This window comes from Chlorogloeopsis sp. ULAP01 (genome assembly GCF_030381805.1).
GTDB lineage: Bacteria > Cyanobacteriota > Cyanobacteriia > Cyanobacteriales > Nostocaceae > Chlorogloeopsis.
The window spans coordinates 287987-518672 of record NZ_JAUDRH010000001.1 but is presented as its reverse complement, the minus strand read 5'-3'; the positions used below and the strand labels follow the sequence as shown (position 1 = coordinate 518672).

Genomic DNA, 230686 nt, shown 5'->3' with positions numbered 1-230686 from the left:
TATGCGTAGGTACTTATCATTAACCAAAAATAAAAAGTTATTTTTTGTTTTAAATCTAAGTAATTACACGTAGAACAAAAAAGTTATAATCGTCAGATTTTCTGATTTTAACTTTAATATATAGACATTATAAAAATGGTTTTCAGCCACATACCGATTAGACAAACCTGAGATATTTTAGTATAAATTGGAACTAATTTCTTATTGCATACAGAAATTATCTTATGGATCATCCCATTTCCGAATTAGATAAAGTACGCCTTCAATTGATGACTCTGGATAGACCAAAAAAACAAAAAATATTGGTAGTTGATGATGAACCAGATAATTTGGATCTGCTGTATCGTACTTTCCGACGAGATTTTCATGTTCTCAAAGCAGATAGTGGGATGAATGCTCTGCAAGTATTAGCAGCAGAAGGGGAAGTAGCAGTTATTATCTCCGATCAACGAATGCCAGAAATGAAGGGAACTGAGTTTTTAAGCAAAACTGTACCTCAGTTTCCCAACACAGTCAGAATTATTCTCACTGGTTTTACAGATATTGAAGACTTAGTTGAAGCGATTAATGCTGGACAAGTCTATAAGTACATTACCAAACCGTGGGATCCAGGCGAACTGAAGGCTGTTGTCCAAAGAGCGGCTGAAACTTATGATTTGCTCAACCAGCGAACGGAAGAATTGCGTCGTGCTAATGCCCATATGGCGTTACTTGCAATTTTAGTGCAGGTTGCTGAGGATAATTCTAGTTTAGAGGTGACTTTAAACTCAATTGCCAAGGCTTTTGGTGAAAGTTTCGCTGCCGATGGAGCGATTTTGCAACTTGTGGAGGGTAGTAATCTAGTTGCCACTGAAGGTAATTACAGTTGTACGGGTTCTGTAGAAAACTGGCTAGCTCACGATCCTCTCACCAGTGCAGCGATCGCTACTGGGCAAATGCAAGTCTCAGTCAACGTTCCTCAAGACGATAAATTGGCTGGTGTTACTCACTACTCCAATACTGGTGTAGAAGCGCATCTAATTATCCCAATTACCTCCGCAGGTAAGGTGTTAGCAGTATTGTCCCTACAATGGAAAAAACCCTGCACTTTACGAGAAGATGAACTCAAACTAATTCATCTATCAGCACAACTAGTGGCGATCATACTTAGTTCAGTTCATTATCATCAAACAGTTCACGCTGCATAACCCAATACAGTTCTATAAAATAAAGCCTGCGGAGGCAGGCTTTGTATGTATAGCTCCAGGCTTAAGCCTGTGAGCTATAGTCTATAGTCTAAAGTAGTTGACTCTTGAACCTTAACCCTTGACTATTGACTATTGACTACTAATTAATGACTAATGGCTAACGAAATTCGCAACATCTTTGATCGTATCGCTCCTGTTTACGACCAATTGAACGATTGGTTAAGCTTAGGACAACACCGGATTTGGAAAGAAATGACGGTCAAATGGAGCGAAGCAAAAGTAGGAGATACTTGCTTGGATTTGTGTTGCGGCAGTGGCGATCTAGCTTTTCGGCTGGCTCGGCGTGTAAAAGCAACTGGAAAAGTATACGGCGTGGATTTTTCACCTGGGCTGTTAGAAATTGCTCAGATGCGCTCTCAATCTCAGTATCCCTCTTTTGCGATCGCTTGGGTAGAAGCCGATGTTCTGGATTTACCCTTTGAGAATAATCAATTTGATGCTGCGACGATGGGTTATGGTTTACGAAATGTAACAGATATTCCTCGCTGTTTAAAAGAATTACACCGGGTTCTGAAAATAGGTGCGAAAGCTGCAATTTTAGACTTTCATCGTCCCACAGATTCGACAGCTAGAGCTTTTCAGCAGTGGTATTTGGGCAATCTTGTAGTGCCGATTGCCGAACAAATGGGTTTAAAGGAAGAATACGCCTATATCAGTCCTAGCTTAGATCGGTTTCCTACAGGCAAAAATCAAGTAGAAATAGCTCTAAAAGTTGGTTTTACAACTGCCACACATTACCCCATTGCGAACGGTATGATGGGAGTGCTGGTGGTAAATAAAGCCTAATAGTTATTAGTTATTAGTTCTTACCTAATGACTAATGACTCTTGACTAATGACTAATGACTGAATGAATTTGGATTGGTCTCATCTTTGGCTGTATGTATCTCCACCAATCTTAGGTGGAGTAATTGGCTATTTCACTAATGATATAGCCATCAAAATGTTATTTCGTCCTTATAGAGCAATTTACATTGGCGGACGAAGATTACCCTTCACTCCTGGATTGATTCCTCGCAACCAGGAACGTTTGGCTAAGAATATCTCCAAAACGATTATGGGATCGCTGCTCACGCCAGAGGAGTTACAGAATCTGGCGCGGCGATTGTTACAAACAGAACGCGTGGAATCAGCAATTCTCTGGTTGCTGAGAATGGCAATTGATCAAGTCAAATCCGATAAAGAGCAGAAAACAGCCAAGATTGTGGCGGGTATTTTGCGGGATTTGTTAGGGGAATCATTACCACGTTTGCTGAAGGTGCTGGCACGACGGGAAGACTTTTTAGAAGCTCAAATCAATCAAATTTTTGACCAAATACTTTTGGAATTTCAACTGACTGATGAGCAAGCTTCTCGCCTTGCTGATTGGCTTTTGCAAGTTGTTTTACCACCAGAGACAATTCGGTTAGCAATTATTGATTTTTTAAGCGATCGCACGATTCAGACTATTGATGAAAGCTTTCGAGAAAAAACCAGTGGTACCTATTGGGTAGTAGCAAATCTGTTTGGTTTACGCAATACATTATCGCGGCTGCGGACTTATTGTTTGGATGAGAAAGAAGCTACGAATCAGCTATTAAAGGAATGGATTCAAGATTTGCGAGTACGCGATCACCTCAAAAATGTCTTGCAAAATTTGACTTTACAAAATTTGCCTATAGGTACCGTGAGGCAACTACGAAAAACTACACGCGAAAGTGTTCGTCAATATCTACAAACACGCGGTGGTGATTTCCTACAAGGATTAAGTGATTCGGTTGACTGGCATAATATAGCTGTCTTACTAGTTAACCGCCTTAGTACCTCACCTGTTGTGAACACTTCTTTAGAAGTTGCAAGTCAAGAATTGGCTTTAATCTTAGAGCGTTATTTAGAAAAAGATTTAGAAGCGATCGTGACTCACGCAATTCCAATTTTGTCCATTGATCAGGTAATTATGGATAGAGTCAAGTCAACTTCACCAGCAGATTTAGAAGCTGCTATTGAGGGAATTGTTAAAAATGAATTGCAAGCAATTGTGACTTTAGGTGGTATTTTAGGTTTTATCGTGGGGTTATTTCAAGCAGCATTTTTGTTGATTAGTAATGTTTAAGAAAACCGACACCCTTAAGGGTGTGGCTACCTGAACAAAGCCTGTGGAGGCAGGCTTTGTTTGTATAGCCCTAAGCTTTAGCCTGTGGGCTTATCCAAATTTTTCATGTAATTTTGTCGCCATTTTTCTAGTTTTTCAATAGATACTGATTTCGTCACAACATTTACACCATTTCCTCGCCAATCAATTTCTGGATCTGTTGTAAAAACTCCGCACTCTAATTCCTCCAATTGGATATCCCAAAACTCGCTAAATCGACTTTTTAAAGTTATTACCTGTTCAAAAACTTTATTTCTGTGTTTATTTCTTCTTTTTCTTTCTGTTGCTCCTGTTGCTTCAGTATCAATAAATTTAGTTTCTATTAAAAACAATTTTTGGTAGGATGTGAGATAAACAAAATCACACTTTCCCAAATCTGTATAATCAGCAATTGGAGACTTTTCAAATAACAGCAATTCGGCGCAGGTCGGAAATAAATTTGTGATATTTAAAAATAAATATGCTTGCAATAAAAGTTCCTTGTCATAAGGAAACCCAACAACCCCCTCAAAAAACTTTTTAATGTCTTGTTGAGTTTGAGGTTGAATTTTTTTGCAGTATGCCACAAATTGACCTAGCGCATCTGCAGTCATTAAGTATTTGCCCCTTGCCCTGGTTACTGCATTTATCCTCATGGCATAAAAAAATAACATTTTCTCCATGAAGACTCCCACCGCATAAGTAACCAAAAAAACTAGTTACTCTAAAAAGACTTAGTAGCTATTACTGAGGTTAAATAATAAAGAAAATGTTAAAAAGCAGATTAAATAGTATATTTTAAGGGTAAACATACATATTTAAAAAGTTGAATTGGAGATTTTGCTAACAAATAAAGTGTTAATTTATGCTTTGAATTCAGTCATTTACAAGTGGTTGTACACGAGCCATAAATTGGGCATTTTGCAAAGCCTGAACGGTGCTGATAGAATTTTGCACCCAAAATTGCCGTCCAAAACGAACAAGGCGACGCGAGTTTCCAGCTTGTATAACCCCAATTACAGGTACTTTTGCTTTTTCTTTTTCTCCTGATTGTTCTTGCAAAATAGTTCGCAGGCGATGTTGTTCTTCAATTGTGGCTGCTTGTTGAGGATTGAATTCTACCATCACCATTTGTACTGTTTCGACTGGCTCTGCATCTTCAACAATAAATTGAGTTTGTTCATCACGTCGGTCTACTTTACCCCAAATGATTAATCTCGCATCAACTTGCAAGAGCAAATTAACACGTTCATAATTTTTTGGAAAGACTACGGCTTCTGATTGTGCAGTTAAATCTTCTATTTGCAAAATGGCCATTGGATCGCCTTTTTTTGTGATTACTTTTTTCACATTATTGAGAATCACAACTGCACATAATGTTGTATCTTCCTGTTGTTCACCTAGTTGGGAAAGGTTAATTGGAGCTAAAATTTTTGCAGATTTACGTATAGATTTAAGTGGATGATCTGATACATAAAATCCCAAAAGTTCTTTTTCCATCCGTAACTTTTCTTGGGGAGGAAAATCAGGCACAGATTTAGCTTTGGGCGCGCTATCAAAGCTATTTTGGGGTGTATTATTCTTACTAGAAAATCCACCACCTAATAAATCAAAAAGGTTTCCTTGCCCAGTTGCTCTATCTCTGGCACGAGATTGAGCCCAATCATAGACTAAATCTAAATCGTGAATTAACTGATTGCGGTTAGAATCAAGTTTGTCAAAGGCTCCACAATAAATCAATGATTGTAAAGTGCGGCGGTTCACAGTACCTAAATCGATGCGATCGCAAAAATCAGCCAAGGATTTAAACTCGCCTGTAGTTTCTCTTGCTTCTAAAATTGAGGCGATCGCATTTTGCCCAACATTGCGCACAGCCGACAACCCAAACACAATCTTGCCACCCAATGGAGTAAAATCGACACCAGAACGGTTAATATCTGGCGGGTCAATTTGAATTCCCATATTCGTACAAGTGGCAATGTATTTCTGTACTTTGTCTGTGTCATCACAGTTAGCTGTCAACAGCGCCGCCATGTACTCTAACGGATAATTGGCTTTTAAATACGCGGTTTGGTATGTTACATAACCGTAAGCTGTAGAATGTGATTTGTTAAAGCAATTGGAAGCTACCAAACCATTTTTAATGATGAAATTATGGTCGCGTTCTACTCCAATGTCATATACATTCTGCGTACCAAGTGATTTTTTAGCGATTATTTTAACCATGTTTCCATCCGATAAAATTTATAAACAGCTCGTAAATCAGCTTTATTTTAATTGTTCAAACAAAGGCACAAATAGGTGTTGAATGCCGTAGGGTAAGCTAAGGGCTTTGTAAAATTAATATTAATTTACGAGACTTCTATTACCAAGAGTGTAATACCAAATTGGCACACGGGAGTTTGGTTTCAAAATTCTGGCATAGCCTAATTGCTCAATGGTTTTAATCCAAAATCCACGCATTGGTATAAGCCGCCTTCACACAAAACCGTAGGTGCGGCTAAAACCAATTGAGCAGAAACTATCAAACTGTACTAAAATCAAGGACTTGAGTCATATAAGGAAGCAATCATGGCATCCATTCGCGAGTTGCACAAACAGCTAGTAAACAAAGAACGTTCTGCGGTGGAAATTACTCAAGAAGCTTTAGAGCGTATTCAAGCCCTAGAGCCGCAATTACACAGTTTTTTGTGCGTGACTGCCCAAAGGGCATTAGAACAAGCGCGTGCTGTGGATGCCAAAATCGCCGCCGGGGAAGAAATTGGCGCCCTTGCAGGAATTCCGATTGGTATTAAAGACAATATATGTACAAAAGGAATTCCTACCACCTGCGCTTCCCGCATCTTAGAAAATTTTGTACCGCCTTATGAATCAACGGTAACGCAAAAACTGCTAGAAGCTGATGCAGTTATGGTGGGTAAAACCAATTTAGATGAGTTTGCCATGGGCGGTTCTACAGAAACTTCTGCCTTTGGCATGACGGGTAATCCTTGGGATTTATCAAGGGTTCCAGGTGGTTCTTCTGGCGGCTCGGCAGCAGCAGTAGCAGCAGAAGAGTGTCTTGTGTCTCTTGGTTCTGATACTGGTGGTTCGATTCGTCAACCAGCATCTTTTTGTGGTGTGGTGGGCATGAAACCAACTTATGGGCTGGTTTCTCGTTATGGTTTGGTAGCGTTTGCTTCATCTTTGGATCAAATTGGGCCTTTTGGGCGCACAGTAGAAGATGCAGCGATATTATTGAGTGCGATCGCCGGATACGATCCCAAAGACTCCACCAGCTTAAAAGTTCAAATTCCTAATTATGCCGCCAGCCTAAAACCAGATCTCAAACCGAGAGGACAACTTAGAATCGGTGTGATACAAGAAACTTTTGGTGAAGGTTTAGACTCTCAAGTTGAACAAGCCGTAAAACAAGCGTTAGAGCAATTGCAAGATTTGGGTGCAGAAATTCATGTAATTTCTTGTCCCCGCTTCCGCTACGGCTTACCTAGTTACTACATCATCGCTCCTTCAGAAGCATCGGCAAACCTAGCTCGTTACGATGGTGTGAAATATGGCTACCGTGCTTCTGAGGCAGATAACTTGATGGAGATGTACACCCGTACTCGTGCTACTGGTTTTGGTGCAGAAGTCAAACGTCGGATTATGGTTGGAACCTATGCCCTATCGGCTGGTTATTACGATGCCTACTATCTCAAAGCACAAAAAGTACGTACTTTGATTAAAGAAGACTTTGAGAAAGCTTTTGAACTCGTAGATATCTTAGCTTGTCCTACGGCTCCCACTACGGCATTTAAAGCAGGAGAAAAAACCTCCGATCCCTTGAGTATGTATTTGGTTGACTTAATGACTATTCCAGTCAATCTTGCGGGTTTGCCTGGTATAAGTGTGCCGTGTGGCTTTGACGACAAGGGGCTACCGATTGGTTTACAGCTGATTGGTAAACCACTGCGAGAAGATCAGTTGTTTCAGGTAGCTTATGCTTATGAGCAATCGACTTCATGGCACCTGCAAAAGCCTAAAATTTAGTCATTCGTCATTCGTCATTCTATCCACTAATTACTAACTACTGTACGGGAGGCAGCACGTTGCGGAGCCAGTGCGCCCTTGGGGGTTAAGCGCGTCGAGTGCGACTGCCGGGCGGGTTTTCAGAACAATCTCTCTAGGATGACGAAATATCTAAAATAAACCCGCTCCTACTATTGACTATTGACCGATTCAGGGGTAAATGTTACTTGTTTTACACGCCCTGAATTTCCAAGAGGTTTTCGTTCTTTGTTGTTGGCAGAAACTAATACAGCCCCGGCATTTTCTGAAAGAATAGTCAACTGTTTGTTTGCTGTCCAGGTTTTTCTTTCGCCCTTATTTAACGTACCCTCAAAAGCTGTTTTGCCATCTGCTTTTACTCGTAACCATGAATGATCTTGAAGTTCAATGGTAACTTCAACAGGAAATACTTGTGAAGAAGAGGCTTCTGTTCGCAATGAAGATCCTGGTTTCTCTATAGCGGATCTGGATTGATTTTGGTTTCTAGCAATGGATTCGGCTGAATTCCTGGGACTAAGTTTAAAAAATAGTACAAGGGAAGCAACAGCTAGCAAGATTGCATAAGGGATAGCAAGAGGAATATGTATGTTTTTTATATTTGATTTTGGCTTGAGATCAAGATTTTCGTTCTCAGAGTCGAGAAGGAAAAAATTAATTGCAAAATTTTTAGCTAAATCAGTGCCATTCAGCCCTAAGGCATCCCCGTAGCGCTTGATAAATCCTTGCACAAAAACAGGTTCGGGCAAATCTTCATATCGCCCTTCTTCCAAAGCTTCTAATAAAACTTGTCGAATCAGTGTTTTTGCGGTGATTTGTTCTATACGCAAGCTTTTTTCTAGTCGCACCTGTCGTAAATATGCTCCTACTTCCTTGAGTTGCTCTTGTTGAGCATCATTGAAGGAATTCACTGCAATCTCCTAAAATTTACAAGTCTACATTTTATAGCAGTTGCCAGCTAGCTTCGGATATCAATTAATGATAAAAGCCTAATCTCAAGAGAGTTTCAAGTTTATTCTCTATTTTCTGCTCCCTACTATATTGGTCAAACTTTTAAACATAAATTTTTTGATAAAAATTATTAATTGTCAAATACTTATTTTAGTTTATTTTGCTGATACATATTGTATATATAGATACTCGCATGAAGGAAAGCGAACTGCAACATAGAATACAATTGTTAATTAATCAGCCGATCTGCATTGAGAGCGCTCGCAGCGCTAGGTGATTGTGCTGTAAGTATACTCTTTATTTTTAGCAACTACGATTTATCTTTTTTCCATCTCTTGCCAGATTCACTTTCTTAATCAAGTCCGAGTTTACCAATAATAACTTGTATTGATTTGTACCTGAGAGTAGATTGAGCAAATCCTTGAGTAGCGTCATCATAGTAGTAGAGACGCGACGAACCGAAGCGTTTGTAAATTTAGTGTTGCTGATAGTAGCAACAGTTTTTTCATTGCTAAAGGAAAGGCTATGACTACAATGTTAGTAGTGCCAGATTCCATTGAGTCCTTGCTAGGGCAGGAAGCAGAAGAACTATTAACCTACAAGGCAAAAGTTCCTAAAGATTTATTACATTTACCAGGCTCGGATTTTGTAGATCGAGTGTGGCTCAATAGCGATCGCAGTCCTCAAGTTTTACGCAATCTCCAGCTACTTTACTCTACTGGCAGGCTCGCTAATACTGGCTATCTTTCCATCTTGCCAGTAGACCAAGGTATTGAACACTCCGCAGGTGCATCTTTTGCACCCAATCCCCTTTATTTCGATCCAGAAAATATTGTCAAGTTGGCGATCGGGGCAGGATGTAATGCTGTGGCGACAACTTTGGGAGTGTTGGGTGCAGTTTCACGCAAATATGCGCACAAAATTCCCTTTATCGTCAAACTTAACCACAACGAATTGCTAACTTACCCTAATCAATTTGACCAAATTATGTTCGCCTCTGTCGAACAAGCTTGGAATTTGGGTGCTGCGGCAGTGGGTGCGACAATTTATTTTGGCTCAGAACAATCTACCAGGCAAATTCAAGAAGTCAGCCAAGCATTTAAACGCGCCCATGAACTGGGGATGGGGACAATTCTTTGGTGTTATTTACGTAATAGCGCCTTTAAACAAGACCAAGACTATCATATTGCCGCCGATTTGACAGGGCAAGCAAATCATTTGGGCGTAACAATAGAAGCCGACATCATTAAACAAAAACTGCCAGAAAACAACAATGGTTATGAAGCAATAGCCAAAGCAACTGGCAAGAGTTACGGTAAAACCGACAAACGGATTTATTCAGATTTGACAACCGATCACCCCATTGATTTGACTCGTTACCAAGTGTTGAATTGTTATTGTGGGCGTGCAGGGTTGATTAATTCTGGTGGTGCTTCTGGTAAAAATGACTTTGCCGAAGCAGTTCGTACCGCAGTCATTAACAAACGTGCCGGTGGTACAGGATTAATTTCTGGGCGTAAGACGTTCCAGCGCCCATTTGAGGAAGGCATCAGGCTATTCAATGCCATCCAAGATGTTTATCTATCAAAAGATGTAACTATTGCTTAGATGGATTTTTGAGGAGGGTAAAACCCTCCTTAATGTCAGCTAGATATCAGGTTCTGCATTAAGGATTTACTTCTAAAATTGAATGCGGCTAAGAAAATAAATTAAGAAAAAATCCTCTTATTTGTTTAAAAAGCTTTATTGATGACGCTTGGAAGCTGACAATGCTGAGTAACTTCCTTGCACTGTTGGAGCTAGCATCAAATTTATAAATTGGGATATCGCCCCATAAAAAGCTCCTTGCAACCGACAATGGAGTCCTGTTGTTATTTGGCTTGAGGATGTAAGCGATCACTAAACTATGTCGTTAGCCTGCTTAGGTGAGCAATGACGGCAGTACTCGAAAGACTGCCGCTGCCGTACATGGTTGCTTTAGGTAGCCCAGAAGAAATTAAACCGTGAAGGAAAGCTTTGAAATGTTAATTCATATGTTGTCTTTTGAACCCGTCTTATGATGCAAGTGACAACCATCTACCATCCACGTCTACGGATAAAAGCATCTGCATATTGATTGGGCATTCTCTGAAAGCAATTGGCTTGCCCATTTTCGACTCTCATAGCAATAACCCATCGATGAGTGGTTTTGATCGCACCGTTTTTCCAACCCTTGTAGTACATATTGGCTGTCTTGTTAACACATCTGTCAAACAAAACTCCATCTGCACGACTACGGTATTGGTTTTGAACAGCTTTTGTTTCCTGTGGACTCAGATTAGTCATAAACACTTGCTTATTCCAAGGTGTCCAAAGGTGGCTGACAAGATCGCCCCATCTCTGATCAAGAAAGTTGACTGCAACATCTAAAGAAGCTTGAGCAGGCTTTGTTGTAGTGCTCATTGTGCCTACGGTAGCTGTCACAGAGACAATTGTAATAGCAGTCAATCGGGTAAAGTGACGGGCAATTTTACTATGGAACATTGAATTAACCTCTGAAAAAGTAATTAAAACAAATAACACTAACGCAAAGTTTCAGTACTTATGTATTTGAAGTCTTTACCAAGCCGTTACACTGGGACAGTAAACTTTAGATGCTATATTTGATGCCATCGACATGGCTGTTAATGAGGTTTCAAATTGTCTATTTGCATTACCATCCTGCTTTGCTAATGAGTGATCCTGAACTCCTTGCATAATTTCCCTATGTTTAGTTTCATAAATTTCTTGTTCAGACATTCCTTCTAAACGTGCTTTGCAGTAGCTTTTTGCTGCATCAATTAGTAAGCTATGATTGTTATTTAAAAGCTCAAGTAGTTGCTTGTCTCCTTCAAAGCCTTTAATTAGCTGCTGAACTTCTGCTAAATAAGTAGTATTTTGTCTAGAGGAAAAACCACAAATTGAAGTCAAATCAAGTTTCTTAATTGAGTCAAGCTGAATATAGCAAAGCGAATCCGAATTAACAGGAGCTGCTAATACTTGTGGAACAGATATAGAGTTTATAGCTAATAAAGGTAAGGTAAGACTCCAAAGAAATTTATTTTGCATATATGCAAGAAACAAGTTGTTGTTTATACCTTAGCCAAGGAGCTTAATATTTAGTTATAGTTTTATTGCTGTATTAATAAAAGTTTGATAAATTGTTTAAGCTTTTTATCTTAATTTTAAGATTTAAATACTCGTAATATTACTATTATCCACAATTTCAAATATCAAGAATATTCTTGAAGGTACTTTCACATCTTTCAGCTTGCCCTAACAATTCGCTGGTGCTACAAACAAAAGTCATTTCTTAAGTTAGTTATTACCCCATAAGAAAGGTAAATAAAACTAGTTCTCAAAATGATTGATATTACTAGACTAGTCTGAATAAGAATATGTACAGGAGTTTCTTAATTGAAAATTTGTGAGAGCATTTTTACTATCTCCAACAAGCCGAAGATAGCTTATGCAGTCGCAAAAAACTGTACTAATCACTCACCACTTTTGATGGAATTGCCAAGGGCAGGGTGAACCAAAAAGTTACCCCCTGCTTGCGGTTACTGTTGACGCCAATTTCACCACCATGAGCTTTAATAATTTGCTTGCAAAGATACATTCTTAAGCCAATGTCTGTGGAACAACGGGCTTGCGGCTCGCGTACATATAAGTCAAATAGGCGATCGCACTCTAGCTTATTCAGTGGAGTACCGTTGTCTTGAATAGTACAGCGAATCATTTCTGCTTCCACTTTTACAGAGAGTTTTAGTTTTACTCCTGGCGGATTTTTTTGCAAGCTGTGGGTAAACAAATTTACAAATACTTTCTGTAATTGTGTTGGATCGGCAAACACTAACGGTAAATCTTGAGGAAGCAATTTGTGGCAAGAGGCTTGATTTTGCTTTAAAATTGGCTCCACATCTTTGAGAACTACCTCTGTTAATTTGTTAAATTTGACTGCTTCTCGATGCAAGATAATTCCCTGTGACTCACTAGAATGAATTTCTAGTAACAAGTCAATCATCCGCAGTTGGCGATCGTTACCCTCAATCATCCGCTCAATAATTGAACTGGAAACGGGTATAGAATAGGACATGGGGACACGCGGACACGCGGACAAGGAGAATTGTGATTCATCTTCTTGCTCTTTGTCTTCCCACGTCAGTTGACGCCAGTTGCTACAAGTCGGGGAACTAGCCCAACGCCCTGGCTCCTTTATGCCGGGCAACCCTAGTTGAGTACTGGCTCCTCTTTCCTTCCCCTTGTCCTCTTCTTTGTCCCTAGTCCCTACCCCCTGATTAAGCAGATTCTGTAGTACCATCAAATTGCCCATCACAGAAGTCCGTAAATCATGGGAGACTGTGTGCAACACCACATCTTTAACCCGATGAATTTCTTGTAGCTCTCGCATTTTTTGCCGTAATTGGGCAGTACGCTCTTCTACTTGACGTTCTAAATTTGTGTTGAGTTCTTCTAATTGTCGGTACAGTTGTGCTTGTTGAATCGCAATGCCCAGTTGTTCTGACATCTGCTGGAGCAAATCTATTTCCATTGGTTGCCAATGACGTGGTTTGCCACAAGAATTTGCAATTAATGCCCCAAAAAATTCCTTGCCCAGCATAATTGGTACAGCTAAGGCGGCTCTTGTTTGGAATTTTTGATATAGTGCTGCAAGTTTGGGAGATACTGCCACTTGAGTAATATCTTCAACTACACGCACTTTCTCGGTTTTTAATAGCGTTCTCAATTCTTGCAAAATCGCTTCATCGCTTTTCCAGTCTAGAATTGATGGATATTTAGGATTTAGTGATTCGGCAAGAATTTTAGGTTTAGCATACATATTATTAATAGCAAGAAATACTCTGTCTGCCTGTAAAAATTGCCGAACTTCGTTGACAGTAGTTTGTATAATGTGGTCGAGATTGAGTGAATGCCGAATTTGTACTAGCGTTTCTGCTAACAAGCGATCGCGCCGAGAAGATAGACGTAGTAATTCTTCTGCATGCTTGCGTTCAGTAATATCATTGGTGACGCAAAGCATACAAAATTCACCACCAATGGTAATAATCTCAGCAGAAAATAATACTACTCTTGGCTCACCTGATTTGCTATGAATTTCAGTTTCTAAATTACGAATAAATCCTTGTTGTTGTAATAAACTTTGAATTCTGTCGCCATCTTCAGAATTTGTCCAAATATTTAACTCGCTAGGGGTACAGTTAATTACTTCTTCTCGACTAAAACCTGTTATTGCCAAAAATGCATCGTTAACATCAATATATCGTCCATCTTCAAGTTTGAGAATAGTAATTGGGATCGGACTAGAACGAAAGGCTTTAGAAAATTTTTCCTCAGATTCTCTCAGAGCAAGTTCTGCTTGTTTGCGCTCTGTGATGTCTTGACTAATAGTGAGTAGACAAGGTGTTCCATCTAAGTCAATGATTTCGGCAGAAAGTTGCACTAAAATCAACTCGCCAGACTTTTTGCGAAATGTAAATTCCTGGTTGCGAATGGCTCCTTGTAGTTGTAGTTGTTGTAATAGTTTTGTGCGATCGCTTTCATGTACCCAAACATTTAACTCAAAAGCAGTATGACCGATTGCTTCCAAGCGATCATAACCACTAAGTTGTACAAAACTATCATTAACTTCTACGTAACGTCCTTCTTGTAGAGTGCTAATTGTAATTGGATTGGGACTACAACGAAAAGCTTTAGCAAACTTTTGGGCAAGACTTTGCAATTTCACTTCTGCTTGTTTGCGTTCAGTGATATCTCGGACAATTGCCAGTACTTCGTCTTTACCACTTTTTACTAATCTCGCCTCATAATCTCGCATTCCTGAAGGTGATGGCAGTTGGTATTCGCAAGTTTGTAAACTCTCACTATCCAAAGTTTTAGCGATCGCCTCTTGGCAAATCAAAGCCACGTGTGGGGGTAATAAATCCTGCACACGTTTGCCAAGTACTTCTGCTCTAGGAATAGTTACATTTGCACCCTGCTCTTTACAATCTAGATACTCTCCATTACGGCTAATGCGAAACATCAGATCGGGAATAGCATCCAAAATTGCTTTATAGCGTGCCTCGCTCTCTCGCAATTTTTCCTCTGTCAGCTTCCGATCTGTAATATCCATGAGTAACCCATCCCAAATAATATCGCCGTTAGGTTGCTTTTCTGGACGAGAAGCACCTTGAATCCATTTGAGTTTGCCGCTAGGAGTCACAATCCGTCCTTCCCAGCACCAAGGTTCCCCTGTAATATAAGAGCTACTTACCGATTCTGCAAAAGCTTTTATATCTTCTGGATGAAGAAGTTTGTACAAAACCTGAAAATTTTTCTGCACTACTTCTGGTTCTATTTCGTACAACTCCCGACAACCAGAGCTAATGTAAACCACTCTTTGAAAACCATCCTGCTGCTGTAAAAATTGAAAAATTATCCCCGGTATATTAGCAGCAATTTTTTCTAGTAGCGGCAATGCTCTTGGCTGAAAATCCAATATATGCAGCGCTTTCACAGTTTCATCCACTTTTTGACTCTATATATTAAGCAACTGATGGATTGGGACAAGTTGTGTATGGGTATTGTGGCAGTTTTTAAAGTCTTGAGATTACTACCAGCAGAATTAAAAGTGTCCCTATTTTTAGGGTAAATGCTGCTAGGTGTGATCGCATTCACCCGAATGGGTGAGCTGTATGCATGAAAACGATATCAGCGATCGCTGGTTGTATTACTAGATCGCCATAAAAATTAGCTATTCTTCTGTTGTAATTCGTAACAATAACCTGTATGCAAGTAAAGGGCATATCAAGTGAGAGTGTAAATTACAATTAGAGATAACTTTGGTGGCAGGGAACTATACCCTCTTAATACTATATGCTTTTAGAACTGCAACAAATTATTGTCAAACCAGGGCAACAAACGTTGCTTAAAGATATTAGTTGGCAGCAGTTAGAAAATATTTTAGAGGAATTGGGGTAAATCGTGCTGCACGTCTTTCTTATAGTAATGGCTGGCTAGAAATTATGGTTCCCTTGCCTGAACATGAAAAAGAGAAAGAGTTTATTGGGGATTTAGTAAAAATTATTTTAGAAGAATTACAAATTATTTTTGAGTCTTTAGGTTCAACAACCTTTAAAAATAAGTATATGAATCAAGCAGTCGAACCAAATGCTTGTTTTTACATTCAGAATTATGCTGCTGTGATTGGTAAAAATCGTATAGATTTGACTATAGACCCCCCACCAGATTTAGCGATAGAGATTGATATTACTTCCCGCACTAGATTTGATAACTACCAAATTTTAGGAGTACCTGAACTTTGGCGATATACACAGCAGGGATTACAAATTAACTTGCTAGAGCAGGGTAAATCTATAGAAACTAATTTCAGCCCTAACTTTCCTGATATCCCGATTATTGAACTGATTAATCAATATGTAAAACAAAGTCTAAGTGCTGGTAGAAGTCAGGCGATTCGAGCTTTTAAAACTTGCCTCCAGCAACATCTACACTAGTCACTAAAAGACCATTGATTAAGTAAATCTTCTCTTTAGTAAGGTGCGTTACGCTTCGTTATAACGCACCCCTAATCGGGATTACTACTAATAAGTTTGAATAGTGAGTGAGTAACTTCCCTAGCAAAGCTTCTGATTTATAAAGCTCTTGTTTCATGGCAACTAGCCTATTTCCATCTTAAATCAGGTAAACACCGCTACTCATACAGATGATTATTTTGCCTATTTAAATTAAGTTTACGTAGCTAAAGGTATTTTTTTACAGTAATTATACTGCTATAAAAGATTTTTTGCGAGTTTATGTAAGTTAACAAAACTTTTACTAAGTGTTTATACGTAAAAAAGTCCTTTTAAAAGCTTTTTAGCTTTTAATGGTGTTTTAAATTTGACTTAAATTACCAATACTAATATATTCATTGTTAGGAAGAAACGATAAAGTTTTTTTCTCTATTTGTAAAAAATCTAGTTAATAAGCGGTCTATAACCGCCATGAATATTCTCTTAGTTAAAGATAAAACACTGAACGTGGAATTACTGAGCAATGTGCTAACTAAACTATTATGTACTGTTGATGTTGCTATCAATTACGAAGAGTTTGAGAATTTAGCAGGATCTGTTGTCTATAACTTAAGATTGCTGAATCTATCGTTATTCTTGAACTTAAAAAAATTGCTGGTTCTTGTCTGTGCTTGTTTGTGCTGTGATGGCGTTGCTTTATCACTCCACCGCATCGAAGCATATAAGATTGATGATCGCGCTCAACCAGCACAAGTATTTTTAGAGTGTGAGAGGGGTAGTGGAAGAATAAGATCTGCTGTCAGTGGTGGTTAGGGGGAGTAACCAACCACGAATCAACTACAGACAACCAAAAAAATTACATTACCATATCACCCTATATTTCATATCTTCCTTGAAAAACTTGCGTGGCAGGCCCGGTCATGTAAATATGTTGGTTGATTTCTGACCATTCAATTTGCAAACAGCCTCCAGGAAGTTCTACTGTAGCAGTGCGATCGCATCTGTCTGTTAACACTCCAGCAACTAATGACGCACATGCGCCAGTACCGCAAGCGAGAGTAATACCAGCACCGCGCTCCCAGACTCGCATTTTTAAGTAGTCTGGGCGTACTACTTGAATGAATTCAGTATTTGTGCGCTGAGGAAAAACAGGGTGATGTTCAAATTGGGAGCCAATAGTTTCCAAAGGAATTGCTGCTACATCTTCCACAAAAGTAATGCAGTGGGGGTTTCCCATACTTACACAAGTAACTTCCCAAGTTTTCCCTGCTACTTCTAGTGGCTGACTAATTACTTTTTCACTAGTGGAACACAAAGTTGTGGGAATTTCATTAGCAAGTAGCTTGGGTATACCCATATCTACCTTGACTTGATCATTGCTCATTAGTTGAGGGACGATCATACCAGCGAGGGTGTGAATGCGATATTGATTGCTTGTTCGTGAATTTCCCTCTAAGTCAGCCAAAAAAGCAGCTAGGCAGCGAATGCCATTGCCACACATTTCTGGTTCCGAACCATCAGAGTTAAAAATCCGCATGGTGTAATCCGTGCAATTTTCCCCAGGCAGAGCAAAAATAACACCATCAGCACCGATGCCAAAGTGGCGATCGCACAACTGCTGTGCTTGCTCTGGAGTCAATACAGGAGTAGATGACAAGCGATTGTCAATCAAGATGAAATCATTACCCAAACCATGATACTTAGTAAATTCGATTGCCATTTCCAAAATTGATGAACTATATTTGTGTTTTCTCCTATCTCATTAGTCATGCGTCAGTGGCTAATGACTTCGTGAGTAATTATTAATGACTATGATTACGGAATTTGACACCTCACTGCCTAGTAATAGGCAATTACAAAATCTGATTAAACAAGCATTACCTACCGAAATCAAACTGCTAACTAATGAGATGTTGACTGGAAAAGTTATTTGGCAAGATCACCATAGTATCTGCCTTGTGGATGAACACAGCCAGCAGACTCTGATTTGGAGGCAAGCGATCGCCTACATAAGAATTACAAAGAATTAATAAGTAGCCCTTGCTGAGGTGCGTACACCAAGGCAGGGAACAGGTAACGGGGAACAGAACAATTAATTACCTTACTTCCCTTCTGCCCTCTGACTTGAAAGAGGGGTAGGGGAGCCAGTGCGGTGAAGCAGCCCACCACCAAAGGCGGTTCCCGGCAATGGGGGACTGCTGTACGCTCTTGGCGTTCCCTCCGGGTACCCGGAGGGTAGACGGGTTTCCCAGCATAAAGGAGCCAGCGCGCCCTTGCGGGTTAAGCGCGTTGTAGCGACTGGCGTCACCTGGCGTGTATAAGGGTTTGGGGGTGTAAGAGAAAAAACCTTTTTCATCTTTGGTGATGAAACAAGTTTCATCACGACTGCCTTCTTAAAAATTACTAATCCCACACACTATCCGTAGGTAAATATTCTTTCAGAGCATCCGCTTCAGAAGCTTTGACTACTGGGATAGATAGTGGTTGTTCAGTTTTTGGTGTAAGCAGCTGTTCTAGTTGATTGAGACTTTGCAAGCTACCGCACAATAGTAATTGATCGCGGACTTGCAAGCTGATTTTGCCATCTGGAAAGCGGATAAACTTGCCATCTCGTCGGATTGCCTGCACCTGTACACCCAATTGTTGGAAGATATCCAAATCTGCTAGGTGTTTACCAAGCACAGGACAATCAGCATTGAGTGTCACCCACTGACAAGCGCTGTTGTCTGTGGGAACAGCTGCTCTACCCAAGGCAAATTCATTTAAAGCAGCGAGTTCCTCGTCAGAACCCACCACTAACAGGCGATCGCCTTTTTCTAACTTAGTACCAGTACTGGGATAATCTATTTCTTCGCCATTCGTGCGGCGAATAGCCATCAAGCTTACCCCTGTTAAATAACGCATATCCGCTTCTTCTAAACTCATGCCAGTCAAGGGCGATCCATCTGGGAGAGGATACCAACGGCTGTTCAAATCTTGAGTAGCTTGGCGCAGGTGGCGAGAAACTTGAGAGGCTGACTGTTCTGGTTGCAAATCGAGATAATGGCGATTGCGGATTTGTTGCATTTCTCGTTGCACCACAGTATTTGAGAATCCGACAACAGTTAAAATGTAGGTTGCCATTTCCAAACTGGCTTCAAACTCTGGTTGTACGACTTCCCGCGCCCCTAATTGGTAAAGTACTTCAATATTTTTATCGTTAATGGCACGAACAACTACATCTAGTTCGGGAGATAATTCTAAGGCGCGTTTGAGGCTAAGACGAATACTCATTGGATCGGGAAGTGCGATCGCCATTCCTTTGGCTTGATTGACACCAGCAGTTTCTAGAACGTGAAAACTCACGCAATTTCCGTAAACATAAGGTACACCAGCTTCGCGCAACTGCTGAATTCTGCTTTCAGATTGGTCTATCACCACCACAGGTAGGTTATGCTGCTGTAACAACTTGACTAAGTTCTTACCTACTCGCCCATAGCCGCAGACTACCACATGATCCTTGATTGGGAGTTCGTCAGAAACTTCTAGCGGCTTGCCTTCCCCACTTAAATAGGGCTTCAGCCAAGGCATTGATTCAGCCCAGTCAAATACGATTGGTACCAATCGCAGTACAAAAGGGGTAAGTACTAATGTTACTGCTGTTGTTCCTAAAATCATTAAATATATTTGTCGAGAAACTAATCCTAGTGCTTGTCCCTCACTAGCAAGCACAAAGGAAAATTCCCCAATTTGAGCCAATCCAAAGCCAGTAATTAATGCTGTTTTGAGAGGATAGCGGAATAACTTTACTAATGGCGTAATAATTAAAAATTTACCAATAAATACGAGTGCTACTAGCCCCAGAATCAATTCCAGATGATTCCACAAAAATAGTGGATCGATTAACATCCCAATCGAGGCAAAGAATAAACTGGCAAATATGTCTCGTAGAGGTTCCACATAAGTCAGAGTTTGATCGGCATACTCGACTTCCGAAATCATCAAACCCGCGACAAATGCCCCCATTTCAATCGACAGCCCTAAATACTCTGTCAGGAGGGCAATTCCCAAACACAGTGCCACCACCCCCAATAAAAATAACTCTCGGCTTTCCGTACGGGCTAGCAATCGCAACAAAGGTGGAATCAGCCACTTACCAGCAATCACCGCACCCGCAGCAAATAAACTAATTCGAGCTAAAGCTGTCAGAACTGCAATTCCAATTGCTTCTCCTGGTTGATGCAGAGCTGGCAAGACAGCAAGCATTAGCCCCAAGGCTAAATCCTGCACCACTAGAATACCTAGCATTACCTGTCCGTGCGGCGTTTCCGTTTCATTGCGCTCCATCAAGCACTTGAGCACAACCGCCGTCGAAGACAAAGATAAAATCGCCCCTAAAAACACGCCCTTAGCTGGTAAGGCTCCCCAAGCTCCCGTTACCCCACATACCAAAACAGTAACTAGAATTGTTAGGGTAATCTGTAAACCACCGCCACCAAGAGCGATCGCTTGGACTTTTTTGAGTTCCGCAAAGGAGAACTCTACTCCTAGAGCAAATAATAGAAAGGCAACGCCGAACTGTGCTAGAGTCTCAACTTGAATTAATTCTTTAATAAGTCCCAAACCGGCAGGACCAATCACCATACCACCGATTAGATACCCAAGTAAAACAGGTTGTCTTAAAAGTGCTGCCAGCAATCCTCCACAGGCTGCAACGGCTAGAACTGATACTAAATCGACTATTAACCTAAAATCTTCTTGCACAAGTTTTTCAAAGAAATATTAAGACCTATTAACTTCAGCATACAGTTGATTGTAACAACGTATTTTTGAGAGTTATAGCCCTTTTCTTTGTCAAGTTACTCGCCAAGTGATTATTTGCTTGGTTCAGAAGTATGAATTTATACTTTATATAAAGAATATTTTTAGTATATTCAAAAACGCCCACAGGCTGGAAGCCTAGACGGCAGTTGCTACAACGGGGGGTTGGGGGGAGATCCCCAAGGGCGCACTGCCACCCTTACGGGAAGCCCTACCCTTCGGGAACGTCTTCGACGAACAGGTTCGGGGGTTCGCAATCGTGACGGGAACCGCCAAGACTGCGACCCCCTCACCGCCTTTGGCGTCTACGACTAGACAAACAAAGCCCACTGAGGTGGGCTAAAATCCTTGCAGTCTGCGGAGGCAGCCTTCGTTCTTATAGCGACACCCTTCTAGGGTGTTGGATTTTTGTGAAGGTATTGATATTAATACTATTTTGTCTTTTGATGTTTAATACCAAATTACCATTACTAATATTTTTTAAATCTGTAGAGACATACCAGGCACGTCTCTACAAAAATTTAAACTTTAAAGAGAGTCGTAAAGCTTTCGTACATTAGGAGTTGCTTGTTCGATCAGACGTTGATACAACTGATTGGCTTCGCGATCGTTCTCACTGGATGAAGCTAGTTGACAAGCTCTGGTTAATGCAGCTTCCAAAGTTGCAGCCCATATAGCCATATTTTCTAGCGTTACTAAAACATCATCTGTACTCAAGCTACCTGAGGTACTCTTAATTCGTGTCATCCATGCTTTCAAATTACTGAGGTTGTTTTCAAATGAACTTTGGGATTCTGACATTTAGATTTTACCTATTATCTAACTCATTAGAAATTTATATAATGTGCTTGCAGGTTGATTGCTAACGCTACACTGCCACTTAATCCAATTTTTGTCGCATACTACTATATAATTAAGCAGTAGATTTATCTATAAAAATCAGCAAGATAGTATAAAAAATTATCAGATAGACTATCTGACGATTGTTAAGATAACACACATATTGCTTTTCGCACACAACAATTTAATCACCTCCGTATTCAATCTTTATACCAATTTAAAAAATAATTGCAACAGATGGATTTACCCAACCCGGATAAAGAAGGCGATTTCCAATTCCATTTTCCAAAATAGTATCAGGCAGGTCATTAGGTTAAACTGACTCCTTGACAATTTATTAGCTTTGACAATTTTATGTATATCAAGATGAACCGAGAATTTTTCAAGCAAATCTCTTAGTTTGGATCAGGTATTTATATAATTATGAGTATGAGAATATGACTTTTATTAGTAATTTATTCTTATTCTCATCAACTACTGACAAACAAATTTGCTCCTGATTGATGATGAGAAATAAAAGGGTATTTTTGGGTAAACCTATATTCAGATTTAATACTCAGAGCCACTACAAATCGATAATTATAAAAGACAAACAATTTTGTCCTTTGGAATTTGAGTAATGCTACTGAATATAAGAAAAAACTATTAGGTATGCAAAAAAATAAATAATAATTTAATTTTTTATAAAAATATAGAAAACTTTGCAAAAATTCAATTTTTGAATCAGCACAGTGCAGTTGAGGAACTAATATACAATGCTTTAATCTGTTTTTGAGCAGTAAAATTTTGATTTGTTTAAGCTTATTTCTATATGACTACCGAAAATCGTGCTAGTAATTCAGGCAATCATTTACTAGATTCAGTTGTGCCAAACGCGAAAAGCAAATATCTTGCAAAAATTGTCATAGGCGGGATATTTGCCGCTTTTCCTGTCGCTTTAGCATTACCTGCATATGCTTTACAAGTAAAGATAAATCCCTCTAATCCAAAGTTGGGAGATACGCTATCGGTTTTTATTAATGTAGATAATTCAGGATCTAGTTCTAATCCAAAAGTTACAACCGGAAATAAAACTTACCCAGCTTTTGAAGTTGCTCCCAATCAGTATAGAGCTTTTATTCCCACAACGCCTTTAGAAAAGCCTGGAACCAGAACAATTCAAGTGTCAGGAGATGGTAAAGTACAAAACTTATCGGTACTGGTACAGAATCGTAAATTCCCTGTACAACGTATTACTTTACCCCCTGGTAAAGCAGGAGTAAAAGCTACAGAGTACGAACTCAAACGTGTAGCGGAATTTAAAGCCTTACAAACACCAAAAAAATATTGGAATGGGATGTTTGGCAAACCAAATGCAGGTAGAATTACGACAATCTATGGTGTACGTCGCTACTATAATGGTAAATTTGCAAATGATTACTACCATCGTGGCGTTGACTACGCTGGTGCCGCAGGTTCGCCTGTTGTTGCCCCGGCTGCTGGACGAGTCGCTTTGGTAGGAAAAGTATCCCAAGGTTTCCGGGTTCATGGTAACGTTGTTGGCGTCGATCACGGTCAAGGAGTGACAAGTATTTTTATGCACTTGAGCCGCATTAATGTCAAAGAAGGTGATTTTGTGAAACCCGGTCAATTGATTGGTACTGTGGGTTCCACAGGTGCTTCTACAGGTCCCCATTTACACTGGGGATTATATGTAAATGGCCAATCTGTTGATCCTGTACCCTGGCGATATAAAGAATTTAAGTAGTAAATTTTTGTTTATGTTCTGCTCGTAATTGGGCAGAATAAATTGGATCGGTACCGTCCCTACCTCGCTTGGGTGGCTTATAAAAGATGAGCGTTATGAGTATAGAAAAAATTGTAGAACAAGCTCTCCAGGATGGTTATCTTACACCAGCAATGGAAGCAGAAGTCGGGCGCATTTGTGATAACGCTAGTGAACTCTCCATCGAAGAGTACATGGCACTGGATCGGTTGATGGGAGCACTATTAACTGGTGAGGTGGTGGCGGTACCACGCAAACAGTTTATTAACGTGATGGAAGAATTGGTACTGACAGAGGCGATCGCTCGTGTAGCTGAAATTGAAGCTACTAGTGACAGTTCGCTGGATGTTGGAGATATTGCCGCTTACGCCCTCAACCGCCTACCGCCTTTGTATGCGACGACGGAAGAAGGTGCTAACTATCAACGTCAACGCGCTCAAGCAGAACTTGAGGAATTGATTGCCCAGCAAGTAAGTGAGGCGATCGCTCGTTACCTAGATCGACCAAATTTCTTCCCAGAACGGCAAGCATTAGGTAAAAACACCGGGAACGAAATTCTGCGCCAAGTTAGCACTTTACTCCAAGTCTATGCACCTAATTTTGAGCAAAAATCACACTCTTAGGTAGTTTGTAGAAAATAAGGCAGAGGGCAGATGGCAGGAGGTGAGGCAGCCCTCGTCTTGGACGCCACTTGACGCCAGGTGCTACAACGGGGGGAACCCTCCGAAGTCGCCACCCTACCTTCGGAACCCCTCCGGGCGTCTACAACGGGGGGAACCGAACCCCCGCACGGCGCTTCTCTTTGCAACGCGCTGGCTCCTCTGCCTCCAGCATAGCTGCCTTTCTTCATCTAAGATTACTGAATTCTAAGTCCATATCCTGAATTCTTGATTTTAAAAATTAATAATCATTAATAAACCAGCAACTAATTCCGTACTTCTACTGGTGTCCCTAAATCTACCTGTTTGTATAATAAGCGAACATCAGGATTACGCATACGTAAGCAGCCATGAGACACAGCAGAACCAACTAGCTCGTCATCTGGAGTACCGTGAAACCCAATTTGATTGCGTCCATCTGACCAAAAACCAATCCATCTATCTCCAAGGGGACTGTCAGCTCCTGCTGGAAATACTTTGCCCGTGATCGGATGACGCCAGGCAGGGTTGAGGCGCTTTTGCGAAATCTCGAAAGTACCTGTAGGTGTTTCCCAACCTTTTTTACCAATACCGGTTGGATAACTGGCAATCACCTGACCAAGACGGTAAACATAAACGCGGCGATCGCTTAAATCAACTACTACTTTTGTCTGGGGAGTAGAAGCAGGAAATAAGGGAGCCTTTGGAGTTGAAACTTTAGCCAAGAGTGACTTTATAGGGTGAGAGGCATTAACTTTGCCTGTGTCATTCGGCATCAAGCTCCTTGGCATCTTAACATCTGCTGCTCTGGCTGCACCACTTCCCTGAGTTTCTGAACTAGTAGAAGGTGTCATAGAAGCAGAAATGTGCCAATGGACAGCAAGAGACAAAATTGCTGTGCCAAAACAGAGCAGCATTGCTATACGCGCTACAGATTCATTTCTTGCCATCACCATCGTTCTATATTCTCCAAACTACTCTGTGAACTGAGCAATCTGCTAACACTTTTACCTAAGATACTCTACCTTTTAGGAAAAAGGTGTGCGCGTTGTGTATTTACAGATAGCTGACGCTGAAAACTTTTTTAGATTGCCTGGTTATCCGATTACCAAAAATTTACAAACTTTTATCAGTTCCATCATCTATTTGTTTCTACTCGTGGGCAAACTAGGGCTATACAGATTTTTGCCAACCTCTAGATTTGAAAGATCCAGGTGAAATTAGTCATTCTCCTGGAACCCAACAGGTGCAGCATTCAATCATTAGTATGGTGTGGGCGGGAGAAAGACCATGTTGGAAAAATTATTACTAGCAATAACAATCACATTTTCCCTCAATTTGTTTTTACAAGTTCGCATACCCAATCAACCTGATAGTGGTGCTAATTATCAACATCGACAAGAGCCATCATCAACTATTTTGGTCAGGTTGCCGCAAAAACAACAGTGATTTTTTTGACTCAGCTATAAGTAGAGCAATTCTTACCAACCGCTCTGCCATTGAGTCTAAGCTAAAAGTAAAGCACTTTTGTTAAAAAACCTCAAAATAGACTTGATTGTAAGTGACATAATGGTTCGGATACTAGAAAATTTTAACTTTGGGTTGTTGGTAACTACACTCTGTTGAGTACATCATCATTGCATTTTAGCCAAGAGTAATTAGTCAGTTACTATTAGTGGCACAGGTATAGGTAACGTTACTGTCTACTCTAAAGATGCATCTTGAAAAGTATACAGTGTTCCAGTCATAAATCCGTCACTTACACAAGGAACCTGCTTCAGTTAAGTATGTCTAATAGATAGGGATGATTTAAAGTCAGTACGATCTATGAGTCAGTCGATTACTGTATCCTGGTCAACGGTTGATGCAACACTTCCAGAAGCATTAGTGCAAGTTGACAAACTTTCTAACCACGACCTGATTTTGCGCTGTCAAGCAGGATTGCGTCCCGATCGTGCTGCTTTCGCAGAATTGTTGCGCCGCTATCAATCCCAAGTAGATAGGGTTTTATACCATCTTGCTCCTGATTGGGCTGATAGAGCCGATTTGGCTCAAGAAGTGTGGATTCGAGTGTATAGAAATATTAACCGATTGCAAGAACCGTCTAAATTTCGGGGCTGGTTAAGTCGCATTGCTACCAACTTGTTTTACGACGAGCTGCGTAAACGCAAGCGAGTTGTTAGTCCCTTATCGCTAGATGCTCCCCGTTCGGTGGATGATGGTGAAATGGATTGGGAAATTGCGGGAGACACTCCTGGCCCAGAGGAAGAGTTGACAACTAGAGAGTTTTACGAACAATTGCGAGAAGCGATCGCTGATTTGCCAGAAGTATTTCGTACCACCATTGTTCTAAGAGAAATTGAGGGCATGGCATATGAAGAAATAGCTGAAATTACAGGAGTTTCTTTAGGGACAGTAAAATCAAGAATAGCCAGAGCCAGAGCTAGATTGCAAACTCAGTTGCAAAACTATTTAGATACCTAAGTTTAATTTACGTATCCTCAGGTTTATGGCAAAATTTTATATTTGATTAAGATTTTTAAAGAAAGTGCAGAGAACCTTGGCCAGCAGGAGAAAGAATGATTAATTTCATTAAGTTTGTTCACTCTGTCTACCCGTGCGTGAATTGGTAATAATGTTAAGATGACTACTGATTATCACTTTAACGACCATTCTTGTTTGCAATTCAATGATTTGCCAGACAAGAAGGAAAAGCATACCAATGATTTAGCGGGTGCTATGGATATGGTGAAGCGCGATCGCTTCGAGTTATTGAGTGCTTATCTCGATGGAGAGGTAACAGCAGCAGAACGCAAGCAAGTAGAACAATTGCTGGCAAATGATGCAGATGTTCAACGCTTGTATGACAGACTCTTAAAGCTGCGTCAAGGGTTGCGGACTATGCCACTACCACAGTCTCAGCAGCCTTTAGAGAAAACAGTTCAGCAAGTGATGGGTCGTTTGCACCGCCGGGAGCAAAGAGCCTGGGTGTTAGGAGGTACTGCCATAGCTGCTACTATCATCGGTGCTATATCTGGCCTAGTACCGGGTAGTAAACTGACTGCGCCACAATTGGCTATCAAACCATCAGTAGAACAAACACAACCAAATCCTGAGCCTATTGCTGTTGCACCATTAATGCTGGCTATAAACAACCCGATTATGGCTATTCCTAAAGCAGCAGAAACTTCTCCGGAACATCCAGTCAATCAACAGAAGCAATTTAAATTAGGGGATCTGGAAAACAATTACAATTGAGTATGCAAACGGTGAGGAGTTAAAAATTTTGAATCAAGAATTATGAAACGCTATGGATTTCATAATTCTTAACAGATCGAAAAAATTTATATAGAGACGCTTATATTAACTTATATTAAAAAGCGTCTCTATTTGTAATTATTACTCCAGCAGCCATCAGGTAGAAAAGTTCCTCCTAAGTTGCTAACCAGTTCTGGTGTCATTAAGTATACCCAAACCCAACCAAGCGATCGCCCTTGTAGATCGTATATTTTTATTTGCTGGCGATTATATAAATTTTCGGAAGTAGATCTAGCAGGATAGTAATCTTCGAGTTCGTCTAATTCAGCTAACACATCCACAGAAGAAAATTCCAGTAAATATCCGTAGACTGGCCTATGGCCTAGCGTCATTGCTGGATAGCCTACTGGCAAAGCAAATAATTTACCTAATGCAAAAGCTTCAGTAGCATTTATAACTTTACCTTCGCAGTAGCTTTTATAGTTTGCTTCACCTGGTTTAAGGGTGCCGTAGACAAATACTCGTAACAATCCAGACAAGTTTTTTTTGAATTCAGTCATTGCCTTTTTTATCCAACTTAATTCCTGTGCTTACCATCTAAAATATGGAGGCAGACAAGATTACAGATCCAGTAGGAGAATTTTTGGTGGATTCCCGATATAACCCAGCATCGATTGAGGAAAAATGGCAAACAAAATGGGCTGAACTCGGCTTAGATAAAACTCCCACAGATATAAATCAGCCCAAATATTATGCCCTGTCAATGTTTCCCTATCCATCGGGCAGCCTACATATGGGGCACGTCCGTAATTACACAATTACTGATGTAATTGCCCGTCTCAAGCGTATGCAAGGGTATCGGGTACTGCATCCGATGGGTTGGGATGCCTTTGGCTTGCCCGCAGAAAACGCTGCTATTGATCGGGGTGTGCCGCCAACAAAATGGACATATCAAAATATCGAGCAGATGCGGCAGCAATTACAGCGCCTTGGTTTGTCCATAGATTGGAACTGTGAAGTTGCTACTTGTTCGCCAGATTATTACAAGTGGACGCAGTGGATTTTCTTGCAATTTTACCAAGCGGGTTTAGCTTATCAAAAAGAGGCAGCAGTCAACTGGGATCCTATTGATCAAACTGTATTGGCAAATGAACAAGTTGACAGTGAAGGACGTTCCTGGCGCAGTGGTGCCAAAGTCGAACGGAAATTATTGCGGCAGTGGTTTTTTAAGATTACCGACTATGCCGAAGAATTATTGAATGACTTGGACAAGTTGCCAGGATGGCCAGAACGTGTGAAATTAATGCAAGCTAACTGGATTGGCAAATCCACAGGCGCTTACTTGGAATTTCCCATTGTTGGCAGATCAGAAAAAATCGGTGTCTATACTACACGTCCGGATACAGTTTACGGTGTTAGCTATGTCGTGTTAGCACCAGAACACCCTTTAACAAAGCTGGTAACAACACCCGAACAGCAAGCACCAGTAGAAGCCTTTGTACAAGAAGTTACCAACGAAAGTGAGTTGGAACGTACTGCTGAAGATAAGCCAAAGAGGGGTATTCCGACGGGTGGTAAGGCAACTAATCCATTTACAGGTGAAGAAATTCCGATCTGGATTGCTGACTACGTGCTGTATGAGTATGGTACTGGTGCAGTTATGGGCGTACCTGCCCACGATGCGCGGGATTTCAAGTTTGCTAAAGAACAGAATTTGCCAATTAAGGTAGTAATTGTACCTGAAGGCGGCGATACAGGTGTATCGTTGACAGAAGCATACACTGATCCAGGAATGATGGTGAATTCTAGCCAGTTTAACGGTATAAGTTCCACTGATGGCAAAAAAGCAGTTGTGGAATATGCCGAAAAACAAGGCTTTGGCAAAGAACGAGTACAGTATCGCCTGCGGGATTGGTTGATTTCACGGCAGCGTTACTGGGGCGCACCCATCCCCATTATTCACTGTCCTAACTGTGGTGCAGTGCCAGTTCCAGATCAAGATTTGCCTGTGAAGTTGCCAGAAGATGTGGAATTTACTGGACGTGGTGGCTCACCTTTGGCTAACTTGGAAAGCTGGGTAAATGTACTTTGCCCTACTTGCGGTACGCCAGCCAAGCGGGAAACTGACACGATGGATACATTTATTGATTCCTCATGGTATTTCTTGCGCTTTACTGATGCTAAGAATGAACAGCAGGTTTTCGAGCCTGGCAAAGTAAACGACTGGATGCCCGTAGATCAATACGTAGGTGGAATCGAACACGCGATTTTGCATCTGTTGTATTCGCGGTTCTTTACTAAAGTATTGCGCGATAGAGGTTTGTTGAACTTTGATGAACCCTTCCAACGCCTATTGACTCAAGGCATGGTGCAAGGTTTAACTTACTTCAATCCCAATAAATCTGGTAAAGATAAATGGGTTCCTTCTCATTTAGTCGATCCTGCCAATCCCCGTGATCCCCACACTGGTGAACCACTAGAACGCATTTACGCCACTATGTCCAAGTCTAAGGGTAATGGTGTGGCACCAGAAGACGTAATTGCCAAATATGGTGTAGACACAGCTCGAATGTTTATTCTGTTTAAAGCACCACCAGAAAAAGACTTGGAATGGGATGAAGCGGATGTAGAAGGGCAATTCCGCTTTTTGAACCGAGTTTGGCGCTTGCTAACTGAGTTTATTGCTGTTGGTAGTAACGCTATTAATAGCGTTACTACGAGCAAATTGACAAAAGTCGAGAAAGACTTGCGACGAGCGATTCACATTGCTATCAAAGAAGTCAGTGAAGACGTAGAAGATGAATATCAATTCAACACCGCTATTTCTGAATTGATGAAATTAAGTAATGCCCTCAATGATGCCACTTGCAAAGATTCATCAGTCTATGCAGAAGGGATTGGGACTTTAGTCGTTTTATTGGCACCTTTTGCACCCCATATTGCCGATGAACTTTGGCATTTATTGGGCAATAATAACTCAGTTCACACTGCAAGCTGGCCTAAATACGATCCAGCAGCATTGGTTGCCGATGAAATCACCTTGGTAATTCAGATTATGGGTAAGACTCGCGGTGCGATTCAAGTTCCCGCTCAAGCAGACAAAGTTGAGTTAGAGAAGTATGCCCGTGAATCTGATGTTGGTCAACGTTATATTGAAGGCAAGGAGGTTAAAAAGGTGATTGTGGTGCCTGGTAAGCTGATTAACTTTGTCTTGGGCTGAGTGATGTGTGTCATTTGTTATTGGTTCAGAATTAATTGCAAATGACAGTCAACCAAAGAATCAAGTATAAATAAGTAATACGTAAATGCGCTTGAGAATTTTGCTAACTCAAGCGCATTTAGTATAAATATGAACCAATTCACTTGTTTGATGCAACATTTGAAGTTCGCAATAATCCTTTGTTTATAGTCTATCGCGAAAATAATTTGTGGCAAACATATGGTGAAGTGGTATCACTCCTTGCACAAAATCAAGAATATCTTTTCTGAGATAAAACGGGGACTTAGGTGAGTGACAGTTTCTGAACTGACACTAGTATAACCAAGCAACAAGTGTCTATCTCAGAAGTAAGATATATGGTTATCCTAGCTCAACCCTTAGTAAAAGACGGTATAAGAACTTGCCCATCTCCGTAGCAATATATTACTAAGCGTTTAAAGATTCTGAAGTAAGATAAAAAACATATATGAAAATTTTAGTTCCAGGACGCCTGTGTCTATTTGGTGAACATAGTGATTGGGCAGGAGGCTATCGCAGTCTCAATTCTGAGTTAGAAGTAGGTTGCACGCTACTGGTGGGTACGAATCAGGGGCTATATGCTGAAATTAAGCCACATTCAAATCTACTGATTCTGAGTGCCTGTCTCAGTGGTGGCAGCCGCAAAACCTTAACTCTACCAATGGGAAAACAAGCTTTGCTTGCCGAAGCCGAAAAAGGTGGTTTTTTCAGCTATGCTGCTGGTGTTGCCTACCAACTTCTTGTCAAGTCAGATAAATGTGTGGGCGGGCTAGAAATTGATAATTACCGAACAGATTTACCAATTCAAAAAGGTTTGTCATCGAGTGCTGCTGTTTGCGTTCTGGTAGCGAGGGCATTTAATCTGGTTTATAACTTAAAGATGTCGATCCGAGAGGAGATGGAGTGTGCCTATCTAGGAGAAATTACCACCCCTTCCCGTTGCGGGCGGATGGATCAAGCTTGTGCTTACGGTAATCGTCCCATTGCTATGATCTTTGATGGCGATCGCACTGATATCATCGAACTTAGTGTTCCAACAGATTTGTTTTTTGTGATTGTGGATCTTGGTGCCAGCAAAAATACTCAGGAAATTCTCAGAAAACTGAATGAGTGTTATCCTTTCGCCCGTAATGAAGTACAAGCAAATGTTCAGAAGTATCTCGGTTCTGTCAGCTATCAAATCACCCAAGCTGCTGTTCGTGCCTTGCAAGCAGGTGATGCCCAACAAATTGGCATTTTGATGAAACAAGCACAAGCAGAATTTGATAAACATCTGATTCCGGCTTGCTCTCAAGAATTAACCGCACCAATTCTGCATCAACTGCTAAATTATGAACCAATTCAACCTTATATTTTGGGTGGCAAAGGCGTTGGTTCCCAAGGAGATGGCACAGCACAGTTTATTGTTACAAACAAAGAAAATCAACAAAAATTAATTGAAATTATTGAACGAGATTTTCCACAAATGCAATGTTTAGAATTAACGATTTATGCAGAAAAAACAAGTTAGAAAAGCTGTAATTCCGGCTGCTGGTTTTGGCACTCGATTATTTCCTGCAACCAAAGTTGTTAAAAAAGAACTTTTTCCAATCATTGATAAAGATGGCAGGGCAAAACCTGCCATTCAGCTAATTATAGAAGAAGCCCTGAGCGCTGGCATTGAAGAAATTGCGATTGTCATCCAGCCAGAAGATAAAAGAACTTTTATAGATTTATTTAAATTTCCACCTAAAGCAGAACTTTTTGAGAAACTTTCGCCAGAAAATCAGAAATACAGCAAATATCTGGTGGACATGGGTGACAAAATTAAATTTTTGGTTCAAAAAGAACAGCTAGGCTATGGTCATGCTGTATACTGTGCCAAAGAATGGGTAAATAATGAGCCATTTTTGCTGTTGTTGGGCGACCATATTTATTCATCTGATACAAAAATATCTTGTGCGCGTCAGGTATTAGAAACTTACAAACAAGTTAATCAAAATGTTGTTGGTTTAACGACAATGCCTGCAGATATGCTTTATAAAGCTGGTTGCGTCACAGGGGTTTGGCAACAGAAAAACTCAATTATTTCACTAACGCAAGTATCCGAAAAACCTACTGTTGAATATGCACGTCAGCATTTACGTATTGAAGGTATAGCAGAAGATGAGTTTTTATGCATATTTGGGTTATATGTATTGACGCCGAAAATATTTGATTTACTGGGAGAAAATATTAGTAGTAACTTTAGAGAAAGGGGAGAATTTCAACTCACAACCTGTCTGGATAAATTGCGTCAAGCAGAAGGAATAACAGGATATGTTGTGAAAGGAAAGCTTTTTGATATTGGAATGCCGGATGCTTATTTGCAAACTTTAATTGATTTTAGGAATAGAGGTTAATAGGCGTCTACTTTTTTCAACCTCACCTATAAGAGAGGGCGATCGCACTAATCGCTAGTTAATGGGATCGTTAATAATTCGACCGTCATGCCAAATAGTGTCACGGCACATACACTCAGTAAAAGAGGTATTGTCCAAAACAGCTCCTCTGAAATTGGTTCTTACCATAGAACACAAAGCAATTTCAGCATTTCCTAAGATTAGCTTCCTCGAAAATGGTGTCAGCCAAAGCAGTTTCTTGCAGCAAGGCTCCTTTCAGGTTAGCTTGCCTGAGATTAGCTTTTACCAAACTGGAGAAAGACAAGTCAGTCTCCTCCAAATTAGCTCTCTCCAAATTGGCTCTACTCAGGTCAATCTCCCTCAAACTAGCTTTACTCAAGTTAGCACTACTCAAATTAGCATCACTCAAGTTAGCACAAGGTACTAGCACAATTCCCACAAAATCTCTTTCCCCAGCAGCATATCGCTGCAACAACTCCTCAGCAGTTATCCTCATCTATACACCTCCACAACCATCATGTAATGAAGCGAGCGGTAACGAAAAACGTAGACGCGACAGCGGCTTCCCGAAGGGTACCACAAAGAACACATTAGACGCGGAGCGGCTTCCCGTAAGGGTAGGACGCAAAGAAATAAGAGTTTGAGAGAGTTTTTGCGTAATTCTCAATTTGCAAAGATGTAATGAAGCGCAATAAGTCAATGCATTGAGTCAAGAAGGTTGATTATGTTGGGTTTCGTTCCTCAACCCAACCTACAAGAGAGGGCGATCGCACTACAGGTACTACAGATTCTTCAACCTTCAGCCCAATAGGGTCCAATCTCAACGGAGCCATCAGGCATGACAGTATTGCAGTAGAAAGCTTGATGGTCTTCAATTCCTTTGCTAATAGCTCCTCGGAGGTTAGCGTTTTCCAAGTTAACCCCAGCCATAATAGCTCTTGTCAAATTGGCATTAGTCAAGTTAGCACCATTCAGATTAGCTCCGGCCAAGTAGGTGTAACTCAGGTTGGCACCAGCCAAATTAGCGCTACTAAGATTAGTGCTGACCAATTTAGCTCCAGTCAAATTGGCACCAGCCAAATTAATTCCACTCAAGTCAAGATTACACAATCCGATGTCAGAGAAATCCCTCCTCCCAGCATTGTAGCTTCCAACCAGTTCTGCAACGCTGAGATCGGTACTGAAAAATCTGTTAATAAACTCTATGTCTCCAACTTCTATACGCCGATCCAGTTCTTGGCGCTCCATAATTCTTTTCTCAGATTCTTCCATGCCTCACCTCTTACATCGATTGACGCATATAACTCTAACTCACTCAACCTCTGGAATACACTTTTCGATCCCACCTTCAACATCAACTTCTCTTTCACCGATCTCCCCACAGGACAACTAGCCAAAGCCCAAATCACCCAATTTGACCAATACGGTCGTCCTAACGGTGGAACCATCCTCATCGACGATGACGCTAACGGCATCGGCTGGTTCATCGACACCACCCCACTTGATAACAGCGAATTCACCACATCCCTTACTGACAAAGCATTCCGCGCCACTACCAACTACGGTGACACCCTCACCTACACTTGGAACTTTGGGGACGGCACTGAAATTATTACGAGAAAATCCGTTAGTCAGTTCCTAAATTGACCAACTTATTCAACAAAAGGCACGTTTGCAGTTGGCGATCGCACAGGTAATAGCGAAATAAAAAAATACTGTCTTCCATCTGCCCAAAAAAGAGTGTACCTTTATTAACAACGATTTTCGTTAGCTGGGTTACTTCCAAATAGGGCTAATTCTTGTTAGCTTAGAGGAATGTTAATAAATGCTGAACTTCTGCTGCAATTTCAACGTTGTAAGCGCCGCTCTTATTTAGATATCCACGGCGACTTCAGCCAAACAGATGCTGCTAATGATTTGCTCCTGAAACTGCAACAAGACAAGAGAGTTTATCAGAAAGGTGTTTTGGGGCAGTGGGATTCTCGCCGCCCAGATTATAAACTGGGAGATTGGCAAAGGGGACAGGCGGCGACTCTGGAGTTTATGCAGCAAGGAGTAGAGTGCATTTATCAAGGTGTGTTGCTAGCTCAATACTCGGATATTCAGTTGCAGTTAACTGAGACGGTAGAGGAGGAGATGGGGGAAGACGCGGTGACGCGGGGAGTGGGAGACGCAAAGACATGGAGACGCAAAGACACGGAGACGCAAAGACACGGAGACGCGGAGAATTGCCCTGTGTCTTCTTCCTGCCTTCAATCTGATAAATACACTTTATTAAGTCGTCCGGATTTACTGGTAAAGCTGCCTGGAAATTCCTGTTTTGGAGATTGGATGTACGTTCCGGTGAATATTGAACTGGGAAAACGTCCGAAGCAAGAATATCAAGTTGTAGCGGCATTTCACGCTCAAGTATTGGCGATCGCCCAGCAAGCGGAACCAAAAATAGCTTCGTTAGTTTTGCGTGGCAAAGAGGAACATTATTCTGTGGATCTACTGAGATGGAAACCGCAGATGCATAGTATTCTCCAGGAGTTGATTCAAACTTTGGAGGAGGTGACAGCACCAGAATTATTTATGAGTCGGCAACGCTGCAATCTTTGCCATTGGTACAGCAGTTGTTATGCGATCGCTCAATCTCAAAAACACCTCTCTCTCGTACCAGGAATTACACCCGTTCGCTACGCTCAATTACAGGCATTGGGTATTACCACAGTAGAATCTCTCGCCCAAGCAAATCCAACGGCACTGGAAAATCTGCCTGGTTTTGACAGCGAAGTTGCTTGCAAACTTGTATTGCAAGCTCAATCTGTATTGGAAAATCGTCCCCTGATTTTACCTTTTCTGCCAGTTACCTTGTATCACTCAACAATTCCGGCGATGAGGGATGATTTGCAAAGTCATAGCCACGAACAAAAGTTACTGCCAACGCCATCAACTCAGAATAATAAATTTACAACCCCGATTGAGCTTTACTTTGATATTGAAGCGCAGCCAGACTTAAATTTGGATTACTTGTTGGGGATTTTAGTTGTTGATAGACAAGCAAATACGGAAAATTTTTATTCCTTGCTTGCAGAAAAACCAGAAGACGAAGAATTGATTTGGCAGCAATTTCTGGATTTGATGTGGCAGTATCCGGATGCGCCAATTTATCATTTTTGTGTTTACGAATCTGATGCAGTTAAGCGGCTGGCGAAGCTTTACCGTACTTCCCATGCTTCTGTACAGCCAATACTGAATCGGTTTGTAGATATATACGATAAATTAACTCAAAGCGTAGCCTTGCCAGTAGAAAGTTATGCCCTAAAAGCGATCGCTCGTTGGTTGGGTTTTGAGTGGCGCGATCCAGAAGCGAGTGGTGCTAAGTGTATTTACTGGTATGATCGGTGGTTAAAAACAGGCGATCGTAGCTTGCTAGAAGTCATCCAGCGTTACAACGAAGATGACTGCCGCGCTACCCGCAGCGTCAAAGACTGGTTAGTTAAATTTTTCCAAGCAGAACTCAGAACTGAGGAATCAGAATACTCTTCGCAAAGCCGTCTTCCGGGTGTTTGCGACAAAGTTCTTTACGATTGAGCCATGAATAACCGTAAGGTGGGTACTGCCCACAATGTAAAAATAAGGGTTTGAGGAAAGCTAGGCAGCGCCTACAAAAATTGCTGTTCTGAGTTTTTCTCAAAAATAACTAATGGCTGATAGCGATTAGCCATGATATTGTGTTGTTGACTTTTAGATTTTAGCGTCATACTTACCGATGTACTTAATTAAAAAAATATGGAGATTGCCACGTATTTTTTATGTTTTTATCTTAGTTTTAATCATCAGTATATTATTGAGCAATTTAATCTCATATCCTGTTGAAATTACAGATATAGATTTCATTGGTTCTGCCACTTTGCCTACTGGTTTGACATTTCAAAATACCGAAGTAGGAGGGTTATCTGGTATTACTTATGATGCTAAAAATGACCTTTATTATGCTATATCTGATGACCGCAGTAACAAATCTACTGCTCGCATTTATACCCTAAAAATTGATTTGAGCAAAGGCTCACTTAAAGATGGTAATGTTATTCCTGTTGCTGTTACCCCATTATTAAATAAAGCTGGTACAAATTTTACTGCTGGTAGTGTCGACCCAGAAGGTATTGCTTTAACTAAGAAGGCAACTGTGTTTATTTCTTCTGAAGGTGACAATAATCAGTTAATCAATCCATTTATCAAAGAGTTTTCTCTTGCTTCAGGAAGAGAAATCGCAACATTACCAATACCGAATAAATTTTTGCCACATCAAAATAACAAGCAGGGTATCCGCAACAATTTAGCTTTTGAAAGCCTTACTATCACACCAAATGAAAAATATTTGTTCACAGCCACAGAAAATGCTCTTATTCAAGATGGTTCAGAAGTAAAACCAAACACTAGTAGTCCTTGCCGGATTGTGCAATACAACTTGCTTACCAATCAGCCAGAAAAAGAATTTCTTTACTTAACAGAACCCGTTGCTCCATTTTTGAATATTTCTCGCAAATTTATGGGTGGACTTGCTGATTTATTAGCCCTAGATAATCAAGGAAAATTCTTGAGTTTAGAGAGGCATTTTACTGGCTTAGGATTTTATATTGCGCTGTTTCAAGTTGATTTTACAGGAGCCTCTGATATTCATCAGATTAACAGTCTTTTGGCTGTAAATACTAAAAATATCAAACCTGTTCACAAAAAACTACTATTAGATTTGAGAAAAGTTGATGTGCTGTTAGATAATATAGAAGGTTTAACTTTTGGTTCTAGATTACCTAATGGACAACGCTCATTAATCCTTGTCAGCGACAATAATTTTAATGCCCTTCAACGTACTCAAATATTAGCATTTAAACTTAAGATAGAATCTCCGATTCTTAGATTATTGCGTCTTCTTCGTTTAGTTCTAAATCCCAGCACTAATTAATGACTCTTTAGAAAATAACTGCAATCGCAAATGGTTGTGTTTATGATTTATTTATATAACTTATCAACAAAATAATCATTTAATTTACAGAAAATGACTTGAGGTGTTAATATCTAAGTTTTTTAACTTATTCCTAATAGTATTAATCTAAAATCTAATATCATTAACTGTGCTTAGAGTGATGTTTGCATCTCTATATAGGTTACTTTCATCGTAACAATATACGTGTCAGTACTTAGTAAGGTGATATCTTGTACCCTACCATCTGGGAAGAAACTGCTAGCTAACGCAACACCTTATGGCGAAAGCATCTACCAGTGTCTACGCCCCACGATTGAGGATGCCTCTTGCTTTAGTTCTTGTTACCAAGTTCAACCTGGTAACGAGAATTTTATATGTGCTGATTAGTTAATAGCATTTATACTTACTGTTGAAAAATAGTAATTACACTGATGTCAGCAAGAAAATTTTTATAAATCTTTGAGTTTCAGTGGTTTTTCTCATACTTATTAATTAATATTTGTGTTAAATAAGGTTTACAAGCCTTTATATCTTTTTTAAGATGGCTTTAGCAAAAAGCTATAATTATTTTCTATTTATTTTTAAATTAGTCTATTAAATTTCAATAGTTATTTATTTTTCATAGTTAAAATCAAGTATGAAATATTTTATTTACTTGACTAAATAATTGGAGAATAGAAAAATATTTATGTCCCAAAATGATATTAACGAGAAGAATTTACAAAAAATAGAGTTAGACGTTTATATTGGAAATTTTCTCAATAATCGCTATTTAATTAAAGATGTAATTGGTAAAGGAGGTATGGGTAAAGTTTACCTAGCAGAAGATTCAGCTAAAGGTAATATACCAGTTGCTGTTAAACTTTTGTCTATGAATTTAGTAAATCAGCAAATGTCTCAAAGATTTGCTAGAGAAATATTTATTGGTGCTCAATTAGGCCGCAAAAGTACACATATTGTCCGAGTATTAAGTTATGGTGTAACTGAAGATAAAGTTCCTTTTTATGTAATGGAGTATTTGCAAGGAAAAAATCTTAAGAGTATTCTTAAGATTGAACCATTAGATTTACCAACTTTTTTAAGTGTTTGTCATCAAATTTGTTTAGGTTTACAATGCGCTCATCAAGGTGTCAGTCTCAAAGGAGAAATTTATCCAATTGTTCACCGAGATATTAAGCCAGAAAACATCTTTTTAAGTGAAGATACTAAAGAAAATAAGATTGTCAAGATTCTAGATTTCGGGATTGCCAAGTTTTTAAGTGAACGTTCTGGAATGACTATAACAGAGTCTTTTATAGGTAGTTTACCTTACTGTTCTCCGGAACATATGGAAGGACGCAAACTATTGGATGTGCGCTCTGATATTTACAGTTTAGGTGTACTAATGTTTGAAATGCTAACAGGCAAACATCCGTTCCAAATAAAAAGTCATTCTTTCGGTGATTGGTATCAAGCTCATCGTTTTGAAACACCACCTGCTTTTGAGGAAGTTGCTCCTCAGGTAAAAGTACCGCAGGAATTAAAAAATTTAGTCATTGGTTGTTTAGCTAAAGAAGTAAGCAATCGACCTCAGAATGTCAATCAAATATTAGTAACTTTAGAATATATTCAGCGCCAACAAGATAGAGACTTTGCTGTTAGTAGTAATATTTATCTGAATAAGGAGTTAGTACAATTAGTACCTGTAACTTCATGGTCAGAAAAACTTTGTTTACAAAAAAAATGGCCAAAAAATAAGCCAATAGCTTCTATTTGTTTTCCACATTTACTCCACACACAACAAGGTTCTATTCCGACTTTTTGGGCGATGTTACCTCAAAAAGAAATAGCTAGATTTTTAAATAAAAATAATTGTGTAGAATTTGTCTTTAAAAAAAATCTCTATCCAGTTGTATTATGGATTACTGTCTTATCTGATGCTCAAGTTCAATTGACAAGATGGTTATCTTATTTTTTAGATTTAAAAGATAATCAAGGATATAATCTAGTACATTCTTTAGCAGCGCTTGGCTACTATCATCTGCTATTTTTTACATTAGAAGAACCAAATCATTGTAATAACGTAATTACTTTATCTCTAAATGCCGTCCAGCGTCAGCAATTATTAGATTATTTGGAGATAAGGTATAAACCAGATTCTGTAATTTCATTCAGTGAAAGTAAAGCTATATTGAAAACAGAGTATGAAAATATGAAATCAGAAATTATGCAAAGTTTAGCAGAACAAAACAAACAAGGAGAGCTAGTTGGTAAAACATGGTTTAATAAATGGGTAGATATTTTTTTAAATTTATTTTCGCATTATTCCAATAAAAATAGTTAATAGTCATAAACATTTTTTTGACTAATTGATAAAACCTTGTAGATAGATATCGTAGAGGTTGAAACAATGAAGATTAGTTCGTTTAACCCTACAAATAATCTAGGGTTGCTTGCCAAACGTTATCAATTAAAAAAAATAATTGGTAGAGGAGGCATGGGAGAAGTTTATCTAGCAGAGGATATTTTGCTAGGAGGAATATCAGTCGCGATTAAATTCTTATCTCAGACTTTTTCAGAAGGTAAGATGCAACAGGACTTTGCTCGCGAAGCTCGCATTTGTGCAGCATTAAGTCAACAGAGCTTACATATAGTTAAAGTAACAGATTATGGTGTAAGTGAAAATGGTAAACCTTTCTATGTAATGGAATATTTATGCGGCAAGATTCTAAAAGATTTGATTCCTACGCCTTTACCGATGTTTATTGCTATTTGCCGTCAGATTTGTTTAGGTTTGCAGTGCGCTCATCAAGGTATTAATATAGACGGAAAAACTTATCCGCTTGTACATAGAGATATTAAGCCAGTTAACATTTTAGTTGTACCCGATCCGATATTGGGTCAGTTAGTTAAAATTCTAGATTTCGGAATTGCTAAATTTTTAACTACACAAACCACAATAGGCACTAGTAAGAGCTTTCATGGCACTTTACCCTACTGTTCTCCAGAACAATTGGACGGCAATGAATTAGATAGTCGTTCTGATATTTATAGCCTGGGGGTAATGATGTTTGAGATGCTCACGGGGCAAAAACCTTGGCAACCAGAAACAGACTTTTTTGGCGCTTGGTATAAGGCTCATCACTTCCAACCACCACTGACGATCGCTGATGTTAATCCCAATCTCAAACTGCCTGAGAAACTCAATGATTTAATCGTGGCTTGTTTGGCAAAATCAGCAAGCGATCGCCCCCAAAATTTGGGTGAAGTTCTCAAAATATTGGAAAGCCTGGCAGAGAAATTTCCTTCTCCATCTCCACCACAATCGTCTGCCATTACTCCTCAAGTTGGGATACCTGCCTCCCCAGCTTTTTCATCCTCCTCAGTTGGGCATTCTGAGTTGCTACCGATAAAACAAGCGTGTAAAAAGCTGATATGGCCTAAAGATAAACCTATTCAGGAAATAGTTTTTCCTCAGCTAGTTGATACCGAACAAGGTTTGGTGACAGGGCTACTGCTGATGATGTCTGTGCAAAATATCAGCAAGTACACCTCTTGTATGCGTTGCAACCAGTTTATTTTTGCCGCATCTCCCCACCCAATGCTGCTGTGGGTAACTTTACTTTACAGTCGAGAATTTGGCTCTAAGTGGCTACCTTGTTACTTAGATATGACAAATCCTCACAATCATAGGCTAGTGAGTTCTTTGGCTAAAAATGAACGCTATCCTTTGATTTTCTTTACTCTAGAAGCACCAAATTTTTGTGCTAACGTTTTGAGCAGTTATATAGCTTTAGATCAGCGGCAAATGCTGAAAAGATGGGTAGAACAGAGTCAAAGTCTACCAGCTTCGTCTTATCTCCAGTTGAGCAAAAATTTGTTAAAGCACCAATATCTACAATTACAATCTCGGATGCTACAGTATGTTGCAGCATCAGACTCTGCTCCTCAAAGTATGTATTAGAAAAAGTGCCTTAGATTTGCAAACTGCCGATAATCATTCCAGCCAAGACGATAAAGCCAATCCAAACATTTTGCCGAAAAATTTCACCATAAATAGAGTTAGGTAAGTCTTTTTTAGCTAAACGAATAAACTGCCAAATCCAACCAGCAGTTGCAATGGCAATACTAATCCAGAAGGCTAGATGAAGGTGTATGGTGATTCCTAGCCAGGCAAGAAAAAAGACGGTACCACTAAAGAAAATGCCAATTGCCACAGGAGTATAATCACCAAAAAATAAGGCACTGGAATTAACACCAATGCGCCTATCGTCATCGCGATCGCTCATAGCATAGACGGTATCAAATCCTAGCGTCCACAGTACTGTCGCGCTCCAAAGTAGCCAAGTCGGTAAGGAAAGGTTCTGCGTCACTGCACTCCAGCTAATTAACACCGCAAAACCCCAGGCGATGGAAAGCACCAACTGCGGTACAGGAAATACGCGCTTTGCACCTGGATAAAGCAAAATTACTGGAACTGCTGCCACAGACAACCAAAATGAGAGTGAGTTAAGATAGAAAGCAAGAACCGCAGCACATCCGAGCGCTATAAACGCAACAACGATACCAACTTTCACCGACAGCGCACGGGAGGCAAGGGGGCGATCGCGTGTTCTTTCCACTTCTGGATCTATATCTCTATCCCATAAATCATTGACTACACAACCAGCAGCACTTGTGGCGAGAGTTCCTAGAACAATCACGCCAACCAGTGGTAAAGGTGGTTTCCCTGCGGCTGCCAAAAACACAGCCCAAAGGGCAGGAATCATTAATATTAATCGTCCTTCTGGCTTATGCCATCGTAAAAGCCGGGCGATCACAAGCCATGTTGGTTCCTGTTTGGATTCTGGTGTAGTTAGCATAGGAATCTCAAAGGATGAGGTATTAGTGACTGGTGACTGGGGATTAGTGACTGGGAAATGAAACGCTCAAGAGCGTGAACTAGACTCTTCCCAGTACCTGATTAACACATCTTCACATAATATAGAATAATTTTATTTGATATTTGTTATTTGATATTTATAAAAGCAAAATCTAAACTAGCAACTTGGAATCAATCTAAATAGTTCTTTTAGTTGCAAGCAGCAGGGTGAATTCTATCACTCAGGTAGAGTTATCCGGCTTTCTATCTGAGACAAATTTGTTTCACAACACTCGTGCCGTTTAATCGGCGTTGTCGGCTCCTACCATCCTAAATAGAGAGAACAAAATAGATGGTGAATTTAGTTTCTGCTAACTGGGGGAGTACACCAACTCAAACTGGCAAGCAACAGCGAATCATCGCTGCTATCGACTTGGGAACAAATTCTCTGCACATGGTAATTGTGCAGATTGAACCAACACTGCCAGCGTTCAGTATTATCGGCAGAGAAAAAGAAACTGTGAGACTGGGCGATCGCGATCTTGTCACTGGATGCTTAAAACCAGAAGTGATTGAAAGGGCGATCGCCTGCTTGCGGCGTTTCCAAGAAGTAGCAAAAACTCTCAACGCCGAGACAATCGTTGCTGTAGCAACTAGCGCTGTGCGGGAAGCCCCAAATGGTAAAGATTTTTTACACCAGGTAGAAGTCGAGTTGGGTTTGAGCGTTGACTTAATTTCTGGGCAAGAAGAAGCACGGCGGATTTACCTGGGTGTGTTGTCGGGGATGGAATTTAACAACCAGCCCCACGTCATTATTGATATTGGTGGTGGTTCCACAGAAATAATTTTGGGCGACAGTTATGAGGAACGAACCCTTACCAGTACAAAAATAGGTGCAGTTCGACTCACGAACGAGTTGATCTCGACAGATCCCGTCAGCAATGCCGAATTTCAATACCTGCAAGCCTATGCACGCGGGATGCTGGAACGTTCTGTAGAAGAGGTATTGTCAAACTTACACTTTGGTGAATATCCTCGGTTGGTAGGAACTTCCGGTACTATCGAAACAATGGCTGCGATCCATGCCAGGGAGAAATTAGGTTTTGTTCCCAATACCCTCAATGGTTATCAGTTTAGCCTCAAAGATTTGCGAGAGTCGGTAAATCGCTTGCGGAAAATGACTAACTCCGAGCGGGCGACAATACCCGGTATGCCAGAAAAGCGGTCAGAAGTTATACTGGCAGGCGCAGTAATATTACAGGAAGCAATGAGTCTGTTGGGAGTAGAATCGTTAACGGTGTGTGAGCGATCGCTTCGGGAAGGAGTGATCGTAGACTGGATGCTCACTCATAGCTTAATAGAAGACCGTTTGCGCTACCAAAGTTCAGTGCGCCAACGCAGTGTTCTCAAAAGTGCGAAAAAATATCATGTCAATTTAGAACATAGCGATCGCGTCGCAGTATTTGCTCTCAGTATATTTGACCAAACTCAAGGTATCCTACACAATTGGGGAGTGGAAGAAAGGCAACTGCTTTGGGCAGCTGCCATCTTACACAACTGCGGTCACTATGTCAGTCATGATTCTCACCACAAACACTCTTACTATCTGATTCGTAATGGCGAATTGCTCGGCTATACCGAAACCGAGATCGAAATTATTGCCAACTTAGCGCGTTATCATCGCAAATCACCGCCCAAGAAAAAGCACGAAAATTTCCGCAATCTTCTGCACAAAGAGCACCGACAACTTGTCAGTCAATTGAGTGCCATTTTAAGATTGGCAGTTGCTTTAGACAGGCGACAGATTGGAGCAATAACCCAATTGAAATGTGAATTTCGTCCAGATTTGCGACAATTAAAAATGCGAATTTACCCATCTCGTCCTGATGATGACTGCGGCTTAGAACTCTGGAGTTTAGATTACAAAAAAGGAGTTTTTGAAACAGAGTTCAATGTAGAATTAGTGGCAAGTTTGGAATCGTCTGCTGTTGTGGTTAGTTAGTCGATTGGTCAATAAAGTAGGGTGCGTTACACTGCGTTAACGCACCTTAAAATTTTTCTATAAATGTTAAATTAAAGGTGTCTGAATTAACAAATGCTTTAGATCGCATTCGCACCTACTTAGAGGGTAATTATCCAGATGTGGCAGCCAAATTACCTCCAGGTTTACCTTTAGAAAATATTGAAAAAAGATTTCAAGTTCTACCTTATCGATTGCCACAAGAAGTCTATGAACTTTATCAATGGTGTGGGGGATGGGATTGTGAAACTGAAAACTGGGATACAATTTTTGCCCCCTACTATGGCACGATGACGCTTTGTAGCCCGCAAGGATCTATAGAGACGGTTAAAGATTTTGAAAAATATGGAGTCAGGTACATAGATAAACCCCTGATTCCAATTTTTGGTTATGACAGGATATATCTTTGCACAGTAGGAGACTGGCAAGCAAAATTTCCTTCTCCGATAGTCTATGTTTCAGAACTTTATACAGTTGAACTAGAGTCCGTCAGTTTAACAAGTATGATGCAAGTGACAGGAGAAGCTTGGGAAACTTGTGCGGCTTACATAAATGAAAAAGGATTTGTGGAATGCAATGAACAAAACTTCTTCGCCATCTCTCGCAAATACAATTCCGAGTTACCTCAGATGGTACTCACTAGGTTGAAACAAGAGCTAGAGATAGCAGGTAAAGAACGTCGTAAACTATATAAAACGTGGGATTCTCTTGATGAAAATGTTAATTGGTTAATCAAGTGCTGGCCAAATCTGTCATTTGAGAATTTCTCCCCTGAATTGATAGAACCAATAGTCAGAGAAATGAACAAACCAAAAGAAACTTCATTCAGTCATTATGCCAAAATGATAGTAGAAAAACTTAAATACAAATTGTAAGCCACACCACAAGATTTATGACATAGGAACATCAGACTTGGGAAGCTTGATTTGAGCAGATTAAACTCGCCCGTAGAATGAGTAAACAGCTTGTGTACCTTCATGTTCATCAAGAATAGCAAGTCCCCTACTCTTAAAAGTACAGCTTGGAGTTCGAGATAAGTCAGGCTGTTTCAGATTGCTATTTTTCCCAAAGCCGAATACAGAACTCAACAAAGACATCAATTTAGACAACCAGTGTTCTGAAATTTCTTGACTAACCAAACCCGTTCCTATTTCACCAAATCGAATTACCTGACTTTGAACATGAGCGTGATGAAGATATTCTAAAGCTTTCAGGTGTTTTGCTTGAGTTACCATATTTTTGCTCCAAGTTTGTTCCCAAAGAGGTTCCGGTCTATACTCGGCAAGAATTGTCATGACTGTACATTTTGGATACCATGACTCAACTGTTTTGAGAGTAATAACGGCACTTGTTTGGGAAAGATTGTCCACGCCCTCTACAACAACCTTCCAGCTTGCTCCACCCGCATAGCTTGGAGAAGAAAATACTACAACTCCAATTAGAAATATTGAAAGACAAAATAATTTCTGAAAGTTTTTGCAACAAAGGAATTGCATACTTATTTGGAAGCGTTTTTGTAGATGAGTAATTGCTATTCACAGTTTTCCCACATAAGCAATAAGGTGTAATACTATTTCACGAAAAGGCTGATATGGATGTACCCCACCGCCTACGGCACCTGCCCTTACTAAGGGGAGGTTGGGAGGGGTTGAATATGAATCACTCAAAAAGTGAAATGGTATAATACACCTTAAAATAAGGCTGGCTGTAACTGAATGCGATCGCAACTGAGTATTCTTTCCTTCACAAAACGAAATGTTTCGGTAAAATTAGGTAAAGCATTTTTGCAGTTGTGAAAAAAAGGCGTCAGCAATTCCATGCAGCTGAAACTCAGTGCATCTCGGCTTCCCCTCGCTCCCCTACTCCTAATCGCACCCTTTTTCCTGTGGGGTACGGCTATGGTGGCGATGAAAGGAGTTATTTCCCACACCACACCACTATTCATGGCAGGAGTGCGTATCTTACCAGCCGGGATACTGATTTTGATTGCAGCGATAATGATGGGCAAACCTCAGCCTAGAGGTTGGGCAGCTTGGCTGTGGATTGTTTTATTTGCCTTGGTAGATGGAACATTATTTCAAGGTTTTTTGGCAGAGGGATTGGTTAGAACTGGTGCTGGCTTAGGCTCAGTGATGATTGATTCTCAGCCATTGGCTGTTGCTTTGATGTCTTCTTGGCTATTTCAAGAAAGAATTGGCTTATGGGGATGGCTGGGGCTTTTACTTGGAGTCACAGGTATTAGTTTGATTGGCTTACCTGATGAGTGGATTCTGGGTATTTTTTCTCATCATACTCTCCCGCTCTTCCACTCTTTAGGGCAGGCACAAGGCGCTGCCCCTACGATTCCACTTCTTGACTCCCTGTTTCAAAGTGGCGAATGGTTAATGCTGCTGGCGGCGCTAAGTATGGCTGTGGGAACGGTTTTAATTCGGTTTGTTAGCCGCTATGCTGATCCTATAGCTGCAACAGGTTGGCATATGATTTTGGGTGGTTTGCCTTTGTGGGCGATTTCATCAGTTGCAGAATCGCAGCAATTACCGAATTTAGTGGCTTCTGATTGGCTCGCTTTAGCTTACGCCACAGTGTTTGGCAGTGCGATCGCCTATGGATTATTTTTCTATTTTGCTTCTAGGGGCAATCTTACTAGTCTCAGTTCTCTGACTTTCCTGACTCCTGTATTTGCCTTATTATTTGGCAATTTGTTGCTCAAAGAAATTCTTAGTCCCTTACAGTGGGGAGGGGTTGGTTTGACTTTAATCAGCATCTATTTGATCAATCAGCGCGATTCCTTAGCAGGTGTAAGTAAGAACGAAACTTTATCAGAACAAATAGCTACTAAACAACAGCAACCGATTTTAGAAACTTCTGGAAAAAAACTGAACTCTCTAACCGTACCCGTGAGAGAATCCGAACCAGAAATTTTACCCTCAAAGAATTCTTGATGAAACTAATTTGGGAAATGCAAGGGCTATACAGAATTGAGTCATGCCTGAACTTTCCCAAATAGCTTAAATGCTCTCGCAGTTTTTTAGCAGCCGCCTCACAGGGGGCGCACCACCCGCTACAAATCGAACAAACAAGTCAAATCCTCTTCCCTACCTACGCTCTTGCGAGTTCGCCGTCAGGCGTTGCGTTAGCTAGCGACTTCTGTAGACGGGCTTTGCCCGGCTTCCCGTCGGGTAAGTAGCCGCTACGCGTCTACTGCCTACTGCCCTCTGCCTTGTTTATTCACAGACATCGCTTGTCATTCTTTGGGATAAAACTTAACATTTAGCCAGATAGAAGTTATTTTGCGGTATTTTACTGGCAATCCACTTCTGGCTGAAATTTTCTACATGAGAGTATGTTCTCAATTCTGATCGTCATCGGCTTTACTCGCTTAAATTTGGACTACATTCCAGTAAACACAGCTATCCCAAAACCAGTCCATGAATTTCTAAAACTTACCCAAGTCAGTTTGCAAGACATCGACAACCAGCCAATTCTCAAATTTGGCAGTACAGGGGATGAAGTCAAGACATTACAAGCCCAACTACTAAAGTTAGGCTACTACGATGGTGTGATCGATGGACAATATGGTACAGCCACACGCGATGCTGTAATTAAATTTCAGCAAAACCGAAATTTAGCAGCAAATGGAATTGCTAGTACCCAAATTACGAAACTGCTGGAAGCAGAAGTAGAAAAAAAATCTATTGTCGCCAATGTAACTCCGCAGGCTGCCCAACAGAAACGGGTATCTGGAAGACACAGTTTTGTGTGGTGGTTGCTTGTGGCGATCGCCCTTTTAGGAAGTACTGGCGCACTGCTATATCTTGTGAAATGGCTTAGTAAAGGCAAAAAAAATGCGCCGACAGATACTTCAGAAGATACTTCAGAGCTAGAAACTTCTATTCAAGCCGAAACTAACCCAGTTACGCAAGCTTCACAAGAGCTTGAAGCCACAGCCAATCAAGATTCCCCTAGCTCTAATGGCATTACTCCCCAAGTAGCTGATACACCACAACCTAAAAAATTACTACCACCAATAGCCACTCCCCATCTTGCCAAAGTCAATATTGTTGAAGAATTGATCAAAGACTTAAATAGTTCCGATCCGATCCATCGAGCTAAAGCGATTTGGGATTTGGGGCAACAAGGAGATTCACGAGCAATTCAGCCATTGGTAGATTTGATGATTGATGCAGATTCGCAACAACGTAGTTTAATTTTGGCTGCTTTGGCAGAAATTGGCACCCGCACGCTCAAACCGATGAACCGCGCATTAGCAATGTCATTGCAAGATGAAAGTCCCCAAGTACGGCAAAATGCTATTCGCGATCTGACTCGCGTGTACGATATGATAGCTCAAATCAGCCAGATGTTATGTCATGCGGTGCAAGATTCCGATGTTGAAGTTCAAGCAACAGCAAGATATGCTCTTGCACAAATGCATCGTATTCGTAGCTTGTCGTCACCGGAAAATCTACCAGGAACTTCATCAACAGAATTTCAAGATTGACAATCTTTAGGATTTAAATATTAACTCAAAAACAACTCTTTAACTCCTGTACTGCCAATTTCCACTGCCAATGCCGCCAATAAAAAACCTAAAAGTTGAGTAATAATTACTTCACCTTCTGCACCGATCCAATTATCAATAAAGTTTGCTTGTCGCAAAATTAGCCAACTAACGAACATCGCTACGATAATTCCCACTACTACACTAATATGCGGACTAGGAGATTCTGACATTAATAACATTACAGATGTAAGTGTGCCAGGCCCAGCTAATAATGGCAATGCTAAAGGAGTAATTGCTACATCACGCTCTTTGTCAATCACTGGAGTGTCTAATTGTCCTTGTAGCATTTGTAAAGCAATTAATAATAGCAGTAATCCTCCAGCTACTCGTAAAGATCCCATACTGACATCCAAGTAAATCAAAATGAATTTACCAGCACAGGCGAATAGTAAAAGCACTGCTATTGCCACTAAAATGGCTTTATCTATCACTTTGTTTCTTTGTTCTGCTTCCATACCTTTGGTCAAAACCAAAAGTATTGGTATATTACCAATCGCATCCGCAAGTACAAAGACAGCAACAAAAGTTTTAATGAGAACAGACGTATCCACAGCAGATTGGCTCTATCAGGGTTTTCTAACAACTTAACCTGAATCTCGTCCTATTTTCTAGCTGCCACAGGAAGATGAAGAGGAAAGTGGGGGGACAAGGGGACAACAAAGCACCAAGAGCACCAGGGGCAGAGGAGAGGGGAAGAACAATCAACCACTAACCATTAACCCATGACTAATGACTATTTGATAATCTATTACGCATAACATTTGCTAACTCTATGAAATCTTATTTAGCTGCCGCTATTCAAATGACCAGTGTGCCTGATTTGGAGAAAAACTTGGCACAAGCCGAGGAATTAATTGATTTAGCCGTGCGTCAGGGAGCAGAACTGGTTGGTTTGCCAGAAAATTTTCCCTTTATGGGAGAAGAAAAGGACAAACTTGCTCAAGCGGAGGCGATCGCTCAAAAAACGGAAAATTTCTTGACAAAAATGGCGCAGCGTTATCAAATTACCATCTTGGGCGGTGGTTTTCCGGTTCCTGTGGAGGGTGCAGGCAAGGTTTATAACACTGCTTTACTCATCGCTCCCAATGGTCAAGAGTTACTGCGCTACCATAAAGTACACTTATTTGATGTTAATGTTCCCGATGGCAATACCTATCGAGAATCCACTACTGTGATGGCTGGCAAAGTGCTGCCTTCTATTTATCCTAGTGAAACATTGGGTAACATCGGACTTTCGGTTTGTTATGATGTCCGCTTCCCAGAAGTTTACCGTCATATGTCATCCAAGGGAGCAGATATTCTGTTTGTTCCAGCCGCCTTTACCGCTTTTACGGGTAAAGATCACTGGCAAGTATTGTTGCAAGCCCGTGCAATTGAAAACACCTGCTATGTGATTGCACCAGCCCAAACAGGATTAAACTACGATCGCCGTCAAACCCACGGACACGCCATGATTATCGATCCTTGGGGAGTAATTTTAGCCGATGCGGGTGAGAAACCAGGTGTTGCGATCGCCGAAATCAATCCTTCGCGCATCGAACAAGTTAGACGTCAAATGCCGTCTCTCCAACATCGAGTCTTCCATTAAAAGGGAACTCTTAACAGGGAACAGATAATAAGTACTTATAGAGACGCGAGTGATCGCGTCTCTTATATGTTAGTAATATTAGCTTTCAATTGTAAAAAAATTAGAACCATCACTAAATTTTTTCGCTTTTTATCTTCAAAATACAAAATATCAAACAAAATTAATTTTATCTATTCCTCTACGGGGGTTTAAAATCCCATCTTCGCGCTTGTTGCAAGTAGAGAGTTGGGATGTCCCCCTCACAAACTCCCTGTTCTCTGATAAGAGTTCCCTTTTACAGCAGTAGGTATAAATAATTGAACAAGCGAATTTGGAAATTTTGCTTAATGGCGATCGCATCGCTATTACTGTGCTGGGGATGCAGTACAAATAATCCGCCACAGCAAGCAACTACTAACTCTCCAGGTGTAGTCGCGCCTGCATCTGGTGTCAATACAGTTCAAGTAACCGTCAAGGAAATGGCATTCCAGCTATCAAAATCAAATGTTCCAGCTGGAGATGTAGAATTTGTGGTTACGAATGAAGGTAGATTGGCACACGAAATGGAACTCATCAAGACTGACTTACCAATCGATAAATTGCCACTCACAAATGGCGATCGCTTAGATATAGATAAAGCAGGTAAAAAAATTGCTGAGATAGAAGCAGATGAACTTAAAAGTGATACAACCAAAACACTCAAAGTCAACTTAACTCCTGGTAAATATTTGATAGTTTGTAATATACCAGGACACTTTCAAGCTGGGATGAGAACCATACTTACAGTGACATAAAACAAACAACCGAGAAGCATAAACGCTTCCCGGCTGAATAAACGAGTGATGAAAAATTCTAGAAAAATAGGGACATAGCTATAAGAATATCCCTATTTATTTTCCTAAGTTACAGAGCAACAGTTTTCTTAATAGCAGCGTTGAGTTCGCCTTTAGCATACTTAGCAGCAAATTCTTCCAAAGAAACTTGCTTAATTTTGCTAGCATTACCAGCAGTACCAAATTGCTGGTAGCGGTCGGCACAAACCTTCTGCATATATTTAATGGAAGGCTTGAGGAAGTGACGAGGGTCAAACTCTTTAGAGTTAGCTGCCAAAGCTTCCCTTACAGCCGCAGTAATCGCCAAACGGTTGTCAGTATCAATATTTACCTTGCGCACACCGCTCTTGATACCTTTTTGGATTTCTTCCACAGGTACACCATAGGTTTCGGGAATGGTACCACCGTACTGGTTAATCAGAGCAATCAAATCTTCTGGTACGGAGGAAGAACCGTGCATTACCAAGTGGGTGTTGGGCAGACGACGGTGAATTTCTTCAATGCGGCTGATTGCCAAAATTTCCCCAGTTGGTTTGCGGGTAAATTTGTAAGCACCGTGGCTAGTGCCAATAGCAACAGCCAAAGCATCTACTTGAGTTTGTTCTACAAAGTCTACCGCTTGGTCTGGATCGGTTAGTAACTGGTCATGAGAAAGCTTACCTTCAAAACCGTGACCATCTTCTTTGTCACCCATACCAGTTTCTAGAGAACCCAAGCAACCGAGTTCGCCTTCGACACTGACGCCCAATGCGTGAGCCACTTTTACCACTTCGCGAGTAACATTGACGTTGTACTCGTAGCTAGCGGGGGTTTTAGCATCAGCTTCCAGCGAACCATCCATCATCACGCTGGTAAAGCCGTTTTTGATAGCAGAGTAGCAGGTAGCAGGTTCATTACCATGGTCTTGGTGCATGGCAATGGGAAGATGAGGATAGGTTTCCACCGCTGCCAAAATCAGGTGACGCAAGAAGTTTTCGCCAGCGTACTTGCGAGCGCCACGAGAAGCTTGCAAAATTACGGGGCTATCTGTTTCATGGGCAGCTAGCATGATTGACTGAATCTGCTCCATGTTGTTGACGTTGAAAGCGGGGATGCCGTAATCGTTTTCTGCCGCGTGATCCAACAGCAGCCGCATAGGCACGAGCGCCATAGATAGTCCTCCTATTGTGGTTGTCAGCTATTCGTTTCGATATACAGCGTAAACAAATATTACGCCAATCTTAAATTATTGTGAGCTTATAGGAAATTATAACTAGTGATGGGTGTTTATGTTTAAAAAGTTTACGCCATAGTTTCTCAGGCCATAGTTCAAAAGGTACAAATTATAATTTTGGTTTGGTTTGTTTAGTTTCTTTATATGGGTCGCCTGGGATTCGAACCCAGAACTAATCGGTTAAAAGCCGAGTACTCTACCTTTGAGTTAGCGACCCGTTTAGCACTAATTTGCAACTTCACTACTATATCATAAACTTCTGTAGATTTGTAAAGGGGTTAGAAAAAATTTACTTTGAGGCGAATCATTGCTGAGTGACTAGCCCCTGGTTCTAGCACTGTCAGCATTTCACCTGTATTGATGGCGTTGCGGGGAGCGCTCCAAGGTTCGAGGCAATAAAAGTCTTTGCCTTTGACTGTCCAAAACACTAAGGTAGAGAAGAAATCGTCGTAGTCGAGAGTTAATTTCAACTTCCGGCTGTTGTCGGTGACAGTAGCCGATTTACGCTTGATTTGTTTAAATGCCACGTCGATTTCATCGCGGTTGAAATCAAAGTTACCGTCAGATGCATGAATTTTTTTTGTAATCTGGTTTTGGTACTCGGTAGAGGGAATTTCAAACTCTAGCTGAGTTTTGTCTGTAGTCAAAAAGTAAGGATGGAACCCTGCACTGAAGGGCATTGGTTGAGATGATTTGTTTGTGTAGTGCTGGTAAATTGTCAAGCTATTTCCTTTCATCTGGTAAGTAAAAGTCAGCCCAAAGTCAAAAGGATAAACTGCCTGTGTCTGCTCACTCGAATGGAGACTAGCTTGAAGGGAAACTCCTTGTTCAGAAATTGAACCAAAAGCTTGCCAAGACAAATCGCGGGCAAAGCCATGTTGTTTCAGGGTATACTGCTTGCCGTGATAAGTGTAAGTGTTATCTGGTAGATTTCCACAGATTGGAAATAGGATTGGAATGCCACCACGCACACTTAATTCCGGGTTGGCAAAGCGTTCCCGATCCAGATAGAGAATTTCTTGCCCTTGGACGCACCAGCGAGTGATGATACCGCCACGTTCTGGTACAACTTCTAGCAGAGAGTTGGTGGTGCGATCGCACAGAATAAAAGTTAAATATTGTCTCTGTTCTAGTGATATATCAAACACGACTTTTGAATGATGAATGATAAATGATGAATTATGAATTATGAAATTCTCTAGCATTCATAATCCATAATTCATAATTTCTACTAGTCTTCAGCAAATATGTAGCGATACAATTCGCTAGGGCTAGGTTCGGGACTAGTTTCGGCGAACTTGACTGCTTCGTCAATTTCTTGTTGAATTTGACGATCTATCTGTTTTAATTCTTGATCTGTTGCCAGATTTTGTTCTGTTAGATAAGCAGCAAATTTTTTGATTGGATCGCGGGCAAACCAATATTCTTTTTCGGTTTTGCTACGCAGTTCATCCGGATCGGCTAAAGAGTGACCCCGAAAACGATAGGTAAGTGCTTCAATTAATGTTGGCCCTTCACCTGCACGAGCACGGGCGACAGCCTCTTGAGCGACTGCACGCACCGCCATGACATCCATGCCGTCTACTTCCACACCCACCATATTAAATACGCTGGCTTTTTTGTAAATTTCTGGATCGGAAGTTGCTCGCTCGTGAGCCATACCAATAGCCCACTTATTATTCTCAACTACAAAAATGACAGGCAATTTCCACAGCGCTGCCATGTTTAACGTTTCAAAAAATTGACCATTGTTGCAAGCGCCATCGCCAAAAAAGCAAGCTGTAACTTGATCAGCATTTGGATCGCCTAGAACTTCACGGCGGTATTTACTTTGAAATGCTGCCCCTGCTGCGACGGGAATACCTTCAGCTACGAAAGCATAGCCACCTAGCAAACGATGTTCAGCAGAAAACATATGCATGGAACCGCCACGTCCTTTGCTACAACCCGTGGCTTTTCCAAAGAGTTCTGCCATGACTTCTTTTGCTGGTACTCCCGCACTTAAAGCATGTACGTGATCGCGGTAGGTGCTGCAAACAAAGTCTTCTCCAGGTCGCATCGCCCCTTGAATTATCCCAGTAGAGACTGCTTCTTGACCGTTGTAAAGGTGGACAAAACCAAACATTTTGCCCCTATAGTACATTTCAGCACACTTGTCTTCAAAGGTGCGCCCTAAAACCATATCTTTGTACAACCGCAACCCTTCTTCTTTTTTGATTTGCGCGGTAGTGACGTCAAATTTGGGTAAAGTGCGTTCTTGAACCATTATTTTTTTACTATCCCCGTAGTAACACTTAAAGTTACCATTTTAGATAAGTTGTATTCTTACAAAGAATCAACAATATCAAGCTATTGAGTGCATACTGTTTTATCTTGTGTCTTGAAGGGTAAGATAACCACCTTAGACCCTACAATACCAATCAGGATAACTTGCTTTCTGCATATTCATTAACAGATAAAAAATATAACCTAATTATGTCCATATTTTTCTATTAACTAATTGTCATAACAATATAATTATGTTATACTTCGGGTCGCTCACCAGCAGCAGCAAATCTATACAAACATGGTGCTTCTGTGACTGGATGCTGGAACAAGTTCCTCTGATTGATTTGCAGAAACGGTCAAACCGTATATTCTGGCAGGAAAACAATCTTAAGTTTCTGTTAGCACAACATGATTGGCATTGCCACAAGAAGGGCTGGACAGACTTAGGTGAACTTGTTGCAAAACACACTTGTAGTGTAAAACCAATCGGTTATTATTGTGGCACGGTTTTACATACCTGGAATTCTCTAGGAGAATTACGTCGATCAAGCTGCAGGGGAAGTTAAGCTGTGCGAATTCCGCTAGATTACTACCGAATTTTAGGGCTACCTTTGGCGGCAAGTGAAGAGCAATTGCGGCAGGCATACAGCGATCGCATGGTGCAACTGCCAAGACGCGAATATTCCCAGGCAGCAATTAACTCTCGCAAACAACTAATTGAAGAGGCTTACGTGGTTTTATCAGATCCAAAAGAGCGAAAAGCCTACGATCAAATTTATCTTGCCCATGCCTACGGTTCGGAAAGCGATCGCAATGCAGCCGTAGCAGTAGAGAACCGTGCCTTTAATAGTAATGGCAATCTTGACTCCCAAAATCTCAGCATCGAAATCAACCCAGAAGAATTTGTCGGTGCTTTACTACTGCTGCAAGAGTTAGGAGAATATGAACTTGTACTTAAACTAGGTCATCCATACCTAGTCAATAAAAACGGTACATTTTTGAGAGTCGGCTCCACTTCAGAAACTGACGAATTCGGTGAAGTCACAACTGAAAGGGCAGACATTGTTCTTACCATTGCTCTTGCCTGCCTAGAGGTTGGTCGAGAACAATGGCAACAAGGACATTACGAAAATGCTGCCGTTTCCTTAGAAACTGGTGATGAGTTATTGGCGCGGGAAGGTTTATTTTCCAATGTTCGGGCTGAAATTCAGTCTGATTTATACAGACTACGACCATATCGAATTTTAGAGTTAGTGGCGCTGCCGAAAGAAAAAGGTGCTGAACGCAGTCAAGGGTTACAACTATTACAAGAAATTTTAGATGAGCGTGGCGGTGTTGATGGCACAGGCGACGACCGATCTGGTCTCAGTGTAGATGACTTTTTGCGCTTTATCCAGCAACTGCGTAATTACTTAACGGTTGCTGAACAACACAAGTTATTTGAAGCAGAAAGCAAGCGTCCCTCTGCCGTCGCCACATACTTAGCTATTTATGCTCTAGTAGCACGTGGATTTACTCAACGTCAACCGGCTTTGATTCGTCAAGCCAAGCAAATGCTAGTGCGTTTGGGCAAGCGCCAAGACGTGCATTTAGAACAGTCACTGTGTGCTTTATTACTAGGACAAACCGAAGAAGCCACCCGTGCCTTAGAACTAAGTCAGGAGTATGAAGCCCTGGCTTTTATTCGAGAACATTCTCTCAACTCTCCAGACTTATTACCAGGGCTGTGTTTATACAGTGAGAATTGGTTGCAAAACGAAGTGTTTCCCCACTTCTGTGATTTAGTACAAGAGCGAGCTTCTCTCAAAGATTATTTTGCCGATCGCCGCGTTCAAGCATATTTAGAGCAACTACCAACAGATGCACAAACAAATGGTGAAGAAATTGGCATTAACCCGCCATCTGTTTCCCAGCCACAGGCACCTCGTCAGAATTACCGCAGTAACCCTAATGTAGTTCATCGCCGATTTCCTCAGGATGGAAGAACTGAACCAAGAGTTCCGCAAACACCATACAATAGACCAAGTTATTCACAATACTCGTCATCTCAATTTTCGGCATCATCTACTGATGCTGGATCTGAGGGTACAAATTTAGAAATGCCCGTACTACCCTCCGAGAATAGCGATCGTAACCTCAGAGGCGCTAACTATTACGTAAACGGTGCAGAGCCATCTGTTGCATATCGGCGATCGCAACCTCCAGTCAAGCGCAGACGCAGTCCATATGCTAGCCCAGGAGGACGTACTTCAGATCAACGTCCAATAACTGGGCGTCGGCGGCGGTATTTTGCTGTTAGTGCAAAAGCAAAAACGCGGTTGATGTGGATGGTTTTGATTGGTGTGACAGGAATAGTAGTTTTATGGCTTTTGATTTCAACAGCTTTGGGATGGTTGCATAATCTATTGTCACCAGCGCCTACTTTACAAGGTGAACAATTGGTCTTACAACTGAATGAGCCTATTCTACCTATTCCAGATCGTAATAGTAAGACAATATTTCCAGAAGGCCCTTTGACAGAAGTCACGGCACGAGAAGTGATTCAAAGTTGGTTGTCAACTAAAGCTGCCGCCTTGGGGCCAAATCATGAAATTGATAGTTTAAAAGAAATTTTAGTAGGTTCGGCTCTGTCTCAATGGCAGCAAGTTGCTCAACAGGAACAAGCAGAAAATCGCTATCGCAAGTATGAACATCGGCTGAAAGTGGAATCTTTAGAAACTAGTCCAACCGATAAGAATTATGCTGCTGTTCAAGCTTCTGTGACTGAAGCAGCCCAATTTTATGAAAATGGTCAAATAAATCAACGCAAGTCTTACAACGAAACAGTGCGAGTTAGGTATAGTTTGGTTCGTCAAGGGAACGGTTGGCGTATTCGTGAAATGTCAGTCATAAATAAAGTTAGTACAATTCTTTAACAGTTGTTATTAGTCATTGATATTAGTAGAAACGCAGAGGAACGCTGAGTTTCTTTCAACGCTACAGGATAAATTGCGTTACCATAACCGCAAATGTGTTGAGATGTTTTACCAGCCGTGATGCGTAAAGCCCCCGTGCTTCCAGCCGGGGTGCGACCCGTTCGCCAGAAATGAGTAATATTACTCAAGGATTGGTGGCGAGAAGTACACAAGGAATGTTTGACATTCCAAATCTGTACCTTGACAACTTGTTATTCGTGTAGGTGCAATTCCTACTCCTTGTGGTGACAAGGTAACAGTATATCCCCTATCTGGGCGACTGATTATCAAACGGGTAAAGCGGTGATAAACGGTGGTAACTGGAAGTCTCATCCAGAATCCCATCTAACATAGTTGATCATGGATAGCGCAAGCGAAGTCACATTAACCCGTCGTAAAAGACGAACTGGCTAAATGAGACTGATAAGCCAGACCAAAAAGGTAACGATTAACCGAGGTTGCTACCACTGGTGTAACAACTATCACCCTCACAGTATAATCCGGCGGACAGTGACATCCTAAAATCAACGCCAAACGAATAACAGGAACGGGATAACCTTCTATTTCTGCTCTCAAACAATGGTTGATTGTTTGAGTAGGTATCAACCGGATGCACTTAGAAGGAAGGATTGGCTAAGAAGCAAACGCCTTTAGTACCCTCTCCCCCTGTCCCACTTCCCCCTCACATGAAATGCGATCGCCCACAGCATAATTAGAACCTTTACTGCTGACTAACCACAGTAGATTGGGGTCTAGTTGTTGGAGTGGTGTTTTACCTGAAGGTAGGTTGAGGATAGTAGCTGATTTGGTGGCGACGATCGCCTTTTCTAATAAATCATCTCGCAAGTCTTTCCCCGGCGTTGTAGTTCTGCTCCCAATAGGTCGTAAATTTCAATTAGGCTACAGTGGTTGCGGAAATAGACAGCGAATGATGGTGAGGGGATGGGGTGATGAGGGGATGGGGTGAAATTATTCTCCCCACTTCTCAATCTCCCCACCTGTGCATTGTCGCGAAGCAACTCTTTCTCCCTATCTCCCCACCTCCTCACCTCCTCATCTTCCTCCAGCAGTGCTAAAAAATCTGCCGCTTTCAGGGTGAGGCAAAGATTTTCATCACAAGCGATCACTGTTTCGCAAGCAACGCCACGTAGAGAGCGATTTTTTTCGGGGGAGATGGGCAAGAATTAAGCAAGGGGTTTAAACATCAATCATCCCAAAGACCTTGAAACTTGGTAAATGTAAGTTTGGTGTAACGAACGGTATGCTGAATATTTTTATGCCCCAAGTAGCTCTGAATTGTTCGGGTATCAATGCCTCGATTCGCCAGATAATAACCTGTTCCATGCCGCAGCATATGAGCATGAATAGGGAAAGGAAAACCAGCTAATTCACCAGCCCGTTCAACAATGCCAGCGATCATATCATGTGCCAACGGGCGGCCACGTCGAGAAGACTGGAAAATGTAGGGACTAACAGGATAATCTCGTTGCAGCTGACGGAGAGAGCGAATCTCCAGACCGGAAAGTGGTTGAACCGAGGGCGTACCTTTTTTGACTCGCTTCACGTAAACTGTACCACCATTCCAATCTATTTGCTCCCAGCGCAGAGGTGGCATCTCTGCCACTCGCAAACCGTGGCGGTAGATCAACAAAATTAGGGTTGAGTCTCGATGAGCGTAGCGACCCTTAGACTTTTTGATAGCTGACTGCATCAACTCAACATTGCCAGGTATATCACCTTCGTCCACAATGTCACTTAACCGAGAAGCTATATATCTTACTGAGTATTCCTGCTTTTGTGCCATGAACTCCCACGAGCCACCACAGTCTTCTGGAGGACAAGCGCGTTTACCATCAATGCACACTGGATAAAAGCAATTTGATTTGGGAGTGAGAATTGCTTCGACCCGAATTTGATGCTGCCAGTTATCACGCCTGGTCATATTCGTATAAAAAACGCTCTCGCATTCGCCAGCCAAAATCTGATAACTTCACTTCTTTTGGAGTGTCAGAAAACTCCATTCCACCAATTTTTGCAATCCCGTAATGCTTACCGTGAATTACAAAGCGATGTAGATGGGAATCAGTCCATCCCATTACTATCTGGATGATGTAGTGCAAATCGGCGATTGTACTGTCGCTCTTGATTTTGACTCTACGCCAAATCATGGGACTGATGCCCAGGATAAAAATCTGAAGCTGGTAAATAACAAGTTGCTCAGAATCGCTCATTGGGTCATCTTACCGCATTGCCAGTCCCATCTCCCCCGAAAAAAATCGCTCTCGACGATAGGCCGTAAAATTATTTAAAACTCCCAATAAATTGTACCTGAGATGGTAAACGGATCGCCTCGCAACACGGAATCTCTACCTGTAACAGAAACAAAATAGTTTGTATCAAACAAGTTTTTCACGTTCAATGCAAGTCTGAGCCGATCTCGTCGGTAAAAAATGCTAGCATCGGTGCGGAGATAACTAGGTACTTCAAATGAATTGTCTAAATCTCCAGCGCGATCGCCAATATAAAATAGCCCTAAGCCAAACCCCAAACCTCTTAGATCTCCCGATTGGAATTCGTAAGTTGTCCAGATATTAAAGCTATGTTCGGGGGCATTAGTCAAACGATTACCAGACGCATAAATATTATCTTCAACAATTTCTGCATCCGTATAAGCATAGCCAGCAAAAATTTTCCACCCTGGTAAAACTTCTCCAGCAATATCAAATTCAATACCTCGACTACGTTGTTCACCAGTTTGAATCGAAAAGCGGTCATCATTAGGATCTGGAGTCAACAGGTTAGAACGTGTCAAGTCATAAAGAGAAAGAGTTGTTGAAAGCAGGTCATTCAACTCTGCCTTAATCCCAACTTCATACTGAGTACCTCGTTCTGGTTGAAATAGACTACCATCCGCAGCCCTGCCCTCTGTAGGGTTAAAAGACTCACTATAACTGGCGTACAGCGAAATGGGAGGAATTGGTTGATAGACAATTCCAACACGCGGTGTAAACGCATCACCCGCTTGAATTTCTGTTGTATTGTCTAAAGAATTGCGATTTGTTTGTGTGAATAAATCAAATCGACCACCTAGCAAAAGCTTGAAGTTTTCCGCAAATTTAATCTGATCTTGAATATAGATGCCCAGTGTGTCTGTTAAAACAGAACCATCCTCAAATACAGTATCAATTCGACTGACAATTGGCTGACGATAGACAGGATTATAAATATCAAGTGGGGTTAGATTCGCTAGATCGATGCCGAAATTGTTAAAATTATCAAATCGACTCATATTTACACCGAACAATAACTGATGTTCAATTGAGCCAGTAGAAAAGCGTCCCGATATATCTGTTGTCAGGTTATAAATATTAGAATCGCTCTCTGAACTATAAGTAACACGATTTGCAGTGCGGCCATCAGCGTCAAGACCGAGAAAAAACGATTGATCGTTATCAGAATAACGCTCAAAGGTGACGCGAAAATCATTTCGCAATGACCAGTTTTCGCTAAATCGATGCTCTAAGCGATACCCCAGCCTTGTGGTTTCGCTTTGAGTATCACCTTCTGGTTCATAGACTGTGCGATTGCGAGGAATCCGACGCCCATCAGGGCCAGGTAACACTGTACCCACGGCTGGTAAGACAACAACTGACCGAGAATCAATTGTTCTATTGGAATATTCACCCTCAAAGATCAAGGTTGTATTTTTGCTGAGTGCTGCGCTAATTGCCGGTGCTATAAAAAATGACCTATTACTAATAAAATCAATGTAACTGCCAGAATTTTGATAGGCCAAATTGAGACGATAAAGTAACGTCTTCGGATCATTCAAAGGCCCAGTGAAGTCAATATTTCCTCGATATAATGAATAATTCCCAACTGTGGCTTCTACCTCATAAAAAGGGGTTGCTAGGGGCTGTTTGGTGACGATATTCACTGTGCCACCTGGGTTGCCTAAACCGTATAGTACTGAAGCTGGCCCTTTGAGAACTTCTACCCTTTCAACATTGTATAAATCTCTAGTTTCTGCCAGAGTACGATCTGGCAGCCCGTTATTGAGGACGTTACTACTAAAAATCTCAAAGCCTCGAATTGTAAAAGAATCTCCTCTGTCGCTAGATCCCCTCGTAGAGTTAACACCAGTCACATTTCTCAACGCATCACCTAAACGAGTAGCTCGTTGCTCTCGCAGGACTTCTTGGGGAACAACCTGAATTGATTGGGGAATATCGCGCAGTGGTGTGTCGGTTCTAGTTCCTACAGAAGCATTGGGGACACGATACTCATCCCGTTCTCCCGTGACTGTCAACTCTATCGGCTCATCTGGCTGTGCAGCTGGTTGCTCTTGCGGAGTCTCCGGTACTGGCTGTTCTTCGGTTGGCGGTGTTATTGGTAACTGAGTTGTACTTGCAATAGAGGCTATCTCAAAAACTAGCCCAGCATTATCATCAAATAACTCAACTACAGGTAAAGCCTGCTCACCTACCACCGTTATCCGCACAGTATTCGCGTCAACATTGGCGACGGTAATTTCTGTAATTCCTTCTATGGGTTTCTCGGAACGAAATGTAAAAGCTTCACCCGACGGTAAACGTAACTGCCCGCCAGTGATATCTGCAATAAAATTATTAGCACTACTGCGATTTGTGACTTGTAGCTTTTCCCCAAGAGTCGTTTCTAAAATTATCTCTACACCTTTTTCGGTGGAATTAGCTTTTACTGCCGTAATTGATATAACTTGATCCTCACTCCTTGGTTCTGGATTAGGAGGCGTGGTTAGTGTTGGTGTCTGTACTAGTATTTGCGCGTTAGCTGCTGAAAAGTCAATTTCGTCGAGTTGGGGAATGTTTTTACTTGCTTGATCAGACTTTATTGTTTGCGGTGAAGGAGATTTCACCTGGGTAAAAGATTCGCCTTGCACATCTTCTCGTACTTCCTCGCTTTTCGCAGGAATGCTAATAAAAAGAACAACTGTAGCTGTCAGCAGCAAGCTTTGAAACAATTTATCTAACTTCATTGATTCTGATTACACTCAATCACACTACTTGGTTGTACCTGAAAACACAACGACAAACTTTGAAAAAAATTGTCATTTACTTGGAATTAGTTGAATTATATTATGAAGTGATAAGAGACACAAGATAAATAATAATTTTTTTCATTAAGTATTCTGCCCGTCCAAGTTCCCGTTTGAGGTGCGTTTCGTAAAATTGTTGTAGCTTTATCATTAAATAGAGCTTTCATTCGCAACAAGCTCTATTTTGGCTTGAAACATTAAAGTGCGAACTGCATAATGGCTTAAAAGCCAACCGTAGACTTCTTGAACAACTTCACGGGGTTTGAGAGAGCGAATAGGAGTTTTACGCCCATTGAGATGAGTTTTTAATTCATCAATAGACATCGGATTAATAAAAAAGGTAAACGTAAACTAAAAACGAATCGTCTAGGATTTACTGGAGAATGGGTTGAGCCAAAATTGTTAACTATTTATGTGGTAGATGAGCATGGTAAAAAAATTAGGACATCATCAATTCCTATTACCAATGACGGCACCTATTCGGGTTATGAATATTTTCTAAATATTTTAGATTCTAAATATTTTAGAAATGTATTTAGTTGATTTAGGGATCAGTCAAGCTAAACAGGTATTGTTTATTGCTGATGGCGCTAAATGGATATGGAAACATATTCCGCCTTTATTGGAAAAAGTAAAATGTCCATCTGCCACTTATCAATTATTAGATTTTTACCACGCTGCATCACATTTACAAGACTTTGCCGATGCTGCTTTTGGCACAGATAATGAACGACAATCATGGTTTAAAAAAGCACGTAAAGCTTTAAAAAAAGGTCAAGCTTTAGAATTAATGAGGAACATGGGTGAATTTATTTCCGACGCTACTGGAGAGCGTTGTAAAATTTTGGTGCGAGAGCGTAATTATATTCTCAAAGCTTACCGCAGACGGCTATTAAACTATCAGTTAGTTGCAGCACATCAGTTACCACTTGGTAGTGGTGCAGTTGAAAGTTTAATTCGTCAAGCTGTTAACTTACGTATGACAGGAAACAGTAAGTTTTGGCTTCAAGATAACGCAGAGGTTATGTTACATCTGCGATGTCAATGGTGCGCTTGTAGTTGGGACAATTTTTGTAACTCTATTTTTAATTCTTTCCTTAACCCCAGCAGTGCTTGAACAATTTTATACATCAGTTTGCTCATCTGGAACTTTTTGTGATCATTAATACTTAGTATTAAAGCTAAATTATTACCAAATTACCCACCAGTAATCTTTTTGAAATAACTCATCAAGATTAATTCTCGTACTTTTCAGTGTGTTTTATGTGATAAAATTAACTTTTTATTCAAATGTATATTTTAGCGATCGCTCCTTTCAAGTCCAACTTTAGAAAATCGCGTTGCTCCCCTTTCCCCTTTTCAAGCAATACGGTTCAGCGAGCGCCATTCGGTGATGATTTAAGATGTTTTGACTAAATATTTGTAGAGATCATCAATTATTCTATTAGCTCCCATCGCCCCCCCGACAGTCCAATTTACCTTGTATACCTGTTGATTTTGAACAGCTTTCAGTTTTGACCAAATAGGCTTTTGTAAGAAAGATAAGAAATCAGGATTTGCTGATTTAAAATCTTGACTCAAGTGTTCTGTCATAATAAATAAAATATCTGCATCGTATTCGGGTAAAACTTCAATACTTAAAGTTAACTCAATTTGTTTTTGATTTTTCTGAATTAGTTGTAACCCAACGTCACTAAGAATTTGCCCATAAGTAATAAAATCTGGTTTGTAGCTATAGAAAATATCCGCCGCACCCACAAGATGAATTACAGATATTGTTTTTGTTGCTAATTTTTCCCCTAATTGCTCCCGTAATTTTTGGATGCGGTTTTGATACTGATTCAGGAGTTCTTCGGCGCGATCGCTCTTTCCTAACACCTGGGCTACATATCGTAGTCTTTCTTTAAAATTGTACATGGTGGTAAAATCGATTAGTACAGTAGGTGCGATGCTGGAAAGCAGTTCATAAGAACTTTTAAGCCATGTTAACCCTAAAATTAAATCTGGTTTTAAACTGAGAATTTTTTCTAGGGAAGGCTGAGTTCCAATGTTTCCCACCACTGGAACATCAGCAAGTAAATCGTTGGGTATACCTCTAAATTTTTCCTCACATTCCCGACAATCAACAACACCAACTGGCTTGATACCCAACGCCAGTACAGAATCGAGAACTATATTTTCTTCTAATACAACAACTCGCTGCGGTTTCAGGGGAACTTCAACTTCACCTAAAGTATTACTAACGGTTCTTGTTTCTATTTGACTGTTTTGTTGCTGGGGTGTGTTGTAGTTACAAGCTGCGATCGCTAAAACCACAACTATTGTCAGCAAGAATGGTAAAAATCTATAATTACGCGAAATCTGCCGAGGTTTCCACAGGAGGCTCCACCTAGAAAAAACGGTCTTGACAACCCGAACAAGCTGAATAAAAGTCAACAGGCAAATATCTTTAATAAAAAGTAATATTAGCATAATTGTTATTAGACTTGCCCGAAATATTAACTTAGAAAAAGAAAAATGGTAAAACATTAAATTGAGCATTTACCATTTTTCTGAATTAGGTATGGTTTTTGATTATATCGAGAAATATCCACATAGAACAAAACAAATTTTAGGGATTAGTTACGAGCAACTACAATCATTATTAAATTGTACCAGACAACACCATTAGGAAATTAAAACTGAACAAGAGAAATGAAAAATAAGAATTTATGCGGCTGCTAGTGGTCGTCCAGAGAAATTGCTAATCCAGGAACAAATATGTTTATGTTTATTTTATTTCTCCCGGTTCGCCCATTTTTTCGGGAGTTAGAAAATAGATTCCTCCACCAGGACTAGCTGTAAAGCAAGCAATTGATGAAATATTAAAGATGTGTCCGCTACGTTGCTGTCACATATGTGGTACAACTGCCCGTAGCATTTCTAGTACTCCAAAAAAGTTTGTTTCAAACATCCGGCGAACTGCTTTGTCGCTAATTTCTTCAATGACTCCAGCAATTTCACATCCAGCATTATTGACGAGTACATCAATGCGTCCAAACTTAGCAATTGCTTGTCTTACAGTCTCCTTGACCTCATCGGGTTTGGTGACATCAAGTTGTACAGCTTAAAGTCTGATACTGTTTCACTTTAAGATTGATACAAATGGACAGCAGGGGGCAGGAAGCTCTTAGCAGGGGGAAAGATTTAAAGACCAATCATTTGTATCAGGCATTTCGTGAAATGGTATGACTCGAAAATTTTGCTGCCAAATCTTCTAGTTGCTGTGGATTGCGTGCTCCACGCTCAAGCACTGTTTCTACTAATACTCGACCAAGATTACTAGAGCAACCAGTAATCAACCAGATTCTTGTTTGAGAAATAGATGAGGATACCATGATAATTCTCCATTTCTAGAAAGTTGTAAGTATTAACCAGAGTTGTTAGATAGTAAATTTTGCTAAAATGCAAAATTTTTCTAGATGTTATAGACACTCAAATGAGTACCTCCCTTATTAATTAGGATTATTGATTTGGCTCATTCAACTTTTAAGGAACTTAAATACTGAAATTCTAAAAAGGTTAAGACAAACACAATTAACATAAATAAAATATCTGCCAAAAGTATTCCACAATAAATACCTCTGACAGCGTAAATTTTCGACAATAGAATTATTATTGGCACATTTAAAACTATAGTTCTTAGTAAGAGTACTACCAACACTGTTGTACCCTTACCTATAGATTGAAAAAGAGTATTACTAAAGAATGCCAAAGGCCAAATTGGGATTAATATACTGAGAATTCTAAAGTTTATGACATCATCTTCTGTAAAATTTACACCAGACAAAATCAGACCCAAGAATATCCTTGGAGATAATTGTAGAGCCAGCCAAATTAATATTAATAAAATAGTGGCAATGATAGCAAAAGTTAAGTATGCTTTTTTGATTCTTTGATAATTTTTCGCTCCATAATTCATGCCAATGATTGGTTGTAATGCTTGGGCAAAACCAAATATTGGAATAAATACTAATGCGTTTAATTTTGCAGTTGTACCCACAAAAGCAATATCATTATTTGTGCCATAGTAAGAAAGTGAGTTGAAAATTACAAAGTCTTGTAGTAATTCCAGAATTGGATAAAACAGTGATGATATTCCTACTGAAAAAATTTCAGGTAGTAAATCTATGGCGATCGCTAACTTTTGATAATTCACTGGTATCGAGCTTTTACCAGTAAAGAAATAAGTTAAATTGACACTAGTAGAAACAACCATCGCCAGAACTGTTGCAAGGGCAATTCCTTCTATACCCCAACGGAAAACACTAATAAATAAAGTATTTAATAAAATATTAAAAATAATAAAAACTAAATCAAATATAGTTGATAGTCTAAGTTTGCCTTCTGATTTGATGATCTGGCTAGAAGCTCCTCCTAAGATATAAAATACTGCACCTAATATATAAGTTTTAAAATATGCCGTGCCAGCAGAAGCAACTTCATCACTGCCTCCCATAAATACAATCAATCTCTCACTAAAACTATAGCCAAGGGCTGTGATTGCCAACGCGATCGCGATACCCATAACTATGAAATTGCCAAATATTTTTGACTGAGTTTTGAGATTTCCAGAACCAATGGCTTGGCTAAGAACAGCACCAGAACCAACCCCAACTAAGACAGAAAAACCTTCAACTATACCAGTAAATGGTAGTGCAAGAGTAATACCAGCTAGAGCAGTTTCACCAAGAAATCTTCCTGCAAATAAAGCATCCAGAAAATTATTTAAGCTAAACATTAGTATTCCCAAAGTACTGGGAATTGATAATTTAAATGCCAGCCTCACAAGATTGCCTTGCAGGATTTCATTTGTGATTTGAGATTGTTGTTGTGTAGTCATTGTTTTTGACTTTGATGATTTAATCAACCTGAATTAAATGGCTAACACGATACTGCTTCACTGCTGTTAGTTGCATTTCTGTTGCCGAACTCAATGCACTCATAACTTGACCACAAACTTCGACTCTGGCTTGATAGCCTCCAGATAAACTGCCATCTGGCGCAACATAATTAATACGTACTTCCGCCCAATCAGCATCTTCTACCAGCACTTGTCCAGCTTTCCAATAGTCCAGCCAATTCCAACCCAATTGCATCCAAATTTCCCGCTCGGCAATTTGCTCAAATTTGCTTAAGCCTGACCATCCTCGGTAGAATTGACGCAGCCCAAAAGGAGAATCATTTCTATTTACAAGTAAATCAAGGGCTTCCGGTTCAAAATGTCCCCAAAAGCACCCTTGGGGTAAGTCAGCTAAGGTAGGGGCGAATTGATGACCGCCAAAGTGAGTAGTTTGCCACACCCTTAACTTACCGTTGGAAACAGGAGCATATTCTTTGCGTAATCGCCGATATAAAGGTGAGCCAAATCGACCACAGGCCAAATCTACTTGAGCATGAGTGCAAACCATCAGTTCACGAATGTGACTAGTTTGTTGCTCATACTGCTGAAACTTTGATAAATCATTGGGCTGTTGCATCAATTGCTGGAGTATTGCTGTGACTAACGCAGTTACTTGCTCATCTGGAACAACAAACTCTTGCTTTTCAAATTGAGAAAATAGTTTGGCAGGACGATAGTAGTAAAGTATGCGGGTGAAGCCAAGTTGGGAGTACTCGCGGTCAGGAGCAATTACCATTGGTCGAAGTTTAATCTCATATTGCTCAAAGACCTCATAAAACAAGCCTAATAATGGCTGGATTTTTGGATGTTCCTCATAAAAGGCTTGGGGCCAAGGCTGAGGAATTTCTATAATCAGCCAATAGTCACAAGTTTCTGCTGTACCAATTGGGTCTTCTTTGTTAGCTTTAGATACCAAGGAGCAAAAACGACATTCAGCGACGGAAAGTATATTGCTCTGTTGAGTTTGCATATTTAATTAATAATTTATCTTGTATACAGGTGAGTTATACCATTTTGGATTATTAATACTGTTCAGTTAAGGTTATTTATTATGTTTTTGAATCTGTAGAGATTTTGCATTACAACTTCTCTACAAGATTATCGTTAGGCTAATTATCTTATCTGAACTGTACTATGTTAATACCAATTTGCAAAAAGAATGGAATAGAAAATGTTTATCTTCCAAGAATTCCTGTTCCCACTCTATTTTTTTAATCCAACATCAAGCTTCATATTCTTTCTTAGCTGTCCAAAAAGAATATTGTCATAAAAATATTGGTGTGGTAAGCTGATCAACATCTAGTTTGCATATTGAAATGAGACTAAACTCTTGTAGGGCAGACATCTTGCCTGCCCATGTTATGCAAGTTAAATGTGGAACAGCTTAGTAATCTTTTTGCTAGGTAAAAAAGCTGCTCTTCTAACATTCCCAAGAAAGAACTTGAGATAAAATATTGTCTTTTTGATTTACGAGCTTCTAAGACTTTTAAGATGACATCTGCAAATATTTCGCATGGCAAACCATTATGGTTTCCGTGTTTAATTTCTTGTAGATCCGTTCTACAATATTTATCATACAAAGCTTTGGTTTCTGGCGACATATTGGCATAAGTTATTTCATAGCTTTCCTTGACTTTTTTATAAATATCTGTCTTAAATGCACCAGACAAAATAGAGGAAACTTCAATCCCAGAAGAACATAATTCTGTGCGTAAAGAATCTGTAAATGACTCTAGAGCAAATTTTGAAGCGGATAAAAGTCCAAAGTATGGCAGGGCTATTTTCCCACAACTAGCACTAATGTTGATAATGCGGCCTTTAGCTTTTCGCAGCATTGGTAGAAATGCTTGGGTAACAGCAATATGCCCGATAATACCTACTTCAAAATTTAATCTCACATCCTCTATGGGAACACACTCTAAAGGCCCATAGGTTATACCGCATGGATTGTTAACTAATCCGAATAGTCCTTGTTCGCCGACTGCTAATGAAACAAATTCAGATGCGGCTTGAATTTGTGCTTGATTTGTAATATCTAGGATGATGGGAGTGAGCATTCCAGATGCTTCTTGTTTTAGGGATTCAGCATCTTTTTCTGTACGGACTCCAGTAAAGACTTGGTATCCTTTTTGGTCTAGTAAAAGTGCAGTAGCTCGACCAATTCCCGCAGAGGTTCCTGTTATTAATATTGCACCTTTTGTACTTTTTGTCATAACTAATTACTCGATAATTAAATTGATTAAAAAATTATATTTCCAGGCTAAAATAAGCCAGAAGCAAGTGGCTGTGATTGTTTTTGCTGTTGACGTTGACTTTGTATAAGCATCTTTACACCACTAGCAGGATAAGCAAGCAGACCGCCAAATTTGGGACGTTCTGGTTGTTGACTCACTAAAGTTAATTGATAATTTGAAAGGATAGTTGCTAATACCAGCTTCATTTCAAATAAGGCAAAACTTCCCCCAATACAAACACGAGAACCACCGCCGAAAGGCAGAAATTCGTAGGGAGAAAATTGTTTTTCTAAAAAGCGTTCTGGCTGAAATTCTTTGGGTTGAGGATATAAATCTTCGCGCTGATGTGTGGAATAAATATTTGCAATTAGTATTGTACCAGGAGGCAACTCATAGCCCATCACTTCCACTGAAGACTCTACCAATCGAGGAAATGTAAATAACTGAGTTGGGTAAATTCGTAAAACTTCGTGACAAACGGCACTGAGGTAGGGTAAAGCAATAATGTTCATGGGGTCTGGGTTTTCCCCAAGACTATTGAGTTCTGATAGTAGGCGATCGCGGACTCTCGGTAAACGGTGAATCCAATATAATGCCCAAGTAATTGCTGTAGCGGAAGCATCACCAGCCGCAAAAATCGGCGATAGTAACAAATCGCGCACTTCTTCATTACTTAATAATTCGCCTGTTTCATCAGCAGCAAATATCAGATCGCTCAACATATCAATGCGTGAAGAATCTGCTTGCGATCGCCTCTGTTGAACTTCAGTATCGAGAAATTGAAAAATCTCTTGTCGGAGGTGAAGCAGATACCCTTGCGGACTCCATCGACCTAAATTTAGTGTTCCTAAAGGTATTTTGGTCAGCAGTTGGAAAAGTTTCGATTGCTCGGATTTGAACATCGAAAAAAATAAATATTTGACTTTTTCATAGCGTTGTCCTTCCTGTAATCCCAGCACAACTTCTATCCCGATTGATAGAGTAATTTCTTCTACGATTGGATAAGCGACAAAAGGTTTTCCAATCACCTGTTGCTCAAGAATTTTTTGCGTAAGTTCGCAGATCCTTCGTCCACAAGCTTGCATCCGTGTTCCATGAAGAGCTTGCATTAACAGCTTACGGCGATTTTTGTGAACGAAACCATCCAGTTGTAGAATTCCTCGCTCTCCTGTGAACAAAGCAAAATCTTCGTTCAATGTCCCAGATGCAGTAATTTCTTTAGTGTTAGTAAAAATTTGCTTGATACCTAAAGGATTACTCACATAAATCATTGGCGTAGAACCAAACATTATCGTCACTATGTCACCATAATGTTGGTAATTAGCATCCATATAAGCAAAGGGGTTAGCTTCAAATTGGAGAGCTAGTACCCAAACTGGAATTTTTGGGCCAGGTGGTAGTTTCATCAGTCTTTTTTACTTCCATGATTATTTACAGCATGATCAATATGCACTCTCAAATTTCTAGCCAACTCCTGAATATAAGGTTCTATAAAAATTGAAAAATGATCGCCGGGAATTTCAATCATTTGTATAGGTTGATGAGCAAATTTTCCCCAACCTAAGAATGGATCATCTGTATTCCACTCTGGATTTTCAAAATCGTGCAATATTGCTTCATTAGCTCGAAATAAAGTTATCTGGTCTGAATAAACTTCTGGCACATAATTTCGCATCGCTTGCACGTGAGCTTTAAACAGTTGATAATGGCGCAGAAAATCGTTAATTTCTGTATCGCTAAACAGAAAGTTAGCTTTTTGATTAATTAAATGCAGTTGCTCTGTTAATGATAAATTTCGCAGTTCAGCAAAAGGTACAGAAAAATCTATATTGTTATCAGTTTTTATAGATTCAGCGATGCGGAGTAAAAATTTTGCATCGTCATCATCTGTAGATTCGATAGGTGTTTCGGAAATTATGGCATCGATAATCACTAATAAACTTACTGTTTGACCTTGTTTTTGCAATTGTTGTGCAATTTCAAAAGCCAGTACGCCACCATAACAATGACCACCTAAAAGATAAGGGCCATTTGGTTGTACTTTCTGAATTTCTTGCAGATATCGAGTTGCTGTTTCTTCTACTGTGAGAATTTTTGGTTTGTCTTGTTCTAAGCTATCTTCCAAAGCATAAAATTGATAATCTTCGCCAAGCCTTCTAGATAAGTTAAAGTAGTGACTAATCCCGCCACCAGCACCATGAATACAGAAAAAAGGTGTCTTAGAACCAGTGGAGTTAATTGCTACTAAAGGAGAATGAGAACTCTGACGAGATGGTTGACTAACAATAATTGCTAGTTTTTCAATTGTGGGGTTTTCAAACAGAGTAGATAGGGGAAGATTATGGTCGAATCTATCGTGAATTTGAGCCATTAAGCGGACAGCCAAAAACGAATGTCCACCCAAGTCAAAGAAATTATCTGTCACTCCAATTGGGTTAACATTGAGAAGATTTTCCCAAAGTTTTACTAATGATAATTCTGTAAAATTTCTTGGAGCAACGAAGGATTGATGAGTTTTGGCTCGAATAACTTCATTATTTGGTAGAGAGCACTTGTCTATTTTACCATTCGGTGTCAAGGGTAGTTTATCCAGGACAATAAAAGCCGAAGGTAGCATATAATTAGGCAATTTCTGCTGTAGAACTGGCAGTAATTGTGTAGCTATATCCAATTTATCTGTGACGACATATGCAATTAACCGGGGATTTTCTTGAGTATCATTACTAGCAATGACCACAGCGTCTTCCACATCTGGATGTTGTGTGATCGCAGCCGCAATTTCACTTAATTCCACTCGAAAGCCGCGAATTTTTACTTGCTCATCTCGGCGACCAAAATACTCAATATTGCCATCGGGAAGATAACGTCCAATATCCCCAGTTTTATAAAGTTTTTTTCCAGAAATATAGGGATGATCGATAAATCTTTCTTGAGTTAATTCCAGACGATTCAAATAACCCTTGGCTAACCCATCACCAGCAATATAAATCTCACCATAAACTCCTATGGGTGTTAATTGCAAATGACGATTTAAAATACATATCTGAGTGTTATCAATCGGACAACCAATAGGAACAATATTTGCTATCTCTGACAACAAACTGGTGTCATAATAAGTAGCATTTGCAGAAACTTCCGATGAGCCATAAAGGTTAATTAGTTTCGCCGATCGCATCAATTCTCGGAACTTTTGCGCTAACTTTAAAGATAGTTTTTCCCCGCTAGTTATCCAAATTTTTAAGTGCGATAATTTCTGAGCCAGATAACTGTAATTATCTAAAATTAGGCGAAGTAACGAGGGAACAAGTATAATCCGAGTGACTTTGTAATCTGCCAAAGCTTCGATAAATAACTGCGGATCTTGGACAGTAGCATTACTAATAATTACTGTCGGAGTTCCTTGGAGTAAAGGAGCAAAAATCTCCCATATAGAATCGACAAAACTAATAGCTGTTTTTTGACAACAAACTTCTTCTGGGATAAAAGGATAAGTTTTCCATAACCAGTGTAAGCCGTTGACTGTTCCACGATGTGTGCCAAGCACACCTTTAGGAGTACCAGTTGAGCCAGAAGTGTAGATAATATAAGCGAGATGATCGGCTTTTGCAGTGTGAATAGGATTTTCTAGATTTTGTTGAGCAATTTCATCTTTATGGATATCTAAGCAAACAATTTTATCTGCTGATAAAGATAGTTTTTCTAATATCTCTTGCTTCGTTAGGAACAAAAATGCTTGCGAATCGCCAAGCATAAAATTCAGACGCTCAACTGGATAACTTGGATCTAAAGGAATATATGCACCACCAGCTTTGAGAATAGCTAATATTCCTATTACCATGTCTATGGAACGTTCCAGACATAGAGCAACTAGCGTTTCGTTCGTGACACCTTGTTTTTGTAAATAATGTGCAAGTTGATTAACTTTGTAGTTAAGTTGACGATAGGTTAGTTTTTCCGATTGACTAATTAATGCTAAAGCCTCAGGAGTGAGTTCAGCTTGTTGCTCAAATAATTGATGTAAAGTTGCATTTTGCGGATAATCTGTACAAGTTTGATTAAACTTAAATAATAGTTGTTCTTGCTCAGAAACGTTTAGTGGAGATAATTCACTCAATCGCAGATCTGGATTAGCAACGATGTTTGTCAGCAACGTTTGAAAATTGTTGATTAGTTGGGTAATTGTTGTTAAATCAAAAATATCTGTATTGTATTCCAAACACCCTGTTAATCCCTCTGAAAATTCAGACACAGAGAGGAAAATATCTAGTTGCGCTGTACCGCTATCAAACTCTAAAGTCTGCAAAGTTAAACCAGAGATTTCTTGCACATTTGTGGGAGTATTTTGCAGCACAAACATGACTTCATAAAGTGGATTTCGGCTTAAATCACGTTCGGGTTGCAATTTTTCTACAAGCATTTCAAAAGGTAAATCTTGATGTGCATAAGCATCGAGAGTTACCTCACGTACACGATGGAGAAATTCACGGAAGCTGGGATTACCACTCAGGTTATTACGTAAGATTAAAGTATTGACAAATAAACCCAACATTCCTTCTAATTCGGCTCGATTGCGGTTAGCAATAGGAGAACCAATTAAGATGTCTTCTTGGTCGGTGTAGTAATACAATAAGATATTAAATGCCGCCAGCAAACTCATAAATAAAGTAGCGTCTGCTTGCTGACTTAATTGTTTTAAAGCATCTGTCAGAGATTTGGATAAGTGAAAATATTGTTTAGCACCAGTAAAAGATGTAACATTAGGTCGCGGACGGTCTGTAGGTAATTGGAGTATGGGTAGCTCACCCTGGAGTTGTTGTTTCCAATAATTTAACTGGGTTTCTAAAAATTTACCTTGAATGCGATCGCGTTGCCAAATGGCAAAATCCGCATACTGGATGGGGAGTTCCGTTAAGGGTCTTTGCGTAGTGTCTCGCACAGAAGGTTGATTTGTCGAGAAAGCCGCATATAGTGTTGACAACTCCCGCAGGAAGACATCACAAGACCAGCCATCTGTAATAATGTGGTGCATGGTGACAAGCAAAACTTGTTCTGCTTCACTCAAGCACAGTAAATTTGCTCTGACTAAAAGTCCTTGAGCTAAATTAAAAGGTTTTTTAGCTAACTCTGCTACAAGTTGCTTAACATCTGCTTCCCAATTTTTAGCAGATAAATGTTCCAAATGAATAATCTCTAAATCCCAAGTTGATGGTGCTGTAATTTTCTGACATAGTTCGCCATTGACAACCAAAAAATTTGTCCGCCACACTTCATGACGCTGGAGAATTTCATTCAGACTCTGTTGCAATGCTGTAATATTTAATTTTCCTTTAATATACCAAGCGATGGGAATATTGTAGAAAGAACTACCGTGATAAAGTTGGTCAATAAACCATAGTCTTTGCTGCGAGAAAGATAAAGGAATATTTTCTGATATTTGACGTTTGGGAATAGTATCAGCTTGAAATTTTCCTCCCCTCCATTTTTTCAGCAAGGCTTTTTTTGCAGATGATAAATTAGAATATTGTTTATCCATAGCTAATTAATTATGAATTATTTAACAGCACTGCTACTTCTTCTTCTGATAATTCTGCGATTTTCGCTAACATCAGTGCCTCAATCATTTCTGCTTGTTTCGCTGGGATCATTGCTTGTAATAAAAGGTCGCGCAGTGGTAATTCCACAGGAAATTTTACTCGCAATCGAGAAACTAATTGAGTTGCAATCAAGGAGTCTCCTCCTAATTCATAGAAATTATCGTAAATTCCAATTTCTGTAATTCCTAGTACCTCTTGCCATATCTCTGTTATTTGTTGTTCCAACTCATTTGTAGGCGCAACATAAGCATTACTCAAGTTAGGTCGGGAATAGCGTGAAGATGAATCTAAATCATTGAGAGATTTTGAATTTGCGAGGAATTCAGAATTAAATACATGATTATTTCTCGTCTTGATATCTACTGTAGAAATAACAATCTGTGTTCCTGGCTCTAAAGCAAATATGCGTTTAAATACTTCTACAGCTTCTTTGGGAGTAATAGCTAATTCCGATGTTTGTTGCTCATGAGGTAAATTTGTTTCTAATTTATCCCAATTTATGAGATACCACGGCAAAGAATGATTGCAGTTGTGTCGGTTAGTAAAGCTATCTATGAAATTATTAGCTGCTGAATATAAACCTAAGCCAAATCCTCCTAAAATCGCAGATAAGGAAGAAAAGACAATACAAAAATCTAACTTTTGATTTTGTAATACTTGTTCTAATACGGTGATCTGGTGATGCTGGAAGTTAAATAAATTTGCTGATTCTCTTGCTGCAATTTCTGCAATTGAGCAAAATAAATCTTCGCGTTTGATCCCAGTTGCATAAATAACTCCGTTAATTCCACCAACCTTTTCCCATGCAAAGCTTTGATGAATTTGTGTATCATTAGTTGTGTCTACACGAATAACCACAACTTTAGCACCTAACTTCTCCAAGACCAGCAATTGCTCAATTTTGCTACTCACTTCATCTTCTTGACTATGAGTTTCCAGCCATTCCGAAAAATCATCCTTTTCTGGGAAATATGCATCCTCGATAAAGATAAGTTTTGCTTGAAATGTTGTTGCTAAATATTGGGCGATCGCAACTTCAATACCTCCTAAACCCTTAGGAAATAAGTAAACACCTTGTTGCTTCAATAATGTTTTTTCTTCTACTATTGACTCTAAGCAAATTGGCTCAAATATTTGTACCCAACGATAGGAATTACGATAAGCAACAACTAAGTCTGAAGATATAGATGTTAACTCATTCGCTAATTGCTCAATACTATCATGATTTTCTTTCTTGCCCTCTGCGTCCACTGTTCGTGCAGCGTCTTTGATAGGAGAAGTTTGCTCAATGGGAGGAACCCCCGTACGCAACTTCTCTCTGCGATTTGTGAAATCAATATCAATACACCGACAACTAATATGAGGATACTCTTGAGTAATAACCTTACATAACCCTAAAATTGTTGCTTTCTCTGGCTCTAGTTTTTCATAACCATTTACCTGTTGGATATTGTTCGAGATTACCCACAGTTGTAAGTCACCAATTTTTAACTTACCAATACTTTGTGTTAAAAATAACAGACTATTGAATTCTAAGTACTGAAATTCTTCAAAATGGTTAATACTCCAAAAATAAGCAATATTTTGAATTTGTTTACCTGAAAAAATAATTTCTTTCAATAATAAATCATAGTCTGCTTGTACACATAAATTAATTATATAATTACTCGTATCTAGTTGCTTAAACTGCTCTCCCTGCTTAACTTTAATGATATTTTTGCCTTGATTGATCAATTTTTTAGCTAATTGTTCACCAACTCCCAAATTATCAACAAAAAATAGCCAATTTTCTTGCTCAGATGATACATTCGCTAGCAAAGAGCGTTTCCATGAAGGAATATAAAACCAATCAGCAATCTCTTGTTTACTGTCTAATTTTGCTGATTGCTTCTTTAAAGTCTGCGATGGAGATTTAGCATCAATCCAGTACTTGAGACGCTCAAAAGGATAAGAAGGTAAAGGCAAACGATGACGCTGTTGCTCAGCAGCAAAACCAGACCAATCAATATCTACACCAAATAGCCATAACCGCCCTAAAGTCTGCAACAAAAATTCAACATCACTAACTTCATCCTTCACATGAGCTAAAGAACCCAACACCAATTGTTTTGCATCCCTGTGCAAATGCTGCGTAGTCAAACTAGTTAAAGTTCTTCCTGGTCCCACCTCCAAAAACACACCCTCAAACTGCTCAATCAATAGAGAAATTCCCTCTGAAAATCTCACCGTTCGACGCAAATGTTCACCCCAATAATCAGGACTTGTCGCCTGTGCATCTTCCATCCATCCACCAGTCACATTAGAAATCAAATCAATACTTGGTGGATGCAACGAAAATTGCTGCACAAATTCGACAAACTCTCCGACAATTGGCTGCATCATCTGGGAGTGGAAAGCATGAGATGTATGCAACAGGCGACATTCAATCCCTTGAGCCGATAATTGCTTTTCCAAAGCAGTAATTGCGACTTTTGTACCAGCAACCACACAGGAAGATGGACTATTAATCACTGCAATTTCTAAATCTGCATTTAACAGCAACCGCACATCTTGTTCTGGTAGAGGAATGGCCAACATCCTACCTGTGGGTAGTTGTTGCATCAGTTGTCCTCTTTTAGCCACAATCATCAAAGCATCTTCTAAGGAAAACACACCTGCAGTTGTGGCGGCGACATATTCCCCAATACTGTGACCAATCATTGCTTGTGGTTGTATCCCCCAAGTCATGAATAACTGGGCTAAAGCATATTCGATCACAAATAAGGCGCTTTGGGTAAATGCTGTTTGTTGCAGTTGCTGTGATGCTGTTTCAATATCTTCGGTGCTGGGATAAAGTAGGGAACGGATATCCATCCCCAGGTATGGTTGCAAAATTAAAGCGCAATTATCTACTTGTTTTTGGAAGGTGGGTTCTTGTGCGTAAAGTTGCTGCGCCATGTTGACATATTGCGCTCCTTGTCCAGAGAACATGAAGATGACTGGACAGTGCTTTGGCTGACGATGGTGAGTCCACACCCGTTGTGGTTCTTGACTAGTTAAGGCTTTGAGTGCATCTTCAATGTCACGACACACTACCATGCGACGATGCTCAAATGCTCTCCTACCAACTTGCAGAGTATGGGCGACATCAGCCAGGTTCATTTCTGGATTTTGCTGTAAATGAGTGGCTAAATTAATAGTTGCTGTTTCTAGGGCGGTGCTGGTTTTGGCGGACAGCAGTAATAATTGCCAAGTTCGGGAGGAACTCGAAGGTGGAATGACTGGTGCTTGCTCTAAGATGACATGGGCGTTGGTTCCACCGATACCAAAGGAACTGACTCCGGCGCGACGTGGTATTCCGTTGGTTTGCCACTCTGATAATTGGCTGTTGACGTAAAATGGGCTGTTGGCGAAGTCGATTTCGGGGTTTGGTTGTTGGAAGTGTAGGCTGGGCGGGATTTTTTGGTGTTTTAAGGCTAGGACTGTTTTGATTAAGCCTGTGACTCCTGCGGCTGTGTTTAAATGTCCGATGTTTGTCTTTACTGAACCAATTGCACAATATCCTTTTTTCTTGGTACGGGTTCCAAATGCTTTTGTTAAAGCACTAATTTCAATTGGATCGCCCAAAGCTGTACCAGTTCCATGCGCTTCAATATAAGTGATGGTTTCTGGAGTCACACCTGCGATCGCTTGCGCCTCAGCAATCACCTCAGCTTGACCCACAACACTAGGAGCTGTATAACCTACCTTAGCTGCACCATCGTTATTAATGGCTGAACCCTTGATGACTGCATGAATATAGTCACCATCTGCGATCGCATCTTCTAATCTCTTGAGGACAACCAGACCTATTCCATCGCCGAAAACAGTACCTTTGGCTTGAGCATCAAAGGCTCGACAATGTCCGTCAGGCGAAGTTATATCTCCTTCTTGATAAAAATAACCTTGTTTTTGCAGAGATTCTATAGAAATACCGCCCGCTAAAGCCAAATCGCACTCGTAGTTGAGCAATCCTTGGCAAGCTGAGTGAACAGCCACCAATGATGTCGAGCAGGAAGTCTGAATATTGATGCTTGGCCCTTTTAAGTTCAATTTATATGAAACTCTGGTGGCAGCAAAGTCTTGACTATTGCCAAATGCAATTACATCTGTCAATTTGCTTAAGTCAGGGTGAGAACTCAAATTACTCATAAAGTAATTACTCATATTGGTTCCCACATACACACCAGTCAAACCTTTGCTTGCTCCTGGTTCATAACCAGCTTGTTCTAATGCTTCCCAAGCACATTCTAAAAGAATGCGGTGTTGCGGGTCGATGAGTTCAGCTTCCCTAGGCGAAAAGTCAAAGAAAGCAGCGTCAAACATCTGAATATCTGACAAACTAGCACCGGCTTTAACATACTGCGGATCGCTCAACCATCCTGGATCTACACCTGCGGCTTTTAATTCTTCATCACTAAAAAAAGAAATTGATTCTTGTCCCTGGCATAAGTTTTGCCAAAATTCATCAACATTTTTGGCTCCTGGAAAACGACCAACAAGAGCGATTACTGCTATGCCTTTAATAGAATTGTCCATTTCTTGGTTAGACATCTATTTTTCTCCTTTGTTTCATTAATTGTCGTTTTTCTTGCATAGCCGCTTCTTTTCTGCTGGCACGCTCATCAGCTTGTTGAAATATTGGTTCTTCTATTTTCTTACCACTGATATATTCAGCCAAAGTACTGATTGTTGAATATTCAAATAGTTCAGCAATTGATAAATTTTTGCTGAATACTTTGACAATTTTACTCCGAACCTGAATGATTAAGAGCGAATCTCCTCCTAATTCAAAGAAGTTATCATATAAACCAATATTTTTTATTCCTAGAATTTCTTGCCAGATGTGAGCAATTTTTTGCTCAATTTCATTTCTAGGAGCAACATATTTATTCTTTAGCTCAGGTCGAGCATATAATGATATATTTGCAGTTTGACTCTCTTTTTCTTGGAGAGATGCTAGCTGAATCCATTGTTTAATTCTAGCTTGAATGTCTCCCGTAGAAACAACAAGATGATTAAAGTTACTAATATTTAAAATTTCTTGAAAGGCTTTGACTCCTTCCGCTGATTTAATTGCTAACTCATAGGTATCTATAGATGTACTATGTTCGTTAGCTTCACTAACTTGCCAACCATCCCAACTAATACTGCTCCAGTAAATAGGATAATTTTGATTATATTGCTGTACAAAAGCGTCCATAAAAATGTTAGCTGCTGCATAAGCAACATGACCTAATCCTCCTAAAATAGACGATAAAGAAGAGAATAAAACGCAAAAATCTAACTGTTTATTTTGCAAGACTTTTTTCAACACTAAAAGTCCATATACTTTGGGTTGAAATTGCTCCTCACAATTGCTGTGACTGATTTGTGCAATCGCCGCAAAAGACTTTCCTTCAGTAATTCCAGCGGCGTGGATGACTCCGTTAATCTCGCCAAACTGTTGTTCAGCTTGAGCGAGCGCACTTTGCATTTGTTCTATGTTGCTGACATCAGCACCCATCACCAAAACTTCTGCACCTAAGTTTTCGAGTTCTTGAACTTGGCGAATTTTGCGGTTAATGCTATCAGTTTCATCATGAGTAGTTAAACATTTTTCCCACTCGTCTTTTTTAGGTAAAGCTGAACGTCCTATCAACAATAATTTTGCTTGTACAGTTCGAGCCAAGTATCTTGCTAAAACAAATCCAATACCTCCGAGTCCACCTGTAATGACATAAACTCCTTTCTCTCTCAGTCTTGGTTTTGCTATTTGATTTTTATCTAAATGCACTGGCTCAAAAGTTTGCACCCAACGATTCAATCCTCGATAAGCAATTAGCTTTTCAGAATCAGTAACGGTCAATTCTGCTATTAAGTTTTCTACTAATTTTTGTTCTTGCCAACTACCACTATGAGGTAGGATAACATCAATACTACGACAATTTATATTGGCATATTCTTGAGATATAACTTTAACTGGGCCAAGCAAAGTCGATTTCTCTGGACAAAGCACTTCAGTACCTGTAACCGACTGTATGTTATTAGAAATAACTGTGAGTTGTACTTCCTTTACAGTTTCTTGTCTCCCCAAAGCTTGGGCAAGAAATAGCAGGCTATAAAATCCTGTTACTTGGGCTTTTTCCAGCTCTATAATTTCTAATTCCTGCTCAATTATAGGAGTAACATTCCATAAATGAACAACTTTCTGAATAAATTTATTGTTACTAATTAACTGCTGCGTTAATTCATCATAATCATGATGATTTTGCGGATTAATTGTATATTGCTTGTCACTTAATCTGGTAAAGCCCTTACCAATGTTCACCGTAACTATATCTTGGTTTGGGTTTTCTAATTGTTTGACCAATTTGATACCCAAGCCATACTCATCAATAAATACCAAAGTGCAGGATTTTGCAGATACTAATTCTGGAAATTCAGGTTGTATTGGCGGTAAAGCTGGCTTCCAAAAAGGAATATAAAACCAGTCAGCGATATCAGGCTTTTTAGCTAGTGAACTTGAAGTAGTTTGTTCCAGCTTTTTTGGCTCAATCCAGTACTTGAGACGCTCAAAAGGATAAGAAGGTAAAGGCAAACGATGACGCTGTTGCTCAGCAGCAAAACCAGACCAATCAATATCTACACCAAATAGCCATAACCGCCCTAAAGTCTGCAACAAAAATTCAACATCACTAACTTCATCCTTCACATGAGCTAAAGAACCCAACACCAATTGTTTTGCATCCCTGTGCAAATGCTGCGTAGTCAAACTAGTTAAAGTTCTTCCTGGTCCCACCTCCAAAAACACACCCTCAAACTGCTCAATCAATAGAGAAATTCCCTCTGAAAATCTCACCGTTCGACGCAAATGTTCACCCCAATAATCAGGACTTGTCGCCTGTGCATCTTCCATCCATCCACCAGTCACATTAGAAATCAAATCAATACTTGGTGGATGCAACGAAAATTGCTGCACAAATTCGACAAACTCTCCGACAATTGGCTGCATCATCTGGGAGTGGAAAGCATGAGATGTATGCAACAGGCGACATTCAATCCCTTGAGCCGATAATTGCTTTTCCAAAGCAGTAATTGCGACTTTTGTACCAGCAACCACACAGGAAGATGGACTATTAATCACTGCAATTTCTAAATCTGCATTTAACAGCAACCGCACATCTTGTTCTGGTAGAGGAATGGCCAACATCCTACCTGTGGGTAGTTGTTGCATCAGTTGTCCTCTTTTAGCCACAATCATCAAAGCATCTTCTAAGGAAAACACACCTGCAGTTGTGGCGGCGACATATTCCCCAATACTGTGACCAATCATTGCTTGTGGTTGTATCCCCCAAGTCATGAATAACTGGGCTAAAGCATATTCGATCACAAATAAGGCGCTTTGGGTAAATGCTGTTTGTTGCAGTTGCTGTGATGCTGTTTCAATATCTTCGGTGCTGGGATAAAGTAGGGAACGGATATCCATCCCCAGGTATGGTTGCAAAATTAAAGCGCAATTATCTACTTGTTTTTGGAAGGTGGGTTCTTGTGCGTAAAGTTGCTGCGCCATGTTGACATATTGCGCTCCTTGTCCAGAGAACATGAAGATGACTGGACAGTGCTTTGGCTGACGATGGTGAGTCCACACCCGTTGTGGTTCTTGACTAGTTAAGGCTTTGAGTGCATCTTCAATGTCACGACACACTACCATGCGACGATGCTCAAATGCTCTCCTACCAACTTGCAGAGTATGGGCGACATCAGCCAGGTTCATTTCTGGATTTTGCTGTAAATGAGTGGCTAAATTAATAGTTGCTGTTTCTAGGGCGGTGCTGGTTTTGGCGGACAGCAGTAATAATTGCCAAGTTCGGGAGGAACTCGAAGGTGGAATGACTGGTGCTTGCTCTAAGATGACATGGGCGTTGGTTCCACCGATACCAAAGGAACTGACTCCGGCGCGACGTGGTATTCCGTTGGTTTGCCACTCTGATAATTGGCTGTTGACGTAAAATGGGCTGTTGGCGAAGTCGATTTCGGGGTTTGGTTGTTGGAAGTGTAGGCTGGGCGGGATTTTTTGGTGTTTTAAGGCTAGGACTGTTTTGATTAAGCCTGTGACTCCTGCGGCTGTGTTTAAATGTCCGATGTTTGTCTTTACTGAACCAATTGCACAATATCCTTTTTTCTTGGTACTAGCACTAAAAGCTTGTGTAAGAGCCTTGATTTCAATGGGATCTCCTAAAATAGTGCCTGTACCATGTGCTTCTACATAAGTAATCGTCTCAGGGTCAACACCAGCTAAGGCTAAAGCTTCTAAAATTACTTCTCTTTGACCTTCCACACTAGGAGCAGTATAGCCAACCTTTAAACAACCATCGTTATTAATGGCTGAACCTTTAATGACAGCATGAATGCAATCACCATCTGCGATCGCATCTTCCAACCTTTTTAAGACTACTACACCTAAACCGTTGCCACCATTAGTTCCTTGAGCTTGAGCATCAAAGGCTCGACAATGACCATCAGGAGAATGAATTCCTCCTGGTTGATAAAGATAGCCAGTTGTTTGCGGTACTCCAATAGAAACACCGCCTGCTAAAGCAATATCACTTTCACCATTCATCAAACTTTGGCAAGCGAGATGAACAGCAACTAAAGATGTAGAGCAGGCGGTTTGAACATTAATACTTGGCCCTTTTAAATTTAATTTATAAGAAATTTGTGTTGCTAAAAAATCTTTATCATTGCCAATAGTAATACTATCTTCTGATTCCATCAAATCCCGATGCGTATATAAATTAGCAAGCAAATACGTACTTAAGGCAACACCTGCAAACAGACCAATTGCGCCACTATAATTTTCGGAATTATAACCAGCATTTTCCAGCGCTGACCAAACACACTCCATAAACAGGCGGTGTTGTGGATCTGTCAACTCAGCTTCTCTGGGAGAAAAACCAAAAAATTTAGCATCAAATAAATCTATATCATCTAATATACCGCTGGCTTTGACATAATTAGGGTCATTAATCACAGCGGGATTGACACCAGCAGAAACTACTTCTTTATCAGTGAAAAAGGATATTGATTCTACACCATTACACAGATTTTGCCAAAAAATATCGATGTTTTTGGCTCCAGGGAACCGCCCTGACATCCCGATTATCGCTATTTCATCATTAAAAGTTAGAGAATTATTGAAGTTATCCATTTCTATCAGTTGAATTATTTAAACAGCGACTTCTAGAAAATTTCAAATTGTGATTTTGGCGGCGATTTGGATTTGGTCGTGTAAAACTGCCAGAATATCGGCTTCGGTAGTTAAAGGATTCGCCAGCACAGCCCGCATGGCGACTACAGGAAATTCATTACCCGAATTCAGATTTTTTTTGATGGTTCTGGAAATAAAACTATTGCCAATTTGTCGTTGAGTCTTCTGCAAAGATTCATTGAATTTATTAATAATTTGATTGTCAATTTTAGTTATCTGTTTTTTCGCTACCACTTCTCTTAAATGCTCTGGAATATAGCGATAAAGTAGCAGATTCGTATCTGGTTCCGCTAACAATTCAAATTCCGGCATCGCGTCAATACAAGCAGCCATGTATTGAGTTTTGCGGATTCCTTCATTAATTAAAAACTCATATCCTTTCAGCCCAATTAGCTTTAAACCGGCGTGTAACAATAAAGCCATGCCTGGGCGAGAACCTTCTAAAGCTCGTTTTCCTAAATCAAATGACCCTTTACGCATGGTATAACTGGCTTGCTTTTCGATCGCAGAAGCTAAATAAGGATCGCGGAAAAAGACCATACCAATGCCCATTGGCAGATACAGTTGTTTATGTCCATCAATGGTGACTGAATCTGCTTTTTCTATCCCAGCCAGCTTATAGCGATATTTTTCCGAAAAAATTAGCGGCCCACTCCAAGCAGCATCTACATGAAAATGAGTATTGGCTGCTTGGGCAATTTCTGCAATCTCTTCTAAAGCATCAACTCCACCAGAATCTGTAGTACCAGCAACCCCGACAATGGCGATAATCAGTAAGTTTTGCTGACGACATTCCGTAACAGTTTGGCGCAGTAATTGTAAGTTAACGCGATTATGACAGTCAGTCGGGATTCTGATCAAACTATGGATACCGAGACCCATCAAATCCGCAGCTTTATCAAAGGAGTAGTGCATTAAGTCAGAGCCAATAATAACTGCTCCTGTGTAACCATAAACATCTAAAGCAGCTGCTAAACCTTCTTGTTCGACACCCAGAAACCCATCTTTTGGCCCTAATGCAGCATTCCGCGCACACCAAAGTGCTGTGATATTTGCCACTGTACCGCCAGAAACTAAAATGCCCAGTGTACTGAGGTTATTTTGAATGTGTTGATCGTAGAAACCGTCCGAGAAACTATAAATTTGCCGATGCAACATCGCCAAAGCCTCACGTTCACAAAAACTCAGGGCTTTAGCTGTCTCTATTTTGACGGCGTTTTGGTTCATGGCCGTCATGAGTTTAGCTAAAGGGCGGACAAAACTAGGCAGTGCGGAGGTCATGTGACCGATAAATCGCGGTGAAGATGTATGGATAGAATGAGCAACTACATTGTTACTGATGTATTGGAGATAGCTTTCAACGTTAGTCGGGTGAATGGGAATTTGACTATCAGAAAACTTTTCTAATAGAAAATCTAAATCAATGTTGCTATTCGAGTCTATAGTACTTAAAAAAACTTGAGAAATATTTTCAGTTATCGCGTCTATTTGTTGCTCAAGGGAGTTGACCTGATTGAATGAAGTGAACATTTGCATGATTTGTCCGGCGACATCATCATGTAATGCTGGTTCTGATTCAAAAAGGGAATTTTTGTTGAGTATTTCTTGGCTGCTGGAGGTCATAAAGAAGTATGAAGTGTGAAATGAAGAAACTTGTATAGTAAGCTGGAGCGCGATTGAGAATGGGTACCTTATTTAGTAGTTTGACTCAGCGAGAAGTTGCGTGCGTATTTTCCCCCCGTTGAGCAAACTTCGGTGACTCAGCACTTTCCAAGCGATCGCCTGAATTCAGCTAAATATCTTTTTGCTTGGTGGCGGCTCGATGTTCTTTCCTGACTTGTTTGCGCCGCTGTACCGAAGCTGTTCTATTTTCCGATGGCTGAGAATGTGGGACAACAGATGTTTCTGCTTGAGGTTCCTGAGTAAAATATTTCGCCAAATGACTGATAGTCGGATATTCAAACATATCAACGATGGTGAAATCTCGCTGAAATACTTTTTGCAACTTGCTATGCACTTGAATTAAAAGCAAGGAATGACCACCCAGTTCAAAGAAATTGTCATGGATTCCGACTTCGCCAACATTCAGTATTTCTTGCCAAATACTAGCAATAGTTTTTTCTACTTCGGTTTGAGGTGGTTGATAAGCTGCTTGTAATTCAGGTCTTTTCGTTCCCGGTGCAGGCAAGGCTTGGCGATCGACTTTACCATTAGGTGTCAGAGGGAGTCCATCTAGAATCACAAATGCTGACGGCATCATGTACTGCGGTAGCTTGGCTTCTAAATGCTGCCGTAATAATGACACAATCTGAGTATTCGACATCTGCTGTAGTGGAGTATTAGCAAAATTACGCCAATTCTGAGAGCTAATTGTTGTTTTACTCCCAGGAGGAGCCACCACTAAGGGCGGCATTTGTGATGCTATGGTGCGCTTTTTAAATACTACTTGGTATTGACCATCGACATTATCAGCTGACCAGCTAATATCGACAATATAAGGTAATTCTGCACTCAAAGCCCATAGTGCTTCAGGATCTACCCCAGTTGTAACTATTGTCTGGAGTGCTTGACGTAGCTCTCCCACATTTGTGATATCTCCAGGGTTTTGGAGCAATTCTACAGCTTTGACATCTGTTAAAACACGAGCATTAGGTACGTTCGCAATTCCTAAAATATCCGGCTCAGTCTCGATGAGTAATTGGCGGACAGATGGTAGCGTCAACTGAGCTTGTTGCCAATCTAACCATGAAATATCGACTGTAGGAATTGCTTCTCCAACGTGAATAATTACATCGTAGCGAAATTTAGTTAACTCATTATGAAATTGACCACGTTCCAGATGAATTTCTACATGACTAATCTGAGGTAGATGTTGTTTTAAGGCGATGAAAAAGCCGGGATCAATAACTAACTGTTTCTCGGCAAATATTTGCTTCTGCACCTGTTGCTGTAAATTGGCTACAGCAAGAGAGGCTGGTGCTTTATATAGTTGCACAGAGGTGTGAAAAGCCTCTAGTAAGCTGAAATTGCGAACATCTCCTAAAAATATACAGCCTCCAGGCTCGACTACATTGACAGCACCTGCCAAGACTTTGAATAAATACTCAACACTGGGAAAATATTGGGCTACGGAAACGATGAATACAGCATCAAAAGTATCTGGACTCATCCCAGTGAAATCATCTGCGGCTTTTTGAATGAAACTGACTCCTGACAAATCTTGCCCTAACTGATTTAGTTGTTGCTGGAGAATATTCAGCGCGTTTTGTGAAATGTCAGTTGCACAGTATTGTGTACAATCAGGCGCAAAGCGTAAAAGCATCAGACCGCTACCACCGCAACCAATTTCTAGGATTTTGCTTGGTTTGAGACTAGAAATCCGTTCAACTGTTTGATTCATCCACTCGCGGACTTCTGCATCAGGCAGATGTAAGCCTGTATAGCTACTTTCCCAGCCTTTGATATAAAAACCCGACTGTTGGTTAGAATCTAACTCGTTGTAAAGGTTATCAAAAACTGCTTGCCACTGTGACGCTTGTTGATTGTTCAAATCAAATGTTGATGATTGATCTGTGACCACATCAGATGTATTGGCGACTACATAAGCTACTAACTGCTCGGAGTCTGACAGATCTTTGCGGGAAATCACGATCGCTTCTCGTACTAATGGATGTTCGTTGATCGCCGCTTCGATTTCCCCAAGCTCAATGCGGAAGCCGCGAATTTTGACTTGGTTATCAATCCGACCATTGAATTCTAGTTGACCATCGCTACGGTAGCGTACTCGATCACCTGTTTTGTAAAGTCGAGAATCTGGTAGATTGCTAAAAGGATTAGGGATAAACTTCTGCTGTGTGAGTTCTGGTTGGTGCAGATAGCCTCTAGCTACACCTACACCGCCAATGTATAATTCGCCCCAAGCGCCGATGGGAACTGGTTGTAAATCAGGATCTAATACATAGGTTTTCACGTTAGCGATCGCTCTACCAATCGGTACTTCTCCTGTGATATTTGCCAAATCGCAAACTGTCGCCACTACTGTAGTTTCTGTAGGTCCGTAGCTATTAATTAAGCGTATGCGTGAATCTACTTGTTGTTGCCAAGTGTTAACCTTGTCTGGCAAGGCTTTTTCACCGCCAATAATCACTAGTCGTAGTGATTCTGGTAACTTGAATGCTGATGTTGTCAGTTCGGCAGTGAGTTGATGCCAAAAAGCTGTAGGTAAATCTAAAACTGATATAGAATGCTGTTGGCATTTTTCCCAGAAAGTTGCTGTGGAAACCAGCATATTATCGGTTCGTAAGACCAAAGTTGCACCGCAGAGCAAACAAGGAAAGATTTCTTCACAAGCGGTATCAAAGCTAATCGAAGCAAATTGTAAGATTCGGTCTTGGGGTTGTATTTTGTATTCGGCGATCGCGGCTTGGACAAAGTTGACTAAAGACTGATGTTGAATAGCGACACCTTTAGGTGTACCAGTCGAGCCTGATGTATAAATTACATAGGCAAGATTTGTTGGGGTGGCGAGATTTACAGGATGCTCTGAAGTTGCTGATTGCTGATCAATATCTTCTAAGCAGATAACTTTTGCTGTATGCGCTGGTAGCTTGGCTAGTAAATGTTCTTGAGTAATTAATACCGTTATTTGAGCATCATTTAGTACCATTGCCAATCGCTGTTGGGGATAGGTTGGATCAATGGGTACGTAGGCTCCACCAGCTTTGAGGATAGCTAATAACCCAATGATCATTTCAATTGAGCGCTGGGTGCAAAGTCCCACTAAAACTTCTGGTTGCACACCTAAAGAACGCAACTGATATGCTAATTGGTTAGCTTTGGTGTTGAGTTCTTGATAAGTTAGTAGTTGATTTTCAAAAACGATAGCAACAGCATCAGGTGTTTTTTGTACCTGAGCTAAAAACAATTCATGGATACATTGATCGTGAGCATACTCAGCGTTTGTATTATTCCATTTTTGCAGTATTTGATTGTCTTGAGCAGTCAGCATTGGTAATTCCCGCAATCTGCTTTCGGGATGAGCCACAAAACCTGCTAATAAAGTTTCTAAATGCCCTAACATCCGGGACATAGCATCATCATCAAAGCGCCGAATATCGTAGGAAATAGACAAATTAAATGAATCTGATTTCGGCACTACCCCGACTGTGAGAGGATAGTTTGTCCAATCAAAAAATGACTTTGATTCGCCTAATAATTCCGACTGAACAACTCCGATATTCTCCGCCAACGCCCCTTGATTGTAATCTACTAATTCATTATCAAAAACTAAAATACTATCAAATAGTTGTAAACCACGGGGTATTTCACTCCATTGTTGAATTTTCAGCAACGGGCTATATTCATACTCCCGCATCTCTACCTCTTGGGCTTGTAGATTTTTCAACCAAGATGTGAGAGTGGCATCACTATCGACTTGGACTCTTAAGGGCAATGTATTGATAAACAATCCCACCATAGATTCTGCATCTGCTAGGGCTGTTGGTCGCCCGGAAGATGTCGAACCAAAAACTATATCTGATTTTTGACTATAACGACTTAAAAGTAAAGCCCAAGCGCCTTTAATGACAATATTTAATGTTAGCTGATATTTGCGGGCTAAGGATTTAAGGGCAATTGTCATATTCGCCGAAAGCAACACTTCTTGGCGGTGATAATCTTCTGGCTGCTCAGAAAAATGAGGCGAAATTTTACCGATATTAATGGGGGTTGGTAATGTAAAACCTTGGAGTTTTTGCCGCCAAAAAGCCTCTGCTTGATTTAAGTCTTGTTGCTGGAGCCAAGCAATATATTCTCGGTAGGGACGGGGGCGTTCTAAATATAAATCTTGCCCTTGACAAAAAGCATAATAAAACTCATAAACTTCCTGCCATAACCAGTTTACAGACCAACCTTCCATTAAGATGTGATGAAAGCTGAAAATAAATTCATAGGTGTCATCAGCCACTTGAATTAATGTCAGGCGAATTAATGGCGCCTGCGACATTTCAAAGCCGCGATCACCATCGGTTTTTAAGAAAGCTTTGAGTTGCTTTTGTTGCTCAGAAAAAGATAATTTTCGCCAATCTTGAAATTCCCAAGGCAATTCTACTTGCTTATAAACAACTTGATAAGGTTTATCAAGATTATCCCAATAAAAAGCAGTCCGTAAAATCGGATGGCGATCAACAACGCGCTGCCAAGCTTTTTGGAAAGCAACAATATTCAGTTGAGTTTTTAAAGCGAAGCAATTCTGCTCAAAATATACCACCGAAGTGGGTGCAGCTAACTTGTGAAACAGCATACCCTGCTGCATTGGTGAGAGTTCATAAATATCTTCAATATTATTTTGTTTCATAAAGAACTCCTATTACCTAATTGCCCAATTTGAGCGAGTAAATTGTTTAAATTCTCTTGATTAATGTTAGCTGCGGCAAAGTCTGAAGGGGTGTATTCTACTGTGGTTCGGGACTGAGAATCAGCAATCAAAGACTGGAGTGCTGTGACACAATTATTTGCTAATTTTTCTATGGTTTGACGTTGATGGAGATTTTGACTGTAGTACCAATCGAGTTGCAATTCACCTTCTACAACTGACACAATTAGATGTAACTTATGCGGACGAGTTGCTTGCAAACTGGTGGCTGCTTCTGGGGAATCTGCACTCAATTGAAACAAAGAATCTTGCGGTAAACTTTTAGTCAACTGACCGACATAAAGGAACGCTACTTCTGCTTGGGGAAGCGATCGCATTTTCTCTTGCAACACTGGATCAGGATGGAGATAACGTAGCACTCCATAATCAATACCCTGACCAGAAATGCTCCGTATTTGCTCCTTGACAACTTTTAAAGCATCACCAGGATTGTCAGCTGTTTCTAAATCTAAAAGTATGGGATAGGTAGTAGTAATCCAGCCTACAGTCCTGGATATATCAACATTATCTATACCACTAGTACTGACTTCCCGCCCATTTTCTTCCAAATCAACTAATACTAATTTTTCTCCTGTCCATTGGGCAGAAGCCTGAGCAAAAGCAGTGAGGAGAATTTCTTGAGTATTAGTGCGATAGGTTGCGGGAACTTCTTGCAGCAGAGCTTGAGTATCTTGAGCATTCAGTGTGACTGATACAATTTGCTCTGATGCCACATTATTGATGCTACCAGAATAATCTATGGGCAGTGGAGAAACTTGCTGATAGCGATCACTCAACCAATAATTTTGCGCTTTTTGTAAATTGGCTGAACGTGCATATTCTTCTAGGCGCAACGCCCATTGTTTGTAAGAAGTTGTCTTTGGTGGTAGTTCAACTGCTTTACCCTGATAAATTTGCTGGTAAGCTGTTTGTAAATCCTCTATCAAAACTCGCCAAGAACCGGGATCTGTGCCTAAGTGGTGGACAACGATTAGCAAGCGACTGGATTTATTTGCACCCAAGTTAAACAGCCCCACCCGGATAATCGGCCCCGCTGATAGGTCAAGACTAGCTTGTAGTTGCGCCGTATTTGTCTTAATTGCCCGTTCTTGATCTGCTGCTGACAATGCCGATAAATCTATCTGGGTAAATGATATTTCTTCATGTCCAGCATTCACTGCTTGCCAACCAGATTCCGAGGGAGTGAACCGCAGACGTAGGGCATCATGATGTAATAGTAATTGCTGCCAGGCTTGTTTCAATACACCTGGATTGATCGCTGCTGGGGCTTCTAAAAAAATTGATTGATTCCAGTGGTGCGGTTGTGAGATGTCCCGTTCAAAGAATTTATGCTGAATCGGTGTTAGTGGTAGGGAACCAGTGACTAAACCTTGTTCAGCTTGGACGACTTGAGTAGTGCTGACCACCTCTATTAATTTGGCAATTGTCTGATGTTCAAACAATTGCTGCGGCGTTAACCGAAAACCTGCCTTAGCAGCTCTAGCACTAACTTGAATACCCAGTACAGAGTCGCCACCCAACTCAAAAAAGCTATCGTCAATACCTATTTGCCCAATTCCCAGGAGTTCTTGCCAAATGTTAGCAATGGTTTGCTCTACTTCAGTTCTAGGCGCTACATAATCATTATCTAAATTTGGTCTGAGATAGACGGTAGTGGCAGTGGTTTTTTGTGTAGTTTGAGTATATTGACTCAATTCGTCTAGTGTGTTGGATGTCTCCCCAGGGGCGCAAAGCAAAACCAAATTAGCTCCCGGATGGGCATCAACCCAGTAACGCTGACGTTCAAAAGGATATGTTGGTAAAGGAATTCGTTGCCGTGGTTCATGGGCATAAAAACTAGACCAATCTGCCGCTACCCCAGCTTGCCACAGGCGACCCAATGTATGTAATAAACAGGCGACATCTGACTGCTGCTCGTAGGAATGGCGCAAACTAGGGAGCATTAAGGATTGATTTCGCTTGTCGGTGGTAAGACATTGGGATGCAAAACTAATTAATGCTTGACCAGGGCCGACTTCTAACAAAATCGGATTGTCTGTTTGTGATAATTGTTGGACTCCATCTGCAAAGCGCACTGTTTGGCAAAGGTGCTGCACCCAGTAGGTGGGATCTGTGGCTTGTTCGGCAGTAATCCAAGTGCCGGTGACGTTAGAAATATAAGGAATTTTGGGCGGTTTTAGGCTGAATGTGTTAACTAAATTCGCAAAAGTTGGTGCGATCGCTTCCATCATCACCGAATGAAAAGCATGGGAAGTCTGTAACCGCTTACCAACTAAACCGCGATCGCTCAATTTTTGTTCTAATTCTGCAACGGCATCGGGGAAACCTGCAATCACACATAATGATCCGCCATTAATCGCCGACAGGGAAATATTCTCATGCAACAAAGGCTGTATTTCTGCCTCGGAAAGCGGCACAGCCAACATTCCCCCCCCTGGCAATTCGTCAATCATCTGCGCCCTTCTAGCTACCAAGGTTAAAGCATCTGTCAAAGACAAAACCCCGGCTAGAGTGGTGGCGACATATTCACCAATGCTGTAACCAATCATCGCCGTCGGGCGAATTCCCCAGGATATCCACAACTGAGCCAACGCATATTCAATCACAAACATGGCTGGTTGCGTCAAAACAGTCTGGTTGAGTTTTTGCGTGGCGACATCGGTTGATGGCTCTCCCCGACCGAGCATTTTCCGCAAATCTAGACTTTTTTGCGTTTGCTGGTTGCCATTGTGATTATTTATGTTGGGATATAAAACATCTCGCAAATCTAAACCCAGCAGGGGCTTCAGGAGTTCACAACATTCATCCACACAGCTACGAAATGTTGACTCAGTTTGGTAAAGTTCCAAAGCCATATCAACATAGTGAGTTCCCAGCCCAGAAAACATAAAAGCAACTGGACGTGGCTGAGTTTTTTGGGCGACTGGTTGGGAATTTTGCAGTACTTTGAGTGCATCGGGAATATCTCGACACACCACAGCACGCCGATAGTCGAAAGTTCTGCGTCCAACCTGTAATGTGTAAGCGACATCAGCTAGGTTTAAATCAGAATGTGCTTGCAAATAATCAGCTAGATTTGTTGTAGCCGTTTCTAGTGCTGATGCTGTTTTGGCAGACAGAAGCAACAATTGATACTTTCTCTCCTGCTCCCTGTCCCGTTCCCATACTGGCGCTTCTTCCAGAATGACATGAGCGTTAGTTCCCCCCAACCCAAAGGAGCTGACTCCTGCACGCCGGGGAATATTATTGGTTTGCCATTCTGCCAGTTTGGTATTGACGTAAAAAGGGCTATTAGCAAAGTCAATTTCAGGATTAGGGGCAGAATAATGTAAGCTTGGGGGTATTTGTTTGTGCTTCAGGGCGAGGACAGTTTTGATTAACCCCGCCACACCGGCCGCAGTGTCCAAATGTCCAATGTTGGTTTTGACGGAACCAATAGCACAGAATCCTGTCTTTTGGGTGCTGGCGCGGAAAGCTTGTGTCAGGGCGGCAATTTCAATGGGATCTCCTAAAGCGGTGGCTGTACCGTGAGTTTCAATGTAGGTGATAGTTTCTGGTTCGACTTCAGCGACGATTTGGGCGGTTCTAATCACCTTGGCTTGGGTATCGATGCGGGGTGCTGTGTAGCTGACTTTGAACGCCCCGTCATTATTAATCGCTGAACCTTTGATGATGGCATAAATTGTATCGTGATCGCGCAACGCATCTTCTAATCGCTTTAACACCACAATCCCCACACCCTCACCACCTACAGATCCTTGAGCATGGGCATCAAAAGCACGGCAATGTCCGTCAGGAGACATTATCCCCCCTTCTGTATATAAGTATCCTGCTTTTCTGTCAGCATTGATGGCGACACCACCAGCCAAAGCCATATCACATTCACCATTGAGTAAGCTTTGACAAGCCAAGTGAACAGCCACCAACGAAGTTGAGCAAGCTGTTTGGACTGCGTAACTTGGCCCTTCTAAGTTGAGTTTGTAAGAAACACGAGTGGTTAAAAAATCTTTATTCCCAGCCAGCATGAGTTGCTGCGGATCAACAGAACCAATAATATTTTGATTTAAATAAATATTTAGTAAGTAGGTGTTCATCCCAGAACCAGCATAAACACCGATTGCACCTTGATAATTTTGGGAATCATATCCGGCATTTTCTAGGGCTGACCAAGCACATTCTAGAAAAACTCGGTGTTGTGGGTCGGTAATTGTGGCTTCTCTGGGATTAAAGCCAAAAAATTCAGCATCAAAATATTCTGCGTCTGCTAATACCGCCTGGGCTTTTACATAATTAGGATCATTTAATAAAGATGAATTTATCCCGGCTGCTAAGAGTTCTTCATCAGTAAAAAACGCAATTGTTTCCCTGCCCTGCTGAAGATTTTGCCAAAATTCATCAATATCTTTAGCTCCTGGAAATCGCCCTGATAAGCCAATAATCGCTATTTCTGAACCATTTAATGATGTACTAATACTCATGATTTTAAATAAAATTTAGATATTTTGGATAGATTTAAGTTTTTGAAGGCGTTTTCTTTGTTGTGCTTTGCCGTCGGCAATTTTTTCGGTAACAATCTCTATACTTTCAGCTGTTATTTTTTCCGGCTCAACTTGCGTTAAATAATTGGCTAAAGAGTTAATTGTGGGATATCTAAATAAGTCAAGAACCGCTAAATTTTTGGTAAATAGTTCACGTAATTTGCTATTCACTTGCACCAAAAGCAATGAATGACCACCGAGTTCAAAGAAGTTATCATGAATACCGACATTTTCTAGTCGCAGGACTTGTTGCCAAATTTGGGCAATGGTTTGTTCAACTTCCGTTTGGGGTGGTTGATAAGCATCAGCTAATTCGGGGCGGGCTATGTCAGGTGCAGGTAAAGCTCGGCGGTCAACTTTACCATTTGTGTTTAAGGGTAATGTTTCTAACAAGACAAAAGCCACGGGGATCATGTAGCTGGGTAATTTTGACTCTAAAAAACTACGTAGTTCTGAAATGCTTAATATTTGTGCTGTTTGCGGAACTAGATAGGCAACTATTCGTTGTGCATTAACAACAACTATAGTTTCTCGTACTCCTGGATATTGAGCGATCGCCGCTTCTATTTCTCCTAGTTCAATGCGGAACCCTCGCAGTTTCACTTGATAGTCAATCCGACCAATGTATTCTATTTCTCCATTAGGAAGATAACGGGCTAAATCACCTGTTTTGTAAAGACGGCTGGCTGTGGTGCTAAAACTAAAAGGATTGGGAATAAATTTCTCGGCAGTTAATTCAGGACGGTTTAAGTAACCTCGACCAACGCCTACACCGCCGATATAAACTTCCCCTGGTACACCCACAGGAACAGGATGAAGATATTTGTCAAGGATATAAATTTGAATATTGGCAATTGGGCGACCGATAGGAACTGTCTTGTGGTTACTGAGATGATTTTGGCATTGCCAAAAGGTGACATCAACAGCCGCTTCTGTTGGTCCATAAAGATTATATAATTGGGCATCCAGTCGCTGAAAAAAGCGTTGTTGCAGTTCAACTGGTAATGCTTCTCCACTGGCGATTACCCGCACCAAAGACTGACATTTTTCTACTGCTTCTGCTTCCAAAAAAACTTGCAGCATGGATGGGACAAAATGTAAGGTCGTTATTTGCTGCTGGACAATCAAGTTAATCAAATAGTTGGGATCTTTATGTCCTTCTGGTTGGGCTATTACTAACCGCGCACCCGTCATCAACGGCCAGAAGAATTCCCAGACTGAGACATCAAAATTAAAAGGAGTTTTCTGCAAAACTCTATCTGCTGGTGTTAGTTGGTAAGCATCCTGCATCCACAGTAAGCGATTGCAGATTCCGCGATGGGTGTTCATTGCACCCTTTGGTTTCCCTGTGGAACCAGAAGTATAGATGACGTAGGCGAGGTAATCTTCAGTGATGTGAGTTACGGGATTTTCACTGTGGTGATCGCTAATTAATTCCCAATCACTATCCAGACAAATAACCTGCGCTAGCTGATTTGGTAGTGTTGCAACTAATTTCTGTTGGGTTAACAAAACCCTTGGTTGAGCATCTTCTAATATATAAGCCAAGGGTTCTTGGGGATAGCTAGGCTCTAGAGGTACATAAGCACCTCCGGCTTTGAGGATGGCTAAGATTCCAATGACCATATCGAGTGATCGCTCAACACAAATCCCGACTAATACCTCTGGTTTGACTCCTAAAGTTTGTAAATAATGTGCTAATTGGTTGGCTTTGGCGTTTAGTTCGCGGTAAGTTAATTGCTGGTTTTCAAATACTACTGCTACTGCATCAGGTGTTTGTTCTACTTGCGATTCAAATAACTGATGAATGCATTGATCTTGTGGATATTCGACTTGAGTATTATTCCACTCTACTAAAAGTTTATGACGCTCTGATTCTGTTAATAATGATAATTCTGATAGCCGTTGCTCTGGATTAGTAACAATACCTTGGAGCAAAGTCTGTAAATGTTCTACCATGCGCGCAATGGTGGTGTCATCAAATAAATCTGTATTATATTCTAAACTTCCTACTAATCCCCCTTCTGTCTCCTTCATATCAAGTGTTAAATCAAACATTGCGGTGTTAGCGTTATTCTCCAGGAAATTCAAAGTTAAACCTGAGATTTCTAACGCAGACATTGGGGTATTTTGCAGAATAAACATTACTTGAAATAGAGGCGCATAACTCAAGTTGCGCTGTGGCTGCAATTCTTCAACTAATAAATCAAAAGGTATATCTTGATGAGCGTAAGCTTCTAAAGTTGTCTCGCGTACACGCCTCAACAATTCTTTAAAAGTGGGATTACCAGTGAAGTCAGTACGCAACACCAGAGTATTGACAAAAAAACCAATTAGTTGTTCGATATCGTTACGGTTACGATTAGCGATCGGCGAACCTACTAAAATATCTTCTTGATTGCTGTAGCGATGCAATAATGTCTTAAACCCAGCTAACAAAGTCATGAACAGCGTCGCATCTTCATGACGGCTAAGTGTCTTTAACGCTTCAGTCAAATCAGTAGATAGAGTAAATGATTTTCTTTTACCCCGAAAAGTCTGAATTGGCGGTCGAGGATAATCTGTAGGTAGTTGCAAAATTGGGAGGTTGCCACCAAGCTGTTTTTTCCAGTAAGAAAGAAGGTTGTCTAGAACTTCTCCTTGCAACCATTGGCGCTGCCAAACAGCAAAATCTGCATATTGAATGGGTAATTCTGGAAGCGGAGAAGCTTGATTTTGAGAAAAGGCTTCATACAGGGCTACTACTTCTTGGATGAGTATACCCATCGACCAACCATCAGAGATGATGTGATGCATGGTAAACATCACTACATACTCTTCTTCGGCTAATTGTAAGAGAGTACATCGCAGTAATGGTGTTTCGTCTAATTTGAAACATTGCGAAGCTTCCTTACTCAAAAGTTGTTGAACTTCGGCTTCGCGCTCGACTTTTGGTAATTCTTGTAAATTAATTACAGGCAAATTTAAAGTCAAAGTCGGGTGAATGACTTGGAGGGGTTGCCCTTTTTGTGAGGCAAAAGTCGTTCTTAAAACTTCATGCCGCCGTATAATTTCATTGAGGGTCTTTTCCAGTGCTACTACATTGAGCGAACCTTGCAGATGAAAGGCGGCAGGTAGATTGTAAAAGTTACTGCCTGGTTGTAACTGGTCGATAAACCAGAGTCGTTGTTGGGCAAAGGATAGAGATAGATTTTCCTGTTGTGGTGTTGGGCGAATTGGCTGATGATTAGAACTTAAAGTTACGTTATTTTGACGTATAAAAGCGAGGATTTCTGCTTTGCGTTCCGCTAGTTCTGCTTTAATAACTGGTGTCAGCGCACCTTTAGGAGCGTTACAAAGCAGGCGATTTTCTTCAACCCACAGCTTGATATCGAGACTGCAAAGATCGGATAAAAACTCTTCAATAGTTTTCATATTTCTATCTCCTCACGATCTACTGCATCCATAGACATAAACTGTAGCTGTTGGACTGTCAGCATTTTCTCGATACGTTCTACCAATTGAGCGACTGTAGGTGCTTCAAATAAACTGCGTAAAGGTAACTCTACTTTAAATGCTTCTCGCAATCGGGAAATGACTTGAGTTGCTAATAAAGAATGTCCGCCCAAATCAAAGAAATTGTCGTGAATACCAAGGTGCGATCGCTTTAATATCTGCATCCAAATGTCAGCAACTATCTCTTCCGCGGGGGTGCGGGGTGCAACAAAACTAACTTCTTCATCTTGAAAATTGGGTACAGGTAATGCCCGACGGTCTATTTTACCACTGGGAGCTAGGGGCAATGCTTCTAGCAGTACAATCGCCGAGGGGATCATATAACCTGGTAGCTTTTCTTTAAGTAAATCACGTAACTGTTGGACTGGGTTGTTATTGCTTGTCTCATTCTCATAACTCTGATAGCTAGGAACAACATAAGCAACTAAGCGTTTATCATCAGGATTGTCTTCCCTCAGCACAACCACATTGTCACGCACTAGTGGATGCTGACCGAGCAAAGCCTCAATCTCACCCAATTCCACTCGAAAACCACGAATCTTCACTTGCTGGTCAATACGCCCGAGAAATTCAATATTTCCATTCGCCAACCATCTTCCTAAATCCCCAGTTTTATAAATTAAATCGCTGCGATTTGCTGGTAAGTTCTTCCTATCATCAGTAAACGGGTTGGAAACAAAGCTCAGATTGGTTTTTTCGGGGTTTTTCCAATAACCAGCACCAACACCAATTCCCGATACACAAATTTCTCCTGGCGCACCAATGGGTAATAATTTCAGCTGTTCATCTAGGATATAGAGATTTAAGTTAGCTAATGGTTTACCAATTGGTATTGTGCGTTGATTTTCTGGTAAAGGTCGATCGATAATAAACTGTGTAATATCGTCAGCCGCTTCGGTAGGTCCATAAGCATTCACTATTTTGATATCGGGATATATCTGGAGCCATTTATTTACCCAACTGACTGATACGGCTTCTCCTACAACCATCATCCATTTCAAACAGGGTAATTCTCTTTGGGCAATCGGGAGTTGTGCAGCATATTCCAATAAACCACCAAATAATGCTGGAACTAATTCCACTACTGTAATTTTTTCAGATTTTAGTACAGAAAATAGTTTTGCAGGAATCGCTACTGTTTCCAAGTCTACAATTACTGTCTTACCACCAATTAATAATGGTGCTAAAAATTGCCAAACAGAAATATCTGTGGAAGAAGGAGCACTTTGTAAAAAACCAAATTCTGCGGTTAATTCTAATGCATCAAATTCGGCATAAATATGATTAATTGCACCATCATGTCTGACAATTGCACCTTTGGGTAGTCCGGTGGAGCCAGAGGTATAAAGCATATAAGCTGGGTCATCAGCATGATTGATTGGTTCTAGATTTTGTTGACTCAGGTGGATAAAATCTAGTTGATTGTAAATGGTTAATTGTTGATTTTGACTTAGCTGTATATTTTCAGCAACAACTGCATCTACACAGATAATCGATTTTAATTGCTGACAATTATCTATAAAATTTGTTAAGGTTGTTAATAATTCTCCATCTGTAAGCAAAAATCGGACTTCGCTATTATATAACATATATTCAATCCGATGTGACGGATAATTACTATCAATCGGTACATAAGCCCCGCCTGCTTTGTATATAGCCAAAATAGCGATGAGAAAATTAATATCTCGGTCTTTAAATATACCAACAAATTCGCCTTTAGTAACTCCTAGCTGACGTAACAATAATGCTAACTGATTCGCTTTTTCGTTGAGTTCTTGGTAAGTTAGTTGAGTTTTTTTATAAACTACTGCTATACGATTAGGAGTCTGAGAAACTTGCTTTTCAAATAATTGATTTATTGTCTGTTCAACAGGATATAATCTACTATTGTTGTTATATTGTTTTAACAACTGATATTTATCAAAATCATTTAAGAAAATAATCTCTGAGATAGGGGTATAGATTTGATTTATAAGACTGTCAAGTACATTAGTATAATATGTACTTATTAATTTAATATTGTCATCTTGAAATAGATATTCGTTATACTCAATATTTCCATTAATAGTTGCACCATTAACTTTGCAAGAAATTGTAATGTCATTATTAATTTGATTTAAATTACTTTTATGATGAATATTTTCTAGAAGAATTACAATATCAAAAATTGGGCAGCGATTAGAAATTTTTGGTAGCTGTAATAACTCAAATAATTCATCAATATTATAGTTTTGATGACTGTAGGCATCGATAATTGCGTTTTGGACTTGCAAAAGAAAGTCTTTGCATGAAAGTTCAGGTGTTACCTGAGTTCGCAAGGGAATAACTTTGCTATTGAGATTATCTGTAGCAATCTCCTCATATATGGGTATTCCAACTATCACATCCTGATTGCGCGTATATTTTTGCAGCAAGATATTCAATGCGGTCACAAGTATCAAATATATTGAGAAGGGAGAATTTTTAGCGAACTTAATAATTGCTTGAGATAAATCACTAGCTAAATCAAAGTTAAAATATTTGTTTTTGCCACTGTAAAATGTAGGTCTGACATAATCTAGCATTAGATTAGTTTCTGGTAGTTCTCCAGACAGTTGATTTATCCAATAAGTTCTTTGCGAGAACAAGTTATGTGAGTGTGAATTTATCGTCATAGACTTTCCTGTTCAGTTATAAATTTCAGTTTATTTTTATATACAGTCATGAAAAGCTTGTTTAATAATTGAACAACCTCTTTCCAAGGTAGCTACATCAATTACCAATGGTGGCAGTATTTTAATTACAGTATCATTTCTACCAGCTAATTCAATTATTAACCCTAATTCAAAACAACGCTTAGTTACTTTTTTAGCAAAAACATTACCACCAAAATTTTTCACATCAATTCCCCAAATCATGCCAATTCCTCGGATGGTAATGTTCTCACTAATTGATGCTATTTCTTGAGTTAGGAAATTTTTCAAGAAAATTTCTTTAGTTTTTACATCCTGTTCAAGATTGCTACCTTCTCTATACTCTAGAGCAGCAGTTGCTCCAATAAATGCTAATTGATTACCTCTAAAAGTACCATTATGTTCGCCCGGTTCCCATGTATCTAACTCTGGTTTAATTAATAATAATGACATCGGAAACCCATACCCGCTAATAGATTTAGAGAGTACTACTATATCAGGAACAATATCTGCTCTTTCAAAAGAGAAGAAAGATCCAGTTCGACCGCAGCCTACTTGAATATCATCACAAATTAATAAAATATCATGCTCATTGCATAACTTTCTAAGTCGTTGCATCCATTCAACAGGAGCTACAACAACCCCACCTTCAGCTTGTACTGTTTCAAAAATAATTGCTGCTGGTTTTTCTATTCCCGAATTAACATCATTTAAGACTGTTTCTATATATTCTATAGTGTCAAAACTTGCCATAAATCCATAGGGATAAGGCATAAAAGTTACATTACTTGATGTACCATTTGCCCCAGAGCGAATTCCAATATTGCCGCTAATGGATAAGCTACCCAAAGTCATGCCATGATATGCTCCCATAAAGGAAAATATGCCCGATCTTTGCTTGACTTTTCTGGCTAACTTTAAAGCTGCTTCGACAGCATTTGTTCCTGTTGGGCCGCAAAACTGAATGCGATAATCTAGTTTTTGGGTACTTAAAATTACCTCATTAAACTTGGATAAAAACTTTTCTTTAGCCGAAGTATACATATCCAAAGCATGGGCAATGCCATCGGCATCTAAATATGAGATAACTTTTTGCTTGATATAATCATGGTTATGCCCATAATTTAAAGCACCTGCTCCAGCAAAAAAATCAATATACTCTTTACCAGAGTCAGAATAAATTATCGAACCTTTAGCTCGATGAAATATATCAGGAAAATTACGACAATAGCTTCTAACGTTTGATTCACACTTTTCAAATATATTCATAATATTGCTTTTGGGAAATAAGTAAATACATTAATCGTCTTTCATGAAACATAATTAAGATAGGATTTATAAAATTTAAAAATTATCTGTGGCGAAATTTTTAATACTAAACCCATAGTTAGTAAAAAGTTATAATATAAGTTTTGCACTGGCATACCTTTTGCGATCGCGGCTAAAGCATTCAGCGAACTTTTTGGAGTATGCCAATCGATATTAAATGAAATCGACGGGTCTAAACTTCTCACATGATGTAGCGTTCCGGGAGGCATATATAAAATATCTCCAGGATTGACAATAAATTTAATCGGTCTGGCATTTTTGTAGTCAGGATATTTATGGAAATCTGGAAGCTCTGGATTAACCAGAAACCATCGCCAGCCTTGACGATAACAATATTTGGCATCTTCAGAAAGTAATATAGTAAATTGTTTACGCCCAGAAATTTGAAAAAAAATATTGTTAGTCAGCAGACAATCAAAATGTAGTGGAGTGAGACTATCAGAAGCACCAATAAAAAATTGACAGTAACGCCACCATTTGTACCAATACCATTTGGGTAAGTAATCTAAAGGAAATGGTTGAGCATCTTCTATAAGTGCAGGTATTAAGCTAAATAGGGGCAAGTCATGACAATAGGGTGGTAAATCGTTGATTTGCTTGTTTTGTTCGTAGGCTTGAATTAATTCAACATATTTTTCCATTGTCAAACTACATAATTTAATTTCCTGAGTTTGACTAAATTTTTTGGCATAAATATTTAAATTGGGAGATAAGTTTTTGAAGTATTCTAAAGACCATGTATCAAAGCCATGCCACTTTTTAATTGCTCCCGATATAATCACTGGTTTACCGCAATCAACATAGTTTGACTTAAATTCCTGACTTATCAGCTTGTATCTGCGCTCGATTTCATTGACGACAATCATATTTGCACCTTTTCAAATTTAACTGTATGCAGCAAAAGACCAATCAAATGTTGCTTGTTTTTCTAAGATTGCAGCAGTCTCTTGTTGTTCTGGTGTCAGCAAGGGTAAGTTTTTAATTTGGAAGTGGGGATTAGTGATCAATCCTTGCAATAGCATTTCAATATCTTGGAGAATGCTAGTAATGGTAGCTGTCTCAAATCTTCTAGAATCGTAGGAAATAGCTATTAGTAACTCTTTATTGGGGTAGACAACCAAGTTCAGAGGATAGTTATTTCGGTAATATATCTCTGTATGTTGAAATTCTATATTTCCTTGCCAATCTCGGATAAATTCGCTGACTGGGAAGTTTTCAACTACAACGATACTTTCAAATAGAGTTAGTTTTTGGGGAATTTCACTCCACTTATGAATTTCTGTTAATGGAGAGTATTCATAATCGCGGACTTCAACTAATTGCAATTGAAAATGCTGTAGCCATGACAAGAAGAGTTGTTCGGTATCGATATTGACATGGATGGGCAAGGTGTTAACAAACATACCCACCATTGATTCTACTCCCTGCAAATCTGTTGGTCGTCCAGTGACGGTGCAGCCATACAATACGTTGTTGCAACAAGTATAACGACTCAGAAGAACAGCCCAGATACCGTTAATGATTGTAGCTAGGGTAAGACGATGTTGGGTGGCAAAGGACTGTAGCGCCTGTGTAGTTTTTGTTGGTAGTTGAATTATCTCTTCACTATACTTGACTTCTTGGGTGGAAGATGGCTCAGTTTTTTCTAGTTTTTCGATGTAAGTTAGAGGAGTTGGTTTTTTAACACCTTGCAATGTTTGTCGCCAGAAATTCTCGGCTTTTGATATGTCTTGCTGTTGCAACCAATCAATGTAGTCTCTAAAAAGACGAGTAGGTGCAAAAGAGGTTTCTTTACCTTGACAAAGCGTTCCATAAGTTTCGACAAACTCTTGGAATACTAATGAACCACCCCAACCATCGATAATGATGTGGTTAAAACTCCACACATATAGATACTTGTCATTGGTAAAGCGAATTAAAGTATGACGCATTAAACATGGCTGGGAGAAGTCAAAACTTTTTTGGCGATCGCTTACAATCAAAGAGTCCAGCTGTGCTTTTTGTTCTGCTGAATTGATGTTAGTCCAATCATAGCAATTCAGGGGTACTTCTACTTTTTTGTAGACAATTTGTAACGGATTTTCTACTTCTTCCCAATAAAATCTAGTACGTAATATGGGATGTCTATCCATTACTAATTGCCAAGCTTTTTCAAACGCCTCTATATTCAGTTCGCCACGCACAGTAAAGATATGCTGGAAAAAGTATAAGGATAATTCACTATCAAAAAGACAGTGGAATAGCATCCCTTTTTGTACGGGTGTGAGTTCGTAAATGTCTTCAATATTTTCTAACAAATGGGGGTCATCACACACTCGCTGTATTTCTAGCAATAAAGACTGCTGGGAATTATTTACATCGGGCTGATTTTCTTCAAGGAAGCTATGCTGAATTGATGTACTGTCTAACTCTTCGGGTTCGATAGTTGGAGTAATAGATAAATCTGTTGCTAATTCAGCAATTGTTTGGTAGTGGAAAAATTGTTGAGATGTTAATTTCAAACCTGCTTGGTTAGCTTTAGCAGCAATTTGAATTGTATTGATAGAATTTCCGCCTAATTCAAAGAAGTTGTCGTAAGTACCTATCTTGTCAATTCCCAGAATTTCTTGCCAAATGTCAGCAAGGATTTGCTCAATTTCGGTTTCGGGTGCGATGTAATCGTTACCTAAATTAGGGCGAGGATGTTTTGCTTTTGAGAGATTGACTGAAGATAATTTATCATCTAAAAGCTTTAATTGCTCTTGCAAATAATGAGGAGAATTATTTTGCTTAATTAACTCTGGTAAATCTTGAGTGGAAACAACAATATGAGGCAGATTACTTGCGAGAATGCGGTTAAAAACATCGATACCTTCTTGAGGTAATATGCCTTTTTTTATAATTTCTGCACGCTCTTTTTGAAGTTTATCTGGTAATACAGTTTCTACTGCAAATCCGACTTCTTGCCAAGTATCCCAACTGATTGATATTGTTAAGCGATCGCCTATATAATTACAACAAGCATAAGCATCTAAAAAGGCATTGGCTGCACAATAATCTATCTGTCCAAATTCGCCTAAAATAGAAGTTTTGGACGAACAAAGTACTAAGAAATCTAAATTTATAACCTTTAAAACTTCTTCTAAAACTAACGTACCTTGAACTTTTGCTGCTAAGACATTGTTAGCCATATCCCGCGTTTTGAGTTGGCTAACACCGCCACCAGGGATACCAGCCGCATGAATTACACCATTAATTTGTCCGAATTTTTGTAATGCTTGAGTAATTACTGCCTGCATTTGTTCGGAATTAGTGACATCGGCACTTATAACTTCAACTTCTGCACCTAATTTTAAGAGCGATCGCACTTTTTGAATTTGATGACTAATAGCATTTTGGCTATCATGATTTCCTAGCCATTGTCCCCATTCTGAGCGTTTTGGTAATCCCTTTCTGCCAACGAGGATTAATTTAGCTTGGAATGTCTTTGCTAAATGCTCTGCTAATACTAAACCAATGCCTCCAAGTCCACCAGTAATTAAGTAAACTCCACCTTTTTTTAACTTAGTTTTGCTTGCAATACCATCTTCTAAAGGAACTGCATCAAAGGTTTGTATCCAACGGTGAGAGCCGCGATAAGCAACTATTTCATTAGTTTGTTGTAGTGTTAATTCTGCTACTAATTTATCTATGATTTTGGGTGATAAAGAAGTTTGTGCAGAAGGTATTACTAAATCAACAAGACTGCAATTGATATTGCGATATTCTTTAGGAATTACTTTACATGACCCTAATATCGTAGCCTTTTGCGGACATAAATTCTCATCGCCAGTTACATCATGTAAGTTACTGGTGACGACCATCAATTTTAGGAAATCCCAAATATCTTGTTTCCCGATTGCTTGTGCTAAAAATAATAAACTATAGAAGCTGATATCTTGATACTCATTGTTGAGTGAAATATCATCTGGTGTAACGCTCCAAAAATGGGCAATTGTATTTAGTTTAAAATTCTGATTTTGCAGTTCTTTCAGCAACGCATCATAATTATCTGGTTGTTGGGGATTGATGCGATATATCCGGTCATCAATCTTATTAAATTGTTCACCCAACTCTACAGTAATGACATCTTGATTTTGTTGTTCGAGTCGTTTGACAAATTCAGTTCCCACTCCATAGTTATCCACAAAGACTAAGCAATGTAGCTTTTGATCGCTCAGATCTTGTGCTTGGAAAAACTCAAGCGGTCTTGATTGTTTCCATACTGGAATATAAAACCAATCAGCGATATTGGGCTTTTTATCTAATGATTTATATGAAATTTTTTCTGAGTTAGACTCATCTAACTCAATAGAATAACGCTTATTTTCAACAGAATGATCCGATATTAGCTCTAAAGATTCTTGGGAAGTTGTTGACTCAATCCAATAACGCTGACGCTCAAAGGGATAAGTTGGTAAAGGAAGACGATAACGGCATTCGTTAGCATAAAAACTCGACCAATCAATCTTGATTCCCAACATCCACAACCGACCCAATGTGTTGAGTAAAAATGCTATTTCTGAATACTGTTCGTGATGAGTTGATACAGGTAATTCAGCATTACTCAAAGTTTCTTTGAAACTAATTTCTAGCAGAATCCGCTGTTTATCTTTAAGTAACTCGGCAATTCCTACCTTAAAAAATGTTGGTTGCTGTATTTGTGCCCAATATTTAAAGTCTGTTGCTTCAGTTGGAATAATCCAAGTCCCACTAATATTGGATATGAATGGAATTTTCGGAGGATTGAGTTGGACTTTTTCTAATAACTTAGTAGAAGACTCTTTCGCTACAAGTAAAAGAGCATCTTCAAGGGAAAACACTCCCGCCAAAGTCGCAACGACATATTCTCCAACACCTTGTCCAATCATTGCTTGCGGAGAAATACCCCAGGACTTCCACAATTGCGCTAAAGCATATTCAATGACGAACAAAGCGCTTTGAGCAAAGCTAGTTTGTTGGAGTTTTTCTAATGCAGTTTCTCGTTCAGATTCGCTGGGATAAATTACGGAACGCAAATCTAACTCTAAATGCGGTCTTAATATTAAGCAGCACCGATCTACTTGGGCGCGAAATACTGACTCAGTGTCGTAGAGTTCTCTGCCCATGTCTGCATACAGCGCATCTATCCCAGGAAAGATGAAAGCAACGGAACGAGTTCCTGACTCTTGAAATTGAGTTACAGCTTGTTGTGATGCTGGCTGATTCAATCTTTGAATTGCGTCTTGGACATCGGAGCAAATCAATATTCGCCGATGACTAAAGTCTCTGCGTCCGACTTGCAAGGTATAAGCGACATCTGCAAGATTAATATCGGGATGTAGCGTCAGATGTTGGCTGAGATTTTGCGCGGTAGTTGCTAATGCAGACTCAGTTTTCGCAGAGAGTAACAACAGATGATATTTTCTCCCCTGCTCCTCTGCTCCCCTACTCCTCCTCTCTACAATCGGAGCTTCTTCTAGCACTAGATGGACATTTGTTCCCCCCATTCCTAAAGAACTTACACCAGCACGCCGCGGAATCGAGCTTTGCCATTCCCTTAGCTTGGTGTTGACATAAAAAGGACTGTTGGCAAAATCAATTTCAGGATTAGGCTGTTCAAAGTTGAGGCTTGGTGGAATCAATTGATGTTTTAAAGCCAAAGCCGTCTTAATTAACCCTGCAACTCCGGCGGCTGCATCTAAATGACCGATATTCGTTTTGACTGAACCGATGGCGCAGAAATTCTTTTTCTCGGTACTAACGCGAAAAACTTTAGTCAGCGCGGCAATTTCAATGGGATCGCCCAATGACGTACCGCTACCGTGGGCTTCAATATAGCTGATAGTTTCCGGTTCTACCTCTGCTAACATTATCGCTTCTGCGATCGCTTCTGCTTGTCCATCGACGCTAGGTGCTGTATACCCAACTTTCATCGCACCATCGTTATTGATAGCAGCGCCTTTAATCACAGCATATATGCAATCACCATCTGCGATCGCATCTTTGACTCGCTTAAGAACAACCACTCCCACACCATTACCAACAGTTGTTCCCTGCGCCTTAGCATCAAAAGCATGACAATGGCCATCAGGAGATAGCGGCCCTCCTGGTTCATAGAAATAACCCGTTTCTTGCGGCAAGCGAATAGAAACCCCTCCCGCCAAAGCCATATCGCATTGATAATTTTGTAAACTTTGGTAGGCGAGGGTAGTAGCAACTAATGATGTAGAACAAGCTGTTTGAACAGTAATACTTGGCCCGGTAAGATTTAATTTATAAGAAACACGAGTTGAGAGAAACCCTTTATCATTACCAATTAACTTTTGATATGATTCCCCCGACCCTAATTGGTCATTTTTTAAATCAAAATTTAAATAATTATTTAAACTAGCACCCGCATAAACGCCAATTCTGCTGTCACACTTAGTTGAATCATAACCAGCATTTTCTAAAGCCGACCAAGCGCACTCCAAAAACAGGCGATGTTGAGGATCTGTAACTGCCGCTTCCTTCGGATTTAAATCAAAAAAAGCAGCATCAAATAAATCAATATTATCTAAAACACCACCAACTTTCACATAATTACTATCATTTACCAACGCCGCAGGTACACCGGCAGCAATTAACTCTTCATCTGTAAATAAAGATAACGACTCCACCCCATCTTGTAAATTCTGCCAAAAACATTCTATATCGATGGCTCCAGGAAAACGCCCCGCCATCCCGATAATAGCAACCCCCTCCATTAACTCATAATTATTATCAATATTCATCTCATTAAACCTTTTAAATAACTACCTTTTTTTCCTTGGTGCTCTTGGTGAAGCAGTCCGGTCTTGGGGGTTTCCCCCATGAGGAACTGCTGAACCCGAAGGGCGACTTGGCGGTTCGTTTAACCAATTACTTGAAAATCCACGTACTCAGGCACATCTTGAATGCGACTTAAATCATTTTCAAAAATTACCAAATCGCCATTCTTCTCAACTTCCTTAAACCCAGCAAACTTATAAGATATATACATCATTCTGTTGCGATCATTTGATACAAACTCCGCCAACAAACGTACATTATTCTTCTTAGCCAAACCCATCACATGATTCAACATAATTGTCCCCACCCCCCTCGACATCACCCGACAAGACATTAGCAACAGCTTAATTGTCCATGACTGAAGCTGACATTCAATCAAAACCAACCCTATCTTTCCGTAGCTACCATACTTATCTTCTAAACTTGCAATCAGCAATTTATGATTTTCGGAACAGCGAAAATGATTCAGTTCGTCGTAGGAATATGTATAACCAGTGGTATTCAATTGGTTAGTTCTAAGGGTTAACTCTTCTGCACGCTGCAAATCTTCTTCTTGAGCAGAAGATATCGTGAACTTCATCTGAAGAGTAGCTAAAAATTCATCTGCTGTGCCAACAAATTCCTTCTCCGCATTTTGTCGCTCAATAGCGCTCAGATACATCAACCTTCTAATTCGTGAATCTTCCGTAATAAACCGGGGATTCATGACAGGCATATCTAAAGTATTTTCTATTTCATCTGCCTTGATACAGAGAATTTCGGGCAAGGAAAACTTGACTTCTTCTAACTCAAATAATTGATCGTCGATAAAGGCGATCGCATCCAAACCAATATTCAGTAACCTAGCAATTTCTTTGATAGAAGCAGCTTTAGAATTCCAATTAACTTGAGGATATAAAAAATACTCTTTTAACCCAAACTCTTCTAATTTAGCTATTGCTGTATTAGACTCATTTTTACTAGCTATAGATTGTAATATACCGCGATTATCTAAAGTTTCAATCAAATTTGCTATATTTTCTCGCAGACAGACTTTCTCATCTTCTAGCAAAACGCCGTGCCATAGGGTATTATCTAAATCCCAAACAACACATTTAATAACTTTTTTATCTTTTTGTTTGCTATTTAAATTTTGCTCTTGAGTACTAATCATATATTAAGTTCTCTCTGCTAATTTCTTTTCTATCCCAGTACTTACAGTTGCAAAAAGATAATCTTGATAACCTGACTCGGCAATGGTAAGTTCTTGAATTTGAGTGCTACCTTCAATAATTTCCATAATTTTTGAGTCGCGTAAATACCTTTCAACATGGTACTCACTACTACAACCATTACCGCCATGAAGTTGCACAGCATCATTGGCTATTTTTGTAGCTACCGTAGATGCAAAGTACTTAGCAATAGAAGTTTCGATTATCGAGTTGGGGTCGTTAATATCTTTGAGATAACCAGCTTGATAACATAACAGCCTCGCGGCTTTTGTGTTAGTTATCATTTGAGTAATTTTTTGGCGAATTAATTGATGTTCTTTGAGATAAACACCAAACTGTTTTCGTTCATTTGTATACTTGATACAAGCTTCTAAGCAAGCTTGAGCAATACCGACACATCCTGCTGCCACACTATATCTACCATAATCAAGGGCGGAAGCAGCAATGTAGGAAAAGCCAAAACCTAATCTACCAACTAAGTTTTCTTGAGGAATTTCACAGTTATTAAAATACAGTTCGGCTGACATTGAAGCTCTAACGCCTAAAATGCCAGACATTGGTTTGACTGAGAATCCTGGGCTATTTTTTTCAACTAAAAAAGCGGTAGGTTTATCCTCGCATTTAACAAATACTAAATAGACATCTGCTATTTGTCCGTAGGTAATCCATTTTTTTTGCCCATTTAAGACATAAGCATTACCAACTAACGTTGCTGTTGTTTCCACACTTTTAGCATCGCTACCAACATTCGGTTCGCTTAATGCAAAAGCCGCGATGATTTCTCCAGATGCTAGTTTAGGAAGCCAATACTCTTTTTGAGACTTATTACCCCATTTACACAAAGCATGAGCAACCATGTTGTGAACTGTCAGCAAACTTCTAATAGAAGAACATCCTCGTCCGATTTCTTCATTAAGAATGCCATAGGTAATCATGTCCATCCCCTTACCACCATATTCTTGGGGTAAGATAGCACCGAGAAAGCCGCGTTGAGCTATTTTTTTAATTAGTTCTGCTGGTGTGAATTCTTGTCTATCCCATTCCCCAGCATGAGGAAATATTTCCTGGTTAACAAAAGCTCTAAATTCTGCTTGAGCGTTTTTTTGTTGTGTCGATAATTCTAATTTCATAAATAATACTTGCTATTGTGAGTTTCTCTGCCGAATACTTTCTGTAAAACTACCTGGTATGATCAAAGATTTAAGCAGAGCAATAGCTGTCCACATACCATCAGGAGAAGAAATTGCATGATAGAGATAATAAGGTGCTATTTTCAAAAAAACTGATAACAAATTTTTTTGCTGAAAATAATCTTGAATTATTACATCGTAGAAAAATGATAATGAGATATTTTCTTCTAATGCTGTAACATGATGCCACCAATAAGGTGGTATATAGAGTATTTCTCCCGGTTGAAGTATAACTTCTATTTTGTCTTGCCAGGGAAATCTTGGAAATAACTCCAAATTAGGGTAATTCGGATCAACTTTACTATAATCTGCTAAACCAAGACTATCTTCAAGAGGTGGATAGAATGATAAATAATTTGAAGGAGGAAATAAAAGTATTCTTTTTTTCCCTCTAATTTGCACAAAAAGATTATGAAATCCATCAAAGTGCAGGACAGTAGTCGAAGAAAAAGCTTTACTAGATAAACCATGCCAAAAGCTAATTAATGGCTTCCTGTTTAAGTATTTTGGATAAGTTACATCAGCAACAAGTTCAGGAAAAGTTTTTTCAAAAACTGCACTAGGTAAATAACATCTTATATCTGAGTTATTATTTTGATTAACTTTATTTACATAGTTATTTATATACTCTTTATATGGAATGTCTTTATTAATATAATCATATCCATCTTCATAAGAAAATTTTCTATAATTATCAAAAAAATCTTCTGCATAAAATTGAATATTAACTATATTATTTCCACATTGTTGTACCAAATAGTCATTAGACCATTTATGACAAGCATCCCAATGTTTAGCGACCCCTTCAATTACGAAAGGTTTGTAGTTTTTCCACTTGTTTGAAAACTCTTGTTTACTAGGATTTTTGAGTTTTAAAATTGATTCACTAGTTTGGATTTGCATACATACTCCAAGATTTTTAGCTTTTAAGCTTGTGTAATTGTAAGTTTTGCAGTTCTTCATGACTTCTTATGAAAGATACATCTACCAATTAGTAAGCCTGACTGAGCAAAAGTAACAGTCTTTAGAACGGACTTTAATAAAAATCCCAACATAATAAGTAATGAAGAACTAGCTTTGCTATATGACTTAATAAATGTTAATTATTCATTTATGCATTATTACAGTAGTTTTACGTTCAATTAAATTTGCAATAGAGTTGATTGTGCGGAAATTTTCAAACTCTAAATCTTCGTTCTCAACAGCAATATTAAATTCTTGCTCTACGAATAAAACAAGTTGCATGGCAAACATAGAATTGACAAAACCTAGAGCAAAAATATCTTCATCTGGTTGTAAATCATGATTGCCAAAAAATTTGGCAAAAAAAGTTTTAATTTTAGTTTGAATTTCGTTCATAAATCTTACTATTTCCTATTGATATGCGTAAAAACCTTTACCACTTTTTCTCCCATGTAGTCCAGCGTCTACCATTTTTTTCAGTAAGGGGCATGGTCTGTATTTACTATCATTAAAGTTTTCGTATAGGACTTCGATAGAAAATAAAATGGTGTCTAATCCAATCAAATCTGCTGTTTCTAAAGGCCCCATTTTATGACCAAAACAGCCTTTAAAGATTTTGTCTACATCTTCTGCTGTAGCTACTTGATCTTGCAAGAGAAAAACAGCTTCGTTAATAGTTAACATCAACACGCGGTTGGAAACAAAACCCGGTGAATCGTTAACAATGATGCATACTTTCCCCATCTGAGCCAGCATTTGTTTTGCTGTCTCAAGTGTTTTCTCAGAAGTGTGATATCCACGAATCATTTCTACCATCGGCTTCATTGGTACGGGATTCATAAAGTGGATACCAAGGACTCTATCGGCACGTTTGGTAACTGAAGCAATGCGGGTAATGGGAATTGCTGATGTGTTAGCTGCAAATACGCAATCTGTTGGACAAATAGAATCTATTAAGGGATATATCTCCTTTTTAATATCCCATTTTTCGGTAGCATTTTCAACTACAAAATTTGCATTTTCTAAAATTTTATAGTTGGTTGAAAATTCTATTTTTTCAAAAACACTATCTGGAGTTTCTGTATTGTGGCTTTTTTTGAAAAAACTCTGAAAGCGGATATTATTCCTGATTTCATGTTTAGCTTTATCCAGGATATCTTCAGAAATATCTATCAAAATAACTTGATGTCCTGTTTGAGCGAGATTTTGTGCAACCCCTACCCCCATTACACCCGCACCAATAACACCTACTGTTTGAATGTTCATAGTTTTAACTTTTTGAAAAAACCTTTGCGCTACTCTGCGCGAACCTCCGCGCTATTCTGCGTTTAAACAGATAAAGGAACAGAAGGACGAGACTCCTGAGCATAAAATTCCGCCCAATCTATTTGCACTCCTGTTAACCACAGCCTACCTAATGTTTTCAGCAAGAATGCTAAGTCTGGTTTCCTATCGTAGGAATATCTTAGAGAAGGCAAAATAAGTTGACTGACTGCTGGATTATGTTCTATACATTGCATTGCAAAACTACCTAAAGTTTGTCCAGGGCCTACTTCCAACAAAATTGGATATTGTTGTTTCCATAACTCTTGTATACCGGGAGCAAACAACACGGGTTGACACATATGTTTAACCCAATAGTCGGGATTCGTCGCTTCTGCTGCTGTTATCCAAGTTCCTGTGACGTTGGATATATAAGGAATTTTTGGTGCTTGCAGATTAAACGTTGTTACTAACTTACGTAAGTCAGAACTAGCACCCTCCATCATATGAGAGTGAAAAGCATGAGAAGTTTCTAAACGCCGACAAGCTAAACCTTGCTTAGTTAACCGTTGTTCTAAAACTTCTATAGCATCGGTTTCACCTGCAATGACACCCATAGATAGGCCATTCACTGCAGAAAGTGAGAGTTTGTCATTGAGTAAGGGAGATATCTCTGTTGGCGAAAGCGGAACTGCAAGCATGGCTCCACTTGGTAATTTCTGAATCATCTGCGCTCTAGCAGCAATCAGTTTTAAACCCTCGTCTAAAGATAAAACTCCTGCCAAAGTCGCTGCTACATATTCACCAATACTATAACCAATCATTGTTGCGGGACGAATGCCCCAAGATATTAATAGCTGTGCTAAGGCATATTCGATGACAAAAATGGCTAGTTGAGCGAGGTGGGTTTGATTGAGTAAAGATGTTGCAGTTGCTATTTTTGCATCGGTTGGTGTCTGGCTGCGACCTAACATTTTTCGCAAGTCCAAACCGGAAGAATTTTCTTGAGGTAACTGCTGCTCTTGTTTTCCATTGGGATAGATTACATCCCGCAAATCTTGATCGAGCAAGGATTTGAGAAATTCACAACAGTAATCAACACAGGCGCGAAATACAGGTTCAACTTGGTAAAGTTCAACAGCCATGTTGACATACTGAGTGCCAAGTCCAGGAAACATAAAGGCCACAGGACGTTCTGCTGTTGCTTGAATGTTGGTAAGCACTCGTCTAGGATCTGCAAGTGCAACTAAAACATCTTCTATATCCCGACAAACAATCATCCTCCGATGCTTAAAAGTTTGTTGTTCACATTGCAATTTTTGAGCAACATCCGCAAGATTCAAGTCACGATGCTGTCTCAAATAATCTGCAAAGTTTGCGGTAGCAGTTGTTAGTTCTGATTCAGTTTGAGCAGAAATTACTAATAACTGCCAAGGACGAGAAGGGCTAGTAAGCATTTTTGACCAACTCCAAAATTACTTAATTAACAAAACCTTCGCCAATTTATAAGGGTAAGTTGATGTACAAACTCCCATTTCTGCGAAGCTGAGCAAAAACAATCAGCCCTAAAAATTCCTTCCAGCTTTCTCGCAAAGCTTTTTTAGCGTATTTCACGTAGGACAAAGGCTTTGAGAGTCCAAACTATCTTGTATGCCTTACGCTTATATATGAATGATTTTGCCAGTTTTGCCAAAATTTTTATAGGCTCTTATTTTGGCGAAGGTATTGTAATTAACAAATTCAATTTCTGCTTGCTTGTGATAGCAACTGAGATGGTAAATATTTATGAAAAACTTCTACAGCTCGCTGCACACCATTCTCAGCCTGCACTTTTTTACTCAGTGCTGCTACACGCGTTTGCATATTCTGGTCGCTGACAGCAGTTTCAATAGCAGCAGCTAACCTTTTTACAGATAGTTTGTTTTTGGGAATTGGCAAAGGAGCTACACCTAACTCCGCTATCCGATAGCCCCAGAAAACATTGTCATAATCCTCAGGAATGATGATATTTGGTACTCCTGCACGTAAAGCAGTATGAACAGTTCCACAACCACCATGATGTACAACTGCTGCTGTTTTTGGAAATAACCAGTCAAAAGGTATCCATTCTATTGGGAAAACATAATCAGGTAAATTTCCATTATCAATAAAATCTTCTCCAATAAGTAAAATACCTCGTTGTCCGGATATTTTTAGCGCTTCTAAAACTAGTTTGGTCAGTGCTTCTGGTTCCCCAATTCCCTTGTTACTAAAACCTACATAGACTGGCGCTGAACCGTCTGCTAAAAAATCCACTAAATCTTGAGGTGGTTGCCAATTACTAGGACTATCTAAAAACCAATATCCAGTAACATCTACTGACTCGGGCCATTCTGACGGTTTGGGCAAAGAAGCAGGACTATAAGCGTAAAGAAAGGGTAGTTTTTGATGCTGCATTTGATGCATTACACCTTTCCCACTAAGAAGAGGAGGCAGATTTAACGTTTTTTGTCGCCATTGATTGATTGGTCGTCGAATAAATTGCCAAAAAACTTGATCAAACAATGAATAGCTAAACCAATTATAAATATTACCTAAAGGTTTTCCATTGAACACAAAAGGATGAGGAAAAGCTCGCGTTTGGTGGTAAGGTTGTAAAGGGGCTGCGTAGCAAGGTATACCTAATTTTTCAGCAATATAATAGCATGGATAAGCTGAAGAATTAAAAATAATTGCTTCTGATTGTTGGCAAACTCGCCATAATTCAGCTAGAAAACCATTATGTAATTGTTTTGTACCAAGAAATATCATGTCCAAAGGAGGGAAATTAAAAATCATCTCTAATCCCTCGAAATATTCTCTAATATTCCAGTCCATTGGAAGAGACTCTAATCCATATTCTTCAACCAATTCTTCAAATCCGATATTAGTAGCAAGTCGTACCTCATGACCAGCACGCTTTAATCCCAATGCTAATGAAATGTAAGGGAAAACGTCACCATATGAGCCCCATGTGACAATAGTAATACGCATAATTATTCCTACTTACTGACAATATTTTTGACTTTGCTTTGCCCTAAATTTGCTGTGTTTATTCAGTGATTTTATTTGTTTTTGCACGCGATCGCGTATCATTTCAAAAGCCAACTCATCCTCTGTATTTTGACTTAAATATTGCGCTAAAGAGTATATAGTTGGGTGCTGAAACATTGTCACTACTGATATATCTTGCTGCAAAATTGCCCGCAGTTCATTATTTACTTTCAGCATCAGCAGTGAATGTCCACCAAGGTCAAAGAAATTATCATGAATACCTACTTTGTCGAGATGTAGAACCTCTTGCCATAGCTTCGCAATCTGTTGTTCCATTTCTGACTGGGGTGCTTTATAAGTAGTGGTTAATGTTGGACGCACTACTTCTGGTACAGGTAAAGCACGACGGTCTACTTTTCCATTCGGCAATAGTGGTAAGGTATCTAGGAAGATAAAAACACTAGGAACCATATATTCAGGTAAGAGTTTTTTCAGATAAGTTCGCAGTTCATTCACTGTGGGTATTTGTTCTGGCAAAGCAACAATATAAGCAACTAATTGCTTATCGCCTTGTTTATCTTCTCGTGCCAAAACTACAACTTCCCGCACTACTGGATGTTTGAGCAGTGCATTCTCTATTTCACCTAACTCAATCCGAAATCCTCTAATCTTGACTTGATGATCGATTCTTCCTAAATACTCTAAATTTCCATCTGGTAAATAACGAGCTAAATCTCCAGTTTTATATAGCCGTGATTCCAGTTTATTACTAAACGGGCTAGATATAAACTTTTCTTTTGTTAATTCTGGTCGATTTAAATAGCCTCTAGCTAAACCTGCACCACCAAGATAAATTTCTCCTGGCACACCAATGGGAACTGGCTGTAAATTACTATCCAAGAGATAAATTTGTGTATTGGCGATGGGACGACCGATAGTAACTTTTTCATCTCTATTTACCTGAGTAAATGTAGAATAGGTCGTATCTTCAGAAGGCCCATAAAGATTGAAAACTTTCTGAATATGATGATTTTGATAAATCTGCTGTACCAGTTGATTTTGTAATGGTTCACCAGCCAGATTAACTGTCCTCACACAAGAGGGAATACCATCTAGTTGCAATAATTCTGCAATGATGCTGGGGACTGTATTCACCAAGCTAACCTCAGTTGCTAAGGAAGGTAAATGCAAAGCATTTTCTACAAGAATTACTTTCCCACCCCAACTGAGGGGAACAAACAGTTCAAATACTGATAAATCAAAGCAAATAGAGGTTGATGCTAAAACTCCAGCCAGGTCGTTATCTGTAAAGACTTCTCTTGACCATGTTAATAATGCAACACAACTTTGGTGTTCGATCGCAACGCCTTTTGGTATACCAGTAGAACCGGAGGTGTAAATAACATAAGCTAGGTGATGGGTTTTTACTTCACTAAACAGATTTTCTGCACTCTGTTGGCTAAGTAATTGTAAATCTCTATCGGTACAGACGATATGCAAATTCAGTTTATCAAACAACTCAACTAGATGCGTTTGAGTCAGCATTACCTTTGCTTGACTGTCTTTAAGCATAAAAGTCAAGCGTTCCTGGGGATAGGCTGGATCTAGCGGTACATAGGCTCCGCCAGCTTTTAAAATAGCCAACAATGCGATCACCATTTCTGGGCTGCGCTTCATGCAGACACCTACAATTACTTCTGGCTTCACGCCTAATTCTTGTAAGTAGTGTGCTAACTGATTTGCTCGGTTGTTTAAATCTCGGTAGGTTAATTTTTGGTTGTCAAAAATCAGAGCGATCGCATCTGGTGTTTTTTCTACCTGTTCTTCAAATAAATGATGAATGCACTTGTTTTGCGGATAATCTGTTTTGGTATCATTCCAGTCAACTAATAACTGTTGGATTTCCGATGGCGTTAATAGCTGCAATTGTGAAATATATTGTTTGGGATCGCTAACTATGCTTTCTAACAAAGTCTGGAAGTGTCCCAACATCCGGTTAATGGTATCTGCATTCAATAAATCCGTGTTGTACTCGCAAGTTGCAATTAACCCTCGCTCGCAATCCTCCATAAACAATGTCAAATCAAACTTAGATGTACCGTTGTAACCTTCTTCATAATTAACTGATACATCCGTTAGATTGAGATTGGGTTTGGGCAGATTCTGGAGAACGAACATCACCTGAAATAGTGGATTGTAGCTCAGGTCTCTGCTTGGCTGTAATTCCTTTACTAATTTTTCGAAGGGTAAGTCTTGGTGAATGTAAGCTTCTAAAGCCGTTGATTTCACCCGCGCCAACAACTCTTGAAAATTCAAATCGCCAGATAAATCTGTACGCAGTACTAAAACATTGACAAAAAATCCTATTAATGATTTAGTTTCTGCTCTATTACGATTGGCTATTGGCGAACCAACTAAAATATCAGTCTGTCCTGTATAGCGGTAAAGCAAGGTTTTAAAAGCCGCTAACAAGGTCATAAACAAGGTTACGCCTTCTTGATGGCTCAGTTTCTTCAGTGCTTTTGTCAGAGTTTGAGACAGAACTAATTTCGCTTGAGTGCCATTGAAAGTTTGAACTGGCGATCGCGGTCGGTCTGTTGGTAAATTCAGTACAGGAAGTTCATCCTGCAACTTTTGTTTCCAATAGCTCAATAATGATTGAGTGCGTTCGCCATCAAGCCATTTTCGTTGCCAATTAACAAAATCTCGATACTGAATTGGTAATTTAGGAAGTGGTGAGAGTTTGGCTGTTGAGAATGCTTCATATAGTGCAGTTAGTTCTTTAATCAAAATACTGGTAGACCAACCATCTGCAATTATATGATGCAGAGTCACTAACAATTGATAATTTTTATCATTTAATTGTAAAATTTTACTACGCAAAAGCGATTGAGCAGATAAGTCAAATGGCTGTTGTGCAAACTCTGTAACCAAACGTTGTGCTTCTTGGATACGCTCATTCTCTGATAAAGAACGTAAATCTTCAACCGATAAAGTTACGATTACAGCTTCATTTACAACTTGAACGGGTTGTCCATCTTTTACTGTAAAGCTTGTGCGTAATACTTCGTGTCGTCTAATAATTTCGTTCAGACTATCCTGTAAAGCTATTAAGTTAATGCAACCCTTAAAGTTAATAACTATAGGAATATTATATGTAGGAGTATCGGGAGTTAGCTGATTGATAAACCATAATCCCTGCTGGGCAAAAGATAGAGGATAATGTGATGTGTTTTTATCTTGTTGAATAAAGAATAATGACGGTAGTGCATCTGTTGTCATTTGAGCGAGAATCTCGGTGACAAGCGATCGCCCACTCATTCCTTCAAAAAAATCTGCTACAGATACTTCGATTTCTAAATCAAATTCAAGCTGATTTTTTAATTCAAATACTTTTAAAGAATCAAGCCCCAGCGTGCTTAATGGTTCTTGGATATTAATATCATCTGCGGCCATTGAAAGTACTCCTGCCAACAGTTCAGTTAAATAATTTTCTAGGAGCGCTTGAAATTCTCTTGGAGGAAGTGCCAACAGTTCAGAACGCCGTAATTGAGTTTCATTTCTAGCAATATCATTAATTTTGAGAATGTCACTTTCAACTATATTCAATTCACCATTTTGAAATTGAGCGCGAGTTGCACGACGTTGAATTTTACCGCTAGAAGTTTTGGAAATACTACCCGGTTTAATTAAAACTACGCCATAAATTTGTACTTCCTGTTCCTCGGTAATTGCTTGCCGAATTGCACTAGTTACTTCTGAGAAATTTGGCTTGGCGCGAAACTCTAATTCTTGTACAACTACTAATCTTTCTTCATTACTAACTTCGACTGTAAATGCTGCATTAGCACCAAGACGTAATGATGGATGACTGCGTTCTGCTGTTAATTCTATATCTTGGGGGTAAAGATTGCGACCCCGAATAATAATTAAATCTTTTGCTCTACCTGTAATGAAAACCTCGCCATTGTGCAAAAAGCCTAAGTCACCAGTGCGTAAAAACGGCCCTTCTTTCGTGTCTTTGAGATAGGCGTGGAATGTTTCTTTTGTTTCTTCTGTTCGATTCCAATAACCTTGACCAACACTAGGGCCGGATACCCAGATTTCCCCAACTTCATTTGATGAACAACGAGTTAATGTTTCAGGATTGACAATTACAATCTGCTGTTGAGGAATTGCTTTGCCACAACTGACAAAGCTTTGAATATCTTGACTTTCAATAGTTGCTTCGACTATCTGGTTTTGGGAAAGTGCAGATTTATTTACAGTTCTGACTTGAGCTAAGGCTTTTTTGCTCCCACCAGAAACTATCAATGTTGCTTCCGCCATACCATAACAGGGATAAAATGCTTCTGCACGAAAGCCACATTCTGCAAAAGTGGTTGCAAATTGCTCAAGGGTATCTCGCCGGACTGGTTCAGCACCGTTGAACGCGACACTCCAACTACTTAAGTCAAGAGTTTCTTTTTGTTGTTGAGTAATTCTTTGAACACATTGTTCATAGGCAAAGTTAGGGCCGCCACTCGTGGTGCCTTTGTAACGAGAAATCGCTTGTAGCCAGCGGTAAGGTCTTTGCAGAAAAGATGCTGGCGACATTAAGATGCAAGGGAAAGCACCATACAATGGTTGCAAAATGCCACCAATTAATCCCATATCATGATAAACAGGTAGCCAGGAGACAAACTTGCTGCTTGATGAATGTTCCATGAGTTGGTAAGTGACGGCGGCGTTGTGCAGAAGGTTGCCATGACTGAGCATAACTCCCTTTGGTGTGCCGGTAGAACCCGATGTGTATTGCAGAAATGCTAGAGTATCTCCATTAATTGCAGGTTGCTGCCAACAATCTTCTAGACCCTGTGCTATGTTATCAGTTGTAATCCAGCGAAAATTTCCCTGTTTTGTATCTGGTGTGAATATTGATTGTAATGTGGGTAGCATTGCTGTTGTGGTGAGAGCAACATTGGCCTGTGCATCTATAGTAATAGCTTGTATTCTGGGCGTTTTACGTTGATTGCGAGGCGGATAAGCTGGAACTGCCACGACTTCAGCATATAGACAACCAAAAAATGCTATTAGATAATCCAGTCCGGGAGGATACAGTAATATAGCACGTTCCCCACTCAAACCAAGAGCTTGCAGTTGAGCTGCTACAGCCCGACTGCGCCGATCCAATTCATAGTAAGTCAGCGTTAATTCCTGAGTTTCTCCATCTTCAAGGAAAGTGAACGCTTGTGCGTGCGGCATTTGGAAACTGCGATCGCGCAGAACATCAACGATTGTCGCACATTGAGGGGGAATTTCTCGGAAGTAATTGATAATTGGGGTCATTACTATGCCTCAGCTAATCAGATGCAGGCAAACAATAGTGGCAAAATTAATCTCACACTCACTATTGGCTGAACAAGTGTTTGAGTCAGTTGTTATGTGTAACTTCTTGACAATCTACTGAGATAAAATCCAGCAAACTTTAGAAAAACATAGCCCTTTCTTGCTGAAAGTGGTGCTTTTACAGAATTATTTAACTCTATTGGGAAAACTCTTAAACAGACTTGGACGTTGCTTTAGGAAAAACAGCCCCAAATTTGTAAGCTAGCTATGCAAACTTATATGTTGCCAGTTATTTTCATTTAGACTCTTTCACATTACTAGGGATTGTGGCATTTACGCAATCCTTTATTAATAGCCAATAATTATCAATATTTGAAATATGTGTCATTTTAGGCTATCGAAAGAATAATTTATTACTTTTGATAGATGCTAATAGCTGGAAAAGTCAAAGTGCTTTCTAGCACCTGATTTTAGCCCAAGCATCAGAATTCCGTAGTCTAGGGGTAGTCCAATGGCTCGTATCTCAATAGTGAATGTGCGATCTACACAAAATTTATCATAGTCGATTATATGTTGATTGTGCTTGGCATCCATAAGAGTCATTCCTGAAAAAGATTTTAACCATAGGAATGTTATGGGGTGGTTAGCTTGATCTTCTCTAGACTTAATGATAATCTTTCGAAATAAGCTTTACTGAATAAACAATGAAAAAAAATAGCTTTTAACAACGAAATATCCTGTTTTATTTGAAACAAATTCTAATTAATCATGAAACATCTGTAGGATTCAGCCATATATCAACTTTTGGGTGAAAACTACACTCATATTAGTGCAAGTATATAGAGGCTCAACCAAGACTACCGCTTAACTTTGCACTTATTAGGTTAGTGAGTAAAGCAATTTTTTTGGGCTAGAGTCTAGATTTCAGCAAGAAAACTAAAGCTGAGAATTGGTTGCTATGCAAACAACGTCACCCTAAAGAAGTGCGAGTGATTTTTTCTAGAGATAGATCACATTTTTATCTGCACCACAAGAAGTGCTGAAAGTGTCTCAGTTCTTGCTCCGCATAGCCGCTCCTATCCACCTCGCCGCCAACCTTTACGGGTGTGGCAGGATTACCCTGGAGGTTTAAGATGGCAACAATGGGAAAATATTGCAAAGCTAACTCTCTAAAAAAATTACGTGAGTTCAGTCAGTGGACAGAGTGTACTGAAAATATAAGGAAAGAAAAAAAGGAAGTTTCGGGCAATGAAGTGGAAATCAAGAGGGAGTTAACTTATGATGACTTTCTTTACCTGCAAGAAAACTACGTAGTTACAGATGGAATTTTCAAAGATGAGAATATTATTTTTGACAATGTAACTCCGGAATGGAAGGAGTTTTGCCATAAGACCCTTGAATTTGAGATCCCTGTATACGAACCTGTACAAATACAAGCATCCGCAAATCAAAACAAAAGTGATTCTTAAGGAGACACTTGCATGAATGAGTTAGTGCAGCAATTGTCAGAAGGGGAGCATCCTGTTGAAGCAAGCTTACGACCAGACAAAACAGCTACGGCATTGAAAGAAAGTATTAACCGAGGATACGTACATATTAAGTTCACCAATACAAAGGGAGGTACTGATTTAGGTGTCAGACTCGACCCGGAAGCATCTAATTTTAATGAAGCTGATTTTGAGCGTCACACAGGGAAAGTTCATTTGGTTGGCAACCTGACATTGAACTACGTAAAAGTTAGATGCATTGCAGATATTGACTTAGAGACACTAGAAGGTAAGGGACACCTTGAACCAGTCCAACAGTGAGCCTTACCAGTAATACAGTATTTAATTCTCAATTCTGGCGAAGTTCCACCTAATTTCTTTCTAGTTAAATAACAGGAGACAAAATATGTACCAAGACGACAAAGAAGACACAACAATTTACAAAGTTGTAGTCAATCATGAAGAACAGTATTCCATTTGGCCAGAATACCGGGAGAACCCTCTCGGCTGGAAGGATTCTGGCAAAAGTGGTTTGAAACAAGAATGTCTGGAATACATCAAAGAAGTATGGACTGATATGAGACCGCTTAGTCTCCGCAAAAAAATGGAAGAAGCCGCTCACAGTAAGTTATGACGCATCCTTGTCCTTTGTCACTAGTCACGAGTCATTTGTACGTATTGCAGGAGTTTAGACAAATGACTTGTGATGGTCTTCAAGAAGAGAGTTTAGACGTTCTGATCATATGACAACCATACAGACATTTAACTCATGGGTGACGTATCCCAAACTGAATCCTCAAGCTTCGGTGCGTTTATTTTGCTTCCCCTACGCAGGTGGTAGTTCTTTAATTTTTCGCACATGGTCGGACAGCCTACCCAAAACTGTCGAAGTTTGTCCCATCGAACTACCTGGACGAGGAACGCAGATGCGGACTGCGCCGTTCCCGCGGCTAGAACCTCTTGTTGGTGCGATCGCTCCTGCTCTGATTCCACATTTAAATAAACCATTTGCCTTCTTTGGTCACAGTATGGGAGCGATCGTTAGCTTTGAACTTGCCCGTCTCCTCCGCAAACAGTATGACACTGAACCAATACACTTGTTTATTTCCGGTCGCCGCGCTCCGCAAATTCTCGATCCAGATCCACCCATTCATGCTCTCGATGAACCTGCTTTCAAAGAGGAACTGCGCCGTTTGAATGGGACTTCCGAAACAATACTGGAAAACAGCGAATTAATGCAACTTCTGAGCCCGATTTTACGAGCAGACTTTGCAGTTCTGGAAACTTACGTCTATACTGCTGAACCACCACTTGACTGCCCTATTACTGCTTTTGGTGGTTTACAGGATCACAAGGTCAATTGTGAGCAACTCCAAGCCTGGCGGGAGCAGACAAATGCTCCATTCTCACTACAGATGTTTAGGGGCGATCATTTCTTCCTGCACTCTGCCCAATCACTTCTGTTGCAGTCTCTTTCTCAAGAACTAGATCGGATTGCCAATGAGGTGAAACATTGACAATCAAACTAATGATTGCTTCTTTCATCAAATGATTAGGTGTTTCTGTAATAAATCTCATTATTGAGAAGCGTCTCTCAATGTTCGCAAGAGATCCTATCACTGCAACACAATTAAGATAGTATTTTTATCCTACACAATGCTTGAGCCAAACTCAGCTAAAAAAACTGGTCTGCCCCGTCTGGCTCAACCAAACACAGTACTTTGAAGATGTATCCTCACAAGTCCCTTTAGAAGGTTACCAAGTTTGTCAAAAGTGGCTCAATGAGCGCCAAGGTTCCTCTCTTTCCGAACAAGATATTCAGCAATATAAGCGTATTGTCACACTACTGAAAGAAATTACTGAGCTAATATTAGAAATTTACGCAGCAATTCAGCATAGCCAATTCAAAAACTTTCCAGTTTTTGAAAAATTACAAATTATTATTGCAGAACAACTAAGTATTGAACAAAACCAAGTCTGCTTAGAATCAAATTTTGTAGAAAACTTAAGAGTAGATTCCTTAGATATATTGGAACTATTCACAGTTTTGGAGAAAGCTTTTGACATCCAAATTAATGACGAAGTTGCTAAGAGTCTTTCAACTGTGCAAAAACTTGTTAATTACATTAGTCAAAAGGTTGTTATTTAAAAGTTTGTTTCTAAAGTTATAGTAGCAATATTTTTAATACACACAACAAGTTTGTTAATTCAGGTTACATATGGGTATTTCTTCTTTACTCGGAATAAATTCACAAACTCTTAAGGCATTTAAAAGACAACAAAAATATTTCCCTTATCGGTATGCTCTAGTTCGCAAATATTTGCCTAAATTTGTCAATGAGTATCAAAAAAACTTTGGGGTTCAGCCAATAGATTTTGCTATCCTGTCTACAGATACAAGACTGAAACTTGACACCTTACAAACATATTTTTTCAAACATTTTACTGATATGGTATGCAAAACTCCTGGTAATACGAATTATGCAAAGTACCTGAAAAAAACTTTGAAATTTACTAAGAGTGAAGTTACATATCTAGATTCTTTAAGTAAAGATATTCATGATAAGGATTTACCTATTGTCAATGCTTGGAGAGCCGGCATTATCCATGAGTTGAAGTTGACACTAGCTTTTGTGAATTTCTATAGTTCTGGCAAAAATATTTTTGATTTCCCTCAATGTTTATTAGAACAATTTAAGGATATAAATATAGAAAGTATTCCTTTGCGCGATGTAAAACTTCCATATCCAAGTTTTTATTTACATTTTGATTTACAAAGGGACTTTGAGTTAGAACTTGGTCACGTAGCCAACAGTGAACTTTTGTATTAGTTGTCAACAAAAACTAAGGTAATCAATAAATATTACTTGGAAGGAGTATATGTAAAAGAAATAGCTGACGGTGGTCTGGAGTTAACATTAGTCAATCTTTATAGATTACCATCAGATATTATTGAGCGGATTATAGTTAAAAGGCAACAAAAAAATATTGAAGCTCGTAATAATTAACTGAGTTTTTCTCATCTGGAACAACGTTCAGCTTTGCCATCAGCGATCGCGCTCACATCTTCTTGGCCTTATTTCTTCTTCAAGTGTGCAATATCTCTCGTGATGGTGACAGCATGGCTAGGACTTTTCAAGGCTGCTCCCTATAAGAAGTAAATTAAAATAATGAAGAATTTATTAATGTTTATCAAGTCATTAATGACCTCTAAAAATACCTCGTCAACACACCCTAGTTCTATACCTAAACACACCCTTTTCGTTTGCAAATCTTGCCACCGCTCCTCCGAAGAACGGCAAAAAAATCAACCCTGCGATGGTTCTATTTTACTTGACCAACTAAATACTTTATGCAACGAGAAATTCCAACTTGATGAACTTGAAATTCAGCCCGTTGGGTGTTTGTGGGCTTGCAGTCAAGGCTGTGTTGTCGCTGTATCCAGCCATGACAAACCTACTTATCTGTTCGTCAATCTTTCCCAAGAAGATAGCCCAGCAGAATTACTAGATTTTATGCGGTTATATATCAAGAGCCGTAAAGGCACTGTAGTTTGGAAAAAGCTTCCTGCACTGTTACAGTCCGCTATTTTCGCTCAAATTCCACCTGTTGGTAAAGGGACTGGGGACTGGGTACTCGTGACTGGGAATTGGGTGGAAAGCGGAAAAATTATGGAAGGGGCTTTAAACCCCTCCCAAATTTTGCAACCTCCCCCAGTACCCAGTACCCAGTACCCAGTACCGGGAGCGGCGTTCCTCCCCCACCTAAAGGTGGGGGATCAGTGGGGGACTCCTCGCCGCTACCTGTTGAAACCAACATCGGCACGATTGGTAGCATTCTTCAGCAATTCACCCATTACCCTTGGTTTGAGCCTACAAGCCATAATCATGAACCAGGCTTAACAAATGTTTCGCTTCGACAAATTTTGCAAGTCAATCCCGATGTGATTTTCGTGCAAACTTATTCACCTGGAAAAATTCCCTTATCGCAACAACTTCGTCATCATCAAATTTGGCAGCAACTTCAAGCAGTACAAAATCAGAGAGTATATGAAATTGACCAATTATGGCACTCTGGTAACGGGACTCGGATGATTGGTTTAACTCTCGATCAGTTGATGCCCATAATTTATCCTGAGTTTGTCAACAAAATATAATAGCCTGCGATATCTGGGGTTATCTGCATTTCCGTTAATATTACTTGATTTTTAGTAAGTTTATTAATACTATTTCTCAATAGCTTGAGATGTGTCCAACGCAGATATCAACAAGGTGATGATGAAAGTATCAATTTCTTTAAATGATATTCAAGAGTTTTTCCCAGAAATGCAGCGTCAAACTGGATTTTATTATCAATCAATAGCCAAAGAAAAATTTTTAAATTTTTCTAATCAATTAGGTAAAGGTCAGATATATAACTTACATTTACGTGATGGTATTGAACTATATTTACAAGATTGGAACTTAGAAGAAAACTTAATTATCAAAGCAAATACCAAATATTCTTCTTTGGGGTTAGGTTTTTGTCTTTCAGGTAATCTTGAGGCTGAAGTTATAGGTTCAAAAGTTGATTTAAGCTTGACGGCTGGACGTAATTTACTACTTCACAGCAATGCTTATAAAGCAACCATGGAAATTCCGGCGAGACAGAATCTATTTTTAGTAGAGATGAGTATAGATTCGCAAATAATCAAATCTATTGTAGAAGATGAATGTGAGCAAATAGATTATTCTTTACAAAGCTTGATTGAATGTCAAGATTCCAAAATTTATGCTTGGTCAGGTATAACAAATCCTGCCATGAAAATTGCTCTTAACCAAATCATTAACTGTCCTTATAAAAATTTGACAAAACATTTCTACTTAGAAAGTAAAACTTTAGAATTAGTTTCATTGAAATTAGCTGAATTAACTGATAGTAAAACAGAAAATAAAATTTATAAAAAATTACGAGCAGATGAAGTTGAACGAATTTATTTTGCTAGAGACGTTTTAATTAGCAATTTAGAAAATCCACCTTCATTGTTGTCTTTGGCACAGATAGTAGGATTGAACGAACACAAACTAAAACTGGGATTTCGTCAAGTATTTGGTACTACAGCATTCGGTTATTTACATCAATACAAAATGGAGCGATCGCGTCTTTTATTAGAATCGGGTTTAATGAATGTTACAGAAGTTGCATCTGCGGTTGGCTATTCCAATTTTAGTCATTTTACTGCTGCCTTTAAAAGAAAATTTGGTATTAACCCCAGTGCGTTAAAATCACGTTTTTGAAACAGCAGCGTTTTCAAGTTCTTCATTTTGGGGTAATTTTAGATCCGTATAGGGGTAGTCAATAGGGTTTTAGCAATTTAAACTGGCAAACAGAGAGTTTATCTGTGTGTCAAGGTACTCATAATGAAAACTAAAATTAACCAAATATAAATTTTTATGGACAAGACAACAAATAATCAATCAGAAACTGGTGTATGGCAAATAGTTAAGCCAGTAAAAGAACGAATAATTACGGCAATGTCACTGTCGGTTTTGAATACAATCACCACTTTAGCTTCATTATTAACGATTCCTTTGATTGTGGGAGAATTATTATCTGCTAATGTCAATACTCAGCGTCTTTGGTTATTGATTACAGCATCAGTTATTGCTACTTTTATTACTTTTATCTCGCGGGTTTGGGTATTTCGTGTTTCTCATATGGCGGCTTTCAAATTAGAAGAAATTATTCGCATCCAAATTGCCGAACATCTAGCGCGTCTACCCCTGGGTTATGTGGTGACAACTGGCTCTGGCACAATTAAAAAGATTGTCCAAGATGATGTTAAAGAACTCCACACTTTTGTAGCTGATAGTACACCCTTTATTGCCCGTGCTTACAGCGCACCTTTAGTAACTTTAATTGTATTATTTTTGGCGGATTGGCGAATGACATTGGCTACTCTTGCACCTGCGCCCATTGGATTGATATTTATGCGTTTAGCAATGCAAGATCATGCCAGAGAACGCCAAGCTTACGATCAAGCAAATGAGCAAATTAACGGCACAGTAATTGAGTTTGTCCAAGGGATGCAAGTTGTCCGCACTTTTGATGATGGTACAACTTCTTTTATCCGTTACAGTATGTCCTTGGATGATTTTACCCAGCGCGTCAGAGCATGGACAAATAAAACTCAACTTGCTGGTCGTCTGGGCTTTTTAATTATGCATCCTTACCCACTTTACTTTGTGTTGTCACGGTGGGAGCTTGGTTAATGATTCAGGGAACATTGGAATTTCCTACTCTGATATTGTTTTTGCTGTTTTCATCAGGAGTAATGGAAGCTTTATTCCCGATTATGTGGTTGTCTCAGTTCATCAATAAATCAGCCGCCGCCGCCAAGCGTATTGCTAAAGTGCTTGCAGAACCACCGCTCCCTGAACCGGAACATCCCCAGCAACCATCAGATACATCTATCCGCTTTCGTGATGTGACATTCTCCTATGGAGAAGCTAATCATCCAGCCTTAAAGGATGTAAATCTTTACATCAAAGCAGGTACTGTCACAGCCTTGGTAGGGCGATCGGGAGCAGGTAAAAGTACCATTGCTAAGTTAATTCCCCGCTTTTGGGATGTGGATGCAGGAGTAGTAGAAATCGGTTATTTAGATGTGCGCAATATGACTAGTGATACATTAATGTCGCAGGTATCTTTCGTGTTTCAAGATACCTTTTTGTTGGATGACACCATTAGGGCAAATATTCGTTTAGGGCGTTCTCACGCCACAGATGCTGAGGTGGAAGCGGCTGCAAAAGCTGCACAAGCACACGATTTTATTTTGGCATTACCTCAAGGTTACGGTACCATTGCTGGCGAACGTGGCACTCGTTTATCTGGTGGAGAAAAACAAAGAATTACCATTGCCAGAGCTATTTTACAAGATAACCCGATTATCATCCTCGACGAAGCCACAGCCTTTGCTGATCCGGAAAATGAAGCATTAATTCAACAGGCGATCGCTTCCCTAACAATCGGTAAAACCCTAGTAATTGTAGCTCACCGTCTTTCCACAATTATCAACGCTGACCAAATTCTTGTCCTCGACAGTGGACGCATTGTAGAAGGCGGAACACATCAAGAACTTGTGAATGCCAATGGACTCTACGCTCGTTTATGGGATAACCATCGCCGCGCCCAAGAATGGGGACTGAGAAATTCACAACTTCCAATCACCTCCTATTCCTAATAACTTTATATGATTAACAGCTTTCGTCGGATGATGGTAGCATCAGGTTCTTATGCCCCCAATTTACAAGAGTCTCTCACCATCTCTGTCATCGCCTCCATTATTCAAGGCATCATTTTTGCCCTTTTCTTTCCCCTCCTTTCAGCCCTGACAGCAAATCCCATCAACACCAACCGAGTTTGGACATTAGTTGCTGTCATGGCATTTCTCGTCATCATCGAATTTGCCTTACGCTGGCAGGAGCTAAAATTTGGCTGGATTGTTTCCATTGATGCTGCCCATGAAATGCGGTTGAAATTAGGGGAACAATTACGCCGAATACCTCTAGAACAACTTAACCGCCGTCGTTCTGGGGATTTGAACGTAGTTTTAAGCGGTAATGTTACCGATTCTCTACTTTCTATCGGAAATATGGCAACCATCATCATCAAAACAATGGTTGTCCCCGTAGTTATCATCTTTGTTACCTACTTGATTGACTGGCGATTAGCAACTGCGATGCTGCTTACCTTTCCTTTGGCAGTTCCCATTTATCAACGCCAACGGGCTATTGCTGGCTCAGAGTTACGAGAGGTAGCTGTTGCTGATGCCAATAGCGCCTCTCGCATCATCGAAAATGCTCAAGGCTTACCTATACTACGCGCTACCAAACAAGTAGGAAAACAGTCAGGGCGATTGCGTGAGGCAATATCTATCCAGCGTCAAATTCAATCACGCGCCCAGCGTCTCAGTACTATGCCTGCATTACTGATGTCAATGGTAGTGCAAGTGGGGATTATTTTATTATTAGCCTTGGGCGTATTGTACATTCTTCAAGACAGTATAGAGAGTCCGCAAGTCTTCGCCTTAGTTGTAATTGCTACACGTTTTAGTGAACCTATTGCCATCTTTGGCAACCTCACTGCCATCTTTGACTTAATGGAAACCTCTCTAGAAAGAATTGAAGCGTTGATGGCAATTCCACCATTACCGATTTCTCAACCACTAACTACCATAGATAGATTTAACATTACCTTTGATCGTGTCAGTTTTGCTTATGCTGATCAAAATGAATTAGTATTACATGATGTTTCCTTTCATTTACCAGAACGCAGCTTAACAGCATTGGTGGGCAGTTCCGGCAGTGGTAAGACAACGATTACCAAGCTGATTAGTCGATATGCTGATGTCAAAAGTGGTGCTATCAAAATCGGTGGTGTTGATATCCGCAATGTAGATGTCACAGAGTTAATGGGACATATTGCCGTAGTCTTTCAAGATGTTTATTTATTTGATGACAGCATCTTAAATAATATTCGCCTAGCCAAACCCGACGCAACTGATGCGGAAGTGGAAGCAGCAGCACGGGCGGCTAACTGTCATGAATTCGTTTCTCGTCTACCCAATGGGTATAACACCAAAGTTGGTGAAGTTGGCGGGGCGCTGTCTGGCGGTGAGAAACAGCGAATTTCTATCGCCCGCGCTATTCTCAAGGATGCACCAATTGTTCTCCTTGATGAACCAACCTCAGCTTTAGATACGGAAAGTGAGATCGCAGTACAAAGAGCAATTGATCAACTTGTGGAAAATAAAACGGTTGTGGTGATTGCTCATCGACTTTCCACTGTGACTGGTGCAGATCAGATTTTGGTGTTAGAAGCTGGAAGAATAGTCGAACGTGGCAACTATGAGGAGTTAATTTCGAGTGCTGGACGCTATGCACAGCTTTGGCAAGCACAGCAACAATCTCGAACATGGAAAGTTTAACAGTTAACAGTTAAAGGTTATTATTTCTACCTTATTCCTTGAGATTGCAAAAGTTCACTGATCCAATTCCAACTTTCTTGTGAAAGAGCAGGTATAGGTTGTTGAGTATAATCAATAACTAAATTATAATTCCCTTCATAGTACAATCATTAATTAAAGGTTGTATTTCTAACAATGGTTCTGTATCGTCTTTACGTAAAGGTAAGAAGAAAGAAGGGATAGGATTTTGTAAATCAGAAGAGCCGAATTCTCTAACTCGCAAATTAACTTAGTGTTCACGGTTATTCGTCCATAATTCAATTTTGTCTTATGTTTTCCTTAGAAATTGGCGTATTGTCAGTAATCACATCAGGTAGTTGAGTTTCTAATAAACGTAGCGGTTGATATAAATAAAAGCCAACTGTGGCCAACATAGTTAGTATTCCCATAAGAATAAATAATAGGGCAATGCCGTATCCTTTCCCTACACCAATAATCTGTCCAAGGTTTCCGGCTAATAACCCTCCCGGAACAAGTAAAGGTTCAAAGACTTGATCGGCTAAGGGGCCTGCCACAAGACTAGCAAGCGGCAGAGATCCCCAAGTAAGCATACGCCGCAAAGCAAACACTCGTCCCTGGACAGCAAGCTCAACTTTGCTTTGCCAAATAGCTTGATCGCAACTGTTGACAATGGGGAAGCCGAAGAAGTAGGTAAACGCAGCTGCAAAGAAAACTGGTGCAGCAGGTTTAATTCCAGCCATGACAATAGATAACCCACCCAACAGGGTAAAGCCGAGTACAGCATGAATACGTCGCCGTGAACCACCCCAAAAGCTCATCACACAACTGCCGAGGAGCATACCACTGCCACCAATTGATAGTACAGTGCCTAAGACAGTAGTGGAAGTAAAAGATAGAACTAAAGGTGTAATCAGTACGTTGACAGTTCCTACCAAAAAATTTTTGATAGTAAAAAATATCAACAATGCCAGTAGTCCTGGTCGAGTAGTGATGTATGTCCAGCCATCCACCGCCTCCCGTAGCAGAGATTTGTTTTTCTCTTCATCTGTGATAGTAATTTTGATTTTAGGGAATCGAACGAGCATCTGCGTGGCGATCGCAAAAACAAAACTCACACTATCCAGCAATATCACACCTTGAAGATTGATTGAGACCACTAGTATTCCTGCTAAGGCTGGTGCAATTAACCGTGATACTGCTTCTGCAAACTGTACCATTCCATTAGCACGCCCTAAGTGCTGTTTAGGAACGAGTAATGTTGTGACAGCAGCATAAGCAGGCCACTGGAAGGCACTGAACATTGAACTGATGGCAACAACAAGGTAAATTTGCCAAACTTGGAGTTTACCCAGCCACAGCAACATGACAATTATCAGACTACCTAAACCTGCTCCAGCATCACTAAAAACCATCAGCCAGCGTCGATCCCATCTGTCTACTAAAACGCCGGCTAGCGGTGCTATTAAAAGACCCGGTAGTAATGAAAATAAAGAAATGAGTGCATACTGTGTAACCGATCCAGTTCTTTGATAAACCCAAACTCCCAGTGCAAAGCCTGTGAGACTCGAACCCAGCAGTGAAACTAGTTGCCCAAACCAAATGAAAGTAAAAACTCTCATATTTCGGGCTACAGTATGTTGCGCCATTTAATTCTCCTGGATTAATCTCGATCGAGATAATGTCTCAACTGTTCTAGGAGAGTTTGAACGTGAGGTTTGGTAAGTATTGTGTAGTGTGTCCCTGGTACATTTACAACCTCTACTGATTCTAGGGAAAGTTCATCCCAACCCAAGGTTTGGTTTTGTGGTTCTTGATTAAAGTTATTTTCACTGGCTCTAAAAAGAACTATGCGCTGCGGATAAACTTGCGGCACATAATTTAATATGGCTTGGATGTTATTCTGGAAAACTTGCAGAAGATTACTAAGTTGCTGCTGTCCAACATCTGGAGGGAAAAGATTAGCTATCTTTGCTTGTTCTAAGAAATATTGCAATTGCTCATCTGGCTTTAATTGCTGAAGTTGTTGCTCAGAAATGGCCAAATTTCTACCAGTTAAACTAGCCATATCATGAGCCAGTTGGAATAGCATTTTGGCATCGTTATACTCACTAATATTTGTCGGCTTGTTTTGAGGAATTGGTGCTAGGCTATCGAACAAAGCTAGTAAATCAACTCGATCGCCCTGCTGATGTAACTGCTGTGCTATTTCAAAAGCGATCGCACCACCCATAGACCAACCTCCCAAAAGATAAGGGCCTGTTGGTTGGATAGTATGTATAAATTGAATATAGTAAGCAGCTATATCTTCAATGCGGTTGTAAGGCTGTTGTTCTCCATCTAAACCCAATGCTTGCAGTCCGTAAATTGGTCGGTCTGGTTGCAGATGACGGGCTAATTCGTAGTAGCAAAGCACATTACCACCAGCTGGATGCAAACAAAAGAAAGGTCTTTTGGAACCGTGAGGTTGAAGAGGTATTAAAGGATTGTGAGTGTTTACATCAGACTGCTGGCGTAAAATACTCGCTAATTTTTCAATTGTGATTCCTTGAAAGAGGATAGATAAAGGCAGATCTTGATTTAATTTAGTCCGAATCTGTGCCATCAAACGCACAGCCGCCAGCGAATGACCTCCCAAGTCAAAGAAGTTCTCCGTCACACCAACGGGGTGAATATCTAAAATGTCTTCCCAAATTTGGGCGAGTTGAAGTTCTAAACTATCACGGGGAAAAATCAAAGTTTCTGTAAAACGAGAACGTATTTGCTGAGGGGCGGGTAATGCTTGATAATCTACCTTGCCATTAGGTGTCAGTGGTAGTGCTTCTAGAGTGACAAAATTCACAGGAATCATGTACTCAGGCAATTTTTCTCGTAGATAGCTGGTTATTTCTAGAATCCATTCTGAAGTTAATTTGCTCTGGCTGTGCAAGGGTTTGTTAGCATAGGCATCTAATGACTGTTGAGGATTAGTGGCGATCGCACCAAATCCAGGAACAAGATTTGTAGAATTATCTGAGTATCGGCAAAACAGTACATCGTAACTACCATCAATAGCAGCGTTAGCCCAACTGATATCTACTGTATACGGTAAATCTTGGCTCAAAGTCCAAAATTCTTCAGGATCAACACCTAATGGTGAAAAATTTGACTGCAAGGCTTGTTTGAGTTCACCAATAGTTTGTATTCCTGAATCTTGTCTCAGTAATTCTACTGCTTTTGCCGCTGTTTCTACACGAGCATTGGGTATACTTCGTAGCCCTAGTGTTGCTGGTGCGCTAGACTTTAATAACTGACGTACAGCAGTTAACGTGAGTTTTTCCTCATGCCAATTTAACCACAAACTATCCGCAGTTAAATTTACTTCTGCTTTGATATGAAGAATCACATCGTAATGAAATTTTGTCAGCTCATTGTGATATTTACCACGTTTAGGCGAAATCTGTACATAACTAATTTCTGGCAGATATTTTTGTAGCTCGATGAAGAAGCCTGGATTGATAATTAATTCCTTCTCAGCAGATAATTGTTCTTGCACCCGTTGGTAAAGTTGTGCTGTACTCCATGCAGGCGGAACTCGATCTAACTGCACCCAGGTGTGAAAAGCTTCTAAAAGTGGCAAACTGCGTACACCACCCAGAAAAATATATCCTCCTGGCTGGACAACCTTGACAGCACTTTGTAAAACATCGATAAAATATTCAATGGTAGGAAAATTCTGCACAACTTCATTTAAAATAATGGTGTCAAACTGTTCGGTTGCTATGTCTTGAAAGTTGTGCGCTGCTCTATGCAAAAATGAAACTTTAGCAAGAATATCTGGTTGATGGATTGCCAATTGCTGCTGAGTGTAACGCAAAGCTACATCTGAGATATCTGTACCACAATAATGCGTGCAGTGAGGAGCTATCCGCAACAAAATCACACCAGTACCACAGCCAATCTCTAATACCCTTTTAGGTTGCACAACTGAGAGGATACGTTGTGCTGTGCTGTCTGCATATTCAATTATCTCTGCTTCCGGTAGCGGCTGATTAGTATCACTGCTAATCCATGATCTGAGGCTAATTGTAGAGTCTAGCTGAGAAAAGCTGTGATTTTGACTGTAAATTTCGTCATAAACTGTTTGATAGTTGGCAATATGCTGCTGTTCTAAAATTGTTTCTTGAAAGTCAAGGTGTTGGGATGATGGTACTATATATGCGACTAAACGAGGGTCGCCTTGTACCTGCCTAGAAACTACCGCCACTTCCCGAATCGCTGGGTGTTCTTCTAGTACCGCCTCAATCTCACCAAGTTCGATACGAAAACCACGAATTTTGACTTGGCGATCACTCCGACCTAAAAATTCAATGTTACCATCAGGACGATAACGAGCTAAATCTCCTGTTTTGTACAAACGTGCGCCTGGTTCATCGCTAAAGAAATTGGGGATAAATTTCTCTGCTGTTAGCTGAGGTTTACCGAGATAACCTCTAGCGATTCCGTCACCACCAATGTACAGTTCACCAGTCACACCCACAGGAACAAGTTTCCCATCAGAATTAAGGATATAAATTTGTGTATTAGGAATAGGACGACCAATAGGTATACTAATTCCTGTTTCGGGCCAAGAGCAATTGTAGACGCTACTCCAAACTGTTGCCTCTGTCGGGCCATATTCATTATATAAAGATGCGGTTTTCAGCAATTCAAAGTGAGATTGAACTAATTTTTTCGGGCAAGGCTCTCCCGCTACAATTACTGTATGTAGTGAAGTTAGTTGTGCAATTTCGGCTTGTTCTAATATCAGGGCATATAGAGAAGGAAGAGAAAGCAAATGAGAAATTTGATATTGAGATATTAATTTAACCAACTTTCGCATTTCTTTTTCTTCACCGACTTGGGGAAGATAAAGAGTTCCTCCACAACATAAAGTCCAAAATATTCCCGCGACTGAACTATCAAAAGCAAAGGAGGACAGCAAGAGAAAATTCACATCATATTCTGGATAATAATTCATCCTCGCTATAGTGGAGTGAATTAAATTCTTGTGAATTATTTCTACACCTTTGGGAATGCCTGTAGAGCCAGAAGTATAGATGATATATGCTAAGTTATCTGATGTGATTTCACATTCAGGATGAGCATCACTGTGTTGTGCAATTGCCTCCCAATCGGTATCTATGCAGATGATTTTTATATTGTGGTGGGAGAATTTCGGCAGTAAATGTTTTTGCGTTAATAATACTGCTATTTTAGCATCTTGCAACATGAAATTTAATCGCTGTTGTGGATAACTCGGATCGAGCGGGACATAAGCTCCACCAGCTTTGAGGATTCCTAAAATACCGACTAACATTTGCGGGGTACGCTCTACGCAAATTCCCACCAAAGTTTCAGTAACTACGCCCAAATCTTGCAAAAAATTGGCTAATTGGTTAGCACTACTATTAAGCTGTACATAAGTTAATTGTTGATGTTCACTGGCGACAGCTAGATTGTCTGGTACTCTAGTTACTTGTTGGGCAAATAGTTGATGAATGTAATTGTATTGGGGATAATTAATTTGTTGCCCAGTAGATATGGCTAATAATTGTTGTTTTTCCTCTTCATTAACTGTCTGATTAGCAACTTCAGCTAATTGATAATTTGCTGTTGCTTCTTTCGCCATCACAGCCAAAGTCTGAGCATATTTGTCACCTATTTTCTCTATTTGTTGCTCAGAAAACTCAGAGGTATTACACATTAAAAATAATTGTAGTTGAGATGAGAAAACATCAGAACTAAATTCAGCAGACAGGGCAAAATCTGTCATTGCAAAACCCTGGGTGTCTATTATCTGTAAACCACTGAGTTGTTGCAGACGTTCGTAGACATGAAAGCGCGTGAAGTTTACCGATGTTTCTGCTAGACGCTGATTCCCTAAATCGATTTGCATCTGAGCTAATGGATACAATCTGTGGGGTAATAACTCTTTCTCAACTGCAAAAGTTTGTTGTACTAAGTCTATCCAAGTACCACCGGAAAGTTTCATCCGTAGTGGTAGGGGAGTGAGAAAAAGTCCTAAACTCCAATCACTATCAGTTGTTTCTGGGCGGCCATGAGATGCCATAATTGTTACCACATCTGATTGACCACTCAACAGACTAAGTACATATATATGTGCAGCGACTAATACACTCTTGAGCGAAACTTTAGCTATTTGCGCCAGTTGTTGCAATCCATTTGAGGTTTCATCAATAATGGGAACGGGGAATGCAATAATAGCCGAGGTTGTGGCAGACTTAGGCTGATACTCGCGTGGTATCCTAGTCATGATGCAGCCCTTGAGCTTTTGATTCCAATAGTCTTGAGATTCCTGTGACTGGAGGGCTGTTTGTTGTAAAGCGACAAAATCTCGAAAAGCTATCCCTGGTGCTAATTTAACAGTGGGTGTTTCTCCTTGCAACAAACTAAAGTAGTTTTCAAATAACTCCGTCAGCATTGTAGCGACACTCCAGCCATCAAGAATCGCATGATGTTCGCTAAAGTTAAACTGAAAAGTTTGGCTGCTGCGACGATAAATATGAAAGCGTAATAGTGGTGGAGATGTCCAATCAAATTTATGGCGTTTTTGGGCTTCTAACTGAGCATTTAATATCTCTTCTTGTTCAACAATCGAGAGGTGAGATAAATCTTCTACTTGCAAAGCGACAGTCACATTTTTATGCACCAACTGTAACGGTTGACTAAAGTTACTCAAATCAAACGAAGTCCGCAAGACCGGATGGCGATGAATCAATTGCTGTGCGGCTGTCTGAAAATGTTGCGGGGCAAAGGGAGCTTGTATGTGTAAACTCGCAACATTATGATAAATAGGTGTATCAGTATCATACTCATTATGAAAGAGCATCCCCATCTGAAGCATAGTTAAGGGATAGGCATCTTCTATATTTTCCGATAACTGCGATCGCTCTTGTTCACTGATTAAGCTAAATGCTGCAATTGATTGTGTGGTAGCCTGGGGATTTTCTTCTATAACTACATCTGCAATCAGTTCGTGAATTGTCTGATGTTGAAACATCTGTTGCAAGGAGAAATACAATCCACGTTCTTGAGCCAGAGAACGCACTTGAATGCTGCGAATCGAATCCCCCCCCAAAGCAAAAAAGTGATCATAAATGCCGATTTCTGCAAAACCCAGCACTTGTGACCAAATTTCGGCTAATATCCTTTCTGCAGGAGTGCGGGGGGAGACAAAAGCAGTGTCTAATTCTGGTCTGCTGGTGGTTGGTTCTGGTAATGCTTGATGGTCTAGCTTACCATTGGCTGTTAAAGGTAAAGCTTCCACAACCACAAACACTGATGGCAGCGTATAATCAGGCAGTTGTTTTTTGAGGAAGTTTCGCAGTTGGCTAGTTGTAGCAGTCTGCTGATGGCGGAAAACCACATAAGCGACTAGATATTTCTCTCCAGATGAGGTTTCCTTCGCCAGTACCGCCGTTTCCTGGACGGCTGGGTGTTGAGTTAATATCCCTGCAATCTCCCCTAATTCAATGCGAAAGCCGCGAATCTTTACCTGATGGTCGATGCGTCCCAAGTATTCAATATCACCATTGGGTAAGTAACGAGCTAAATCACCAGACTTATAAATTCGTACATCTGGCTGATTGTTAAAAGGATGAGGTATAAATTTTTCGGTGGTTAAATCCGGGCGGTTCAGATAACCTGTGGCTAAACCTCCACCACCAATGTACATCTCACCGGAAACGCCAATAGGTACAAGTTGCTGATATTGATCTAATATGTATACTTGCAAGTCAGGGATAGGACGACCAATTACACTCCCTGGGTTAACTTGCAAGTCTGCCATTGTGATGGGACGATAGGTGACATGGACAGTTGTTTCTGTAATGCCATACATATTTACCAACTGCGGATACTGATCGCCATGTCGCTCAAACCAGGGTTGCAAGCTGGAGATTTCTAAAGCTTCTCCACCGAAAATTACCAAACGCAAGGCTAATTGATGATTTAAAGACTCTTCGGCTTGTATTAGTTGGCGGAAGGCTGAGGGAGTTTGATTGAGTACCGTTACGTTTTGTTTACACAACAATTGATAAAAAGCTTCTGGCGATCTACTCAGCCAATAAGGTACTATGACTAACTTTCCACCATGCAACAAAGCCCCCCAAAGTTCCCAGACTGAGAAGTCAAAAGCAATGGAATGAAATAGCGTCCACACATCCCGTTGATTAAACTCAAACCAGAGTTGCACAGCCTCAAATAGACGCGTGACATTTTGATGAGGGACTAATACACCTTTGGGTTGACCAGTAGAACCGGAGGTGTAAATAATATAAGCTAAGTTATCCACGGTAGCAGTACAGACGGGATTAGCTTGATTTTCATGAGCAATGATTTGCCAATCTCTATCTAGGGAAACGACCGGAACCTGATGCGGCGGTAAGACTTCCAATAATTGCTGCTGAGTGAGCAAGACTTCTAATTGAGCATCTTGGATAATAAAAGCGAGGCGTTCTTGGGGATAGCTGGGGTCAAGGGGTATATAAGCTGCGCCTGCTTTGAGGATACCGAGAATACCTACTATCATCCACAAGGAACGCTCGACACAGATACCCACCTTCACCCCTGGTTTGACACCAAGGGAACGCAGGTAATGTGCTAGTTGGTTTGCTTGTTGATTGAGAGCTTGGTAAGTTAGCTGTTGATCTTCAAAAACAACTGCGATCGCTTCTGGTGTCTGTTGTGCAGATTGTTCAAATAGTTGATGAATACAATAGTGCTGCGGATAGCTAATTTCTGGATGATTCCATTCATATAAAAGTTGATGTTGTTCAGCCGCACTTAAGAGAGGTAGATTAGTAAGATGCTGGTCAGGGTTAACTGCAATACCACCGACTAAAGTTTGAAAATGTCTGACCATTTGCGTAATTGTCGCCGCATCAAATAGGTCTGTACTGTACTCTAGGCAACCATTTAGACCTTGTGAGGTTTCCGATAGTATCAAGGTTAAATCAAACTTGGCGATCGCAGTATTAATCTCTAACAGACTTAACTTTAAGTCACCCAATTCCCCAAGCGACGTAGACCGATTTTCCAGCACAAACATCACTTGTATCAATGGATTTCTGCTTAAATCCCTCTCTGGCTGTAGTTCTGCGGCTAACTGCTCAAAGGGAATATCTTGGTGTGCATAGGCTGTTGATGCCTGTTCATGTACCCTAGCAATTAGTTCCCGAAAACTGGGATTACCCGACACATCAGTACGCAGCACCAAAGTATTGACAAAAAAGCCAATTAACCCTTCAGTTTCAGCACGGTTGCGGTTAGCAATAGGAGAACCCAGCAGTATGTCTTCCTGTCCTGTATAGCGATAAAGCAAAGTTTTGAACGCCGCCAACAGGGTAACAAACAAAGTAGTTCCCTCTGTTTGACTCAGCGTCTTGAAGGCTTCCGTCACCTCAGCAGATAAAGAAAAAGATTGCGTAGCACCCCGAAACGTCTGAATCGCTGGGCGAGGACGGTCAGTAGGTAGTTCTAGTACAGGTGGGTGGTTTCCTAGCTTTTCTCGCCAAAATGCTAATTGATTTGCGAGAACTTCTCCTTGCAAGTATTGACTTTGCCAAAGCGCGAAATCTGCATACTGAATAGGTAATTCGGCTAGGGGAGAAGGTTGATCACCGCAAAATGCTTCATACAACACCATTACTTCCCGAATCAAGACATCTATTGACCAACCATCAGCAACGATGTGATGAATGGTCAATAATAGTACATATTCAGTTACATCTAACTGTAATAAAGTTGTTCTTAGCAGTGGCGTTTGTGTCAAGTCAAAGGGCTTTTCTGCTTCTTCTTTTATTAATCGAGTAACTTCAGTTTGACGTTTAGCATCAGGTAAATCCTGTAAATTTACCACAGACAAGGGTATGCTAACAGTTGGATTAATTATCTGAATTGGTTTACCATTGACAGTAACAAAACTAGTGCGTAAAATTTCATGTCGTCGCGCAATTTCATTAAATGTTTGTGTCAATGCCGCAATATTCAAACTTCCCTGAACGCCTATAGCAGCAGGCATATTATAAACAGAACTATCAGGGTTTAACTGATTCAAAAACCACAGCCTCTGCTGGGCAAAAGACAACTGACAATGGCTTTGTTCTATTCTTTTCGGAATGGTTCTCTGTTCTGGTTTACTAATTCCTCTTTTCTTAAGTAAAAGCTGTAAAAGTTCGTACTGTTCTGGTGAAATATCGCCGAGGTTTTCAGAAAAATTACTCATAATTAAATTAATATCTATAAACTTTATTTTGTAATTAAAACACTATCTGATACAGGAGTAATCGATTGATAATCTCGACTAACAATAAACTCTGGCCTTTGATTCGGAATGCTGACAGGGATATTGTCAACGCTGTTATAAGTAATAATCACCACACTCCGAGAAAAGGGAGAGATATTACTAGGTGAAGCATGAACAATATTACTATCAAAAAATAACGCAGAACCAGCTAATGCTTTGATAGCTAAAATTCCATATTTATTAACTAAATTAGCAACAGTATGACAATTTAAAGAATAAGTTAAATTATTAGAAAAATTTGCAGACCATTGAGTTTTATTCTGCTCTTTAGTATCTGTAGTATTTTGGGAAACAACATCAATCATTCCCTCTTGATGCGAACCAGGAATAAAAAATAGCGGCCCGTTAAATTCATTCATATCATCCAGAAAAATCACAACATTCGTCACTCTATTAGTTGGCATTCCATCTTCTTTCCGCCAAAAAATATAATCTTGATGCCATTGCCAAACATCACCACTAAACGCCGCCTTAATATTAATTTTGAATTGATAGACATAAACCTGACTATTTAAAATTTGCATTGCAGGCTCAACCAAACGAGAAATTTGTGAGAGATTTTGAAAAACATGACTATTAGTATGAGAACCGTGAATAGAGCGAATAGTTGTTTTATCATTCTCTAAAACTGTGTAATCAGCATTTCCCGCCAAGAGATGAGCCTGTTCAGTTTTCATTCTTTCCACTTCTAAAGCAGAAAAATAATCTGGTAATAAGATAAAACCCTTCTCTTGGTATTCCTTTAACTGCGCTTGTGTCAAAATCATATAGCAATCCTATCTGAGTTGTGAAACAGTATTCTTTTTAACGAACCACAAAGGACGCAAAGGACACAAAGAAGGAGAGGAAGCAAAAGAAAGGGAATTTCATAAATGGTTTAGAACTGCTATAGTCATTTCCCTAATAAATTAATCCTCAGTCAAAAACTCCGCGTAACTCTGCGTGTACTTCGCGCGACGGCAGTCGCTACAACGGGGGGAACCCCCGCAACGCGCTGCCTCCCCTCTGCGTTTAAAGAAAATTACTTATCAAGCATCTTCCTCACCTCCTCCGGTGAAAACTGTTGAATTTCTATCAATATTTGAGCAATATTTTCCACAACATCACCTCCACCTAATTGCTGTGTAATCACCTCTAATAACCCTGCAACCGTAGGTGTTTCAAATAGTTGAGACAGCGATAACTCTACCTGAAAAATCTTATTCAGCTTAAAGAAAACTTGAGTAGCTAACAGCGAGTGTCCACCCAATGCAAAGAAATTATCATAGATACCGATTTGATTAATACTAAGTGTTTGTTTCCAGATATTTGCAATCACCTTCTCAGCCGCGGTGCGTGGTGCTATAAAGTTAGCCTTAAAGAGATAATCATCTAAATTGATATTCAGTAATACTTGACGATCTATTTTTCCATTTGGTGTTAAAGGTAGTGATTTTAGGAAAATAAAAGCCGATGGAATCATGTACTCTGGTAGCTTTTGTTGTAATAAGTTATGAAAATTACTTGTGGCTTCCTGGAGTGCTTGATTAGATACAATATAAGCAATCAAACGCTGCTGATTTTTGGTATCTGCTTGAGCCAAAAGAACTGCTTTATTTACATCGGGATGCTGATTTAATACAGCTTCAATCTCTCCCAATTCAATCCGAAAACCTCTAACTTTAACTTGGTGGTCGATGCGTCCTAGATATTCAATATTCCCATCTAATAAATAGCGTGCTAAATCTCCAGTTTTATAGAGACGGCTACCAGTTTCTTTACTAAATGGGTCAGGAATAAATCTCTCATTGGTCAAATCTGGTCGGTTCAAATAACCTCGTGCTAAAGAAACTCCCCCAATATAAAGTTCACCAATAACGCCAATGGGAACTGGATTTAGGTGTGAATCTAGGATGTGAATTTGCGTGTTCGCAATCGGAGTACCAATAGGTGGATGATATGACCATTTATCAGGATTTGGACTTAATTTTAAGGCAGTTACTACATGAGTTTCTGAAGGGCCATAATGATTATGCAGAGAACAATGTTTTAAGGCTTTAAAGAAGTTGATGATAGGTTTAGTAATTTTTAATTGCTCACCTGTGGTTGTAACTTCTTGCAAGTATTGGAACATTTCAATATGCAAGGGAGCAACACCAAATTCACCAACAAACTCAGCTAATTGTTGTAAGACAACAACCGGGATGATTACCTTTTCAATGGACTGTGCAGAAATATATTTGCCTAACTTAATAACATCAACTCTTAATTCTTCAGATGCAATAAATAATGTTCCACCACTGAGCCAAGTGGCAAATATTTCATGAAAACTAGCATCAAAACTTAGCGAAGCAAATTGAAGGGTACGAACTCCAGTTAATAAAGTTGAATTATGCCATTGTAGAAGATTGATTAAAGGACGATGAGCTAAACTTATACCTTTAGGTTTACCAGTTGAGCCAGAAGTGTAAATTATATATGCTAGGTTATCTGCTGTTACTTGATTAGCTAGATTTTCTGAATTTTGAGATTTGATAAGTTCTCTATCTCTATCTAAGCAAATAATATGCAGTGCATCTTGAGTAATACCCTCAACTAACTTTTTGTGTGTCAGTAGCACAGATATTTGCGTATCTGCTAACATAAACGCTAGTCGTTCTTGTGGATAGGTGGGATCTAATGGTACGTAAGCACCTCCAGCTTTGAGAATGGCTAATAAACCTACCACCATGTCTAAAGAACGTTCTAAGTAAATACCTACAGGTACATCTGCTGTTACTCCCAAAGCTTGGAGATAATGCGCTAGTTGATTCGCTTGACAATTTAATTCTCTGTAGGTAAGTTGTTGGTCTTGAAATACTACCGCAATTTTGTCTGGTGTTTGTTCTACCTGGGTTGCAAATAACTGATGAATGCACTTATATTGGGAATATTCTGTTTGAGTATTATTCCAGTTTGTGAGTAGTTGTTTTTCAATGGGGCTTAAAATTGGTAATTGACTAATTGCTATATTTGATTGATGAATAATGTTGGTTAATAATGTTTGAAACTGACCTGCTAATATTGCAATGCTATCTGCTGAAAATAAGGTGGAGTTATAGTAAAACTCTGTAGTAATCGTATCTGCTTGCTCAAGACAAGAAAGTTTAATTTTAAATGGTTCTAAGCAAATATATTTCTGAGCTATTGTCAATAAAATTCCGTTATTAGGATAATCTGGCTGTAGCTGTTCAAATTCAAAGCAAAATAATGACGGACGCTCCTCAATATTCTCTAATTCTGGAAATATTTGCTCCCAACTAAAGTAATCTTGTCTAGCATGAACTTCAGTAGTTGATTGGGCGATCGCTTGCAAAGCTTGGTAAAAGTTATAATCATTTTCTAAATGAAAATGAATTGGTAAGTATTTCGCAAACAAACCCAATGCTGCTTGCAAAGTTTCATGGGAGCGACCATCAAAAAGGACTGCGATCGCAATATCTACTTGTTGGATAAGACGAGACAGTAAAATCGCAAAACAAGTTAATAAAAATTCAGATATTGAAGTTTTATATTCTTGTACAAAAGCTTTAATTTGCGCTACTAGATCAGGACAAAGTTGGATAGCTAGAGATTGCGGTTGAAACTCTGATTTAACAGTAGCTTGAGTTTCTAAAGGCAGTTTTAAACTAAGAAACTTATCAATTTCATGTTCTTGCCAATATTCTCTGCCTATATCTGTTTCTGCTATAATTTCATTCTGCCAAGCCGAAAATTGGGCATATTGTATAGGTGATTCATTTACATCATAATGTGCAGTTTGAGAGTAAAAATTGCTAATTTCTTGTACTAAGTTATTCAGGGTTTTGCTATCAGCACAAAGGGCAGGAAGTGTTAAAATTAATGTATGTTGTTGTGGCGAGAGAGATAGCAGATGGCAACGCATCACAGTCTCAGACTGCAAGTTAAAATAATAGTTTTTTTCTGCCTCAAATAATTCTGTAATTCTATCCTGCTGCTGTTCCGAAGCTAAACTCGTCAAATCAATTTCTTGCCAGCATATATGGGGTCTATCGCATATACATTGAATAGGAAATTTAAAGTTGGGTATTCTGTGAAACCTTGTACGAAGAATTTCATATTTATCAATCAATTTATCGCAAGCTGCTTTGAGAATTGCAACATCAAGGTTTCCTGTTATGGAAATAGCAATTTCGATTCTGTAAGCCGAGCTATTTTGCTGCAATAGCCAAAGGCGTTTCTGTTGTGGTGAAAGTTCAAATCCTTCAATAATATTTAGCATATTAATTTTGTATAGTTAAAATCCAGTATTCACCAAAATTACGAATTACGAATTACGAATTAATAATTACTATTAAGGCTTACATCCAAAAGCCAAAAAACCTGTAATGGCGCAAAAAAATCGACCAGCTTGACTTGCTGCTTCCAAATTAGTAATCCAATTAGCGGCTTCTGCGATTGAGATCAAACCTGCTTGTTGGGCTTTCATCGCTGCATTGATTACTCCCAAATGTTTATCTGCTAAGGCGCAGTCAGTCAAAATTAAAGTATAGGTATTAACATTGATTTTGTGTAACCCAACTTCTTGAAAAAGCGCAGGTAATTGTCGTCCTATCCAGCCGTTAACGCAACTATCACAATGAAAGTTTAATATCTTGCGAGTTAAAGCGCGATCGCCTGTATCAATGACCAAAGTTTCCCAATCAGGTTCAGAAACAACAACTCGTCCACCGGAACGGGTGACGCGCACTATTTCCGCTAAAGCTTGGCGGGGATTTAGCAAATGTTGGAAAGTGCGATCACTACGACAACCATCAAATGTATGATCAGGAAAGTCTAGCTTTTCCGCATCGCCTACATAATATGCAACAGGTAAACCCAAGTTTGCGGATCGGCTTTGGGCTTCTTTCACCATTGTCTCACTGCGATCAATTCCGACTACTTCGCCAGCATTTCCGACTTTGACAGCAAGCGATCGCACATCATCACCTATTCCACAGCCTACATCAAGAATGCGATCGCCTGCTTGTATTTCTAAACGCGTAAATGTTTGTTGTTTGTAAGCCTGAATAGAATTTAAGCTACTGATAGCATCTAAATAAGATACAAAATCTTGGGGATTTGCAGTATCATCAACTTTACTAAAGCCAGCTATATTTTGCTTTTTCATATAGTTATAACTCACATAAAATTTCTCTCAAACTCTTATTTCTCTGTGGACTCTGCGCCTCTGTGGTTCGTTCTTGTTATAACAGTCCTAAATCATTCTTAAAATTCTTTTCCTTTTCTTTCTTCTTCTTTGTGTACTTTGCGTTCTTTGCGGTTAGTTAAAAAATTTTTCACAATTCATTTAAGATTTCTATAAATCCTAATGTTCTTGTGTAAAAGCCTCTCCCATCGCCACCAAAATTTTGCGTTTACCCACAAACGGATTGCGACCATGCGCTACTAACATATTGTCAAGTAATAATACATCTCCTTGCTGCCAAGGAAACTTTACAGATACTTGCTGATAAACTTCCCGAATTTCATCTAATACTGAATTTTCTATCGGAGAACCATCACCATAATAAGTATTGCGGGGAATATCTGACTCCTTAAATAGTTCTAACAGTGCTTCACGTACCTCTAAATCTAAATTTGAAATATGGAATAAATGTGCCTGATTAAACCACACCATTTCTTGAGTTTTTGGATGTATTGCCACACTCGGACGTATCTGACGAGTTCTGAGGCGGTTTTCATCTATCCATTCAAATTCCATCGGGGCTTGACGACAATAATCTTCAACCACAGATTTATCATTAGTCTGAAATGCTTCTTGCCAAGAAAGGTCTATACCATTGCCATAATTACGAACATACATCACTTGTTTTTCGATAAATTTATCTTTAATTCTCGGATTAATTTTTGCTAAAAACTGCCGACAATCTGCAATAGGAGTTTCACCGCCATATACTGCTGTTTCTGCACAGTAAAAACAAATTTTTAGAGGCCAAGTATAAGCATAGGAAAACTCATTATGCAAAGCAATATGTTCGTGGGCAGGATATTCAGTTGATGTGTAAATATTTCCACCTAAATCTGTTCGCGGCGTTGAACGTTCTCGGTATTCTAGTAATTCTGGAGAAATCACTCTCATGAACTTTTCAAATACCGATGTTGAGCTAATTTCAAAATTCCTAAATAAAATTGCTCCATGCTTTAAAAGCTTTTGTTCAATAAAATCTAAATTATTCTGACTCCATGCAACTAAATCTATATTGTCTCCCACTGGTTGAATAACTAGAGGTATTGTCTTATCTGAGAGCAAATAATTTACTTTTACCAAACTGCCAAAAGATAATCTGAAAATCTGTGGTTTGATAGTGGCTAATTTTTGGAAATTATTTGTTTGACGTTCTTGCAGTTCTTGATTCTTTTGATTTTTTTCATTATCCTGAATTTTATCTATTAACTCATTTAATTTTAAAATTGGTGCATTCACCATATTTACTAACAGGTAGCGTAAATTTTCTAATATCCTATTAATTTTGTTTTTACGAAAGCAACGAACATCATAACTAGCTTTTAAACATAACTCCACACCTGGAATTACATTAATACTCAGGGGATAATTAGTCGAGTCTTCTGTATGAATTTTGCTAATTGTAAGGCTGCTAATTTCTGCCTGTAAAACATCTAGAAAAGTATTTTGAAAAATCAAAAGACTATCAAATAAAGCTACACTTGGCGGTACATCACTCCAACTTTGAATTTGTACGAGTGGGGTATATTCATATTCATGTAATTGAATCTGTTGACTTTGGATATTTTGCAGCCAAGTTAATAATGAATCTTCTGGAGATACCTGCACTCTTGCGGGTAAAGTATTCACAAAAATTCCCACTGTAGATTCAACTCCAGTCATACTAACTGGGCGACCCGACATGACTTTTCCCATCAGCACATCTTGATTACCGCTATAATAACTAAGCAGTAATGCCCATGCTCCTAATACTAAATTACTCGCAGTCAAATGGTATTTTCGAGCAAAAGTATTTATTGATGCTGTATCACTTGCAGATAAATAAATTGCTTGATGCTGATAAGATGTTGGCTGATTTATCTGATTCCTAATATTTTTATACAAAGGTGTTGGTGTCGTAAAACCTTGTAAAGTTTGTCGCCAAAAAGTTTCAGTTTGAGCAATATCTTGTTGCTTCAACCATGTAATATAGTCTCGAAAAGGCGGACTGGCTGCTATGTCAAGTTGTTTACCATGACAAAAAGCTTCATAAAAAGCAAACACTTCTTTTTGCAGAATCACACCAGACCAGCCATCTAATACTAAGTGATGACTAGTCCAAACTAATTGATAACTTTCGGCAGCAATTTTAATAATAGTTAACCGAATGAGTGGCGGTTTAGCTAAGTCAAAGCCGCGCATTTTATCAGCTAGACAATAATCTTTTAGACGTGCGTGTTGATTTGCAATATCAAGTTCACACCAATCGTATTTGGCAATTTCTAGTTTTACCTCACGGTAAACAATTTGAACTGGCTTTTCTAGTCCTTCCCATACAAAACCTGTCCGCAAAGCAGAATGTCGGTTGACAACTTCTTGCCAAGCCTGTTCAAAGGCTAATAAATTTAGATTACCTTGTAAAATACAAGTTGTTTGGCTAAGATATACACCAGAATCAGGCGCAGACAGTACGTGAAATAGTATGCCTTGCTGAGTAGGTGAAAGGGTGTAAATATCTACAATATTTTCAGCTTCCATATTTAATTTTGATGCTTTTTGAGAATTTGACTCAGTTCTGTTTGGCTCAATTCCGCTTCGGAAAATTTTGCTGTTTCTGTAGTAGTTAAAGGCTGTTGTTTTGTATTAAATGAACTTGTATCTGCTACTGTTGCTAGTTCGGCAATTGTGGGATGGTCAAAAATTTGATTGATGGTGAATTTAATACCTAATTTCATTGCTCTGGCAGCAATTTTAATACTTTGAATTGAGTCACCACCCACTTCAATGAAATTGTCATAAATACCAACTTGCTGGAGTTTTAAGACATCAGCCCAGATATTAGCTAATGTTCCCTCAACTGCTGTGCGGGGTGCGACATAATTGGTTTGTAATTTTGTCGCTTCTTCTTGTATTAACATTTCCAGAAGTTGGCGTTTTTCTGGGGAAAGTTGATTAATCTGATTTAAAATATCTTCGTTCATATCAATATAGTAATTTAGTTTGATTTTTGAAATTATCTTTACAGACTGGGAGTAGGGAGTGGGCAATAGAGAGTAGGAAAAAGAATTTTTTGGGGTGTACTATATTTTTCTCAGAAATCCAATCTAGTCCTATATATATAGTTAGGGTTTATTCACGCAGAGGCGCGGAGGCGCGAAGAAAACTCAATTAGGTTGATGATTTTTTTGAGACAGGAGGGTTTTTACTTCGGCTTCTGAAAGTGAATTGAGTTTTTTGAGAAGTTCAGTTAAAAGTTCGTTGTTGGGTTGTAATTGCTCTGGTGCGGGTAGCTTTTGGCGGTCAATTTTACCGTTGGGGGTTAGTGGGAGTGTATCTATTTGCAGAATGACTGAGGGAATCATGTAATTTGGTAGTTTGGTTTGTAAGAAAGAGCGTAGTTCTTGCGTCAAAGAATTTTGTGGTTGAGATGGGACAATATAAGCTACCAACTGCTGATTTTCTGAGTCGCTATTTCTCGCTATAACTATTGCTTGTTTAACATGGGGGTGCTGTTGTAATACTGCTTCAATTTCCCCTAGTTCAATACGATACCCTCTAAGTTTAATTTGATGATCGATACGTCCGATAAACTCAATGTTGCCATTACTGAGGTAACGTGCTTGATCTCCGGTTTTATATAGGCGTGCGTTTGGTTGTTTACTAAAGGAGTGGGGAATGAATTTTTCAGTGGTTAATTCTGGACGGTTGAGATATCCTTTACTCACGCCAAAACCACCGATGTAAATTTCCCCAGGTGTTCCGATTGGTACTGGTTGGAGATGAGAATTGAGTATATAAATTTGGGTATTGCCAATGGGACGACCAATAGGAATAGAATTGTTGTCTAAATCGTGGTGAGAACAGTTATAAACACTACTCCAAACGGTGGTTTCTGTTGGGCCATATTCGTTGAATAGATATGTATTTTGTAGTAATTTTTGATGATTTTTAACTAACTCGATGCTACAGGGTTCTCCAGCTACAATTACAGTTTGGAGCGATATTAATTGCTGGGTTTCTATATGCGCTAACAGGGAGTTATACAGTGAAGGTACACTCAACCAATGTGTGATTTGATGTTGCTCAATTAGTTGCGCTAACTGCCAAATATCTCGTTGCCAACCATCTTTAATTAAAATTAATTTACCACCTTGGCATAATGTCCAAAAAATAACGGCAACAGAACTATCAAAAGCGAAGGATGGAATTAATAAAAAGCTGCTAATTGGTGTTTGATAGTAGGCTATACGGGCGTTGGTGGAGTGGACTAAGTTTTGGTGTGTAACTAACACTCCCTTGGGATTACCTGTGGAACCGGAGGTGTAGATTACATAGGCGAGATTTTCTCTTGTTGTTCTACAAACGGGGTTGTCATCACTATTGTTGGCGATAATATCCCATTCAGAATCTAAGCAGAGAGTATGTGCTATATAATTCGGTATTTTTGGCAATAATTGGGATTGAGTGAGCAAAAATGATACTTGAGCATCTTCTAATATAAAGGCGAGATGCTCTGAAGGATAAGTGGGGTCAAGCGGTAAATAAGCTCCTCCGGCTTTGAGGATTCCCAATATTCCCACGATCGCTTCTAAAGAACGTTCGATATAAAGAGCTACTAGCGTATCCGCACAAACTCTGAGACGCTGTAAGTGATTTGCTAGTAAATTAGCTCGTCGGTTGAGTTCTTGGTAGGTTAATTGTTCATTTTCATATACTAGGGCGATCGCATCGGGGTTACGTACAACTTGCGCCTCAAATTGTTGATGGATACACAAGTTTTCAGGATAGGCGATCGCAGTTTCATTCCACTCTACTAGTATTTGCTGCTGTTGTGCGGCAGTCAGCAAACATTGTTCTTCATGGCGCTTAAATGGCTGTGTGGCCATTGCTATCAAGGTTTCGCTGTAACAGCTACCAATGGCAGCTAATTGAGTGCTGCTGATTTCTGCCATTTTGCATTCTAAGTCAAGTTGGATGTGGTCAGTAATATGGTTGCGATTAAACTCTACTCTTAAGGTAAAGTTACTTTCACCAAAACCTTGACCCCCAATAATTTCTAACCCTGATAAATCTTGCAGACGTTGATAAACATGAAAGTGTGTATAATTGAACACTGTTTCTAATAGAGGTTGCAGTGGCTGGCGAGTGCCAAATTTTTGCAACTCTGAATAGGGATAGTGTCTGTAGGGTAATAACTCTTGTTCGGCTGCAAAAGCTTGCTGTACTAAGTCAATCCAAGTTCCTGCTTTTAGTTGTAGCCGTAGAGGTATGGTATTGATAAAAGTTCCGAGAGTTTTTTCTCCGTCAGCTTCCTCTAACCGACTGTTAGATTCTAATCCTGTTAACACATCCTCATCGCCAATTAATAAACTCATCACTTTCAAATGTGCAGCTAACAAGACATTTTTTAGAGGAACTTCGGCGAGTCGCGCTAGTTGCTTGAGTCCATGAGAAACTTGAGGAGAAATCGGTACATCCAACACACCAACTTGAACATTTTTTGTTGAGTTAGTCTTATCCCAACGAGGGATTTGCTTAATCACTAACCCTTGTAATTTTTGCTGCCAATAGTTTTGATATTCTGGAGATTGCAAAATCTGACTTTCGACAGCGACAAAATCCCGATAGGAAATTGTTGGTGGTGATTCTATCTGATTTTCTTCTCCATTCAACAGAGCATGATAACGCTGTAACAATTCTGTTAAGAGAGAAGCATTACTCCAGCCATCTAAAATTGAGTTGTGCCAACTTAAAGTGAGACAGAAGGTTTCATCTGTCAAACGATGAATATACAGGCGCATCAATGGTGGACAAGACAAGTCAAAACGCTGATGTTTTTCAATTTCAATCCAAGATGCGATCGCCTGTGTTTGTGCTGCTGGTAATAATGAGCGCAAATCCTCTACCACCACAGGTATATAAGCACTTTGATGAACGAGTTGCAGAGGCTCATCAAAGTTAATCAAATCAAAAGAGGTACGCAAAATTGGATGGCGAATTACAAGCTTTTGTATCGCTATTTGTAATAAATCTAAGTCAAAATAAACCCGTATATAATATTGAAAAATATCATGATACATCAAGGATTCCAAGTTGTACTGGCTATGAAAAATGATGCCAGTCTGAACCCTGGTTAAAGGATAAGCATCTTCTATATCATTGGGTAGTTTATCTCTTTCATCTGCGGATATTAGGCTAAAGGTTGCGGTTTTCTCTGTTAATAAAATATTGGGTTGATTCAGAGAAATTGCTGTTAATAATTTGTAGATAGTTTGATGTTGAAAAACCTGCGCTACAGAGAACTTTAACCCTCTTTCTTGGGCTTTCGCCACAACTTGAATACTGCGGATAGAATCTCCTCCCAACTCAAAGAAGTTGTCGTGAATCCCTACTTGTTCAATTCCCAAAACTTCGCTCCAGATTTGCGCCAATGTCTTTTCATGTAGAGTGTGAGGAGGGACGAAAGCTTTTTCTAAATTAGGTCTATCTTGACTGGGATGTGGTAGAGATTTTTTATCTAATTTGCCATTTGGTGTGACAGGAAGTGCATCAAGCATGATGAACGCCGCCGGAATCATATAATCGGGTAGTTTTTCACCTAAGAAGCGGCGTAATTCAGTAGTATTGGGTGCAGGTTGATGACGACAAACGCAATAGGCGATGAGTTGCTTTGTTGTTGATTCAACTAGCAGTTCCTCGGTTAATTCCCCTTTGAGAAAGTTTCGTAAATCCGTAATTTCTGAGTTATTTTCTGGAGGATTCAGCACAACTTGGCGTTTTACAGCCGATGTTTCCCGCATCACAACAACGGCTTCCCGCACAGATGGATGTTGCGTCAAGACTGACTCAATTTCTGTCAACTCAATGCGGAAACCACGCAGCTTAACTTGGTCATCCAGTCTTCCTAGATACTCAATACTACCGTCTGTATGGTAGCGTGCTAAGTCACCAGTTTTGTACAAGCGATTGTTTGAGTCACTACTAAAAGGATTGACAATGAATTTCTCGGCTGTGAGTTCTGGTTGGTTGAGATAACCCCTAGCTACACCTACTCCGCCAATGTGTAGTTCGCCTGGAACACCAATAGGAACTGGTTGTAAATGCTTATCTAGTATATAGATTTGCGTGTTGGCGATCGCTCGTCCTATGGGGACAATGTTTTTACTAGAATGGCGATTGCAATTCCAAAATGTGACATCAATTGCGGCTTCTGTGGGGCCATACAAATTATGCAATTCTGCATCCAAGCGCCTAAAAAATTGCTCTTGCAGTTGCACAGGTAATATTTCCCCGCTACAAATCACTCGCCGCAAGCATTTACACGCCTCAACGCTGGGTTCTGCTAAAAATACTTGCAGCATTGAAGGTACAAAATGAATCGTGGTAATTTGCTGCTCTTGTATTAATTTAACTAAGTAAGCACTATCTTGATGCCCTCCTGGTCGAGCCATCACTAAACAAGCCCCGGTAGTCAAAGGCCAGAAAAACTCCCAAATCGACACATCAAAACTAAAAGGTGTTTTTTGTAACACTCTATCTACTATGGTCAATTGGTAAGCTTCCTGCATCCAAGTTAGGCGATTGCAAATTCCGCGATGGGTGTTCATTACCCCCTTTGGTCTGCCAGTTGAGCCGGATGTATAAATTACATAAGCTAGGTTGTGAGTTGTTACCTCGCTCACTGGGTTAACAATACTTTCACTAGCCCAAACTTCATTGTCTTTATCCAGACAAACCACCGTTGCTTGATGTTCGGGTAAAATGGCTAAAAATTTCTCTTGGGTCAACAATACCCCAACTTGAGCATCTTGGAGCATAAAAGCCAGACGTTCTCGCGGATAGCTGGGATCTAGAGGTAAATACGCCCCTCCCGCTTTGAGAATCGCTAAAATACTGACTACCATCTGGGGCGATCGCTCTAAGTAAACACCAACTAACACCTCTGGCTTGACTCCCAAACCTTGGAGATAATGTGCTAATTGGTTAGCCTGTTGATTCAATTGTTTGTAAGTAATTTCTTCTTGCTCAAAAACCACTGCTACCGCATCCGGTGTCTTCTCGACTTGGGTGACAAATTGCTGATGCAAACAAATACTGTCGTAATCTTTCTGAGTAGCATTCCACTCTAGTAGTAATTGCTGCTGTTCTTGCTGAGTCAAAATTGGCAGCATACCTACAGGCTGGCTAGGGTCAACAATGATACTTTCTAGTAATGTCTGGAAATGCCCAGCCATGCGGGTAATAGTGGCTGCATCAAATAAATCTGCGTTGTATTCCCAAGAAGTGGATAGCACACCATTGACTTGCGCGATCGCCAAGGTGAGGTCAAACTGAGCTATTCGCTTGGACAGTGCGAAAGATTCTAACTCTAGTTCCCCTAATTTTAATCTTGCGCCCCCTTCTCCTAAAGCAAAGCCCCCTAATCCTTCGTTATTCAGCAAGTGTGCTTTCTGAAAGACAAACATCACTTGAAATATGGGTGAGCGACTGGGATCGCGTGTGGGCTGTAGTTGCTCAACTAACCGTGCAAAGGGATAATCTTGGTAAGTTAACGCATCCAAAACAAGCGATCGCACTTGTTGTAAAAACTGCTCAAAGGTGGGATTATCAGCGAAATTTGCCCGCAATACTACCGGATTGACAAAATAACCTACTAAGGAGGCAAAATCAGCCCGACTTCTACCTGTAGTTGGCGAACCGACTAATAAATCTTTTTGGCCTGTATAGCGATACAGTAAGACTTGAAAAACTGCCAACATAGTCATATACAGCGTGGCTTGATGCTGTTGGCTGAAGTTTTGCAGTTTATTTGTTAGTTCTTGACTGAGTTGCCAACTTACACTATCACCTCTATAGGTTTGCACGGGCGGCCGCATCCGGTCAGTAGGCACATTCATCACTGGTAGTTCTCCTGCTAGTTGCTGTTCCCAATAAGCTTGCAGTTTTTCTCCTTGAGAACTAGCGATCGTTTTGGCTATAGTGCTTACATAGTCAGCATATTGCCATGGTCGAGGCGGGAGGGTAAGGGGTGTATTGCTGATTTCGGCTTGGTAAAGTTTTCCCAACTCATCTACTAATATCGTCAGACTCCAAAAGTCAGCAATGATGTGGTGAACAACTAGCAGCAAGATATGTTCTTGAGGTGAGCGAGCAAATAAACTCACCCGCATCAAAGGGTCTTGCTCTAGATTGAAGGGACGGTATGCTATTTCTAGTAAGCGATCGCTCAAGTATGTCTCATCCCATGTTGTCGCATCTTGTTGTTGCCAACAAACTTCTACTTGCTGACAAACTCTTTGTCTTGGTTGTCCATCAATAGTTGTGAAACTTGTACGCAAAGCCGGATGACGAGCAACTAAAATTTGCCATGCTCGGTGGAATGCGGCAATATTTAACTCACCATGAATCCGCGCCGCCCTAGCAATGTTGTAAGCAGAATTTTCTGGTGCTAGTTGTTGTAAAAAGTAAAGAGCTTGCTGACCGTAAGTGAGGGGATACTCAGACGAATGAGATTTTTGTACTGGTTCGTCAATTGAATGGGAGCTTAATTTGTCGAGTATTGCCGTTGCTAATTGGTTAATACTTACATCTGCCAAAAAGTCTGTAACTGCCAAAACTACACCGAATTTCGTCTCGATGGTGTGCTGGAGTTCAATGGCCATGAGAGAATCTATACCGCAAGTGCTTAAAGGCTGTTGTGGTTGAATGTGCAATTGCTCTATTTTCAGAATTTGAGCAACTTGCTGTTGCAGGTACGATATTAGCTGTGGCTGTTCTGAGATAATTTCGTCTGCTACACTTACACCAGTCTCGCCTTCTAAAATTCTACTGGTAATAGTCTCCCAACTTCCTGCTAAAAATTTCGCCCGACAAGCATAACGCTGAATCTTCCCACTAGAAGTTCTCAAAATGCTTCCCGGTTTGAGCAACAGTACCCCATACAGTTGTAGTTCATGATTGACCGCGACAGCCGCACGGATTGTTGCAATTACCTCGTCTACATCCATTTTTCGGAGGTGACTGCGCTTGACTTCTTGAGCAATTACCAGTCTTTCTTCCCCATCCACATCAACCGAAAAGGCTGCCCCACCGTGAAGTTCTAGGGATGGATGGCTCTGCTGGACTGTATTTTCAATGTCTTGGGGATAATAGTTTCTGCCGCGAATGACGATCAGATCCTTGAGACGACCAGTGATGAATAATTCACCATTCTGCAAAAATCCCAAGTCCCCTGTACGCAGAAACGGCCCTTCTTTGGTGTCTTTTGTATAGGCTTTAAAGGTGGACTCTGTTTGCTCTGGCTGATGCCAATAGCCTTGAGCCACACTCGCTCCCGCCACCCAAATTTCACCAACTTGGCGATCGCTACAAGTAGTCAAGGTCTGGGGATCGACAATAGCAATTTTCAAATCTTCTAAGGGTTGACCGCAACCTACCAATGTCTGTGTGCCTATTTCTCCCGCTTTAGCTGGAACTATCTGATTTTGCGCCAGAGCCTCTGATTGGACTGACTGTAATATTGGTGGAGTTGTTTTACAGCCTCCAGAAACAATCAATGTGGTTTCTGCCATCCCGTAACAGGGATAAAATGCTTCGCGGCGAAAGCCACATTCGGCAAAGGTGACAGCAAATTTTTCTAGTGTTTCCGCACGAATTGGTTCCGCACCGTTAAAAGCGACTTCCCAGCTACTCAAATCTAAGTTAGCTCGTTGTTCGGCTGTAATTTTTCGCACACACAAATCATAGGCAAAATTCGGGCCGCCGCTAGTTGTGGCGCGATACTGAGAAATTGCTTGTAGCCAGCGTACAGGTTTTTGCAAAAATGCCACTGGAGACATGAGAATGCAAGATATCCCCAAATATAGAGGCTGGAGCATATTCCCCACTAAACCCATGTCATGAAACAGTGGTAGCCAACCCACAAAGATGGTTTCTGTTGTGTGCTGCATAGCCTGTTTAATCAAAAGTTCGTTATGCAGCAAATTCCCATGACTCACCATTACGCCTTTTGGTGTACCTGTAGAGCCGGAAGTGTATTGTAAAAAGGCCAGGGTGTCTCTATCTATAGATGGCTGTTGCCATGAATTTGACCAGTCATCAACCATCATGTTATCTGTGGTTAACAACCGCAGAGTTTTGAATGTTGGATGCTGCTGTAAGTGTGACAAGACTGTTGTTGTAGTCAGTGCAACTGTTGAATCTGCATCAGTGGCGATCGCACTCAGTCGAGACAAGGATTGGTTTGGACGCGGTGGATAAGCCGGAATTGCCATCGCTCCTGCATATAAACACCCAAAAAATGCCGTAATAAATTCTAAACCTGGTGGATATAGTAGTAAAATCCGTTCTCCTTTTTTGACTCCACAAGCTTGTAATAAGCCAGCAATACTCTGAGCTTGAGTGTCTAGTTCGCCATAAGTTAAAGATTGGACTTCAACCTCTCCATCTAATAGAAAACAATAGGCTTGTTGTTCCGGTTGCTTTTGCGATCGCCAACGGATAATTTCCAGCAAACTCAAAAACTCTACTGATTTTTCAGAAAGGTTGTTATCCATTGATACCACTCCATGACCTGATTATTTTTGTGGAGTAAAACTGTTCATGCTTACAAATTAGGTTTTTGCGAAAATCATCAAATTGCATTTGATAATTCCATCGTGTTTACCAGTAGCATTTTTCATGCTGCTATACTGATTTTTGATTATGAAAATTTTTCTATCCCCAAAATTGCTATTTCTTAACTAATTAAGAATTAATTAAGTCAAACTTTCACTCAAACACTTTTTAACGCAGCAGATTAATTAGCTAGATGGAGTTGGAAATTTAGTATTGTAGCTGTTATTTGCTTGATAATGATAATGTTTATCATCTAATATTTGTTTTTGTCAAATATAAAAAAATGTTTCAAATTGAGTACAAAATAAAATAGTATGCTGCTCCACTAATGTGGATATTTTGGATAGAAAATAATGTTAGATAAATTTTAATTAATTTGACATAGTGTCTAATTTTAAGAAATTTATCTAATAAATTAATTCAGAACTCAAATTTCACTTGTAACTTGGTTTATTAGAGACTGATTTAATAAATAAAAACTGGACTGCTTGACTTTTATTATTAAATTGGTATTGTAAGAATGATTATCTTTATTTGCCCTTGCTACCTAAAAAAAGATTTTGAATGTAAAAAAAATTTGGCTAAATTAACAATACTGTTTTAATAAATCAATCATAATCAAAACTGATTTATGTCCTAGTTGTTAATTATCAGAAAATTTTAAAAAAATTTAAATTTGTTGTGTTCTAGATTAAATTTTTCATTTTTACTTATAGTCTAGAGTGTGTGAGAATGATTATCATACACAACTAGTTCAGAGTCAAGCGTATTGTGATCGCGTGCAGCTGAATTGGTATTGATTTCATAAAACTTTGGTGTGGAGTAAAGCCTTGAAACGAAGACAACGTGCATATTGGGGAATTTTAGGAACTATCTTTGTATTAGGTACTCAACCTGCAAACGCACAAGTAGAGAAAAAGCTTGATGGGATCAGCCCAGATTTGGCAAAGGATACAGAAGTACTGATCGCACAGATTCCTCAACTCAGTGATATTCAACTTCCTCACACGAACATCAAAGGACTGTTAGCGCAGGAGCAACAACAAAATGCAGCAGTCACAGTTATCACGGGGATACGTCTGAACTCAACTGCTAACGGTTTAGAAGTCATTTTAGAAACTCCCACATCAGACAAACTACAAACCACAACTCAGAATGAGGGGAATAACTTTATTGCAGATATATCTAACGCTCAACTGCGTCTGACAACTGGTGATTCCTTCCGCCAAGAAAAACCAGTTTCGGGAATTGCAGAAGTTATAGTCACCAATCAAGATGCTAATAGTATTCGCGTCGTAGTGGTGGGTGAATCCAGTCTTCCGAAAGTTGAGTTGTTTGATGACGATGCAGGTTTAGTTTTTGGTGTGACACCAGATGCGACTCCTACACAACCACCACCACAAACACCGGATACTCAAAAACCTAGTAGTGAAGCACCACCTACTGAACCATCGGCGCAAGAGAAAGAACCGATTGAATTAGTAGTGACAGGAGAACAGGATGGGTATAGTGTTCCTAGTGCAACAACAGCAACCAAGATAGAAGCTCCACTCAGGGACATTCCGCAATCAATTCAGGTAGTTCCCCGCCAGGTAATTGAAGACAGACAAATAGTTCGGATTGGTGAAACTATCGAAAATGTGAGTGGAGTTCAGGAACTACCAGGATACGGTGGTTCAACTTCCTTGACGGGTTACTACTTTCGCGGTCTTTCGTTGGCTTATCAGAGTCTTCGCAATGGCTTCCGAGATATTGGAGTTATTGGAGGTCGTGATATCGCCAATATTGAGCGAGTGGAGTTTTTCAAAGGGCCAGCATCCGTCCTGTATGGAGGGCGTTTTTCTTTAGGTGGATTAACCAACACCGTCACCAAGAAGCCCCTAGAAGAGCCTTATTACAACATTGGTGCGACTATTGGCAGTTATGATTTTTATCGTCCGACGATTGATATCAGTGGCCCCTTAACCAGCGATCGCTCTTTGTTATATCGTCTGAATTTAGCCTATCAAAATTCCGGTAGTTTCCGCGATTTTAATGAGAATGAAAGTTTCTTCGTTGCACCTGCTCTCACCTGGAAAATTAGTCCTAGAACCAATATTACGGTAGAGCTAGAACAACAAAACTATAACTACGTCTTCGATTATAACTTCCCGCCAGAACGTGAAGTTTTTCAACTACCAATTAGTAGATTTTTGGGCGAACCAAATTTTAATGATGCCACTTTTAATTCAACATCAGTCAGCTATAACTTTGAGCATAAATTTAGTGATGACTGGAAGTTTCGCCAAGGCTTTAGTGCCATTATGGTCAATGGTGATACAAGTCAAGTAGAACTATTCGAGCCTCTAGGCGATGACCGCAGAACATTACCACGCTCACCATTGAGAACAGAAGAAAAACAAGAAGATTACGTCCTCCAAAATGAAATATTTGGAGAATTTAACACAGGTTCTATCAAACACAAAATTCTGGTAGGGCTGGAACTATCACGTTGGGGATATGATTTTAATTACTTCCGAGGAACACTAGATCCAATCGATATTTTTAATCCCCAATATGGCGCACAAGCCACAAGCTTTGAGCAAGAATTACATCGCAAACAAAGTTCAGATAACTTGGGGGTTTATCTACAAGACTTCATCGAGATTTCACAAAATTTGAAACTATTAGCTGGTGTCAGATTTGATATTAATGATGTCTCTGTAGTCAACAAAATTACTAATACAAATATTAACCAGCAAACAACTACCCGCTTTTCGCCACGAGTCGGGATAGTTTATCAACCAAGTTCCACAACATCACTGTATTTTAATTGGGCTAATTCCTTTAACCCACAATTTTTTAGAGTGAGTCGTACAGGTGAGCAGTTTCCACCGACAACAGGGGAACAGTTTGAAGTAGGGATTAAACAAGATTTCTTGAACAATCGCCTCTCCACCACCTTAGCACTGTATCAAATTACGCAACAGAATGTGTTAACAAGTGATCCAGTAGACCCTAGATTTAGTATCGCTACAGGTGAACAAAAAAGTCGTGGTGTGGAATTAGATATTGCGGGAAAAATACTACCAGGCTGGAAAATTATTGCTAACTATGCTTATGCAAATGGTTTTGTAAGTAGAGATAATACAATTCCTGAAGGCGATCGCATTGCTGGTATCCCAGCCCACAGTGCAAGTTTGTGGACTACCTATGAATTACAAAAAGGGAATTTACAAGGATTAGGGTTTGGTTTAGGACTTGTATATGCGTCTGAACGAGAAGTACAACTACCAAATACCTTCACTCTTCCTTCCTATGTGCGAGTCGATGCAGCTTTATCCTACCGTCGGGAGAATTTCAAAGTTGGACTAAATTTCCGCAATCTGTTTGATACTAAGTATTACAACACCGATACCTTCTACATTTATCCTCAAGCACCTTTGACGGTACTGGGAACAGTGTCAGTGCAATTTTAATATGAAACACATCAAGGTACTATTTGGCATCATCCTCTTACAAATCTTGGTGGGTTGTAATATAGCTACACCTAACCAAATAGCTAACAATCCTTCTCACTCAAAAAAGCAAATTGTGATTGCTTTGGGGTGGGGAGATTCACCAACAGGGTTTGATCCGATATTGGGTTGGGGTTATCATGACCCTCCTTTGTTCCAAAGTACCTTGCTACGTCGGGACGAAAATCTGAAATTAGTCAATGATTTGGCTACAAGTTATACATTGAGTCCTGATAAAAAAGTCTGGAGGTTTAAAATCCGTCAAGATGTCCGGTTTTCTGATGGTCAGCCGCTAACAGCAGCAGATGTAGCCTATACATTTAATCAAGCCAAGGCTAGTCCAGGGCTAACCGACGTAACAAATTTGGATAAAGCCGTAGCGAAGAGTGCTTATGAGGTAGAACTACATCTCAAGCAGCCGCAAATTACTTTTATTAATCGCATCGCCCAATTGGGAATTGTACCCAAATATCGCCATAATCAAAACTATGGTCGAAATCCCATTGGTTCGGGCCCCTATCGTTTGGTGCAATGGGATGAAGGTCAACAAATGATTGTTGAAGCTAATCCCTATTACTACGGTGAACAACCAGAAATCAAAAGAATTGTATTTTTATTTACTAAAGGAGATGCTGTATTTGCGGCTGCTAAAGCTGGAAAATTGGACTTAGCGCAAATTCCACCTTTTTTAGCCAAGCAGTCAGTAACAGGAATGGATCTGTATGCAATGAACAGCAATAGTCGTGTAGGCTTGATGTTTCCTTATGTTCCCAATACAGGACGCAAAACTGCTGAAGGAAATCCTATTGGTAATAATGTCACAGCAGACCGAGCAATTCGGCAAGCGGTGAATTATGCGATTAATCGTCAAGCTTTGGTGACAGGTATTTTAGAAGGTTATGGATCGGCTGCTTACGGTGCAGCCAGTAAATTACCTTGGGATCAACCACAAGCGGCGATCGCAGACGCAAACCCCGACAAAGCAAAACAAATTTTAGCCAACGGTGGTTGGCAAGATAGGAACGGGGATGGGGTATTAGAAAAAGCAGGGATGAAAGCAGAATTTACGATTCTCTACCCTGTTAGTAATCCTACTTCTCAAGGTCTGGCATTAGCGATCGCCCAAATGCTGAAGCCAGTAGGTATCAAAGTTAACGTTGAGGGTAAAAGTTGGGAAGATATTTCACGGCAAATGCACCAAGATGTGGGACTTTTCCCTTGGGGAATATACGACCCAATGGAGTTATACATTCTTTACCACAGTTCGGCGGCGGAGGGAAACTGGCGTAACTCCGGTTACTATTCTAATCCCCAGGTTGACCAAGCACTCGACCAAGCAATGGCAGCAGCATCAGAAACAGCAGCTTTGCCGTTTTGGAAACTGGCGCAATGGAATGGTGAAACTGGGACAATCACTATAGGAGATGCAGCATCAGCTTGGCTAGTTAACCTGGATCAAATTTATCTTGTGAGTTCTTGTTTAGACATTGGTAGACCAACTCAGAGTAGTAATTACACTGGCTCAATTATGGTCAATATTACTAAGTGGAAGTGGGTATGTAATTAGGGACTTCCAATCAAAAAATATATTATCAATTTGAGGGCAAGGGCGCAGGGGAGAAAGTGGTTTTGAAGTAGATAAATTGGACAGTTTATTTTCTGGAAGTCCCTTAGCAACTTATCCTAATAGGAGATAAAAATGTGAACCAAATTTTTTTATTTATACTCAAAAAACTCTTACATTTATGTTTACTTTTGCTTGCTGTTTCGGTGTGTAGCTTTGTCTTGTTGAGTTTTTCCCCAATCGATCCCATAAATGCTTATGTGGGGGCAGATATTTCTCGCATTGGCACAGAACAGCGAGAATTAATTGCCAGACAATGGGGATTAGATCAATCGATGACTACCCGCTTTTTTCTCTGGTTACAACAATTTATCCAAGGAAATTTAGGCACTTCTATAATTTTTAATCAATCAGTCTCAGATGTCATTGCGACTCGCTTCCAAACATCTTTAGCATTAATGGCATTAGCGTGGTTAATATCCGGTTTTTTGGGAATTACTTTAGGTATTTTGGCAGGAGTAAATGCAGGTTCAATAGTAGATAGAATAATTCGCTTTTATGCCTATACTTTGGCATCTAGTCCGACTTTTTGGATTGGGTTGCTGCTGCTTAATTTATTGGCTGTGCAATGGCAAATAACTCCGATTTGTTGTGCTGCACCTATTGGTGTTTTGCTAGAAGATGTGACATTTGGGCAACGCTTACATCATCTATTTTTACCAGCTTTAACTTTAAGCTTGATTGGTATTGCGAGTATTGCCTTGCACACCCGCGAAAAGCTCATTGAAATTCTTCACAGCAACTATGCTTTATTTGCTTTTGCTCAAGGTGAAACGAAAATGGGTTTTATTATCCATCATGGGTTGCGGAATATTGCACTACCAGCCATTACATTGCAATTTGCTAGTTTGAGCGAATTATTTGGCGGTTCTGTCCTAGCGGAAAGAGTATTTGGATACCCAGGATTAGGTGATGCTACTACACAGGCAGCCATGCGGAGTGATGTGCCATTACTAGTGGGAATTGTGTTGTTTAGTGCTTTATTTGTTTTCACAGGTAACTTTTTAGCTGATCTGGCTTATCAGCTAATCGATCCTCGTATCCGTATTGGAAAATCTGCATCATGAAATTCCCAGTGGTTGTTTCTCACCCGCAAAAGTTTTGGTATAAATTGTCTAGCTTTTTGGGCAATCGTCGCCGTCAGACATTGGCGATCGCAGCACTATGCACAATCACATTGATCGCTTTACTATTAAGTACCCACATCATTGGTACAGATGGTTTGGAAATTGCCCTCCCAAAACGCAACTTAGCACCTTCACTAGCTCATCCCTTTGGTACAGATTGGTTAGGTAGAGATATGCTGACTCGCACTCTCCACGGTTTGAGTTTGAGCTTATGGGTGGGGTTACTGACAGCCACAGTCAGCGCAGTTATAGGTTTAATCTTAGGAACACTTTCTGCAACTTTAGGCGGCAAAGCAGATGCAGTAATTGTTTGGGTAATTGATGTATTTTTTAGTTTGCCCCACTTAGTATTAATTATTTTAGTGGCTTTTGCTATGGGCGGTGGTACGCAGGGCTTAATTATTGCGATCGCCTTAACTCATTGGCCTAGTCTAGCTCGACTGTTACGAGCAGAAGTTTTACAACTCAAGAGTGCAGCTTATGTGCAATTATCTGCCAAACTCGGTCGCTCTTCACTGTGGATTGCTCGTCACCACATCCTACCCCATCTCATACCCCAATTTATTGTCGGGCTGATATTACTCTTCCCCCATGCGATTTTACATGAGGCAGGTCTGACTTTTTTGGGATTGGGGCTTTCAGCACAAACCCCTGCTATTGGCATTATTCTCTCAGAATCGATGCGCTACTTATCGGCTGGATATTGGTGGTTAGCTGTGTTACCAGGAGCAGTTTTACTCATAGCTGTGCAAACTTTTGATATTTTTGGGCAAAGTCTACGCGCTTTATTAGACCCAAAGACTAGCCAGGGGTAGTGATTAAAATATGCTATCAGTGAAAAATCTCAGTGTCACTTTTACAATGTATGATGTGGGTTTAACCCAGAAGCAGTTAACTGTAATTACTGACTTGGATTTAGAGGTTAATGCTGGTGAAGTAGTTGCGGTTGTTGGTTCTAGTGGCTCAGGAAAAAGTCTACTCGCTCATGCCATCTTAGGTATATTACCGCACAACGCCCAAGTAACAGGACAGATAATATTTCAGGGAGAACCGTTAACTGTAGAACGTCAGGCGCAGTTGCGGGGAAAGCAAATTGCCCTGATTCCCCAGTCAGTCAGTTATCTTGACCCTTTGATGCGTGTTGGTTCTCAAGTGCAGCGAGCAGGTATTTTGAGTGGATTACCGAAAACAAAAGCTGAGAATACAGTTAAGCAAGTATTTGACCGCTATGGGTTAGCTACAGCGGTAAAACAGCAGTATCCTTTTCAAATTTCTGGAGGCATGGCGCGACGAGTGCTAGTTGCTACAGCAGCAATAGGGTGTGCTGAGTTATTAATTGCGGATGAACCTACTCCTGGGCTGCACTCAGAGGTTGTAGTCGAGACTTTGAATCATCTGCGGGAACTGGCCAATGAGGGTAAAGGTGTAATTTTAATTACCCACGACTTAGAAGCAGCGTTGCAAGTGGCGGATAAAGTGGCTGTGTTTTATGCGGGGACGACTCTGGAAGTGGCAAATGCTGTTGATTTCACTACAGGAAATTTGCGTCATCCCTACACTCAGGCTTTGTGGCGATCGCTTCCGCAAAATGAGTTTATCCCTGTTCCCGGTAGCCAACCCAGCCCAGAAGCCTTACCTGTTGGTTGTTTATTTGGCGATCGCTGTCCCCTAGCAACACAGGCTTGCTTGGAAGCTAGACCCCAAGTTCGGATAATACGGGGCGCACCCGTGAGGTGTATTCATGTTGAAGGCTGAACATTTATCTTTTCGTTACCATTCTCAGCAAAGGTGGATTTTGCAAGATTTTGGTTTGGAATTAGCCAGAGGCGAAGTTGTGGGTTTGACTGGGGCAAGTGGTTTGGGTAAAACCACAATTGGTAAACTCCTAGCGGGATATCTACAACCGACTCAAGGAAAGGTGACGTGTAATGGTCAACCCTTACCCAGTTCTTGTTACTGTTCTGTACAGTTAATTTTTCAAAACCCTGAACTAGCTGTCAATCCGCGCTGGCGAATTAGCAAAATTTTAGCAGAAGGAAAGCCTCCTTCAGCCGATTTACTCACTGCTTTGGGTATTCACCAAAGTTGGCTCAATCGTTATCCCCATGAACTCAGTGGAGGTGAGTTACAACGGATTGCAGTTGCGCGATCGCTCAATTCTTCCACACATTACCTAATTGCAGATGAAATGACGGCAATGCTAGATGCTAACACTCAAGCTCTGATTTGGCAGGTAGTGATTAAATATGCCAAAGAGCATGAAGTGGGAATTTTAGTCATCAGTCATGAAGCAGCTTTACTCCAGCGTCTTTGCACTCACATCATTGATTTGAGTAAATTAATTTATCAAACTAGATGAGGATATATGGAATTAATTTAACTTATTCATTAACGAATTTCCACCTTTGCAATGAGACATTTACAGAGGTGGAAGCATTCTTAATTGTTTATTACACCAAATTCTAAATCTAAATTACCCGAAACTTTCAGGTAATTTTCGCTGTAGCTTCACTAATTAGAAAAAAGACTGAGAGAAAAATAGCTTCTAAAAGCCATACTCACTGCAAACAGGATTTCTGATTAAACTTCAAGCCAAGGCATTAGATAACTTTGACATGACTTTTTAACCATTGTATAAATGCCTCACGCGCAAGCTTACCCGATGCTAGAGATAGTATAATTGCCTCCTGCTCATCGACATCAGCATCAATTTCCCAACCATTCATGACCAGAAAAACTTCCATTGCAGTATGACCAATCCGCTTATTCCCATCAATAAATGGATGATTTATAAAGAGCGAAAAACCGATTGCCGCAGCCTTTACCGCTTAATTGTTGATATTGTTTACGAAGCTCAAAGAATCTATATTAAATATGTCCTAACTCACGCCGAATATGATAAGGATAAATGGAGAAATGACCCGTACTTTTAATCCTGAATCTTACGGTAAATTGCTAGTCGAGTATCAGCCAAAAATAATTACTACAGAAGAAGAAAACGAACAAGCGATCACACTCGCTTTAACTTTAGAACATCGTCCCAATCGTACACCAGAAGAAGAGATGCTGTTAGAACTTTTGGTGACATTAATTGAGAAGTTTGAAGAAACCCATTACCCAATCCCCCAAGGTACGCCCCATTCGATGTTAATGCATCTAATGGACGCACGCGATATTACGACCGAAGCATTAGCTGAGGTAATTGGTTCATTGGAAGTTGCCTTGCTAATTGTCAATGGCGATTCTCCTTCGGAGACGCTTGACGAACGCACCATTAGTAAAACTCAAGCAGAAGCGCTTGCGGACTATTTTCATGTAGATGCCAGTTTATTTACTTAGCTGATTTACAAAAATTGAACAAGGCGAGTATGGATAAGTAAATTCACTGTTTTATCGTCTAAGATAGAACTAAAAATCTTCGATAAATGGCGAACCCCAGTAACCTCAACGACATTATTCAACGCATCCTTAATGGAAATCAAACTGATGCCGATATTGAAGCTTTGCGTCAGTGGTTAAATAGTGGTGGTAGCCAAAATCTGCAAGCAGGTAAGTACAACATTAATATTAGACAGGGACAAGATATTCATATTGGCGATTGCACTTACCAAGGACTTGATGCACAAGCAATTCGAGAAGTTGCTCGTGCTGTAATTCAGGGTTCTAGCACCGCAGATATCAGAGAAATTGTTCGCTCTATCCTCTTTGAAGAGTTTCAGAACTTGGCTCAACGAGAAAATCCTCAAAGTAGTTCGCGCAAAACTATTTTAGTGCTAGCCTCCAGCCCCACCAATGAAGCGAGATTGCGCTTAGACAAAGAGGTACGAGAAATTGATGAGGGTTTGCGAAGGTCGCACCATAGAGAAAAATTTACTTTGCAACAACGCTGGGCGGTTCGTGCTGATGATTTACGTCGTGCTTTGTTGGATTTTAACCCAGAGATTGTTCACTTTTGCGGGCATGGTTCAGGAGATGATGGATTAGTTCTGGAAAATGATTCAGGGTTAGCGCAACTTGTCCCAACTGAAGCTTTAGCAAACTTGTTTAAACGATTTGCTATGCGAATGTGTTGTTCTCAACTCTTGCTATTCGGAGATTCAAGCTTCGGCGATCGCCCAACATATCGATTATGTAGTCGGCATGAATAGTAAGATAGGAGACGATGCAGCGATTAAGTTTGCAGTTGGTTTTTATGATCAACTAGGGGCTGGTTGGTCGTATGAAGATGCTTATAACGGTGGTTGCGATACGATCGCCCTGCAAGGAATCCCAGAGGAACATACCCCAGTATTCAAAAATCTAAAAAAAAGTCCAATTAACGGCAACAAATCCAGTTGATGACTTGAGTTTGCACGGTACAATGCCGTTATGGGGAGTAGACCATTGGGTTCCTTTGGGGGATTTGTTTAGACACCCAAATTATAACCGACTGCTCTATCTCCTGCGATACCCATCGGGCTATTTGCTGCAACAGCGTTGTTTTCCCCGCCCCTGGTTCACCAATCATCGCAATCCGTCTTCCCTGACTTTTGGGGCTTTGTCTGTGCCTCAGCACCTGCTCTAAAAACTGCTGATGCTCAAACGTCTGGGTAATTTCCATTTCTCGGTAAAGTTCCGAACCCTGCTTTGTGCTGGGTATTTTGGGAAAGTACATCTAGGAAAATAGCGCGAATAGTCTCTGCGTCGGTGCCTTGATAAACCTTGTCGCCAATATGAATATCCTTCCCCTCGCCAAGATTGACGTTGTACTTTCCCAACTGCACAACATTTTGACCACCACTTGCTGTGAGGTATTGACGCAATATGGCAGGCAATATCCCCCTCATCTCGACAGCCGTTGAGGATGCGGTCAAGTATAGAAACTAACTCATCAGGGCGAGTCATTTATGATCTTTTCCTAGCTAGTCGAAATTGTCATGCGTCTTTAAGCAGTGGAATTTCATCAACAATTTATTTAAAAAGTGATCGCCTAATATTGCTTTAGCTATTATCACATTTGCATAAGCACTCAATAACCGATTTTTGCTAATCACTGTAGGCTTTTTTGACCCAGACAACCAAAAATCTATATCCTATATCGTTTATCGTTTTCTCTGGTCAGCTTCCATCAGTTCGGGCATATTCAAAAACCCTCAATATTTTCTCCTCCCATACCATCGGAGCCTTCCCCAAAAATCCAGTCGCTATCACTGTCGGCATTACCTTCGCCATCCACTTCAAGATTTAAAGAAGGCACCAATTGCTCAATGTGGCTTTCAAGTCGGGAGAGAGCCAAGGTTAAAGAAGCAAGTTGCTCTCTATCCTTCTTAATTTCATTTGAAATCCCCACCTGCAATTGATTTAACCGCTCCTGGAGGGTATGTACTTCCGTTTTGGTAGCAGAAGGGATACTCACTTTCTCTGACAAGGCAGCGATTTGCGATTCTCGGCATCATAATTATCAGTAGGGGTTGGGGAATTTTATTATGGAAAATTTACCCGTATTAAGCGTGGAATCACTTGCTGTAGAAGTAGTAACTCTACCGCTTGATGAAGCTCGTGTCGCGCTTGTAGATTATTATTTTCCCAACCGCCAGAAAATTAATTCCACACAACAGCTAATTGAGCTATGGGTACATTCTGTCACTATCAAAAGCGACCAAACGCGACGGGCATATCGGCAAATTGGTTATGAGCTTGTCGATTATATGCAGTCGCGGTTTGGGATATCTGATTTGAGGATGGTAACGTTATTCCATCTACACGCTTATCTGGCTTGGCTCAAGGATGAAAAGCCAGTACGGGGAAATAAAAATACTTATGGAATTAGTAAAAATACTGTGGCTAAGTACACGGCAGCGATTAAAAGTTTGTGGGAGTGGGGTACTAGAGCTTCTATTGGTTAATTTGCTATCGACTTGGGCAAGGACTTAAGCATACAGTGGGATGATAAGCTCGCAGAGCGCATTCTCTCGGAACGCGAGATTGCTAAGTTGGAAAAAGCGGCGATGGCAGTAGACTTGCAACACAACACTAATAAGATGCACTGGCTGCTGTTTACTCAGCAATCCTCAACAATTAAATATATTACATTCTTCTCGTTGTTACACAAGCAGTAATAACTTCTTGTTATTGATTTTTGTATATTCATTTATTGAATTAATAAAACATTCAGCTAATTTAATCATTATTGTTTTGAAAATTTGTAAATATTTAATACTTCTTATTTAAGAAAATAAAATATTTTTTCAAGCTTTTTATTTAACCTGTAGGCAAGTTTGACGAGCAGTCTTTTGACATAAATAGCTGTTTCACCCATGATTAATCATACTTTCTGAAACTCGAATTGAATCTAGCTTCTAATAGACGCTTTGCCCACAACATTAACATCAGTCACCAAAAGTGTCTTTACTTCTACCATCTACTTTATTTTCAAAGAGGAGCTTGACTTTTTTTACAAGCTTGGTATTGTAAGAATGATTATCGTTATACATTTCGGCAGTACTTCAATAAAAATCTTTTTAGATTTATAAAACTGAGCAGTTTGACAGCAACTTGAGCCGAGTTATTTGAACTTAGCAAAATTTGATTTACTACTTTTTCATACTGCACCAGCAGAGATTGGAGTTATTTGTGTTGAAAGCACACGTATCACCTTCTTGTTGTGGTGTGCAATATGGTGGGGAGGAACATTTTGAAACAAAGACTGTTTTTTTATTTGGGAATTGTAGGAGCTATTTATCTGTTAGGAATTCAACCTGTGAAAGCACACAGAGAAGAAATGCTCGCTACAGAGAGGACTTCCAATACAGAGATCATCCAACTTAGTGAGTTTCAAATTCCTTATACCAGTGTGAAAGACTGGCTTGCACAGAGTGAAGTCATACAAGTAACAGGGGTGCGCCTTTCCTCAACAGCTAATGGTTTGGAAATCATCTTAGAAACTTCTGCATCTAACAACCTACAAACTACAACCAAAAGTGAGGGGAATAACTTTATTGCAGATATTCCTAACACTCAACTACGTCTACCAACAGGCAATTCCTTCCGCCAAGACAAGCCAGTTGCCGGAATTGCAGAAGTAACGGTGACGAACCTAGATGCGAATACTATCCGGGTAACGGTGACAGGTGAAGCAGGTGCGCCAAAAGTTGAACTGTTTGATGACGATAAAGGTTTAGTTTTCGGGATTACACCAGCCCAATCTCCTACACCCCAACAGCCGCCAGCACAAACACCAGACACAGTTCAGCCTGAGAGTAAAACACCACCAGAACAACCATCTGCTCAGGACGATCAACCTATTGAACTGATGGTAACAGGTGAACAGGAAGGTGAATACAACGTACAAAGTGCTCCCAGTTCTACAAAGATTGACGTACCCCTACGCGACGTTCCTCAATCTATTCAAGTTGTTCCTCGGCAAGTGCTAGAGGATAGGCAAGTAACACGCTTAGACGAATTTACAGACAACGTGAGTGGAGTCCAACGCATATTCGGCTTTGGCACTGCATCGGGATACAATATTCGCGGTTTTTTTGCAGGCTACGAGAACCTCCGCAACGGCTTCCGGAATTTGGGTAATCCTCGTGATATTGCCAATATTGAGCGAGTTGAAGTTCTCAAAGGGCCTACCTCGGTTCTTTATGGTGGTGGTAGCGCTTTTTCTTTGAGTGGACTAGTCAATACAGTAACGAAAAAGCCACTTGATAATCCTTTTTACCAAGGTAACTTCACTGCAGGAAGTTTCGATTTTTATCGTCCCAGCATTGATATAAATGTACCTTTGCTGCCGGATCGTTCCGCTTTGTCACGCCTGAATGTCGCTTATGAAAATGCCAACAGTTATCGTGATTTTGTCAATAAGGAAAACTTTTTCATTGCCCCCGTTTTGACCTTACAAGTTAGTCCGCAGACAACTTTCACCACTGAATTTGAATATCTTGACTACAGTTTTATTTTTGATAAAGGGTTTCCATTAGTGCCTGAATCTTTAAAACTCCCCAGAAATAGGTTTCTAGGAGAGCCAGGTTTAGACCCAACCACAGGGAATGTTAGCTCAATTACTGGTGATTTAGAGCACAAGTTCAGCGAAAACTGGAAATTCCGGCAGGGGGTGAATGTAACTATCAATAATGTTGAGGTTGGTAATGCCCGATTGTATAGAATATCCCTGCAAGATGACCGTAGAACGCTGAATCGTACATCTTCCCAAGGAGCGCAGAAAAGTGAAAGCTATACCTCGCAAAGCGAAATTTCTGGAAAATTTAACACGGGTTCTTTACGTCACAATGTTTTATTAGGGGTGGAGTTATCTCGATTTAAATATGGCTATGATGTGTTTGAAGCTCCTCTTGCTCCCATCGATATTTTTAACCCAATCTATGGTGCAAGACCAGGAGAATTTACTCTCAGTTTTGCTGGTGAACAAGGTGGGGACAACATTGGGGTATACTTACAGGATTTAATTGAGATTCTACCTAATCTGAAAGTTTTAGCAGGTGGTCGTTTTGATGTGGTTGATTCTTTCTATAAAGACCGTCCAACTAATACAGTACTCAATGAGCAAACCGACAGCAGATTCTCACCACGAATTGGCATAGTCTATCAGCCGAGTCATTTCACATCCCTTTATTTCAATTGGACTAACTCTTTCGTTCCCCAAATATTTAGTAGAAGCCGGACGGGCGAGCAATTTAAACCAGAAATCGGCGAACAGTTTGAGTTTGGCATTAAGCAGAATTTCTTTGACAATCGACTTTCAGCAAATTTGGCGTTCTACCAAATTACTCGCCAAAACGTGCTGACTGCAGACCCTATTGATCCTAACTTCAGCGTTCAGACGGGAGAACAAAGAAGCCGTGGTATTGAACTAGATATTGCTGGAGAAATATTACCAGGCTGGAAGATAATTGCGACCTACTCTTATACAGACGCTGTTGTCACTGAAGATAATAACCCAAATCTGATTGGCGATCGCACAGCAGGCGTACCTGAACATAGCGCTAGCTTGTGGACTACTTACGAAATTCAAAAGGGTAATTTGCAAGGATTGGGTTTTGGTTTGGGATTAGTATATGCAGGAGAACGGGAGGTATCTTTGCCCAATACATTCACAGTTCCCTCATACTTGAGAACTGACGCATCTATTTTTTATCGTCGGAGCAATTACAGAATTGGTCTAAACTTCAAGAATCTCTTTGATGTTAAATATTACGAAGTTGATGGTTTTAGTCTTCTCCCAGCAGCACCATTAACAGTGTTGGGTGCAGTTGCAGTTGAGTTTTAATTTATATAAGTATTCTGGGTGGATATACGGCTGATGTTGTTGTCGTTCTTCTGATAGCGATACCTACGATAAGCTGTCGCTAACGCAAAATGTACAGACAAATACGGTGTGTTTGGACATTATTTTAGGGTGATTTGACTAAGTACTTAAATAAGTCATCAATCACCGCATTCATTGCCAAAACATCAAAAGCGTACCAATGGTCAGAGTCTACAAGATAGACTTGATTTTTTTGAACCACATTCAATTTTTGCCACAGAGGATTTTGTTGCAGCTTTTCTAAAGCCTCTTGAGCAGCTTTTCCTCCTCTAGTGGAAAGGAATAAAACATCACCATCAATATCAGATAAATTTTCTTGAGAAATATTATCTTTTGTGAAAAAATCACCCCTTTGTGAAGGTGGTCGTTGTAATCCAATATCATTTAAAACTTTACTAGTAGGATGTTTTGCGCCATAGATATAGATTCCGTAAGTTTGATAAACAGTGGCAACCGATACTTGAAGTTGATGGCGGCGATCGCCCAAAGCTTGTTTGAGTTGTTCAATTCGTTGCCAATATTCATCGATTAACTGTTTTTCTTCCTGTTCTTTATCAAAAATATTGGCAACATCTTCTAAATGTTTTTGCCAAGGAGGAGGTGGACCAGAAACATCCATGACAACTGTAGGGGCTATGTTCGATAGTTGTGGATATATATCATCCAAGTAAGTTCGAGTGATCGATAAAATTAAATCGGGTTTTAGTAGGAGAATCTTTTCTAAATTTGGTTGGGTTAAGGTTCCAACAGATTTAACTCCATCAACTTTATCTTTAAGATGCTCTGGCAACGATTCACCTGGATAACCTGTCGTGAATGCAATAGGTTTGATACCCAATGCTAAGGTGCTACAAAAAGTACTCGTCCACAGAGTCACGACTCGTTGGGGATTGTGAGGAATACACGTTTCACCCATTGCGTGTTGCACGATTTGGCAAGGGGCTTGAGATGCTTGTGAAGCAGGCGTTGTGTTCTGCTCAATCGCCGTACTGCTACAAGCTGAGATGATCGCGATTGTGAGTAGTGATAATAATAGCCGTTGCTTTACCTCCCTCAATCCCCCCTTGGAGAGCAGGGGGGAGGTGAGTTCCGGCTTCCTCCCCTTTGCAAGGGCAGGGCTGGGGTAGGGTCGATTGCCGCAACTGACGAATCGTCTCGACAACCACCTCCAATACCTCATCCAATTGTTAATCCACCTGCTCATTCGTAAACCTCACTACACAAATTGCCTTTGCTGTATCCTCCTTTGCAAGGGTAAGACTGGAGAGGAGTCAAAACTCAAAGGAAATTGTCCCCTGTACCGTCAACGGATCTCCCCGAAAAACTCGAACATTATTAAAAGAAGCTTCAAGGTAATCCACATCAAACAAATTTCTAAAATTGAGAGCAGCGCGAAAGCGATCGCGCTTATAAAAAATTGCCGCATCCGTCCGCAGATAGCTGGGTAGCTCAAATGTATTCAATATATCTCCTGGCCGTTCTCCGACAAAGAATAATCCCAGTCCAAATCCTAACCCCTGCAAATTACCCCGTTGAATTTCATAGCTTGTCCACAGGTTAAAGGTATTTTCAGGAACATTACGAAAACGCAGACCTACGGGAAGCGTGTTGTCCTGAGTAACTTTTGCATCGGTGTAACCATAACCCGCGATGATGCTCCATCCCGGCAAAATTTCTCCCCCAAAGGTCAGTTCAACGCCGCGACTTTTTTGTTCACCTGTTTGAATCGAGAAGCCTGGTGGTACATTGGGTCTGGTGTCAGTTGTCAAAACATTAGTACGGGTTAGGTCGTAAAATGCTAGTGTCGCTGAAAGTCGGTTGTTCAAATCTGCTTTAACGCCAACTTCATATTGCGTACCGCGTTCTGGTTGAAAGACATCACCATCAAAGCTAGTGCCAAGCGTTGGGGTAAATGAGCGGCTGTAACTGGCATAGAGTGAAATTGGCTCAATTGGCTGATAAACAATACCTACACGAGGGCTAAATGCACTGTCAGACTGATTTGTTTTTCTATTAGTGAGCCGATTCTCATCATTTTGACTAAAACTATCGAACCGCACACCTAGCAACAGCTTCAAATTTTCAGCTAGTGTTATTTGGTCTTGCACATAAATGCCCAGTGTATCTGCTGTGTTGAAATTACTAAATCTAGAAGTAACAGCACCAAGGGGTTGACCATAGACAGGATTATACAAGTCAATTGGAGATGCTTGGCGATTAAACGAATTTTGCCCCAATTCCCTCTTAGTGAGATTGATGCCTGTTACTATTTGATGACGGATACTACCTGTAGAAAACTGACCCACAACGTAAGTATCAGAGTTGAAAAATTTGTCGGAAAATTCACTAGTATCGAAAAAGCCTCGGTTCAGAGTCCGGTTATCAGCAGCTAAGGCAGTGCCGAAGGAAAGTCTTCTAAATAGCTCACCTTGCTTAAATCTAAAGGCATTTCGTAGCTGCCAATTTTCGCTAAAGCGATGTTCGAGATCGTATCCAATTCGAGTTGAATACGAGTTTTCAAAGTCATCTGGTTCGCCCACATAGCGATTACGGGGTATTTCTCCATTGGGATTTGGAAATACAGTTCCTACAACTGGGAGACCATAGGCTTGATCGGCAGTTTGTGGGCGAGCAAGATATTCAGCAGCTACAGTGAATTTTGTGCGATCGCTAATCTGCCAGGTGAGATTTGGTGCCACAAAGTATCTTTGTGCCTCGAAGAAATCAAAGAAACTTTCTGTCGTTTGAGCTGCCAGGTTCAGTCGATATAATACTGTTCGGCTGTCATTGAGTGGCCCAGAAAGGTCAATAGCACCGCGATAAAAGTTGAAATTACCCACAGAAGTTTCTAAAGAATAGTAGGGTTCACTCAAGGGCTGTTTGGTTATGTAATTAACAATTCCGCCTAGTCCACCTTGACCATAAAGAACAGAGTTAGGCCCCCGAAGAACCTCAATCCTTTCAATTCCTGCTGCCTCAAAGCCAGCAATACCAGCACCTGGATTTTCTCTCAACCCGTTCCACAAAATATCGCTGTTAGAACTAAAACCTCGGAGAATAATAGATGACTGTGCAAAGGATCGGGCAGTATTTCCAAATCCTGCACCAGGGACATTTCTAAGTGCTTCAACTAGGTCAGTGACGTTTTGATCCCGTAGCACTTGTTGGGGGATCACTTGAATTGATTGGGGAATATCACGTAATGGTGTATCAGTTCTTGTTCCTACACTCGCATTCGGTACACGATAACCATCTTGCTCACCTGTCACCACCAACTCAATCGGCTCATCATTTTGTGCTGAAGGTTGTTCTGACCTCTCCCCTTCCCCTCCCCTTGGTAAGGGGAGGGGTGCCGCAGGCGGGGTGGGGTTCGGCTGTTCTGGTTGCTGCGGCTGCTGTGCGGAAGTTGCAGCAGTTGTAATCCCAAAAATCAAACCCTCATCTGGACTGTCAAATAACTCGACAGTTGGCACACTCGCCTCACCTGTCACTGTCACCCGAATTGTATTGGCATCCAAATTTGTGACTGTTATCTCAGTAATTCCTGTAACTGGTTTTTGGGAGCGGAATGTGAATGCATCGCCATTAGGTAAACGCAATTGAGCATTAGGAATATCAGCAATAAAGTTATTGCCCTCACTGCGATTAGTGACTTGCAGTTGTTCTCCACCTGTTGTTTGTAGAATCACCTCTACACCTTTATCTGTGGGATTGGCTTTTACTCCTGACACCTGCACAATATCCTCCGAAACAGGAGGGTTAGCTGGCGATTGTACCAGTAATTTGGCATTGGTGCTGGGATGCTTAACTTCACTTAGTTGTCGAATTTTTCGAGTTAGCAGAGGTCTTAAATTTTGCTGACTTTGAACTTCCTGCTTTTCAAGCCTTGGTTTAATTTCTGCCCATCCAGGTTGAATAGCAACAGCACTCAAGCATCCTGATAGAATAACTAAAAACCACAGTCGAACACTACCAGACAACCACCAACGTTTCATCACAACTCCCCATACACCAGCTTCTTGCAGAACTTTATTGATGAATACACTTTGCAGTAATGACCCCTCCCCAACCCTCCCCTTAACAAAGTGGAGGGTGCTGTCAGGCGTGTAGGTACTTCAACTTGACTACTGCAAATAGTTTCTAATTCAATGAAGCTGAGTATAGAGAATTAATAGCAACTGAGTCTATGTCAAAAACGGCATCATAGCTCTGAAACGGACTTTTTACCCGATAAACATTCACTTGGTGTAATCATAAACTTACGCTTAAAGGTTTCAGCAAAGCGCCCTTGATGCGAATAACCAACTCGGTGAGCAACCTCAGCAATAGTTATATTTCCCTGACGTAATAACTGTTCTGCCCATTCCATACGTTTCTCTGTCAAGTAGCGAAATACCGTTGTCCCAAAAAGCTCCCGAAAGCCGCGTCGAAGAGTGCGATCACTCACTCCAACAATTTGCGTCAACTCCAACAATGATGGTGGATTCTCCAAATTTGTCAATAAAATTTCTCTAGCCAAATGAATCCGAGCGATAGTATCTGCCTTCAGTCGCGGCGATGGTTGTAATCCATCCTGAGCAGCCAAGATTGGAGCTAATTGCAACGCTATTAGTTCCAACACCTTACCCTGTAAATACATCCGCTTTGTCATTCCCTGGAAAGGACAGTTGATAATTTGCTGTGCTATTCCCCCAATTGCAGTTGTGGCTTTGGGGTAGAGTAAAGTCTGCCAGTCATTACCCTTTGCCAACAGGCGCAACTGCTGAGGAATTTCCCCCTCTTCATCAGGGAAAAAAGTTGCCAGCAAGTCAGGAGACATCTCAATGTCAATACCCAAGCGTTGAGATGTGAGATACTTTAAAAGCATTTTTCTTTGAACACCACTACCAGAAATGCACGTATATCCTTCCCCCAACTGCCCCCCGTATTCGTCTATAGTTCTTCCAGAAAGGAGGATGCAAAATTGCAGTGGGTGATCCCATTCAGTGATTTGAGTCACTACATCATCGTGAAATTCATAGTCCGAAATCGAAAGCAAGAGTTCTGGATGCACCTCGATATCCCGCACATAGCCTTTACCTAATTGTCTGGGTACTTCACGGATAATTTCAAATGACTCTCGTTTTGGTTTTTGCGGGCTGTTGTCTTTAGCTTCTGCCCACAGTTGCCACTCCTCTTTCATCGTCAGGGTAATGGTCATAACTGGTAGATAGTTAAAAGTTAATGATATTTATTTTCAATAATCTTACCGCGAAAGTTATAGCAAACTTAAGATAGGTTTTTTTGGTTTTTTCATTACCTATGTCTGCATATTACAAAAAGATGTCCACACCACAACTTGCAAGCTCACATCTTTGTACTGCTGCGTACTGCTGCTTTTGCTTTACTTTTTTTTATGTTTCCAAAACCAGATTTATATGATAATCATTTTCAGACGTAAGTGGTAACACTTAATTACAAACACATATATTTATGTGTCGATTTTATCGTGGAGTTTAAGGGTAAATGTTGTCACTAAAGATATATCTAAAGATTGTAGAAGCTATCTGTTTTTTGGGGCATTGCTGATTTCATGCATAAAAATAATTTTGCCTAATGCCAAAATCCTTATAGAGACGCGATATATCGCGTCTGGGCATCTAGATTTATGTTGCGATTTAGCAACGCTGTTGTTTGGGAATTGAGCCTGTAAAGTTTAAAGACACAGCATCTCAATAACTGCAAACATCTTGAAATTACAGAAATAATAGTGCGGCACACTGTATCTTTAAAGTTTTTAACTATATAAATATCGTGATTTTGAATCTATCAAAAATTCACATCTTTAGTTGGTTCTGGGCAATACTGTCAGTACAATTACTATTTGCTTGCAGTCATGTTGCTTCAAGTCCACCAGCTGCTAAAATTAGCGGTGAATCCAAAGATGAGATAGTGCTGGCTTTTTTATGGGAAGATTTTGATGACAAGGGATTTGACCCGACTATGGGATGGAATTATTACGGGCCTCCATTGTTTCAAAGTACGCTGCTACGCCGTAACGAAAATCTAGAACTGGTAAATGACCTTGCCCAAAACTACACCATTAGTAGCGATCGCAAAATCTGGACATTCAAAATCCGTGAAGATGTCCGCTTTTCGGATGGTCAACCCCTCACAGCCGAAGATGTTGCTTACACATTCAACCAAACTAAAGAAAGTGGCGGCTTGTTAGATTTGTCTGTGTTAGACAAAGCAGTTGTTAAAGGAAATTACGAGGTTGAATTACATCTCAAACGCCCTCAAATTACCTTTATAAATCAAATAGCCAGTTTGGGAATTGTACCAAAACACGCCCACAACAAAAATTACTTCCGTAATCCCATTGGTTCTGGTCCTTATCGCTTAGTGCAATGGAATCCTGGTGAGCAGATTATTGCTGAAGCCAACCCTTACTACTACGGAACGCCAGCAAATATTAAACGGTTGGTGATTCTTTTAACTCTCGAAGATGCAACCTTTGCTGCTGCGAAGGCGGGTAGAGTTGATGTGGCGCGTATTCCACCATCACTCGCAATTCAGCAGATTCCTGGGATGAATTTGTACGCCCACAGAAGCGATGGTCATGCAGGATTGATGCTTCCTTATATCCCCAATACAGGCAAGAAAACTTCTCAAGGATACCCCATTGGTAATGACGTAACCGCAGACCCAGCAATTCGTCAAGCAGTTAACTATGCAATTAATCGACAGGTTTTGGTTGATGCTATTCTCGAAGGCTATGGTTCTCCTGCCTATACTCCGGTCAGTGGTATGCCTTGGGAAGAAGCTAAAGCTAAAATCCAAGATGCCGATGCTAACAAAGCTAAACAGATTCTTGCCGCAGCAGGTTGGGAAGATAAGAACGGGGACGGCATTTTAGAAAAACAAGGATTAAAAGCTGAATTTAGCATTCTCTACCCTGCTAAAGATAGCGTCCGCCAAGGACTAGCTTTAGCTGTAGCGCAAATGCTCAAACCAATCGGTATTCAAGTCAATGCGGAAGGCAGAAGTTGGAAAGAAATTGAACGCCGATTGCATAGCGATGTAGTTCTCTATGTACTAGGCACTTACGATCAGCTGATCCTATACAATCTTTACCATAGTTCAGTCGCCCAAGGAAATTGGCAAAATCCTGGTTACTATGCGAACTCTGTGGTTGACCAAAATCTTGATAGAGGTATGACAGCAGCCTCAGAGACAGAAGCAAGATTATTTTGGCAAAAGATACAGTGGGACGGTCAAACTGGAATCACTACCAAAGGCGATGCTGCATCTACTTGGCTGGTTAGTCCCGATCAAACTTACTTTGTGAATGGCTGTTTAGACCTTGGCAAGCAAAAGCAGGTAACTCACAACTACACAGGTTCAATATTAGCCAACGTTACCTCTTGGAAGTGGAACTGCGATTGACCTATGAAGCATATCTGGCGATTCTTACTCCAAAAATTCCTACACTTTTTGCTGCTATTAGTAGCACTGTCAGTCATCAGTTTTGTCCTGGTTGGCTTGTCCCCTGTTAACCCAATAGATGCTTATATTGGGGCTGATGTGATGCGTGTGGGTGCAGAACAAAGAGAATTAATTGCCCAACGTTGGGGATTAGATCAACCCATGACCACACGTTTTTTCCTTTGGCTAGGACAACTACTGCAAGGTAATTTAGGAACTTCCATGACCTACAACCAAACGGTGTCCCAAGTGATAGCTGAACGTTTTGAGGCATCATTAGCACTGATGGGGTTGGCGTGGTTGTTTTCTGGTGCATTCGGTGTATTGCTGGGTGTTGTCGCAGGAGCTAAGGAAGGGTCTTTAATAGATCGGGTGATTCGGATTTATGCTTATACTTTGGCATCGGCTCCCGCTTTTTGGATTGCCCTACTATTGTTAATTATTTTTTCGGTGACACTACAAGTCACTCCGATATGCTGTGCAAAGCCGCCCGGTATTTTAGCGGCTGATGTGACATTATGGCAAAAGCTTCATCATTTACTACTACCTGCCCTGACTCTGAGTGTGATTGGCGTTGCTAATATTGCCCTCCACACCCGTGAAAAGCTGATTGAAATTCTGCATAGCAACTATGCTTTATTTGCCTATGCTCAAGGTGAAACCACTACTGGGGTAGTTCTACATCACGGTTTGCGTAACGTTGCTTTACCGGCGATTACCTTGCAATTTGCCAGTTTGGGCGAACTGTTTGGTGGTTCTGTACTAATTGAAAAAGTATTTAACTATCCTGGTTTGGGTAATGCTACCGTACAGGCAGCACTGCGAAGCGATGTCCCGTTGTTACTGGGTATTGTTTTCTTTAGTGCCACCTTTGTTTTTATAGGTAACACTTTAGCTGACCTCAGTTACCAAGTTATTGATCCCCGTATCCGTTTTGGAAAATCTGCATGACAAAGCCTGCGATCGCCATCCCCACTCTACCAAATCATCCGCCGACTAAGCCCAAAGGCTTGGTATATCTGGGTAATCGTCGGAGCCGCACCCTGGCGATCGCCCTTTTATGTTTTGTAATTTTTAGCACTCTGTTACTAGGAGCGCAGTTAGTTGGTACAGAAGGTTTAGAAATTGCCTTACAAAATCGCAACCAACCACCCTCACTGGCTCATCCTTTCGGTACTGATTGGTTAGGCAGAGATATGTTTGCCCGTACCCTCCACGGCTTAAGTTTAAGCTTGTGGGTGGGTTTGTTGACAGCTATCTGTAGTGCGGCGATTGGGTTAGTCTTGGGAACTGTATCAGCAACGATGAATAGTAAAGTTGACGCAGTAATTACATGGCTGATTGATGTGTTCTTAAGTTTACCTCATCTTGTGCTAATTATCCTGATTGCCTTTGCTGTTGGTGGTGGGGTTCCCGGCTTGTTGATTTCAGTGAGTGTCACCCACTGGATGGGATTAGCTCGACTTTTACGGGCTGAGGTACTGCAAATTAAAAACTCAGACTATGTACAGCTTTCCTATAAACTAGGACATTCTTCCCTGTGGATTGCTCGTCATCATCTTTTGCCTCATTTGATACCTCAGTTCATGGTGGGACTGGTATTGCTATTTCCCCATGTGATTTTACACGAAGCCGGTCTAACCTTCTTGGGACTGGGTTTACCGCCAGAAATGCCAGCAATTGGCGTGATTTTAAGTGAGGCTATGCGTTATCTGTCGGCTGGTTACTGGTGGTTGGGAGTTTTACCAGGAGTCGCTTTGCTAATGGCTGTAAAGCTGTTTGATATTTTGGGTGCTAGTTTGCGATCGCTACTTGACCCGAAAACAAGCCAGGAATAACACTACAAGGAGCGTTCAGAATGCTTTGTGTTCAAAATCTGAGTGTCACCTTCACAATGTACGACCAGGTTTTTACTCAAAAACAAACTACTGCGATCGCTGATTTGGATTTGCATATTAACGCTGGTGAAGTTGTAGCTGTTGTTGGTTCTAGTGGCTCTGGTAAAAGCCTTTTGGCACACGCAATTCTCGGTATTCTATCCAGAAATGCCCAGGTAACAGGTAAAATAACTTACAATAATGAATATCTTACTTATAAACGTCAAGTTGAATTGCGGGGAAAAGAGATAGTACTAATTCCGCAATCTGTTAGTTATCTTGATCCCTTAATGAGTGTGGGTAAGCAACTAAATCGGATTGCACGTTTGAGGGGATTATCAACAAATGCATCTCAACAGATTATTGACCAAGTTTTAGCACGTTATAAACTTGCTTCCTCAGTCAAGCAGCTATTTCCGTTTCAACTTTCAGGTGGGATGGCTAGGCGAATTTTAGTAGCAATGGCTGTGATTGGGCAAGCTAATTTAGTCATTGCTGATGAACCAACTCCAGGTTTGCATCCAGAGGTGGTAGTGGAAACTCTCAATCACCTGCGCAAACTTGCTGACGAGGGTAAGGGTGTATTGCTAATTACCCACGAACTAGAAGCTGCTTTACAAATAGCAGATAAAGTCGCTGTTTTTTACGCAGGTACAACTGTGGAGATAGCTGCTAAAACTGATTTTACTCATGGAGGAAAAGGATTACGTCATCCTTATACTCAAGCACTCTGGCGCTCTTTGCCGCAGAATGAATTTATTCCTGTGTCGGGTACACAACCAAATCCTGATACATTGCCCCTTGGTTGCTTGTTTGCCGAACGATGTCCAATTGCCACTACAGATTGTTTAACTCATCGTCCGCCCTTACGGGAAGTCTGCAATGGTTTAGTGAGGTGCATTCATGCTTAAAGCCGAAAATTTATCTTTCCGCTACAGGCAAAACCAACTTTGGATACTGCGGGATTTTAACATAGAAATAAATCCTGGCGAAATCGTGGGTTTGAGTGGAACTAGCGGTTTGGGAAAAACAACTTTGGGTAAAATCCTAGCTGGATATCTCCAATCTATCAAAGGCAGTGTCAGTGTAGATGATCAACCTTTGCCAATACAGGGTTATTGTCCAGTGCAAATGATTTTTCAGAATCCTGAATTGGCTATGAACCCTCGTTGGCGGATTAACAAAATTTTAAAAGAAGGGCAAATGCCTTCTGGAGAATTACTCCAAGCTTTAAATATTAATCAGAATTGGCTGAATCGCTGGCCTCATGAGTTGAGTGGAGGTGAACTTCAGCGAGTTGCTGTGGCTCGTTCATTAGGAAGACATACTCGTTACTTAATCGCTGACGAGATGACGGCAATGCTAGATGCCAATACTCAAGCTTTGATTTGGAGGGCTGTCATTGATTACGCCCGTAAAACTGAGATAGGTATTTTAGTTATCAGTCATGACTTCTGGCTGCTCAAGCGTTTATGCGATCGTATGATTGACTTGACTTTAACAAGTAATTAATATCACTAAATCCAGTAAAAGTCGTTATTAACCCTATTTTGCCACTCTCAGAAAATAATAATTGAGGTTTGGTTCTGAAACTGACTATTTATAAAACTTTGAGCTCTATTTTCTAGCAGTAAATCAAATTTGTAGCCAAAATATAAAAATTAAGGCTTCCAACGTTTAGTTTTAATCAAAGTGACAAAAGCATCCGAGGATGCGCTCGCATTCTCAATGTATGTAAATAAATATTTCTGTTGCTTGAAAGCAGCCGCACTGGCGGCGCTGCCAGTTAGCTTTGATGGTGAGGTCGTTGTTGCTTTGGACTACCGCACGAGGAGGTTGGTTTGAGGTGAGGAAGTTCTCAAATTTCTGACGAACGCTGTTTTCTCTGCCCTGGTCATTTTTAATTGACCAGATGTTGATAGACCATCTGCCAGCCTCAGTATTCAGTGCAGCGTGTTCGTTCTTGCAGTTAAAGCGAGTTACTGTACCTGACTCAAGTTTAAACTCTTGGTATGGTGCGTCCTGATTTTCTTCCCTAGTCCATGCCATTCGTTCCTTAGCAGCACGATAGCCCCAGTCAGAATTTCCGATATTAATGCTGCGGGCTTCCGTCGCGGCGTAGGAGTCATCGCGGTGGTAGTTGATGCCAGCACCGGGGTTCTCGGAATAAGTTACCAGCACAATATCAGCGTCAGAATATACTTGCTTAACAAGTTCCATCAACTTGTCGTCCTGCACCCCTGGCTTAAAGTCTTTATCCTTCAAATCCCATTTTGCACCGACCCAGGCAACTTGTCTCAGTGGTGCATAGTTAGATTTGTCATTTTCAAGTATGGGTTTGAGGTGGGTTTCAAGATGCGATCGCAGCTGTTATACTTTTTCCTCGCTTACCTTACCTAATATTTCGATAGCTTTAGTTGGATCGGCTTGACGTGAGTTGGGTAGTAATATTGGTTGATTCTTAGCTTCTGCTTGTGTATTTTTTAATACTTGTATCTCAACTGCGTTTTGATAGACTTGTGAAATTCCTGCAACTGTGGCGTTAGTATTTAATTGAATATTAGTTGTATTCTTTTCAGATAAAGCTTTAGCAGGAACAATTGGTACTGGAGAATCTTCTTGATTGAGTTCTCTTGGACGGTTAGGAAGTGCTTGTAGAGCTTTTTTGTACTCACTATTTTCTGGAATTTGGTTTAATTTTAAAAGACTACCTTCAGTTGCAACTTTTTCATTTAAATCTGCGCTAAGCTGTTCGTAGCGGTCAAAATCATCAACTTCACCAATATTAATAAGTTCTCTAAGTCAACTATTAAATTCTTTCTTTATTTCCTCACTAATTTCATTTTTATTAAAAATAAATGTAGCAGTGTTACTCTCAATAAAATAATCGTTTTCAGTAGGCTTTGATTCTAACCAAGTGGCTACAGCGATCGCGTCTTATGCAGGAACTACTAGTCCAAAAGCTTCTTTCGTTTCTAAGAGCGATCCATCTAGGGAACTATATTGTTGATTTGGATTATAAAATATACAGTTTGTTGGGGAATGATTGGAGTGGGTTGTGAGGGTGTATCTGCAATTTTGATATGACCACCAGCACGGTTAATAAAGGTTTGTCTTAATTCGTTGCTGATAGTAGTTTCATCGAGTATGAATACAGTCATTCCTTTTTTGGCTTCTAACCGAGCTTGTGATACAGGAAGCTGTTCGTATGATACTCCTACTTTTTCGAGATACTTTTTGGGGTAGTAATGCATAGTAATGATACAATCAGGCAGTGTCGTTCAATACAGGACCTATGTACTGCCCTAAATGTAACTCGTCGAACAACATAGTCAAAAATGGACGCACTCATTACAGAAAACAACGGTTTAAATGCCAAATTTGTGGACGGCAATTTGTCGAAAGTCCAACCAGGCACCAATTGACAAATCAACACGTGAGTTGATCGATAAACTCTTACAAAGAACGCTTATCCTTAGCAGCGATCGCACGCGTGACAGGTGTATCAATACGTTGGCTGCAATACTATGTCAATCAGAAATATTACCAAACTCCAAAACAGGTTGAAGTTACCCAAAAAAACCTGGTAGGCTAATCCTTCAACTTGATGAAATGTGGTTATATGTGGGGTCGAAAGAGAACAAACAGTGGATTTGGCTTGCTATGGACGCGACAACACCAGAGATTGTTGGGGTGTATATAGGCGTTAGCGAAGCTCCTCTGAAAGAGGCTCGCTCTAGGCAATCGGCTAAACAATTATGGCTATCTCTACCACCAGTAAGAACGTCAATGTGCAATCTGTTACACTGATTTCTGGAAAGCATATGAACAGATTTTACCTAGTACTAGACATAAAGCAGTAAGCAAAGACAGTGGAAAGACAAGCTATATCGAGAGATTTAACAACACTCCACGGCAACGAGTGGGACGCTTAGTTCGTAAAACCTTGTCATTCTCTAAAATAATGGACAACCATGTTGGTGCTATCTGGTATTTTGTTCATCACTATAATACCAAGCTACGAAGCTAAATCATTACTATGCACTACTACCCATAACTGAATCAGCCGGATATGTATCACTCAATTCCAACACACACAGCGGTTTCCAATTCCATTTTCCAAAATCCAAAATCGTATAAGCCTTATCGCTGTGCTACACGCCTCAATATAAATATACCTATTCCCAAAAATACAAAATTGGGCAACCAAGCTCCCAGAAAAGGAGAAAAGACTTCCGCCTGTGCCATAGCACCAGTAATAAAATAAAATAAATAATAAGTAAATATAACTATGACGCTCACACCAAAACTTGTGGCTCGCCCTGTGCGCTGGGGTATTGTTCCCATTGCTGCGCCAACTAAACCAAAAACCACACAGACAAACGGCAAAGATATTCTTTGTTGAATCCGCACTTGGAGTTTGCGAATTTTTTGATCGTCACCACCTAGACGTTCTAATTCTAGTTGTTCTAGCGATTGGCTAATACTCATTTCATCGTAGTCGCGGCTTCTTTGCGCTATATCTAATGCTGTGCGGGGTAATTCGAGTTGTTGTTTTTCAAACCGTACTATATTGCGATAAGAGCGATCGGCTGCGACTAAATAGATAGTACCGTTATAAAAATCCCAGACATTTTGAGATGCATTCCATTGAGCTGATTCCGCCACAACAATTTGATTGAGACTTTCTTGGGAACGGTCGATAATAGTCAAACCTGTCATTCGCTTCCCATCAAACTTGTCAGCATAAAATAAACGTGTGAGAATCTTTTCTTTATCCCCATCTTTTTGCCTAATATACCGATATTCGGGATAGAAAATGTTTTCCTGCTTAAACATCGGCTTTTCTGATTTTAGGGCTTGATCTAGAGTCAGAGATGCTTGATAGTTAGCTATTGGTGCGATTTGTTCGTTAAAAACAAATGTCATCCCTGTCACCAAGAAGCTCATAAATACAGCAGTCAGCACCATGCGATAAACGCTGACTCCACAACCACGCAAAGCAATCAATTCACTCTCGCTAGATAGACGGCTGTAAGTCATCAATGTAGCTAGAAGTGTAGCCATTGGGAAAGCTAAAACAATAAAATTCGGAAATTTCAATAAAAAAACTTTTAAGGCAATACCTATTGGTAGCCCTGATTCTACGATTTTCCTAACTAATTCAAAAACAGCGTCAATTGTAACGCCAATTGAAGAAAAAGCCCCGACACCAAACAAAAATGGTGGCAGTAATTCGCTAGCCAGGTAGCGATCCATGATCGTGAATGGTAGCAGCGAATTAATGCGATAGAAAGATTTGTATTTAAACATTAGTTAATAGTTATTAGTCATTGCTCACTAGTCATTAAATTATTAGCCAAGGACGAGTAACTTATGACTAAATCTGGAAATTATCGCCCAAGTAGTATTGGCGCACGAGATGGTTATTGTAAAGTTCTTTTGCATTGCCAGAAGCAAGAATTTGTCCTTCGCGCATGATGTAAGCCCGATCTGTAATCGCCAGAGTCTCACGCACATTGTGATCTGTGATTAAAATCCCCATGTCGCGATCGCGCAATCGTTCAATCAGATGTTGAATTTCTGAAACTGCGATCGGATCGACTCCTGCAAATGGTTCGTCTAAAAGCAAAAATTTTGGCCCTTCTCTACCAGCTGCTAAGGCTCTTGCCAATTCAGTTCGGCGTCGCTCACCTCCAGATAGTTGAATTCCTTTATTTCTAGCCAGCTTTTCTAAACGAAATTCTCGCAATAATGTATCTAGTCTTCGCGCCCATTCCCAACGGGGTACATTGGTTTGCTCTAGCACCAATAAGATATTATCCTGCACGGATAACTGGCGAAAAACACTTGCTTCCTGTGCCAAATAACCAATGCCTAAACGTGCTCTTTTATGCATTGGTAAATTAGTAATATCCTGGTGATCTAACCATACGGTTCCTCGCTCCGGTTTTTCTAAACCTGTAGCTATATAAAAGGTAGTCGTTTTACCAGCGCCATTTGGCCCTAATAAGCCAACGACTTCACCTTGGGCAACAGAAAGATTAACGCGATTGACAACCGTTCGCTTACCGTAAGTTTTATGAATATTCTCTAAGACTATTTTCACTCTCTGCACCCTTAGTCAGGATTACTAATTTTTAATTACTAATTGCACTATTAGCATTTAGCGGTTAGACATTAGCCATTATCTCAGTGCCAGTCTTAATTAGAACGCCTAAAATTTCCTGTAGACGGCGCTGGTGAAGTAGCTTGATTCAAGTCATTGTCGTTAACAACGTAAGTAGATTCTACTTGACGACCGGTTCTAGGTTGAGCGACAAATCGTCCTTCATCAATTAGATATGTGACAGTCTCACCTCGGATGCTATTGCCACCTTGTTGCAAAATATAAACATTACCACTTAAAACAATGCGGCGTTCTTTACTGAAGTATTGAGCTTGAGCAGAAGTTGCCTGAATTTGACGAGCTGGATATAAAAGTTGGACATTACCGCGAGCTGTTACTACTTGAGTTTTAGCATCGTACTCTTGCACGTCAGAACGAATGGTTAAAGGGCGATTTTCCCCTGAGGTTTGTCCTGAGGTTTGTGCGGTAGCAGTTTGCAGTTGACTGGGAAATGCGATCGCCCCTGCAAGTGCAAATGGCAGCATCAAAGCTAATCCAAAGCGACGCAGCGGAAATTGAGGTAATGGATAAGAAGGCTTCATAGCAATTTTGGATTTAAGATTTCACTTTGTATTCTAATTATCTTAAGTACCCGATCCAGATATTAAATCCATAGGCTGGACATTTTCAGGATAGCTACTCACGCAAATCATTGACGTTTGTCTTGACTGGAGGTTTCACTTCTTAACAGGGTTGGGAGAATAGGGAACAGGGAATGGGGTACCCTCGTTACCAGGTTGAACCTGGTAACGAGGCACTAGAGCAATTTGGCTCTCTCAATTAAATGCAAGCTACTCAGTTAAAACGAACTGAAAACTTTGCCTAGTCTAATGAGAAAAAGTTTTAGCTTTTATTTGAAAGAATTGGTATGAGGATTTCTATCCTAACAAGGATTGAAGGATGTTAATAAGCTTTCCCAACTGTTAAGAAGGCAGAAGGCAGTCCCAATGAAACAAGTTTCATCGCCAGGCATGAAAAACCTCACCCCGTCCTGTCGGACACCCCTCTCCTTAGCAAGGAGAGGGGCAGGGGGTGAGGTGACTTTCAAGTCAGAGGGCAGAGGAGCCACTGCGCCCTTGGAGGTTTCCGAGCCAGTGCGCCCTTGCGGAGCCAGTGCGGTGGACGGGTTCCCCGGCATAAAGCACCTGGCGTCGGGTTAAGCGCGTTGTAGCACCTGGCGTGGCAGAAGGTAAATATCTAAATAAAATTAATTACACATTCTCTATCTGTTCCCTATCCCCTATCCCCAACTTGCTGAATCTTGGGCAGTGTTAAGACTTGTTCTTCATTCAACTTCGCCAAGGCAACTTTTTCTAGCTGGGTTTGTTGTAATGTTTTCAATAACTCAGTACTTTGATGTAATAATTCATCTACATCAATGCCACTGTAAACTGATGGATAACGTCGCAAGCGATTGCTACCTTCTCCCAACAAAATCGCTGCACCTCTGAAGTTATGGTTACCCAGATGATACAGTGCCACAGCAATTTGCAAAATTCCTTGATAAAAAGTTTTCTCTGGCTCTGTTGCTTCTATCCACAGAGCCTCTAAGGTATCATGACAAGCATAGAACTGCCCAGCATTAAACTGATCTATACCTTGCCAAAATTGCTGGGGCAGATCTTCGTTCATAAAAATCCTTGTGAGGTGACTGTGGCTGGCATTGGCAATGCAGATGTTAATTCTAGATAATGTTAAGTTCTCTATGTAGGGCTGAAGCCAAAAGCTTACAGCCTTGCGTTGCTTACGCCATGCTGTCTCGCACTTGTTTAATGGTATCTAGAGAAATTTCTTGCTTGTCACCAGCAAACTCATTATCTGGAGTTAAAAATAGCATACAGTGGCACTCTTTGCGCTCCCGCATTGGTACACAGGGACAGTTCCAATAAGCAGCGTTTACCTCAGCTTCTTTATCTTCGTAGTGACGGCAGGGGCATAAAGGAGATCCGAGTTCGTCTTTATGTTTGGCAAGTCCTTCAATTACTACTGCGGTAACAGAAGGTTCAGAACAGAAGTAGGTTCCAGTGCGCTTGGCATATTGTTCAGAAAAATGCCGCATTGCTTCTAAATTTTTATCGCTGGATGTTGTGTTTACCTCTGGTGAAATCATAGGATCGGCTACTCATAATTTACACATTTCTTTGCATTGTACCGCAGCCGAAGAGAGCTATAACTAGGGAGAATTCCCCGTCTTTTTACCCCTCTAAAGTTACCTGAATTTCCGTTTTCGCCTAGATCCTAAGCGTACTGGGAGCAAAACAAAGCAGAGATTACGTTAAATGGTTGCGATCGCCTGATATTGAAATTATGAATTCATTGAATTCGCACAGACTATAAACCCAATGATTTTTGCAGTTGGAGTTGTAGTGGTTGCTCTGCTTGCAGCACAATTCCAGGATTCTCCCTATTTACTACTACTTTTTCTGGTGTGGCTGTCAAATTTTGCCACAATACCCAACGACTACCCCTAGAAAGCGAAGAGAGGGTTAAGGGATTTTGGGTGAGCCAAATTATAGGGTTACTTTTAGGACATTCATTTATGGCATCTTCACCTGAATTGGTTTTTGCTAAGGCTTCCAAAACCACACGATGGCCTTGAATTAAACCTGTAGATGCAGTCCACAGTTGCACCTGCATTTGCTGTCGCTGTGCATAAAAATACAGTGAAGCTGCGGCAATTACTGCTTGCTCAAATTTGTCTTCTTCCCAGTTGGCAGCGCTATCAAGGGCAATAATTGTGTCTTGCCCGGCAGTCATCATTTCTAACTCTCGCAATCGTAATTCTCCGTAGCGGGCGCTGGTACGCCAGTGAATTAGACGCATGGGATCGCCGATGCGATATGGACGTAGCGATCGCACGAGTCCTTCGTTTGCTGTCTGCAATGGTTTACCGCAGGGATCGCCTTTGAGACTGTCTTCTTGCCCAATTTCATCGATGAGGGGACAGTTTGTCAGGGTTAGCACCGTAGGATACACAATTGCAGTGGCAGCACAATCGCGCTGGCGGCGACACCAAAACAATCCCAAGGGCGCACCACTCCCCAGATCAACTGTATGCCAGCGATAGACTCCCCGGCGCACAGTGGGTTGATAGTAGATCCAACGGTAGCTTTTTTGAGCGGGAATTGTTTCTATTGCTTGCTGTTGTGGTTTCCCCAAAACGAAAGGCAGCAGATCTGTAACCTGGATTAAGTTGACAGGCTGCTTTTTAGAATTGATTATTTCTAATTCAATTGTCAAACTGTCTCCGGCTGTGATTGGCTCAATCGAACGCCGTTTCACGGTTAAACCCACGAGCGATCGCGGTGGTAAAACAGCCGCTAAACCCAACAAAGCAAAACTGACGCCACTAAGAACATAAAGCCAACCAGCCATTGTATTAATGCCAGCTCCAAAAAAACAAATGGCAATTCCCGCCAATACCCAACCACCGTAGGCAGGGGTGCTAGCACAAATCTCTAACCAAGTGGTAATACGCTTAATAATTTTCATAGTTTATACACAATCAAGCAAACAATAGTGGGTTGAAAATATTACTTTAAATACGAAAACTAAAAAACCATTAATAATAGCTAAATATTTACTTTCAAGGCTAACTCAATAACCTTAAAACTCATATAGATAAAGACTTTTCTGAAGAATTGATGAAGTTGTTTTCAAAAATGAGTAGATTAACGGAGAAGATTTAAAATCTAAGTATCTACACGGCTTGAATCGTATTTTTTAAACCTAATGTAAATCGTTAGAAAAAATTTATATGTAATTTTTCTTGCTAGAGGAAACACAAATGGAAGACAAAATCATGTCCCAAGTAGGGACTTCAAAACTTTCGCTACCACTACCACCCCCAAATCACTTTCTTTTAGGAAAAATAGGACAAACTCCGACAACATTTTCTTCTATTCAGCAGATGGTGCGCGATGCCCATGCCCGTAAAACCTCTGATATTCATATTCGCGTAGGTGAAGTACCCAGATTTCGGATTGGGGGGCAGATGGTGGCATATCAGGCAGGAGAGATAGTTACGCCGCAAATTTTTGAAGCCTACTTGTCAGAGATTCTCACTCCATTGCAGCGTCAGCAATTTACAGAAAATAAAGAATTGGACACGGCTATTTTTTATCCTGGATTTTTGCGCTGTCGTGTCAACTGTTTTGAAAGCTTAAGCGGTGGTGCAATGGTATTACGGCTAATTACCCTTGAGGTGCCTTCGATTGATAATTTAAGCTTGCCGTCAGTTCTCAAACGTATTGTTAGTAATAAGCAGGGATTAATTTTAGTCACAGGGCCAACAGGTGCTGGTAAATCTACTACCTTAGCGGGGATGATTCGTCATCTCAATGAAACAACCCAAAAACACATTATCACAATTGAAGATCCAATCGAATACGTTCACACCTCCCAACAATGCTTAATCAGTCAACGGGAAGTGGGATTGCATACCCATGAATTTCACCAGGCTTTGCGATCGCTATTGCGGGAAGATCCAGATGTAATTTTGATTGGGGAAATGCGCGATCGCGTGACTGTAGATACAGCGCTAAAAGCAGCACAAACCGGTCACTTAGTTTTAGGAACTCTCCACACGAAGAATGCTATCGGTGCCATTAACCGCCTGCTCAACATTTACAATCCCGAAGAGCAAGCGGCTATGCGTGTCCAAATCCTCGAATCATTGGTTGCAGTCATTGCGCAAATTTTGCTGCCGACAACAGATGGGCGACGGGCTGCGGCAATGGAAGTATTAATCAATACACCTGCTATGCAAGATTTCTTGTTGAAGGGCGAGGAAACAGAAGCTTTCCAGTTGATGGAAGATAGCACTCATGAGGGAATGCAGGTAATGAATCAAGCCCTCTGTCAGCTCATGCTATCTGGACAAATTAGTATTGAAGATGCGATTAATGCCTCACCAGATGTGGGTGACTTGCGGCGTCGTTCCCGCAATGAAGGTTTCGATCCATCTCATTCTACCCGGCGTAATTGGGGTTATTCTGACTTTTTTCCGCGATAACCCTTGCGGTACACACAATCCCTGCAAAAACCTCTTTCCTCGATGTTTTCAGCATTCCCTGCGGTTTAATATTTCGTAACTCGGTACGTTCTAGTTGAAATAAATCGACCACAGATGGACACCGATAAACACAGATTTTATCAGTGTCCATTTGTGGTTGTAATTAACCTAGATCCTGATTTTTGTAAGAAGTCTATGTAGAGACGCGACGGCAGCGACATTCAACCAATCCTTACCTGTTTACACGAGTCATTTCAAACAACTGCTGGGCATTCTTTCCTAAAAAACCATCAAACAGCACTGGCTTCCCAGGCTCTACTTCCACCATATAACGCTGGGCGATTTCGTAATAGGCGTAAGTCCAGGGAACTTGGATTTCTGTGTCTGTAATATCATCTAAGACTGTCACGTATTCAGTCACTGCTTGCGTTGCAGTTTGTCGCAAACCGCAAGCAACATCACCCTCAATTTCGGCTTTCATTGGTACGCCTAAATTAGCTAAACCACGAGCTGTAGTATCGATATCTGGATACTCTGGAGTGTTTTGCCGATTAACATAGCCTGTAAAGTGATTGACTGCATAACCGTGCAGCAGCACCCATGCACCGTATTGAGTGACTTTGCTGACTTCTTCTACATCAGAGCGATGGGGAGGTTGCCAATGATAGGTAAAAACTTTCTCCAGTTCTTTGGCGAGGCGATCGCGATCATGACCGTATGTATCAAATATGGCTGAAAAGCTAAATAGATTTACGCCCGATACTGTTTTGTGAATAAGTTGTGCAGTCTTCTCTGGCAGTTCATCCACAATCAACTCGCTGATAAACAACTTGGGCAAATCAAGTTCTTCTTGTTGAGGATGGCGATAATGACGAGCGTAAAGATGGCTGTCTGGAAAAGTATACTCCCCTGCGGCTTCGTAACCTAAAGCTTTGGCAAGTTGAGCTAGATAGTCTATTCCCAGGTTCACCTTACCATGTGAACTATCCACCGTTAAGCGTAAAGACCGAAAGGCGATATGGTCATTGGCGACAGTTCCACCAGCATTAGTTATCATTTTTGCATAGGTTCGAGCATAACTTACCCTGGTGCTATATTCTTGCCAAAGCAATTCCCAAAGGTGGTGGGCAAGTAGACGCTTCATAGGGACATCCTAATTCATGTATCAACACTAGCGCAGAATTTCTGTGTAATCGGAATTTCAATCACAAATTCTGCACTGAAGAAGGACAAAATGGCAATATAGTTTTCCACCATGCTTTTTCTCGAATTGAATTACGAATTGCAAGTTAATGCAGTACACCCCTCTTTAGCAATTTTTGTCGGGTGGGCAATGCCTAACTTTCCTCAAACTCTTGTTTTTAGATTGTGGACAGTACCCACCTTATGGTTATTGAGATCCCAAATCTAGCGTTGCCGTTGGAATTTCCAGATACCTACAGAACCAAAGGCCATAATGCCAAAAATCAATCCAGACTGGTTAAAAGATTTCTTCCCTCTAGAAATATCAATGGAAAACAGAGTTGTTGTTCCACTTACCTCGTTAGCCACAACCAGTAATGGCTGGCGATTAGGGCTATCTGTAGCGGGGATGAACAGCAAACCTTCTGCGCCTAAATCTCCTGCTGCTGGGTTAGTTTGATCGCCGAAGTTTGTTGGAACACTGAAGTTACGGTTGTTGAAATAGTTGACAAAAACGGGTTTTTGGGGATTGGTAACGTCATAAACCATCACACCACTAATGCGTTCCAATCCAATCAACGCATAGAAGCGGCCATTAATTCTAGCAATCTTCACATCTTCTGGTTCTGGCCCTTTGTCATCACTGCGGGTATCGAAACTGTTCTCCACGTGGTTAGAGTTGAAGAAGCTAGGAAACCTTTGGGCTGTGATGCGTTCAAATTCACTGCCACTGTCGTAAATTCGGTTAAGTTTATTGTTCGCCTCATCCCATTCCCAAATCGAGAAGGAGCGAGATCCGAACGAATATATCTGCTCAAATTGCCCATCCCCATTCACATCACCTAGAGCGTTAGTGACAGTCAACCGACCCAAATTTTCTGGACGCTTGAGTTCGGTAGCATTGGAAAAAACATTAGAATCTAGTAGATATCTACTATTACCAGCTCGCACCTCTTCACTAAAAGCATCGTAATCACGAGCATCACCTTCGTTAGCGGTGACAATGTAGGTTTTACCTCTAACTTTATAGGAGGCAATACCATCGGGTTGGTACATACCCAAGATAGGCCAGTTAGCAATGTTAATGGCGTTATCGCGATCGCTAACATCAAGGGCATTTTCTCCTAAACTGTGATCCTGAAAGCCCAAGGGGATAATGTCGGTAAATTCATTATTAATCAAATCGAGAACTGCGATCGCGTTGTTTTCTTGCAAGACTACCCAGGCTTTCTTACCATCATCAGCAACAGTGATATACTCTGGCTCTAAATCTTGTGCTACCGTGGCATTCGGCCCAAAAATTCGCACCCCAGCAGCACGTAGTTTATCAACCTGACTGTTGAACTTAGTAAAGCTAACATTTACTACGCTGGGATTGAAACGTCGTGCAATGTTGGCATTAGAATTGAGAATTTGCCCCTGCACCACAGCAGCAGGTTTTCTACTAGGACTCGAACCTAACAAATTGATAATACTAACTGAACCTTCAGGATCAACGTCATAGTTCTGATTTGGTTCACCTTCATTTGCCACTAATACACGGGTACCATCCGGTGTAAAAGTCAGCATATCTGGTATTGCTCCTACTGTCACAGATTGGATAAATTCTCCATTAGCATCAAAAAACGCCACTTTGCCTGGATCTTGTGGATTATCCGCATCGATTGCTGCTGCCAGTATGCCGTTATTAAAGGCGACACTATTAACACTACTACCAAAGCGAGAAATATCAATGGCTGACACCAGTGAAGGATTAGTAGGCTCTTTGATACTGATGATATCAATAGTGTTACTAGCACCATTGGCTACAAATAAACGTTGAGTCTTTGGATCATAGGTAGGAATTTCGGCAGCCCCAGCATCAAATAAACCTGTGCTGTAAGTACCAATAGGTTTGAGCAAAACTGCATTTACTGGTGTCGCCAATACTACCAACAAAGCAGCAGATAAAGCAACTAAACCGATAAGCTTTTTGATGTTAAAAGTCATGATTTTCGGAAATAATTGAGCGTTGAGCCGAGAGATACCAATTAGATTTAGGTAAGATTTATCCCTGATCCCAAAATGAGAGCACGAAAAAACACCCACTCAGTACTTTGAGGAATTTATTAGGTGGGATTACATCGATTAGCGATTACAGTTACTTTTGAAAAATATCGGTCAAAGATTAAGAAAAAGTTTAATTTAGGTTAACTAAAGGTAAAAAAGCCGTATTTTTACTTATTCTTTATAGAAAAGGTACATAAAACTTGAATTTATTCAGTGTTTGCTATCATCGGGCAAAATATCTTTTAGTGCCATCTTTGATGAACTCATGTCTTACACCTGTGCTCTTGTCTGCCAAAAAACTTATTTCTTGGCTTCAAGTGAAAGTCTGCTTAAGCAGACTAGGTAGGATTCTCAGTTAGTTGTAACTGACAGTAGCTCTAAGAAACGAACTTCAGTACCAGGCATTTTAGGGCGAGGTACAAGATGTGAATGAACCCGAATTTATTCAGATTGCACAGGCTTTAGCCTGTGGCTATACAAACAAAGCCTGCCTCGGCAGGCTTTGTCCGTGTACTCGCACCCTTAAGGGTGTCGGCTTCCTTTATTCTGATCGCTCATTCTCACTCTAAATTACTTAATATCTCCTTAAAAATACTTAGAGCTATCTGAATTTGGTCACTATCGATAACCAAAGGAGGGCAGAAGCGGATCGCAGCCTTGCCGCAACCCAGCAACAATAAACCGTGTAAAAAAGCTGCTTGGAGAATGCGATCGCGTAATTTGGAATCTAAATTACCTTCCTCATCCAGTAAATCTACTGCTACCATCAAACCTTTACCCCGTGGTAGCGAAACTCTAGGAAACGAGTCATGCAACTGAGTCAAACCAGCTTGCAATAGTTCTCCCATGTGGGAGGCATTTGCCATCAAGCCAGTTTCCAGAAGTTGTAGGGTAGCAAGGGCAGCAGCGCAGGCAACGGGATTACCACCGAAGGTAGTAGCATGGGAACCGGGAGGCCAAGTCATAATTTCAGGACGAGAAATAATTGCCCCCAAAGGTAATCCACTGGCAATACCTTTGGCTGTAGTAATAATATCGGGCATCACACCCCAATGCTCAACTGCAAACAATCGACCGGTGCGCCCTATCCCCGATTGCACTTCATCGACTACCATGAGAATGCCATAGCGATCGCATATTTGGCGAATGCGCTGTAAAAATCCATCTTCTGGCACAATGTAGCCGCCTTCACCTTGAATTGGTTCAACAACAATCGCCGCCACTTCATGGGGTGGTAACATTGCCGGAAATAGATATTTTTCTAGATAATCTAAGCTAGCGTGAGTACCGTAGGGAATATGCGTTACACCTGGAACAAGAGGGCCAAATCCTGCTCTTTGTACTGCTTTAGAACCAGTTAAAGACATTGCCCCGTAGGTGCGTCCGTGGAATCCTCCTAAGAAGGCAACGATTAGAGAACGCCCGGTGTGGTATCTTGCTAGTTTGATAGCACCCTCATTAGATTCCGCACCAGAATTGGTAAAAAATACTCTCGCATTATCGGGAAAAGGAGCGCGATTAGCTAACTTTTCTGCCAATTCTACCATTGGTTCGTAGTAAAAATCAGTACCCGACATATGCAACAGCTTGGCGGCTTGCTCATGAATAGCTTGCACAACTTCCGGGTGAGCGTGTCCTGTGGCAGTGACGGCAATTCCCGCAGTCATATCTAAAAAGATGTTGCCATCCACATCTTCCACCATACAGCCTTCACCGCGAGCGACAACCAAAGGGTAGTCACGGGTATAGGAAGGAGAAGTCACAGCGCGATCGCGTTCCACAAGATCCCTAGCACGGGGGCCAGGTAAAGAAGTTACTAAACGAGGCGATCGTGGTAAATTTTTATTTAGAGAAATACTTAACATTGTTCTTTAGAATTTTGAAATAATTGCTACTCAAAATTAACGCTGATTTCCAAGCGCTTGCAGTAGTATTTGATTCTATTTTGGCTCGTGATTATAGTAATGGGTAGCTTGCAAAATTAATGTAGAACAATCAAATCAAATGCAAAATACGCCCTGTTAGATGCCCGACTTTTTCAAACAGTCAGGCATCTGTGTTGTTTTGTCTAACTATTCTCGATTGTCAATTTGAGCACGTTGTAGACTACCTGAAAAATCTACATATACAGTTTTCCATTCCGTAAAAACATCCAAAGCAGTAGTTCCCGCTTCCCGATGCCCATTGCCAGTATGCTTCACACCACCAAAGGGTAAATGTACTTCTGCTCCTATAGTAGGGCCATTTATATAAGTAATTCCGGCTTCAATATCGCGCATGGCAGCAAAGGCACGGTTGATATCGCGGGTGTAAATTGAAGAAGAAAGACCATAGTTTGAATCATTCAAGATATTTATAGCTTCTTCAAAATTACTAATCTCTATCAAAGCTACCACTGGGCCAAATATTTCTTCACGGGCAACTCGCATCTGGGGTGTGACATTGTCGAGAATAGTCGGCTCAAAGAAGTAACCGTGTTGTAATTCTCCCTCGCGAGCAATTTCTCCACCAATTAATACTGTTGCTCCTTCCTCACGGGCAATATCTAGATACTTATTTACCCGTTGCAGTTGCCTTTCATTAATTATCGGCCCAACTTCGGTATTAGGATCGGTGCCAGCGCCCAAACGGATTTTACTGGCACGTTCTTTGAGCATGGTGGTAAATTTTTCCTTGACATCCCGGTGCAGAATCAAGCGACTTGTAGCGGTGCATCGTTGCCCGGCAGTACCGAATGCTCCCCAAACTGCACCATCAAGGGCAAGTTGCAAGTCTGCGTCTTCCATGACTATTTGGGCATTCTTCCCACCCATTTCCAAACACACACGCTTGTGAGTGCGCCCGCAAGTAGCGCCGACTTCTGCACCAGTTTCAGAGGAACCTGTAAACGATACCAAATCCACATCGGGATGTTCAACTAAAGCTTTTCCTACTTCTTCACCTACTCCATGCACCAAGTTAACAACTCCCGGTGGCAAACCTGCTTCTGCAAAAATTTCGATCAGTTTAGTGGCACAAGCAGAAGTATCTTCCGCTGGTTTAAGAATGATGGTATTGCCACACACCAAAGCTGGCATTGCTTTCCAACACGGGATAGCGATCGGGAAATTCCAAGGAGTGATCAGGGCGCAAACACCGATGGGCATCCGTACCGTCATGGCGAATTTATTGGGCATTTCCGAGGGTACAGTTTGCCCAAACAACCGCCGCCCCTCACCCGCACTATAAAAAGCGCAATCAATACCTTCTTGCACATCTCCCCGCGCTTCCACGAGGGGCTTACCCATTTCCCGACTAATTAATTGTGCTAGTTCTTCTTTATATTTGCTTAGTAATTCCCCAACTCTAAAAACGTATTCTGCTCTAGCTGGGGCGGGGACAAGTCGCCAACTGCGATAAGCTTGGCGGGCAGCGCTTACTGCTGCATCTACATCAGTTGCACTCGAACGCGGGAAAGTCGCAACGACTTCATGCTTGTTCGCAGGGTTACGGCTTTCTAGAGTAGCTGCCGATGCAGCATCCTCCCATTTACCGTTAATGTAATTATTGCAAATGAGCGGAGTAGTCATAATATTCAGCACTCCGACTAATAGGCTGGAACTTTTGTACTAAATTGTAGCAATTGTGGCTTGTTTTCAAAGTTGGCGTCAAGTAAAAAAAGACAATTAGCTTAATGCTATTACCCCAGCAGGAGAACCCGAACCATCTCGTAATCTTAAAATGCCAATCACGAGGGTAGCTCCTTTTGGTGGTAGTCGATCCAAATTAACGAGATTCTCTAGGACAATACGTGGTTTCTCCAATACCAAACTATTGATGGCAAAAGTGGTATCTTGCCCAGGATCTACGCCGTGAGTATCAATTCCGACTCCAGCTATTTGACGCTTATTAATTAGAAATTGAATTGCATCCCTACCAAACCCAGGAAAATGCATATTTCCTTGAGCATCCTGGTTCATAAAGGCAATGCGATCGCTCCATTTTTCTTGCCAACCTGTATATAGTAAGACAACGCTATCAGGTGGTATTTCTCCATGCTGTTTCTCCCAAGCCAAAATATCTGCGATCGCCAGCGTATAATCTGGATTGACTGCTGCTTGTTGTTGAATATTAATTACCACCGCAGGTACAACAAGGGATTGAGCAGGATATTGATCAATGCCTAAACCAAACTTGTGAAAACTTTTGGGAGCGTTAATATGGGTAGCACTGTGTTCCCCTAAGGAAAAACGCCGGAGATAATAACCATCTTTTTCTAATTCTGCTACAGTCTCAAACTCTACATTCGGATCGCCCTGCCACTGAGGGATATCAGAGTCAATGACATGGCTGAGGTGAATGATTTGTGAGTAAGTAATACTTTTGTACGCGGAGATAGAAGACGCTGAGAAATTATCAGAAACTCTCTCCGTGTCCCCGCGTCTCCGTGTCCCCGTGTCTTCTTCATTCCCCTTATCCTCTTCCTCTCCCCACCTCCGCGTTAACCTCTCCAATGTCGCTTCCATCACAGCACTAGTTTGTCCTGTAACAGTAAACACCAACGCCTCACGATATACGCGCTGTGCTGGGTGATGCAGATAATTAGCAGCACCACTGGAAACAGTAACGGCTGCATGAGCTATGCGTGTTGCTAAATCAACTGCCCAAGCTCGTAGTTGTAATTTTTTTTCCAGTTCTAAACCAGGATTTTGTTGTGCTTGATGAATGGCGGTGCGACAGTTACTTAGTTCTTGCTGAAGAGATACAAAAGCATTAGCGATCGCTCTCAAGGATTTAGTCTGTGCGGTAGACTCGATAATATCCAGAGCTGCGAGAGCGCAACCTGTGGCTAGAAAGGTAGCGCGGAGGACGTTGTTTTTGTCGTTTTCATGAATCCAACCAACAGGTTTAATAGCAACTACAAGTTCTTGAGGTAAGAAGTAGCGAGTTAGGGTTGCAGTGACAGTATTAGTTGATGTCATTGCCGCTAGTTCGGCTGGGGGAGAAAACGTGATTCTACCTCCCGATTCTTGTTCGGTTTCTTGAAAAGGCACAACTCCAAAAACTGCACAACCGTCAGGTAATGTGGCAGCGATGATAAAATCCTGAAAGATACCCCATCCAGTTACCCAAGGTACAATTCCGTCTAGTTGATATCCTCCTGATACTGGTACAGCTACAGTTAGTGGTTCACCTTCACGTCGCAGTTGAGAAAAGCCAACGCCCACTAGAACTTCACCATTCCCCATCCGAGGTAAATATGCTTGCTGAACAGAGAAGTTACTACTGGTAACAAGCATACCAGCAGCGCTTTGGTGTTGAGTTTGCAGGAAAGCTAATGCACCAGAATACTGCGCTATCAGTTCTTGAAATTCACCAAAAGTTGTCTCGCTAACTTCTTTTCCACCCCAATGACGTGGAACGCGTAATGCTAGTAAACCCAATTCTCCAAGACCGCGCAATGCACCCATTAAAATATCTGGGTTAGTGTCGATCTCGTTGGCTTTAGCTACAACTTGGTTGAGCAAGTATGATTTGGCAGTTTCTATCACAGAGCCGATTTTCTTTGGAAACACTCTTGCATCGCAATCCATAGACGCTAGTTATACGATTTTGGAAAATGGAGTTGAAAATCTCCTTGGTGTGTCAGGGTTGGGTGAATCCATTTGCCCTTAATCCTTTTTTAAATTGGTATTAGCTTACCAAAGTTAAGTATAAAGGCTTCATACTTTAAGTGGTTTGCACACTTTAAATAGAGAATCCCCCCAAAACACATAAAAAAGGTTTTGGAGGGTTCAAATGTTGCAGCAAAAAGTGAATTATTAATAGATTAGCAGCTAATCAGATAATTTGTGACTAAGGTTTGGTTAAATTTACTTAAGTTGCTCCGATATCTAATTCTTTTATTCACAAGAAGGAAAAATAATTAATACCTGTATAACTGTATAAATAACCAAATTCATGAGTTTACATATATATTATGAGAGTTTGTATTCATATTACATAATCTAAATTGAAGTACGAAATTTTCATATTTTCTCGCAATATTGAATTGAGAGCAGTCAAAATTTTACCTATCATCACGATAGCTAACTGTTTTGTCAGAATATGTTGCAGTAATTACTTTATAGGTAAGTAGAATAATTAGGGTTTAGATTGTTGTAGGGGAATTGCGATCGCAAACACGGCTCCTTCACCTGGTGCTGAAATACACTGAAGGTGACCTTGATGCTTTTCAACGATAATTTTGTAACTTATTGATAATCCCATACCCGTACCTTTACCGACAGGTTTTGTGGTGAAGAAGGGATCGAATAACTTTTGTCGTATTTCTTCTTTCATTCCGGGGCCATTGTCAGCTATGTGAATCGATACAATATTTCCTTGAAGTTGAGTGCGAATGTGAATTTGTGGAAGTGGGGATTGGGGATTGGGAGAAGTTATTCCTAGTCCCCTATGCCCTATCCCTTGTCCCTCTTCCAAAGCATCGATCGCATTAGCTAGTAGATTCATAAATACCTGATTGAGTTGTCCAACATAGCACTCTACAGGTGGAAGATTGGCATATTCTTTAATAACCTGAATTTCTGGATGTTCTGATCTAGCTTTAAGGCGATTTTGTAGTAGCAATAAAGTATTATCAATCCCTTCGTGAATGTCAACCTCTTTCATATCGGCTTCATCCAAACGAGAGAAATTGCGTAAAGACATAACAATTTGACGAATGCGATCGGTGCCAATTTTCATTGAAGTGAGAATTTTGGGCAAATCTTGGCTGAGAAACTCTAAATCGATCGCCTCAATTTCCTCTTGAATTTCTGCCACCGAATTGGGATAGTGCTGTTGGTAAAGTTCTACTAGACGCAGTAAATCTTGTGTATATTCACTCGCGTGGTTGATATTCCCATGGATAAAGTTAACTGGGTTGTTAATTTCGTGTGCAATACCAGCAACCAGCTGTCCCAAACTTGACATTTTTTCAGTTTGAATCAGTTGCGTTTGAGTTGCTTGCAGTTCGCTTAAAGTCTCTTCTAACTGCTGCGCTTTTTCTTGAGCAGTTTGAGCAGCAACATTACTTTGTTTATAGAGTTCTGCTTGATCTATAGCTATGGCAACTTGATCTGCAACCGCCAGTAACAACTCCACCTCACTATCGAGCCAATGTCGGTAGCCACTAAAGTGATTGCAAGCTAAACCACCTATTTCACCAGATTGAGTATGAATTGGCAGTACCAGTATGGCTGTTAACCCCAAACCGACGAAAAACTGTTGTTCAGGTATATTTTGAACTTCATCTAGCCTGATGATTTCTTTATAGAAAATCTTTTGGGCGATCGCCCCTACTTCTTCAGTAGTTGAGCTTAAACCCATTAAACTTGGTACAGCAGGGTTTCTTGCTTCTTGAACAATCTCCCAGTGGGGAGGTTGCGCCTCAGAACAATACCAGGTGAAAAGACATAAATCAATTTGTAGTAGATTGCGGATTTCGGTAACGACGGTTTCCAGAATAGTATTAATATCCAACGAAGCACGAATTTGGCTTGCCAGACGGTTCAGTAGTGATTCTTTGGAGGCAAGTTCTCGAAACTTTCTCTCAGAGTGTCGCAGTGCAAATTCCACACGCTGGCGTTGTAGTTCTGCTGTCGCTCGTGCGGCAAAGATTTTTAAAATTGCCTGAGCATATTCTTCTTGTAATATCGGTTTTGTATCAAATACACACAAGTGGCCAATAATATTACCAAACGTATCTATAATAGGCGTTCCTAAGTAACTTTCTAGCTTCATAGCCGCTACATATTGGCTTTGGGAAAACAGTTGCTGCAAACCACGGGCAAAGCAACGTACTCCGTCTTGGTAAACGACTCCACAAGGAGTATTAGCCAATTCATAATCAAAGTTTTCTCCTGGCTTATCTATTTCCCAGAACGCCAAAGATACTACTCTATCTAAATTTTGATCTAATTTTTCAGCAACTAAGGCGTAGCGAACTCCCAAAGCATTGGCTAAATGACGCACCAGAGCAGGGAAAAATTCTTCGCCCGTAACTGAGGCAGTTCCTGCTACCAGGGCTTGTAGGGATTCTTCACTACGTTTGCGATCGCTAATATCACGAGTGATAGCAATTAAACCAATAATATTACCTTGGCTATCACGCCAAGGATTTTTAGTTGTCAGGTAAGTGTGATTTACTCCATCTTGGGGTATCAATTCCTCAAACGTTTCGGCAACTCCTGTAGCAATTACTCTTAAATCTATTTCCCTGATTCGAGACACTATTTCTGCCTCAAAAAACTCCTTATCATCTTTACCAATAATTTCCTCAATCGGCTTTTGAAAAAAGCGGGCAAAAGCGGAATTAACCATTACGTAGCGCCCTTGAATATCCTTAACAAGGATGATATCAGCAGCATTGTTAATCACCGAATTTAAAAGGTTATAGCTTGCTTGTAGCGCCTCTTCTGTCTGTTTGCGCTCCGAAATATCTCGTGCTACAGCATAAATTAGTTGTTGTTCGGGCAGTGTTCTCGATGTCCACAACAGCCATTTATAGGAACCATCTTTGCAACGGTAACGATTTTCAAAAGCAACGTTTTCGATCCCTTGAGCAAGTTTTTGTGCATAGGCAAGAGTTATTTCCCGATCATCTGGATGTACGAAGTTAATAAATGGTAATCTTTTTAACTCTGCCTTTGTCCAACCCAAGGTTTGTTCCCAAGCCAGATTGAGTAGTTTGAAGTACCCGTCGAACCCAGCAACACAAAGCATATCCAACGACAGTTGGAAAAATCTATCTTGCAGTTGCACCTGATCCTCGTTTAAATTTTTTACCCGTTCCTCTACGGAATCTTCTAGCTCTTGTTTTGCTAAATCAACAGCGATTTCTTCCTGCTGGTGTGTCATCTCTAGCACTCTAATATTCCTATTCCAAACTTCCATTTGGGCTGTATCCAAAGCCAGTTCCAAACCAGCTTCATCTTCTGATACTGTGGCGAACTGAGGTTTGACATCAGTAATGTCAGTAATGTCCACAGCGTAGCTAATATAATCAAGAAAACTACCATTTGCTGCAAATTGTGGTACTGCTGTATCCAAAATCCAACGGTATTCGCCCTCAGCACGACACAGACGATATTGTCTCTGAAACTTTTGATGTTTTTCTGAGGCAGATAAATAATGCTCGTAAATTTGTAATTTATTTGACGCCAAAAAGCCATGGTAAAATTACGGCAATTTCCAAAAACTTTTGCTTTCAAAAATTTATACAGTCATAGCTAAATAATATTAGTAACTTTAAAGCAACAATTAATACTTTTTACTTATGCTTGAGTAGATGTGCGATTGAATGAAAAAAGCTTGAGCAAACGCTTAAAACAGTGTGTAATGATTTAATACGCTATTAAACCAAGGCAGATAGCAGAAGGGAACCAAATTGTTTTTCCCAATTGTCTCTTGCCAAGAGTCCCCATGCCAAAAATGGGAGTATCAAATCTATTTATGAATTATTCGCCAATTCCTGCTCCAGAATCCTCAGTTAGCTGGTCAATTCTATTGCAACAATTACTAGATGGCCAATCCTTATCCCGTACTCAAGCAGCAGAATTGATGCAAGGATGGTTAAATGAAGCGATCGCTCCAGAATTATCGGGGGCAATTTTAGCTGCATTGCATTGTAAAGGCGTGAGTGCTGATGAATTGGCGGGAATGGCGGAAGTCTTGCAATCCCAGTCTCTTGGAGGACACCCAGACACGGGGAATAAAGAGGACACGGGGACACGGGGACACCCAGACACGGGGAATATGAATAAAAGTTTCTCCGCGTCACCCTCCGGGTTCGGAAGTTCGGACTCGACGGGAACCGCCAAGACTCCGACTTCCTCACCGCGTCTCAACCTCTCCGTGTCTTCTTCAACCCCCTTCATCGATACCTGTGGCACAGGGGGAGATGGAGCATCAACTTTTAATATTTCTACCGCAGTTGCCTTTGTTGCTGCTGCTTATGGTGTGCCAGTTGCCAAACACGGCAACCGTTCAGCATCAAGTCGTGTCGGTAGCGCGGATGTGTTGGAATTTTTGGGCGTAAATTTGAGTTCCTCTAGTCAGAAGGTAGAAGCTGCACTCGCCGAGGTGGGGATCACTTTCTTGTTTGCCCCTGGTTGGCATCCAGCACTCAAAGCGGTTGCCTCTTTGCGAAAAACTCTCAAAGTGCGAACAGTATTTAATTTACTAGGGCCTTTAGTAAATCCCTTACGTCCAACAGCCCAGGTAATTGGCATTTTTGATCCCAAATTGTTGTTAACAGTTGCTCAAGCCTTGCAGCGACTAGGTACGCAACAGGCAATTGTTCTACATGGACGAGAAAAATTAGACGAAGCTGGTTTAGGTGATTTCACTGACTTGGCTGTATTATCGGCAGGAGAGGTACAGTTAACTACAGTAAATCCTCAAGAACTGGGCTTAACCCCTGCTCCTATAACAGCGCTCAAGGGTGGCGATGTACAGGAAAATGCCGAGATTCTCAAGGCAGTACTTCAAGGTAAAGGAACTGTTGAGCAACAAGATGTAGTGGCTTTAAATGCTGCTTTGGCATTGCAAGTGGGTGGTGCAATACCGTTGATGGATCATACTCAAGGTATACAGGCAGCTAAGGATATTCTTCAAAGCGGCGTGGCTTGGGCGAAGTTGGAACAGTTAGTCCAGTTTCTGGAGAATTGAGTTGCTGCGAGTGAGATGGGGGGCGAAATTCTACAACATCACGCTTAATTGTGATCTCGTAGTCACCAAAAAAGTCGTGTCCCAGCAGTCCTGTTTCCAGTTCTGAACCAGCGATCGCTACTCCCACTTTCGTGACAGTTATCCCGCCAGCTTCGATTGAATTTACATAGCCCACGGGAAATTCTACAGCTTTGGCACTGGCAGTGTTTGCCTTTGCTTTTCCTACAGGCACAACTCCCAAGGCAGCTGCCATTGGTTGGGTGATGACAGTGCCACTTGCTCCCGTATCCACAATCATCTCAAATTGTTGCTCACCATTAAAGGTGACTTCGATGATAGGTGTGCCTCCTACTCGGCGTTTGATTGGAGCAACAAATACTACTGGTTCGCTACGTTTGGTATTAGGGGTAACAAATATCTGTTGTTGATTGTTTATAGTATCTAAAGCAGTCGGCGAAGGCTGCGTTTGTTGTTCTGCTTTTACTGGGGGAGGTAGTTGTGGAGGCTTGGGTGTGAAGGATGTTTTTGGAGTGGCAACTATTAACTTCTGTGGTTTGACTTTCGGTGCTGGTAAAACAATAGGAGAAGCTTGCTGTTGAGCGGATCTCGACAAGCGTTGGTATTCCAGAATTTTGGTTTGAGCGATCTCAAAGTAGGCACTGTGGCGTTCCACTTGCTTCATCAGCGCGATCGCATCTTGATATTGACTTGCCACGAGATTCCAATCTTCTGTAGATTGAGCCGATTGGCTGATAGTATGGGCGCTGGCAGCTTTATCTAGCCCTAATCCAAAAATACTGGCTGCCAATTCATCAGAAGTTTTGACTTGTTCTGGGCTTGCAGTTGGTGCCAGTTTTGTGGTGTCAGGTTCAAATCTACTGGATGCCGTTGGTTTAGACTCTTGCTTATAAGCCGTTACAACTGTTTGTTTATCTTCGCGACAGGCAACAGCGAAAACCACCATTGTCGTAGAGAGAAAAATTAGCGCAGCTTGGGATAAAGAAGACTGAAGCATAATTATTTGTAATGCATTGCCCACTGGCTTTTACCAGGGGTTTACCCTGCGTTGTAGGGTAGAGGCCGAAGAAACGGCTTCGATTGCCCTGTCCGCTAATAAATTTTGAGCAGTATTATATGCTCAACTTTACGGTATTTAAATTTCTAAGCATTTTGAGCAGAGGACTTTCCCTACATTCTTACCATTATTACTTTCTAGCCATTCATGTATCCTACGCTTAACGTTAAGCGCGATTTTTCGGCCTGTGACGCACTCTCTAATATATCACAGCAGCACTAGCACCCATGAAAAATTTTTAGTTGAATTAGGTTAAAATTAATGCGGCATAAATTATGACGAAAATCAGTATCCAAAACCTAGTTCATAATTCTTTAAGTTTTGCTTTACTATCCTGAAGTCCGTTAACAAAATAGAATTGACGAATTGCTGCTTGTTTTTACAATAAGAATTGCTTATGCCCCTGCTTGATGCAACACCTGCTCTCTTTGTACTTGCTGATGGAACTAGTTATCGCGGTTGGTCTTTTGGCGCAATGGGTACCGTGGTTGGAGAAGTGGTGTTTAACACTGGTATGACCGGATATCAAGAAGTGTTGACCGATCCTAGTTACTGTGGTCAGATAGTAGTTTTTACTTATCCTGAATTGGGGAACACAGGCGTTAATCAAGAGGATGAGGAATCACAACAACCGCAAGTGCGAGGAGCGATCGCCCGCAATATTTGTATGCGCCCAAGTAACTGGCGCTCTACACAATCTTTGCCTGACTATCTCAAACAACACCAAATTCCCGGCATTTATGGTATTGATACCCGCGCCCTGACGCGTAAAATTCGCAACTTTGGGGCTATGAATGGCGGTATTTCTACAGAGATTATGGATGAAGCAGAACTGTTAGAAAAAGTACTAGCAGCTCCAAGCATGAGGGGATTAAATCTTGTCCGCGAAGTGACTACACAAAAGGTTTATGAATGGTTAGAGCCTACTGACTCTGTTTGGGAATTTAATCCTGATGCCACAGCCAATCCAGGGGAAACATTAACTGTTGTAGCCTTGGATTTTGGGATCAAGCGTAATATCTTGCGGCGCTTGGCCAGTTACAACTGTCGGGTGATTGTCGTACCTGCTGATACTCCAGCAGAGGAAATTCTCAAATACAATCCAGATGGAATCTTTCTTTCTAATGGCCCTGGTGATCCAGCTGCTGTTACCGAAGGAATTGAAACTACTAAGGCGCTACTATCAGCTCAAAAACCGATGTTTGGCATTTGTATGGGACACCAGATTTTAGGTCATGCCTTGGGAGCAGAAACATTTAAACTTAAATTTGGACACCGTGGTTTAAATCAGCCCGCAGGGTTACAGCGAAGAGTGGAAATTACCAGCCAAAACCACAGTTTTGCACTTGATCCAGATTCTCTGCCCCAACAAGTTGTGGAAATTAGCCACCTCAACTTGAATGATCGCACGGTAGCTGGTGTACGTCACAAAAACTTACCTGTATTCTCAGTACAGTACCATCCAGAAGCATCTCCAGGCCCCCACGATGCCGATTATTTGTTTGAAGAGTTTGTCCAAATAATGCGATCGGCGCGTCAAGCAGAAACGGCTGAAGTAAAGTAAAAATGGAGAAAGGACTAGGGACTAGGGACTAGGAACAAAGAAACCTTAATACCCGATCCCCGATCCCCTGTACCCAATGTAGACAACTTCCACAAAAACCATCTATACTTGAGCGTTCACCATAACTATGAGGAGGGAATTATTGCTGAACCACTAAATCTAACCGTGAGCCTGAGAGGTACTCGTGAAGTCCGGGATAACTGTCAGCTATTCCGCCTCACAGGTTTGTTAGATGCTTTTTCCGAACCGACATTTCGCAAAGTTCTCGGAAGTAAGATTGATGAGGGACCAAAGCACATTATTCTGGATCTCTCACAAATTGACTTTGTTGACAGTTCTGGCTTGGGCGCTCTGGTGCAGCTAGCCAAGCAGGCGCAGAACTCCAACGGTACTTTGCAAATTGTCACCAATGCCCGTGTGACTCAAACAGTCAAGCTTGTTCGCTTAGAGAAGTTTCTCTCCCTGCAACCATCAGTTGAAGCGGCTCTAGAAAACATCAAGTAGTCTTGATTGCTTGACCGATGAGTTGAAATTAGCTATCCAGATTTAAACATCGGATAGCTTAATTTTTATCCACAGGAATTGAGGATGAACTTCAAATTTCAAAATCTACAGAAATGAAGTCGAAATTGATGTAGAGAACAATCCCAAAAAAAGTATAAAAAATCAAAATTATCTGTTTCACACCTCTAGAGTTCATTCTATGCTAAGAAAAACTTCCTTTTTGAAAAACATATCCTGAGTATGATTCTTTAAGCAGCAGCTTCCAAAAATTTTCATTTTCTCGCCAAATATTCTTTCAACCCGCAGTTGACAAAATGCTAATGCCGGATGAAAACGCTAAAATTAGTGAGTTGATTTTGTAGCCTGGATTTATGCTTGATAAACCTGCACTACAGTTTGCACTCAAGAGTAAATCAGCAAATAAAGCCTTCCAAAAATAGACAACCAGGAATGATTAATTTGTGAAAGCAAAGGAGGAAAAGCCATTACACGAGCAAGATGAGCCTTCCAAGCCAGATTCATCTTGGTGCCAAACACTGAAGGCAAGCACAGAGCATATATCTCAACAAATTCCCCAGGCACAACTGCAACAACTTTCCCCTGCGGCTTTGGCATACCTGGGAGACGCTATTTATGAATTTTATGTTAGAATGTTCTATTTACTGCCACCTCAGCGAAGTGAAGCCTATCATCGATTAGTTGTGGCACAAGTTCGAGCAGAAAAGCAGGCGCTGCATTTGCGATCGCTCATGCCGCATTTACAACAAAACGAGTTAGAAATTGTCCGAAGGGGTCGAAATGCCGCCACAGGACGTCCAAAAAGAGTTGATCCCGAAACTTATCAACAAGCAACAAGTTTAGAGACTTTAATTGGCTACCTATACCTCACCAATTATCAACGCTTAACCGAACTACTACAAAAACTACATTTAGAAAAGTAGTTATAAATACCTTATCTTGGTTCGGTAAATTGAGATGATAAGTGAATTAGGGATGCCCACTCCTACGCATAACCCAAGACTTTGATATGGCGCATAAAACAAAAAAAGTAATTAAGACTTCTGGTGAAACGAATCGTGGGCAAACCTTAAAATTGAAGGGCAAACGAGTCGTTTCTAAAACTCTTCGCACTTTTAAAGGTACCCATGAAGAGCCAATTAAAAAGCAAATATCCAGTAAGGAGCCGATTAAAAAGCAAGCTCTAGATAGCGAACCAATTAGAAGACAAACAAAAGACACAGAACTAACCAGAAGGCAAGCTCCAGATAGGGAACCAACCAGAAAGCAAACACAAGATAGCGATCTCATTTACGGTCGTCATCCGGTGTTAAGTGCCTTGGAAAGTCAGCGTCGTCTTAACCGGATTTGGATTACTCCCCGCTTGCGTTATGACTCTCGTTTTCACTCTCTGATTTTACAAGCAAAGGAAAATGGCGCAATTGTGGACGAAGTTGATCCCAAGCGCCTAGATCAAATTACCGAGCAAGCCAATCACCAAGGGATAGCAGCACAAATTGCTCCCTACGACTATATTGATTTACATGAATTAATTGAACAGGCAAAAGCTGTCACCGATCCGGTAATTGTTGCTGCTGATGGAATCACAGATCCCCATAACTTAGGGGCAATTATTCGCACAGCCGAAGCGATCGGTGCTCAAGGATTAGTGATCCCCCAACGCCGAGCAACTGGGATCACTTCTACAGTCATGAAAGTAGCAGCTGGCGCGTTAGAAAATTTTCCTGTTGCTAGAGTAGTGAATCTGCACCGCGCTTTGGAAGAATTGAAAGCCGCAGGCTTTTGGATTTACGGTACAGCTGCCGATGTGAGCAAACCGATACATACAGTAGATTTCAGTGGTGCTATCGTTTTGGTAGTCGGCTCAGAAGGTGAAGGGCTGAGTATGTTAACACAACGCTACTGCGATGTTCTGGTATCAATTCCCTTACAGGGTAAAACCCCTAGCCTAAATGCATCTGTCGCAATAGGTATGGCGTTGTATGAAATTTATCGCAAAAGATGGATAAATACACTGCATTTCGATAAACTACAGAGAACTCACTGGAAAAAAGAAGAGTAACAGAGTATAAAGAAATGTAAAAGAAAATTAGCAGCAAACCTTTAAAACCCTATAAATCAGCGAAAACCATGAAAAATATTTTGGATGACTTTAAGGAATTGTTGATTAACGCATTCCAGAGCTTTGGCTTGGCTTGGTGGGTAGAGGTTGTCACACAAAATCCCCGCTGCACCTACTACTTTGGCCCATTTTTGAATTCTGCGGATGCAAAAGCTGCCATGAAAGGTTATGTAGAAGATTTGGAACAGGAAGGAGCGCAAGGCATAATTGTGAACGTTAAGCGCTGCAAACCTGATAATTTAACTATTGCCGAAGACTTGGGGGAAAGAGTTGACCGTAAAGTAAGGCCTGCCTTTAGCGGTCAAATGTAATTTATAGGCTAATTGCTAAGTGTTAATAGCTAATAGCTAATAGCTATTAGCTATAGTTAACCACTTGTGGATGCGCTCTCAGCCAATGATCAATATCACTCAGCACTTGAGTGGGTATTTCCCATGGGAAAAGATGGGCGGTATTGGCATAACATTGCCAATAACAATTGTTGAGGCTTTTGGCTGTTTCTAAGCTGGAATCAGCTGTAATATGGCAATCTTGATCGCCAAAAAGTACCAAAGTAGGACACTGAATCTGATTGAGATCGGCTACTCGATTGTATCCTGCTTTGATTGCCGTATAGAGAGCGCGAGTTGCAGCAGGTGAAGTTTGTAAATAAGCTGGCACAGCGTCTTTGGCTATATAGCTATAGGTAGTAGGCGTGTGTTGTTGAATGAGATAACGAAATAGCGATCGCTTACCAAAAGTCTCGATATTCCAATCCCAACTTGGTTTGATCCAATTCAAGAGGGAGGCAACTCCAGTATAAACATTATCCTGCCAACTCACAGGCGGATGATTACCGCGCGGTCTAGCTGCTGTTGCCACCAAAATTAGTCCGCTAACGCGCTCTGGTAGTCGTAGCGCCAATTCTATTGCTAAAATCCCACCTAATGACCATCCCAATATCAAGCATTTATCAATATTTAAGCGGTCTAGAAGCGCCTCTAAGTCTATCAAATGGTCAGTCATATCAAAATTGTCATAAAAGCGGCTTTTGCCATAGCCACGTAAGTCAGGGGCGATAGTTTGAAAGCGGTTTGAGAGGTGATTGGTAAAAACAGAAAGACTAGAGCCAGAACCAGGATGTCCGTGTAAGCAAAGAATAGGAAAGCCTGTACCCTGGATATGGACATTGAGATTCACAGCAGGTGAGGTGGAGTTAATTTTGCGATCTAATCTTTCCGTACTCATATTTAGTTCATGTGTTCTATATTTTCTAATTTTGTCATTAAATATTAAACCGATTTTTCTACATATGCCCCTGCATAAGTAATAACGCACATCTGCCTGTAGGTGCTATGAATGCCAAAAGCAACCCCTGTTGTCTTAAAAGCAGAGTTAAACATATTTTGGCGATGACCGCGATCGCGCACTCCATCATCGATAATTAACTGCATGACAATATCTTGTGCCGTGTAGGAACCATAGCTGATGTTCTCACCAGCAGTTTTTTGCCAACTACCGTAACGGCTAATGCGAGTAAAGGGATCGCTACCGTCGCTACCGTAATGCCCTGTTATGCCTTTTGCTCCTTGATCTTTAACATGATCTCTCGCTGCCAAAGACATACCAACAGATGCAGTTAAGCTTGATATAGGACGGACAGATTTAAGAAAGGCGATCGCTTCATCGACAGCTTTGACACCTTCTTGAGTTTGTAAATAAACATTTTGAGAAATTCTGACTCGATTACCTGCAAAGCGTTTTCTGTAGTTTTCCAATACTGCCGCATAACCTGCGGGATTTGTCCTTGCCTGATTCATTTCGGCAATCACTTGTTGTTCCAATGGCGAGAGGGTTTTTCCTCTTGTCATTAAGTCAGAGTTTGTTTGGGGTACTTCAGAAGTAATAGATTTAGGTTGAAATACTTGCTCAACAGAGCATCCGGTTAGGAAACTCGCAGGAGCAAATACCCAAAATAGTATTCGACGCATGAACGATTTCACAATTTAGTAGTAATGAGAATGAGCCGATATGTAGTTAGATTCACACACAGAGAAAAACTTTCTGGAGTGTAAAATAAATAGAAAATTTTAACTAGAAATTTGCTATACTTGACGTTCTTGAGGAGCACACCATTGTCCTATCGGCTCAATTCTAGCCTCCTGGATTAATTCTAAAATTTGCGATTCATTGCATTCATAATTTCTTGCTAATAATTGCTGGGCTTGATTTTTTGCATCATCCTCAGATACACCAAATGCCATAATTTCTTCGTCTTCGTTATTTGTAAGACTATCAACCTTGACAACGCAAATATATTGCGGTTCATTGGATCTAATTTCTTGTATCATGGCTTATCTTTGATATTTATATGTTTTGGTTAAAAAATTTAAAATCCGCCGCTACATTAAAGTTTTATTTTTAACGACCAATGGCTCTATATTAACAAATTGCAAATCTCCTAGTTTCCAATAAGATTAAGGCATTTTTAGTTATACTAATTTCACAAAAAAATTGATACAAATACAAACCGTGTATAGACGCAATATGACGTCATATATCGCGTCTGGGCAAAATTCATATGTATCGTAATTAACGTGAAATGGTATTATATTAAGTATTAATTAGAACTGCAAATATCCCCAACTTCTTATAGAAATCGGGGGTCTATATTTTTAATTTATTTTGACTGACCTATAATCTAGCTATCCCATGCGATCAATCACATAAACAGGGCATGAACATCTATTTTCTCTAGCCCCTAGCCCTACAATTAAAATCTCCAGCCGACACCACCTTGTAAGGAGAATGTTGTGCCTCCATTACGTAAAGCATCAAAGCCAATAATCGCGTTGCCAAAAAGAACAGTGTTGCTATTGGGTACAACGTAATCAATACCTGGTTGTAAGGCAAAACTAATTTTATTACCTACAGGAGAGGGCGTATCACCGCCAGCAAAGATTAGCCCAGCTCCCAAATACCCATCAGTTTGCCAATTCAAGGGGAAGTCGTAGGAAACTGTTGGTACAAGTGCTACATTATCGGCTAGGAACGCTTGTCCGCGCAGAGAAATTGGCGATTCCAAAAGTTTGTAACGAAAGGCAACAACTCCTCCGATTCTAGCACCGTCTGCAAAGCCAACTGCTGGGCCTATACCTACATAGCTACCGTAGGCTGCTTGAGCATGAGCTGGTAGGGTAAATTGAGTCAAACTCAAAATTGAACCAGCCAAAAGCACTGACACTAAATTTGTAAGACGCCTCATTTCCCGATTCCTCACACCATTGAGATTTTAGATTAACAGTTAGTGGGAACCAGTTCGTTTTTGGGAATCTGTCCTGCGCATTTACTTCCCATTAGTAACTGGTTCATGCAAAGGGTTAGTAATGTATTTTTCTCTAAATACCTCCTAATTATGATACCCCCCATCCCCCTAATTTCTAACAGGGAATTAGAGGGAATCTAAGATTTTGTAATGTTCAAAAATTAGACACTCATGATGATTTCATCACACAACGAATTAAGGAAATTCTCTCTTCCCTAGTTGCTAACCTCTTGCCCATAGCTCCTATTTTTAGATGAGTTAGTACCAGAAAACTGAAAATATTTTCTTTCCATCTTACGGGCATCGGGGATGAATACCACCTTGAGTGCAAATGTAAGCCAATTGCTTAGTATCTAAGTTTTTCACTTGGCTAAAATCAACTCCTTTGACTACAGCAGATTGCGAACCCATAGTTGGGGTTTGAACAAATTGATCTGTGGGATCTTGTTTGTTAGGAAAGAGGATTGTGCCTTGAAAATCGGCACCTGTTAGGTTGGCATCCCGTAAATCTGCAAGACTTAAATCGGCGTTTCGGAAGTTAGCACCTTCTAAATTAGCAGAGCGCAAATTCGCATTAGTGAGACGAGTTGCACTCAGGTTGGCATGGCTGAGATTAGCACGATCTAAATCTGCTCCTGATAAATCTGCTGCTTGCCAATCGGTTTTGCTCAAGTTAGCAAAGGATAATTGTGTACCGATCGCAATCACACGCCCTAAGCGAGCAGCATACAAATCGGCATCGTTCAATTTTGCTTCGCCTAAATCAGCCCCTGTCAAGCTAGCATTTTCTAAGACTGCTCCACGGAGATCAGCCCCTACTAACTGGGCGCTACTTAAATTTGCACCAACCAAACGGGCATTCGATAAATTAGCTTTGTTGAGGGTAGCACGACTCAAATCTGTACGTACCATTAAAACCCGGCTCAGATTAGCTTCACTGAGATTGGCTTTTTTAATCTGAGCACCGCTCAAGTCTGCAATCCAATCGTCAAAGGTATCCCAGCGTCCATCTTTTCCGACTCCTCGGAAGCTGCTACCTTTCAAACTAGCTGTTGATAGATTTGCACCTTTGAAATTTATTCCCGATAAGTCAATTTTGTCTAGCACTAAGTTGAATAAAGGAGTATCTCCAGATCCGGTTTGGGATAATACCGCCCGGCTGAGATCTATATCGTTATTTTTACCACTATAAAGTGCAAGAATTTTATTAATTGTCTGCTGGTTTGCTTGTAAGCGTCGTTGTCGTAATTGCTGTTCGCTTGAAGGGCTACTGCCTATGGACTCTAGTTCGGCAGCCAGAGACAAATTCATGCGTTTTAAATCGGGGATAGCTTGAGCACCGATATTCGATAGTGCTTGTTGAATTGTTTCTAAGCTGGTGGGATCGGTTTCTTTAGCTAATAAACCGACAAGAAATTGGATTGCTTGAGGATCGTTGAGCGTTCCCATTGCCATGATGGCACTGTGGCGTTCTTCAATTGTGGCAGTAGAGTTGGGATTTAATTGGTTGACGATCGCAAGAAATTGTTGGCTGTTGCGCTGCTCTGTGATCCGTCGATTTTGTTGAGTTTGGATATAGATTTGAGTGCCTACTAAAGTTATCAACACACCAGTCATACTCAAAAACGCTATTCCCAAAAGTTTCATATTTGGGTTGCGTCGAAACTGCGTCCATTGATTGGTGGCTTCTGGTTGAGTTGTTTCTGGCGTCATCACAATTGATGCGATCGCCGCGTCTTCATCACCTTGTTTTGTCCACTCAGGCTGCTCGTGTGTATTCTCTTGCAGTTGCTCAAGTGTAAACGGTTTCGTTGCATCTATAGTATAAGTACCTGCAATAGTGTCATGCAAGGCACGGCGTCCTTTTTGCCACGAGAAACCAGTTCCTTCTGCCAAGATAAATAAGCCACTTAAAGCAATAAAAGCACCTAAATAGGGGAAAAATGGGCTGTAGTGCCAAAGCAGATAGGCTGCGGTTACAGGCAAAGTCCAACGACCAATACCTTCGCGCACTAGAACAGCTACAATCCCTGGGGGATCTCCTTGCTCGTTAACAACTCGAATACCATACTTACGTTTGCCTATACCACTACCTGTTTTAGCAAGAAGATATAGCTGCCAACCGGAAATTGCTAGGGGTGCTAATATTGCTACTGTCCACAAGAAATTTGTCGGCCATGCAACGTTGCGTGTACCGTAGCTGATAGGTAAAGCTAAGGGGCGGGCGATTTCTCTTTCTGTAACTATCAGTACAGGGTTAAGCGGAACTCGGTTGATATCAGTTCTAGAATTAAGATATGTACCGATACTAAAAGGCACAAAACTACTGACAACTACTAATGACATTTCCGTTGCCCAAGCGGCAATGCGCCTAGTAGTAAAACGCGACGATTTATTTTTTTCTGGTTCGTTGTTTGAACGACTGGGACTCGATTGATTACTAATTCTCCTCACAATTGGGCTTGTCATTGCATATTTCCCTTTTTCCCTGAATTTATTTATACATATGCTATCTAGCCGTGTTTTAATATACTATTGCTTGCGCTGTCGGCTACTAGATACAATAAATTTGTATCCAAAGTACACTAGTCCTGCTAAAAGTGCCAAACTAATTGCCGAGCTGACAAATCTGAGTACAGCTTGCAAGACAGCAAAGCCTAATAAAATCCCTACACTCACGGCTACGAGCTTTGCTGTTCCAGATAAGGTATTAAACCAATTTAATAATCGTTCTAATGGTAAATTAACATTTGGTAAACCAGATTGAGACGACTGCTGTTTTGAGTGAGTCTGAGAGATTTTCTCGGAAGATGAATTAATTTCTGCCTCTAATTTTTGCAGGCGGTGTTGCAAATCTTCTTCAGGTTGAGGATTCATATATTTTGACCTCAGTTAGCAAACTTGTTCAACTACATAACAGCTACATTGATCGTTGGCTGTTGTTTAGCGATCTTAGCGAAAGTCTTTGCATTGAAGTTAGCGATCGCTAATAAAAAATTCTGTGTTTATTTTGATTAACTTGGAAAAATTTCAGTAGTTCGTCAAAATTTTATACAGATATCACCGGAACAAAATAAATTTGTAACCGTCTGTAAATTTAGAATATAAGAATATGTAAGTCTGATTATCGCTCTTTAAATCATCAAGAGCAATATAAATACCATAAACTATGAAGCTACATACTTTATTTAAGAGTGTTCCTTCTGTCTTGATTTTGGCAATGAGTTTGGTTTTCATCAGTGCTAATTCTAGTCAAGCAGAAGTTGTAAAAATTAATCCTAATTTTGAGCCAGATCCACTTATTTTAAAAGGTCAGTCTGGAGGTCAAAACACCACCAACTGTGGTAACATTGGTGCTACACCTAGCCAAGTTATCCAAGTAACAGAATCATTGCCTTATTTAAGGTTAACCGTAGAAAGTCCTGGAAAGCCAACACTTTTGATTGACGGGCCTGGAGGACGCTTTTGTGTACTAGCAGATAGTTACTCTGGAGGCAAACCAGAGATGTCTGGTTATTGGCCAAAAGGAACCTATTCACTCCATGTGGGGGAATTAGCTAAAGAAGAGCATACATATACCCTATCAATTTCACAACAGAAAAAGGCAAATAAGTAAATCGTTATTAGTCATTGGTCATTTGTGAAGTGGGAGAGCCACCGCACTGGTTCCCCTTGGTAAGCGGAGCTACCCAATAGGGTGGGGTAATGTACTTTATCTAGATGAAATGCGCTGTATTTAGTGGACTACCAGCTAATTTTAGTGTATTAAGTATAAATCTTGTGGTATGGGCAAAATGCTCACACCAATTTAACTTGAAACTCTGATGTTTCCAAGATTGGGTGTCTCATCCCAAAAGAAGCTTCATAGTCAAGCTACATAGTCACAGTTGATGACTTTCTCAGTATGGTGAGATTGAAGAGGCTGAAAACGAGAAAGACAAGCCTCTAGATGTTCACAATTTTCACATTGAAGTTCTTTTCCTGGATGAGCACACTCACAAATAGGCTTAGATAGACAATCAGAAGGTTTCTTGGCTGTAAAGCAGTCTATAGATAATTGTAAACAAATCAGCACATCTTGAATAAACATAATATTTATATCTATTTACATACAATTGTTTATAAAGTACTAGGATGACAACCTAAAATAACGTATAAATTTGGCTGTATTAAGTACACACAAGCCACATTTATATGATTTTTGACTTCATTTTTGAATCAATCTACAAAATTTATGACAATAATTGAACCTGAGCACGCTAGTACAAATGTAAAAAGGACATAATGGTTGATAATACATAAACTGTAATCCTACAACCTCATCCTTAAAGCTGAACATTCCTATTCTTAGGGAGCAATATTTTGGGATGGATGCAAAAGCTCTTACTAAAACAATCCACAATATAACTTATTATAAATGTAATTACATGAGTGAAAATAACTATATTTTTTTAGTAACTTAAATAATAAAATTTAGCGTTATTCAGAGATGATTTATAACTGTAGGGTGCGTTACGCGCTGCTTTAACACACCCATAAATGTGGTGCGTTACGGTTAATCTGACTCTCTTAAACGCTCAAATTCCTACATAGCCGTAACACACCCTACTATAAATGACCTCTCAAGTTTTGTTGTCACAGTATATAACCTGATATAACAATAACTAAACTATATTAGTTGTTTCGTTTTATGGCTACTATAAAGTACTGGAGGTAGTGCTTTTGGAGTGTTCTGAAACAGAATAATAGATATTGTACGTATGCAATACCAAACATTTATTCTACTTTGGTCAATTTTATCGACGATACCCAGGATAAAACTGGTATTTGTAAATTCAATCTTATATGGATGAAAAGTATAGCTCTAGATAGAATCATTTTATATAAAAAGATACAGGCTAAATATAGTTAATTACTGCTTTAATACTTATAGTTCATCAATCAAAAGATAGATTTAGTGGAATAAGGTGATACCATCAAATCAACAAGACAAAAATAACTTTATCTATGCTCAAAGCCATTATCATGGAGAATTTAAACCAAAGTATTTAGCTTTTAATGCGAATTTGCAAGAATTTGCACGCAAAATAGGCTACATTAGTGCTTTAGAAACGGCGGGCAAACTTTCCCCGGAAGAAGCTTACAAGCAAATTCAAATCCTTTGGAAACAGTTAAAACATAGTAAAAAAGAGTTAGGTATTGGTAACGAAGTAAAGTAGTAGAGTTAGTTCTAGAAGTTGGATCTAGAGGTTAGGAGCCTTAGCAAGGAATACTTGTATTCTTTTCTCAAATTTCCTTCCCCAAGTTATATAAGCAAATATCTCTATTTTGCTAGATTTAAATCAGCAGCGTTTTCACTGGCGCTGCTTTGAAAAAATTGAAGGAATACATGGCTGGACACGATATAATCGTTGTCGGAGCATCAGCAGGTAGAGTTGAAGCCCTTACTTATCTGGTAAAAAACTTACCTCCAGATATAAAAGCTGCTATACTTATCGTTCTTCATGTCCCGGCTCACGGTACGAGCGTTTTACCCCGCATCCTAAGTAGATCTGGAAATTTACCAGTATCTCATGCTAAAGATGGCGACGCCATTATTCAAGGACGAATTTATGTTGCTCCGCCAAACTATCATTTATTAGTAAAGTCTGGATATTTGAGCTTATCACGGGGAGCAACAGAGAACAGCCATCGTCCGGCTGTTGATCCGTTGTTTCGGACAGCAGCGCGAAGCTACGGACGGCGGGTGGTTGCTGTGGTACTAACAGGTGTACTTGACGACGGTACAGCAGGACTGATGGCGGTGAAAATGCGTGGTGGAGTAGCGGTAGTTCAACATCCCGATGATGCTATGTATAGTGGGATGCCACGCAGTGCGATCAAGAACGTAGACAAGATAGACTATATTCTGCCGTTAGCGGACATTCCATCTATTTTGGTAGAGCTATCTGAGATTTCTGTGGAAGAGGAAGTAGATAACTCTGTACCAGATGAAATTGAATTTGAATCTGATATAGCGGAGTTGGATATGGATGCTGTAGAAAATGGCAATAGAGTTGGTGAACCATCAAGTTTTTCCTGCCCTGCCTGTGGTGGTACTCTTTGGGAAATTCAAGATGGAGATTTGTTACGATTTCGCTGTCGCACGGGGCATGCTTTCTCTTCTGAAAGCCTTTTGGCAGAGCAATCTGATGCTTTGGAGGATGCTTTGTGGATTGCTTTGAGGGCGCTGGAAGAGAAATCTTCTCTGTCACTTCGCATGGCTCAACGAATGCGCGCTCGCAATCATGATTTATCCGCCAAACGATTGGAAAAGGATGCCAAAGAAGCCAAAAAACGCGCTGCTGTAATTAGAGATGTACTAGTAAAAAAAGATGGTGTGGGAGAACAAAGTATAGCTTCTGAGTTAGAAAGCGAAACAGTAATTCATGATTTGAATGACATATAAATACATAGTTGTACTTGCGTCATCTGCCGGTGGGCTAAAAGCCTTAAGTCGGGTTTTATCAAGCTTGCCATCAGATTTTCCTGCGCCAATTGTCCTAGTACAGCATCTCAGTCCGCAATATCCGAGTATGTTGGCAGATATTTTTAGTAGGTGCTGCTCGTTGGTAGTCAAGGAAGCACATACAGGTGACATTTTACAATCAGGTACGGTATATATTGCTCCTCCCGACCAACATTTACTAATTAATTTAGATGGGACTTTGTCTCTTGCTCATACACAAAAAGTACGCTATGTCCGCCCTGCTGCGGATGTGTTGTTTAAGTCTGCAGCCACAAGTTTTCATGAAGGGGTAATTGCTGTTGTTCTAACTGGTAAAGATAGTGACGGCGCAGCAGGAGTACAGGCAGTAAAAGAGATGGGCGGTATAGTCATTGCTCAAGATCGAGCTAGTTCAGAATTTTTCAGTATGCCTGATGCCGCAATTAGTACTGGAGTTGTAGATTATATTTTGCCTTTGGATGCGATCGCCGCTACTTTACTTAACTTAGTTAATAAATAACTTTTGATTTTTTATATACAATTGTTCTGTTTACGTAAGTTCCTAAACATAACATTTTTTACATTGCTAAACATTTAGTTAGCTAAAATTTTCTATCTGTCAAGTTTTCTTAACATATTGATCAAAGATTTTGACTTAGTAAATATTACATAGCGTTATGAGTACCACGGATGCCAATCCTGAGCTAGAAAACCTTTTAGAATACATCAAACGTAACCGTGGTTTTGATTTTAGGGGTTACAAACGCACTAGTTTGAGCCGTCGAATTCGCAGACGGATGCAAACTTTTGGTATTGAAAATTACAGTGAATATTTAGATTATTTGGAAGTACATCCGGACGAGTTTGTTGAGCTTTTCAATACCATCTTAATTAATGTCACAGGTTTTTTTCGCGATGCAGAGGCGTGGGAATACATAGCAAATGAAATTATTCCCCGGATGATTGCTAACAAGCCTATTACTCAGCCGATTCGGATATGGAGTGCGGGATGCGCTTCTGGGGAAGAAACATACACCATAGCCATGTTGCTAGCTCAAGCTTTGGGCATGGAACAGTACACCGCACGAGTCAAAGTTTTTGCTACTGATGTGGATGTGGAGGCTTTAGAGTATGCTCGTCATGCAAATTACAGTCCGAAAGAGATCCAAACTATTCCTTCAGAACTACTAGAAAAGTATTTTGAACGAACAGGTGGGCGCTATACAGTACAAAAAGAACTGCGTCGCGGCGTAATTTTTGGTCGCCACGATTTAGTTCAGGATGCACCCATTTCTAGAATTGACTTGTTGGTGTGTCGCAACACCTTGATGTATTTCAATTCCGAAACTCAAGCTAGAATTCTTGATCGCTTTCACTTTGCCCTGCACGATCACGGCTTTCTATTTTTGGGCAAAGCAGAAATGCTATTTGCACGTAACCACTCTTTTACACCCCTAGACTTGCGGCGACGTATATTTACTAAAGTAGCAAATGGCAATCGCCGCGATATGTTGCTGAGTATGACTCAACCAACTAGCCAGCAATCTCACTTTGATATAGTTGATCACAAAAGCCGCGTTAATCAAGCCGCCTTCGAGATCGATCCGATCGCTCAGGTGATAGTAGATACCCACAATTCGCTAGCGTTAGCCAACGAACAAGCCCGCACTTTATTTAATATTAATCCTAGGGATCTAGGTCGTCCCTTGCAAGATTTAGAAATTTCTTACCGACCGATAGAGTTGCGATCGCCTATTGACCAAGCTAGTACAAACCGTCGTACTGTAATTTTGAAAGATGTAGAGTGGTCAATTGTAGAACAAGAAGCCAGATATTTTGACGTACATATCATACCATTAATCGATAGCAGCAGTGAGGAGTTATTAGGCGTAAAAATTGTCTTCACCGATGTTACCCGATTTAAACAGTTACAAAACGACCTAGTACACGCCAATCAAGAACTGGAGACGGCTTATGAAGAACTCCAATCAACCAACGAAGAACTAGAAACTACCAACGAAGAACTCCAGTCTACTGTTGAAGAATTAGAAACTACTAATGAAGAACTCCAGTCTACCAACGAAGAACTGGAGACGATGAACGAAGAATTGCAATCAACCAACGAAGAACTGCATACACTTAATGACGAACTGCGTCAGCGCAGTGATGAATTAGTTCAAGTCAATACTTTTTTAGAATCTATTCTGGCTGGCTTACAAAGTGGAGTTGTTGTTCTCAACCAAGATTTGCAAATTCAAATTTGGAACTATCGTTGTGAAGATCTTTGGGGTGTACGTGCTGATGAAGTTAAAGGCAGACACTTTCTTAACTTGGATATTGGTTTACAAGTTGAGCAACTCAGACAGCCAATTCGCTATTGCCTGCTAGGAGAGTCACCAGATCCAGAAGTGATTCTAGAAGCCACAAATCGTCGTGGTAAGTCAATTTTGTGCAAAGTTACCTGCACCCCATTGCGTGCCTTGGGTGCAACCAGAGAAATTCAAGGGGTGATCTTGTTAATGGAGGAAGTGGGCAGCGCAGAGTGAAGACAAGGGGATAAGGTAATTAATTTGCTACTACTCTAGGCAATTGAACACAGAAAGTTGAACCTTCGCCCAATTGACTTTTTACGGTGATCGCTCCGTTCATCAAGCGCACTAACTTATCTACTATAGATAGTCCCAAACCAGTACCATTATGTTTACGTGTGAGAAACTGATCAACTTGTCGAAATTCCTGGAAAATGTTTTGTAAATCAGCTTCAGCGATCCCGATTCCTGTATCTTGAACTGATAGCGTTATGATGTCTTTTGTTAGTTCTTGCACTTCTACAGTGACACTACCCACCTCAGTAAATTTGATGCCATTGGAAAGCAAGTTAATCAAAATTTGCCGGACACGATTAATGTCGTTAATAACGATGGGATCTTGCAGTTGTACGTGAATGTGTAAAGTCAGATTTTTCTGTTCAGCCAAACAATGCAGTTCTTCTGTTACTGTAGTTACTAGTTCTGCTAAGTTAAATTCTTCCAGTTTTAACTCCAACCGCCCTGCTTCGAGCTTAGAGAAGTCAAGAATATCTTCGATCAGCGCTAGCAGGTGTTTGGCACTATTGATGATGCGTTCCACCATACTTCTCGCTTGAGGAGAGAAATGGTTGTATTGCGGACGTAACAACAGTTGCGAAAAACCCAATATGACATTCATAGGGGTACGCAATTCATGAGACATCATCGCCAAAAAGTGCGATTTTAGCTTTGCTGCTTCTTGTAGTTGTAAGTTCTGGAGCTGCATAGCCCGAATTTGTTGTTCTATGTGCTTGCGAAGGCTAATGTCTCGTACTAGCCAGCGCCATTCCTTTGGGTTGCCTAGCTCGTCACGAATTGTAGCAATACTAATTGCAGCATCAAAGCAAAGCCTTTCTCGTGTTTGCATTTGGATTTCCCAATCTTGGATTTGTTCCAAATTGTGTAGTTGAGATAACTTGCAACGAAAGGCTCGACGCTGATTTTCAGGGATAAAGTTAATAAGCAGTTTACCTCTGAGGAATTTTGGTGAGATTTTGAATAGATTCGCAGCAGTAAGGTTAGCTTCTATAATTTTTCCTTCAATATCAGTTACTAAATACGCATCTGGTGCAAAATCAAACAATTCTTGGTAACGCTTGCGCTCTACTTCCAAGGCTTGACGAGCAATCAGTAATTCTTCATTTTGTTGGCGTAGCTCTTCTTCAGCCACATGAAGTTCTTCTAATGCTGTGTTTAGTTCCTCAAGTGACTCTTGTAACAGTGGCGATGGTGCTTCAGACGAAGAGTAGGCTTGGGTATTTAATTCACTTGCCCGTTGATGGACAATGTCTACTTGTTGGGCAAACTTGTAAGCATTCACGCTGCAACCTCCTTTGAACATAATAGTTTTTAAATAAAATTTATTAAATTTGTTATCAATTCACATCAGCACTAGGGAAAAAGAGTTTTCTATTCCTTCAGCTTCTAAAAGAGAAACAGTCTACCTACATAAGGGTTAAACGATAAATCAAAATTAAGCTTTGAAAAATCAGCTATCGGACATAATTACCTTAAAAACAAGGATAAAAAACAAAATATCTCCGAATTCTCATAATTATGTGTGTTTATGGTTATTATCTAAGGAGATGAAAATTGAAAAATTTTTCCTTGGTCTAAGTGTTGTAATCGCCTCCCAAGCTTTTATTAGTATTCAATCTTTGAATATATCCTGAAAGCACAGGTGATAAATACATCTCTGACATTTCAAAATAAAGTTTTTGAAAGTATAAAGTGTTAGTTTTTCAGTTTTGATTTAGACAACCTCCTCAGGGCATAATTTTTTTGCACCTTTACTGTTAGGGAATTTATCTTTGTCGATATAAAACAGTCTTTTGATTTACAATGACAAATCTCTTAATCTTTTGTATCCCCTCAATAGTGAGAAAAACCAACTTCTAAAGTATGAGTTGGACTATATCTTGAATAGTAATTACGGAACTTAAAAACTTTAAGATTAAAAAATATCTACGGTTGTCGCCATAACAGAGGAGCCAATGCAGTGGTGAA

162 protein-coding genes, 1 tRNA gene and 6 pseudogenes are annotated in these 230686 nt (G+C 40.4%); 73 read left to right on the top strand and 96 right to left on the bottom strand.

Features of this window, described 5'->3' with window-relative positions:
• The first annotated feature begins 224 nt into the window (after positions 1 to 224).
• The 3 genes from QUB80_RS02265 (at position 225) to QUB80_RS02255 (ending at position 3338) form a co-directional block, all read left to right on the top strand.
• Complete coding sequence (locus QUB80_RS02265) at positions 225 to 1187, top strand: response regulator (protein ID WP_289787860.1); 963 nt, start codon at positions 225 to 227, stop codon at positions 1185 to 1187.
• A 153-nt stretch (positions 1188 to 1340) separates the two neighbouring features.
• Positions 1341 to 2033, top strand: coding sequence for a bifunctional demethylmenaquinone methyltransferase/2-methoxy-6-polyprenyl-1,4-benzoquinol methylase UbiE (ubiE, locus tag QUB80_RS02260; RefSeq protein WP_289787859.1), 693 nt, complete (start codon positions 1341 to 1343; stop codon positions 2031 to 2033).
• A 63-nt stretch (positions 2034 to 2096) separates the two neighbouring features.
• Positions 2097 to 3338, top strand: coding sequence for a DUF445 domain-containing protein (locus tag QUB80_RS02255; protein WP_289787858.1), 1242 nt, complete (start codon positions 2097 to 2099; stop codon positions 3336 to 3338).
• A 77-nt stretch (positions 3339 to 3415) separates the two neighbouring features.
• Here QUB80_RS02255 and QUB80_RS02250 read toward each other — a convergent pair whose 3' ends face one another.
• On the bottom strand, positions 3416 to 3970 hold the full coding sequence (locus QUB80_RS02250; RefSeq protein WP_289788123.1) for a hypothetical protein: 555 nt from the start codon (positions 3968 to 3970) through the stop codon (positions 3416 to 3418).
• A 262-nt stretch (positions 3971 to 4232) separates the two neighbouring features.
• Positions 4233 to 5582, bottom strand: coding sequence for a helix-hairpin-helix domain-containing protein (locus tag QUB80_RS02245; RefSeq protein ID WP_289787857.1), 1350 nt, complete (start codon positions 5580 to 5582; stop codon positions 4233 to 4235).
• Between the two features lie 345 nt (positions 5583 to 5927).
• On the opposite strand from QUB80_RS02245, the gene gatA reads away from it, so the two are divergent.
• Entirely contained in the window at positions 5928 to 7385 is a 1458-nt protein-coding gene (gatA, locus tag QUB80_RS02240) for an Asp-tRNA(Asn)/Glu-tRNA(Gln) amidotransferase subunit GatA (protein WP_289787856.1), read from the top strand.
• A gap of 170 nt (positions 7386 to 7555) precedes the next feature.
• Here gatA and QUB80_RS02235 read toward each other — a convergent pair whose 3' ends face one another.
• Positions 7556 to 8311, bottom strand: a complete 756-nt coding sequence (locus QUB80_RS02235) for a helix-turn-helix domain-containing protein (RefSeq protein WP_289787855.1) — start codon at positions 8309 to 8311, stop codon at positions 7556 to 7558.
• Positions 8312 to 8876: 565 nt separating this feature from the next.
• On the opposite strand from QUB80_RS02235, the gene QUB80_RS02230 reads away from it, so the two are divergent.
• Positions 8877 to 9959 carry a class I fructose-bisphosphate aldolase gene (locus QUB80_RS02230; protein WP_289787854.1) on the top strand — a complete coding sequence of 361 codons (1083 nt, stop codon included), beginning with the start codon at positions 8877 to 8879 and terminating at the stop codon, positions 9957 to 9959.
• Positions 9960 to 10427: 468 nt separating this feature from the next.
• Here the strand turns inward: QUB80_RS02230 and QUB80_RS02225 are convergent, their stop codons facing one another.
• From QUB80_RS02225 to QUB80_RS02215, 3 genes are all read right to left on the bottom strand, one after another.
• The gene (locus tag QUB80_RS02225) at positions 10428 to 10874 is read right to left on the bottom strand and encodes a hypothetical protein (protein ID WP_289787853.1); all 447 of its coding nucleotides are present in this window, start codon (positions 10872 to 10874) and stop codon (positions 10428 to 10430) included.
• 75 nt (positions 10875 to 10949) lie between these two features.
• Positions 10950 to 11438 (bottom strand): hypothetical protein, encoded by a 489-nt coding sequence (locus tag QUB80_RS02220; RefSeq protein ID WP_289787852.1) that lies wholly within the window; start codon positions 11436 to 11438, stop codon positions 10950 to 10952.
• Between the two features lie 421 nt (positions 11439 to 11859).
• The gene (locus QUB80_RS02215; protein WP_289787851.1) at positions 11860 to 14898 is read right to left on the bottom strand and encodes a sensor histidine kinase; all 3039 of its coding nucleotides are present in this window, start codon (positions 14896 to 14898) and stop codon (positions 11860 to 11862) included.
• A 347-nt stretch (positions 14899 to 15245) separates the two neighbouring features.
• Between QUB80_RS02215 and QUB80_RS02210 the strand changes: the two are divergent.
• A pseudogene (locus tag QUB80_RS02210) lies at positions 15246 to 15886 on the top strand (Uma2 family endonuclease).
• Positions 15887 to 16375: 489 nt separating this feature from the next.
• Positions 16376 to 16717, top strand: coding sequence for a hypothetical protein (locus QUB80_RS02205; protein WP_289787850.1), 342 nt, complete (start codon positions 16376 to 16378; stop codon positions 16715 to 16717).
• 61 nt (positions 16718 to 16778) lie between these two features.
• On the opposite strand, the gene dapF is transcribed toward QUB80_RS02205, so the two are convergent.
• A complete protein-coding gene (gene dapF, locus QUB80_RS02200) occupies positions 16779 to 17624 on the bottom strand; it encodes a diaminopimelate epimerase (RefSeq protein WP_289787849.1) in 846 nt (281 codons plus the stop codon).
• A 91-nt stretch (positions 17625 to 17715) separates the two neighbouring features.
• Between dapF and QUB80_RS02195 the strand changes: the two genes are divergently transcribed.
• Positions 17716 to 17934 carry an Hfq-related RNA-binding protein gene (locus QUB80_RS02195; protein WP_289788122.1) on the top strand — a complete coding sequence of 73 codons (219 nt, stop codon included), beginning with the start codon at positions 17716 to 17718 and terminating at the stop codon, positions 17932 to 17934.
• Positions 17935 to 18005: 71 nt separating this feature from the next.
• Here QUB80_RS02195 and QUB80_RS02190 read toward each other — a convergent pair whose 3' ends face one another.
• Both QUB80_RS02190 and QUB80_RS02185 read right to left on the bottom strand, forming a co-directional pair.
• Positions 18006 to 18284: a hypothetical protein gene (locus tag QUB80_RS02190; RefSeq protein WP_289787848.1), complete on the bottom strand. Its 279-nt coding sequence runs from the start codon at positions 18282 to 18284 to the stop codon at positions 18006 to 18008.
• Positions 18285 to 18307: 23 nt separating this feature from the next.
• Positions 18308 to 20647: a monovalent cation:proton antiporter family protein gene (locus tag QUB80_RS02185; protein WP_289787847.1), complete on the bottom strand. Its 2340-nt coding sequence runs from the start codon at positions 20645 to 20647 to the stop codon at positions 18308 to 18310.
• Between the two features lie 222 nt (positions 20648 to 20869).
• Here QUB80_RS02185 and QUB80_RS02180 point away from each other — a divergent pair, with 222 nt between their 5' ends.
• Positions 20870 to 21019, top strand: coding sequence for a hypothetical protein (locus QUB80_RS02180; RefSeq protein ID WP_289787846.1), 150 nt, complete (start codon positions 20870 to 20872; stop codon positions 21017 to 21019).
• A 213-nt stretch (positions 21020 to 21232) separates the two neighbouring features.
• On the opposite strand, the gene QUB80_RS02175 is transcribed toward QUB80_RS02180, so the two are convergent.
• On the bottom strand, positions 21233 to 21505 hold the full coding sequence (locus QUB80_RS02175; RefSeq protein WP_289787845.1) for a hypothetical protein: 273 nt from the start codon (positions 21503 to 21505) through the stop codon (positions 21233 to 21235).
• A gap of 850 nt (positions 21506 to 22355) precedes the next feature.
• Here QUB80_RS02175 and QUB80_RS02170 point away from each other — a divergent pair.
• Both QUB80_RS02170 and QUB80_RS02165 read left to right on the top strand, forming a co-directional pair.
• A complete protein-coding gene (locus QUB80_RS02170) occupies positions 22356 to 23291 on the top strand; it encodes a M23 family metallopeptidase (RefSeq protein WP_289787844.1) in 936 nt (311 codons plus the stop codon).
• 95 nt (positions 23292 to 23386) lie between these two features.
• Complete coding sequence (locus QUB80_RS02165) at positions 23387 to 23932, top strand: late competence development ComFB family protein (RefSeq protein WP_289787843.1); 546 nt, start codon at positions 23387 to 23389, stop codon at positions 23930 to 23932.
• On the opposite strand, the gene QUB80_RS02160 is transcribed toward QUB80_RS02165, so the two are convergent.
• On the bottom strand, positions 23929 to 24159 hold the full coding sequence (locus tag QUB80_RS02160) for a hypothetical protein (protein WP_289787842.1): 231 nt from the start codon (positions 24157 to 24159) through the stop codon (positions 23929 to 23931). The genes QUB80_RS02165 and QUB80_RS02160 overlap by 4 nt on opposite strands.
• A gap of 75 nt (positions 24160 to 24234) precedes the next feature.
• Positions 24235 to 24903 (bottom strand): L,D-transpeptidase, encoded by a 669-nt coding sequence (locus QUB80_RS02155; protein ID WP_289787841.1) that lies wholly within the window; start codon positions 24901 to 24903, stop codon positions 24235 to 24237.
• 334 nt (positions 24904 to 25237) lie between these two features.
• Between QUB80_RS02155 and QUB80_RS02150 the strand changes: the two genes are divergently transcribed.
• The 3 genes from QUB80_RS02150 to QUB80_RS02140 all read left to right on the top strand — a co-directional run bounded on the left by QUB80_RS02150 (position 25238) and on the right by QUB80_RS02140 (position 27205).
• Positions 25238 to 25396 (top strand): QAALIT motif small membrane protein, encoded by a 159-nt coding sequence (locus QUB80_RS02150; protein ID WP_289787840.1) that lies wholly within the window; start codon positions 25238 to 25240, stop codon positions 25394 to 25396.
• A 378-nt stretch (positions 25397 to 25774) separates the two neighbouring features.
• Complete coding sequence (gene sigG / locus QUB80_RS02145; protein ID WP_016878042.1) at positions 25775 to 26431, top strand: RNA polymerase sigma factor SigG; 657 nt, start codon at positions 25775 to 25777, stop codon at positions 26429 to 26431.
• Positions 26432 to 26590: 159 nt separating this feature from the next.
• Complete coding sequence (locus tag QUB80_RS02140; RefSeq protein WP_289787839.1) at positions 26591 to 27205, top strand: anti-sigma factor family protein; 615 nt, start codon at positions 26591 to 26593, stop codon at positions 27203 to 27205.
• A gap of 128 nt (positions 27206 to 27333) precedes the next feature.
• Here the strand turns inward: QUB80_RS02140 and QUB80_RS02135 are convergent, their stop codons facing one another.
• A complete protein-coding gene (locus QUB80_RS02135) occupies positions 27334 to 27765 on the bottom strand; it encodes a gamma-glutamylcyclotransferase family protein (RefSeq protein WP_289787838.1) in 432 nt (143 codons plus the stop codon).
• Between the two features lie 44 nt (positions 27766 to 27809).
• Between QUB80_RS02135 and leuS the strand changes: the two genes are divergently transcribed.
• From leuS to QUB80_RS02120, 3 genes are all read left to right on the top strand, one after another.
• Positions 27810 to 30425: a leucine--tRNA ligase gene (leuS, locus tag QUB80_RS02130; RefSeq protein ID WP_289787837.1), complete on the top strand. Its 2616-nt coding sequence runs from the start codon at positions 27810 to 27812 to the stop codon at positions 30423 to 30425.
• Between the two features lie 466 nt (positions 30426 to 30891).
• Positions 30892 to 31953, top strand: coding sequence for a mevalonate kinase family protein (locus QUB80_RS02125; protein WP_289787836.1), 1062 nt, complete (start codon positions 30892 to 30894; stop codon positions 31951 to 31953).
• Positions 31934 to 32824, top strand: a complete 891-nt coding sequence (locus QUB80_RS02120) for a UTP--glucose-1-phosphate uridylyltransferase (protein ID WP_289787835.1) — start codon at positions 31934 to 31936, stop codon at positions 32822 to 32824. Before QUB80_RS02125 ends, QUB80_RS02120 begins: the two co-directional genes overlap by 20 nt.
• Before the next feature lie 184 nt (positions 32825 to 33008).
• Here QUB80_RS02120 and QUB80_RS02115 read toward each other — a convergent pair whose 3' ends face one another.
• Together QUB80_RS02115 and QUB80_RS02110 are read right to left on the bottom strand one after the other, a co-directional pair.
• The gene (locus QUB80_RS02115) at positions 33009 to 33320 is read right to left on the bottom strand and encodes a pentapeptide repeat-containing protein (protein WP_289787834.1); all 312 of its coding nucleotides are present in this window, start codon (positions 33318 to 33320) and stop codon (positions 33009 to 33011) included.
• A 296-nt stretch (positions 33321 to 33616) separates the two neighbouring features.
• The gene (locus QUB80_RS02110) at positions 33617 to 34072 is read right to left on the bottom strand and encodes a pentapeptide repeat-containing protein (RefSeq protein WP_289788121.1); all 456 of its coding nucleotides are present in this window, start codon (positions 34070 to 34072) and stop codon (positions 33617 to 33619) included.
• Between the two features lie 166 nt (positions 34073 to 34238).
• Between QUB80_RS02110 and QUB80_RS02105 the strand changes: the two genes are divergently transcribed.
• The 5 genes from QUB80_RS02105 to QUB80_RS02085 all read left to right on the top strand — a co-directional run bounded on the left by QUB80_RS02105 (position 34239) and on the right by QUB80_RS02085 (position 41736).
• Positions 34239 to 34466, top strand: coding sequence for a hypothetical protein (locus tag QUB80_RS02105; protein WP_289787833.1), 228 nt, complete (start codon positions 34239 to 34241; stop codon positions 34464 to 34466).
• A gap of 173 nt (positions 34467 to 34639) precedes the next feature.
• Complete coding sequence (locus QUB80_RS02100) at positions 34640 to 36400, top strand: TM0106 family RecB-like putative nuclease (protein ID WP_289787832.1); 1761 nt, start codon at positions 34640 to 34642, stop codon at positions 36398 to 36400.
• 178 nt (positions 36401 to 36578) lie between these two features.
• On the top strand, positions 36579 to 37772 hold the full coding sequence (locus QUB80_RS02095) for an esterase-like activity of phytase family protein (protein WP_289787831.1): 1194 nt from the start codon (positions 36579 to 36581) through the stop codon (positions 37770 to 37772).
• Positions 37773 to 38481: 709 nt separating this feature from the next.
• A complete protein-coding gene (locus tag QUB80_RS02090; protein WP_289787830.1) occupies positions 38482 to 40116 on the top strand; it encodes a serine/threonine protein kinase in 1635 nt (544 codons plus the stop codon).
• Between the two features lie 66 nt (positions 40117 to 40182).
• Positions 40183 to 41736, top strand: coding sequence for a serine/threonine protein kinase (locus tag QUB80_RS02085; protein ID WP_289787829.1), 1554 nt, complete (start codon positions 40183 to 40185; stop codon positions 41734 to 41736).
• A gap of 10 nt (positions 41737 to 41746) precedes the next feature.
• On the opposite strand, the gene QUB80_RS02080 is transcribed toward QUB80_RS02085, so the two are convergent.
• Positions 41747 to 42634, bottom strand: coding sequence for a 4-hydroxybenzoate solanesyltransferase (locus QUB80_RS02080; RefSeq protein ID WP_289787828.1), 888 nt, complete (start codon positions 42632 to 42634; stop codon positions 41747 to 41749).
• A 351-nt stretch (positions 42635 to 42985) separates the two neighbouring features.
• On the opposite strand from QUB80_RS02080, the gene QUB80_RS02075 reads away from it, so the two are divergent.
• Complete coding sequence (locus QUB80_RS02075; protein ID WP_289787827.1) at positions 42986 to 44635, top strand: Ppx/GppA phosphatase family protein; 1650 nt, start codon at positions 42986 to 42988, stop codon at positions 44633 to 44635.
• Between the two features lie 77 nt (positions 44636 to 44712).
• On the top strand, positions 44713 to 45528 hold the full coding sequence (locus tag QUB80_RS02070) for an SMI1/KNR4 family protein (protein WP_289787826.1): 816 nt from the start codon (positions 44713 to 44715) through the stop codon (positions 45526 to 45528).
• A gap of 60 nt (positions 45529 to 45588) precedes the next feature.
• Here QUB80_RS02070 and QUB80_RS02065 read toward each other — a convergent pair whose 3' ends face one another.
• Both QUB80_RS02065 and QUB80_RS02060 read right to left on the bottom strand, forming a co-directional pair.
• Complete coding sequence (locus QUB80_RS02065; RefSeq protein ID WP_289787825.1) at positions 45589 to 46149, bottom strand: hypothetical protein; 561 nt, start codon at positions 46147 to 46149, stop codon at positions 45589 to 45591.
• Between the two features lie 194 nt (positions 46150 to 46343).
• The gene (locus tag QUB80_RS02060) at positions 46344 to 46472 is read right to left on the bottom strand and encodes a hypothetical protein (RefSeq protein ID WP_289787824.1); all 129 of its coding nucleotides are present in this window, start codon (positions 46470 to 46472) and stop codon (positions 46344 to 46346) included.
• Between QUB80_RS02060 and QUB80_RS02055 the strand changes: the two genes are divergently transcribed.
• A complete protein-coding gene (locus QUB80_RS02055; protein WP_289787823.1) occupies positions 46471 to 47595 on the top strand; it encodes a DMT family transporter in 1125 nt (374 codons plus the stop codon). The two genes, QUB80_RS02060 and QUB80_RS02055, sit on opposite strands and share 2 nt — an antisense overlap.
• A gap of 401 nt (positions 47596 to 47996) precedes the next feature.
• On the top strand, positions 47997 to 49154 hold the full coding sequence (locus QUB80_RS02050) for a peptidoglycan-binding protein (protein WP_289787822.1): 1158 nt from the start codon (positions 47997 to 47999) through the stop codon (positions 49152 to 49154).
• 20 nt (positions 49155 to 49174) lie between these two features.
• Here the strand turns inward: QUB80_RS02050 and QUB80_RS02045 are convergent, their stop codons facing one another.
• Positions 49175 to 49768, bottom strand: coding sequence for a MarC family protein (locus tag QUB80_RS02045; protein ID WP_289787821.1), 594 nt, complete (start codon positions 49766 to 49768; stop codon positions 49175 to 49177).
• Positions 49769 to 49989: 221 nt separating this feature from the next.
• Here QUB80_RS02045 and QUB80_RS02040 point away from each other — a divergent pair, with 221 nt between their 5' ends.
• Complete coding sequence (locus QUB80_RS02040; RefSeq protein WP_289787820.1) at positions 49990 to 50805, top strand: carbon-nitrogen hydrolase family protein; 816 nt, start codon at positions 49990 to 49992, stop codon at positions 50803 to 50805.
• Positions 50806 to 51101: 296 nt separating this feature from the next.
• Positions 51102 to 51578, top strand: coding sequence for a sulfocyanin-like copper-binding protein (locus QUB80_RS02035; RefSeq protein WP_289787819.1), 477 nt, complete (start codon positions 51102 to 51104; stop codon positions 51576 to 51578).
• Between the two features lie 109 nt (positions 51579 to 51687).
• On the opposite strand, the gene fba is transcribed toward QUB80_RS02035, so the two are convergent.
• From fba to pdhA, 4 genes are all read right to left on the bottom strand, one after another.
• The gene (gene fba, locus QUB80_RS02030) at positions 51688 to 52767 is read right to left on the bottom strand and encodes a class II fructose-bisphosphate aldolase (protein WP_016873790.1); all 1080 of its coding nucleotides are present in this window, start codon (positions 52765 to 52767) and stop codon (positions 51688 to 51690) included.
• A 208-nt stretch (positions 52768 to 52975) separates the two neighbouring features.
• Positions 52976 to 53047, bottom strand: a tRNA-Lys gene (locus QUB80_RS02025).
• Between the two features lie 61 nt (positions 53048 to 53108).
• Positions 53109 to 53978, bottom strand: a complete 870-nt coding sequence (locus QUB80_RS02020; RefSeq protein ID WP_289787818.1) for an aldose epimerase family protein — start codon at positions 53976 to 53978, stop codon at positions 53109 to 53111.
• Between the two features lie 83 nt (positions 53979 to 54061).
• Positions 54062 to 55096 carry a pyruvate dehydrogenase (acetyl-transferring) E1 component subunit alpha gene (gene pdhA, locus QUB80_RS02015; protein WP_289787817.1) on the bottom strand — a complete coding sequence of 345 codons (1035 nt, stop codon included), beginning with the start codon at positions 55094 to 55096 and terminating at the stop codon, positions 54062 to 54064.
• A gap of 571 nt (positions 55097 to 55667) precedes the next feature.
• On the opposite strand from pdhA, the gene QUB80_RS02010 reads away from it, so the two are divergent.
• Complete coding sequence (locus tag QUB80_RS02010) at positions 55668 to 58013, top strand: IMS domain-containing protein (RefSeq protein WP_289787816.1); 2346 nt, start codon at positions 55668 to 55670, stop codon at positions 58011 to 58013.
• A 180-nt stretch (positions 58014 to 58193) separates the two neighbouring features.
• On the opposite strand, the gene QUB80_RS02005 is transcribed toward QUB80_RS02010, so the two are convergent.
• The 8 genes from QUB80_RS02005 to QUB80_RS01970 all read right to left on the bottom strand — a co-directional run bounded on the left by QUB80_RS02005 (position 58194) and on the right by QUB80_RS01970 (position 63453).
• Positions 58194 to 58385, bottom strand: coding sequence for a hypothetical protein (locus QUB80_RS02005; protein WP_289787815.1), 192 nt, complete (start codon positions 58383 to 58385; stop codon positions 58194 to 58196).
• 51 nt (positions 58386 to 58436) lie between these two features.
• Complete coding sequence (locus QUB80_RS02000) at positions 58437 to 58628, bottom strand: hypothetical protein (RefSeq protein WP_289787814.1); 192 nt, start codon at positions 58626 to 58628, stop codon at positions 58437 to 58439.
• A gap of 57 nt (positions 58629 to 58685) precedes the next feature.
• Positions 58686 to 58898 carry a hypothetical protein gene (locus QUB80_RS01995; protein ID WP_289787813.1) on the bottom strand — a complete coding sequence of 71 codons (213 nt, stop codon included), beginning with the start codon at positions 58896 to 58898 and terminating at the stop codon, positions 58686 to 58688.
• Entirely contained in the window at positions 58880 to 59233 is a 354-nt protein-coding gene (locus QUB80_RS01990) for a hypothetical protein (RefSeq protein WP_289787812.1), read from the bottom strand. Before QUB80_RS01990 ends, QUB80_RS01995 begins: the two co-directional genes overlap by 19 nt.
• Positions 59234 to 59256: 23 nt before the next feature.
• Positions 59257 to 59994 carry a tyrosine-type recombinase/integrase gene (locus QUB80_RS01985; protein WP_289787811.1) on the bottom strand — a complete coding sequence of 246 codons (738 nt, stop codon included), beginning with the start codon at positions 59992 to 59994 and terminating at the stop codon, positions 59257 to 59259.
• Positions 59981 to 60283 (bottom strand): plasmid pRiA4b ORF-3 family protein, encoded by a 303-nt coding sequence (locus QUB80_RS01980; protein ID WP_289787810.1) that lies wholly within the window; start codon positions 60281 to 60283, stop codon positions 59981 to 59983. The genes QUB80_RS01985 and QUB80_RS01980 overlap by 14 nt, the downstream gene beginning before the upstream one ends.
• Positions 60284 to 60357: 74 nt before the next feature.
• Complete coding sequence (locus tag QUB80_RS01975; protein ID WP_289787809.1) at positions 60358 to 63069, bottom strand: TonB-dependent siderophore receptor; 2712 nt, start codon at positions 63067 to 63069, stop codon at positions 60358 to 60360.
• A gap of 210 nt (positions 63070 to 63279) precedes the next feature.
• On the bottom strand, positions 63280 to 63453 hold the full coding sequence (locus tag QUB80_RS01970; RefSeq protein WP_502875269.1) for a hypothetical protein: 174 nt from the start codon (positions 63451 to 63453) through the stop codon (positions 63280 to 63282).
• On the opposite strand from QUB80_RS01970, the pseudogene QUB80_RS01965 reads away from it, so the two are divergent.
• Positions 63448 to 64246, top strand: a pseudogene (locus tag QUB80_RS01965) (ISLre2 family transposase); the annotation flags it as partial. The gene QUB80_RS01970 and the pseudogene QUB80_RS01965 overlap by 6 nt on opposite strands.
• Positions 64247 to 64527: 281 nt before the next feature.
• Here QUB80_RS01965 and QUB80_RS01960 read toward each other — a convergent pair.
• The 26 genes and pseudogenes from QUB80_RS01960 to QUB80_RS01835 form a co-directional block, all read right to left on the bottom strand.
• Complete coding sequence (locus QUB80_RS01960) at positions 64528 to 65601, bottom strand: iron-siderophore ABC transporter substrate-binding protein (RefSeq protein WP_289787808.1); 1074 nt, start codon at positions 65599 to 65601, stop codon at positions 64528 to 64530.
• Between the two features lie 418 nt (positions 65602 to 66019).
• The gene (locus tag QUB80_RS35170) at positions 66020 to 66178 is read right to left on the bottom strand and encodes an SDR family NAD(P)-dependent oxidoreductase (RefSeq protein ID WP_502875274.1); all 159 of its coding nucleotides are present in this window, start codon (positions 66176 to 66178) and stop codon (positions 66020 to 66022) included.
• 157 nt (positions 66179 to 66335) lie between these two features.
• Complete coding sequence (locus QUB80_RS01950; protein WP_289787807.1) at positions 66336 to 66506, bottom strand: hypothetical protein; 171 nt, start codon at positions 66504 to 66506, stop codon at positions 66336 to 66338.
• A 140-nt stretch (positions 66507 to 66646) separates the two neighbouring features.
• Positions 66647 to 68011 carry an MATE family efflux transporter gene (locus QUB80_RS01945; RefSeq protein WP_289787806.1) on the bottom strand — a complete coding sequence of 455 codons (1365 nt, stop codon included), beginning with the start codon at positions 68009 to 68011 and terminating at the stop codon, positions 66647 to 66649.
• Between the two features lie 19 nt (positions 68012 to 68030).
• Positions 68031 to 69041, bottom strand: coding sequence for a ferredoxin family protein (locus QUB80_RS01940; RefSeq protein ID WP_289787805.1), 1011 nt, complete (start codon positions 69039 to 69041; stop codon positions 68031 to 68033).
• Positions 69042 to 69393: 352 nt separating this feature from the next.
• Positions 69394 to 70284 carry an SDR family NAD(P)-dependent oxidoreductase gene (locus QUB80_RS01935; protein WP_289787804.1) on the bottom strand — a complete coding sequence of 297 codons (891 nt, stop codon included), beginning with the start codon at positions 70282 to 70284 and terminating at the stop codon, positions 69394 to 69396.
• A 47-nt stretch (positions 70285 to 70331) separates the two neighbouring features.
• Positions 70332 to 71711: a cytochrome P450 gene (locus tag QUB80_RS01930; RefSeq protein WP_289787803.1), complete on the bottom strand. Its 1380-nt coding sequence runs from the start codon at positions 71709 to 71711 to the stop codon at positions 70332 to 70334.
• On the bottom strand, positions 71711 to 75838 hold the full coding sequence (locus QUB80_RS01925; protein ID WP_289787802.1) for a non-ribosomal peptide synthetase: 4128 nt from the start codon (positions 75836 to 75838) through the stop codon (positions 71711 to 71713). Before QUB80_RS01925 ends, QUB80_RS01930 begins: the two co-directional genes overlap by 1 nt.
• 10 nt (positions 75839 to 75848) lie before the next feature.
• On the bottom strand, positions 75849 to 80471 hold the full coding sequence (locus tag QUB80_RS01920) for a type I polyketide synthase (protein WP_289787801.1): 4623 nt from the start codon (positions 80469 to 80471) through the stop codon (positions 75849 to 75851).
• On the bottom strand, positions 80464 to 85107 hold the full coding sequence (locus tag QUB80_RS01915; RefSeq protein WP_289787800.1) for a type I polyketide synthase: 4644 nt from the start codon (positions 85105 to 85107) through the stop codon (positions 80464 to 80466). The genes QUB80_RS01920 and QUB80_RS01915 overlap by 8 nt, the downstream gene beginning before the upstream one ends.
• A 42-nt stretch (positions 85108 to 85149) precedes the next feature.
• Positions 85150 to 86790, bottom strand: a complete 1641-nt coding sequence (gene panP / locus QUB80_RS01910) for a pyridoxal-dependent aspartate 1-decarboxylase PanP (protein WP_289787799.1) — start codon at positions 86788 to 86790, stop codon at positions 85150 to 85152.
• Between the two features lie 169 nt (positions 86791 to 86959).
• Complete coding sequence (locus tag QUB80_RS01905; protein ID WP_289787798.1) at positions 86960 to 91522, bottom strand: non-ribosomal peptide synthetase; 4563 nt, start codon at positions 91520 to 91522, stop codon at positions 86960 to 86962.
• Complete coding sequence (locus tag QUB80_RS01900; RefSeq protein ID WP_289787797.1) at positions 91519 to 96078, bottom strand: type I polyketide synthase; 4560 nt, start codon at positions 96076 to 96078, stop codon at positions 91519 to 91521. Before QUB80_RS01900 ends, QUB80_RS01905 begins: the two co-directional genes overlap by 4 nt.
• A 15-nt stretch (positions 96079 to 96093) precedes the next feature.
• A complete protein-coding gene (locus QUB80_RS01895; protein WP_289787796.1) occupies positions 96094 to 99552 on the bottom strand; it encodes a non-ribosomal peptide synthetase in 3459 nt (1152 codons plus the stop codon).
• Positions 99549 to 102287: a non-ribosomal peptide synthetase gene (locus QUB80_RS01890; RefSeq protein WP_289787795.1), complete on the bottom strand. Its 2739-nt coding sequence runs from the start codon at positions 102285 to 102287 to the stop codon at positions 99549 to 99551. The genes QUB80_RS01895 and QUB80_RS01890 overlap by 4 nt, the downstream gene beginning before the upstream one ends.
• A 36-nt stretch (positions 102288 to 102323) precedes the next feature.
• The gene (gene ectB, locus QUB80_RS01885; protein ID WP_289787794.1) at positions 102324 to 103574 is read right to left on the bottom strand and encodes a diaminobutyrate--2-oxoglutarate transaminase; all 1251 of its coding nucleotides are present in this window, start codon (positions 103572 to 103574) and stop codon (positions 102324 to 102326) included.
• 41 nt (positions 103575 to 103615) lie between these two features.
• Entirely contained in the window at positions 103616 to 104500 is an 885-nt protein-coding gene (locus QUB80_RS01880; RefSeq protein WP_289787793.1) for a cupin-like domain-containing protein, read from the bottom strand.
• An 18-nt stretch (positions 104501 to 104518) separates the two neighbouring features.
• The gene (locus QUB80_RS01875; RefSeq protein WP_289787792.1) at positions 104519 to 110407 is read right to left on the bottom strand and encodes a type I polyketide synthase; all 5889 of its coding nucleotides are present in this window, start codon (positions 110405 to 110407) and stop codon (positions 104519 to 104521) included.
• Between the two features lie 119 nt (positions 110408 to 110526).
• Positions 110527 to 111597, bottom strand: a complete 1071-nt coding sequence (locus QUB80_RS01870; protein ID WP_289787791.1) for an HAD-IIIC family phosphatase — start codon at positions 111595 to 111597, stop codon at positions 110527 to 110529.
• A 3-nt stretch (positions 111598 to 111600) separates the two neighbouring features.
• The gene (locus QUB80_RS01865; protein WP_289787790.1) at positions 111601 to 112785 is read right to left on the bottom strand and encodes an acyl-CoA dehydrogenase family protein; all 1185 of its coding nucleotides are present in this window, start codon (positions 112783 to 112785) and stop codon (positions 111601 to 111603) included.
• A gap of 12 nt (positions 112786 to 112797) precedes the next feature.
• The gene (locus QUB80_RS01860) at positions 112798 to 113808 is read right to left on the bottom strand and encodes a cupin-like domain-containing protein (protein ID WP_289787789.1); all 1011 of its coding nucleotides are present in this window, start codon (positions 113806 to 113808) and stop codon (positions 112798 to 112800) included.
• Between the two features lie 144 nt (positions 113809 to 113952).
• The gene (locus tag QUB80_RS01855; protein WP_289787788.1) at positions 113953 to 114204 is read right to left on the bottom strand and encodes an acyl carrier protein; all 252 of its coding nucleotides are present in this window, start codon (positions 114202 to 114204) and stop codon (positions 113953 to 113955) included.
• 15 nt (positions 114205 to 114219) lie between these two features.
• A pseudogene (locus tag QUB80_RS01850) lies at positions 114220 to 115092 on the bottom strand (3-hydroxyacyl-CoA dehydrogenase family protein); the annotation flags it as partial.
• 44 nt (positions 115093 to 115136) lie between these two features.
• On the bottom strand, positions 115137 to 116528 hold the full coding sequence (locus QUB80_RS01845) for an acyltransferase domain-containing protein (protein WP_289787786.1): 1392 nt from the start codon (positions 116526 to 116528) through the stop codon (positions 115137 to 115139).
• 283 nt (positions 116529 to 116811) lie between these two features.
• Complete coding sequence (locus QUB80_RS01840) at positions 116812 to 118083, bottom strand: glycosyltransferase (RefSeq protein ID WP_289787785.1); 1272 nt, start codon at positions 118081 to 118083, stop codon at positions 116812 to 116814.
• A gap of 12 nt (positions 118084 to 118095) precedes the next feature.
• Positions 118096 to 123411 carry a non-ribosomal peptide synthetase gene (locus tag QUB80_RS01835; protein ID WP_289787784.1) on the bottom strand — a complete coding sequence of 1772 codons (5316 nt, stop codon included), beginning with the start codon at positions 123409 to 123411 and terminating at the stop codon, positions 118096 to 118098.
• A 1133-nt stretch (positions 123412 to 124544) separates the two neighbouring features.
• Between QUB80_RS01835 and QUB80_RS01830 the strand changes: the two genes are divergently transcribed.
• From QUB80_RS01830 to QUB80_RS01775, 12 genes and pseudogenes are all read left to right on the top strand, one after another.
• The gene (locus QUB80_RS01830) at positions 124545 to 124880 is read left to right on the top strand and encodes a hypothetical protein (RefSeq protein ID WP_289787783.1); all 336 of its coding nucleotides are present in this window, start codon (positions 124545 to 124547) and stop codon (positions 124878 to 124880) included.
• A 12-nt stretch (positions 124881 to 124892) separates the two neighbouring features.
• On the top strand, positions 124893 to 125219 hold the full coding sequence (locus tag QUB80_RS01825) for an MbtH domain protein (protein ID WP_289787782.1): 327 nt from the start codon (positions 124893 to 124895) through the stop codon (positions 125217 to 125219).
• An 85-nt stretch (positions 125220 to 125304) separates the two neighbouring features.
• Positions 125305 to 125532: an MbtH family protein gene (locus QUB80_RS01820; RefSeq protein ID WP_289787781.1), complete on the top strand. Its 228-nt coding sequence runs from the start codon at positions 125305 to 125307 to the stop codon at positions 125530 to 125532.
• Between the two features lie 109 nt (positions 125533 to 125641).
• Positions 125642 to 126415 (top strand): thioesterase II family protein, encoded by a 774-nt coding sequence (locus tag QUB80_RS01815; RefSeq protein ID WP_289787780.1) that lies wholly within the window; start codon positions 125642 to 125644, stop codon positions 126413 to 126415.
• 143 nt (positions 126416 to 126558) lie between these two features.
• Positions 126559 to 127047 (top strand): acyl carrier protein, encoded by a 489-nt coding sequence (gene acpP / locus QUB80_RS01810; protein WP_289787779.1) that lies wholly within the window; start codon positions 126559 to 126561, stop codon positions 127045 to 127047.
• Positions 127048 to 127117: 70 nt separating this feature from the next.
• Positions 127118 to 127729 (top strand): hypothetical protein, encoded by a 612-nt coding sequence (locus QUB80_RS01805; RefSeq protein ID WP_289787778.1) that lies wholly within the window; start codon positions 127118 to 127120, stop codon positions 127727 to 127729.
• A 411-nt stretch (positions 127730 to 128140) separates the two neighbouring features.
• Positions 128141 to 128509, top strand: a pseudogene (locus tag QUB80_RS01800) (DUF1636 family protein); the annotation flags it as partial.
• 314 nt (positions 128510 to 128823) lie between these two features.
• Positions 128824 to 129054 carry an ABC transporter substrate-binding protein gene (locus QUB80_RS01795; protein ID WP_289787777.1) on the top strand — a complete coding sequence of 77 codons (231 nt, stop codon included), beginning with the start codon at positions 128824 to 128826 and terminating at the stop codon, positions 129052 to 129054.
• 91 nt (positions 129055 to 129145) lie between these two features.
• Positions 129146 to 130174: an AraC family transcriptional regulator gene (locus QUB80_RS01790; RefSeq protein WP_289787776.1), complete on the top strand. Its 1029-nt coding sequence runs from the start codon at positions 129146 to 129148 to the stop codon at positions 130172 to 130174.
• Positions 130175 to 130330: 156 nt separating this feature from the next.
• Entirely contained in the window at positions 130331 to 131149 is an 819-nt protein-coding gene (locus QUB80_RS01785; RefSeq protein WP_289787775.1) for an ABC transporter transmembrane domain-containing protein, read from the top strand.
• The gene (locus tag QUB80_RS01780) at positions 131149 to 132120 is read left to right on the top strand and encodes an ABC transporter ATP-binding protein (protein ID WP_289787774.1); all 972 of its coding nucleotides are present in this window, start codon (positions 131149 to 131151) and stop codon (positions 132118 to 132120) included. The genes QUB80_RS01785 and QUB80_RS01780 overlap by 1 nt, the downstream gene beginning before the upstream one ends.
• 9 nt (positions 132121 to 132129) lie before the next feature.
• Entirely contained in the window at positions 132130 to 133866 is a 1737-nt protein-coding gene (locus QUB80_RS01775) for an ABC transporter ATP-binding protein (RefSeq protein WP_289787773.1), read from the top strand.
• Between the two features lie 118 nt (positions 133867 to 133984).
• Here the strand turns inward: QUB80_RS01775 and QUB80_RS35025 are convergent, their stop codons facing one another.
• The 9 genes from QUB80_RS35025 to QUB80_RS01735 form a co-directional block, all read right to left on the bottom strand.
• The gene (locus tag QUB80_RS35025; protein WP_353962225.1) at positions 133985 to 134128 is read right to left on the bottom strand and encodes a DUF4058 family protein; all 144 of its coding nucleotides are present in this window, start codon (positions 134126 to 134128) and stop codon (positions 133985 to 133987) included.
• A gap of 34 nt (positions 134129 to 134162) precedes the next feature.
• Positions 134163 to 135512, bottom strand: coding sequence for an MFS transporter (locus tag QUB80_RS01770; protein WP_289787772.1), 1350 nt, complete (start codon positions 135510 to 135512; stop codon positions 134163 to 134165).
• A gap of 14 nt (positions 135513 to 135526) precedes the next feature.
• Positions 135527 to 144130, bottom strand: coding sequence for a non-ribosomal peptide synthetase (locus QUB80_RS01765; protein ID WP_289787771.1), 8604 nt, complete (start codon positions 144128 to 144130; stop codon positions 135527 to 135529).
• A gap of 23 nt (positions 144131 to 144153) precedes the next feature.
• Positions 144154 to 144978 (bottom strand): phytanoyl-CoA dioxygenase family protein, encoded by an 825-nt coding sequence (locus QUB80_RS01760; protein WP_289787770.1) that lies wholly within the window; start codon positions 144976 to 144978, stop codon positions 144154 to 144156.
• 254 nt (positions 144979 to 145232) lie between these two features.
• Positions 145233 to 148472: a non-ribosomal peptide synthetase gene (locus tag QUB80_RS01755; protein WP_289787769.1), complete on the bottom strand. Its 3240-nt coding sequence runs from the start codon at positions 148470 to 148472 to the stop codon at positions 145233 to 145235.
• A 72-nt stretch (positions 148473 to 148544) separates the two neighbouring features.
• Positions 148545 to 149360, bottom strand: a complete 816-nt coding sequence (locus QUB80_RS01750) for a class I SAM-dependent methyltransferase (protein WP_289787768.1) — start codon at positions 149358 to 149360, stop codon at positions 148545 to 148547.
• 198 nt (positions 149361 to 149558) lie between these two features.
• Complete coding sequence (locus QUB80_RS01745; RefSeq protein ID WP_289787767.1) at positions 149559 to 151955, bottom strand: condensation domain-containing protein; 2397 nt, start codon at positions 151953 to 151955, stop codon at positions 149559 to 149561.
• Between the two features lie 2 nt (positions 151956 to 151957).
• Complete coding sequence (locus QUB80_RS01740) at positions 151958 to 152398, bottom strand: phosphopantetheine-binding protein (protein WP_289787766.1); 441 nt, start codon at positions 152396 to 152398, stop codon at positions 151958 to 151960.
• 183 nt (positions 152399 to 152581) lie between these two features.
• On the bottom strand, positions 152582 to 160972 hold the full coding sequence (locus QUB80_RS01735; protein WP_289787765.1) for a non-ribosomal peptide synthetase: 8391 nt from the start codon (positions 160970 to 160972) through the stop codon (positions 152582 to 152584).
• Positions 160973 to 161863: 891 nt separating this feature from the next.
• Here QUB80_RS01735 and QUB80_RS01730 point away from each other — a divergent pair.
• The 6 genes from QUB80_RS01730 (at position 161864) to QUB80_RS01705 (ending at position 169640) form a co-directional block, all read left to right on the top strand.
• Positions 161864 to 164491 (top strand): TonB-dependent siderophore receptor, encoded by a 2628-nt coding sequence (locus tag QUB80_RS01730; protein ID WP_289787764.1) that lies wholly within the window; start codon positions 161864 to 161866, stop codon positions 164489 to 164491.
• A 1-nt stretch (position 164492) separates the two neighbouring features.
• Positions 164493 to 166097 (top strand): ABC transporter substrate-binding protein, encoded by a 1605-nt coding sequence (locus QUB80_RS01725; RefSeq protein ID WP_289787763.1) that lies wholly within the window; start codon positions 164493 to 164495, stop codon positions 166095 to 166097.
• 134 nt (positions 166098 to 166231) lie between these two features.
• On the top strand, positions 166232 to 167221 hold the full coding sequence (locus QUB80_RS01720; protein ID WP_289787762.1) for an ABC transporter permease: 990 nt from the start codon (positions 166232 to 166234) through the stop codon (positions 167219 to 167221).
• On the top strand, positions 167218 to 168096 hold the full coding sequence (locus QUB80_RS01715) for an ABC transporter permease (protein WP_289787761.1): 879 nt from the start codon (positions 167218 to 167220) through the stop codon (positions 168094 to 168096). The genes QUB80_RS01720 and QUB80_RS01715 overlap by 4 nt, the downstream gene beginning before the upstream one ends.
• A 10-nt stretch (positions 168097 to 168106) precedes the next feature.
• Positions 168107 to 169036, top strand: coding sequence for an ABC transporter ATP-binding protein (locus tag QUB80_RS01710; protein WP_289787760.1), 930 nt, complete (start codon positions 168107 to 168109; stop codon positions 169034 to 169036).
• A complete protein-coding gene (locus tag QUB80_RS01705; RefSeq protein ID WP_289787759.1) occupies positions 169023 to 169640 on the top strand; it encodes an ABC transporter ATP-binding protein in 618 nt (205 codons plus the stop codon). Before QUB80_RS01710 ends, QUB80_RS01705 begins: the two co-directional genes overlap by 14 nt.
• A 241-nt stretch (positions 169641 to 169881) precedes the next feature.
• Here QUB80_RS01705 and QUB80_RS01700 read toward each other — a convergent pair whose 3' ends face one another.
• A complete protein-coding gene (locus QUB80_RS01700) occupies positions 169882 to 170073 on the bottom strand; it encodes a type II toxin-antitoxin system death-on-curing family toxin (RefSeq protein ID WP_289788120.1) in 192 nt (63 codons plus the stop codon).
• Positions 170074 to 170103: 30 nt separating this feature from the next.
• Here QUB80_RS01700 and QUB80_RS01695 point away from each other — a divergent pair.
• The 4 genes and pseudogenes from QUB80_RS01695 to QUB80_RS34880 all read left to right on the top strand — a co-directional run.
• Positions 170104 to 170214 (top strand): annotated as a pseudogene (locus QUB80_RS01695) (type II toxin-antitoxin system HigB family toxin); the annotation flags it as partial.
• Complete coding sequence (locus QUB80_RS01690) at positions 170198 to 170620, top strand: helix-turn-helix domain-containing protein (protein ID WP_289787758.1); 423 nt, start codon at positions 170198 to 170200, stop codon at positions 170618 to 170620. The pseudogene QUB80_RS01695 and the gene QUB80_RS01690, both read left to right, overlap by 17 nt.
• 86 nt (positions 170621 to 170706) lie before the next feature.
• Positions 170707 to 171429, top strand: coding sequence for a CHAT domain-containing protein (locus tag QUB80_RS34885; RefSeq protein WP_336622303.1), 723 nt, complete (start codon positions 170707 to 170709; stop codon positions 171427 to 171429).
• A complete protein-coding gene (locus tag QUB80_RS34880; RefSeq protein ID WP_336622302.1) occupies positions 171422 to 171619 on the top strand; it encodes a hypothetical protein in 198 nt (65 codons plus the stop codon). The genes QUB80_RS34885 and QUB80_RS34880 overlap by 8 nt, the downstream gene beginning before the upstream one ends.
• Before the next feature lie 28 nt (positions 171620 to 171647).
• Here QUB80_RS34880 and QUB80_RS01675 read toward each other — a convergent pair whose 3' ends face one another.
• From QUB80_RS01675 to QUB80_RS01665, 3 genes are all read right to left on the bottom strand, one after another.
• Positions 171648 to 171881 (bottom strand): ATP-binding cassette domain-containing protein, encoded by a 234-nt coding sequence (locus QUB80_RS01675; RefSeq protein ID WP_289787757.1) that lies wholly within the window; start codon positions 171879 to 171881, stop codon positions 171648 to 171650.
• Entirely contained in the window at positions 171859 to 172107 is a 249-nt protein-coding gene (locus tag QUB80_RS01670; RefSeq protein ID WP_289787756.1) for a hypothetical protein, read from the bottom strand. Before QUB80_RS01670 ends, QUB80_RS01675 begins: the two co-directional genes overlap by 23 nt.
• Before the next feature lie 296 nt (positions 172108 to 172403).
• Positions 172404 to 172688 (bottom strand): hypothetical protein, encoded by a 285-nt coding sequence (locus tag QUB80_RS01665; RefSeq protein WP_289787755.1) that lies wholly within the window; start codon positions 172686 to 172688, stop codon positions 172404 to 172406.
• A gap of 58 nt (positions 172689 to 172746) precedes the next feature.
• Here QUB80_RS01665 and QUB80_RS01660 point away from each other — a divergent pair, with 58 nt between their 5' ends.
• The 3 genes from QUB80_RS01660 (at position 172747) to QUB80_RS01650 (ending at position 176549) form a co-directional block, all read left to right on the top strand.
• Complete coding sequence (locus QUB80_RS01660; protein ID WP_289787754.1) at positions 172747 to 173166, top strand: site-specific integrase; 420 nt, start codon at positions 172747 to 172749, stop codon at positions 173164 to 173166.
• Positions 173167 to 173178: 12 nt separating this feature from the next.
• Positions 173179 to 173379: a hypothetical protein gene (locus tag QUB80_RS01655; protein WP_289787753.1), complete on the top strand. Its 201-nt coding sequence runs from the start codon at positions 173179 to 173181 to the stop codon at positions 173377 to 173379.
• Positions 173380 to 173954: 575 nt separating this feature from the next.
• Positions 173955 to 176549, top strand: coding sequence for a TonB-dependent siderophore receptor (locus tag QUB80_RS01650; RefSeq protein WP_289787752.1), 2595 nt, complete (start codon positions 173955 to 173957; stop codon positions 176547 to 176549).
• Positions 176550 to 176673: 124 nt separating this feature from the next.
• Here QUB80_RS01650 and QUB80_RS01645 read toward each other — a convergent pair whose 3' ends face one another.
• The 4 genes from QUB80_RS01645 to QUB80_RS01630 all read right to left on the bottom strand — a co-directional run bounded on the left by QUB80_RS01645 (position 176674) and on the right by QUB80_RS01630 (position 181788).
• Positions 176674 to 177504, bottom strand: a complete 831-nt coding sequence (locus tag QUB80_RS01645) for an iron-siderophore ABC transporter substrate-binding protein (protein ID WP_289787751.1) — start codon at positions 177502 to 177504, stop codon at positions 176674 to 176676.
• 76 nt (positions 177505 to 177580) lie between these two features.
• Positions 177581 to 177772 (bottom strand): hypothetical protein, encoded by a 192-nt coding sequence (locus tag QUB80_RS01640; protein WP_289787750.1) that lies wholly within the window; start codon positions 177770 to 177772, stop codon positions 177581 to 177583.
• Positions 177773 to 177859: 87 nt separating this feature from the next.
• Positions 177860 to 180583: a TonB-dependent siderophore receptor gene (locus tag QUB80_RS01635; RefSeq protein WP_289787749.1), complete on the bottom strand. Its 2724-nt coding sequence runs from the start codon at positions 180581 to 180583 to the stop codon at positions 177860 to 177862.
• Positions 180584 to 180789: 206 nt separating this feature from the next.
• Positions 180790 to 181788 (bottom strand): helix-turn-helix domain-containing protein, encoded by a 999-nt coding sequence (locus QUB80_RS01630; protein ID WP_289787748.1) that lies wholly within the window; start codon positions 181786 to 181788, stop codon positions 180790 to 180792.
• A gap of 593 nt (positions 181789 to 182381) precedes the next feature.
• Between QUB80_RS01630 and QUB80_RS01625 the strand changes: the two genes are divergently transcribed.
• Genes QUB80_RS01625 through QUB80_RS01605 form a run of 5 tightly spaced genes read left to right on the top strand, consistent with a single transcriptional unit; the run spans position 182382 to position 187444 of the window.
• Positions 182382 to 184016, top strand: coding sequence for an ABC transporter substrate-binding protein (locus QUB80_RS01625; RefSeq protein ID WP_289787747.1), 1635 nt, complete (start codon positions 182382 to 182384; stop codon positions 184014 to 184016).
• 3 nt (positions 184017 to 184019) lie between these two features.
• Positions 184020 to 185006, top strand: coding sequence for an ABC transporter permease (locus QUB80_RS01620; RefSeq protein ID WP_289787746.1), 987 nt, complete (start codon positions 184020 to 184022; stop codon positions 185004 to 185006).
• Positions 185003 to 185893 (top strand): ABC transporter permease, encoded by an 891-nt coding sequence (locus tag QUB80_RS01615; RefSeq protein WP_289787745.1) that lies wholly within the window; start codon positions 185003 to 185005, stop codon positions 185891 to 185893. The genes QUB80_RS01620 and QUB80_RS01615 overlap by 4 nt, the downstream gene beginning before the upstream one ends.
• A 20-nt stretch (positions 185894 to 185913) precedes the next feature.
• Positions 185914 to 186843 carry an ABC transporter ATP-binding protein gene (locus QUB80_RS01610; protein WP_289787744.1) on the top strand — a complete coding sequence of 310 codons (930 nt, stop codon included), beginning with the start codon at positions 185914 to 185916 and terminating at the stop codon, positions 186841 to 186843.
• Positions 186836 to 187444, top strand: coding sequence for an ABC transporter ATP-binding protein (locus QUB80_RS01605; RefSeq protein WP_289787743.1), 609 nt, complete (start codon positions 186836 to 186838; stop codon positions 187442 to 187444). The genes QUB80_RS01610 and QUB80_RS01605 overlap by 8 nt, the downstream gene beginning before the upstream one ends.
• A 213-nt stretch (positions 187445 to 187657) precedes the next feature.
• Here QUB80_RS01605 and QUB80_RS01600 read toward each other — a convergent pair whose 3' ends face one another.
• Together QUB80_RS01600 and QUB80_RS01595 are read right to left on the bottom strand one after the other, a co-directional pair.
• On the bottom strand, positions 187658 to 188197 hold the full coding sequence (locus QUB80_RS01600; protein ID WP_289787742.1) for a hypothetical protein: 540 nt from the start codon (positions 188195 to 188197) through the stop codon (positions 187658 to 187660).
• A 725-nt stretch (positions 188198 to 188922) separates the two neighbouring features.
• Positions 188923 to 189186, bottom strand: a complete 264-nt coding sequence (locus QUB80_RS01595; RefSeq protein ID WP_289787741.1) for a hypothetical protein — start codon at positions 189184 to 189186, stop codon at positions 188923 to 188925.
• 41 nt (positions 189187 to 189227) lie between these two features.
• Here QUB80_RS01595 and QUB80_RS01590 point away from each other — a divergent pair.
• Positions 189228 to 189962, top strand: a pseudogene (locus tag QUB80_RS01590) (IS1 family transposase).
• A 113-nt stretch (positions 189963 to 190075) separates the two neighbouring features.
• Here QUB80_RS01590 and QUB80_RS01585 read toward each other — a convergent pair.
• The 6 genes from QUB80_RS01585 to QUB80_RS01560 all read right to left on the bottom strand — a co-directional run bounded on the left by QUB80_RS01585 (position 190076) and on the right by QUB80_RS01560 (position 195593).
• Positions 190076 to 191191 carry an LptF/LptG family permease gene (locus QUB80_RS01585; RefSeq protein ID WP_289788119.1) on the bottom strand — a complete coding sequence of 372 codons (1116 nt, stop codon included), beginning with the start codon at positions 191189 to 191191 and terminating at the stop codon, positions 190076 to 190078.
• A 121-nt stretch (positions 191192 to 191312) separates the two neighbouring features.
• On the bottom strand, positions 191313 to 192041 hold the full coding sequence (gene lptB, locus QUB80_RS01580) for an LPS export ABC transporter ATP-binding protein (protein ID WP_289787740.1): 729 nt from the start codon (positions 192039 to 192041) through the stop codon (positions 191313 to 191315).
• Between the two features lie 95 nt (positions 192042 to 192136).
• A complete protein-coding gene (locus QUB80_RS01575) occupies positions 192137 to 192643 on the bottom strand; it encodes an LptA/OstA family protein (protein ID WP_289787739.1) in 507 nt (168 codons plus the stop codon).
• 691 nt (positions 192644 to 193334) lie between these two features.
• Positions 193335 to 193733, bottom strand: a complete 399-nt coding sequence (locus QUB80_RS01570; RefSeq protein WP_289787738.1) for a DUF309 domain-containing protein — start codon at positions 193731 to 193733, stop codon at positions 193335 to 193337.
• A gap of 112 nt (positions 193734 to 193845) precedes the next feature.
• Positions 193846 to 194211 (bottom strand): ferredoxin thioredoxin reductase catalytic beta subunit, encoded by a 366-nt coding sequence (locus QUB80_RS01565; RefSeq protein ID WP_289787737.1) that lies wholly within the window; start codon positions 194209 to 194211, stop codon positions 193846 to 193848.
• Positions 194212 to 194432: 221 nt separating this feature from the next.
• Positions 194433 to 195593 carry a DUF58 domain-containing protein gene (locus QUB80_RS01560; RefSeq protein WP_289787736.1) on the bottom strand — a complete coding sequence of 387 codons (1161 nt, stop codon included), beginning with the start codon at positions 195591 to 195593 and terminating at the stop codon, positions 194433 to 194435.
• Between the two features lie 295 nt (positions 195594 to 195888).
• Between QUB80_RS01560 and QUB80_RS01555 the strand changes: the two genes are divergently transcribed.
• Complete coding sequence (locus QUB80_RS01555; protein WP_289787735.1) at positions 195889 to 197115, top strand: type IV pilus twitching motility protein PilT; 1227 nt, start codon at positions 195889 to 195891, stop codon at positions 197113 to 197115.
• A 232-nt stretch (positions 197116 to 197347) separates the two neighbouring features.
• Here QUB80_RS01555 and QUB80_RS01550 read toward each other — a convergent pair whose 3' ends face one another.
• From QUB80_RS01550 to QUB80_RS01525, 6 genes are all read right to left on the bottom strand, one after another.
• Positions 197348 to 198259 (bottom strand): DUF1338 domain-containing protein, encoded by a 912-nt coding sequence (locus QUB80_RS01550; RefSeq protein ID WP_289787734.1) that lies wholly within the window; start codon positions 198257 to 198259, stop codon positions 197348 to 197350.
• Positions 198260 to 198522: 263 nt separating this feature from the next.
• The gene (locus QUB80_RS01545) at positions 198523 to 200286 is read right to left on the bottom strand and encodes a choice-of-anchor I family protein (protein WP_289787733.1); all 1764 of its coding nucleotides are present in this window, start codon (positions 200284 to 200286) and stop codon (positions 198523 to 198525) included.
• A 620-nt stretch (positions 200287 to 200906) separates the two neighbouring features.
• Positions 200907 to 202211: an acetyl ornithine aminotransferase family protein gene (locus QUB80_RS01540; RefSeq protein ID WP_289787732.1), complete on the bottom strand. Its 1305-nt coding sequence runs from the start codon at positions 202209 to 202211 to the stop codon at positions 200907 to 200909.
• A gap of 207 nt (positions 202212 to 202418) precedes the next feature.
• Positions 202419 to 203915: an aldehyde dehydrogenase family protein gene (locus tag QUB80_RS01535; RefSeq protein WP_289787731.1), complete on the bottom strand. Its 1497-nt coding sequence runs from the start codon at positions 203913 to 203915 to the stop codon at positions 202419 to 202421.
• Positions 203916 to 204011: 96 nt separating this feature from the next.
• Entirely contained in the window at positions 204012 to 205919 is a 1908-nt protein-coding gene (locus tag QUB80_RS01530) for a cyclase family protein (protein WP_289787730.1), read from the bottom strand.
• A 550-nt stretch (positions 205920 to 206469) separates the two neighbouring features.
• On the bottom strand, positions 206470 to 209532 hold the full coding sequence (locus tag QUB80_RS01525; protein WP_289787729.1) for a PAS domain S-box protein: 3063 nt from the start codon (positions 209530 to 209532) through the stop codon (positions 206470 to 206472).
• A 288-nt stretch (positions 209533 to 209820) separates the two neighbouring features.
• On the opposite strand from QUB80_RS01525, the gene trpD reads away from it, so the two are divergent.
• Positions 209821 to 211038 carry an anthranilate phosphoribosyltransferase gene (gene trpD / locus QUB80_RS01520; RefSeq protein ID WP_289787728.1) on the top strand — a complete coding sequence of 406 codons (1218 nt, stop codon included), beginning with the start codon at positions 209821 to 209823 and terminating at the stop codon, positions 211036 to 211038.
• On the opposite strand, the gene QUB80_RS01515 is transcribed toward trpD, so the two are convergent.
• Positions 210968 to 212053: a retropepsin-like aspartic protease family protein gene (locus QUB80_RS01515; protein ID WP_289787727.1), complete on the bottom strand. Its 1086-nt coding sequence runs from the start codon at positions 212051 to 212053 to the stop codon at positions 210968 to 210970. The genes trpD and QUB80_RS01515 overlap by 71 nt on opposite strands.
• Positions 212054 to 212510: 457 nt before the next feature.
• On the opposite strand from QUB80_RS01515, the gene carA reads away from it, so the two are divergent.
• The 5 genes from carA (at position 212511) to QUB80_RS01490 (ending at position 216632) form a co-directional block, all read left to right on the top strand.
• Positions 212511 to 213677 (top strand): glutamine-hydrolyzing carbamoyl-phosphate synthase small subunit, encoded by a 1167-nt coding sequence (carA, locus tag QUB80_RS01510; protein WP_289787726.1) that lies wholly within the window; start codon positions 212511 to 212513, stop codon positions 213675 to 213677.
• A gap of 108 nt (positions 213678 to 213785) precedes the next feature.
• Positions 213786 to 214181, top strand: a complete 396-nt coding sequence (locus QUB80_RS01505) for an STAS domain-containing protein (RefSeq protein ID WP_289787725.1) — start codon at positions 213786 to 213788, stop codon at positions 214179 to 214181.
• A 461-nt stretch (positions 214182 to 214642) separates the two neighbouring features.
• Entirely contained in the window at positions 214643 to 215122 is a 480-nt protein-coding gene (locus QUB80_RS01500; RefSeq protein ID WP_289787724.1) for a Mini-ribonuclease 3, read from the top strand.
• Between the two features lie 86 nt (positions 215123 to 215208).
• Positions 215209 to 216261 carry a 23S rRNA (guanosine(2251)-2'-O)-methyltransferase RlmB gene (rlmB, locus tag QUB80_RS01495; RefSeq protein WP_289787723.1) on the top strand — a complete coding sequence of 351 codons (1053 nt, stop codon included), beginning with the start codon at positions 215209 to 215211 and terminating at the stop codon, positions 216259 to 216261.
• A gap of 68 nt (positions 216262 to 216329) precedes the next feature.
• Entirely contained in the window at positions 216330 to 216632 is a 303-nt protein-coding gene (locus QUB80_RS01490) for a DUF1816 domain-containing protein (RefSeq protein WP_289787722.1), read from the top strand.
• Between the two features lie 46 nt (positions 216633 to 216678).
• On the opposite strand, the gene QUB80_RS01485 is transcribed toward QUB80_RS01490, so the two are convergent.
• The 6 genes from QUB80_RS01485 to QUB80_RS01460 all read right to left on the bottom strand — a co-directional run bounded on the left by QUB80_RS01485 (position 216679) and on the right by QUB80_RS01460 (position 222502).
• Positions 216679 to 217548, bottom strand: coding sequence for an alpha/beta fold hydrolase (locus QUB80_RS01485; RefSeq protein WP_289787721.1), 870 nt, complete (start codon positions 217546 to 217548; stop codon positions 216679 to 216681).
• A gap of 44 nt (positions 217549 to 217592) precedes the next feature.
• The gene (locus tag QUB80_RS01480; RefSeq protein WP_289787720.1) at positions 217593 to 218291 is read right to left on the bottom strand and encodes a CAP domain-containing protein; all 699 of its coding nucleotides are present in this window, start codon (positions 218289 to 218291) and stop codon (positions 217593 to 217595) included.
• Between the two features lie 114 nt (positions 218292 to 218405).
• The gene (locus tag QUB80_RS01475; RefSeq protein ID WP_289787719.1) at positions 218406 to 218651 is read right to left on the bottom strand and encodes a hypothetical protein; all 246 of its coding nucleotides are present in this window, start codon (positions 218649 to 218651) and stop codon (positions 218406 to 218408) included.
• A 422-nt stretch (positions 218652 to 219073) separates the two neighbouring features.
• On the bottom strand, positions 219074 to 219565 hold the full coding sequence (locus QUB80_RS01470) for a hypothetical protein (protein ID WP_289787718.1): 492 nt from the start codon (positions 219563 to 219565) through the stop codon (positions 219074 to 219076).
• A gap of 354 nt (positions 219566 to 219919) precedes the next feature.
• The gene (locus QUB80_RS01465; RefSeq protein WP_289787717.1) at positions 219920 to 222094 is read right to left on the bottom strand and encodes a pentapeptide repeat-containing protein; all 2175 of its coding nucleotides are present in this window, start codon (positions 222092 to 222094) and stop codon (positions 219920 to 219922) included.
• Positions 222095 to 222157: 63 nt separating this feature from the next.
• On the bottom strand, positions 222158 to 222502 hold the full coding sequence (locus QUB80_RS01460; RefSeq protein ID WP_289787716.1) for a hypothetical protein: 345 nt from the start codon (positions 222500 to 222502) through the stop codon (positions 222158 to 222160).
• A 292-nt stretch (positions 222503 to 222794) separates the two neighbouring features.
• Between QUB80_RS01460 and QUB80_RS01455 the strand changes: the two genes are divergently transcribed.
• From QUB80_RS01455 to QUB80_RS01435, 5 genes are all read left to right on the top strand, one after another.
• A complete protein-coding gene (locus tag QUB80_RS01455; protein ID WP_289787715.1) occupies positions 222795 to 223241 on the top strand; it encodes a hypothetical protein in 447 nt (148 codons plus the stop codon).
• 1351 nt (positions 223242 to 224592) lie between these two features.
• The gene (locus tag QUB80_RS01450) at positions 224593 to 224844 is read left to right on the top strand and encodes a DUF7219 family protein (protein ID WP_289787714.1); all 252 of its coding nucleotides are present in this window, start codon (positions 224593 to 224595) and stop codon (positions 224842 to 224844) included.
• A 170-nt stretch (positions 224845 to 225014) separates the two neighbouring features.
• Entirely contained in the window at positions 225015 to 226073 is a 1059-nt protein-coding gene (locus QUB80_RS01445; protein WP_289787713.1) for a chemotaxis protein CheB, read from the top strand.
• Entirely contained in the window at positions 226063 to 226632 is a 570-nt protein-coding gene (locus QUB80_RS01440) for a chemotaxis protein CheB (protein ID WP_289787712.1), read from the top strand. Before QUB80_RS01445 ends, QUB80_RS01440 begins: the two co-directional genes overlap by 11 nt.
• A gap of 157 nt (positions 226633 to 226789) precedes the next feature.
• Positions 226790 to 228658 carry a CheR family methyltransferase gene (locus QUB80_RS01435; RefSeq protein WP_289787711.1) on the top strand — a complete coding sequence of 623 codons (1869 nt, stop codon included), beginning with the start codon at positions 226790 to 226792 and terminating at the stop codon, positions 228656 to 228658.
• 19 nt (positions 228659 to 228677) lie between these two features.
• Here the strand turns inward: QUB80_RS01435 and QUB80_RS01430 are convergent, their stop codons facing one another.
• Positions 228678 to 230000, bottom strand: a complete 1323-nt coding sequence (locus tag QUB80_RS01430; RefSeq protein WP_289787710.1) for a sensor histidine kinase — start codon at positions 229998 to 230000, stop codon at positions 228678 to 228680.
• Positions 230001 to 230686: the final 686 nt, after the last annotated feature.

Bases quoted from the DNA above. Each gene is read 5' to 3' on its own strand.
- QUB80_RS01905 (WP_289787798.1), bottom strand. From the start codon at position 91,522: ATGAAACAAAATAATATTGAAGATATTTATGAACTCTCACCAATGCAG.
- QUB80_RS01870 (WP_289787791.1), bottom strand. From the start codon at position 111,597: ATGATTAGTACTCAAGAGCAAAATTTAAATAGCAAACAAAAAGATAAA.
- QUB80_RS01970 (WP_502875269.1), bottom strand. From the start codon at position 63,453: ATGTCTATTGATGAATTAAAAACTCATCTCAATGGGCGTAAAACTCCT.
- ectB (WP_289787794.1), bottom strand. From the start codon at position 103,574: ATGAATATATTTGAAAAGTGTGAATCAAACGTTAGAAGCTATTGTCGT.
- QUB80_RS02190 (WP_289787848.1), bottom strand. From the start codon at position 18,284: ATGAAACTTGTTTCATCACCAAAGATGAAAAAGGTTTTTTCTCTTACA.
- QUB80_RS01925 (WP_289787802.1), bottom strand. From the start codon at position 75,838: ATGGATAAACAATATTCTAATTTATCATCTGCAAAAAAAGCCTTGCTG.
- QUB80_RS02265 (WP_289787860.1), top strand. From the start codon at position 225: ATGGATCATCCCATTTCCGAATTAGATAAAGTACGCCTTCAATTGATG.
- QUB80_RS02110 (WP_289788121.1), bottom strand. From the start codon at position 34,072: ATGGAGCGCCAAGAACTGGATCGGCGTATAGAAGTTGGAGACATAGAG.
- QUB80_RS01845 (WP_289787786.1), bottom strand. From the start codon at position 116,528: ATGCTTACTAGCCCTTCTCGTCCTTGGCAGTTATTAGTAATTTCTGCT.
- leuS (WP_289787837.1), top strand. From the start codon at position 27,810: ATGGAGGCAGACAAGATTACAGATCCAGTAGGAGAATTTTTGGTGGAT.
- QUB80_RS02115 (WP_289787834.1), bottom strand. From the start codon at position 33,320: ATGAGGATAACTGCTGAGGAGTTGTTGCAGCGATATGCTGCTGGGGAA.
- QUB80_RS02080 (WP_289787828.1), bottom strand. From the start codon at position 42,634: ATGCTAACTACACCAGAATCCAAACAGGAACCAACATGGCTTGTGATC.
- QUB80_RS01935 (WP_289787804.1), bottom strand. From the start codon at position 70,284: ATGACAAAAAGTACAAAAGGTGCAATATTAATAACAGGAACCTCTGCG.
- QUB80_RS02230 (WP_289787854.1), top strand. From the start codon at position 8,877: ATGACTACAATGTTAGTAGTGCCAGATTCCATTGAGTCCTTGCTAGGG.
- QUB80_RS01630 (WP_289787748.1), bottom strand. From the start codon at position 181,788: ATGACCATTACCCTGACGATGAAAGAGGAGTGGCAACTGTGGGCAGAA.
- QUB80_RS01660 (WP_289787754.1), top strand. From the start codon at position 172,747: ATGGAAAATTTACCCGTATTAAGCGTGGAATCACTTGCTGTAGAAGTA.
- rlmB (WP_289787723.1), top strand. From the start codon at position 215,209: ATGGCGCATAAAACAAAAAAAGTAATTAAGACTTCTGGTGAAACGAAT.
- QUB80_RS02005 (WP_289787815.1), bottom strand. From the start codon at position 58,385: ATGAGACTTCCAGTTACCACCGTTTATCACCGCTTTACCCGTTTGATA.
- QUB80_RS01780 (WP_289787774.1), top strand. From the start codon at position 131,149: ATGATTCAGGGAACATTGGAATTTCCTACTCTGATATTGTTTTTGCTG.
- QUB80_RS01960 (WP_289787808.1), bottom strand. From the start codon at position 65,601: ATGCTAATATTACTTTTTATTAAAGATATTTGCCTGTTGACTTTTATT.
- QUB80_RS02160 (WP_289787842.1), bottom strand. From the start codon at position 24,159: ATGAAGAAAGGCAGCTATGCTGGAGGCAGAGGAGCCAGCGCGTTGCAA.
- QUB80_RS02090 (WP_289787830.1), top strand. From the start codon at position 38,482: ATGTCCCAAAATGATATTAACGAGAAGAATTTACAAAAAATAGAGTTA.
- QUB80_RS02075 (WP_289787827.1), top strand. From the start codon at position 42,986: ATGGTGAATTTAGTTTCTGCTAACTGGGGGAGTACACCAACTCAAACT.
- QUB80_RS01620 (WP_289787746.1), top strand. From the start codon at position 184,020: ATGAAGCATATCTGGCGATTCTTACTCCAAAAATTCCTACACTTTTTG.
- QUB80_RS01765 (WP_289787771.1), bottom strand. From the start codon at position 144,130: ATGAGTAATTTTTCTGAAAACCTCGGCGATATTTCACCAGAACAGTAC.
- QUB80_RS01560 (WP_289787736.1), bottom strand. From the start codon at position 195,593: ATGAAAATTATTAAGCGTATTACCACTTGGTTAGAGATTTGTGCTAGC.
- QUB80_RS01705 (WP_289787759.1), top strand. From the start codon at position 169,023: ATGTTGAAGGCTGAACATTTATCTTTTCGTTACCATTCTCAGCAAAGG.
- QUB80_RS01635 (WP_289787749.1), bottom strand. From the start codon at position 180,583: ATGAAACGTTGGTGGTTGTCTGGTAGTGTTCGACTGTGGTTTTTAGTT.
- QUB80_RS01475 (WP_289787719.1), bottom strand. From the start codon at position 218,651: ATGATACAAGAAATTAGATCCAATGAACCGCAATATATTTGCGTTGTC.
- QUB80_RS01480 (WP_289787720.1), bottom strand. From the start codon at position 218,291: ATGCGTCGAATACTATTTTGGGTATTTGCTCCTGCGAGTTTCCTAACC.
- QUB80_RS01460 (WP_289787716.1), bottom strand. From the start codon at position 222,502: ATGAATCCTCAACCTGAAGAAGATTTGCAACACCGCCTGCAAAAATTA.
- trpD (WP_289787728.1), top strand. From the start codon at position 209,821: ATGAATTATTCGCCAATTCCTGCTCCAGAATCCTCAGTTAGCTGGTCA.
- QUB80_RS01535 (WP_289787731.1), bottom strand. From the start codon at position 203,915: ATGACTACTCCGCTCATTTGCAATAATTACATTAACGGTAAATGGGAG.
- QUB80_RS02120 (WP_289787835.1), top strand. From the start codon at position 31,934: ATGCAGAAAAAACAAGTTAGAAAAGCTGTAATTCCGGCTGCTGGTTTT.
- QUB80_RS01575 (WP_289787739.1), bottom strand. From the start codon at position 192,643: ATGAAGCCTTCTTATCCATTACCTCAATTTCCGCTGCGTCGCTTTGGA.
- QUB80_RS02150 (WP_289787840.1), top strand. From the start codon at position 25,238: ATGTTGGAAAAATTATTACTAGCAATAACAATCACATTTTCCCTCAAT.
- QUB80_RS02220 (WP_289787852.1), bottom strand. From the start codon at position 11,438: ATGCAAAATAAATTTCTTTGGAGTCTTACCTTACCTTTATTAGCTATA.
- fba (WP_016873790.1), bottom strand. From the start codon at position 52,767: ATGGCGCTCGTGCCTATGCGGCTGCTGTTGGATCACGCGGCAGAAAAC.
- QUB80_RS01725 (WP_289787763.1), top strand. From the start codon at position 164,493: ATGAAACACATCAAGGTACTATTTGGCATCATCCTCTTACAAATCTTG.
- QUB80_RS02060 (WP_289787824.1), bottom strand. From the start codon at position 46,472: ATGGAATTGCTGACGCCTTTTTTTCACAACTGCAAAAATGCTTTACCT.
- QUB80_RS01875 (WP_289787792.1), bottom strand. From the start codon at position 110,407: ATGAATATTGATAATAATTATGAGTTAATGGAGGGGGTTGCTATTATC.
- QUB80_RS01605 (WP_289787743.1), top strand. From the start codon at position 186,836: ATGCTTAAAGCCGAAAATTTATCTTTCCGCTACAGGCAAAACCAACTT.
- QUB80_RS01940 (WP_289787805.1), bottom strand. From the start codon at position 69,041: ATGCAAACTCAACAGAGCAATATACTTTCCGTCGCTGAATGTCGTTTT.
- QUB80_RS01930 (WP_289787803.1), bottom strand. From the start codon at position 71,711: ATGAAACTACCACCTGGCCCAAAAATTCCAGTTTGGGTACTAGCTCTC.
- QUB80_RS01920 (WP_289787801.1), bottom strand. From the start codon at position 80,471: ATGTCTAACCAAGAAATGGACAATTCTATTAAAGGCATAGCAGTAATC.
- QUB80_RS01675 (WP_289787757.1), bottom strand. From the start codon at position 171,881: ATGGAAATTACCCAGACGTTTGAGCATCAGCAGTTTTTAGAGCAGGTG.
- QUB80_RS01515 (WP_289787727.1), bottom strand. From the start codon at position 212,053: ATGCTTCAGTCTTCTTTATCCCAAGCTGCGCTAATTTTTCTCTCTACG.
- QUB80_RS01555 (WP_289787735.1), top strand. From the start codon at position 195,889: ATGGAAGACAAAATCATGTCCCAAGTAGGGACTTCAAAACTTTCGCTA.
- QUB80_RS02205 (WP_289787850.1), top strand. From the start codon at position 16,376: ATGAATATTCTCTTAGTTAAAGATAAAACACTGAACGTGGAATTACTG.
- QUB80_RS01820 (WP_289787781.1), top strand. From the start codon at position 125,305: ATGTACCAAGACGACAAAGAAGACACAACAATTTACAAAGTTGTAGTC.
- QUB80_RS01785 (WP_289787775.1), top strand. From the start codon at position 130,331: ATGGACAAGACAACAAATAATCAATCAGAAACTGGTGTATGGCAAATA.
- QUB80_RS02050 (WP_289787822.1), top strand. From the start codon at position 47,997: ATGTTCTCAATTCTGATCGTCATCGGCTTTACTCGCTTAAATTTGGAC.
- QUB80_RS02085 (WP_289787829.1), top strand. From the start codon at position 40,183: ATGAAGATTAGTTCGTTTAACCCTACAAATAATCTAGGGTTGCTTGCC.
- QUB80_RS02245 (WP_289787857.1), bottom strand. From the start codon at position 5,582: ATGGTTAAAATAATCGCTAAAAAATCACTTGGTACGCAGAATGTATAT.
- carA (WP_289787726.1), top strand. From the start codon at position 212,511: ATGCCCCTGCTTGATGCAACACCTGCTCTCTTTGTACTTGCTGATGGA.
- QUB80_RS01435 (WP_289787711.1), top strand. From the start codon at position 226,790: ATGAGTACCACGGATGCCAATCCTGAGCTAGAAAACCTTTTAGAATAC.
- QUB80_RS01945 (WP_289787806.1), bottom strand. From the start codon at position 68,011: ATGACTACACAACAACAATCTCAAATCACAAATGAAATCCTGCAAGGC.
- QUB80_RS01440 (WP_289787712.1), top strand. From the start codon at position 226,063: ATGACATATAAATACATAGTTGTACTTGCGTCATCTGCCGGTGGGCTA.
- gatA (WP_289787856.1), top strand. From the start codon at position 5,928: ATGGCATCCATTCGCGAGTTGCACAAACAGCTAGTAAACAAAGAACGT.
- QUB80_RS01530 (WP_289787730.1), bottom strand. From the start codon at position 205,919: ATGGATTGCGATGCAAGAGTGTTTCCAAAGAAAATCGGCTCTGTGATA.
- panP (WP_289787799.1), bottom strand. From the start codon at position 86,790: ATGACCTCCAGCAGCCAAGAAATACTCAACAAAAATTCCCTTTTTGAA.
- QUB80_RS02225 (WP_289787853.1), bottom strand. From the start codon at position 10,874: ATGTTCCATAGTAAAATTGCCCGTCACTTTACCCGATTGACTGCTATT.
- QUB80_RS01975 (WP_289787809.1), bottom strand. From the start codon at position 63,069: ATGAAGTTAGATAAATTGTTTCAAAGCTTGCTGCTGACAGCTACAGTT.
- QUB80_RS01950 (WP_289787807.1), bottom strand. From the start codon at position 66,506: ATGGTATCCTCATCTATTTCTCAAACAAGAATCTGGTTGATTACTGGT.
- QUB80_RS02140 (WP_289787839.1), top strand. From the start codon at position 26,591: ATGACTACTGATTATCACTTTAACGACCATTCTTGTTTGCAATTCAAT.
- QUB80_RS01900 (WP_289787797.1), bottom strand. From the start codon at position 96,078: ATGAGTATTAGTACATCATTAAATGGTTCAGAAATAGCGATTATTGGC.
- QUB80_RS01570 (WP_289787738.1), bottom strand. From the start codon at position 193,733: ATGAACGAAGATCTGCCCCAGCAATTTTGGCAAGGTATAGATCAGTTT.
- QUB80_RS02055 (WP_289787823.1), top strand. From the start codon at position 46,471: ATGCAGCTGAAACTCAGTGCATCTCGGCTTCCCCTCGCTCCCCTACTC.
- QUB80_RS01745 (WP_289787767.1), bottom strand. From the start codon at position 151,955: ATGGAAGCTGAAAATATTGTAGATATTTACACCCTTTCACCTACTCAG.
- QUB80_RS01470 (WP_289787718.1), bottom strand. From the start codon at position 219,565: ATGAGGCGTCTTACAAATTTAGTGTCAGTGCTTTTGGCTGGTTCAATT.
- pdhA (WP_289787817.1), bottom strand. From the start codon at position 55,096: ATGGTTCAAGAACGCACTTTACCCAAATTTGACGTCACTACCGCGCAA.
- dapF (WP_289787849.1), bottom strand. From the start codon at position 17,624: ATGGCAATCGAATTTACTAAGTATCATGGTTTGGGTAATGATTTCATC.
- QUB80_RS01445 (WP_289787713.1), top strand. From the start codon at position 225,015: ATGGCTGGACACGATATAATCGTTGTCGGAGCATCAGCAGGTAGAGTT.
- QUB80_RS01890 (WP_289787795.1), bottom strand. From the start codon at position 102,287: ATGACGATAAATTCACACTCACATAACTTGTTCTCGCAAAGAACTTAT.
- QUB80_RS01645 (WP_289787751.1), bottom strand. From the start codon at position 177,504: ATGGGTGAAACGTGTATTCCTCACAATCCCCAACGAGTCGTGACTCTG.
- QUB80_RS34885 (WP_336622303.1), top strand. From the start codon at position 170,707: ATGGCGAACCCCAGTAACCTCAACGACATTATTCAACGCATCCTTAAT.
- QUB80_RS02155 (WP_289787841.1), bottom strand. From the start codon at position 24,903: ATGGTGATGGCAAGAAATGAATCTGTAGCGCGTATAGCAATGCTGCTC.
- QUB80_RS01865 (WP_289787790.1), bottom strand. From the start codon at position 112,785: ATGAAATTAGAATTATCGACACAACAAAAAAACGCTCAAGCAGAATTT.
- QUB80_RS01855 (WP_289787788.1), bottom strand. From the start codon at position 114,204: ATGAACGAAATTCAAACTAAAATTAAAACTTTTTTTGCCAAATTTTTT.
- QUB80_RS01815 (WP_289787780.1), top strand. From the start codon at position 125,642: ATGACAACCATACAGACATTTAACTCATGGGTGACGTATCCCAAACTG.
- QUB80_RS01595 (WP_289787741.1), bottom strand. From the start codon at position 189,186: ATGCATTACTACCCCAAAAAGTATCTCGAAAAAGTAGGAGTATCATAC.
- QUB80_RS02065 (WP_289787825.1), bottom strand. From the start codon at position 46,149: ATGCAATTCCTTTGTTGCAAAAACTTTCAGAAATTATTTTGTCTTTCA.
- QUB80_RS01485 (WP_289787721.1), bottom strand. From the start codon at position 217,548: ATGAGTACGGAAAGATTAGATCGCAAAATTAACTCCACCTCACCTGCT.
- QUB80_RS01760 (WP_289787770.1), bottom strand. From the start codon at position 144,978: ATGATTTTGACACAAGCGCAGTTAAAGGAATACCAAGAGAAGGGTTTT.
- QUB80_RS02250 (WP_289788123.1), bottom strand. From the start codon at position 3,970: ATGACTGCAGATGCGCTAGGTCAATTTGTGGCATACTGCAAAAAAATT.
- QUB80_RS02255 (WP_289787858.1), top strand. From the start codon at position 2,097: ATGAATTTGGATTGGTCTCATCTTTGGCTGTATGTATCTCCACCAATC.
- QUB80_RS01755 (WP_289787769.1), bottom strand. From the start codon at position 148,472: ATGCTAAATATTATTGAAGGATTTGAACTTTCACCACAACAGAAACGC.
- QUB80_RS02095 (WP_289787831.1), top strand. From the start codon at position 36,579: ATGTACTTAATTAAAAAAATATGGAGATTGCCACGTATTTTTTATGTT.
- QUB80_RS01770 (WP_289787772.1), bottom strand. From the start codon at position 135,512: ATGGCGCAACATACTGTAGCCCGAAATATGAGAGTTTTTACTTTCATT.
- QUB80_RS01775 (WP_289787773.1), top strand. From the start codon at position 132,130: ATGATTAACAGCTTTCGTCGGATGATGGTAGCATCAGGTTCTTATGCC.
- QUB80_RS01715 (WP_289787761.1), top strand. From the start codon at position 167,218: ATGAAATTCCCAGTGGTTGTTTCTCACCCGCAAAAGTTTTGGTATAAA.
- QUB80_RS01550 (WP_289787734.1), bottom strand. From the start codon at position 198,259: ATGAAGCGTCTACTTGCCCACCACCTTTGGGAATTGCTTTGGCAAGAA.
- QUB80_RS01835 (WP_289787784.1), bottom strand. From the start codon at position 123,411: ATGACCCCAATTATCAATTACTTCCGAGAAATTCCCCCTCAATGTGCG.
- QUB80_RS01465 (WP_289787717.1), bottom strand. From the start codon at position 222,094: ATGACAAGCCCAATTGTGAGGAGAATTAGTAATCAATCGAGTCCCAGT.
- QUB80_RS01915 (WP_289787800.1), bottom strand. From the start codon at position 85,107: ATGGATAACTTCAATAATTCTCTAACTTTTAATGATGAAATAGCGATA.
- QUB80_RS01670 (WP_289787756.1), bottom strand. From the start codon at position 172,107: ATGAGGGGGATATTGCCTGCCATATTGCGTCAATACCTCACAGCAAGT.
- QUB80_RS01880 (WP_289787793.1), bottom strand. From the start codon at position 104,500: ATGATTGTCGTCAATGAAATCGAGCGCAGATACAAGCTGATAAGTCAG.
- QUB80_RS02135 (WP_289787838.1), bottom strand. From the start codon at position 27,765: ATGACTGAATTCAAAAAAAACTTGTCTGGATTGTTACGAGTATTTGTC.
- QUB80_RS02165 (WP_289787843.1), top strand. From the start codon at position 23,387: ATGAGTATAGAAAAAATTGTAGAACAAGCTCTCCAGGATGGTTATCTT.
- QUB80_RS01690 (WP_289787758.1), top strand. From the start codon at position 170,198: ATGACCCGTACTTTTAATCCTGAATCTTACGGTAAATTGCTAGTCGAG.
- QUB80_RS01750 (WP_289787768.1), bottom strand. From the start codon at position 149,360: ATGAAAAAGCAAAATATAGCTGGCTTTAGTAAAGTTGATGATACTGCA.
- QUB80_RS02040 (WP_289787820.1), top strand. From the start codon at position 49,990: ATGAAATCTTATTTAGCTGCCGCTATTCAAATGACCAGTGTGCCTGAT.
- QUB80_RS01830 (WP_289787783.1), top strand. From the start codon at position 124,545: ATGGCAACAATGGGAAAATATTGCAAAGCTAACTCTCTAAAAAAATTA.
- QUB80_RS01455 (WP_289787715.1), top strand. From the start codon at position 222,795: ATGAAGCTACATACTTTATTTAAGAGTGTTCCTTCTGTCTTGATTTTG.
- ubiE (WP_289787859.1), top strand. From the start codon at position 1,341: ATGGCTAACGAAATTCGCAACATCTTTGATCGTATCGCTCCTGTTTAC.
- QUB80_RS01740 (WP_289787766.1), bottom strand. From the start codon at position 152,398: ATGAACGAAGATATTTTAAATCAGATTAATCAACTTTCCCCAGAAAAA.
- QUB80_RS01565 (WP_289787737.1), bottom strand. From the start codon at position 194,211: ATGATTTCACCAGAGGTAAACACAACATCCAGCGATAAAAATTTAGAA.
- QUB80_RS02125 (WP_289787836.1), top strand. From the start codon at position 30,892: ATGAAAATTTTAGTTCCAGGACGCCTGTGTCTATTTGGTGAACATAGT.
- sigG (WP_016878042.1), top strand. From the start codon at position 25,775: ATGAGTCAGTCGATTACTGTATCCTGGTCAACGGTTGATGCAACACTT.
- QUB80_RS01585 (WP_289788119.1), bottom strand. From the start codon at position 191,191: ATGGATCGCTACCTGGCTAGCGAATTACTGCCACCATTTTTGTTTGGT.
- QUB80_RS01860 (WP_289787789.1), bottom strand. From the start codon at position 113,808: ATGAAGAACTGCAAAACTTACAATTACACAAGCTTAAAAGCTAAAAAT.
- QUB80_RS01490 (WP_289787722.1), top strand. From the start codon at position 216,330: ATGAAAAATATTTTGGATGACTTTAAGGAATTGTTGATTAACGCATTC.
- QUB80_RS02170 (WP_289787844.1), top strand. From the start codon at position 22,356: ATGACTACCGAAAATCGTGCTAGTAATTCAGGCAATCATTTACTAGAT.
- QUB80_RS01615 (WP_289787745.1), top strand. From the start codon at position 185,003: ATGACAAAGCCTGCGATCGCCATCCCCACTCTACCAAATCATCCGCCG.
- QUB80_RS01895 (WP_289787796.1), bottom strand. From the start codon at position 99,552: ATGAAAACTATTGAAGAGTTTTTATCCGATCTTTGCAGTCTCGATATC.
- QUB80_RS02100 (WP_289787832.1), top strand. From the start codon at position 34,640: ATGTTAATAAATGCTGAACTTCTGCTGCAATTTCAACGTTGTAAGCGC.
- QUB80_RS01545 (WP_289787733.1), bottom strand. From the start codon at position 200,286: ATGACTTTTAACATCAAAAAGCTTATCGGTTTAGTTGCTTTATCTGCT.
- QUB80_RS01610 (WP_289787744.1), top strand. From the start codon at position 185,914: ATGCTTTGTGTTCAAAATCTGAGTGTCACCTTCACAATGTACGACCAG.
- QUB80_RS01735 (WP_289787765.1), bottom strand. From the start codon at position 160,972: ATGGATAACAACCTTTCTGAAAAATCAGTAGAGTTTTTGAGTTTGCTG.
- QUB80_RS02175 (WP_289787845.1), bottom strand. From the start codon at position 21,505: ATGTCAGAATCCCAAAGTTCATTTGAAAACAACCTCAGTAATTTGAAA.
- QUB80_RS01825 (WP_289787782.1), top strand. From the start codon at position 124,893: ATGAATGAGTTAGTGCAGCAATTGTCAGAAGGGGAGCATCCTGTTGAA.
- QUB80_RS01710 (WP_289787760.1), top strand. From the start codon at position 168,107: ATGCTATCAGTGAAAAATCTCAGTGTCACTTTTACAATGTATGATGTG.
- QUB80_RS02195 (WP_289788122.1), top strand. From the start codon at position 17,716: ATGATTACGGAATTTGACACCTCACTGCCTAGTAATAGGCAATTACAA.
- QUB80_RS01840 (WP_289787785.1), bottom strand. From the start codon at position 118,083: ATGCGTATTACTATTGTCACATGGGGCTCATATGGTGACGTTTTCCCT.
- QUB80_RS01805 (WP_289787778.1), top strand. From the start codon at position 127,118: ATGGGTATTTCTTCTTTACTCGGAATAAATTCACAAACTCTTAAGGCA.
- QUB80_RS01540 (WP_289787732.1), bottom strand. From the start codon at position 202,211: ATGTTAAGTATTTCTCTAAATAAAAATTTACCACGATCGCCTCGTTTA.
- QUB80_RS34880 (WP_336622302.1), top strand. From the start codon at position 171,422: ATGAATAGTAAGATAGGAGACGATGCAGCGATTAAGTTTGCAGTTGGT.
- QUB80_RS01980 (WP_289787810.1), bottom strand. From the start codon at position 60,283: ATGAGCGATTCTGAGCAACTTGTTATTTACCAGCTTCAGATTTTTATC.
- QUB80_RS01985 (WP_289787811.1), bottom strand. From the start codon at position 59,994: ATGACCAGGCGTGATAACTGGCAGCATCAAATTCGGGTCGAAGCAATT.